This is a genomic window from Streptomyces sp. SS7, from assembly GCF_037993025.1.
GTDB lineage: Bacteria > Actinomycetota > Actinomycetes > Streptomycetales > Streptomycetaceae > Streptomyces.
Map to the genome: position 1 here is coordinate 3,354,051 of NZ_CP141223.1, position 230,686 is coordinate 3,584,736.

Consider the following 230,686-nt stretch of genomic DNA (forward strand, 5'->3'; position numbering starts at 1 on the left):
GCCAAGCCGCGCCGGACCACGCGCAAGACCGCCACCGCCCCGGTGACGGCCGAGATCCCGGCGCAGGCCACGGCCGAGGAAGCGGAGGCGAAGCCGCGCCGCACCCGGAAGACCGCGGCCACCGCCCCGGACGAGGCCGCCGAGGCGAAGCCGAGGGTGCGTCGCACCCGTAAGGCGACGGCCGCCGCGGAGCCCGCGGACGGCTGACCGGCCCCGGCCGCAGGCCGGCTGCACGGACTTAAGGCCCGGCTCCTCCCCACGGAGGAGCCGGGCCGTCGGCATTCCCGCCCCTGCCTGCGGGTAGCCTCAGCACGTGACCAGGCCGACCCCCTCCTTGACCTCGTTCCCTCCGCCTCCCGGTGCCCGCGCGTACGCGCTGCGGACCACGCGCGGTGACTTCGCCGTCGTCGACTCTCCGCCGGCACCCGGTGCCGGGGAGCGGGGCGTGGCGCTGCTGATGCCCGGCTTCACCGGAAGCAAGGAGGACTTCCACGACTTGCACGGGCCCCTGGCGGCACGCGGCTACCGGACGGTCACGGTGGACGGACGCGGACAGAACGAGTCAGACGGGCCGGCGGACGACGAAGCACCCTACGCCCGCGAGGAGTTGGCCCGGGACGTCCTCGCACAGGCGGCGGCGCTCGGCACCCCCGTGCATCTGGTCGGGCACTCACTGGGCGGCCAGGTCGCCCGTGCGGCGGTCCTGCTGGACCACTCCCCCTTCCTGTCCTTCACCCTGATGTCCTCGGGCCCGGCCGAGATCTCGGAGTCGCAGAAGCTGCGGGTGAAACTGCTGCACGACGCGCTCGCCGTGATGACGATGCCCGAGGTGTGGGAGGCCATCGTGGCGATGGGCCCGCCGGAGGAAGTCGGCGGGCCGGTCCGCGGGTTCGGGAGTCCGGAGCAGTTGCGGCTGCGCTGGCTGAATCACAAGCCCGCCCAGCTCCTCGCCACGGGCCGTCAGCTGTGCGCGGAGCCCGACCGCGTCGCCGAACTCGCCGCCGTACCACTGCCGTTCCACGTCCTGTCGGGTGCGCGGGACGACACCTGGCCGGTGCCGCTGCTGGACGAGATGGCCCTGCGGCTGCAGGCCCACCGGACCGTCGTCCCGGACGCCGAGCACTCCCCCAACCTGGACCGGCCGCTGCCCACGGCCCAGGGCCTCGCCGACTTCTGGGACCGGCACCCGCACCGCGGCTAGAGCGCCGCACGACCCGCCCTAGTACTGCGTCTGCACGTGCTCCCAGAACCCGTCGCGCAGGGCGCGTCGCAGGTCGGACTGGCCGCGCAGGGAGTACTGCAGGATGCCCTCGGCCTCCACGAGGAGGTCCTGGTCGACGGAGCCGGGCAGGTAGGGGTGGCCGGGCAGCAGCTCGACCAGGGCCTCCCGGCCGCGGGCCGCGAGCCACTTCGCCGCGATCTGGGCGCCGACGAAGCGGACGTCCTCGCGGGTGGGCCGGCTCGCGCCGTTCGCCTCGTAGGCGGGGGCGGTGCGCCGGACGACGTACGGCTTGAAGAAGTCGAGGTCGAGGGTGCGCTGGCTGTCGACCTCCCAGAGCAGCGGCTCGGCCTGGTTGCGGCCCTCCGGTGCCTCGATGCCCCACAGGTGGACGCGGGCGCCGTACCCCTGGGCGGCCTCCACCGCGGAGACCAGGTCCTCGTCGCCGCCGAGCAGGGCCGCGTCGCTGATGGCGCGGTGCCGGGCCAGTGACTCCAGGTCGGTGCGGATCAGCGAGTCGACGCCCTTCTGCTGGTTGTTGGCGTTGAGGTTGCCCAACCGGACTTTGACGTCGGGGAGTTCGGCGATGGACTGCTGCTCGGCGGTGTGGATACGGCGCCGGGCGCCGTCGTACCAGTAGACGCGCAGCAGTCTGCTGTCCGCGAAGATCGAGCGGGCGCGGTCGATGAGCGCCTCGATCAGCCCCTCCGCGTCGAGGTCGAAGGCCCTGCGGTCCTCCGTCCCGGCGATCAGCCGGCCCGCGGCGGCGTAGAGGTACCCCGCGTCGACGAAGATCGCATGGGTCGAGGGTGTCTTGGCCACCTCGGCGAGCATGCGGGTCAGCAGCTCGTTCGTGCGGTCGATGCGGGCGGCGAGGGCCGGGAGGTCGTCGTTCATCGGCCCCATTGTCCCGGCGGTCACGCTGTGAACACAACCGATCCCGTTCAGTCTCCGTACACACTCTTACCAACGGGTAATTAGTCGTTCGAAAAATTTCTTTAGCGTAGGGAATGTTTGTAACACGCAGCCCGTTGACTCCTCATGTAACGAGTAATCCTCCAGGAGGATGACCAGACGAAGGGAGAAGCCTGTGCGCTTCGAAATCATGCGACTCGACGACGTCGACGGCACGCCCGTGGACAGCACCGTCGTGGACGCCGCCTCCGTCAACCGGATCGTGCAGGACGCCGCCGCCATCGGGCAGCGGCTGTGGATCCGACCGGCCGACTCCGCGGCCTCGTAGTCCGCGGGACCTCACACACTTCAGAGCCCCGTACGGCGCCGATCGCCGTACGGGGCTCTGTGCGTGGACGCCGGTCAGCTCGCGCGCACGACCTGGGTGACGCCGTTGATGATCTGCTGCACGGCGATCGCGGAGAGCATCATGCCCGCGAGTCGGGTCACCAGGACCACGCCGCCGTCCTTGATGACGCGGATGATCAGCAGCGAGTAGCGCATGACCAGCCACAGCACGACATGGATGGCGAGGATCGCGCCCCACACCGACACCTGCATGGCGACACCGTCGGCCTTCTGCACGGCCAGGATCACCGACACGATGGCGCCCGGCCCGGCCAGCAGCGGCATGCCCAGCGGCACCAGCGCCACATTGACGTCCTTGGTCTGCTTCGGCTCGTCGGTCTTGCCGGTGAGCAGATCGAGCGCGATCAGCAGGAGCAGCAGGCCGCCCGCGATCATCAGGGCGGGCACGGAGACGTGCAGGTAGTCGAGGATCTGGTGTCCGAGCAGCCCGAAGACGGTGATGACACCGCCCGCGACACAGACGGCCTGGAACGCCATCCGCTTCTGCACCCTGCCGGGACGTCCGGCGGTCAGCGCGAGGAAGATCGGGGTGATCCCGGGGGGATCCATGATGACAAAAAGGGTCAGGAACAGAGAGCCGAAGACGGCGACGTCGAACATCAGTGCAGAAGCCTTGCGGGAAAGAGGGGTGGCGGGCGGGCGGAGGTGACCCTCAGGCCCCGCCGGTCCCCGGCACGGGGAACGCCCCCGTGGCGCGCCGGGTGATCTCCCCGTACACCTCGGGGTCGGTGGTGTACTCGCCGAGCACGCAGGTCTTGCGGCTGCCGTGGTAGTCGGAGGAACCCGTGACGAGGAGCCCGAGGTCCTTCGCGAGCCCGCTCAGCCGGGCACGGGTGTCCGCGTCGTGGTCCATGTGGTAGACCTCGATGCCGTCGAGGCCGGCGGCGGCCAGTTCGGCGATCGCGGACTCGGGGACCGTACGCCCGCGCTTGCTCGCGCCGGGGTGCGCGAAGACGGTGACCCCGCCCGCGCCCTTGACCAGCCGGATCGCCTCGAAGGGGTCCGTCTCGTGCTTCTCGACATGGGCCCGGCCGCCGTCCGCGAGCCACTCCTCGGTGAAGGCGTCGCTCACGCTCGGTACGACCCCGAGCTCGACCAGCGCGGTCGCGACGTGCGGCCGCCCCACGGAACCGTCACCGGCGATCCGGGCGACCTGCTCCCAGGTGACGGGCACGCCCAGCTCGCGGAGCTTGGCGATCATGCCGCGCGCCCGCGGCACCCGGTCGTCGCGCACCAGCTCGCGCTCGGCGAGCAGGGCGGGCTCCTCGGGGTCGAAGAGGTAGGCCAGCATGTGCAGGGAGACCCCGTCGATCCGGCACGACAGCTCGGCACCGGTGACCAGGGTGAGCCCCTCGGGCAGCGCGCCGATCGCCTCCGCGTACCCGCGGGTGGTGTCGTGATCGGTCAGGGCGACGACGTCCAGTCCTGCGGCGGCGGCGTTCCGCACCAGCTCGGCGGGCGTGTCCGTGCCGTCGGACGCCGTGGAGTGGCAGTGCAGATCGATACGCACGGAAACTCCCAGCGGGGACGGCAGACGGACGGGACGCCTCAGCATAGCCCAGATTCGAACACCGAATGTCACACCCGAAAGCCGGGTTCGCCCCCTACATCAAGGGGTCAGCCACACCCACCCCAGGGCCGCGGGGAACTACGCGACAAGCCCCCACGCCCCCCGCCCCCGCACCCGCACCCGACCCCTCACGGCTTGAGCAAGCGCGGCGACAACGCGCCGCAGGGCACCAGCTCCACCTCCGCGCCCGCGTCCCGCAGGTCCGTCAGCACCAACTCGTCGTACATCAGCAGCCCGGCCTGCTCGGGCCACATCACCGCCCACAGCCACAGCCCGCGGGCCTCCCCCGCGAACACGGCCCGGTCGTCCGGCACCCCGGAGACATGCCACAACGGCGTGGGCCGGCCGACGGCCAGCACCTTCGCCTGCGCGGGTTTCTCGACGCTCATGTACGGCCCCGGGTCGGGCCCGTCGATCCCGGCGTACCGTGCGCCGAGCCCCACCCCGAGCTCCTCCGCGACGAGGATCATTTCGGCCACCCCGCCCAGCGGGCCGGGTCCGGAGCAGGCGACCGCGGTCGCGCGACCGCCGCTGCGGTCGTCACCGGCGTACGTCACCCCCGTGAACAGCCAGCCGACCGGCAGCGGCCACGGCATCCACACGGGCACCTGGGTGCGGTGCACCACGACACTGAGGGCCTCGACGCTGGGCGGGATCACGGGCTGGAGTGGATGCACCGTCCCGTGCACATCGCACTGCCAGGAGTCGGAGAAGAGTCCGGGAGCCCTGACCCGGCCACCACACTTCGGGCAACTGGGTTCGCCCCTCATAGGGCCCCACGGTCCTACCCGAGCAGGCCCACGTCAAGGACGATCACCCGTCCGGCCGGAACGGGTTCATCGGACCCAGATGCATGTAGCTTGCATTAATTAGCAGAGCTAACTTATCGTGTGCATATGCCAACTACTTCCGGTCTCCTGCGTCAGCCCAGGGCCGTGTGGGCCACGGCCGGCGCCTCCGTCGTCGCCTTCATGGGCATCGGACTGGTCGACCCGATCCTGCCCTCGATCGCGCGGGGTCTCGACGCCACACCCAGCCAGGTCTCGCTGCTCTTCACCTCGTACTTCCTGATCACCGCGTTCGCGATGCTGGTGACGGGCTTCGTCTCCAGCCGGATCGGCGGCCGCAGGACCTTGCTGCTCGGGCTCGCGTTCGTCGTGGTCTTCGCGGGCCTCGCGGGCACCTCGGACTCGGTCGCCGAACTCGTCGGCTTCCGCGCCGGCTGGGGCCTCGGCAACGCCCTCTTCGTGTCGACGGCCCTCGCCGTCATCGTCGGCGCGGCGGCCGGCGGCAGCGCCGCGGCCATCCTGCTGTACGAGTCCGCCCTCGGCCTCGGCATGGCCTGCGGCCCCCTGCTCGGCGCGGTGCTCGGCGACGCGAGCTGGCGCTACCCCTTCTTCGGCACCGCGTTCCTGATGGCGGTGGGCTTCCTGTGCGTCACGGCGTTCCTGGAGGAGCAGCCGAGGCCCGCCCGGCGGACCTCGCTGCTCGACCCGGTGAAGGCGCTCGGCCACGTCGGTCTCGCCTCCGCGGCGGCCTCGGCGTTCTTCTACAACTACACGTTCTTCACCGTGCTGGCCTTCACCCCGTTCGTGCTGGGCATGACTCCCTACAAGTCGGGGGCGGTGTTCTTCGCCTGGGGTGTGCTGCTCGCGGTCTTCTCGGTGGTCGTGGCACCCCGGCTGCAGGAGCGGTTCGGCTCGCTGAAGGTGGTCGGCGGCTCGCTCGTGCTGCTCGCGGCGGATGTGCTGGTGCTCGGGTACGGCTCGCACACCACGGCGATCGTCTGCACGGTGATGTCCGGCGCGTTCATCGGGGTGAACAACACCGTGTACACCGAGCTGGCGCTCGGCGTGTCGGACGCGCCGCGGCCGGTGGCGAGCGCGGGCTACAACTTCGTGCGGTGGTTCGCCGCGGCGGCCGCGCCCTACTTCGCGCCCAAGCTCGAGGAGTGGACCGACATCCATGTCCCGTTCGTGGTCGCGGCGGTCACCGCGGTCCTCGGCGCTGTCGTGGTCGTCGTACGGCGGAAGGCCCTCACGCACGAGGCCGAGAAGCCGGCGGTGCGACACGCCACCGAGGACTCGGTCGGCGTGTTCGCGAACTGACGGGCCGTGCGGATGACACGGAGACCGCCCTTTGCCAACCGAAGCCTTTCGGCCACCGGTTGGTGACCTTCCTCACGAAGCGTCAGTCGAGCGGGACGGACCTGCGGGCGGGATCCCGCAGGTCCGTCCCGTGCGTCAGCCAGCGCTCCTGGAGGGCCTGGGCGCCGTGCACCCGCTTCCAGGCCGCCTCGTTCGGAGTCATGGGGAGCAGCGGGAGGAAGCGGACCGGGTCGAGCGGCTCGTCCAGCTCCAGATCCGCCACGAGGCCGCCCGGCTCGGCGACCAGGACCGAGGTGAACGGAGCGCCCGGCCACAGCGGTTCGCCCACGTCCAGGGAGGAGCCGGGCGCCACGACCACCCCCTCGACCTGCGGAGAAGCCGCGAGCACGGCCAGCGGCCTGAGCACCTTGTCGGTCTCGGCGAGGCCGCCCCGCACGGAGAGGACCAGTTCGGCGCGGGGGCCCTTGACGGGGTCGGCGAGGACCGCGGTGGGGTCCGTCATCGGCTGCGCTGACATGCCGAGCGTGGCGTAGCGGACGATGTCGCCCTCGTGGAAACGGAGCACCTCGACCCGGTCCGTACCGAGGAAGGTGACCGCCGCGCGGGCGTCCGGCTCGCCCAGCGCCGTACGCAACCGGGCCTCGACGAGAGGAAGAACATCAGCCATGTCGCGAGCATAGAACTCGTCAGTACCGGGCAAAGCAGCGCCTTGACACTTCAGGTGACTGATACTCTGAGCCGGTGGTTCGGGGCAGCACGCCGAAGCGTCGCGATCTTGCCCCGACGCCGATGGGACTCCCTTACGAGGGACCGGCTGGAGGAGGTGGGGCTGTCATGGATCGAAGTCACCCGTGCAGTACCACTCGCTCTTCCGGCCGCTGATGCAGCTTCCCCCTGGTTCCGGCTGACCGCCGTCCTTTCCTGTTCGCGTCTTTCACGCGGAAGAGCACTTCGTTTCGTTTTGCCTGATCTGTCTGATCTGAATCAGCAGCGAACTCGCCACCGCGACGGTGCGGTGCTCCCCGCTTTGTGGACGTGCCAAACATCCGAACCAGGACGTCCCCATTCCGGGTAGTTCCACCCGTCGTCACGGCCTTTCGTTGCCCGACGCGAAGGAGCCCTGCCATGTCGATGATCCGCGACCTGCGTGCCGTGGTCCGTCCCGCCCGCCCCTCCCTGCTCAAGGTCGGCGTCCGCAAGGGCGGCGTCCGGGCGGACACCGGTGCCTACGACACCACCCGCGACCCCGCGATGCCGTCGGCCGTCGTCGACTGCGCCGTCTACCGCGACGGCTCCCGCGTGGAGTTCGGGCACGCGCTGACCCCGCAGGAGGCCATGCGCCAGGTGCGGCGCGACGGAGGCTTCGTGTGGATCGGGCTGCACGAGCCGACCGAGGCCGAGTTCTCCGGTATCGCGGGCGAGTTCGGGCTGCACCCGCTGGCCGTGGAGGACGCGGTGCAGGCCCACCAGCGCCCCAAGCTGGAGCGCTACGACGACTCCCTGTTCACCGTCTTCAAGACCATCCACTACGTCGAGCACGACCGGCTCACCGCCAACAGCGAGGTCGTGGAGACCGGTGAGGTCATGTGCTTCACCGGCAAGGACTTCTTCATCACCGTCCGGCACGGCGGCCAGGGTTCACTGCGCGCGCTGCGCCACCGCCTCCAGGACGACCCCGAGCTGCTCGCCAAGGGCCCCTCGGCGGTGCTGCACGCCATCGCCGACCACGTCGTCGACGGGTACATCGCGGTCGCCGACGCCGTGCAGGACGACATCGACGAGGTCGAGACCGAGGTGTTCTCGCCGGGCCGCAAGGGCACCCCGCGCGGCACGGACGCGGGCCGGATCTACCAGCTCAAGCGGGAGGTGCTGGAGTTCAAGCGGGCCGTCTCCCCGCTGCTGCGCCCGATGCAGCTGCTCAGCGAGCGGCCGATGCGGCTGGTCGACCCCGACATCCAGAAGTACTTCCGGGACGTCGCCGACCACCTCGCCCGCGTCCAGGAGCAGGTCATCGGCTTCGACGAGCTGCTGAACTCGATCCTCCAGGCCAACCTCGCGCAGGCTTCCGTCGCCCAGAACGAGGACATGCGCAAGATCACGTCCTGGGCGGCCATCATCGCCGTACCGACGATGGTCTGCGGGGTGTACGGCATGAACTTCGACTACATGCCCGAACTGCACTGGAAGTTCGGCTACCCCGTCGTCATGACGGTCATGGTCGGGATGTGCGTCGGCATCCACCGCACCCTGAAGCGCAACGGCTGGCTGTGACCGGGCCGGACCGGGCCGGACCGGTCCTGACTAGGCTGGGCGCCATGACTAGCGAGCTGCTCGACCAGGCCCTCGTCGAGGAGGCCACCAAGAAGTCCGGCCTCATCTGGGTCCGCGGCGCGGGCGAACCGGCCGCGCGTGCGCTGTGGCACGCGTGGCACGAGGGCGCTGCCTGCGTGGTCGGCGACGGGCCCGGCGAGCAGCCGCTTCCGGGACTCGCGGAGGGCGGCTCCGCCGAGGTCACCGTCCGCAGCAAGGACAAGGGCGGCCGGCTGGTCACCTGGACCGCCGCGGTCGTCGGGCTCGCGCCCGGGTCCGAGCGGTGGGAGGCGGCCGTCGCCGAGCTCAAGGGCAAGCGGCTCAACGCTCCCGACGGCGAGGCGATGACCGAGCGCTGGGCGCGGGAGTGCCGGGTGCTGCGCCTGGAGCCGACGGGGGGTGTGCTGCCCCTGCCCGACGGCGATCTCGCGGCCCGGCCGGTGCCGTCGCCGGCCACGACGCGGGAGGCGATCCCCGCCGGGCTGCACCGGTTGCTGGTCCGGCGGAGAAAGGCGTAGCCCCCCTGAACGGCGGGCGGCACGCGGCGCCCCCCTACGACGTCGGGAGCTGTTTGCCGTAGTCGACCGTCTCGTCCTTCTGCGGTTCCTGCAGCGGGAAGTCCTTGCCCCAGGAGGAGAAGGTCAGGGTGCCCGCGCCGCCCGCCCGGACCAGGCGCAGCGGGTACGGCTCGCCCTCCAGGGAGACGTCCAGGGTGCCGCCGTCGCCGCCGTCCCCGGTGATGCGGATGGTGCGGGTGCCGGACTGCTCGTGGTGGCCGTCCGTCCTCACCGAACCGTGCAGGGTCAGCAGACCGTCGAGAAGGAGGTCCTTGTCCGTGAAGACGCTGAACTTCTTGTACGAGGGGTCCCCCGACGGCACCTTCACGTACTTGCCGTCGAGCTTGTCCGCCGCGGCCGTGTCCTTGGCGTCGTCGTCGGACGTGCCGTCCTCATGGGTCCAGAACGCCGAGTCGGCCTTCAGGAAGAGCTGCTCGCCGACCCGCAGCAGATGGAACGCGGCCCCCTCCGAGGTCACCGACCCCGTGCCGCCGTCCTCCTTCAGCCGCATGTCGAGCCGGTACGTACGGCCGCTGGTGACCACGGTCCCCGACAGCCGCACCGCGTCCACCGCCCCGGCGGCCTTCTTCGTCTTCGCCTGGATCTGCGCGGCGGGCAGCTTGCCCACCCCGTTCGTGCCCGCGTCCGGATCCTCGGCGCACCCCGCTCCCAGGCCCACGACCAGTGCGCACAGCGCGCTCACCAGCGCGGCCCGACGGGTACGGCTCTGGGGGTTCGCAGTCACGGAGAGGCGCGCCTTTCTGCGGGGGTGTGCTCAGCGGCGTACGGCAGCGTACCCGGGCCCGGGACCGTCCTCGGAACGGGTCCGTACGGACCGCTCACCAGGGCGTATCCGATCGGGACGGGCTAGCCTGAAGCCCGCAGGAGCGGGCAATTGGGAAGGCGATTCGGAAAAGGAAACCAGCCGCACCGCGGTACGCAAAAGGAAGCAGGGAACCACAGCCATGGCAGCCGGTGCCCCCCGGATCTTCGTCTCGCACCTCGCCGGTGTCCCGGTCTTCGACCCCAACGGTGACCAGGTGGGCCGGGTACGCGATCTGGTCGTCATGCTGCGGGTCGGACGCCGTCCCCCGCGGCTGCTCGGCCTGGTCGTCGAACTGTCCACCCGGCGCCGCATCTTCCTGCCCATGACCCGGGTGACCGGCATCGAGTCCGGCCAGGTCATCACCACCGGCGTGCTCAACGTCCGCCGCTTCGAGCAGCGGCCCACCGAGCGGCTCGTCTTCGGGGAACTGCTCGACCGGCGCGTCACGCTCGTCGAGACCAACGAGGAGGTCACCGTCCTCGACGTGTCCGTGCAGCAGCTGCCGGCCCGCCGGGACTGGGAGATCACCCGGGTCTTCGTCCGCAAGGGCAGGAAGGGCAGCGCCTTCCGGCGGGCCAAGGGCGAGACGCTCACCGTCGGGTGGCTGTCGGTGACCGGGTTCTCCCTGGAGGAACACGGACAGGGCGCCGAGAGCCTGCTCGCCACCTTCGAGCAGCTGCGCCCAGCCGACCTCGCGAACGTCCTGCACCACCTGTCCGCGAAACGGCGCGCCGAGGTCGCCGCCGCCCTCGACGACGACCGTCTCGCCGACGTGCTGGAGGAGCTGCCGGAGGACGACCAGATCGAGATCCTCGGCAAGCTGAAGGAGGAGCGCGCGGCGGACGTCCTGGAGGCCATGGACCCCGACGACGCGGCCGACCTGCTGGCCGAGCTGCCCGAGGCGGACAAGGAGCGGCTGCTGAGCCTCATGCAGCCCGACGACGCGGCCGACATGCGGCGGCTGATGTCCTACGAGGAGCACACGGCCGGCGGTCTGATGACCACCGAGCCGATCGTCCTGCGCCCCGACGCCACCGTCGCCGACGCCCTCGCGCGCGTCCGCAACGCCGACCTGTCCCCGGCCCTGGCGGCCCAGGTCTACGTCTGCCGCCCGCCCGACGAGACGCCCACCGGCAAGTACCTCGGCACGGTGCACTTCCAGCGGTTGCTGCGGGAGCCGCCGTACACCCTGGTCAGCGCGGTCCTCGACGACGACCTGCAGGCGCTCGACCCGGACGCCCAGCTGCCGGTCGTCGCGGGGTTCTTCGCCACGTACGACATGGTCGCGGCGCCCGTGGTGGACGAGGCGGGGGCGCTGCTCGGCGCCGTCACCGTGGACGACGTGCTGGACCACATGCTGCCCGACGACTGGCGGGAGACGGAGTTCCACCTCAACGACGAGGCGGACGAGGAGACGGGCGAGGAGACCGGCGACCGGGCGGGCGGCGCGTCGGGCGGCGCGTCGGGCAAGGGGGTGGTCCCCCATGGCTCCTGAGCGCGACGGCGCGCGCGAGAACATGCGCGAGCGCACCGTCTCCGGCGCGACCGCGACCACCCGTCCGCGCGTCCGGCTCGACCAGCCGCGGCCGCCCCGGCGCCGGCTGGTGCCCGAGTGGGACCCGGAGGCCTTCGGCCGGCTCTCCGAGCGCATCGCGCGCTTCCTGGGCACCGGGCGGTTCATCGTCTGGATGACGGTCGTCATCATCGTGTGGGTGCTGTGGAACGTCTTCGCCCCGCACGACCTGCGCTTCGACAACTACCCCTTCATCTTCCTCACCCTGATGCTGTCCCTGCAGGCCTCCTACGCCGCCCCGCTGATCCTGCTCGCGCAGAACCGGCAGGACGACCGCGACCGCGTCAACCTCGAACAGGACCGCAAGCAGAACGAGCGGTCGATCGCCGACACCGAGTACCTCACCCGGGAGGTCGCCGCGCTGCGGATGGGCCTCGGCGAGGTCGCCACCCGCGACTGGATCCGCAACGAGCTGCAGGACGTGCTCAAGGAGCTGGACGACCGGCGCGACGGCCACGGGGGGCACGAGGGCAAGGTGGTATTCCCGGCAGATCGGTCGCCGGGACGTGACGCAGACGACCGCTGAGGGGCTGGCCGCGGGCCCCCGTGGGCGCCGTACCATCGTCCTTATGGCTAGCGAAGACGCGGTGCGCGAGGCACTGGCGACGGTGAACGACCCCGAGATCAACCGGCCCATCACCGAGCTGGGGATGGTCAAGTCGGTGGAGATCGGCGCGGACGGGGCGGTCGCGGTCACGGTGTACCTGACGGTATCCGGCTGCCCGATGCGCGAGACCATCACCCAGCGGGTGACCGAGGCGGTCTCCGGGGTCGAGGGTGTCACCCGTGTCGACGTCACGCTCGACGTCATGAGCGACGAGCAGCGCAAGGAGCTGGCGAACGCCCTGCGCGGCGGTCAGACCGAGCGCGAGGTCCCCTTCGCCAAGCCCGGCAACCTCACCCGCGTCTACGCGGTGGCGTCCGGCAAGGGCGGTGTCGGCAAGTCCTCGGTGACGGTGAACCTGGCGGCGGCGATGGCGGCCGACGGTCTCAAGGTGGGCGTGGTCGACGCGGACATCTACGGCCACAGCGTGCCCCGCATGCTCGGCGCGGACGGCAGTCCGACCCAGGTCGAGAACATGATCATGCCGCCGTCGGCGAACGGCGTGAAGGTCATCTCCATCGGCATGTTCACGCCGGGCAACGCCCCCGTGGTGTGGCGCGGCCCGATGCTCCACCGCGCGCTCCAGCAGTTCCTCGCGGACGTCTACTGGGGCGATCTGGACGTCCTCCTCCTGGACCTGCCGCCCGGCACCGGCGACATCGCGATCTCGGTGGCGCAGCTCGTCCCGAACGCGGAGATCCTGGTCGTCACCACCCCGCAGCAGGCGGCGGCCGAGGTCGCCGAGCGTGCGGGTGCGATCGCCGTGCAGACGCACCAGAAGATCGTCGGCGTGGTCGAGAACATGTCCGGCCTGCCCTGCCCGCACTGCGGCGAGATGGTCGACGTCTTCGGCACGGGCGGCGGTCAGCGCGTCGCGGACGGCCTGACCCGCACGACGGGCGCCACGGTCCCCGTCCTCGGCTCCATCCCGATCGACGTCCGCCTGCGCGAGGGCGGCGACGAGGGCAAGCCCGTGGTCCTGACGGACCCGTCCTCTCCGGCGGGTGCGGCGCTGCGGGCGATCGCGGGGAAGCTGGGGGGACGGCAGCGGGGCCTTTCGGGGCTGTCGCTGGGGATCACGCCCAAGAACAAGTTCTAGGCCCGACCGACACGACCGCCCCGAAGGTCAGCCGGCTCGTCGGCCGACTCAGAGGCGCGGGGAACTGCGCGACCGGCCTCGAACGGCCCGCAGTTCCCCACAGGCCTGGAAGCGTCCTGAAGATCTTGAAATCGCGCCCGACTTGCACCGGTTCATAGTGATTGACATTTACTGGCAATCCGGGGCGAGTCAGGCGGCCGGAGCAAGATCTTCATCAGACTCCTAGACCGCGTACTCGGCGACGTCCTTGACCACCGAGAAGCCGAGCCCGTACGCGCTCATGCCCCTCCCGTATGCCCCGAGGTGCACCCCCTGCCCGGTGGACCCGGCCAGCACCCACCCGAACTCCGACTCGCGGTAGTGGAACGGCGTGGGCACCCCGTCCACCGGCAGGGAGAGGCTCGACCACTCCGGTCCGGCGAGGTCGTCCGCCAGCGCCCACGCCGTCTCCGTCTGCTGGTCCAGCCAGTCGTCCCGCAGACTGTGGTCCATCTGCCCGGGCCAGGTGAAGGACAGCAGCCCCACCCCCGCCAGCCAGGCCGCCGACGACACCGAGGTGGCCTCCAGGAGCCCCGTCCCATCGGCGCTCCTGCGGGGCGGATTGGCGGCGACGGTCACGACGACCGCGAATCTCCCCCGGTCCTCCCCGGCCGTCTCGTGCCGCACGGAGGGTTCGTCACCGTGTCCGATGGAACCGTGTTCGACGGCCCCGTCGGCCGCCGTCCCCACCTGCATCAGCCAGCGCGGCCCCGTGAAGGCCTCGTCGAGGCCGTACCACGGGAAGGGTGCCTCCAGGTAGCCGTCGACGGTGCGCCGAGCGGAGGGGACCTGCTGTCCACCCTCCGCGGCCGGCACCTGTTCGACTGCCCGACTCGTCGTCTCCATGCCCGGACGCCTCCTCGCTCTCGACGGAACGGTCCGGCCCGCCCCCCTTTCGGGCGTACTCGTCCGCTCCGCACAACAACCAGGCAGCATAGCCACCCGGTCGCGCACCGCGGCGAAGGCGGCCGTCAGGCGGCGAAGATCACGTGGCGTCGAAGTCGAAGGGCGGGCGGTCGTCCTTGCCCGGCTCCTCGGGCTTCTTCGTCATGTCGATGCGCCCGCCGCCGGACGAGGAAGACGAAGACGATGACGAAGAAGAGGACGAGGAGGACGAGTCCGTGTCGCGGCTGTGGACGGCCTCGGTGACCTCGGCCATCTCCTTCTTGATGTCGAAGCCGTTGCGGATCTCCTTCAGCCCCAGCTCGTCGTTGTCGAGCTGCTTGCGGATGAAGGTCTTGGGGTTGAGATCCTCGAACTCGAAGTCCTTGAACTCCGGCCCCAGTTCGGCACGGATGTCGTGCTTGGCGCTCTCCGAGAACTCACGGATCTTCCGGACGGTGCGCATCACGTCCTGGATGACCTTCGGGAGCTTGTCCGGACCGAAGACGAGCACGGCCAGGACGACGATCGTCACCAGCTCGAGCGGTCCTATGTCATTGAACACCTGAAGCTCCTTGGGATGTCCGCGGTCCTCGGCCCTCGGCGGTCAGGTCAGGTCTTCCGTGGTCCGGGCCGGGTCCACGGTACCTGTCGCACCTGTCCGACCGGTACTGTCCCGCGCTGCGAGACCGGGCGCGCACCGTCGGTTTTCCGCGTTGTTTGCCTTGTCGGACGGGGTCTCGGGGTCCGGTCTGTGAGGTTTCTGTCAATCCCCGTGCACAGCCTGCCACTCAGTCACCCTCAGCCGATCCCAGGACCAGGGAGAGCGTACGTTCCCTGCCGTCGCGTTCGACGGTCAGCTCCAGGCGGTCGCCGGGGCGGTGGGCACGGGTCTTGACGATCAGCTCGGTGCCGGAATGCACCCGGGTGCCGTCGACCTCGGTGATCACGTCGCCGGCCTTGATGCCGGCCAGCGCTCCGGGGCCGCCCGGGGTGACCGGGGCACCGGCGTCGCCGCCCTTGACGCTCACCCGGGCGCCGTCGCCGGCGTAGTCCAGGTCGAGGGTGACACCGATGACCGGGTGGGTCGCGTGACCGGTGTTGATCAGCTCCTCGGCGACGCGTCTGCCCTGGTTGACGGGGATGGCGAAGCCGAGGCCGATCGAGCCGGCCTCGCCGCTTCCGGAGTCGGAGCCGTCGGCGGCGGAGCGGATGGCGGAGTTGATGCCGATGACCCGGCCCCGGGAGTCGAGCAGCGGGCCACCGGAGTTGCCGGGGTTGATGGGGGCGTCGGTCTGCAAGGCGTCGACGTACGACACGTCGCTCGCGTCGCCGCTGTCGCCGCCGGCCGTGATGGGGCGCTCCTTGGCGCTGATGATGCCGGAGGTGACGGTTCCCTCCAGATCGAAGGGGGCGCCGATGGCGACGACCGGGTCGCCGACCTGGACGCAGTCGGAATTGCCGAGCGGGAGCGGCCGCAGGCCGCTGACCCCCTTGACCTTGACCACGGCGAGGTCGTAGCCGCTGTCCCGGCCGACGACGTCCGCCTTGGCGGTCTGGCCGCCGTTGAAGACGACGGTTATGTCGCCGTCGCCGCCGGCGGGCTCGACGACGTGGTTGTTGGTGAGGATGTGGCCGCTGGTGTCGAGCACGAAGCCGGTGCCCGTGCCGGACTCCTCGCTGCCGCTGACGTGCAGGGTGACGACGCTGGGCAGGGCACGGGCCGCGATGCCCGCGATTGTGTCCGCGGCGCGCCCGGTGGGCTCCGGGGACGCCTGCGGCAGGCTCACGCTTCGGAATCCGCCGTTGCGCTCCAGCTGGGCCCCCACGATCCCGCCGAGCACCCCGGAGGCCAACGCCAGCGCCAGCGCACCCCCGACGATCCGCTGCCGCACCTGCCGCCGCCGCTCCCCCTCGCTGAGCACGGCACCCCCGCTCTCCTGCAAGACCCCGACGGGCACGGGGGCCCAGGGGTCGTAGCGGTGCCAGGGGTTGCCGGAGGGCGCGGTGACCGCGGGAAGGGCCACCGGATCGGACGCGCCGACGACACCGGGGGCGGCTCCTTCTGGCACGGAGAACGACGGCGCGCCAGCCGCTGACGCGGTCACGGCCACCCCGGCCGCAGACTCCACCGAGCCCGGGACGGGCACCGCCTGACCGTGCACCTGGGACTGCGGCTGGGCCGGGGTTGGAGCCGGGGTTGGGATTCCGGCGTGAGTCGGGGCAGGGGCGTCGACAGGGGGCCGGGCTGGAGCCTGCTCCTCGGCCTGGGTCGGGGCCGGTGGCGGGGTTTGAGCCTCGTCCTGGGTCCGGGCCTGGGCCTCGCCTTGAGCCTGCGTCTGGGGCAGGGCTTCACCCTGGGCCGAAGCCGGGGCCTCACCCGCGGCCCGGGCCGCGGCTTCCGCACGGGCCTGGGCCTCTGCACGGGCCTCAGCATCAGCCCGGACCTCAGCCTCCGCACGGGCCTCCGCCTCCGCCTCCGCCCGAGCCTGGGCCTCCGCCCGTGCCAGCGTGGTCGCCGGGTGTTGGACCGGTGGGGCCGGGGACCAAGGGCCCGGGTGGCCGTAGGGCGGGGTGCTGTAGGCGTCGGGGTCGTGCAGCGGTATGGGCGGCGCCGCGTCGGCCCCGGTCTTCAGGGGCAGGTCCAGTTCGTAGTCACCGGTGCCCGCACCCGTCTCCTCGGCCTGGCCGGCCGAGGCCCCCTCACGGGGCGTCCCCTCGTCCATGCTCTCCCCACAGTCGGACCCGGTCGCGGCCGGGTGATCCCCGTTTCCTGGATTCAACCAGGTTCACGTCGGACCGGCGCCGGGACCGGTTCAGCGGAGGTCGTGCGAGCGCGGGGAGGCGACGGGAGCGGACGTGGTGTCGGGGTCGGGCGCGGCGAGCAGGACCGGGCCGGTGATCTCGGGGGCGGTGGCCCAGGAGCTCACGGCGATCGGCGGGGTCGTGCCGAGCGGACGTATCAGCGGGGACATGGCGGCCGCCCCGGCCATCACCGGCGTGGTGAGCCGGTGCAGCACCGTCTCCTCCGCACGCCCGGAGGCCGGAGAGGGCACGCCGGGCAGCAGCGGCGCGGAGACCTCGGTCGGCGCCGCGGGGGTGCCGATCAGCTGGCCACTCTGGGCGAGCAGCGGTCCGACGGCCCGGCGCCGCTGGTTCTCGCCCGTCGCGGAGCCGGCCGCGCCCGAGCCCGGGGTACGGGCCGGTGTCACATTGCTCCCGCCGCTTCCGCCGCGTGCGTCCGCCGCGGTGTCGACCGGCGCGCCGGTGTTCATCCCGCCGAGGGCGATCGCGGCCAGCGACACCGCGCCGGCGGCGACGAAGGCGAACCGCAGCCCGCGGGAGCGCTCGCCGTCCCGGCCGACGGGGTGGATACGGAAGCCCCGGTCGGCCGGCGCCAGCGCGGCGCCGTGGTCGCCCGTGGGCAGATAGCCGAAGGAGAACGGCTCCTCCCGGCTCACCCCGAAGACGCCGTCACCGAAGCCTCCCCTGCCCAGCGGCGTACCGCCGCCGTCCGGGTCACCTCCTGCGGGGAGCCCCTGGAGGCGGGCCAGGAAGCTCTCTGAGGGGGCGGGCGGGGCCACTTCCGCGAAGACGTTCTTCAGCCGGCGCTGGGCGTCGACCTCGGCCTTGCACTTCGCGCAGGTCGCCACGTGCGCGAGGACGCGCTCACGGGTGTCATGACCGAGTTCGCCGTCCACGAGGGCGGAGAGCCGGTCTCCCAGATGCTGTTCTGCGAGGAGCCCCTCTGCGGGGGTACGTCGGGTTCCGGTCACGCGGTCGCGCCCCCTCCTCCCAGAGCGGGCACCCGGGACACGAAGGAGCGGCGCTCGGCGCGCGCCTTCGGGGAGCGGTGGGCCAGGGCCTTGCGCAGCTGCGAGCGGCCGCGGTGGATCCGCGAGCGGACCGTGCCCAGCTTGACGCCGAGCGTCGCGGCGATCTCCTCGTACGACAGTCCTTCGATGTCGCACAGGACGACCGCGGCGCGGAACTCGGGGGCGAGGGTGTCGAGGGCCTGCTGGACGTCCGCGTCGAAGTGGGCGTCGTTGAAGACCTGCTGCGGGGTGGGCTCCTTGCTGGCCAGCCGCTCCGCCGCGTCGTCGCCGAGGGCGTCGAAGCGGATGCGCTGCTTGCGGCGGACCATGTCCAGGAACAGGTTGGTGGTGATGCGGTGCAGCCAGCCCTCGAAGGTGCCGGGGGTGTAGGTCGACAGGGAGCGGAAGACGCGGACGAAGACCTCCTGGGTGAGGTCCTCGGCGTCGTGCTGGTTGCCGGTCAGACGGTAGGCGAGCCGGTAGACCCGGCCGCTGTGCATGCTGACGATCTCCTCCCAGGTGGGCGGAGTCCACGCCTGCCCGTCCGCGTCGGTGGAGAAGGTCGCGGTCTGGGCGTAGTCGCCGGCGTGACGGTGGTCAGCGGTGTCGTTCACGGATTTCGGCCTGCCTGCCGATCCGAGAAAGCGCCGCAGCACTCCTCCCCGATCCACAGGCGCGGCCGCACCTCCCCTGTCGGCTCTGGTGGTGTCCAGTGGAGCCCCTACCATAGCCACCTCGCCCGTTAGCTCCGGATAAGCGGTTTTACGAGAATTTGATCTGTGCTGACACGGCTCATGCGGCTGCGTCAGCACTTGCTCGACGTCCCGTCCCTCGTCGTGATCCAACTGTGTCCCCCGCTCGTCGTTCCCACCCCTTCAAACGCGCGGTCCCATCTGCGGGTTCCCGGCCCCAACGGATACAGTCACGCCGAGGCAACCAGCGGGGACAGGAGAGGGTCATTACCGGCAACCGGCAGGCAAGCTGGGCGTTCGCCGACGCCTACGCCGCCGAGGACGACGCGCTGCGCTGGGCCCGTGACCGGGCCCGCGAGGCAGGGCTGCGCTCGGTGTCGCCCAGCACCGGCGCCGCGCTGCGGCTGCTCGCCGCCACCGTGGACGCGAAGGCGGTCGCGGAGATCGGTACCGGCACCGGCGTCTCCGGGATCCACCTGCTGTACGGCATGCGCCCCGACGGCGTCCTGACCACGGTCGATCCCGAGCCGGAGCACCAGCAGTTCGCCCGGCAGGCCTTCCGCGCCTGCGGCTTCGCCAGCAACCGGGCCCGGTTCATCCCCGGCCGCGCCCTCGACGTGCTGCCCCGGCTCGCGGACGCCGGCTACGACCTGGTCTTCTGCGACGGCGACCGGCTGGAGTTCCTCGACTATCTCGCTGAATCGTTGCGTCTGCTGCGCCCGGGCGGGCTCGTGGTCTTCGAGGGGGTCTTCGCCAACGGCCGCACCGTCGACTCGGGCCCGCAGCCCACGGAGGTCATAAGGATCCGGGAGCTGCTGCGGGCGGTGCGCGAGAGCCAGGAGGTGGTGCCGTCCCTGCTGCCCGTGGGGGACGGCCTGCTGTGCGCGGTCAAGCGCTGAGCAGGGATGCGGTCAAACGCCGAGCACGGGTGCCGTCAGACGCTGACCACTGGGCCGTACGGGCGAGGCGTCCCGGAACGACAGCGGCCCCGGCACCCAAGGGGATGCCGGGGCGACTGAAAGGGTATGGTCGCTTGCGCGTCAGCCGACGACCTTCTTGAGGGCGTCGCCGAGCGCGTCGGCCTCGTCAGGGGTCAGCTCGACGACGAGCCGACCGCCGCCTTCGAGCGGAACGCGCATGACGATGCCCCGCCCCTCCTTGGTCACCTCGAGCGGGCCATCGCCCGTCCGCGGCTTCATGGCCGCCATGCTCGTTCCCCTTCCTGAAACCAGCTCACGTCAAAAGCCGACGGCCCTGGCAGGGCACGCGCGATCCAGGCTGGGACACGCGACACCGGCATCGAACACATTGCTTCCCGGCCATTATCCCGCATCTCAGGACCCGATGACCAACATCAGTAGGCATCGCTTGAGCAACGCGCGCGAGCAAAACCACCCAATTCGGCGATGTGGCTGCGATACTGCGCCACCGCACGGACACCCGCGGTCCGCGCACCGCGTCGATTTCTTTGACGCAGGTCACACGTCACGTCCGGTCCTCGGACGCCATGCTGTTCCCTGGTGACCGAGCGGACACCCGAACGGACACCCAAGCCGACCCACGAGCCGACACACACAAGGGGATACGCCATGGCCGACACCGTGCTCTACGAGGTGAGCGACGGGCTCGCGACGATCACGCTGAACCGCCCCGAGGCGATGAACGCGCTGAACGTGGCGGCCAAGGTCGCCCTGCGGGAGGCGGCGCGCGCGGCGGCGGACGACACCGGGGTGCGCGCGGTGCTGCTGACCGCCGCCGGGGACCGGGCCTTCTGCGTGGGCCAGGACCTCAAGGAGCACATCGGGCTGCTGGCCGAGGGGTCGGAGCGCGTCATGAGCACGGTCAAGGAGCACTACAACCCGATCGTGCGGGCGCTGACGGAGGCGGCGAAGCCGGTCGTCGCGGCGGTCAACGGCGTCGCGGCGGGCGCCGGGTTCGGGTTCGCGCTGGCCGCGGACTACCGCGTCGTCGCCGACACGGCGTCCTTCAACACCTCGTTCGCGGGGGTCGCGCTGACCGCCGACTCCGGTGTCTCCTGGACGCTGCCCCGGGTGGTTGGGCCGGGGCGGGCCACCGATCTGCTGTTGTTCCCGCGGAACATCCCGGCGCAGGAGGCGTACGAGCTGGGGATCGCGAACCGGGTGGTGCCGGCCGCGGAGCTGCGGGCGGAGGCCGAGAAGCTGGCGCGGAAGCTGGCCTCGGGGCCGACCGTCGCCTACGCGGCGCTCAAGGAGGCCGTCGCGTTCGGGTTCTCGCACTCGCTCTCGGAGACGTTGGAGAAGGAGGACGAGCTGCAGACGCGGGCGGGGGCCTCCGAGGACCACACGATCGCCGTCTCGGCGTTCGTGAAGAAGGAGACGCCCCGCTACTCGGGGCGCTGAGCACGTAAGGCGGCTGCGGGGCGCTGTGACCGGTCGCACGGTTCCCCGCGCCCCTCAAGGCGCGCTTCGGCTCACGCACGTTCCCAAGTGGTCGTTGACCAGGCCGCACGCCTGCATCAACGCGTAGGCCGTCGTCGGTCCCACGAAGCGCAGGCCCTTCTTCTTGAGGGCCTTCGACAGGGCCGTCGACTCGTCGGTGACCGCCGGGACGTCCGCGAGGGTCTCCGGGGCCCTGCCCGTCGTCGGGGCGTGGGACCAGATCAGCTCGTCCAGGTCGCCCGGGGCCCAGTCCAGGAGTACGCGCGCGTTGGCCAGGGTCGCGTCGATCTTGGCGCGGTTGCGGATGATGCCGGCGTCGGCGAGGAGGCGTTCGCGGTCCTCGTCGGTGAAGGCGGCGACCGAGGCGATCTTGAAGTCGGCGAAGGCGGCGCGGAAGCCCTCGCGGCGGCGCAGGATCGTGATCCAGGACAGACCGGACTGGAAGGCCTCCAGACTGAGGCGTTCGAAGAGGGCGTCGTCGCCGTGGACCGGCCTGCCCCACTCCTCGTCGTGGTACGTGATGTAGTCGGGCGTGGAGAGGGCCCAGGGGCAGCGCAGGGCGCCGTCGGGACCGGCGAGGGCGGTGCCGTCGCTCACTGCTCGTCCTGCGGTGCGGGCTTCTCGAAGGAGACGTGGGGCCGCGCCGGGGGCTGGGCGCCCGCGAGGGCGGTCTCCAGGACGGCGATCCGGGCGTCGCGCTCGGCGAGCTCGGCGGCGACCCGGTTCAGGGCGTCGTCGACGTCCTCCATGCGGTAGCCGCGCAGGGCCAGCGGGAAGCGGAGCCGGTCGACGTCGGACCGGTCGAGCGGACGGTCCGGGGGCAGCGGGTCGTGCAGCCGCTCGGGGGCCGCCTCGGGCAGCGGACCGGTGCCCTCGCCGCCGCCCACCACGGCGAGTGTCACCGCGGCGACCACCACGGCGAGCGCGATGACCAGGAACAAGAACATAACCATCGGTGGGTCCCCAGGCTCGGTGTGCTCGGTCTCGGATGTGTGTGGGTCCGATCGTGCCATGCGAGCCCGGCGGTTAGGGTCACAGGCGGCGGATGCGCGGCAGGTACGAGGAGAGGTCACAGGCGATGCTCAGGCTGGGCAGGCGGGAATTCGGGGCCCACGAGCCGGTGATCATGGCGATCGTGAACCGGACTCCCGACTCCTTCTACGACCAGGGGGCCACCTTCCGGGACGAGCCGGCGCTCGCCCGCGTGGAGCAGGCCGTGGCCGAGGGGGCCGCCGTCGTGGACATCGGCGGGGTGAAGGCCGGCCCCGGCGAGGAGGTCACGGCCGAGGAGGAGGCGCGGCGCACGGTCGGGTTCGTGGCGGAGGTGCGGCGGCGCTTCCCCGACGTGATCATCAGCGTGGACACCTGGCGGGCCGAGGTCGGCGAGGCGGTCTGCGAGGCCGGCGCGGATCTGCTGAACGACGCCTGGGGCGGGGTGGATCCGGGGCTCGCGGAGGTCGCCGCGCGGTACGGGGCGGGCCTGGTGTGCACGCACGCGGGCGGCTCGGAGCCCCGGACCCGGCCGCACCGGGTGACGTACGACGACGTCATGGCGGACATCCTGTCGGTGACCCTGGGACTGGCCGAGCGGGCGGCCGGGCTGGGGGTGCCGCGGGAGTCGATCCTGATCGATCCGGGGCACGACTTCGGCAAGAACACCCGGCACAGTCTGGAGGCGACGCGGCGGCTGCCGGAGATGGTGGAGACGGGCTGGCCGGTGCTGGTCTCGCTGTCCAACAAGGACTTCGTCGGGGAGACGCTGGACCGGCCGGTGAAGGAGCGGGTGCTGGGGACCCTGGCGACGACCGCCGTCTCCGCGTGGCTCGGGGCGCAGGTGTACCGGGTGCACGAGGTGGCGGAGACCCGGCAGGTGCTGGACATGGTGGCGTCCATCGCGGGCCACCGCCCCCCGGCGGTGGCCCGACGCGGACTCGCCTGAACGCCTGAGCGGTCAGTCGCGGGCCGCTTCCTTCGACACCAGGGCGACCGCCTCGTCCACGTCGTCCGTGACGTGGAAGAGCAGCAGGTCCTTCTCGGCGGCCTTGCCCTGGGCGACCAGGGTGTTCTTCAGCCAGTCGACGAGTCCGCCCCAGTACGCCGTGCCGAAGAGGACGATCGGGAAGCGGGTGACCTTCTGGGTCTGGACGAGGGTGAGGGCCTCGAACAGCTCGTCCAGGGTGCCGAGTCCGCCGGGCAGGACCACGAAACCCTGCGCGTACTTCACGAACATCATCTTGCGGACGAAGAAGTAGCGGAAGTTGAGGCCGATGTCGACGTAGGGGTTGAGGCCCTGCTCGAAGGGGAGCTCGATGCCGAGCCCGACCGAGGTGCCGCCCGCCTCGCAGGCGCCCTTGTTGGCCGCCTCCATCGCCCCGGGGCCGCCGCCGGTGATCACCGCCCAGCCGGCGTCGACGAGAGCGTGGCCGAGGCGGACGCCCGCCTCGTACTCCGGGGAGTCGGCGGGCGTCCGGGCGGAGCCGAACACACTGATCGCGGGGGGCAGTTCGGCCAGGGTACCGAAGCCCTCGATGAACTCCGACTGGATGCGCAGGACACGCCAGGGGTCCGTGTGGACCCAGTCCGAGGGGCCTCCCGCATCGAGCAGACGCTGGTCGGTGGTGCTCGCCGTGACCTGACCCCGCCGTCGGAGGACCGGTCCCAGCCGCTGCTCGTCCGGCGGCTGCTTCTTCCCCTCGGGGTTTCCGGTAGCCATGTGCGCTCCCTCCGCTTGCAGGTCTTTCCGTGCCAGCGTAGATCCACCCGGGTTACGGAGGGGGGACGTCGGCGTGTCCGGCACAAAGCGGCCGGGGTGCCCGGGGGTCAGGCGCCGAGCCAGGACCGCAGCCGCTCCTCCCCCGCGAGGACCTTCGCCACCTCGACGCGTTCGTCGCGCTTGTGGGCCAGGTGCGGGTTGCCGGGGCCGTAGTTGACCGCGGGGACGCCGAGCGACGAGAAGCGGCTGACGTCGGTCCAGCCGTACTTGGGCATCGGGGTGCCGCCCACGGCCTCGATGAAGGCGGCCGCCGCGGGGTGGGAGAGGCCGGGCAGGGCGCCGGGGCTGTGGTCGTCGACGACGAACTCCGTGACACCGCAGTCGGCGAACACGTCCCTGACGTGCGCGATCGCCTCCTCCCCGGTGCGGTCGGGCGCGTAACGGAAGTTGACGGTGACCACGCACTCGTCGGGGATGACGTTGCCGGCGACCCCGCCCTGGATGCCGACCGCGTTCAGGCCCTCGCGGTACTCCAGGCCGTCGATGACCGGCCACCGCGGCCGGTACTCCGCGAGGCGGGCCAGGATCGGGGCGGCGGCGTGGATCGCGTTGGAGCCCATCCAGCCGCGCGCCGAGTGGGCGCGCTCGCCGGAGGTCTTCAGCAGCATCCGCAGGGTGCCCTGGCAGCCGCCCTCGAACCTGGCCGTCCGACGGCTCCAGCAGGACCGCGAAGTCGCCGGCGAGCCACTCCGGGTGGGCCTCGGCGACATGCTTGAGGCCGTTGAGGTCGGCGGCGACCTCCTCGTTGTCGTAGAAGACGAAGGTCAGGTCGCGGTTGGGGGCCGGGACGGTGGCCGCGATCCGCAGCTGGACGGCGACGCCCGCCTTCATGTCGCAGGTGCCGCAGCCCCACAGGACCCCGTCCTCGTCGAGGCGCGAGGGGACGTTGCCGGCGATCGGCACGGTGTCGATGTGGCCGGCGAGGATCACCCGCTCGGGACGGCCCAGGCGGGTCCGGGCGATCACGTTGTTGCCGAAGCGGTCCACCGTGAGGTGCGGCAGCGCGCGCAGGGCGGTCTCGATCGCGTCCGCGAGGGGCTTCTCGGTGCCGCTCTCGGAGGGGAAGTCGACGAGCTGCGCGGTGAGGGCGGCGGCGTCCAGCGTGAGATCAAGGGGGGTGTCGGCCATGGCGTCGACCCTAACGCGCCACATCCGCATACCGCTCTTCACCGGCTGCGCACCAGTCTCCTCCGTTTCCGTACTCTCCAGTACCTTGTACGCGTGCCAGAGCAGTCCCCTTCCCCCAAGCGTCGCGGCCGCCGCCTCCTGAGGATCGGCGCGTCCTGCGTGGTCCTGTCAGCCGTCGCGGGCTATGTCGTGGTCCAGTACGTCACCGGCGGGGCCGACGATCCCGGGTGCAGAGTCGTTTCCGGTACGGGGGACAAGGCGCGGTACGAGTTCACGCCCGAGCAGGCGGTGAACGCGGCGACGATCGCCGCCGTCGGCACCAACCGGGAGATGCCCGAGCGGGCCGTGGCCATCGCGCTGGCGACCGCGATCCAGGAGTCGGGGCTGCGCAACCTCGCCCACGGCGACCGGGACTCGCTCGGCCTGTTCCAGCAGCGGCCCTCACAGGGCTGGGGCACCGAGAAGCAGGTCACGGATCCGGCGTACGCGGCGAGCATCTTCTACGAGCACCTCGCCAAGGTGCCCGACTACACCGAACTCCCGCTCACCGTCGCCGCGCAGAAGGTGCAGCGCAGCGGCTACCCGGAGGCGTACGCCAAGCACGAGGCGGACGCCGTGATGCTGGCCGCCGCGCTCACCGGGACCTCGGCGGCCACGCTGACCTGCGACGGACGCCTGGACTCCGGTACGGCGACCGCGGCGAGCACGGTGGCCGCGACCGGCCCGGACGCGGTGCGCGCGGCGCTCTCCCGGGACTTCGGGCGGGACGCGCTGGAGGAAGCGAAGGCGGAGGAGGAGGGGGACGGCAAGGGGAACGGGGACGGCAAGGCGTCCGCCGCGGCCGACGCCGGCGTGCCCGCCGCCGAGACCGACGGGCGGACCGTGACCCTGCCCGTGTCCCGGGAGACGTCCGCCGGGCGCGCCGTCCGTGAGCGGGGCTGGCAGCTGGCGCACTGGGCCGTCGCCAACGCCTCGGCGCTGCACATCCGGCAGGTGTCGTACGCGGGCCGGGAGTGGACCGCCGGGAACACCGACAGCCAGTGGCGGCCGACGGGCTCGGGCAGCACGGAGGCGGCCGGGGCGACGGGGTCGGGCGGCGGCACGGGCAGCGTGCGGATCGTGACCGGTCAGTAGTACGGGTCTTCACCCGGCCGGGTGGGGTGCGGGGCCGCGGGCCGGCCCGGCACCCGGGGGCGCGCGGGCGGTCCCCCGGAAGGTGGCGGAACCCTTGCGGGCGCCGGGCTCCGGCCGTTTTGCGGACTGTCACATCGGGTGGTTATCGTCCGCCTTTGTCCACGGCCCGATAATGCGACGCATTGCCAACTCTTTGCATCGGGCGTCCGCAACCTTCGGCGGCTTCGAGCGGTAGTCACAGCGTTCTCTGTTCTCTCCCGTCGAAGGAGCACCATGTCCCTCCCCCTGACCCGCAGGATCGCCCGTGCCGCGCTGCTCGTCGCTGCGGGAGCGGCCGCCGGGGTCGGTGCGGCCGGCTCCGCGAGCGCTGCCCCCTCCGCCCTGCCCGCCACCCCGGACCTCGGCGGGCTGACCGCCCTGGACGGGGCGTCCGTCGGCAAGACGCTCGACGGGGCCACCCGCAGTGCGACCGGGGTCGCGGGTGAAGCCGGCGGCAAGGCCGTGGAGAAGGCCGTGCCCGGCGCGGGCAAGGCCGGCGGCAAGGCCGTGAAGAAGACGACGCCGGCGGTGCAGAAGGTGGCCGGTGAGGCCGCCGGGTCCGCCGGGGGCGTCCTCGGGGACACCGCCAAGTCCGCCACGAAGGGCGGCCTGCCGACGGACGCGCTCACCAAGGGCGGTCTGCCGGGCGGCGGCACGGCGAAGGGCCTGCCGCTCGGCTGACGCCGGGTCCGCGCCGGTGGGTGTGGCGGGGTCCGGGGGTCTCCCCCGGACCCCGTCCCGTTTCCCCGTGCTAGGGGGTGTTGCGAAAGTCCTGTGCGGTGCCCGTGGTGTCCGGTGCGTGCTCTCGGCGTGCCGGACGAAAGCCCTCGTACTGGACGTACTTGGGGTTTCGGCCGGTGCGGCGAGAGGGCGTGCCGGGCGCCGTGGGTGCTGTGCGGGACTTTCGCAACACCCCCTAGCCCGCCGCCAGGCGGGACACGGCGGTGGCGATCCGTTCGTCCGTCGCCGTCAGGGCCACGCGGACGAAGGTGGCGCCCGCCTCGCCGTAGAAGTCGCCGGGGGCCACCAGGATGCCCCGGTCGGCGAGGTGGGCGACCGTGTCCCAGCAGGACTCGTGGCGGGTGGCCCAGAGGTAGAGGCTGGCCTCGCTGTGCTCGATGCGGAAGCCGTGGGCCACCAGGGCCTCCCGCAGCAGGGTGCGGCGGGCCGCGTACCGGGCGCGCTGCTCGTGGACGTGCGTGTCGTCGCCGAGGGCCGCCACGACCGCCGCCTGGGTCGGCGCCGAGGTCATCATGCCGCCGTGCTTGCGGATCTCCAGCAGCGGGGCGAGCACCGCGGGGTCACCGGCCAGGAAGGCGGCGCGGTAGCCCGCGAGGTTCGAGCGCTTGGAGAGCGAGTGGACCGCGACGATGCCGTCGTACGAGCCGCCGTTCACGTCCGGGTGCAGCACCGAGACGGGGTCGGCCTCCCAGCCCAGTTCGAGGTAGCACTCGTCGGAGAAGACCAGGACGCCGTGCTCACGGGCCCAGGCGACGATCCGGGTCAGCTCCTGCCGGGTGAGGACCTTGCCGGTGGGGTTCGACGGGGAGTTCAGCCACAGCAGCTTCAGGCCCTCGGGGTCGAGCCGGGTCGGGTCGTCGTAGACCTCGTACTCCGCCCGGGCGAGCCGGGCACCGACCTCGTACGTCGGGTAGGCCAGGCGCGGGTACGCGACCCGGTCGCCGGGGCCGAGGCCGAGCTGGGTCGGCAGCCAGGCGACGAGTTCCTTGGAGCCGACGATCGGCAGGACGTGCCGGTGGGTGACCTCACGGGCGCCCAGCCGGCGCTCCACCCAGCCGGTGAGCGCGTCCCGCAGCGCCGGGGTGCCCCAGACGGTCGGGTAGCCCGGGGAGTCCGCCGCGTCGATCAGGGCCTTCTGGATCAGGTCGGGGACCGGGTCGACCGGCGTGCCGACGGAGAGGTCGACGATCCCGTCCGGGTGCGAGGCGGCCGTCTTCTTGTACGGCTCCAGTTTGTCCCAGGGGAACGTGGGCAGGCGGTCGGAGACTGCGGACACGGGTTCTGGCTCACTTTCTCGTGCGGACCCTGTCGTACCTGTCGTACCTGTCGTCCGAACGCTGTCGTACGGACGGCGAACGCCCCGGTCCCGTACGGCCGGCAGAGCTGATCAGGCCGTACGGGACCGAGGCGGCACGTAGGTGCGGGCCGCTGTCGCGGTTACTCGGCCTGCGGCGGCAGCGCGGCGATGAAGGGGTGGTCGCGCTCGATCAGACCCAGCTTGCTGGCGCCGCCGGGCGAGCCGAGCTCGTCGAAGAACTCGACGTTCGCCTTGTAGTAGTCCTTCCACTCCTCCGGAGTGTCGTCCTCGTAGAAGATCGCCTCGACCGGGCAGACCGGCTCACAGGCACCACAGTCGACGCATTCGTCCGGGTGGATGTACAAGGACCGGGAGCCCTCGTAGATGCAGTCGACCGGGCACTCCTCGATGCACGCCTTGTCCTTCACGTCGACACAAGGCTGCGCGATGACGTAGGTCACGCTGTCGTTCCTCCTCGATAGGGCGCTGGCGGGCCTCCTCGGGCCCTGCCGCCTGGCGCGCGGGAGCGCGGCGTCGTCGATGCCCGCCCCTAGTATCTCCGTTCTTGGGCATGATCCGAACAGGAGGGGTGAACCGACCAGTGGAAATCTCGGCCTACGGACGCCTCGAGGTCCGTATCACCGTTGCTGACGTGGGCAAACGCGTCTCGGTACGGCGGTTGAGCGGCCCAGGGGTCACGGAGGGGAAATTCACCGACACGGTGGGTGTTCTCACATCATGGGACGCGGGTGTGCTCGTGATCACACGGAAGAGCGGGGAGGTCGTCCGGGTTGACGAGTCCTCCTTGGTCGCCGGGAAGGTCGTCCCCGCCGCCCCGGCCCGCCGCCGCGGTCCCGCCGCCACCTACGAGGAACTCGCCCGCGCCGCCTCGCGGGCCTGGCGGCCCGTGGAGAGCGAGCGCCTCGGCGGGTGGGAGCTGAGGGCCGCCGCCGGGTTCACCCGCCGCGCCAATTCCGTGCTGCCGCTCGGCGACCCCGGTCTGCCGCTCGACGCGGCCCTGGACGCCGTACGACGCTGGTACGGCGCGCGCGGTCTGCCCGCCTACGTACAGACGGCGACGGGCGCCGAGGGGACCCAGGAGCTGCTCTGCGCCGAACTGGAGGAGCGCGGGTGGGTGCGCGAGGTGACCGCCCACCTGTGGACCGGGGCGCTGGCGCCGGTCGCCGACCGGGCGGACGCTGAGGGTGTGGTGCTGGGCAGGGAGGCCGACGAGGCGTGGCTGGCCCGGTATCAGCGCAAGGGGGTGAGCGAGGTGGCTCTGAGCGTGCTCGGACGGGGATCGCCCCGCTCGAGCGAAGCCGAGAGTGGGGGAGGGCCGTCGGTGTGGTTCGCGTCGGTACCCGGACCGGGCGGCGGTGCGCCCGCCGCGATCGGGCGGTGTGTCGTGGACGGGCGGTGGGCCGGGTTCGGCGCCGTCGAGGTCGATCCGGCACAGCGCCGCACGGGCCTCGCCACGCGCGTGATGGCCGCGCTGGCCCGGCGGGCGCTGGACGAGGGCGCCTCGGCCGCCTGGCTCCAGGTGGAGGAGGAGAACGCGGCGGCGCGGGCGCTGTACGCGGGGATGGGGTTCTCGGCGCACCACGCCTACCACCACTACCGGGAGCCGTCGTGAGCGCGTACGACCCCGCCGAGGTGCGGCGGCTGTTCGCCGAGGAGGCGCGGGCCGAGCGGCCCGACCTGGCGGCGCTGTGTCTGCTGATCGGGGCGGCGGCCGACCCGGAGCTGGGCGAGGCCGGGGTGGACGCCGCGCAGATGGAACTCGACCGGCTGGCCGGGGAGGTGCCCTTCCGGCCGGGCGGGGTGCGGGCGTGGGCGCTGGCGCTGGAGGAGCTGCTGGGCGGGCGGTACGGGTTCCGGGGCTCCGGCGCGGACTATCAGCGTCTGGAGTCCTCGCTGCTGCACCAGGTGCTGCTGCGGCGGCGCGGGCTGCCGATCCTGCTGTCGGTGGTGTGGGTGGAGGTCGCGCGGCGGGCCGGGGCGCCGGTGTACGGGGTCGCGCTGCCGGGGCACTTCGTGGTGGGGTTCGGGCCGCCGGAGGATCTCGAACGGCAGGTGCTGGTCGATCCGTTCGACGGGGGCCGGGTGCTGTCGGGCGGCGACGCGGAGCTGCTGGTGGCCGGGGCGGGTGCGACACGGCTGGAGCCGTCGATGCTGGTGCCGGCGGAACCGTTGTCGGTGGTGATGCGGATCCTGAACAACATCCGGTCGTGGGCGGCGGCCCGGCCGGAGCGGTCGGACGTGGGCCTGTGGGCGGTGGAGCTGTCGCTGCTGGTGCCCTCCCATCCGGCTCGGTTGCGGTACGAGAAGGGGGCGTTGCTGGTGCAGCGGGGGGATTTCCTGGGCGGGGCCGCGGAGTTGGAGGAGTACGCGTCGCTGGTGGAGGTCGTGGACGAGCCCGCGGCGGCGAAGGTGCGGCGCGAGGCGCACGCGGCGCGCTCCATGTTGAACTGACGGTCGTGGGGCGGGTGCGGGTGCGTTGTGGCTTGTCGCGCCCACGCGGCGGAGCCGCACGCCGCTACGGCCCCGAGCCCCTGGAGACCTCTGCTCGCCCCTCGTCTCAGAGCCAGCCCTTCTCCCTCGCTATCCGTACCGCCTCCGCCCTGTTCCTCGCGGCCAGTTTCTGGATCGCCGTCGAGAGGTAGTTGCGGACCGTCCCCTGCGAGAGGTGGAGTTCCGCCGCCAGTTCGGCGTTGGTGGAGCCGTCGGCCGCCGCGCGCAGGATCTCGCGTTCGCGGTCCGTCAGGGGGTTGGCGCCCTCCGCGAGGGCCGCTGCCGCAAGGGTGGGGTCGATGACCCGCTCCCCCGCCAGTACCTTGCGGACCGCCTGGGCGAGTTGGGCGGCCGGGGCGTCCTTCACCAGGAAGGCGTCGGCGCCCGCCTCCATGGCGCTGCGGAGGTAGCCGGGGCGGCCGAAGGTCGTGAGGACGACCAGTTTCAGGTGCGGGAACTCCTGGTGGAGCTGGGCCGCCGCCTCGATGCCGGTGCAGCCGGGCATCTCGATGTCGAGGAGGGCCACGTCGACGTCGTGGGCGCGGGCGGCGGCGAGGACCTCGTCGCCGCGAGCCGCCTGGGCGACCACCTCGATGTCGTCCTCCAGGCCGAGGAGGGCCGCCAGTGCCTCGCGGACCATCGACTGGTCCTCCGCCAGCAGGACCTTGATCGTGCCGTCACTCATGGGCGGGATACTACGTCCGCGGCGGTGCCCGCCGGGACGCGGGCGGTCACCCGGAAGCCGTGTTTGACGCGGCCCGCCTCCAGCGTGCCGCCGGCCTTCTCCAGGCGCTCGGTGAGCCCGGTGAGGCCGTTGCCGGGGCCCTTGCCGGAGCCGCCCGAGCCGTTGTCCTCGACGCAGAGTTCGAGGCGGGGGCCGTCGAGGGTCTGGCGCCGGTGGACCTCCACCGAGCAGCGGGTGGCGCCGCTGTGCCGTACGACGTTGGTGACGGCCTCGCGCAGGGCCCAGGCGAGGGCGGACTCGCTCTCCTCGGGGACGCCGTCGAGGTCGGGTTCGGCCGGGGTCACGGCGGTGATGCCCGCCGCCGTCAACGCGACCTGGACACCGGCGAGTTCGGGGGCCAGCCGGGGGCGCCGGTAGCCGGTGACGGCCTCCCGGACGTCGACCAGGGCCTGGCGGCTGACCTGTTCGATGTCGGCGACCTGCCGGGCGGCCTTCTCGGGGTGGTCGGGGAGCATCCGGCCGGCCAGCTCGCTCTTGAGGGTGATCAGGGAGAGGGAGTGGCCGAGGAGGTCGTGCAGGTCGCGGGCCAGCCGCAACCGCTCCTCGTTGGCGGCGAGCTGGGCGACGGTGGCGCGGGCCTTGCGCAACTCGACGGTGGTCCGCACCAGTTGGCTGACGCCGGTCATCGCGAAGCCGATGAGCAGGACCAGGACGAGGAGGTTGGCGGCCTCCTCGACGTCCGTGCGCAGGCCGACCAGCATCAGGACCGCCCCGGTGCCGGGAATCGCCCAGAACGCCATCCGCAGCGGCAGGGCGATGCCGCCGGCGACGGAGACGTAGCAGAACAGGCCCAGCCAGGCGGAGCCGAGCGTGAGGGACAGCACCACGGCGAGCACCGCCATCGCGGCGATGAGGCCGTGGACCACCTTCGACGGGTAGGGCGTCGCCCCCATGTCACGGAAGAGGAGCGAGAGGTAGACGGCGACGAACACCGCCAGGCCCGTCCAGCCGGCGGCCGTGCCGGCGGTGGTGTGCCGGCCGGAGACCAGGTCGTGGACCGGTGAGCTCAGGAACACCAGCCAGACGCCGATCCACAGCGCCTTGCGCCGCCACAGCTCACGTCGGGTACGGGCCGCCTGGCCCAGCAGGATCGACGGCCCCTGGCGGGCTTCCTCCGACAGCGGGTCGTCCGTCATGGCACTCACGCCTTCAGCGTGTCCTTCCGGTACAGCCAGGCCGCGCCGCCCGTGAACAGGGCGAAGAAGACGGCCAGGATGGCGATGTCCTTGGCGTGCGGGGCCCGGCTCTGTTCGATCGCCTGCCCCAGGGCAGCGTACGCGCGGGTGGGCACCCACCTGGCTATGTCCTGCAGCCACTGCGGGAAGGTCGTCGTCGGCATCCACAGACCGCCGAGGATCGACAGCCCGAAGTAGGTGATCATCGTGATGGGCCGGACCGCGTCCCCGCTCGCGAGGTAGCCGATCGCGACGCCCAGGGCGGCGAAGACGAGGCTGCCGGCCCAGATCGCGCCCGTGAGCGCCGGCCACTGCCAGGCCTCCAGCCGTACGCCCTTCACGGCGGCGGCGACGGCGAAGACCACGACGATCGACGGGAGGCTGACGACGGCCGCGCTCGCGGTCTTCGCCAGGACGTATCCGCGGCCCGGCAGCGTGGTCAGCCGCAGCTGGCGCACCCAGCCGCTCTCGCGCTCCTTGGCGATGCGCTCGCTGTTGCCCATCAGGACGGCCGTGAGGGCGCCGAAGGAGGCCATCGAGACCATCATGTACGTCGGGAGGGTCAGGCCGGTGCCGTCGACCTCGGCGGTGGCGTCGGCGCTGCCCGCGATCAGCAGGAACAGCACCGACGGGTAGACCACCGAGAAGAACAGGAACTTGCGGTTGCGCAGGGCGCGCGCGAGCTCCAGCTTGATCAGGCTGTTCACTTGGTCCTCGCCTCCTCGGCGGCGGTGATGGCGACGAAGGCCTGCTCCAGACCGAGCCCGGCGACTTCGAGGTTGCGGGGGTGGAGGCCGAGGCCGTACAGCGCGTGGACGGTGGCGTCGGCGTCGGAGGACTGGATGCGGACCGTCTGGCCGGAGACGTCGAACGTGGTGAGGAACGGCAGGGCGCGCAGGGCGGCCTCGTCGATGTCGCCCTCCAGGTCGAAGGAGACCCGGCGGGCTCCCGCCTTGGCCTTGATCTCGGCGGCGGTGCCGTCGGCCAGCAGCCGGCCCCGGTGCAGGACGAGGACCCGGTCGGCGATGGCGTCGGCCTCTTCCAGGTAGTGCGTGGCGAACAGGACGGTCCGCCCCTGGTCGGCCTGCTCGCGCATGGTGGCCCAGAAGCCCTGACGGGTGGTGACGTCCATGCCGGTGGTGGGCTCGTCCAGGACGATCAGATCGCTGTCGCCGGCCGTGGCGAGGGCGAAGCGGACGCGCTGGGCCTGGCCGCCGGAGAGCTTGTCGACCTTGCGGGAGGCGATCTGGCCGATGCCCGCGCGGGCGAGCACGTCGGAGACCTTGTAGGGCCTGGGGTGCAGGGCGCAGGCGAGGCTGACGAGTTCACCGACGGTGACCTCGTCCATCAGGCCGCCGCTCTGCAGCATGGCCCCGACCCGTCCGGCGACGATCGCCTCGCGCGGGCTGGTGCCGAAGACGCTGACCCGGCCGCCGTCGGCCTGCTTGAGGCCGAGGAGCAGGTCGAGGGTGGTGGACTTGCCGGCCCCGTTGGGCCCGAGGAGCGCCACGGTCTCCCCCGGGTGCAGCTCCAGGGTCAGCCCGTCCACGGCGCGCACCTCGCCGTAGGTCTTGCTCACGCGGTCGAAGCCGACCACGGGTGCTGTCCTCGCCCCGGGGGCTGCTGTCTTCGTCGTCATACCCCGATCGTCGCCCGGCGGCCCCGGTCGGGGGCAGTGTCGGGCGTCCTCGGTGCCGCATGACAGATGTCATGAGCCGGGGCGTGCGCGGGCGCGTGGGGGTGCCCCCTCCGAGCCGTGGAGGCCCGTCCCTGCCCAGGGACGGGCCTCCTCCGCCTTCACGGACAGACGGTCAGTTCGGGCTGGTGTCGATGACTCCGACGCGCTCCGCCGCCGTCTTGCCCCGCAGGGCCTTGCGCAGAGCGGAGACGACATCCTGCGGCAGGACGTCCCGCTTGCCGCTCGCGCCGTCGATCTTCACCCCGTCGAACGTGCCGCCGTACGCCTTCTCGAGCGCCTGCAGGTTGTACGTCTCCACCAGCTTCCCGTCGATGGCCTTGACCCCGAGGATCTTCGGCAGCGACAGCGGACCGAACCGGATGCTGTGGAGCGAGTCGGTCTGCACGGTGACGAGGCCGGACATCGCCGGTTCGGCGAACTCCTTCATCATGCGGTCGACCTCGGCGTCGCTGACCGTCGGCTGCTTGGTCGTGGTCGGGACGGTCACCGGGGCGGTGGAGCCGGTCTCCACCTGGCTGCGGTACGCGGCGACGACGGCTTCCTCCGCCTTCGCCGCGTCGATGCCCTTGCCCGCCTCGCCGTAGACGGCGACGGCCTTGCCCGACTCGAACTTGATCGTGCCGTCGGTGGACGACCCCGCGCCGCCCGCCGCGCTCTGCAGCGCCGCCTGGAGCTTCTCCTCGTCGACGGGCATCTCGGGCTCGATCACCCGGTGCTGCCCGAACAGCGAGCCGATCACGGAGACCGGGTTGTAGTCGCTCTTCGCCGCGTCGTCGAGGGTGGCCTGGATGTCGAACTGGAGGCCCGCCTGGTCCGGCTTGAGGGAGACGGTGTCGCCGCCGACGGACAGCTTCAGCGGCTGCGCGGCCCGCTTGTCGAAGGCGTCGTCGAGCTTCTTGACGGCCTCGTCGCGGGTGCTGCCGCCGATGTCGACGCCGAGCACGGTGGTGCCCTTGGGCACGTCGGAGTGGTTCATCAGCAGTCCGGCGCCGTAGACGCCGACGCCGCCGAGGACCAGGACACCGACGAGCAGGACCAGCTTGCTGCGGCCCTTCTTCTTGGCCTTCTTGGAGCCGGACGCGTTCTGCGCGGCCCCGGCGGCTGCGGGCTTGGGCGCGTTCTTCGCCCCGGGCCCGCCGCTCTGCGTACCGCCGGGAGTGCCCTGGTCGGTGGAGGGCACGACCGGGATGCCGCTGGTGACGGTGTGCCCGGAGACGTTGTCGGCGGGACGGCCGTAGCCGCCCGCGCCCGGCCCGGGGGCCTGGATCTGCGGGGTGAGGACCGCGGTGTCGTCGCTCAGACCGCCGCCGGGGAGCCGGGCCGTGCCGGGGCCGGGTCCGGCGCCGGGAGCGGCGGTACGAGGACTGCCGGGACCGCCGTAGCCGTTGGGGGCACCGGGGATGCCGGGGGCGCCGACGGCCGGGCCGGCCGCGCCCTGGGTCACCGGGGGCACCATCGGGCCGTCGCCGGTGACCGGGCCGCCGGTCGGGCCGGTGGGACCCTGCGGGCCGCCGCGGCCGTGCGGGCCGGAGGGGCCGTCGGGGCCGTTGAAGTCGTGCCGGCTGCCGGGACCGGGGGCGCCGCCCTGACCGTTCGTCCCGGGGAAGCCCGGCTGGTCGCCCCGGCCGTTGCCGGAGAAGTACGGCAGCTCGTCGCGGCGCGCCTCGGTACCGCCGCCGCTCTGACCGGCCGGTGCCTGGCTCTGTCCCTGACCCGCGCCCTGTCCCTGACCCGCGCCCTGTCCCTGTCCCGGGCGCGCGGTGCCGAGCGGACCCGCGGACAACGCCTCGGTGACGTCGAAGGAACCGGTGCCGCCACCGTGCCCGGGAGCCACCGGACCGCCGGTGGCACCGGGGAGCCCGGCGCCGTTGGTGCCGCCCGGCCGGGAGCCGATCGGCGCGCTCATGGAGCCGACCACGCCACCGGGCCGCCCGCCGGCCGGCCGCCCGGCACCGGGGCGCGCGCCACCGGCCGGAGCACCCGGCGTGGCGGCACCCGGCACACCCGAACCGCCGGAAGCGCCCGTACCTGCGGTGGAACCGCCCGGAATGCCCGCTCCGTTGGTCGCGCCGCCGCCCTGACCGCCCTTGGCGGGCGCGGACTTGCGCGGGGCGAACCAGTCGCTCGCCTTCTCCTCCGCGCCGGCCGGGGGTTCGGCGGGCGCCGCGAAGCTGCCCGTGTCACCCCCGGAGAAACCGGAAGGTCCGACAGAAGCGGCGGAGCCGGCGGAACCGGAGGAGTTGCCGGAATCGGCACCGGCCGCAGGCCCCGACGGCGCGCCGGTGTCGGCGTTGGCGTTGGCGTCGTCGGCCTCGGACTCGGCGACGGGCTTGCGCACGACGACCGGCGGAATGGGCCGGGAACCGGGGATGTTGATCCGGATCCGGGTCGTCAGCGTGGTCTCGGTCTTGCGTTCCTCCGGCCGGGCGGCCGAACGGCCCGCTTCCGCACCGGCGTCGGACACCACGGGGATGCCGTACGGCGGCGTACCCGAGGGGTACGCGGCCCCGCCGCGCCCGTTGGGCCCGGAGGACGGACTGTCAGTTTCACGACTCAAGGCAGGTTCTCCAGGTTGGCTCCGCCGCTCGCCACGACCTCACGGGCACCTCGGCGGCGCGCACCACCATACTGGCCGCTTCTGGCGCGTATCCCACGACCGCCGTTGAAACCCCCACGGGACTCGCACGGCCGCGCCCTGCGAAGTGGTACGTCACTTGCCAAGTCGGACGTCGGGCCGGTCCGGTTGCCGCCCCAGCCCAAGGGTGGCGCAGATCACAGCCAGCGCCATACCGCCGAGCAGGAAGAGGTACGAGCCGCCTCCCGCGCCGAACAGGAAGTCCCCTTCGGGACGGCCCGCGGTGCACACGATGACGGCGATCATCCAGCCGGCGGCCGGCGCGACCGCCCCGGCACGGCTGTTCGCGGCCCGGGCGCCGCCGACGAAGAGCCCGGCCGCACCGGCGAGCGCGAGGACCAGTCCGCCGGGGAACCAGCCGGACTGCACGAGCGCACCGGCCAGGCCGGTCACCGCGCCGAGGACGAAGAGCCCGAGGTAGGCGGCGATCCGTCCGGCGGGGGGCCGCCGGAGGGGCTGGGCGAGCATCGAACCGGGACCGGACATCAGGCGTCCGCCTCCGTCCCGACCTCGACTCCGGCGAACAGGTCCGTCTCCCTGTTCGCCACCCGCTCCCCGGCCTCGCCGCGCACCAACTCGTAGTACTCGGTGGTGAAGAGGGGCTGGGCCAGCTCGTTGGAGAGGGCGAAGCAGCGCTCACCCGGGGCGACCTCGATCTGGGTGGCGTGCGCGCGCATCGCCGCGGCTTTCGCACTCGCATACGCCGCGCCGTCGACGGCGGTGGTGATCCGCTCGTCGTCGACGACACCGGGGACGTCGGCGACGGCGGCGCTCCTGTCGAAGGGCAGCGTCGGCAGCTCCTCCCGGAGCCGCCCGAAAGCGGCCTCGGCGACGGAGCGCGGCACGCGGTTGTAATAGACCTTGGGGACGGCCCAGCCGCTCTCGGCGGCGAAGTCGACGGCCCGCAGGGCGACGCGGTGCGCCTGGACGTGGTCGGGGTGGCCGTAGCCGCCGTTGTCGTCATAGGTGACGACGACATGGGGGCGCACCTCGAGGATCACCTCGGCGAGCGCGGCGGCGGCCTCGTCGACGTTCGCCTGCCAGAAACAGGCCGGGTCGTCGTTGTCGGCGATCCCCATCATCCCCGAGTCGCCGTACCGCCCCACGCCTCCGAGCAGCCGGAAGTCCCCGACACCGAGCGCGGCCATCGCGTCGGTCAGCTCGCGCAGCCGGTACTCACCGAGGGCGGCACCGCTCAGATGCCGCAGCTCAGGCGGGATGACCTCGCCGCGCTCACCGAGCGTGCAGGTCACGAGCGTCACCCCGGCGCCCTCGGCCGCGTACCGGGCCATGGTCGCGCCGTTGTTGATCGACTCGTCGTCCGGATGCGCGTGCACCAGAAGCAGACGCCGAGCGGGCAGTTCCGTCATGGGGCCAGCCTACGAGGCGACCGCCGCCTGGCGGTCATCCGCCTGGACTCAGGCACCGTTTTCCGGCTCGGTGACGATGTCCTCGGCGGCCTCCATGGTGACTGCGCGGGTGAGCCAGGTGCGCAGAAGGTCCGGGTCGTCGCAGGCGGTGATGCGCTCGCGGATCTCGTCGGTGACACCGAGGCCCCGCGCTTCCAGGACGAGCAGCACGTCCTCGGCACGCCCCTGCGCGCGGCCCTCGTCACGGATCTCTTCGGAGATGAATCCCCTCGACGCCCGCCTCCTTTGCGTGAGTGATGACGGACAGCGCGGCCAGCGCCGGGTCGGCCCGAGCCTCATCCGGGTCGGTGATCACCGGCAGCAGAGGCGGGATCTTCCAGGTCGGGGCATTCCTGAAGGATGCGGTGCATCGCCTCGTGGGACGACTTCACCATGCGGTTCCTCAGCTGGTGCGGGTCTTCAGAGAGCCGTCGCCTGCGCCGGCAGTCGCGTCAATGACGGCCCGGCTCGGGCAAGCGGAAGCCTCGGTCACAGCCGTCGCGGTTGCGCAACGCGTACTGGACGGACGGCGGAGCGACAGGGACGCGGAACGGGGGCGGGGGTGGCGGTAGTGCCGTGGGGCGGTGGGGGCCAGGAGCACGGCCGGGCGCCGAAGGGCTTGCGGCGGGAGGGCTGCGGTGAGGGCCGCTCGTACGGCCGTGGCGCTGACGTCCCGCTCCAGCCAGGCGGCGGCGCCGGAGGCTACCGAGGTCCGCGAGGAGGTCGGTGGCCGTCTGAAGCCGCGCAGCCCAGGCGCGTGAAGGGCTGCGGACACTGGGCAGAGGCTTGTGGGTAGCGCGTTTCGTCAGCCTGGGCACATGCTCGGCGACCGCCCTGTCGATACGACGGTGATGGCCCGGATGGCCGCAGCACACCGCACGGGTGACGATGCAGCCGTCCGGGCTAGACCAATCTCGCCACGGGAGCACGAGTTGCCGGGCTCCGGTGAGGGACGAGGACCCCGCCCTCCAGCGCGGGTGTCCGCCAGGGACCGCCAGTCACCGGCCCTTATGAACCGTAGTCAGGATCTTCCCAGACGCGAGTGGGCCGACCCTCTTCATCCCACTCATATTCCGCGAGGGGGGTCTTGCCGTCTTCGCTGTGAATCATCTGCTTGGCCAGAACGCCGTTGGGGTGCCAGCGCTTGAATTCCCCGGACACGAAGCCCATACGCATGAGGCCCTCGGCGCGAAGCGTCCCATCCTTGTACCACTCGCGGTAGGGGCCGTCCTTGAAACCATCCGTATATGCCACCAGACTCACAAGGTGCCCGGCGAGATGTTCCACAGCCTCTCCGGTATAGGGCTCTCCAGAGTAGAGCAACCGGTGATCGAATCCGATGTCGACCTCGTCGTCGTCAATGTCAATACGTCGCATATCCATTACCACGGCAATTTGTTCTCGGCACTGGGCGGGAAGGCGGTGAAACGTCCGAAAGAGCTGGGCACCTCATGCAACATCGTGGCGCAGTTGGCGCAGAACGGCGCTGCTTTCGGGGGCACTGGGACCTCCAGATCAAAATCCTTCTTGAAAGGGAACCAGACAGAGGCGCGGAGTTCCTTCAGGGCACTGGCGTCATCCGGCAAGCCCAACTTGTGGCGCTCCCACAGTAGCTGGTTCGCGGCCTTGACCTCTGCATGCTCCAGGATTTGTGCAGGATGTGGAGGGTCGGACTTGAGTACATGGTAACGCTCGGCGAGCAACGGATGGAGATCCTCCATCCTGATCAGTGCATCCCCGGGCCCGTTGATGCCTTCATACACAAATCCAGTGCGAGTATCGATCACCGAGCCAACACAAGCACCCGTCTGTCCCTTGGAGAAAGTTCCTTCATTCTTCGCATGGATGTACAGGTCCACCCGGTCCCTGGAAAGCTTCTGGATAAATTCCTCGACTGGCCGACCGTCGACGCGCGTGATGAGACCATCCGTGATTTCCACGCGCGACGGGTCCAGTTGCCCCAGGAACTTGTCCCCAGCCCCAGCACCGGGCAGCGTCCCCTGATGTACCAATGCTTCGGTCGGATCGTATCCGTCCGGATACCCCGGTCCGTCCGCCGCGTCCGTATGCGCGGTGACGGGATCGTGGTGAGGAGTTCCGCCGCCATCGTGACCTACTGGGGCATCACTGTCAGGAGTTCCAGGCTCATGATCGACGTCATGGCCACCCTGGTGTTCAGATGCTCCGTGACCGGAGTCCAGTGGTCCGTGGCCAGGGCCGTGAGAACCCGTCGCACCTTCGGAGTGTCCGTTTGGCGCCTCATGGCTGCCGGACGACATACGGCTTTCGGCCAGGCCGTGCCTAGCGGGGTTGAGCAAGAACCTTCACCCCTGCCTGCTTCGCGGATCACCTCACATGGAGTCGCGACGCTCACCTAACGTCAACCGTGACGACGTGATCACGGATGGTGACTACTCGTGTTTCATTCAGCGCTGTCCGGGCCGATCGGCGTGGTGTGGACAGGTAGGGCGTCGTTGCCAGGACGTACGACGGGAGTGTGCGGCATGACTCGGGTGGAAGCGGTGCGACTCAAGAACGAGGCGGACGAGCCGGGTTGGGAGGTTGATCCGGACGACGAGTGGGGCCTCGCGATCGTCGCCACGATCGGACGGCAGCTAAAGCTGCGGCGGGAGTCCGTGGGTATGCGGGCGGGCAGGTTCGGTGAAGCCGTCGGGTACGGCGAGGACATGATCTACAAGCTGGAGAGCGGGAAACGGATCCCTCGTCCGGAGTTCCTGGACAGGGCGGACGAGGTGCTGGGCGCTGGTGGGTTGCTCTCGGCGATGAAGGAGGACGTGGAGAAGGTCCGGTATCCGAAGAAGGTTCGAGATCTGGCGGAGATGGAGGCGAAGGCCGTCGAGCTGCTCTCGTACGGCAACCACAACCTGCACGGACTCCTACAGACGAAGGAGTACGCATGGGCGTTGATGGGGACTCGGCGGCCCGTGCCCCCGGAGGCAGATCTGGAGCAGGCAGTAGCGGCACGCATGGCCCGAAAGGCGATCTTCGATCGTTCACCCGCTCCCGAACTCAGCTTCGTCCTGGAAGAGACGACTCTGAGACGTCCGGTCGGAGGCAAGATGGTGTGGCGCACGCAGCTCGAACACCTCCTGGATGTGGGGCAACTGCGAAACGTCGAGATTCAGGTGATGCCGACGGACCGCTGGGACCACCCTGGGACGGGAGGGCGTATCCAGGTGCTGAAGTTCGAGGACGGCACGGCGGTCGGGCGCATGGACGACGAGTTCAACGGCCGCCCCGTTCACGACCCGAGGCAGCTCAGGATCCTTGAGCTGCGCTATGGCATCATCCGGGCCGAGGCTCTGACCGCACGGGAGTCATTGGCCTTCGTCGAGACACTGGTGGGAGAAACCTGATGCAGGACCTGGTGTGGTTCAAGAGCAGCTACAGCGACAGCAGCAACCCGAGCGACTGCGTCGAGATCGCCACCACCCCGGACACCATCCACGTCCGCGACTCCAAGCACACCGCCGGCCCCCGCCTCCAGCTCTCGCCAGAGGCCTGGGCCGACTTCGTGCCGTACGCGTCCGAGGACTGACCCGCCCACCGCATGGACACAGTGGGCGCCGCCGTAGGTGCGTAGCCGCATGGGGTTCGGATCTTCGTCGAGGCGCCCGTCCGGTCCAGACCGCACGCGGCAAGATCGGTCGGCGCGGACGCGATGACGGCGACCGCCTCCCGGTCCGCGGCTTTCATACCGCCGACCACCCACTTGGCATCCGGGTCGTACGGGTGACTGCGGCCTCCTCGGATGCCATGTCGAGAATGCGGGTGACCGTGGCCGGGGCCTGCTGGAAGGCATCCTCTGAAGCGCTGGGGTCAGCGAGGGTCCGCTCGGCCTCGCGCATCCTGCGAGCCTGCTCAGGGTGGCGCTCGACGGCCACGAGCGTCGCCCACTTCTCCAAGAACAGTCGCATCGGGGTGACGGAGGAGAGCTGGATGGCCTGATCGAAGGCTTCGCCCAGGTCACGATCGAACTCGGCCCGGCCTGTTCGACCAAGACCTCGGCCTCGGGAACGCCGACCTCGCCGCCCAGGAGCGGGCGAGGGCCGTGAACTCGTTCAGCGCGGCCTGGAGGTCGCGGACGATCTCCTCGGCGATCACCGTCGGCGGGAGGCCGCTACGGCGAGCCATGGAGGGCGAAGAGGGGCTGATAGCCGTAGAGACGCCCGAAGTTGGGCGAGGCATGAACGCCTCGCCGGCTTCCGCAGGCGATCGTCAGCGTCGTGTCCCTTCACGCGCCCCCGCTTACGGACCCTGATGCGGGGAAGGCGCGCTTCATGGCAGCGAACGACGAGCTCCGGTCAATCGCTCACCGGAGCCCCCGCGACGGCACGCGTCAGAACTTGATGCTGCCGATCATGCTCGCCACGCTCGTCGTCAGATCGTTGATCGTCCCCGCCATCGTCGAGGAGGCGAGGTAGAAGCCGAGCAGCATGCAGACGACCGCATGACCGCCCTTCAGTCCTGACTTCTTGATCAACAAGAAGACGATGATCGCCAGCAGCACCACCGCCGAAATCGAGAGTGCCACGGCGGCTCACCTCCAAGAACCCGGGAACGTGGGGGCAGAACAGAACGAGGGAACTTGTAAATCCATACAACTGCCAGCAGGTTCATACCCACAGTGCGCTAGTGATCATAACTACGAGTACGTGCGCATCTCGCGGCGCACAGCCGCACAAGGGGGCGCATGGCCAATATGGTCGTGGGATGACGACCGAGTCCGACTCCTTCCCCCGCCGGCACGCGCGCACCCAGCGTTTCACCCTCGGCGCGCCGCGTTCGTTCACGGTGGCCCCCGACGGCTCCCGGGTCGTGTTCCTGCGCTCCGGCTCCGGTACCGATCGCGCGGGGGCCCTGTGGGTACTCGATCCCGCGGACGGCGCGGAGCGGCCGGCCGCCGATCCCCGGGGGCTGCTCGGGGGCGCCGCGGAGGACCTCTCCGCCGAGGAACGGGCACGCCGGGAGCGCAGCCGTGAGGGCGGTGCCGGGATCGTCGGCTACGCCACCGACGAGGCCGTGGAACTGGCCGCATTCTCGTTGTCCGGGCGGCTTTTCACGGCCGAGCTGAGGGCCGGGACGGCGCGCGAGATCCGGGTGCCGGGGCCGGTGGTCGATCCCCGTCCGTCCCCCGACGGGCGGCTCGTCGCGTATGTCGCGGGGGGTACGCTGCGGGTGGTGAGCGCCGAGGGCGAGGACGACCGGGCGGTCGCGGAGCCCGAATCCGGCACGGTTTCCTATGGATTGGCCGAGTTCGTCGCGGCGGAGGAAATGGCGCGTTCCCGGGGCTTCTGGTGGGCTCCGGAGTCGGACCGGCTGCTGGTGGCGCGGGTGGACGACACGCCGGTGGAGCGATGGTGGATCTCGGACCCCGCACAGCCGAAACGTGACCCACAACACGTGCCGTATCCAGCTGCTGGGACGGCCAACGCGGAGGTCCGGCTGTTCGTGTTCGGCCTGGACGGGGTGCGGACCGAGGTCGTCTGGGACCGGGCGAGGTACCCCTATCTGGCACGAGTGCACTGGTCAGGGGCGGGTGCGCCGCTGCTTCTCGTCCAGGCGCGCGATCAGCGCAGCCAGCTGTACCTGGCGGTGGACACGGAGTCCGGGGCCACGCGGATGGTGCACGCCGACGAAGATCCGATTTGGCTGGATCTTTTCCCTGGGGTGCCGTGCTGGAGCCCTTCGGGGCGGTTGGTCCGGATCGCCGACGAGGGCGGTGCCCGGGTCCTCGCGGTCGGCGAACGTCCGCTGACCGGAGCCCAGTTGCACGTACGGGCGGTGCTGGACGTCACGGACGACGAGGTGCTGATCTCGGCGTCGGCCGGCGCGGAGGCGGAGGGCCCGGAGACCGGCGAGGTGCACGTCTACCGGGTCAGCGAACTCGGGGTGGAGCGCATCTCGCAGGAGCCCGGCGTGCACTCCGCCGTGCGCGCCGGGGGCGTGACCGTGCTGGTGTCCGCGGCGCTCGACCGGCCCGGGAGCGTGGCGCGGATCCTGCGGGACGGCGACCGAAGGGAGATGGGGGTCCCCCCGGCCGGAGGCTGGGGGAGGACGGCGACCGTCCGGTCGTATGCCGAAGATCCCGGTCTGTCCCCGCGCGTGATCCTCACCGAAGGGGGCGCACGAAGGATCCCGTGCGCCGTGCTTATGCCTACGGACTACCCCGGTGACACCTCGCAACCCTCCGCACCCCTGCTGCCCGTCCTCCTCGACCCCTACGGCGGCCCCCACGGCCCCCGGGTCCTCGCCGCCCACAACGCGCATCTGACCTCGCAGTGGTTCGCCGACCAGGGCTTCGCGGTGGTCGTCGCCGACGGCCGGGGCACCCCGGGCCGCTCCCCCGCCTGGGAGAAGGCGGTGCACCACGACTTCACCGTCAGCCTCGACGACCAGATCGAGGCGCTCCAGGACCTGGCCCGGTCCCACCCCCTGGACCTGACCCGGGTGGCGATCCGCGGCTGGTCCTACGGCGGCTGGCTGGCCGCTCTCGCGGTGCTGCGCCGCCCGGACGTCTTCCACGCGGGCATCGCCGGCGCCCCGGTCACCGACTGGCGGCTGTACGACACCCACTACACCGAGCGCTACCTCGGCGACCCGGCCGCGAACGCCGAGGCGTACGCGCGGAGTTCGCTCGTCACCGACGACGGGCTGTCCGCGCCCGCCGAGCCGCACCGGCCGCTGATGATCGTGCACGGCCTCGCCGACGACAACGTGGTCGTCGCGCACTCCCTGCGGCTGTCCTCGGCACTGCTCGCGGCGGGGCGGCCGCACGAGGTGCTGCCGCTGTCCGGCGTCACGCACATGACCCCGCAGGAGCAGGTCGCGGAGAACCTGCTGCTGCTCCAGGTGGACTTCCTGAAGCGCTCGCTGGGGCTCGCGTCCCACCCGAAGGAGACGCCCTAGGCAAGGCAACGGGCCGGGATGACATGGCGCATCCCGGCCCGTTTACGGCACCCGCACGGCCGTACGCTGTTCAGACTGACGCGTCCGTATATCGGAATCGGGTCAGCCAAGTTGCCTGCGTGTTAACGCAGTTACGGTACAAATGTGCGGTTATGCGCCGTGGTTGCCATGATCGACCCCGGCGAAGTGGCAGGCGGAGGCGTGCGCGGCCGGCCCGCCGAGTCCCCTCAGGGACTCCGGGACGGCGAGCACCGGCACCTCCTGGGCGCACCGCTCGCGCGCCTTCCAGCAGCGGGTGCGGAAGCGGCAGCCGGACGGCACGTCCGTCGGGGACGGCACGTCTCCGGTGAGGATGATCCGCTCCCGCCGGCTGCGCGCCCCGGGGTCCGGCACCGGGACCGCGGAGAGCAGCGCCTGGGTGTACGGGTGCGTCGGACGGCCGTAGATCTGCTCGTCGGAGCCGATCTCCACGATCCGGCCGAGGTACATCACCCCGACCCGGTCCGAGATGTGCCGGACGACCGACAGATCGTGGGCGATGAAGAGGTACGACAACGCGAACTCGCTCTGCAGCCGGCCGAGGAGGTTGACGACCTGGGCCTGCACCGAGACGTCCAGCGCGGACACCGGTTCGTCGGCGACGATCACCTCGGGGCGCAGGGCGAGGCCGCGGGCGATGCCGATGCGCTGGCGCTGGCCGCCGGAGAACTGGTGCGGATAGCGGTTGATGTGCTCCGGGTTGAGGCCGACCACGTCGAGCAGTTCCCGCACCCGGCGGCGCCGGTCGCCCTTGGGGGCGGCCTCGGGGTGGATCTCGTAGGGCTCCCCGACAATGTCGCCGACCGTCATCCTCGGGTTGAGGGAGGTGTACGGGTCCTGGAACACCATCTGGATGTTGCGGCGGACCGCCTTCAGGGCGCGCCCGGAGAGCCGGGTGATGTCCTCGCCCTTGTAGTGGATCCGGCCGCGCGTCGGGCGCTCCAGGCTGACCAGCAGCTTGGCGACCGTGGACTTGCCGCAGCCGGACTCGCCGACGATCCCGAGGGTCTCCCCCCTGCCGAGCGCGAAGTCGACACCGTCGACGGCCTTCACCGAACCGACCCGCTTCTTGAACAGGACGCCGCGGGTGAGCGGGTAGTGCTTGTACAGCCCGCTCACGCGGAGGATCGGCTCAGCCATGCAGGCACTCCCCCCAGAAGTGGCAGGCGCTGCCGCGGTCCTCGTCCACCGGGTGCAGCGGCGGGAGGTCGCTCCGGCAGGCGTCCCGGGCCGCCGGGCAGCGGGGGTGGAAGGCGCAGCCGGGCGGGATGTCCATGAGGCTGGGCGGCAGGCCCTTGATGGCGTGGAGCGCGTGGCCCTTGCGGTCGAGGCGGGGGATGGAGTCGAGAAGTCCCCGGGTGTACGGGTGGGCCGGGGCCCTGTAGAGGTCGTGGACGGGGGCCGACTCGACGATCCGGCCCGCGTACATCACGGCGATGCGGTCGGCGACGTCGGCCACCACGCCGAGGTCGTGGGTGATGAGGACGAGGCCCATGCGGTACTCGCGCCGCAGTTCGGCGAGCAGGTCCATGACCTGGGCCTGGACGGTGACGTCGAGGGCGGTGGTGGGCTCGTCGGCGATGATCAGGGCCGGTTCGAGGGCGAGCGCCATGGCGATCATGATGCGTTGGCGCATCCCGCCGGAGAACTGGTGCGGGTAGTCGCCGACCCGCTGCCGCGCGGCCGGGATGCGGACGCGGTCCATCAGCTCCACGGCCCTGGCCCGCGCGTCCTTCCTGGACATGCCGCGGTGGACGACGAACATCTCGCCGAGGTGGTCGCCGACGGGGAGGACCGGGTTCAGGGAGGACAGCGCGTCCTGGAAGATCATCGCCATCTCGGCGCCGCGGATCCTGCGGCGCTCGTCCTCCTTCATCGTGAGCAGGTCCCGGCCCTTGAACAGCACCCGGCCGCCGGTGATCCGGCCGGGCGGCACGTCGAGGATTCCCATCACCGCCTGCGCGGTCACCGACTTCCCCGACCCGGACTCCCCGAGCACCGCGAGCGTCTCACCGGCCCGTACGGTCCAGCTGACCCCGTTGACGGCGCGCGCGACCCCGTCCCGGGTCCGGAACTCCACCCGCAGATCCCGTACGTCGAGCAGCACCTCCCCCCGGGCGTACGGCTCCACGAACTGCGCTTCCCCTGCTTCCCCTGCGTCCAGCGGCATCGCCGGGTCACCTCCACCTAGGGGGTGTCGTTTGGATCAGGTCGGCTGAGCCGGCGTAGCCTCTGGGCCGACCCGAGCGGGGTGTGGTGCGTGCGGCTGCAAGGCGGAGGAGGGCGGCGACGCGGAGCGTCGGCAACCGACGACAACGCCGCAGACGTGCGTGCCACACCCCGCGACGCGCGGCATGATCCAAACGACACCCCCTAGGGCCGGGGCGACGCCCACCCGCGTCGCGAAGGGGGCGGTCGGACCGCACCGGGCGGCAGCCCGCACCCCGGGCCCCGCAGGGCGCCGTCGGCCCGGACCGGGCCCGCGGGCGGCCCGCCGCAGGGGTGCCGGGCCCGGTGTCGGGTCCTTGTCGTCGCATCGCTCCGTCACCTCAGTTTCGGGTCGAGGGCGTCGCGGATCGCGTCGCCGAGCATGATGAACGCCAGGACCGTCAGGGCGAGGGCGCCGGAGGGCCACAGGAGGGCGTGGGGGGCGTTGCGGACGTAGGGGGAGGCGGCGGAGATGTCGATGCCCCAGGAGACCGTGGGGGGCTTCAGACCGACGCCGAGGTAGGACAGGGTCGCCTCCAGGGCGATGTACGTGCCCAGGGCGATGGTCGCGACGACGATCACGGGGGCCACCGCGTTCGGGGCGATGTGGCGCAGGAGGATGCGGGAGGAGGAGGCGCCGAGCGCGCGGGCCGCCTGGACGTAGTCGTGCTGTTTCGCCGTGATCACCGAGCCGCGGGCGATCCGGGAGATCTGGGGCCAGCCGAGCAGCACCATGAAGCCGATGACCGGCCAGACGGTGTCGCCGGTGACCACGGAGAGCAGCACCAGCCCGCCGAGGACCACGGGGATCGCGAAGAACACGTCCGTGACCCGGGAGAGGACCGCGTCCCCGGCGCCGCCGAAGAAGCCGGCGAGGCCGCCGAGGACGCTGCCGAGGACGGCCACCCCGAGGGTGGCGAGGACGCCGACCGTGACGGACGTACGGGCGCCGTAGACCGTGCGGGTGTAGACGTCGCAGCCCTGGCCGTCGTAACCGAAGGGGTGGCCCGGGACCGAACCCTCCTGCGCGTGGGCGAGGTCGCACTTCAGGGGGCTCTCCCAGGTGATGGCCGAGGGCCACAGGGAGATGAACAGCAGGAACAGGATGATCAGGGAGGACGCCAGGAAGACCGGGTTGCGGCGCAGGTCGCGCCAGGCGTCGGACCACAGGGAGCGGGGTCTGCCCGTGGTCCCGGCGGCCGGTGCCGGCTCCAGGGGCAGCGGCTGCCCCACCGTCAGCCCCGGCGCCACGATCTCGCCCTCCGGCTCCAGTTCAGGCATAGCGGATCCTCGGGTCGAGTACGGCGTACAGGAGGTCGACGAGCAGATTGGTGACCAGGAAGACCAGCACGAGCACGGTGACGAAGCCGACGACCGTCTGGGTGTTCTGGCGGAGGATCCCCTGGTAGAGCTGGTAGCCGACGCCGTGGATGTTGAAGATCCGCTCGGTGACGATGGCGCCGCCCATCAGGAAGCCGATGTCCGCGCCGATGAAGGTGACCACCGGGATGAGGGAGTTGCGCAGCAGGTGCCGGGTGACGACCCGCCGGCGCGGCAGCCCCTTGGCGACGGCGGTGCGGACGTAGTCGGAGCGCCGGTTCTCGGCGATCGAGGTCCGGGTCAGCCGGGTGACGTACGCCAGCGAGACCGAGGCCAGCACCAGGCCGGGTACGAGGAGTTCACCGAAGGCGGCGTCCGGGGAGACGGACGGCCTGATCCAGCCCCACTCGACGCCGAGCAGCAGCTGGAGCAGCAGACCGGTGACGAAGGTGGGCACGGAGATCACCACGAGAGTGGCCAGCAGGACCCCGGTGTCGACGGGGCGGCCCCGGCGCATCCCGGTGACGACCCCGAGGGTGATCCCGATGACGATCTCGAAGAGGATCGCGACCAGCGTGAGGCGCGCGGTGACGGGGAAGGCCGTCGCCATCAGCTCGGTGACCGGCTGGCCGTTGAACGCCGTGCCGAAGTCCCCGGTGAAGACGTTCCCCATGTAGGTCAGGTACTGCTGCCAGACCGGCCGGTCGAGGCCGAACTCCTGCTTGAGCTGCGCGGTCGTCGCCGCGTCGCACTGCCGTTCGCCGCACAGGCCCGCGACGGGGTCGCCCATCACGTTCACCATGAGGAAGATCAGCAGGGTCGCGCCGAGGAAGACGGGCACCATCTGCAGCAGGCGCCGTACGACGTACCGCCCCATGGCGGGTCAGCCCACCTTGATGTCGGTGTAGACGGGGACGGAGAACGGGTTGAGCCGGACGTCGGAGAGGCGTTCCCCGTAGCCGCCCGTGCCGTTCTGGTACCAGAGCGGGATGGCGGCCATGTCGTCCCGGACGACCCCCTCGGCCTGCTGGAACAGCGCCACGGCCTTGGCCGGGTCGGTCTCGGCGTTGGCCCGGTCGACGAGCCGGTCGAACTCCTTGTTGGACCACTTGCCGTCGTTGGAGGGGGCGTTGGTGTAGTAGAGCGGCTGGAGGAAGTTCTGGATGAGCGGGTAGTCCATCTGCCAGCCGGCCCGGAAGGGGCCGCTCAGCTTCTGCCGGGTGGTCTTGTCGCGGTAGTCCGCGAAGGTGCCGACGGGGCTGCCGGCGCAGGCCCGGTCGTCGCCGAGGACGGTGTTGATGGAGTTGCAGACGGCGTCCACCCACTGCTTGTGGGAGCCGGCGTCCGCGTTGTACGTGATCCGCACCTGCCCGCCGGGCAGTCCCCCGCCCTCCTGGATCAGCTCCTTGGCCCGGGCCGGGTCGTAGGTGCACCACTCGCCGCACAGCCCCTTGCTGTCGCCGCCCTTGATCCCGAGGACCGGCGAGGTCCAGTCCGTGGCGGGGACCCGCGTCCGCTGGTAGATCGTCGCGGTGATCCGGTCCCGGTCGATGGCCATGGACAGCCCCTTGCGGACCTTGTCCATGCCGGGCCTGCCCCACGCCTTGTCGTAGTAGGGGAAGGCGATCGTCTGGATGATCCCGGCGGGCTGGTTGAGGTAGCGGCCGCCGAGGTCGCCCGGGGCGTTCTTGAGCTGGGCGGCGGGCACGTCGTCGGTGAGGTCGAGGTTGCCGGCCAGCAGGTCGGTGTAAGCGGTGTTGGGGTCGGTGTAGACCTTCAGGGTGACCCCGCCGTTGCGCGCCTTGTCCGGGCCGGGGTAGTCGGCGCGGCGGACGAGGTTCATCTGGGCGCCCCGGGTGTACGAGGCGATCGTGTAGGGCCCGTTGCCGACGGGCTTCCTCAGCCAGGCCTCGTGGTCGTCGAAGAACGCCCGGGGCAGGGGTGAGAAGACGGCGTAGCCGAGGGTGTCGGGGAAGGACGAGAACTTCTGGCTGAGCCGCACGGTGAACGTGCGGTCGTCGACGACCTTCAGCCCGGACAGGGTGTCGGCGCTCTGGGTCCCGGTCTCCGGGTGGATCCGGTCGTAGCCCTCGATGTACTTGAAGAACTCGGCCGCCTTCTGCGCGTTCCTCAGGCTCGCCCCGTAGTTCCAGGCGTCGACGAACGAGCGGGCGGTCACCTTCTCGCCGTCGCTGAACGTCCAGCCGTCCTTCAGGGTGACCGTGAAGTTCTGCGAGTCCGGTGTCTCGATGCTCTGCGCCAGCATGTTCTGCGCCTGGGCGGTCACGGGGTCGTACCGCTTCAGGCCGCGGAAGATCATGTCGAGGACCTTGCCGCCCTGCACCTCGTTGGTGTTGGCGGGCTCCAGCGGGTTCTGCGGGTCGCCCCAGGACGAGGTGAGGACCTCGCTCGTGTCCCCGCCGCCGCTCCCGCCGCCGCAGGCCGCCGTAGCCAGCAGGGCCGCCGCCGCGCACACGGCCCACCTGGCTTGTGTGGCTCCTCGCATGGAGTGCCTCCTCTTGACTGGCGCCGGACCCAGGAGTGCCTTGATCCTTTACCAGCCAATATCGGCACATGGCGGCCTCCGTGCATGTTCACCCCACCCGTACGGGTGCGAAGGGGCGTCAGAAGGAGGAACCCGAACGACTCGGCTGAGCCGTACGGGGGACCGGCGCGGGGTGCCCGGCGTCGGCGTGCCCGGCCTGGACGCGCCCGGTCTGGAGGTGCCCGGCCCGGAGGTGCCCGGCCTGGAGGTGGCTAGCGCGGCACCTCCTTGAAGACCACGTGGACGCCGCCGTGCGGTGACATGGAGATCAGCAGGTTCGACGACAGGGCCGCCGCCAGCCGCTCCAGCAGCGGCAGGGTCGGCACCCCACGACCGCACTCCATGCGCGAGAGCGCGCCCTGTGTCATGCCCGCCTCGTTCGCGAGGCGTTCCTGGGTGAACCCCAGCTCCAGCCGCCGGGCCCGCACCGCCGCCCCGAAGGGCCGCCCGACGCCACCGGCTCTGCGTTCCGCTGCCACCAACAATTCGCCACTCCCCGTTTGTGTCTGACCAACGATCAGGACTCGGGGCGCGCCGCATGCGGTTCCTCGCTTGGGGAAGTCTTGAGGACGCCTTTCATACCGCAAAGCGCATGACGCCGTGCGATGAGACGCTGCTCACTTCATACAGACGATGCGATAGCGACCTTCGGTACGGAGACAGCCAATTCGGCCCGCTCCGACCTGCGGCGACTCCCCGTGTGCACCCTTTGCCCGGTGGCGGCCGGAACTGTCAATGCCATGCGGTGCATGGGCGTGTCCCGCCTCCCCGCAATCTGTTTGCAGCCTTGTCCGGGCACAGCCAGTCTGACGGCGCGCTCCCGGTGAGCGCAGCGTTCCTGAAGGGGGAATCGTTCGTGCTGAGAATCTCAAGTGCCCTGGTGAGCACGGCCGTCGTGGCCGGCGGCATCGTGACCGGCGTGGCCGCCCCGGCCTCCGCCGCGTGTGCCCCGAGCCCCGGGACGGGCTACCACATCGCCAACAAATCCACCGTGAGCAAGCCGACCAACCTGCACAGCGAGTGGATGTACGACAACCTGGGCGGCACCCTCACCTACAACCACACCAGGACGGCCACGGTGAGCGCCAGCGGCACCGCCGGTGTGGAGGCCGAGGCGGGGGCCATCTTCGCCAAGGCGAGCACGTCGTTCAGCGTGACCGTCGGCAAGTCCTGGTCGAAGTCGAACAGCTGGAGCTACGCGATCCCCGCGAAGAACAAGGCGGGCAAGACCAAGGTCCGCATGACGATGTTCCACGAGTCGAAGAAGTTCAAGGCCACGAAGTACTCGTACTACTACGACGGCCACTGCAAGTACCACGAGAGCACCAAGTGGTCGAAGTGGTTCGTCGCCCCGGTGAAGCAGGACGCCAACGTCTGGGGCCTGGAGTGGAAGTAGGGAACTGAGGGCGGTTCAGGGGCCGTTCGCCACCAGCTCGGCCTCGAATCCGTCCGTGTTCTCCAGGTAGGCCGCGTAGTGGTCCGGGCCTCCCGCGTGCGGGTAGCGGTCGGCGAAGAGCGGGGTCCAGCCGTGGGCGGGGCCCTCCTGGGCCAGCGCGTCGACCTGCGCCCGGGTTCCGGCGTGGAACGCCAGGTGGTTGAGGCCCGGGCGCAGCCGGTCGTGGCCGGTGGCCGGGCGCAGCGCGGGTGACTCCTCCACGACCAGGTAGAGGGCCCCTTGGCGCCAGCTGCGGCCGCGGTCCCACTCCTGGTAGGGCGCGTAGCCGAGCCGGCCCAGCAGCCAGCCCCACTCGTGGACCGCTCTGGCCAGGTCGGGGACCCACAGTTCGACGTGGTGAAGCATCGGCGTCCTTTCGGGACAGCACGAAAGCCCGGCACCTCCGCGTGAGGTGCCGGGCTTCGCGGGTTCGTCACGCCGCGTGCACGACGTCCTTCTCCTCGGCGAAGTGGCAGGCCGACTCATGGGCCGCCGGGGTGTCCTCGCCCCGGAAGCGCTCCGGTACGGCGAGCACCGGGACCTCGGTCGCGCACTTGTCCTGCGCCTTCCAGCACCGGGTGCGGAAGCGGCAGCCGGACGGCGGGTTCGCGGGCGAGGGGACGTCACCGGTGAGGATGATCCGCTCGCGGCCCTCACGGGCCTCCGGGTCCGGGACCGGGACCGCCGACAGCAGCGCCTGGGTGTAGGGGTGCGTCGGGTGGTCGTAGATCTGCTCGTCGGAGCCGATCTCGGCGATCTTGCCGAGGTACATCACACCGACGCGGTCCGAGATGTGCCGGACGATCGACAGGTCGTGCGCGATGAAGATGTAGGAGAGGTTGAACTCGTCCTGCAGTCGCTCCATCAGGTTGATGACCTGGGCCTGGACGGACACGTCCAGCGCGGAGACCGGCTCGTCGCAGATGATGATCTCGGGGTTGAGGGCCAGGCCGCGGGCGATGCCGATGCGCTGACGCTGACCGCCCGAGAACTGGTGCGGGTAGCGGTTGATGTACTCCGGGTTCAGACCCACGACGTCCAGGAGCTCCTGGACCTTCCGGCGCCGGTCACCCTTCGGGGCCACCTCGGGGTGGATGTCGAAGGGCTCGCCGATGATGTCGCCGACCGTCATCCTCGGGTTGAGCGAGGTGTACGGGTCCTGGAACACCATCTGGATGTTGCGGCGGACCGCCTTCAGGGCGCGCCCGGACAGCTTGGTGATGTCCTGGCCCTTGTAGAAGATCTCGCCGGCGGTGGCCCGCTCCAGGTTCATCAGCAGCTTGGCGACGGTGGACTTGCCGCAGCCGGACTCGCCCACGATGCCCAGGGTCTCGCCCTGGTACAGGTCGAAGGAGACCCCGTCGACGGCCTTGACCGCGCCGATCTGCTTCTTGAACAGGATGCCCTGGGTGAGCGGGAAGTGCTTCACCAGGTTGCGCACCTGGAGGATGGGCTCACCTCGGTCCACGGGCGCCTCGATCGCGGCGACCGCCTCCGACTCGGAGCGGACGTCGGCGGTCTCCACCTCGGAGACGTTCGGCGTGCTCTCCTGCCCGTCGTTCTTGCTGAGCTCAGCCATGGATCGTCTCCTTCCAGAAGTGGCACGCCGAACCCCGGCCGACCAGTTCGCCGCCGTCCTGCTCGGTCACCGGCACCAGGGCCGGGATCTCCGTGCGGCAGATGTCCTGCGCCTTGGGGCAGCGCGGGTTGAAGGCGCAGCCGGTGGGGATCCGCAGCAGGTTGGGCGGCAGACCCTTGATCGCGTAGAGCTCCTGGCCCTTCTGGTCCAGGCGCGGGATCGAGTCCAGCAGACCGCGGGTGTAGGGGTGCGCGGGGCGCTTGTACAGCTCGTGCACGGGGGCGCGCTCGACGATCCGGCCCGCGTACATCACCGCGATCTTGTCCGCGACGTCGGCGACCACGCCGAGGTCGTGGGTGATCAGGATCAGACCCATGTTGTACTCGCGCTGGAGCTCCGCGAGCAGGTCCATGACCTGGGCCTGGACCGTCACGTCGAGGGCCGTGGTGGGCTCGTCGGCGATGATCAGGTCCGGCTCCAGGGCCAGCGCCATGGCGATCATGATGCGCTGGCGCATACCGCCGGAGAACTGGTGCGGGTAGTCGTCCACCCGGGCCGCGGCGGCGGGGATCTTGACCTTGTCCATCAGCTCGATCGACTTGGTCCTGGCCTCCTTCTTGGAGAGGCCCTGGTGCACCCGGAACATCTCGCCGAGCTGGTAGCCGACGGAGAGCACGGGGTTGAGCGAGCTGAGCGCGTCCTGGAAGATCATGGCGATCCGCCGGCCGCGGATGCGCCGGCGCTCCTCGGCGGACATCTTCAGCATGTCCTGGCCGCGGAAGAGGATCTCGCCCTGCGGGATCCGGGCCGGCGGCATGTCGAGGATGCCCATGATCGCCTGCGCGGTCACGGACTTGCCGGAACCGGACTCGCCGAGGACGGCGAGGGTCTCGCCGGCCTTCACGCTGTAGTTGACGCCGTTGACGGCCTGGACCACACCCTCGCGGGTGACGAACTCGACGTGCAGGTCACGCACTTCGAGCAGTGGTCCGTCGTCGCCCTCGCGGGGCGCCGGCACCGGTGCGGTTTCTTCGATGATGGTCACGTACGCCTCCCTCAGCGCGTCTTCGGGTCAAGGGCGTTGCGTACCGCTTCACCGAGCATGATGAACGCCAGCACCGTGATGGTGAGCATGATCGAGGGGTACAGCATGATCCACTGTGCCACTCGGATCTGGTTGCCGCCGTCGGAGATGTCGTTGCCCCAGGAGACGCCGTTCAGGCCGAGACCCAGGAAGGACAGCGTGGCCTCGGAGCCGATGTAGACACCGAGCGAGATGGTCGCGACGACGATCACCGGGGCCAGGGTGTTCGGCAGGATGTGCCGGAACAGGATGCGCGGGGTGCTCGCGCCGAGCGCCTTGGCCGCCTGGACGTAGTCGGACTGCTTGGTGGTGATCACCGCACCGCGCATCACACGGGCCAGCTGGGTCCAGCCGAAGAAGCCGAGGGCGCCGATGACGACCCAGGCCGTGCGCTCCGGGAAGGAGTTGAGGACGACCATGGTGCCCAGCAGGAACGGGATGCCGAAGAACACGTCCACGAGCCGGGACAGGATCGAGTCGACGATCCCGCCGAAGTAGCCGGCGATCATGCCGACCAGGCCGCCCACGATGGTCACCACGATCGTGGTGCCGAAGCCGACGGCGATGGAGGCCCGGGCGCCGTAGATGAGCCGGGCGTAGACGCTGCGGCCCTGCTGGTCGTAGCCCAGCCACTCGGGCGAGAAGAGCTTCCCGAGCTGCGGCTTCTGCAGGAAGTGCTTGGACAGGTCGCCGTAGGTGGGGTTGGCGCTGGTGAACCAGCCGGGGAAGAAGGTGATCGTGAGCAGCAGCAGGATCAGCACCGCGGAGACGAGGAAGATCTTGTTGCGGCGCAGGTCCTGCCAGGCGTCGCCCCACAGGCTGCGGACCTTCTCGGCCTTGGCCGGCTGGGGGGCGGCGGCATCGGCGGCGACGGCGTCCGGCGCGGTGACGGTCTCGGATTTGGTCATGTCAGGCATAGCGAATCCTCGGGTCAAGGACCGCGTAGAGCAGGTCGACAAGGAGGCTGGCGACGAGATAGACGAGGACGAGGATGGTCACCAGACCGACGAGGGTGGTGCCTTCCCGGCGGACGATCGACTGGTAGATCGTGCCGCCGATGCCCTGGATGTTGAAGATGCCCTCGGTGACGACGGCGCCGCCGAGCAGGGCGCCGATGTCCGTGCCGAGGTAGGTGACCACGGGGATCATCGAGTTGCGCATCAGGTGGACACCGACGACGCGGCGCCGGGGCAGGCCCTTGGCGATGGCCGTACGGACGTAGTCGGCGCGCATGTTCTCGGCGATCGACGTACGGGTCAGCCGGGACACATAGGCGAGTGACGCCGTGGCCAGCACAATCGCCGGCATCAACAACTGACCGTAGTTCGACGGGTCGTTGACGTTCGGTTCGAGCCAGTTGAGTTCGTCGGCGAAGATCCACTTGAGGATGAAGCCGAGGACGAACACCGGCACCGAGATCAGCAGCAGCGTGACCAGCAGGACCGCGGTGTCCGCGGCGCGTCCGGCGCGCAGGCCCGCGTACACGCCGAGGGCGATGCCGATGACGAGCTCCAGGACGAACGCGAATCCGCCCAGGCGCAGGGTGACCGGGAACGCGTCGCCGAGCACGTCGGTGACGGGCCGGCCGCTGGCGATCTGGGTACCGAAGTCACCGTGCAGGACGATGCCCTTCATGTACTCCCAGTACTGCACGAGGATCGGCTGGTCGAGGCCGTACTCGTGCTTGAGGGCGGCGATCACCTGTGGGCTGCCGCCCTTGTCGCCGAAGAGCCCTCGCACGGGGTCGCCGGGCAGGGCGTAGACCATGAGAAAGATCAGCAGGGTGGTCCCGATGAACACCGGGATCATCTGGAGCAGTCGTCGTGCGACATAGCGCCCCATCGTGCCTCCATAAAAAGTCACAGCGGCAGCAGGCGGGCCCTTTCCCCGCGCACCGTTCACGATGCGTGTGGAAAGGGCCCCCCGGCCGCTTCCGCTGCTGCCCGGGGCGCGGCGGGCGCGCCCCGGGGCAACGGGCTGTCTGCGGTTACTTCTTGACCTGGACGCCGGTCAGGATCGGGTCTCCGTCCTGGGCGAACTTGACGCCCGAGACCTTCTCCGAGTAGCCCGCGTTGACCTTGTAGTACCAGAGCGGAATGCTCGGCATGTAGTTCGGGAGCTGCTTCTCGATCGCCTGGTACTCCTTCACCGACTCGTCCAGCGTGGTGGCGCTGTCGGCCTTGGCGATCTCGTCGTCGATCGTCTTGTTGGAGAAGCCGCTCTGGTTTCCGTCCGACTTCGAGCCGAAGAGGTCGCGGATGAAGTTGGCGTTCATCGGGAAGTCCAGCACCCAGCCCGAGCGGTACAGGGACTTGACCTCCTTGGCGTCACGCGCCTTGAGGTCGGCCTGGAAGTCGGCCTTCGGGTCCGTGTTGCACTTCACACCGGTGGCGTTGGTGATGGAGTTGCAGACGGCCTCCACCCACTCCTTGTGACCGCCGTCGGTGTTGTACTGGATGGTGATCGCGTTGCCGGGAACGCCGCCACCCTCCTTGATGAGCTGCTTGGCCTTGGTCGGGTTGTACGTCGTGACGTCACCCGCGGCGTTCGGCTGGAAGCCGAGGACGCCCTTCGCGACCCAGCCGGTGGCGGGCTCACGGGTGCCCTGGAGCACCGTCTTGGTGATGGTGGGGCGGTCGATCGCCATCGACAGGCCCTGGAGGACCTTGGGGTTGATGTCCTTCCACTGCTTGGTGTAGAAGGCCGGGGCGATGGTCTGGATCGCGGAGTAGGCCTGGTCGACCGCGCGGTCGCCGAGGTCCTGCTTGTAGACCGGCAGGTCCTTCGGGGCGACCTGGGTGATGACGTCCAGGTTGCCGGACTTCAGGTCCTCGTAGGCGGTCTCGAGGGTGGAGTAGTTCTTGAAGACCACACCACCGTTCTTCGCGGCGTTGGAGCCCTTGTAGTCGGCGAACTTCTTGACCGTGATGGCCTTCTTGTGGTCCCAGCTGACGAACTGGTACGGACCGTTGCCGACCGGCTTCTCACCGGCGGCCTTCGGGTCCTTGTAGAAGGACTCGGGCAGCGGCGAGAAGACCTCGTAACCGAGCTTGTAGACGAAGTACGGGATCGCCTTGGTGAGCGTGATGGTGAAGGTGTTTTCGTCGACGACCTTCAGACCGGAGAGCTCGGTGGCCTTGGGCTTGCCCGAGGCGGGCGCGACCTGGTCGTAGCCCGCGATGTCGGAGAACCAGAAGCTGTTGGTCTGCTTGTTCTCCGGGTTGGCGGCCCAGTTCCAGGCCTTGACGTAGGACTCGGCGGTGACGGGGGTGCCGTCGTGGAACTTCCAGCCGGCCTTCAGCTTGACCGTGTAGGTCTTGCTGTCCTTGGTGTCGACCGACTCGGCGTTCATGTTGACGATCTTGCCGTCGCTGTCGTAGTCCACCAGACCGGTGAACAGCGACTTGATCACGATGCTGCCGTAGGACTCCATCGTGTTGGCCGGCTGCAGCGGGTTCTGCGGCTCACCCGACTCGACCGTGAACGTGCCGTTCGGGTCGACGGCGGCCTTGCTGTCGCCCTTGTCGCTGTCGCCACCACCACAGGCGGTCGCTCCCAGTGCCACAACCGCGGCTATCGCGACCCACTTGGCACTCCTCGCACCGCGCATGGGTTTCCTCCTCAAGAATCCATTGGTTCACTGCACAGGGCAGCACACGACACAACACCGTTGCCGGCGCCTGAAAATGGTCTGTGCCCCCAGCGCTCGCGAGCCTGCGCCGCCTGTCGGCGCCTGACCCGTCCTCCGAGCTCTACGCGCCTAACTATCTGCCATCAGCGAAGACCGAACCACACCGACAAGGTCTCGGTTCGATCACACCTCGCGGCTACATCTTCCAAAATCCGGACAAAGGGATAGAGGGAAGATCCCTGCGAAACGGACTTGTTACACATCTATCGGCGACGGGTGTCCGCATTCCGGACGCACGGGAGGCAAAAACCAGTTGCGGCTACCGTGGCCGCTGTGCGGGGTGCGACTTGGCATGTCCACCAATATCAATGGACCACGCCCACACGGTCGTTCACCGACACCGCACGTGCAGTGCGCACACTGCACACACATCCGAGGCTAGTACCGAACAGCCCCTTGAGGGCGGTTCCGTACGCGATCAAAGGGTTATCCCTATGTCCCCTCGGAGTAAAAACTGTGTTCAACAAGTGAGCCAGGCCCCGCGCCGCGGGGACCTGGCTCGCTCGTTACGGGGTGGGTCAGCCGTGCTTGGCGCGGCTCGCGGTACGGGCGCGCTCACGGGCGTCCAGGACCACCTTGCGGATGCGGACGGCCTCCGGGGTCACCTCGACGCACTCGTCGTCACGGCAGAACTCCAGCGACTGCTCCAGGGAGAGCTTGCGCGGCGGCACGATGGCCTCGAACGAGTCGGCCGAGGACGACCGCATGTTCGTGAGCTTCTTCTCCTTGGTGATGTTGACGTCCATGTCGTCGGAGCGGGAGTTCTCGCCGACGATCATGCCCTCGTACACCTCGGTGCCGGGGTCCGTGAACAGCACGCCGCGCTCCTGGAGGTTCGTCATCGCGAAGGCCGTGACGGAACCGGCGCGGTCGGCGACGAGCGAGCCGTTGTTACGGGTCTGGAGGGCGCCGAACCAGGGCTCGTGGCCCTCGTGGATGGAGTGCCCGATACCCGTGCCGCGGGTCTGCGTCAGAAACTCGGTACGGAAGCCGATGAGACCGCGGGACGGCACCACGAACTCCATGCGGACCCAGCCCGAGCCGTGGTTGGACATGTTGTCCATCCGGCCCTTGCGGACGCCCATGAGCTGCGTGACCGCGCCCATGTGCTCCTCGGGCACGTCGATCGTCATGCGCTCGACCGGCTCGTACGTCTTGCCGTCGACCTCCTTCGTGACGACCTGCGGCTTGCCGATGGTCAGCTCGAAGCCCTCACGGCGCATCTGCTCGACCAGGATGGCGAGCGCCAGCTCACCACGGCCCTGGACCTCCCAGGCGTCCGGACGCTCGGTGTCGAGCACCCGGAGGGAGACGTTGCCGATCAGCTCGCGGTCGAGGCGGTCCTTGACCTGGCGGGCGGTGACCTTGCGGTCCTTGACGGCGGCCTTGTTGTCGGCGCCCTTGCCGGTGCCGCCCCGGCCGACCAGCGGCGAGGTGTTCGTACCGATGACCATCGAGATCGCCGGCTCGTCGACCGTGATCAGCGGCAGCGGGATCGGGTTCTCGGTGTCGGCGAGGGTCTCACCGATCATGATGTCCGAGATACCGGCGACGGCGCAGATGTCGCCCGGGCCGGCCATCTCGGCGGGCTTGCGGGTGAGCGCCTCGGTCATCAGCAGCTCGGTGATCCGCACGTTCGACATCGTGCCGTCACGCTTGATCCAGGTGACCGTCTGGCCCTTGCGCAGCTCGCCCTGCTCGACGCGGAGCAGCGCGATACGGCCGAGGAAGTTGTCGGCGTCCAGGTTGGTGACGTGCGCCTGGAGCGGGGCCGCCTCGTCGTACTCCGGGGCCGGGACGTGGGAGAGGATCGTGGAGAAGAACGGCTCCAGGCTGTCGCTGTCGGCCGGGACGGTGCCGTCCTCCGGCTTGGTGAGCGAGGCCACGCCGTCCCGCGCGCACGCGTAGACGATCGGGAACTCGATCTGGTCCTCGTCGGCGTCCAGGTCGAGGAAGAGGTCGTAGGTCTCGTTGACGACCTCGTCGATGCGCGAGTCCGGGCGGTCCGTCTTGTTGATGCACAGGATGACGGGCAGGCGCTGCTGGAGCGCCTTGCGGAGCACGAAACGGGTCTGCGGCAGCGGGCCCTCGGAGGCGTCGACGAGCAGCACCACCGCGTCCACCATCGACAGACCTCGCTCGACCTCGCCACCGAAGTCGGCGTGGCCCGGGGTGTCGATGATGTTGATGGTGATGACGTCGCCGCCATCCTTCGGGTGGTACTTCACGGCCGTGTTCTTGGCCAGGATCGTGATGCCCTTCTCACGCTCCAGGTCGTTCGAGTCCATCATTCGGTCGTCGAGCGACTCGGCCGCGTGCGCCGCGAAGGCACCGGCCTGCTTCAGCATGGCGTCGACGAGGGTCGTCTTGCCGTGGTCGACGTGGGCGACGATGGCGACGTTGCGGATGTCGTGGCGCGTGGCCATAAAGCGGCGTTCTCCCGGAGTGTGAGGAAGGCCCGTCGTGTACGTCTGTGCGACGCGGGCCCTGCCGGGCTTGACATGCCACGGCCTCACCCCATGGTACGGGGCCCGGAGGGTGTCGGCCTCCGCAGGGCACCCCGACCCCGTCAGGCGCTCTGCGCCGAGGGAGCCAGTTCCACCCTCAGCTCCAGTCCCAGAGCCCGGGCCAGGCGGTCCAGGACGGCGATCGTGGGCACAGTGCCACCGGCCTCGAACCGCGCCACGGCCGACTGGGTCATCCCGGCCCTGTGCCCGAGTTCCAGCTGCGACAATCCGAGATCCTGCCGCTTGGTGCGCACGGTCTCGCCCAAGGCGAATCGCAGTTGCGCGGCGGCGTACTCGTCCTCGATCTCGGGAGTCGTGCCCCGGGCCTGCCGAGCGTCGGCGAGGCTGGTTCGCGTGGTCTCCGTCACTGCTCCTCCTCGTCCGCGGTGTGCCCTTCCGCCTGGCACCGTTTCATGGCCTGACGCGCCCGCTCCACTTCGGCGAAGTCACGCATTCTCGGCTGGCGTGCGTACGGCTCACCGAGGTGGACTCCCCGCTGCTCCAAGAGGCTCCGGTTCGACGGTCCCCACGTCATAGCACCAACGCTATGACCGCAGGTGAGCCGCGGAGCGCCGAACAGCTCTGAGTCACCCGATCGTGCGAGTGACCGCCGTCCCCCGGGCAGCGGGGAACGGCGGCCGACGTGTTCTCCGGACCGAGTCCTCAGTCGCTCGCCGACGGGCTCGGCGGCCCCTGGGCGCCCTTCTTCAGGAAGCCCATGTCCTCGTAGACCGGTGTCTGGAAGCCGAAGGCTCCCGCGTTGACGACGTTCTTGCGGGCGGCGGTCAGCTGGGGGCGCTGGTAGAGGGGGATGGAGGCGGCCGCCGCCCAGATGCGGGAGTCGGCCTTGCGGATCAGTGAGCGCTCCTCGTCCGCGTCCAGGGCGGTGCTCGCCCGGTCGAAGAGCTGGTCGACCTGGTCGGTGCCGACGCGGGTGTAGTTCTGCTCGACGCTCAGCGAGCCGTCGGCCGCCGGTACCGGCTTGGCGTAGATCGGGCGGGCGTCGGTGGCCGGGAACGCGGTCGCCGGCCAGGAGTAGAGCGCGAGGTCGTAGGCGCCGGAGGCGATGTGGTCCTTGAAGTAGCTCTCGTCCGAGACCTTGACGGTCTCCGTGCGGATGCCGACCTTGCCCAGCATCTTGGTGATCCGCGCGGCGACCGTGCGCAGCGGCTCCGAGCCCGGCCCGGACGGCACCACGAACCGCAGCGACAGCGCCTTGCCGTCCTTGGCCAGCGCCCCGGCGGCGGCACCGGCCGGGGCCCGGGTGCCCTGGGGGGCGTAGGCACCGGGGGCGGCGCCCTGCCGCTGCTGCCGGTACTGGGTGCCCTCCTGCGCGAGCTGCCGGTCGTCCGTGCCGTGGCCCTTGTCGTCCTGACCGACGATGTACGCCCCCTCGGAGCCGCCCTGCGACTTCTCGTCGTCGGACCCCTCGTCCTCGGCGCCCTCCTCCTCGCCGGACGCCTCCTCCTCGCTCTTCGTACCGCCCTTCCCGCCCTTCTCCCCCTTCTTCTCCGTCTTCTCCGTCTTCTCCTTGTCCCCCTTCTCGCCCTTGGCCCCCGCCGCCTTCTCGCCCTTCTTCTCCGCCTTGACCGGTCCCCCGGCCACCCATCCGGCGTCCGTGAGCAGCGCCTGCGCCTCCGCGGTGTCCTGGCCGCCGAGCGCCCCGCTGTTGTCGGCGTACGCCTCCTGCCCGGAGAGGGCGAGATGGCTGCCGACCGGCACCGCGGGCAGCCCCAGCGGCTTCAGCACCAGCTCGGCCAGGACCTTGCGGTCCAGTGCCCGGGCCACGGCTCGCCGCACCCGTTCGTCCGCGAGCGGCCCGTCCGCGCCGTTGAGCGCGAGCTGGGTGTAGGCCGGCTCCAGGGAGCGCCGTACCTCGACGTCCTTCAGCGCCTTCTGCTGGCGCTCCCACGTCGCGATCGCCGTGCGCAGCTTCGCGCGGGCCCGTGTCTCGTGCTCGGCCGTCTCCTCGTCGGAGCCGTGCGCGAGCGCCCAGGAGCGCAGGCTCTTCGCGGCGGTGCGGCCCGCGCCGGGTCCGGCGAGGGGTCCGGCCGCCGATCCCTTCGCCGCGCCCTCGATGCGCCGCGCGTCGGCGGCGTCGATGTCGGCCAGCTCGATCGTCCCGGCGGCCAGGGCAGCGGCCCGCTCGGTGCGGGGCACGGCCTTGAGCTGGATCTCGGAGAGCTTGGCCGGCTCCCCCCACCAGCGCGGGTTGCGGGTGAGCCGGACCTGGGCCTTCTTGCGGTCGACCTTCTTCACCAGGAACGGGCCCGCCGTCACCTTCAGCGTGCGCCGGGCCCCGTCGTTGAACGAGGTGGGCGTGCCCATGACGTCCTTCGGGTACAGCGGCGAGAACAGCGACTGCCAGTCGGAGTAGGGGCGGGCGAAGGTGACCCGGACCTCCAGGTCGTTGTCGCCGCGCTCGATCTTCTCGATGCGTTCGTAGCCGGCGTTGCGCGCGGTCCAGTACGCGCTGTCCTTGCCGGACAGGGCGCGCCACTGGGCGGCGAAGTCGGCGGCGCCGATCTCCCGGCCGTCGCTCCACACCGCCTGCTGGTTCAGCTTGTACAGCACGACCTGCTTGGGCTCGGTGTCGACGACCTTCGCGGACTCCAGGTAGTCGGGGTTGCGCCGGACCCGGCCGGCCGCGTCGATCCGGTACATCGACGGCAGGACGGCCTGGGCCACCCGGGTCGTCGTGGCGTCGGCGTCCGACTGGAAGGTGTTGAAGGTCTCCGGGACCGCGTCCACCGCCCAGTGCAGCGTGCCCCCGTCGGCGACCAGGGCCCGGGCGGCCGGGGCGACGTCCTGGCGGGCCAGTGGCCGGCCGGCCTCGTCGCTGTCGCCGCAGCCGGCCAGCAGCGGCACCGCGAGCACGCCCGCCGCGAGGAAGGCGACCGAGCGCATGACCGCGCGCAGTCCGACGCCGTCGTAGGGCTTCGACATCTCTGGTACCTCCGGGGAGCCGCTTCCGGTGCGTTCTGATCACATTTGGCGGTATTTTGGAGTTGATCAGATCTACGGTCTGGTCTACGGCTCACTGAAGAGGAAAGGGTTCGCCTGCCGGGGGCGACACGGCGGCGGGGGCTCGCAGCCCCACCCGTGCGGAGCAATGCACGCCTTCCGCACCCGCCAATCGCTGCACACGCCTTCACATCGACCGGTGTGACGCGCAACACTCGCAGGCGCACAGGAACGATGAACGTTGCCGTCCAGGGCACAGCCGCCCACGGAAGCGAGGTCACGTCATGTCCGTGCACGACGACCTGACTACGGTCCAGCGCTGCCTCGACGACCTCTCCCGGTCCGTCGGCCGCCTGGAGCAGCAGCTCGGCAGCGGCGGCCTGGAGATGCGCCGCGTCCGCGCCGACGCCGACCACCTCCGGGAGAGCGTCGCGCTGCTGCGGGAGACCGCCGCGGGACCGACGGCGCCGCCGGTCCCGCAGAAGCAGCAACTCCTCACCATCCCGGACACCCCCTACGACGACTCCCTGTGGATCGACACGGACGACGAGGGACTCGGCGCCCGGGACCGGCACGCCCCCTGAGAACCCCTCCGACCCGACACCGACCGGAGTCCTGCGTTGGCCACTGGTACGGAACCTCCCGCCACGGAACCCCATCCCCCGGGCGGCGTACGCGGCGCCGGACGCGCCGCGATCGCCGCCCCTCATCTGCGGACCGACCGCTGGTGGCTGGCGCCCGCCGCCACCGCCGCCGGTCTGCTGGCGTTCATCGCCTACTCGACCTGGCGCGCCTTCGCGAACGCCGACTACTACGCGGCGCCGTACGTCTCGCCGTTCTACTCCCCCTGTCTGGCGGAGAACTGCCGGCCCATGCACGCCGGGCCCAACGCGGAGATCTTCGGCGGCTGGTGGGGCATCTCGCCCGCGATCATCATCCTGATCTTCCCGCTGGGCTTCCGCCTGACCTGCTACTACTACCGCAAGGCCTACTACCGGGGCTTCTGGGCCTCGCCCCCGGCCTGCGCGGTGGCCGAGCCGCACACCACGTACACCGGTGAGACCCGCTTCCCGCTGATCCTGCAGAACATCCACCGGTACTTCTTCTACGCCGCGATCGTCGTCGCCGGGATCCTGACCTACGACACCGTGCTCTCCTTCCGGGACGAGCACTACCGCTGGGGCCACATGGGCCTCGGGACCCTGGTCTTCCTGGTCAACATCACGCTGATCTGGGCGTACACGATCTCCTGCCACTCCTGCCGGCACATCGTGGGCGGCAAGCTCAAGCACTTCTCCCGGCATCCCGTGCGCTACCGGGCGTGGCAGTTCGTCGGCAGGCTCAACGCCCGGCACATGCAGCTCGCCTGGGCGTCGCTGGTGAGCGTGGCGGTCGCCGACTTCTACGTGTACCTGGTCGCGTCCGGTGTCTTCGACGATCCGAGGTTCTTCTAGTTGACTTCCTCCCCCGCCTAGAGGCGGGGGATTCCAGCGGTCGCCCGCTGGGGCTCCTGCTTCACCGACGACCGCCCCGTCCGGGAGGACTCCCGTTGAGGTCTTACACCGTCTCCACAGGCAGACGCCGCCAGCCCGGCGGCCAGGATGGTGCGTGCCGCGTTCACGTCGCGGTCGTGCACCGCGCCGCAGTCGTCGCACGTCCACTCGCGGACGTTCAGCGGCAGCTTCGCCGCGACCGCGCCGCAGGCCCCGCACAGCTTGCTGGACGGGAACCAGCGGTCGATCACGACGAGTTCGCGCCCGTACCAGGCGCACTTGTACTCCAGCATCGACCGGAGTTCCGTCCAGGAGGCGTCACTGATGGCGCGTGCGAGCCTGCCGTTCTTCAGCAGGTTGCGGACGGTGAGGTCCTCGATCACGACCGTTTGGTTCTCACGGACGAGTCGGGTCGACAGCTTGTGCAGGAGGTCGCGGCGCCGGTCGGCGATCCGCGCGTGGACCCTGGCGACGTGGCGCCGGGCCTTCTCCCGGTTCGCCGAGCCCTTCGCCTTGCGCGACAGCTCACGCTGCGCGCGGGCCAGGCGGGCGCGGTCACGGCGCTCGTGCCGGGGGTTGGCGATCTTCTCCCCGGTGGACAGGGTCACCAGCGAGGTGATCCCGGCGTCGATGCCGACCGCCGCATCCGTGGCGGGGGCCGGGGCAATCCTGTCCTCGCACAGCAGGGACACGAACCAGCGTCCCGCGGCGTCGCGGGACACGGTCGCCGTGGTCGGTACCGAGCCGGGCGGGAGCGGACGCGACCAGCGGATGTCCAGGGGCTGCGCCATCTTCGCCAGAGTCAGCCGCCCCTCGCGCCATGTGAAGGCGCTGCGGGTGTACTCGGCCGAAGCGCGGGACTTCTTCCGGGACTTGTAGCGCGGGTACCGCGCACGCTTGGCGAAGAAGTTCCCGAACGCCGTCTGAAGATGGCGCAGCGCCTGCTGGAGCGGGACGGAGGACACCTCGGTCAGGAAGGCCAGTTCCCCGGTCTTCTTCCACTGCGTGAGCGCCGCGGAGGACTGCACGTAGGAGACGCGGCGCTGCTCGCTGTACCAGGCCCGCGTGCGCTCCTCCAGCGCCTTGTTGTAGACGAGGCGGACGCAGCCGAACGTGCGCGACAGCTCGGCCGCCTGCTCGTCCGTGGGGTGGAAGCGGTACCTGAAAGCCCGCTTGACCTGCTGTGTCACACCTCACACCGTATCAGATTCAGTGTGAGCGACGGGAGGTCGACCGGTGACTGGTGGAAGCCGGTCCGCCCTGGCGGCGAACCGGCTCGCCCTGCCCTGCTCCGCAGGAGCTTCGTTTCTCCCCCGCAAGCGGGAGGTACCCCCACCCCGGCCTCAAGGCCGGGGCATCCACGAAGGAGAGACCCGATGAGTGGGGCGTTCTGATGTCCGTGGTCGAGCGGCAGGAGTGGGACGTCGTGGTCGTGGGCGCGGGCGGCGCGGGACTGCGCGCCGCCGTCGAGGCCCGGGAGCGCGGCGCCCGTACGGCCGTGATCTGCAAGTCCCTGTTCGGCAAGGCGCACACCGTGATGGCCGAGGGCGGTATCGCGGCGGCGATGGCCAACGCCAACGAGCACGACAGCTGGCAGGTCCACTTCCGCGACACCATGCGCGGCGGCAAGTTCCTCAACCAGTGGCGGATGGCCGAGCTGCACGCCCAGGAGGCCCCGGACCGGGTGTGGGAGCTGGAGACCTGGGGCGCCCTCTTCGACCGGACGAAGGACGGGCGGATCTCCCAGCGCAACTTCGGCGGCCATGAGTACCCGCGCCTCGCGCACGTGGGCGACCGCACCGGCCTGGAGCTGATCCGCACCCTCCAGCAGAAGATCGTCGCGCTCCAGCAGGAGGACTTCCGCGAGACCGGCGACTACGAGTCCCGGCTGAAGGTCTTCCAGGAGTGCACGGTGACCCGGGTCCTCAAGGACGGCCCGCGGGTCAGCGGGGTCTTCGCCTACGAACGGGAGACAGGCCGTTTCTTCGTCCTTCAGGCGCCGGCCGTGGTGATCGCCACCGGCGGCATCGGCAAGTCCTTCAAGGTGACGTCGAACTCGTGGGAGTACACCGGCGACGGCCACGCGCTGGCGCTGCTCGCGGGCGCGCCCCTGCTGAACATGGAGTTCGTGCAGTTCCACCCGACGGGCATGGTCTGGCCGCCGTCGGTGAAGGGCATCCTGGTCACCGAGTCGGTGCGCGGCGACGGCGGGGTGCTGCGCAACTCCGAGGGCAAGCGGTTCATGTTCGACTACGTCCCGGACGTCTTCAAGGAGAAGTACGCCGAGTCCGAGGAGGAGGGCGACCGCTGGTACGAGGACCCGGACCACAACCGGCGCCCGCCGGAACTCCTCCCGCGCGACGAGGTGGCCCGTGCCATCAACGCCGAGGTGAAGGCGGGCCGGGGCTCCCCGCACGGCGGTGTCTTCCTCGACGTCTCCACCCGGATGCCCGCCGAGACGATCAAACGGCGGCTGCCGTCGATGTACCACCAGTTCAAGGAGCTGGCCGACGTCGACATCACGGCGGAGGCCATGGAGGTCGGGCCGACCTGCCACTACGTCATGGGCGGCATCGCCGTCGACTCCGACACCGCCGCCGCACGCGGCGTACCGGGGCTGTTCGCGGCCGGTGAGGTGGCCGGCGGGATGCACGGCTCCAACCGGCTCGGCGGGAACTCCCTGTCCGACCTGCTGGTGTTCGGCCGCCGGGCCGGACTGCACGCGGCCGCGCACGCGGCGGGGACGGACGTACGGCCTCCGGTGCACGACGCGGACCTCGCGGCGGCCGAGGAGGAAGCCCTGCGGCCGTTCTCGGGCGACCCCGCCGAGAATCCGTACACCCTGCACCACGAGCTCCAGCAGGCCATGAACGACCTGGTGGGCATCATCCGCCGGCAGGGCGAGATGGAGCAGGCCCTGGAACGGCTCGCGGAGCTGCGGGTACGGGCCGCGCGCGCCGGGGTCGAGGGTCACCGCCAGTTCAACCCGGGCTGGCACCTCGCCCTGGACCTCCGGAACATGCTGCTGGTCAGCGAGTGCGTGGCCCGCGCGGCCCTGGAGCGCACCGAGTCGCGGGGCGGCCACACCCGCGAGGACCACCCGGCGATGGAACGGACCTGGCGCAACGTCAACCTGCTGTGCCGGCTCACCGACGACGCGAGCGGCGTCGGCCTCACCCGGGAGACCACCGATCCCATCCGCCCGGACCTGCTCGCCCTGTTCGAGAAGGAGGAGCTGGTCAAGTACCTCGCCGAAGAGGAGCTGTACGAGTGAGCAGCTACGAGGCCCGCTTCAAGGTGTGGCGGGGTGATGTGGGCGGCGGGGGTCTGGAGGACTTCGCGGTCGAGGTCAACGACGGCGAGGTGGTGCTGGACATCATCCACCGCCTCCAGGCCACCCAGGCCCCCGATCTGGCCGTCCGCTGGAACTGCAAGGCGGGCAAGTGCGGTTCGTGCTCCGCGGAGATCAACGGACGGCCCCGGCTGATGTGCATGACCCGGATGTCGGTGTTCGACCGGGACGAGACGATCACCGTGACCCCGCTGCGCGCCTTCCCGGTGATCCGCGACCTGGTGACCGACGTCGGCTTCAACTACCAGAAGGCGCGCGAGGTCCCGGCGTTCGTGCCGCCCGAGGGGGTCGGTCCCGGCGAGTACCGGATGTTCCAGGAGGACGTGGACCGGTCGCAGGAGTTCCGCAAGTGCATCGAGTGCTTCCTGTGCCAGGACACCTGTCATGTGGTGCGCGACCACGAGGAGAACAAGACCGCGTTCGCCGGCCCGCGCTTCCTGATGCGGGTGGCCGAGCTGGACATGCACCCGCTGGACGCGGCGGAGGAGAGCGGCCTGGACCGCAAGAAGACGGCACAGGACGAACACGGCCTCGGCTACTGCAACATCACCAAGTGCTGCACGGAGGTCTGCCCGGAGGGCATCAGGATCACCGACAACGCGCTGATCCCGCTGAAGGAACGGGCGGTCGACCGCAAGTACGACCCGCTGGTGTGGCTGGGATCGAAGATCCGGCGGCGCTGATCAGGAAGGCGTCGTCCGCGCGGACGGCGGGGGCAGGGGGCGGGCGCGCCGGGCGTACGACTGGAGCGCCAGGCCCGCCAGGTTGAGGCCCATGCCGATCAGCGGAAGGTCGCGGTGGAGGTGGTGCGTGCTGTTCAGCGGGCCGAGGAACAGGAAGGCCGTCAGACCGAACGCGCTGAGCAGCACGCCGGCCCCCCACAGCCTCGTCCGCTCCTCCACCCCGGTGAACCGCGGGGTCCGGCCGGTGGCGAGCGCCACCACGCCCAGCACCGCCATGCCCGCCACGCAGACCATGCCGATGCCCATCAGTGCCGTGAACATGCCGGTCATGATCCCAGGATCGGCGGCTCGCGCAAGAGATCCGGCTCAGTGGCCCGGGCCCGTGCGTACGCCGCCCGGTCCGTCTCCGTCTCCGGCTCCGTCTCCGTCTCCGGGTCCGTAGCCGTGCGCCCAGTGGCCTCGGTGCGCCTCCCCGTTCCCCCCTTCCGCGGTCCCCCGCCCCACCGGTCCCGCCTCGGGTGTATCCCGCTCGCGTGGCCGCATTCGCGGCCATACGCTCCGAAATGTGACGTCATCCATGCACCGAGGCAGGCGGCGGGCCAGATCGCACATACCCGTGCGGGTGGCGCACGCCGTGCTGGGCGGTGCGGCCGGGGTCGTGTGGCTGGTGCTGCCGGGGATGACGCCGGGAGACGACGCGCCCGTCGCGATCAAGGAGCCGCGGCAGGTGGTGAGCGCCGCGGCCGTGACCCGCGAGTCACCCCGGGACCGGGCAGGGAACGCGCCACCGGACTCCATGCAGTCACACATGCAGTCACACATGCAGTCACATACGGCCGAGGACGACGGGACGTCCACCACCGACCTCGTGCTTCCGCTGGTGGCGGCCGGCGCGGTGGGCGCGGTCGCGGTGTACGGCTCCATACGCCGGGTCCGGCGGACGCGCGGGCGGACGACCCCCGGCGGGGTGAGCGGGCCCCCGCCCGTGAGCACGACGCCGCAGTCCCTCGCGGAGCCGGACGCGCAGGCGTGTGCGGCACTGGTCCGCGCCGACGACCGGCTCCGCGCGGCCCGCGCCGAACTCGGTTTCGCGCGCGGACTCCTCGGCGCGGCGGCCGTCGCCCCGTTCGCGCGGGCGCTGGGCGAGGCCGAGGGCGAACTGGCCGCCGCCTTCCGGATGCGCCAGCGCTACGACGAGGGCGTACCGGCGGAGGAGGCACCCCGGCGGCACGCCCTCGCCGGGATGATCGGCCGCTGCGAGGAGGCCGGGCGTCGACTGGACGCCGTGGCGGGGGACTTCGCGCGCCTGCGCGATCCGGAGCGGGCCCTCCCCTACGCGGAGGCGCGCTTCCGCGACCTGACCGGACACACCGCCGCCGCCCAGACCCGCCTGGCCGCCCTCGCGGAGCGGTACGCCCCCACCGCGACCTCCGCCGTCACCGGCGCCGTCGAACAGGCCAAGGACCGGCTGCTGTTCGCGACGCTGCGGCTCAACCTGGCCCGCCAGGAGCTCTTCTCTGGCCGAGCGGAGGACGCGTCCCGCCAACTGCACTCCGCCGAGGCGGCGGTGGCCCAGGCGGCCGTCTTCGTCGAGGGCGTCGACCGCACGGCCGCCGAGCTGCGGGACGCCGAGGAGACCGTACCGGCGGCGCTCACCGGTGCGGAGGCCGAGCTGTCGACGGTACGGCGGCACACCGTCCGCGCGGACGAGCCGCACCCCCGCCTCCTCAACGCCGACGCCGTCCTCGCCTCCGTACGCCAGGAGGTGACGTCGGACCGGCCGTACGACCCGCTGAGCGCCCTGCGCCGGATCGTACGGGCGACCGTGCCGCTCGCCTCGGGGCGGGCCGGGGTGCTTCCGGCCGCCGCGCTCTCCGTGGCCCGCGCCTCGGCCGCCGCCGCGGACGACTTCGTCGCCACGCACCGGGGTGCGGTGGGCGCCACCGCCCGCACCCGGCTCGCGGAGGCGCGCCGTCTGCTGGCCGAGGGCGCTCCGGAGGACATCGAGCGCGCGGACGAACTGGCCCTGGAGGCACGCGACCTGGCGGAGCGTGATGTACGTCTGCACGGCAATCCGGCGTCCCCGGCACCGGCCGGACAGCCGGAGACGGACGGCTCCGCCGGGGCGGTGCTCGGCGGGATCCTCCCGGGGGAGGCGCCGGCCGAGGAGGGCGGGGAGCACTCGGCGTGGGGTTTCGGCCGGCCCTAGAGCAAGGACGTGAAAATCGGCGGTAGTTGTGGCGAAACGGTGACGACCCCGAGGCCATGTCAGCCCCCTTTTGTATGATGATCTGACTCTTGTCGCGCGTTCATCGCGAGGACGAGTCGGACACACGGGGGTGTGAGAGGCGTGATCAAGCCGGAGGAAATACCGCAGTTCACCGGCAATCTGTTCCAACTGGAGCTGGATCATGCCGCGTTGAAGAAGGACGCGGGGAACGTCCGGACCACGGGCAGTGACGTGGACGCGCAGTTCCAGGGCCTGTCGGCGTTCTACAGGGCGCCCGAGGCGGAGCAGCTGTTCGCGACGACGAAGCCGGTGAAGACGAGGGCGGACGATTTCGCGACGGACCTGGAGACGGTGTCGTCGGCGCTGTCCTCCTACGCGACGGAGATCCGCCCGCTGGTGTCGAAGCTGCGGGAGCTGAAGACGAAGGCTTCGACGTTCGTCGCGTCGGTGAAGGACGACGACGAGTGGGAGTACGACGAGGACAAGGTCGACGAGCACAATCAGCTGCGGGACGACATCACGGCGACGGTGGCGGCGTTCTGGGCGGCGGAGCGGACCTGCCACAACAAGATCACCGGGATCTGGGGCGGGACCCAGATGGTCGCCGGGGACGGCTCGGAGCGCAAGGACCAGTACGGCTTCAACGCCGAGGACCTGAAGAACGCGAAGCTTCCCTGGGGTGACCCGGTGGAGGAGAGGCACCACTGGTACGAGGTCGGCCACTGGGTGAAGTCGTTCGTGTGGGACGGCCTGATCGTGGACGGCATCTGGGGCACCATCAAGGGCCTGGGCACGCTGGTGGGCTTCGGCGGCTGGGAGGCGATGGGCCAGGCGTGGAAGGGCCTCGCGCAGCTGGCGACGGGTCTCGCGCTGGCCTCCATCCCGGGTGTGGGCACGGCGTTCTGGCTGATCCCCGACGACAAACTCCCCTCCTGGATCCGTGACTCGCGCACCGCGATGAAGGAGACGGGCAAGGCGCTGGTGGCGTGGGACGAGTGGGGCAAGAACCCCGGCCGGGCGGCCGGTGCGGTCACCTTCAACGTCCTGACGACGGTCTTCACCGGCGGCGCGGGCGGCGCGGCAGCCGGCGCGGGCAAGGCGGGCGCGGTCGCCAAGGTCCTGTCGGTCGCGGGCAAGGCGGGCCGGGTGATCGACCCGATGACGTACATCGCCAAGGGCGCGGGCGCGGGCCTGTCGAAGATCGGCGACATCGCCAAGGGGCTGAAGGGCATGGGGAACATCGAGATCCCCAAGCTCCCCGAGAACGCGATCACCCTCCCCGAGGGGACGGTCAGGCTCCCCGACGGCACGATCCACCTGCCCGAGGGCGCGGCCGTCCCGGAAGGCGTCACCAAGCTCCCGGACGGCACCTTCAAACTGCCCGAGAACACCCCGGCGATCCCCGAGGGCTCGGTCAGACTGCCCACCGACGCGGGCACCCCGGCCCGCTACTACGACCCCCACGGCAACCTCCTCGACGAGAACGGCACCGTCCTCAAGGAAGCCGCGGACGGCCCCGGCGACATCGTCGACCAGCCCGACACCCCCGCCTCGGGCTCCGACGTCCCCCGAGTCGACACCCCCACCAGGGAACCCGCCCTGGTCGGCGCCGGCACCCACACCGCCGACTCCGCCGCCCAGCACATCAACCTCGCCAACAGCCTCGACACCGACCTCGGCGACCTCGGCCGCACCACCGACAACACGCCGGCGGTCCACACAGACGACCACCTCCCCGGCAGCACCGCGGACCACCTCCCGGGCGGAGGCGTCGGCGACAACATGCCACGGAACAGCATCGACACCCCCGCCCCGGCGAACGCCGGCGACAACGCGACCCCGGCCACCTCGACCGGCGACCACGCACCCGGCGGCCACACCACGGAGACCGGCCCAGGGTCGGCGGGACACGACGTCCCGGGCCACGGCGGCCACGACCTCCCGGGCACGCCCGGCCACGACCTCCCGGGCCATACCCCGGACACCCCGCACGGCGGCGGCCCGGGTGACCTGGGCGACGACGCGACTGCGGCGGTCCACCACACCGCGCCGGAGCGTCCTGACTTCATGCGGGACGGCGACAATCCATACGGCCCGAAGGATTCGCTGACTCCCGAACAGATCAAGGAAATTCAGGTCTACCGGGCCAATCACGAGCCGGGTTACTACGAAAAGTACTACTACGACGACGGGCGTCGACTCAGGACGAACATCCCGGACGAGAGTGGTTACGCCCCGGTTCAGATGCACGTCGATCCCGTCACCGGGGTGAAGACTGCTGCTTCTGACGCACCGCCCCCCCTTCCCGAAAAGTACATCGACAGTGCCGAAGTGAGTCGTGGCCGGCACCAGGTGCTGAACGACGAGACGCTCCGGCATCTGGATGAGGCCGCGGCGCACCGGAGGAGCTCGATCGACTACTCGAGGAGCGCCGAGCGCCACAGGGACATCATCGACGGTTGGGACGACTCGCACGGGGCGCTGGACGAAGCCGGCAACGAGTACAAGTCCGCGATGAACGAACGGACCAAGGCTGCCGAGGCCTTCGGCGAGGCGGTGGCGGAGCACCAGGTGATCCCCGAGCTCTACCCCAACTCGGTCCGGGAGACTCTCCATGGTCCGGCGAACGGGAACGACCAGTTCGATCAGCTGTGGCGCCGCGAGGACGGAAGATTCGTCGTCGTCGAGGCCAAATCGACGGTCGATACCAAGCTGGGTAAGAGGGACGTGCCCTACCTTGACGGCAAGAGGGCCGCCATGCAGGGCACCAGGGAATACTTCATGGACATTATCCAGAAGATGGAGAGCAGGGGCCGGAAATATCCGAGTGAGGCACGGCTTGCCGCGGATTTGAAGATCGCTCTGGCCGAAGGCAAGGTGGACTACATTCTCGTCAAGGGCAAGGTCGACGGCGGTCTGTACGCTGGCTACGAGAAGCAGCAGTTCAACATCGGGTGACGGGAGAGTTCAGTGACAGCGAGGGTGATCCGGCACGGCAGCCCCGGCCCTGACGACGAGGCGTACGCGCAGACCTTGGGCGAGGGACTGGAACGCACAATCGCCGTCCTGGAAAGCTCGCCACGTATGTTCGACGGGGCGATGGGAGGCGCGGCAACATACCTCCACGCCCGTCTGGCGGTCGATCCCGATGCCTCCCATCTCCGCACCTGGGAAGCCACCGTCACCGCGATGCAGGTGTATTCCTCGGCATTCGCCGCCGCAGCACGGACGGAGGGTACCGTCGAGTGCCGTATCGCGGACGTGATGCGAACAATCCCGGCAACCGGTCCGCAGTACTACACGAATGCGGGAAACTGGCTCAACGCGTTCTGGCTGGCGGTCGTCTGCCGTGAACAGGCCCGCATGACCCAACTGTGCGAGATTTCGGTCGAATTTCTGCGCTCCTCAGGAGTGGACTACGACGAGTACGTTTATCACTGGATCGACGCTCTCCAGACGTACTGGTCGGAGCGTCCGGGACTGGGTGAGAAACTGCTCGCAGCGATCCGGACTTCCGAACCGGACGTCGTGCACATCGCCGACCGAGAACTGCTGGACAAGATTCTTTATCAGCCGATCAATCTCTTCCAGTTTTTCCTCCGCAAGGACCACGAAGGTTTCCGGCAGGCCCTCGTCGAGGCCTTGGAGCTCCACAAGTCGTTCTGGACGGCGTCGGAAGAACGTGAAGAGACGGTCGACGGCTACCTGGCACTGGGCCCGCTCGCCGTCGCCTGCCTCGCCTACGACGCCGGATTCCCCATCGATGTCGATTCCGACTACCTCCCCGGCGAGTTGCTCAAGCGTGCTTGGCTGGGTGAGTTCCCGACCTGACGCACGCGGTCAGAACAGACTCAGCAACGCCTCCGCCGGATCGGTCAGGCCCGTTTCGCCGTCCGGGAGGGGGAGTTCGAACCAGACCGTTTTGCCTCGGGGGGTGCGGCGGGAGCCCCAGGCCGCGCTGAGGAGGCCGACCAGTTGGAGGCCTCGGCCGCCCTCGTCCGTGTCGCGGGCGCGGCGGCGGCGCGGCTGGACCAGGCCCGCGTCCCAGACCTCGCAGACCAGGGTGCGGTCGAGCAGGAGCCGGAGCCGGATCTCGCCCTCGCCGTAGCGCAGGGCGTTGGTGACGAGTTCGCTGACCAGCAACTCCGTCGTGTCGACGAGGGGTTCGAGGTCCCAGGAGAGGAGCCGGGTGCGGGCGTACTCCCGTGCCCGGCCCACACTGCGCGGCTCACGCGGCAGGGTCCAGTCGCCGACGGAGTCGGCGGGCAGCCCCTGTACACGTGCCATCAGCAACGCGATGTCGTCCTCGCCGTGATGGGTGTCGAGGGTGTTGAGGACGTGGTCGCAGACGTCCTCCAGGGGCCGGGTGGGGTCCGTGAGGGCGCCGACGAAGGCCTGGAGGCCCTCGTCCAGGGGGTGGTCGCGGGACTCGACGAGGCCGTCCGTGTAGAGGGCTAGCAGCGCGCCCTCGGGGAGGTCGACCTCCACCTCCTCGAAGGGCTCGCCGCCGACACCGAGGGGCATGCCCGGCGGCACGTCGAGCATCAGCGCCGGTTCGCCGGGTTCGACGAGGACCGGCGGGAGGTGACCCGCGTTGGCGAAGGTGCAGCGGCGGGTGACGGAGTCGTAGACGGCGTACACGCAGGTCGCGAGGTACACCTCGGAGAGGTCGGCCTCGCGGGGGCGGCGGGCGGCCCGGGTGGCCTGCTGGACGCCACCGGGGGTGCCGAGTCCGCGCGCGATCTCGTCCAGCGCGGAGAGGACCTCGGCGGGTTCGAGGTCGAGCAGGGCCAGGGTGCGGACCGCGGTGCGCAGTTCGCCCATCGCGACCGCCGCGCGCAGGCCGCGGCCCATGACGTCGCCGACGACCAGGGCGGTGCGGTGGCCGGGGAGTTCGATGACGTCGAACCAGTCGCCGCCGACCTCGCTGGGCCGGCCCGTGGAGACGTTGCCCGGGAGGTAGCGGCAGGCGATGTCGAGGCCGGAGGCGACCGGGTCGCCGGGGGGCAGCAGGGACCGTTGCAGTATCAACGCCCGCTCGTGCTCACGCCGGTAGAGGCGGGCGTTGTCGATACAGACGGCGGCCCGTGCCGCCAGTTCCCAGGCCAGGTCGCGGTCCCGGTCCCCGAACGGCTCGCTGCCCTTCGTACGGGAGAACTGCGCGAGGCCCACCACGGTGTCGTGGGCGACCATCGGGATGGCCAGCGTGGACTGGACGAGACCGCCCTCCTCGCCGGGGATGCTCTGCGGACGGGCCGTGCGCAGGGCGTCCGCGCACGGGGAGTTGAAGGGGAAGTGGTGGACCGCGCCGACCGCGACGGGCGCACCGGTGGCCGAGTACGGGGCGTCGGAGACGGCGGAGGAGAAGGCGACCCGGCGCAGTTCGGCGCTGCCGTCGGCGAGGCCGGGCGGGGTCTCGTCGCCGGCCAGGAGGCCCTGGTAGAGGTCGACGGTGGCGAGGTCGCAGAACCCGGGCACGACGACATCGAGGAGTTCGCGCGCGGTGGTCTCCAGGTCGAGGGAGTTCCCTATGCGGGCGCCCGCCTCGTTCAGCAGGGCGAGATTGCGCCGTGCGGCGGCGGCCTCGCGGGCGGCGGCGCGGCGGGCGGTGATGTCGATTCCGAGCCAGGCGATGCCGATGGGGCGGCCGGTGCCGCTGTGCACGCGGTAGAGGTTGATGGACCAGTGCCGGCGTTCCTCGGAGCCCGGGACGAAGCCGGTGACGTGCATGTCCGTGATGGAGTCGCCGGTCTCCAGGACCCGGCGCAGGGTGGCGCTGACCCGCTCGGCCTCGGGCCGGGGCAGGTAGTCGTGGACGCCCTTGCCGCGGTGGTCGTCGGGGCTGCCGCCGAAGACGGAGGCGAACCGCTGGTTGGCGCGGCGGACCCGCAGGTCGGCGTCGATCAGCAGGAAGCCGAAGGGGGATTGGCCGAAAATGGCCTGCGAGGCGGCGAGGTCGGTCTCGATGCTCCGCAGGGTGCGGACGTCGACGACGATGCACACGGCGGCCTTGTCGCCGTCGAGGCCGCGGGTCGGCATGACGTACACCTCGGCGAGCCCGCGCTCGCCGCGTCCGCCGCCGGGCACGGGGTCCGGCATCCGGAAGGGGACCACTCCGGTCCACTCCCGGCCGTCGAGGATCTCGGCCATCTTGCGTTCGCCGCGCTCGCGCAGGTCCGGGTCGATGAACGCCTCGATGGGGTCCATGCCGACGGCCCGGTCGGCGGAGATGCCGAAGATCTGTTCGGCGCGCAGGCTCCACTGGTCGACGAGCCCGTCGGGGCCGATGGAGAAGGACGCGACCTTGATGTAGTCGTAGATGGAGCCGGGCGGGCTGCTCTGCCACACGGCCTCCCCCGATGCCGTCCCGGCGTCCCTGAGTCCGTCGTGGGCGCGTTCCGCAGCCGGGGAGGCGTCCGAAGCGAACGCCCCTGCGGCCCTGGCCCTCACGCCGCCCGACGGGTCCTCGGACCCCGTGGCCTTCGCTGGTATCTCGCTCACGCGAACCGTCCCCTCCAGCTCACCGCGCCCGGCACCGGTCACCGGCGGCGGCTGCCCGCAGTATCCAGCACTACGGCGCCGCACGACACGGTGTTCACGATCACAGCACGGTCCAGGCTTTTTTTGGACCGTTCCGCGACAACACACCCAGTCTTCTAACCAGCGGGCACGCGGTCGAACCACACCTTTCCGGGACGGTCGACGACGGGCGCCGGACGCGTGACACCGGACGAGCGGCACCGGACGAGCGGCACGCGACGAGTGACGGCCCGGCCCCGCCGTGCATCCGGTCAATCCGGCACCGCGAGTTCGAACCAGACCGTCTTCCCGTTCTCGCCCGGCCGGGTTCCCCAGCGCCGGGAGGAGGAGGCCACCAGCTGCAGTCCGCGGCCGCTCTCGTCCTCGGGCCGGGCGGCGCGTTCGCGGGGCGGGTCGGGCAGCGGGTCGGAGACCTCGACCAGCAGGACGTCGTCGAGGCCGGCCGGGCGGATCAGGCGGACGCCGATGGGACCGGTGGCGTGCCGCAGGGCGTTGGTCACCAGTTCGCTGACCAGCAGGGCGGTGATGTCGCCGAGACTGTCGAGGCCCCATCCGTGCAGCCGGCCCCGGACGACGCGGCGGGCGGTGGCCACCGCGCCGGGGTCCGCCGGGAACGTCCACTCTGCGCAGCCGTCTTCGGTGTCGACCACACCGATCACTTCCCGGACCAGCGAGGGAACCCATGTCCGGTTTCATGGGGTTAATAGGGGCATACCCGATATACGTGGGCCACTATCGCCCGTCCGTCCAGGGAAGGCCGTCGTCAGCGGGGCCGGGTGGCGTGCCCGAGCCGGGTGAGGGTCTCCCGTACGGCGGGGACGTCCTGGTCCAGCCAGGGCACGTCCCAGATCTCGTCGGGGGTGAGCCAGCGCACCTCGTCGTGGTCCTGGAGAGGTGCGGGGGCGGCGGAGCCGGGGCGCAGCCGGGCCGTCCACACCTGGAGCACGTAGGGCGCCCTGAGCGGCCATTCACCGGGAACGCGCTCCACGGCCTCGGTGTCGACGCCCAGTTCCTCGCGCAGTTCGCGTACGAGGGCGGCCTCGGGCCGCTCGCCGGGCTCGACCTTGCCGCCGGGCAGCTCCCAGCGGCCGGCCAGCTCGGGGGGTGCGCTGCGGCGCGCGGCGAGCAGCCGGCCCGCGTCGAGGAGGGCGGCTCCGACCACCACGGTCCGTTCGGTCATGCGCCGGAGCCTACGGGACGCCGGTCCTGGTCAGTTCCGGCTGCCGTCCCCGCTCGAGGCCTGGCTCTGGCCGATGCGCTCGACCCAGTAGAGCTGCTTGTGGCCGCGGTCGTCGAGGCTGTCCGCGATCTTCTGGGCCTCCGCCCGGGTGGCGTACCGGCCCACGCGGTAGCGATTGCCGTTGTCGTCCTGCCGTATGACGAGCCAGGGCAGAGAGATGGTGCCCTCGTTCATCGCGCCCCTCCGCTTCCCCGGCACGGCCCGCCCCGCGCCCCGCCCTCTAAGGAAACCGCAATCCGCATATGCCCGAGCGTACGCCTTACCTTTACACAGCGAACACGGCTTTGCACAAAGAGGTACGCAACCAGCCAAGACGCAGGGGGCGCACGAGACCGAACGCGCCGTGCGGGCGCGCTGACGCGTCCGGTCGGCGGCAGGTCGGGGATATATGGGGCGACCTGCGAGAACGACCGGAAACGACCGGATACCGACGGCGTGCGGGCGCGCCGTGTGCGGGCGTTTTCCGGGGGCAACTGCCGGAAGGGTGTGCGCCGCCCGCCGCGATGCACTACCGCAAGGCGCAAGGACGACCGGGGGGAGGCGGCGCTATCTGACGGGCAGGTGGTACGCGACGCGGTAGCGGTCGGCGGGGATGACCACGTCGGCCGTCTCCACCGGGCGGCCCGAGGCGTAGTACGTGCGCTGGACGACCAGGACGACATGGCCGGGGACACCGCCGAGCGCGAGGAGTTCCTCGGCGAGGCCGGGGCGGGCGCCCACCTCCTCCGTCACGTTGTCCACGATGACGTCGATGGCGCGCATCCGCTCGACCACGCCCATGCCGCCGAGCGGACCCTCCTCGGGCAGCATGACGGGCGTCCGGCCGGTGACGGCGAGGGGTTCCCAGGAGGTGGAGAGCATCATCGTCTCGCCGGCCTCCCGGAAGACGTACTTCGTGCACATCACGCGGTCGCCGGCCTTGATGCCCAGCCGCTCGGCGACCGCCCCGCTCGCCTCGGACTGCCGGCTGCTGGACTCCCAGGTCCCGCGGGCGTGCGCCTCGGCCTGCTCCTGGCGGAAGGGTGTGGCCCCGCTCGGGGGCCGGTAGCCGGAGCGGGCGATACGACGGGGCACCGGCCGCTCGCGGACGTACGTGCCGGATCCGGAGCGGCCCTCGACCAGGCCTTCGGCCATCAGGACCTTGCGGGCCTCCAGGGCGACGGTGTCCGAGACGCCGTACTCCTCGCGGATTCTCGCCTGGGACGGCAGCCTGGTGTGCGGTGGCAGCGAGCCGTCCACGATCTTCTTGCGGAGATCGCCCGCGACACGCAGGTACGCCGGCTGCTCACCGAATGTCACTGGCCGCTCCCATCAGGTTGTACAGACAGCTACAGCGTGGCAACCGTGGGTTCGACCATGCAAGCAAAGGCCAGAGAATCACTCGATGTGATGACATGTGCCCCGGGAACGCTTTACGCAGGCACTTTCTGCCCGCTATCGGCGCGATCACACGTCTTCGCTGCCGCTCCCGCCGGAACCGGAGCCGGAGCCCGAGCCGGAACCGGAGTCACCCCCGTCGCCCTCGTCCTCGTCGTACGAGGGCGGGGTGGTGGCCAGGTCCAGGGCCTTGCGGGCGGCGACGGTGGTGTCGCCGTCGACGTACGCGTAGCCGCTCTCGTAGTGCAGGTAGAACGTGTCGGCGTCCCCCGCCGTGGCCGCCTTCGCCCAGTCCGCGCGCGCGTCCCGCATCTCCTCGACCAGGGCGTCCACCGACCTGCCCGCGTCACCGGACCAGGTGTGGGCGTCCAGCGCGCCCGCCTGTGCGGCGAGCACGTCCCGCACGTCCGCCGCCCAGTCCTTGTTCGCGTCGAGGTCCTCCTCGGCGTAGTCGTCCGGCTCCTCGTAGAGGACGTCGTCGATCGCGGCCATCGCCTTCAGGAAGGCCAGCTGGTCGGCGTCCAGGGTCGTCTCGTCGGCGCGCAGCGAGCCGGTCAGGGTGCCGGTCTCGTCGGTGTGCGCGAAGACGCAGGTGATCTCGCGGTCGCCCCACTCCCAGCTGTCCGCGGTCGGCGTGAGGTAGTAGACGTCGACCTCGTCGCCCAGCGCCCAGGGATCCATGGCGTAGGCGTCCTGGAGGGGCCGGCAGTCGTCCTCGGCCCGGTCCGTGACGTAGCCGTCGCCCGGGTAGTCGTCGCCGGACAGCGGGATCGTGCCGAACACCTCACCCTCGTGCGGCTCGGTGCAGGGCACCTCGTCGACGTCGTAGACGTCCCGGTCGAAGCTGCCCGGCACGTCGAAGCAGTCGCCCGCGGCGAGCGAGTACCCGCTGCCCCTCGCGCCCTCCTTGACGCCCTCCCAGAACTCGGAGGCGACGTTCGTGGACAGCGACAGCGCCCACAGCGCGAGGCCGAGGGAGGACACGACCGCGCCCGCGATCGCCATCCCCCTGCCCCGCTCGCCGCGCTTCTTGATCTGCACCAGCGCGATGATCCCGAGGATCAGCCCGACGGCCGGCAGGAAGCAGAGCAGCCCCAGCACGAGCGCGGCGATGGCGACCCCGTTGACCGGCGCGGGCCGGGCGAAGGGCGCGTACCCCTGCCCCCAGACCTGGTACGGCCCGGGCACGGCACCGTAAGGGGCCTGCGGCGCTTGGGGGTACGACCCCTGCGGATACGGGCCGTGCGGCTGCGGAGGCCGGTACGGGTCCTGGGGCTGCGGGGACCCTGGGGGCGGGGGTATGGACACGAGTACCGTGCTCCTGGTTCGGGCGGATCGAGGCGGGGTGCGGGCAGTCTGGCAGCGGGGTCCGACAGTGGTGCGGAACTCGGATGCGGAGCACGCGACTGGGCGGCATCGTAAGCGTGTGACTCACGGGGGCGGAATGGCGATCGCGAACGCGACGATTCGGGCGGTGAACGCGCTTGCCGCGCGCTGGGCCGGGGAGATCCGCGCGGACGGGAACTCGGTCTTCTCGGCGGCGGGCGTCTGGCCCCTGCTGGCCTTCCTCGCGGATGGCGCCGGAGGAGCCGCGCGGGCGGAACTGGCCGACGCCCTCGGAGTGCCGGCGGATCAGGCCGCGGGGGCGGCGCGCGAGTTGCTCGCCGGGATGGGCGCGGCACGGGGGCTGGACACGGCCCTGGGCCTGTGGACGAAGCGGACCCTGGAACTGCGGGAGCCGTGGGCGGCGGGGCTGCCCGCCGAGGCGCACGGGGTGCTCACCGCGGACCCGGGCGCCGACCGGGCGGCGCTCGACGCCTGGGCGGCGCGGCGGACCGGCGGCCTGGTGGAGGCGATGCCGGTCGACGTGACGGACCGCACCGAGCTGGTGCTGGCGAGCGCGCTGGCGTTGCGGACCCGCTGGCTGCGGCCCTTCCAGGCGGGCGGTCCGCTGGACACCCCGCACTGGCCCGAGGGGGACGTGGCCGCCCTGACGCGGGAGAGCGGCGTGCTGGACCGGATCGGGGTGGCGGACACACCCGACGGCCACGTCACCGAACTGAAGGTCCTCGGCGACAACGCCCTCGACGTCCATCTGCTGCTCGGCGAGCAGCAGATGACGCCGGGCCAGGTGCTGGGCGCCGGTGTGGGGCTGCTCGCCCGCCGGCACCCCGTCCTGCCCGGGTCGCGGCTCCCGTACGGCGCGGCGGGACCCGGCGTGCGCGTGGAGCGGGAGCGTTCCCTGACGCCCGATCCACCGACGCTGAAGGTGACGGCACCGGCGTTCCGCGTCACCGCCGACCACGATCTGCTCGAACGGCACGAGCTGTTCGGACTCACCACCGCCCGCGACCAACGGCACGGTCACTTCCCCGGCATCAGCGGCACCCTGCCGCTGGCCATCGGGTCGGCCGGGCAGTCGGCGGTGGCGCGGTTCGGCGCGACGGGGTTCGAGGCGGGCGTGGTGACGGCGTTCGGCGTGGTCGGCGCCGCCGGTGTGCCGCGCCTGCCGTGGCTGGTCACGACCGTACGGGCCCGCTTCGACCGTCCGTTCGGCTTCCTCGCCGTACACCGCCACTCACGGCTGGTGCTGGCGGCCGGATGGGTCGCGGACCCCGAACGGCTCCCCGAGTACCCCGACGACCTTGAAGACCGCGAGGACTTTGAAGACCGCGCGTACTCCGAGGACTTCTGATGCGTGCGATCCCCCTGGTCAACGGCCTCACCGCGCGCTGGGCGGCGGCCGCTCCCGCACGCGGTGGCTCGGTGTTCTCCGCGGCCGGGCTCTGGCCGCTGCTCGCGTTCCTGGCGGACGGGGCCACGGGCCGCGTACGGGAGGAACTGGCTGACACCCTCGGGGTACCGGCGGATCAGGCGGCCGCGGCCGCACGGGAGTTGCTGGGCCTGCTGGAGCGGGTCGAGGGGGTGGAGTCCGCGCTCGGGCTGTGGACGGCTCGGACGGTGGAGCTGGAGGAGCCCTGGACGGCCGGGCTGCCCGCCGGGGCGCACGGGGTGCTCACCGGGGACCCCGGCGCCGACCGGGCGGCGCTGGACGCCTGGGCGGCGCGGCGGACCGGCGGGCGGATCGGGCGGATGCCGGTACGGCTGGACCGGAACAGCTCGCTGGTGCTGGCGACGGCGTCGGCGCTGCGGACGGACTGGGAGGAGCCGTTCAGCGGGGACATCGGCGTCTGGGCGGGCGGCCTGCCGTCCGGTGCGGACGTGGCGGGGCTTCGGCGGACGACCACCGATCTCGATGCCGTCGGGGTGGCGCGGGCGCACGGCGGAGCCGTCACCGAGGTGCGGGTGCGGGGCACGAACGGGCTGGACGTCCATCTGCTGCTCGGCGAGGAGCGGATGACGCCGGGGCAGGTGCTGGCGGCGGGGGTGGAGATCCTCGGGGGCCGGCTCACGGCCGTTCCCGGCGGACGGCTGCCGCTCGGGGACGCGGGACCCGGGCTGTGCGTGGCGCGGCAGCGGGTGCGGGAGCCCGCGCCGCCCTCCGTCGTCCTCGCCGCCGTGGAGTTCGCGCTGACCTGCGAGCACGACGTGGCGGCCCACCCCGACCCGTTCGGCCTGGCCACCGCCGTCGACGGCCGGCCCGGTCACTTCCCCGGCATCAGCAGGGCCCCGCTCGCACTGCGCTCCGTCCACCAGACGGCCACGGCCGTCTTCAGCGCCGAGGGCTTCCGGGCTACGGCGGTGACGGCGGCGGAGGCGATCTGGCTGAGCGCGGAGGAACTGCCGTACGAGACGACGGTCGTCCGCGCCTCCTTCCACCGCCCCTTCGGCTTCCTCGCCGTCCACCGGGCGAGCGGGCTGGTCCTGACGGCGGGGTGGGTGACCTGGCCGAAGGCCTGGCGGGAGGAGGACTACGGGTGGCCGGAGCAGGGTGACGAGACACCGGTGGTCTTCTGAGCCTCACCTGGTCCGCGAGCCTGCGCTGCTCCCGTCGTAAGGCGGTGGGGCGGGTCGTACGGCTGCCGTGGGGCCGGCGGGCGGCGGGCCGGACGAAGGGCCGGGCGAACGGCCGGGCGAACGGCCGGGCGAACGGCCTCGTGGTCCGGCCGAGGAGCGCACCTGCGGCGGACCGCGCCTCCCCGGCTCCCGGGTCGGCGGCCCGGCGCCGTCTGCGAAGCTGGGACGATGACCATGCAGATCACGGCGGAGTGGGAACAGCGGTGTGCCGCCCTGTGGGCCGCCTTCGACGACTGCGGCGCGGCGGAATTCCGCGCGAGGATCAAGGCGCTGACCGACGAACTGCCGGAGGGCCACCCCGTCGCGGCGTTCGAGCTCGCCTCCGCCCACGACGCGACCGACCTGGGCGAGCGCGCCGTCTCCCTGTACCGGGAGGCTCTGGACGCCGGTCTGGACGGCGCGCGCCGACGGGAGGCGGTCATCCAGCTGGCGAGTACGCTGCGCGCCCTCGGCCGGCCGGAGAGCAGCGCCGAACTGTTGGTCGCGGAGCGCGGGCGGACCTCGGACCACCTCGACGACGCGGTCACCGCGTTCCTCGCCCTGACGTTCGTCGACCTCGGCCGCGAACGGGAGGCCGCGGCACTCGCACTCGGCGCGCTCGCCGGCCATCTGCCGTCCTACAGCCGATCACTGGCCCGATACGCGGCCGAGCTGACCGACCCGGTTCCCGAGCAGTGAGCCGGCCGGACATACACGGGCTCCCGGACTCCCCGGCCTGATCGCCTGGTGGAGGTTCCGCGATTTGTCGTGCATAGCCAGCATGTTCATGGCCATCTTGGACTCGAGTCCGCGCACCGGGACCGCAAGATCAAGCTCCGCAGTACGCGGAGGCCGGCATCGTCCGGGACACCCCCGAAGCGCCCTGTGCCTTTCGAGATCAGCTGAATCTCGAGATGCTCACCCCGCCGAAAAGCCGACGGCCGCTTGCGGACCCTGCGGACTGACTGCGGACCGGCCGGGCATGCGGAGGCCGAGAAATCCATGGCGCACCAGCCGGAGCTGCAGTGAGACTGCGCAGGTGAGCGACCGCTACCTGTCCCTGCTGATCGAGGCCCAACGCAACTGCCCGGCCTTCGGCGCCTGCGACGAGCACGGCCGCCGGTACGTCCGCCCGCCGACCGACGACGAGCCGCTCGCCCCCGCCTGGCTACCCATCGACCTGACACGCGACTCCTTCGAGGACCGGACGGCCGACAACCGCGCCCCGTGGCCCGACGACCGCTCGGCGCTCTGCTGGTGGCTCCCCAGCTTCTGGCGCCGGGACCGCCCATGACCGACCACATCGAGAGACTCATCCAGCAGCTCGACGACTCGACCGGGCCGTCGTACGACGCCCGCGCGGAACTGATCGGCATCGGCTCCGACGCCATCCCCGCCCTCATCAACGGTCTGCCCGCCCTCGGCGGCTTCGGGCAGCTGACCGCCATCGAGGTCTTCGAAGAGGTGGCGGACCCACGCTGCGGCCCCGCTCTGATCGCCCTCCTGGGCAGCGACAATCCCACCGTCCGGGAATGGGCGGCGGTGGCCCTGGCGAGCCTGAAGATCGACGGCGCGGTCGAACCCGTGCGCCGCGCCTACCGCGCCTGCCTGGAACGGGCGACGCCACCGGACTGGAGCGAGCCGGGAGGCATCCGCTGGGCCCTGACCGAACTCGGCGCCCGCACCCCTGTCGTCCCGCCGCTCACCGCACGCCTGCGCGCCACAGCCGTGGATGATTCTCCCGGCTGGCCCTCGGCCCGCTTCGCCGAGGTCATCAACGACCTGGCCGACCACGCCCAGGTGATCCTCTGCTCCCAGTTCTGGCGGGTGGACGCCGGCCGCACGTATGGCGTCTCCGGCACCGGGCTGGACTGGGAACTCGACTGGACCACGCCGTGGGAGCAGCTGGTCGAAGAATCCCGCACCTGGTCCTTGCTGGAAGCCTCAGAATCCCCCACCGGCGACGACATCTTCGTCGCCCTCGCCTGGATCGACCGTACCGACCTATTCCTGGAGCGATAGCCGATGCCGCACCGCGAGTCCCGAGAGACGTTGACTCGCGCTTGATGGCTCACGACAGGGGACTGTCAGTGGCGTCCTGCATGCTGGAGGGCGAGCCGAGGCCAAGGGGGATACACCAGATGGGTGGAGTCGACACGGCACGGGGCATGGGGTTCCAGACGGCGTGCGCCATCCTCCAGCTGATCCGCACCCCGGACCAGTATCCGGAGGCGGAGACCTTCCGGGTGGAGGGCGCCGACGAGGCCATCGACTTCGAGGTGAGGGACGCGCGGGGACGACCGCTGCTGCTCGCCCAGGCGAAGACCCGGGTGGAACCACGCACCTGGTCGGGCCCGGAGCTGGTGCGGCTCGCCCGCCGCTGGGGCGAGGCCGACCCCAACAGTACGGCGGTGCTGCGGTTCCTCTCCGACGGACCGGTGCAGGCGTCGGGGCAGGCCGTGCGAGACGCGGCGGAACGCGCCCGCGCCCTTGCCGATCCCGAGCAGTGGCTGGCCGGGTGTGAAGGCTTGGGAACCTCGATCGCACTCACCACTGAGGACCATGCGCTGATGCGCAGGCTAGAGATCCACACCCGTACCGGCCCGTGGGAACAGATCCTCAATGAAGCCAGACTCGAACTGCTGCGGCTCTCTCCCACCGCCGTGGCGTCAGCCGAGATCGACGCCATCGTCGACGCGTTGTTCGTGAAGATGTTCCAGTGGTCCGGGGAGCGGCGGATCGACCGGCGTACGGTCCGGCTGGACGAGCTCCCGGGGCTCCTGCGCAGCCACCGCACCACGTCCGGGCACGGGGCGGACGTTTCCCCGGGGCCCCGCCGCGCCCTGTTCCGGGGCGTCCCCTCAGCCACCGGTCTCCGCGGGCGGACCGAGGAATTGGACACGCTGAGAAAGCTGTTCGACGAGGAACCCGGCACCGGGACCGCCCAGGTTGTGGTGGCCGGGCTCGGCGGCATCGGCAAGTCGAGCGTCGCCCGCCTGTACGCCCACCGGAACCGGGAGGCGTACGAATTCGCCTGGTGGATCCCGTCTGACACACGGGAGGACGTGCTTGCCGCGTACCGGCAGTTGGTGACCGAGGAACAGCAGGAGGCCGAGCCGGCCACCGAGGCGGAGATCATCGAGCGTGTCGGCCGTCGTCTCGGGCGCCTGGGCACCAAGCTCCTGCTGGTCTACGACAACGTCGCGAACCGCGAACAGCTCCAAAGACTCCTGCCCGTCGAGGGCGCCCACGTGCTGGTCACCACCCGTGACTCGGCCTGGGCCACGGCGGAAGGTGGGCTGGTCGTGGGCCAGATGGCCACGGAGGAGGCCACCCGCTGGGCAGCGGAACGGCTACCCCGCGTGCCCGAGCCCGAAGTGTCCGCGCTGGTCGACGCGGTGGAACGCATACCGCTCGGGATCGCCCAGGCCACCGGTTACATCGCCGCAACCGAATGCCCGGTGGACGTCTATCTGGCGGAGCTCTCGGAGTGCCGGGCCCGCCTGCTCGACAACCCCGGTTTCGTCCCCTTCGACTACCTCGCGGGAGTAACGCTGACGGCGGCAGTGACCCTCAGCGTGGGACGGGTGCTATCCCTCGCACTGCGCTCGCCCGAAGGGTCCGAACAGCAGCTCGCCGCCGAACTGCTGGCCCGCTGCGCCCTGCTCGCCCCGGACTTCATCCCGCTGCACCTCGCGGCACTGGACATGCCGACCGGTTCCGCCGTGTACGGCGCCGTGACGGAGCTGCGCAGATTCTCCCTGATCGCTCCCCAGGACGGCATGCTGGCGATGGGGTCGGCACCGACAGCTTCCACCCGACCGGCCTCTTCGACCGCGACCCGCAGCACGAACTGCCGGTCGTCGAGCATCTGGAGGCCGCGCCCTACACCGACGCCCTGGTCACCCTCGCCGCCACGCGCACCTTCCCGGTGAAGCAGCCGCCCTCGGGGACGCTGATGAGCGCCGTGCATCACGGCGTCCCCAACCGGCATTGGACCGCCCCGGAGCCGGTCACCAATAGTGCTGGGCATGGGCGCAGACGCCGTGACGGAGGTTCGCCGATGACCATCTCCCCACCACCCGGAACCGCCGAGCCGGCCCGTGCCGCCTCGCCGTTGACGATCAGCGAGCAAGGCGCGTTCTGGGTCGGCGTCGGGCGCAAGCCGACCGAGGCCGGGACCGCCGCCGAGGCCGCGATGTACGTCCAGTACCAGATCCCGGCCGATCTCCGGCATCCGCTGCCCGTGGTGATGGTCCACGGGGGCGGCGGCCAGGGCACGGACTACCTGTCGACGCCTGACGGCCGCCCCGGCTGGGCCACCCGGTTCGTCCAGGCCGGTTTCGCCGTATACGTGGTCGACCGTCCGGGGCACGGGCGCTCCCCGTACCACCCCGATGTCCTCGGGCCCATCGAGGGCGCTGCGCCGACGTACGAGTTCATCCGTTGGCTGTTCTGCGACGGGGCGGCACGACCTGGCAGCCAGTGGCCCGGCAGCGGCGAGGTCGGCGACGACTCCGCGCTGGACCAGTTGATGGCGAGCCAGGGCCCGACCCTGCCCACCTTCGCCGAGAACGAGGAGCAGATGCGGCGCTGCGGGGCCGAGTTGCTGGACCGTATCGGACCGGCCGTGCTGATCACCCACTCCATGGGGGCGCCGTTCGGCTGGCTGGTCGCCGATGCCCGGCCCGGGCTGGTGAAGGCCATTGTCACCATCGAGCCGATCGGGCCGCCGTTCATCGAACTGCCCGGCCTCGGAAAGCTGGAGTGGGGACTCACCGCGGCCCCGATCACTTACGAGCCGCCGGCGCGGACCCCGGAGGAACTGCGTCTCCGGCTGCGCGAGGCCGGGGCCGACGGGCTGCAGGACTGCCTCGTCCAGGACGAACAGGCCGGCCCCGTGCGGTCCCTGCCAGGGCTCCAGGGCTTCCCGATCGCCGTGGTCGCGGCCGACACCTCGCCGTTCGCGCCGTTCCAGCACGGTGTCGCCGACTACCTCGCCCAGGCCGGTGCCGACGCCGAGTTGCTGCGCCTGGCGGACCTGGGGCTCACGGGCAACGGTCACCTGCCCATGGGCGAGAAGAACGCCGACGACGTGGCCGAGGCACTGATGACCTGGCTGAACAAGCGACTGGCGGATGCGGAGGAAACGTCCCGGTGACAACCGTGGCAACCGTGCCGACTGTCGAGACCGAGGTGCTCATCGTGGGCAGCGGGCCCGCGGGAGCGAGCGCCGCCCTGGCGCTGAGCACCTATGGCGTGCCGAATGTCATGGTCACCCGCTACTCACGCCTCGCGGACACGCCCCGGGCGCACAGCACCAACCAGCGCACCATGGAAGTGCTGCGTGACCTGGGTGTCGAAGAGGATGTGATCGCCCAGGCCACCCCGCAGCATCTGATGGGCAACACCGCCTTCTGCACCGCCCTCGCGGGCGAGGAGCTCGGCCGGCTGAGGTCCTGGGGCAAACGAACCGCTCGTGCAGGCCGCGCACGAGCTGGCCGGCCCCACCCGCCTGTGCGACATGCCGCAGCACCTCATGGAACCGGTGCTCGTGGACGCGGCCATAGCACGCGGAAGCCAACTGCGCTTCGACACCGAGTATGTGTCCGTCGTCCGCAAGCTGATCGGGGACGAGAGATCCCGGTGACCATCAAGTCGTCCTCCGCGTGGACGGTCAACGAGGTGTACGCCGAGACGTACTCCAGCGGCCGGGTGTTCTGCGCGGGCGACGCCTGCCACCGGCACCCACCGTCCAACGGGCGACCTCACCGCGAAGACCGTGAAGACCGCGGAGACCGAGACGACGACGGCGGTGCTGGAAAGCTTCGCCCACCCCTCGGCGCCCACGACACGGCCCGTGCCGTCACCGCGTCTCTCGGGACGCCTGCGCCGGGCTGCACGCGGGAGCGGTGACGCACGTCCCGGTGGAGGTCGCCGACCTGGCCGTCGAAGCGGCTCGCGAAGCCCGGGCCGACGGCTGCGTGGCGGTCGGCGGCGGTTCCTGGCCAAGGCCGTCGCGCTCAGGACCGGCCTGCCGATCGTCGCCGTCCCGACGACGTACGCCGGATCGGAGATGACACCCGTCTGGGGCCTGACCGAGGGCGCGGTCAAAACGCACCGGGCGCGACCCGAAGGTGTTGCCGCGCAGCGTCGTGTGGCTGTGCGGTGCCTGTCTCGGCGCGACCACCATGGGGCTGCACCACAAGCTCTGCCATGTGCTCGGCGGCGCCTTCGACCTGCCGCACGCCGAGACGCACGGCGTTCAACGCGCCGGCGGTTCCCGAGGCACTGGCGGCGCTGCGCCGGGCCCTCGATGTCCCCGATCCGGTACGGGAGTTGCACGAGCTGGGCGAGCGGCTGGGCATCCCGCGATCGCTCGCCGACCTGGGCCTGACCGCCGCGGACATGGACCGTGCGGTCGATGTCGCTCTCGGGGCGCCGTACGCGAATCCCCGCCCGGCCTCCGCCGACGAGCTGCGCTACGTCCTGCACGCGGCCTGGGCGGGCGAGCCGCCGTACGGCGGCTGCCCCCTCCTACCGGGAGATCTCGGCGTACGGAACGCCGCTCGCACGTCGGGCCACCCGGCGTGCGAGCTCGGCGAAGGCCGGGGCGGCGGGCGAGTGACCGGCCTCCGGAAAGGCGACTGCGGCCACCAGGCCGAGGGGCTCCTTCGGAGCGACGTTCTCCACTCCCGGGTGCGGGAACATCCGGGTGGCCGACAGCGGCATCAGTCCCACCATGTGCTGGTAGGCGATCTTCAAGGACACGTCCAGGGCCGAGCGGGCGTGGGAGCCGACCGTCGGGGCGTCGTCGTCCCCGTTTCGTCCGCCCACCCAGAAGTCGAGGCCCGGCTCGGGGGTGACCCAGGGCTGATCGAAGACCTCGGTCACGTCCACCGCGGCGGCCGAGGCCAGCGGATGCCCCTTCCACAGCCCGACGGTAAGGGGCTCGGTGAAGATCGGTACGCGTGTCAGACCCGGCATGTCGACGTTCAGGGGCAACAGCGCCACGTCGTACTCGCCGGCCAGCAGCGGGGCGAGACCCTGGTGGAAGTCCGCTTCGTGTACCCGGATCGTGACACTGGGATACCGCTCGCAGAACGCCTCGATGACCGGATGAGTGAGTTCGGCCAGAGCCACGCCGTAGCACGCGACCCGCACCTCGTCCCGTCGCCTGGCCCGGATGGCGCCCGCGGTGGCGGAGAGCCGCTCGGCGTCGGCCAGCACCTCGCCCGCCCGTTCGAGCAGTTCCGCGCCGTCGGCGGTGAGCGCCACATGCCGTTTGTCGCGGTCGAACAGCTGGACGCCCAGCTCACGCTCGAGGGCGGCGATCGAGCGCGTCAGCGCGGGCTGGGTGAGGTGCAGACGCTCGGCGGCGACCCGGTAATTCAAGGTCTCGGCGAGCGCCGAGAAATGGCGCAGGCTCCGGAGTTCCATCAGCCCTCCAGAAAGGCGAGGTCCACGGCGTCGTGGTCCGCGCCAGGTTACAGCGCGCTTCCCCGCACGTCACCAGGCAGAAATGTGCGGCATTCCCGTCACCCCCTCCGACCTGCTGTGATGCACGGCACTCATCAAGCCCACAGCTACCGGCATTGGACGGTCCTTCGCCGCGCCGCCAACACTCCCTTCAGGCCGACCCAGAACAACAGCGGATGGGGTGCGAATTGTCCGAGACAACCGAGGCAGCCGAGAAAATCATCGAGATTCCGCAGCCGGAGCCGGACCTGACACCGGAGGAACTGGTGCGCCGGGCCGCCGGCATGAGGGCCTGGCTACGTGATCATCAGGACGAGACCGAACAGCGGACCGGTATCTCCGAGGACACGCACAAGGCGTTCCTGGAGGCGGGGTTCTACCGGTCCCTCCAGCCACGCCGCTTCGGCGGCTACGAGTTCGACCTGCGGACCTACTCCCGGATGGTCACCGAGGTGGCCCGCGGCTGCCCCTCCAGCGGCTGGAACCTGTGTCTGGCCGCCTCCCACAGCCTGGTGGTGGCCGGCCGCTTCCCCGAGAGCACCCAGCGCGAGGTGTTCGGGCCCGACGGCGACTTCCGGGCCCCGCTGCCGATGGCCCCGAGCGCCACCGCGACGAGGACCCCCGACGGGTACCGGGTCAACGGCCGCTGGGACTACTCCTCCGGAGTCAACATCTCCACGCACTTCCTGGGAGGCGTGCTCATCATCGACGAGGAGGGCGGCACTCCCACGCCCGGCCTGGTGCTCGTGCCCTCCGGCTGGCGGATGCTCGACAACTGGGGCGAGATCCTGGGCTTCCGCGGCAGCGGCTCCAACAGCGTCGTGGCCGAGGACGTCCTCGTACCGTACGAGTACGTGTCCAGGACCCACGCCGCGGCGAACGACGCCACCGACGGGCCGGGTGTGGAACTGCACGGCAACCCCATGTACGCGGGCCGGCTGATGACGTTCTTCAACATCCAGCTGTGTTCGATCGTGGCGGGCACCGCCTGGGCCGCGGTCGACGAGTACCAGCGGATCATCACCACCAAGAACAGCCCGCTGCCGCCCTTCAAGCCGCGCAGCCACGATCCGGAACACCAGCGCAACCTCGGCCTGGCCACGGCCCTGGCGGACAGCGCGCAGCGGATCATCCTGTCGGTCGCCGACGACTACACCGCCTACGCGGCCCGGGGCCTGGCAGGGGGCGAGCCCTTCTCCGAACTGGACGACCAGGCCCTCTCCGTCACGGCCCGGCAGTCCGGCCAACTCGCCTGCCAGGCCGTCGGGATGCTGGCCTCGGCCAGTGGCTCCAGCGCGCTGGCGAACGGCCAGCGCATGCAGCGGTACCTGCGCGACGTCGCCACGTACAAGACGCACGTCAACGCCCAGCACAGCTGGTTTGCCACGGGATACGCCCGCTCTCTGCTCGGCGTGGAGAACCCGGCGTGAACCGGTCGACGTCCGCCTCGACGACGCCCGGCGGCGGCCCGGCGGACGACCCCGGCCGGTTCCGGCACGTGCTCGGCCACTACCCGACGGGTGTCACGGTGGTCACCGCGAAGGAACCCGACGGCACCCCGGTCGGCATGGTCATCGGCTCGTTCACCTCGGTGTCCCTCGATCCCCCGCTCGTCGCGTTCTTCCCCGGCCGCTCCTCCACGACCTGGCCGAGGATCATGGCCGGCGGCTCCTTCTGCGTGAACGTGCTGGCCGCCGGCCAGGAGAGCCTGTGCCGGGATGTCAGCGCCAAGGCACCCGACGTCTTCGACCGCCACCCGTGGCGCGGCGCGCCCTCGGGCAGTCCCGTCCTGGCGGGCGTCGCCGCCTGGATCGACTGCGACATCGCCGACGTGTGGACCCTCGGCGACCACTACTTCGTCCTCGGCCGCGTACGGGAACTCGGGGTGGAGAAGACCGGCGCCGCACCGCTGGTCTTCTCCCAGGGGCGGCTCGCCCCGCTGCCGCCCCGCCGGGACCACGACGACTCGGCCGACTACACATGGCCCGACTGGCTCTGAGGGATCTGAGGGATCCGAGAGAGGAAAGACGCACCATGCGCGATCAAGGGCTTGGCTCGTGGCCCGCGCGGCGCGCCCGCATGGCACCGGAGGCCACCGCCGTCGTGCACGACGGTGGATCCCTGTCCTACGCAGAGCTGGCCGCGCGCGTGACGCGGCTCGCTCACGCCCTGCGTGCCCTGGGGGTCGGCCACGGCGACCGGGTGGCCTACCTGGGCGCGAACCACCCGGCCCTGGCGGAGACCCTGTTCGCCGCGAACGCGCTGGGTGCCGTCTTCGTACCGCTCAACACCCGCCTCGCGGCACCCGAGTTGGCTTTCATCCTGAGGGACGCGGGGGCGGCGATACTGCTGTACGCCGCCGAACTCACCGCTGTCGTAGACGCGTTGCGGGACGACGTGGAGGTGAAGCACTACGTCGAGGTGGGGAGCGCGTACGAGGAGCTGCTGGCGAACACACCCGACGCCCCCCTGGACGAGACGGTTGGCCGCGACGAGGTGTGCATGATCCAGTACACCTCCGGCACCAGCGGCCGTCCCAAGGGCGTCATGCTGTCCCACGCCAACATCGCCTGGAACTGCTTCAACATGCTGCTGGACGGGGACATCGCCTCCGACGACGTCGCTCTGGTGGTGGCACCGATGTTCCACACCGCCGCCCTCAACACCGTCTTCCTGCCGGGCTTCCTCAAGGGAGGGACGTCGGTGCTGATGCACGGTTTCGACCCGGACCGGGTGCTCGACGTCATCGCCGAGCACCGGGTGACGAGGATGTTCGGCGTGCCCGCGATGTACCAGGCCATGGCCCGGTCGTCGCGGTGGGCGACGGCCGACCTGTCGTCGATCCGGATCCTGATGTGCGCGGCGGCCCCCGTACCCAAGGCCCTCATCCACACGTACCAGGACCGTGGCCTGACCTTCCTCCAGGCGTACGGCCTGACCGAGACCGCCCCCGCCGCACTGGGCCTGCGCGCACGGGACAGCATCCGCAAGGCCGGCTCGGCCGGCACGCCCTGCTTCTTCACCGACGTACGCGTGGTGCGGCCCGACCTCACCGATGTCGCACCGGGCGAGGTCGGCGAGGTGATCATCGAGGGCCCCAACGTGATGAAGGGCTACTGGCAGTGGCCCGAAGCGACCGAGGACGCCTTCGTCGAAGGAAGTTGGTTCCGCTCCGGAGACGCGGCCACCGTCGACGAGGAGGGGTACGTCACGATCGTCGACCGAATCAAGGACATGTACATCTCCGGCGGAGAGAACGTCTATCCGGCCGAGGTCGAGCAACTCCTCCACCAGCATCCCGCGGTCGCCGAATGCGCGGTGATCGGCGTACCCGACGAACGATGGGGCGAGGTCGGCAGAGCGCTGGTCGTGCCCCGCGCGGGCTCCGACGTGTCGCCCGACGACATCATGGACTCCCTGTCCGGCCGACTCGCCAAGTACAAGCTCCCCAAGTCGGTCGTCCTCGTCGACAGCCTGCCCCGCAACGCCACCGGCAAGGTCCTCAAGGCCCGCCTGCGCGGCCAGTACGGCTCCCTGTCAGACCACGGCGCCGAGGCATGACGCCAGGCCAGGGAACGACTACGGCACCTGGAACCCCTGGGCGACAGCCCGGCTGCCGTCGGTCCCGGGAGGGCTGTCGATCCGTGAGGCGGCTGCGGTGCTGAGCGAGGGGGTCGGGTCGGCCGTCTCTGCGAGCGGCATGAACCCCGACGCGCAGGCCCACTTTTGCGAGACGTTCCTCGCCCCCATTCGAGACGGCATAACCAGTGTCGGCAGGGCCGCAGTCGAAGCCGGGCGCGGCTGGGACAAGGCAGCAGGCCCTCTTCTGGTAGTGCTCACGCCAGCAGCCTGAGATGCGACAACACTCAATCACCCAGCAGTTGATGTAACGCCTCCGCTGAGACGGCACAGCGAAATCCGGTGTCGTCGTCAAGCATCTCCGACGAGGCGTCGTTGAAGGCGGCAGGGGTCACCCGCGAGAAGGGGCTCGTCCATGCCCCTGCTTTGAGTTCATATCGGCTCGGTTCTGAGAGCGTCGAAGTCCACTCCCACGCATTGCCGCACATGTCATAGACCCCGTAGGAGCTGACTCCGCTGTGATATCTCGTCACGGGGGTAGTTGAGCCAATGCCGCTCTCACGTGTGTTGCATTTCGCTGGGGTCTGTTGGCTACCCCAGGGGTAGGTCTCTCCCCTGGGGCCTCGTGCCGCCTTCTCCCACTGCTGCGAGCTCGGCAGTTCCTTGCCGGCCCATGACGCGTATGCGGCAGCGTCATGCCATGTGACGAACACGACCGGGTGATCGAGGATGCTTTCGGGGCACCTGCCCTTCGGCCAGTGCTGTGGAGTCGCGTGCCCTGTCGCGGCGACGAAGCGCTCATAGTCCGAGTTCGTCACCGGGTAGAGGTCGATGTAGAAGGATGGGAGCCAGACAGGGGTGTTCCCGGCTCCCGACAAGTACACGCCCGCGTCAACAAGCGCCATCTGCTGCGTTCCCGTTCGGGGGCTTGCGCTCCTGACGCTGGGGCGCCGCCTGTTGGGCGAGGCCCTGGTTCTCTTCGGGCATCACGTCGGGGACGCTGTGGGTCGGGCGCCTCTTGCTGGACGTGGCCTCGTCATCGGCTACGTCGATCGTCGCCAGCGTTCCCGTGTAGACCGTAGCCGCCGCAGCCATGCCCCAGCCGAGCAACACACGGTAGTACGGAGAGGGCCGGTCCCCGAAAGGGCCGACCCCCTCTGACCTGGGCATTTGCGAGATCACAGACGCCGTGCTATGTAGCCCGTCACACGTTGAAGCGGAACTCCACGACGTCGCCGTCCTGCATGACGTAGTCCTTGCCCTCCATGCGGGCCTTGCCCTTGGCGCGGGCCTCGGTGACCGAGCCGGTCTCCACCAGGTCGGCGAAGGAGATGACCTCGGCCTTGATGAAGCCCTTCTGGAAGTCGGTGTGGATGACACCGGCCGCCTCAGGGGCCGTCGCGCCCTTCTTGATGGTCCAGGCGCGGGACTCCTTCGGACCGGCCGTGAGGTAGGTCTGCAGACCGAGGGTGTCGAAGCCGACGCGGGCGAGGGTCGCGAGGCCGGGCTCCTCGGCGCCGACCGACTCCAGCAGCTCCATGGCGTCCGCCTCGTCAAGCTCGGCGAGGTCCGCCTCCAGCTTGGCGTTGAGGAAGATCGCCTCGGCCGGGGCGACCAGGGCGCGCTGCTCGTCCTTGAAGCCGTCGTCGGTCAGCTCGTCCTCGTCGACGTTGAAGACGTAGAGGAACGGCTTGGTGGTGAGCAGGTGCAGGTCGTGCAGGAGCTCGGCGCGCTCGCCGCCCTGGACGATGCCCTGGGAGAACAGCGTGTCGCCCCTCTCCAGGATCTCCTTGGCCTCCTCGACGGCCTTGACCTTGGGGGCCACGTCCTTCTTGATGCGCGACTCCTTCTGGAGGCGCGGCAGGACCTTCTCGATCGTCTGGAGGTCCGCCAGGATCAGCTCGGTGTTGATCGTCTCGATGTCGTCCTTGGGCGAGACCTTGCCGTCGACGTGCACGACGTTCTCGTCCTTGAAGGCACGGATGACCTGGCAGATCGCGTCGGACTCACGGATGTTCGCGAGGAACTTGTTGCCGAGGCCCTCGCCTTCGGAGGCGCCGCGCACGATGCCGGCGATGTCGACGAAGTCGACCGTCGCCGGGAGGGTCCGCTGGGAGGAGAAGATCTCGGCCAGCTTGGTGAGGCGGGCGTCGGGGACGCCGACCACGCCGACGTTCGGCTCGATCGTGGCGAACGGGTAGTTGGCCGCCAGCACGTCGTTCTTGGTCAGGGCGTTGAACAGGGTCGACTTGCCGACATTCGGCAGACCGACGATTCCGATCGTGAGCGACACGTTGCGACTTCCCGTAGTCAGAGGGCCAGGGGGCCGGTTCCCGTGGAGAGGGCCGGGGCGGGCGGGCCAGAGGCCGACCGATCCACCAGTTTACGGCGTGCCGAGCACGGGGCCTGCGGCCCAGTCGAACGCGTGGCCAGCGTCCGCCCCTCGGCGTGTCCGACACCCGATTCGGCACATAAACCGACCTAAGTTGGTGCAGTGGAGCAATACAGGACGCGCCCCCCGCAGAGCCCGACGCGCCGCGAGCCGCCTTCGCCACCGCCGCCGGCTCTGCCGCCCCAGACGGCCCGGGAAACCCCGCCGGGGGTGAGGACCGCGACGGAGGCACGCCTTGAGCTGCGCCCACGCGGAGAGAACGGCGCGGAATCGGCCACCGGTGGTGCGGGGAGGGGGCCGGGGGGTTCGGTTGCGGATCACGCGGGGAGTCCGGCAACGGGGTCGGGGACAGGGGCAGGGAGCAGGGCGGGGGCAGGAGGTTCGGTAGCGGATTTCGCGTGCGGAAGGGGGCGCGGGTCGGCCCCGGCCGACTCCGAAGCCGGCCGCCCCTCGGTGCCGCCTCGCCCGGCGGAGCCGCCCCGGCCCATGAAGCTGCCCGCCAGGCCTAGGCCACGGCGCCCGTCGGGGGCCACCGGTCCGGCCCCGGTCGTGGCTCAGCGGGCCGAGGGCAGCCGGGGGCCCGCACCGGCCTCGGACCCCTTCACCGGTCGACGACCGTCTCCGGTCTCCGGTCCGTCCGGCGTTCTTGGTCCGTCCGGCGTTCTTGGCCCGTCGGCCGCCCCTCGTCCGTCCGGAGGGGGTCAACCATCCGGAGGTTCTGGGCCATCCGAAAGTCCCGAGGCGCCCCCAGGTCCCGGGGCGAGCGCAGGTCCCAGGGTGAGCGCAGGTCCCAGGGCGAGCACAGGTCCCAGGGCGAGCGCAGGTCCCAGGGTGAGCGGTAGCCGCGACTCGACCGGAAGTCGTGGGTCGTCCGAAGGTCCCAGGCTGTCCGCAGGTCCCGGGCCGATCGAAAGCCCCGGATCCACTCCAGGCCGCGCGCCGGCCGAAAACCCCGTGCCCACCCCAGGTGCCACACCGACCGCCAGTGCCCCGTCGGCCCGAGGCCCACAGCCGCAGCCGCAGCCGCAGCCGCAGCCGGGGCTACGGCCATCCGTAGGCCCCCGTCTCCCGACAGGCCTACGCCTGTCCGACGGGACTGCACCATCCGTAGATCCCCGCACCCCGACAGGCCCGCGCCCGCCCGCCGGCCCTGCGTCCTCCGAGGGTGCCCGCCGGTCCCCGGTTCCCCGCGCTGCCTACGGTCGGCGGCCCTCCGCCGGTGACCGCACCTCGCCGGGCGGCGGGCCCCGTCCCACCGGTCGCCCCTTCCCAGGTGCCGCGCGTTTTCGTGGCGACCGGCCCTCCCGGGCTGACGGATCCTCACCCGGCAGGCGCGCCTCCCCGGACCGACGCCCCTCCCCCAGCCGCGGCCCCTACCCCAGCGGCAGCCCTTTGCCCAACAAGCGCTCCTTGCCCAATGAGCGCTCATCGCCCAACGAGGGCCGCTCACCCAACAAGCGCTCCTCACCCAACAAGCGCCCTTCACCCAATCTGCGCCCCTCACCCACGCGCCGCCCCTCCCCCACTGACCGCGCTACCCCCAAGGGTCGCCCTTCCCCCATCGGCCGCCCCTCCCCCACCAGCCGTCCCACTCCCAACGAACGCCGCCCCTCCCCCACCAGCCGTCCCACTCCCAACGAACGCCGCCCCTCCCCGACCAGCCGGCCAACCCGCAACGAGGCGAACCCCCGGTTCACCGGGCTGGGGAGTGGGCTGTTCGGTGGGCTGGTGATGCTCGCGCTGGGGGGTGTGGACGCGTTGCTGTTCGGCGGCTCGCTGACCGTGTACGGCGTGTTGTTCCTGCCGGTGTGTCTGCTGGTCGCGCTGTGGGTACGGCCGGGGGATCTGCTGTCGGCGCCCGTCGTCGTGCCCATCGCCTTCGCCGTGGGGCTGCTGCCCGTCGCCGGGGGCGCGGACAGACTGGGGGCTCGGCTGATGGGGCTGGTCACGGCGCTGGCCACGCAGGCCGGCTGGCTCTACGCCGGAACGTTCCTCACGGCCGCGACCGTCCTGGTACGGGGCGTGCGCCGGGCCACGGCTCGCCGCCGGACCGCCCACACAGCGCGAGGCCCACGCCCCTCACGCCGGGCTTCTTGATCCGAACCCGGACCCGACCGGAACGGGACCAGGACCGGACCCGGACCCGGACCCGGACCCGGACAGGAACGCGAGGTTCAGCCCGCCCGGCCGCCCCCCGCCGTCGCCCTCATCGCCGCGCCCACGATCCCCGCGTTGTTCTGCAGCTGCGCCGGGACGATCTCCGCCTTGATGCCCTCGATGTAGTGCAGGAACTTCTCCGGCTTGCGGCTGACTCCGCCGCCGATGATGAAGAGCTCCGGGGAGAACAGCATCTCGACGTGGGCGAGGTACTTGGTGACCCGGCGGGCCCAGTGTTCCCAGGTCAGCTCGTGGTCGTCCTTCGCCTTGCTGGAGGCCCGCTTCTCCGCGTCGTGGCCGTTCAGTTCGAGGTGGCCGAGTTCGGTGTTGGCGACGAGGAGGCCGTCCGTGAAGACGGCGCTGCCGATGCCCGTGCCGAAGGTCAGCAGGATGACCGTGCCCTCGCGGCCGCGGCCGGCGCCGAAGGCCATCTCGGCGACACCCGCCGCGTCCGCGTCGTTGACGACGGTCACCGGCAGGCCGCCCAGCCGTTCGCTGAACAACGCGCGCGCGTCGGTGTCGATCCAGGCCTTGTCGACGTTGGCAGCCGTACGGATGTGGGAGCCGCCGGTGACCACACCGGGGAAGGTGAGGCCGACCGGTCCGGTCCAGCCGAAGTGCTCGACGACTTCCTTGACACCGTCGGCCACCGCATCGGGCGTCGCCGGTTGCGGGGTGAGCACTTTGAGGCGCTCCTGAGCGAGGTCGCCCCTGTCCAGGTCCACAGGGGCGCCCTTGATCCCTGATCCGCCGATGTCCACGCCGAAGATCTGCATGGCCCTACGTTACGACGGACGACTGACGTCACTCGCCCGAGACGGCCCCCGGGGCGGCCGGGGAGTCCGCGGCGCCGCTGCCGCCACGCGCCGCCACCAGCGCCGCCGCCTCCTCGCGGAGGTCGCGCCGCAGCTCCTTGGGGAGCGAGAAGGTGATGTGCTCGTCGGCCGCCTTGACCAGCTCGACGTCGGCGTAGTCACGCTCGGCGAGGAAGGCGAGGACCTCCTCAACGAGGACCTCGGGGACGGAGGCGCCGGAGGTGACACCGACCGTGCTCACGCCCTCCAGCCACGCCTCGTCGATCTCGCTCGCGAAGTCCACCAGGTACGAGGCGCGCGCACCGGCCAGCTTGGCGACCTCGACGAGCCGCTTGGAGTTGGAGGAGTTGCGCGAGCCGACGACGATGACCAGTTCGGCCTCGGCGCCCATCTGCTTCACGGCGAGCTGACGGTTCTGCGTGGCGTAGCAGATGTCGTCGCTCGGCGGGGAGATGAGCTGCGGGAACTTCTCCTTGAGGGCGTCGACCGTCTCCATCGTCTCGTCGACCGAGAGGGTGGTCTGGGACAGCCAGACGACCTTGGAGGGGTCGCGGACCTCCACCTTGGCGACATCGCCCGGGCCGTCGACGAGCTGGATGTGGTCGGGGGCCTCGCCGGAGGTGCCGATGACCTCCTCGTGCCCCTCGTGGCCGATCAGCAGGATGTCGTAGTCGTCCTCGGCGAAGCGGACGGCTTCCTTGTGCACCTTGGTGACCAGCGGGCAGGTCGCGTCGATCGTGGCGAGCCTCCCCCGCGCCGCCTCCTCGTGGACGACGGGGGCGACCCCGTGCGCCGAGAACATCACGATGTTGCCCGGCGGGACCTCCTCGGTCCGCTCGACGAAGATCGCGCCCTTCTTCTCCAGGGTCTGCACGACGTACTTGTTGTGGACGATCTCGTGCCGGACGTAGACCGGGGCGCCGTACTGCTCCAGGGCCTTCTCGACGGCGATCACGGCGCGGTCCACACCCGCGCAGTAGCCCCGGGGAGCGGCGAGCAGGACACGGCGGCGGGCTGGCGAAGCAGTCATGTGTCCCATCGTAAGGCCGCCCGCCGTACCGTCTCGTAAGGCCGCCCGCCGCAGCGCCCGGCGCCCGCCGCGAGCGCTCGGCGGTGTTGTCGGTGCGTGCCGATACTCTCGGTCGCATGGCTGTGAACACGTCCGCGGACGCCCCGCTGCCCGTCGGCGAGGTGTCCCGGCTCATCGGGGGGTGGATCGAGCGGCTCGGCGCCGTGTGGGTCGAGGGGCAGATCACCCAGTTGTCGCGGCGTCCGGGGGCGGGCGTCGTGTTCCTGACGCTGCGGGACCCCTCGCACGACATCTCGGTGGGTGTGACCTGCTACCGGCAGGTCTTCGACGCCGTCGCGGACGTCGTCGGGGAGGGCGCCCGGGTCGTCGTCCACGCGAAGCCCGAGTGGTACGCGCCGCGGGGGCAGTTGTCGCTGCGGGCCGTGGAGATCAAACCGGTGGGGGTCGGGGAGCTGCTGGCCCGGCTGGAGCAGCTGAAGAAGTCGCTGGCGGCGGAGGGGCTGTTCGCGGCCGACCGGAAGAAGCCGCTGCCCTTTCTGCCGCAGCTGATCGGGCTGGTGTGCGGGCGGGCGTCGGCCGCGGAGCGGGATGTGCTGGAGAACGCCCGGCACCGCTGGCCCGCGGTCCGCTTCGAGGTGCGCAATGTCGCCGTGCAGGGGGTGCACGCGGTGGCGCAGGTCGTCCAGGCCGTGAAGGAGCTGGACGAGATCCCCGAGGTGGACGTGATCGTCGTGGCGCGGGGCGGCGGGAGTGTGGAGGATCTGCTGCCGTTCTCGGACGAGCAGCTGGTGCGGGCGGTCGCGGCTTGTCGTACGCCCGTGGTCTCGGCCATCGGGCACGAGCCGGACTCTCCGCTGCTCGACCATGTCGCCGATCTGCGGGCCTCCACGCCCACGGACGCCGCCAAGAAGGTCGTACCGGACGTCGGCGAGGAGCTGGAGCGGGTGCGGATGCTGCGCGGGCGGGCGCGGCGGTGTGCGCAGGCGTTCGTGGAGCGGGAGGAGCGGGGCCTGGCGCACGCGCTGGGGCGGCCGGTGATGCAGGATCCGCACCGGATGGTCGAGGAGCGCGCCGACCAGGTCACCTCGCTCGTCGAGCGGTCCCGGCGCACGCTCGGGCATCTGCTGGACCGCGCCGACTCGGAGCTGACGCACACGCACGCCCGCGTGGTGGCCCTCTCACCGGCCGCGACGCTGAAGCGGGGGTACGCGGTGCTGCAGCGGGCCGACGGGCACGCGGTCCGGGATCCGGGCGAGGTGGGCGTGGCGGAGGTGCTGCGCGCGCGGGTCGCCGAGGGCGAGTTCGCGGTTCGAGTCGAGGAGAGGGAAGGACCCGCATGACGAGCAAGGCCGAGGAGGCCCTCGGGTACGAGCAGGCCCGGGACGAGCTGATCGACGTCGTACGACGTCTGGAGGCGGGGGGTACGACGCTGGAGGAGTCGCTGGCCCTGTGGGAGCGCGGGGAGGAGCTGGCCAAGGTGTGCCGGCGCTGGCTGGAGGGGGCGCGGGCGCGGCTGGACGCGGCGCTGGCCGAGGAGGGGGAGCCGGACGGCGAGTGAGCGCGTCGTCGGGGTGCCGTTGGGTTCCGTTGTGAGCCGGGTCACCCACCTCCGCTTTTTGTTGAAACTTGAACCTCTCTTCGCGTACGGTCGTCCCGTCAGCCGATCCGGACCACGGTCCGGAACGGAGTCAGTGCGCCCCACACCAGAAAGTCCACGCATGTCTCTCGTTCTTGACCCCGCCGCCCAGGACCTGCTGTTCCGCGAGGCCCACACCGCGAACACCTTCACCGACGAGCCGGTGACCGACGAGCAGATCCAGGCGATCTACGACCTGGTCAAGTTCGGCCCGACCGCCTTCAACCAGACTCCCCTGCGCATCACCCTGGTCCGCTCGGCCGAGGCCCGCGAGCGGCTGGTCCAGCACATGGCCGACGGCAACAAGGCCAAGACGTCCACCGCCCCGCTGGTCGCGATCCTCTCCGCGGACAACGAGTTCCACGAGGAGCTGCCGACCCTGTTCCCGGCCTTCCCGCAGGCCAAGGACCTCTTCTTCGCCGAGCGCGCGGCCCGCGAGGGCGCCGCCGGGATGAACGCCGCCCTCCAGGCCGCGTACTTCATCGTCGGCATCCGCGCCGCCGGTCTGGCCGCCGGCCCGATGACCGGCCTGGACTTCGAGGGCGTCCGCAAGGAGTTCCTCGACGACGACCACACCCCTCTGATGGTGATCAACATCGGCAAGCCCGGCCCGGACGCCTCCTACCCGCGTTCCCCGCGCCTCGCCTACGACGACGTCGTCACCACCGTCTGAGCGACCCCGCACGGACGAAGAGCCCGCACATGCGAAGAGGCCCCCGGCCGGCCGGGGGCCTCTTCGCATGTCTTCGTACGTCAGGGGGTGCTCACGCCGTCTTCAGCGCCTTCGCCATCTCCGTCAGACGGTCGAAGGACGCGGTCCCCGCGACCACCGTCGTGGAGCCGTCGGTGCCCTGGAGGACGAGGGCGTCGTAACGCCCGCCGGTGTAGCGGGTCCAGGTGCGGCCGGCGATGTCCTCGGTGACCTTGGTCGCCTTGGCGCCCTGGCTCGCCCGCTCGATGAAGTCCGCGCGCTTCTGAGTCGACTGCTCGATCGCGACGTACTCCCCGTCGGGAGTGTGGAAGCCGAGATGCCAGGAGTCGGAGTCGGCCCCCCGGAAGCGCACGGAGGTCGCCTTCCAGCTCTCGGGCAGGCCCTCGGGCGCGGCCACCGGGTACGACGCCGCGCGGCGGGCCGTGAGCAGCTCGACGCGGTAGTCGACCCGCTTGACGTCGGGAGCCGTCTCGTCGTGCGGGACGAAGAGGTAGATCACATACGCCGCGATGACGATGAGGCCCAGGGAGAGAATCATGTCCCGGGCCGTCTTCTGCTTGCCGTTCGAACCTGCCACGCCCCCTATCGTCGCAGGTGCCCAGCCCGCTCATCCGTGGGGTCCCCTGCTCATTTTGTCGGACTGACGATAGAGTCGAGTACCGAACCCTCATCCGGCCGTCGTCGTATCAGAAAGGTGCGCTCCGATGACCGAGCACCATCATCTGCCGTCCGAGCTCGATGTCCCCTCCGAAGCCCCCGACCGCAACCTCGCCCTGGAACTGGTCCGCGTGACCGAGGCCGCCGCGATGGCCGCGGGCCGCTGGGTGGGCCGCGGCGACAAGAACGGCGCCGACGGTGCCGCGGTGCGCGCGATGCGGACCCTCGTCTCGACCGTCTCGATGAACGGCGTCGTCGTCATCGGGGAGGGCGAGAAGGACGAGGCGCCGATGCTGTTCAACGGCGAGCGCGTCGGCGACGGCACCGGGCCGGAGGTGGACATCGCCGTCGACCCGATCGACGGGACCACGCTGACGGCCAAGGGCATGCCGAACGCGATCGCGGTGCTCGCGGCGACCGAGCGGGGCGCGATGTTCGACCCGTCCGCCGTGTTCTACATGGACAAGCTGGTCACCGGCCCCGAGGCGGCCGAGTTCGTCGACATCAACGCGCCCGTCGAGGTCAACATCCGGCGGGTCGCCAAGGCCAAGCGGGCCACCCCGGAGGACGTCACCGTCGTCATCCTGGACCGGCCGCGGCACGAGGGCATGATCAAGGAGATCCGGGACACCGGCGCGCGCATCAAGCTGATCTCCGACGGCGATGTGGCCGGCTCGATCCTGGCGCTGCGCGAGGGCACCGGCGTCGACCTGCTGCTCGGCATCGGCGGAACGCCGGAGGGCATCATCTCGGCCTGCGCGGTGAAGTGCCTGGGCGGCACCATCCAGGGCAAGCTCTGGCCCAAGGACGACGAGGAGCGGCAGCGGGCGGTCGACGCGGGGCACGACCTCGACCGGGTGCTGACGACCGAGGACCTGGTCAAGGGCGAGAACGTGTTCTTCGTCGCCACCGGCATCACGGACGGGGAGCTGCTGCGCGGGGTGCGCTACCGCTCGGAGACGGCGACGACCGACTCGATCGTGATGCGCTCGCGGTCGGGAACGGTCCGGCGGATCGACTCCGAGCACCGGCTCAGCAAGCTGCGGGCGTACAGCGCCATCGACTTCGATCGGGCCAAGTAGCGGCTGGTGGCCGGGGGGCGCGTGGTGGGCCTGGTGCACGTGGTGCACGGGTGCCTCGCGGGTGCGGGTGCCCGTGGCCCGTCGCGCAGCTCCCCACGGCCGTGAAGCCGTGAAGCCGTGAAAGCGGCAAAGCTCGTGAAAGCAGCGAGCACGTCAGTGGGCGCCCCCGGTGCGGAGGGGGCGCCCACGTCGGCGTGAGCGAGACGCTAGCCCGCCTGGGCTATGCGGCCCGCTGTTCTGGCCGCCTTCTTCAGTTCCATGTCGCGGCGGCGGCGCCTGGCCAGCACGACCCGGCGTTCGGCGGCGGTCAGGCCGCCCCAGACGCCGTAGGGCTCGGGCTGGAGCAGGGCGTGCTCCCGGCACTCCACCATGACGGGACAGCGGGCGCACACCCGCTTGGCGGCCTCTTCGCGGGAGAGGCGGGCGGCGGTGGGTTCCTTGGAGGGAGCGAAGAACAAACCGGCCTCGTCACGCCGGCACACCGCCTCGGTGTGCCAGGGAGCGTCTTGGTCGCGCGCTGGCACCCGCTGGGCCGGAACGGCGGCGACCTGCAGGGACGAATGCGGCGGTTGCAGCACGGGTCTACTCCTGACGACGGCTTCGCGAGCGAGAGACGATGCAGCAAGGCCTACCCGCTGTACGCGCGCCTATGCACTGCGTCCCGAACCGCTGTTCACGACCGTCAATGGCCCAGGTGTTTGCGCAAACCCCTGTCGACCTTGCGCTGCACACGATCGAGGATGTCCGCGACGCGTCTGCCGCGCCTCGGCCGGCCCTCGATGTTGCCGAGCACCGCCCAGCCGTCGACGTAGACCACGGGGGCGTCGGGTTCGGGCGAGTCGAGGGCGTCCACCTCGAAGTTGCCGAGGACTCCGCCGCCGGTGCCGCGCAGCGACACGTTCTCCGGGACGTACACCTCGACGTTGCCGAAGACGGACCAGGCCTTGATCATGACCTGCTGGTACTCGAAGAGCGCCTCGCTGAGGTCGATCTCGACGCTGCCGAAGATCGCGTACGCGTGGATACGGCGGCCCGCGCGCCAGCGGCCCCGGCGGCTGGCGCTGCTGAACACCGCGACCACGTTGTCGTCGGGATCGGCGGGGATCGCGCCGCGGTCGGGGTGGCTCGGGGCGCCGCCGGGTGTCGTCCGGCGGGCGTGGGCGGCGGGCAGGTCCTGGATGAAGACCTCCAGTTCACCGACCGTCTTGGCGGCCAGCACGCCCTCCACGCGCTCGGCGTGCTCGTCGGCGGTCAGCCGGCCCTCGGCCAGGGCCTCGCGCAGGATGTCGGCGACGCGGTCGCGGTCGGCGTCCGAGGCGCGCAGCGGGGCGGACGGTGTGGGGGCGGCAGCGGTCTGCTTCTGAAGGTCCACGGGGACCAGCGTACCCAAACACGATAGATCGCGATAGCCCCCGCTCGGCGGGATCGAACTGAGCCTTACCTCACAAGCTCCGTGCTCCCAGCAGGTTCTAGGCTGGTGAGGCCCGCCAGTGTCGGCGGGCCGCCGTCTGCAGAGTGAGGAATGGGCTGCGATGCCTGAGTTCGCGTACACCGATCTGCTCCCCATGGGAGAGGACACCACCCCGTACCGGCTGGTGACCTCCGAGGGTGTCTCCACCTTCGAGGCCGACGGGCGGACGTTCCTCAAGGTGGAGCCGGAGGCGCTGCGCAAGCTCGCCGCGGAGGCGATCCACGACATCCAGCACTATCTGCGGCCGGCCCACCTCGCGCAGCTCAGGCGGATCATCGACGACCCCGACGCGTCGGGCAACGACAAGTTCGTCGCGCTGGACCTGCTGAAGAACGCCAACATCGCGGCGGCGGGCGTCCTGCCGATGTGCCAGGACACGGGCACGGCGATCGTCATGGGCAAGCGCGGCCAGAACGTGCTGACCTCGGGCGGCGACGAGGAGGCCCTCAGCCGGGGCATCTACGACGCCTACACCAAGCTCAACCTGCGGTACTCGCAGATGGCCCCGCTCACCATGTGGGACGAGAAGAACACCGGCTCCAACCTGCCGGCGCAGATCGAGCTCTACGCCACCGACGGCGGCGCGTACAAGTTCCTGTTCATGGCCAAGGGCGGCGGCAGCGCCAACAAGAGCTTCCTCTACCAGGAGACGAAGGCCGTCCTCAACGAGGCCTCCATGATGAAGTTCCTGGAGGAGAAGATCCGCTCGCTGGGTACGGCCGCCTGCCCGCCGTACCACCTGGCGATCGTCGTCGGCGGCACGTCCGCGGAGTACGCGCTGAAGACCGCGAAGTACGCCTCCGCGCACTACCTCGACGAGATCCCGGCGGAGGGCTCGGAGCTCGGTCACGGATTCCGGGACAAGGAGCTGGAGGAGAAGGTCTTCGAGCTGACGCAGAAGATCGGCATCGGCGCGCAGTTCGGCGGCAAGTACTTCTGCCACGACGTGCGCGTGGTGCGGCTGCCCCGGCACGGCGCGTCCTGCCCGGTCGCGATCGCGGTGTCCTGCTCCGCCGACCGCCAGGCGGTCGCGAAGATCACCGCCGAGGGCGTCTTCCTGGAGCAGCTGGAGACCGACCCGGCGCGGTTCCTGCCGGAGACGACGGACGAGCACCTCGACTCCGCCGACGAGGACGTGGTCCGCATCGACCTCAACCAGCCGATGGACGACATCCTCGCCGAGCTGACGAAGTACCCGGTGAAGACCCGGCTCTCCCTGACCGGCCCGCTGGTCGTGGCGCGGGACATCGCGCACGCCAAAATCAAGGAGCGGCTGGACGCAGGCGAGGAGATGCCGCAGTACCTCAAGGACCACCCGGTGTACTACGCGGGCCCGGCCAAGACCCCCGCGGGGTACGCGTCCGGCTCCTTCGGCCCGACCACCGCCGGGCGGATGGACTCCTACGTCGAGCAGTTCCAGGCGGCGGGCGGCTCCAAGGTGATGCTGGCCAAGGGCAACCGCTCCCAGCAGGTCACCGACGCGTGCGGCCGCCACGGCGGCTTCTACCTCGGCTCCATCGGCGGGCCGGCCGCCCGTCTCGCCCAGGACTGCATCAAGAAGGTCGAGGTCGTCGAGTACGAGGAGCTCGGCATGGAGGCCGTCTGGAAGATCGAGGTCGAGGACTTCCCGGCGTTCGTCGTCGTCGACGACAAGGGCAACGACTTCTTCAAGGACCCGGCCCCGGCACCGACGTTCACGTCGATCCCGGTCCGGGGGCCCGGCCTGGCGTAGCGCCTCGGGCGGGGCGGCGAGCGGCTCCACCCCGCCGCCCCTCCCCACCCCCTCAGCGGGGGCCGCGCCCCGTCGCCCCCAGCGGGGCTGCGCCCCAGCGCCCCGCCAAGGCATGGACGGCCTCGTCCTCGAATGCCGGGCCCTCCCCCGCCGCCCCTGCCCGCCCCGTCCCAGGGGCTCCGCCGCCCACCCACCCCGGACGGGCTCGGGGGTGGGTGGGGGTTCGGGAGGGGAATGGCACGACCGCCAAAGTCCCCCAGAGGGGATGTGCGCCGCGCGCAGACCCGCCCCGGGCCGGGCGGGGCCGTCAGGGCTCACGGCGCGTACCCCCGGACGGGCTCAGGGGTGGGTGCGGGTCCGGGATGGAACTGGCACCTCCTCGAGGTCCCCAGGGGGCACCCCCGGACGGGCTGAGTGGTGCGGCCCCGCGTTGGAGGCCGCACCGCGGCGCCTGCCTCGCCTCCTCCGAAGCCACACCCGCGCCTGCCTCGCCTCCTCAAAGGCCGTACCGGCGCCTGCCTCGCCTCCTCCGAAGCCGGACCCGCGCCTGCCTCGCCTCCTCCGAAGCCACACCCGCGCCTGCCTCGCCTCCTCAAAGGCCGTACCGGCGCCTGCCTCGCCTCCTCCGAAGCCGGACCCGCGCCTGCCCTACCTCCTCGAAGGCCGCACCCGCGCCTGCCTCGCCTCCTCGGGAACAGTCGGCCCGTCGGCGATGCTGTGCCCTGTGGAGGTGATCGTCGATGGGCGACGAGCAGGACAAGGGCGGGTACCGCATCGAGCACGACTCCATGGGGGAGGTGCGGGTGCCCGCGGACGCCAAGTGGCGGGCGCAGACGCAGCGGGCCGTGGAGAACTTCCCCGTGTCCGGGCAGCGGATCGAGCGGGCGCACATCGAGGCGCTGGCGCGGATCAAGGGTGCCGCCGCGAAGGTGAACGCCGAGCTCGGGGTGCTCGACAAGGACGTGGCCGGGGCGATCCAGGAGGCGGCCGCCGAGGTCGCCGAGGGGACCTGGGACGCGCACTTCCCGGTGGACGTGTTCCAGACGGGGTCCGGCACGTCGTCGAACATGAACACCAACGAGGTCATCGCCACGCTGGCGAGCGAGCGGCTCGGCCGGGACGTCCACCCCAACGACCACGTCAACGCGTCGCAGTCGTCCAACGACGTCTTCCCGTCCTCGATCCACATCGCCGCCACCGCCGCCGTCACCCGGGACCTGATCCCGGCCCTGGAGCACCTCGCCGCGGCGCTCGGCCGCAAGGCCGAGGAGTTCGCGGACGTGGTGAAGTCCGGGCGGACCCATCTCATGGACGCCACTCCCGTGACGCTCGGACAGGAGTTCGGCGGATACGCCGCCCAGGTGCGCCACGGCGTGGAACGGCTGCGCGCCTCCCTCCCCCGGCTCGCCGAACTGCCCCTCGGCGGGACCGCCGTCGGGACCGGGATCAACACCCCGCCCGGTTTCTCCGCCGCCGTCATCGAGGAGGTGGCCCGGGCCACCGGGCTGCCGCTGACCGAGGCCCGGGACCACTTCGAGGCCCAGGGCGCCCGGGACGGGATCGTGGAGACCAGCGGGCAGCTGCGGACCGTCGCGGTCTCCCTGACGAAGATCGCCAACGATCTGCGCTGGATGGCCTCCGGGCCGCGGACGGGTCTGGCGGAGATCTCGCTGCCCGACCTCCAGCCCGGGTCCTCGATCATGCCCGGCAAGGTGAACCCGGTCGTCCCGGAGGCCGTGCTGATGGTCGCCGCGCAGGTCATGGGCAACGACGCCACCGTCGCCGCCGCCGGAGCGGCCGGCAACTTCGAGCTCAACGTGATGCTCCCGGTCATCGCCAAGAACGTGCTGGAGTCGATCCGGCTGCTGGCGAACGTCTCGCGACTGCTCGCCGACCGGACCGTGGACGGGATCGTGGCGCACCGGGAGCGGGCCCGCGAGTACGCCGAGTCCTCCCCCTCCGTCGTCACCCCGCTCAACAAGTACATCGGCTACGAGGAGGCCGCCAAGGTGGCCAAGAAGGCCCTGGCGCAGCGCCGGACGATCCGTGACGTCGTCCTCGACAGCGGGTATGTGGAGCGCGGCATGCTGACGGTCGAACAACTCGACGAAGCCCTGGATGTCCTGCGGATGACGCGCCCGTAACCTTTCGCCGCGGCGCGCAGAACCGTGACGCGCGCCGCAGCGTCGTATGCCCATGGCACCTAATATCTGTGCATGGCAGACGGTGGAGCGGTGAGACGCGTGGGAACAGGCGGTACGGCGGCGTTCTGGGCGCCCGGGCACCAGATCCTGTGGCGCTACCGGGAGAACGGCGGCCCGGGCTTCCACATCGCCCGCCCGGTCACCGTGGTCCGTGACGACGAGGAACTCCTCGCGGTCTGGCTGGCGCCCGGCACCCAGGTCGTCAAGCCCGTGCTCGCCGACGGCACCCCGCTGCACCAGGAGCCGCTGCCGACGCGCTACACCAAGCCCCGTACCGTCCAGCTCGACCGCTGGTTCGGCACCGGTGTGCTGAAGCTGGCCCGGCCCGGCGAGCCCTGGTCCGTGTGGCTGTTCTGGGAGCCGGGCTGGCAGTTCAAGAACTGGTACGTCAATCTGGAGGAGCCGCTGTCCCGTTGGGACGGCGGAGTGGACTCCGAGGATCACTTTCTGGACATCTGCGTGTACCCCGACCGCAGTTGGGGCTGGCGCGACGAGGACGAGTTCGCGCAGGCCCAGCAGGACGGACTGATGGACGCCGCCGTCGCCGAGCGGGCGCGGGAGGCGGGACGAGCGGCGGAGGCGGTGATCGGCGCCTGGGAGGCTCCCTTCAACAAGGGCTGGCAGCACTGGCGCCCGGATCCGTCCTGGGCCGTACCGTTGCTTCCGGAGGACTGGGACCGGGTCCCGGCGCACATGTCCACATGAGACCCTTGCTGCGCCCCCGGGCAGGAAACGTAGGATCGTCCTCCGCAAGACCATCGAACAGCAACTCCCGGGGCCGACACCGGGTCTGACCGAACGTCACCGAGGGGCGGCAGGACGTGAGCGAGGGGTACGAGGGCAACATCGGCGGGGCCGTGAGGACGGACGGCGCCCGCTGCCGGAGCCGCGCCCGGTCCTCCGGTGACACAGGAACAGCCTCTGACCACGCGGGAATTCCGTTCCGGGGACAGGTATTCCGGGTATCGGGTTTTCTGCGGGACCAACTGTGTGCGCGCCGCGCAGCCCCGGACGGACGGATTCGACACGCGTGACGGAGCAGCCCACCAGCTACGAACGCCCCCAGGGCGTCGACCCCACGGAAGCCCGCGGGGCGCTCCTGCATACCCAGGCCCCGGACGCCTCGGACGCCTTACCTCCCGCCGCCTCCCAGGGCCGCGCGGAGGACGGCCCTGGCACCACCGCGTCACGTGCCACCAGCGGGAAGGGCAGCAAGGGAAACAAGAGTGCCCAGGGAACGGATCCGGCCGCTTCACAGGCCGAGCACTCACAGCCGGCGACCGGTGCCGAACCCGACAGCCACCGGCCGCGTCCGGCGCCCGAGTCGATCCCGGCCCAGCCGGGCGGTGACCTGCGCGCCGTGCCGGGCGAACGCCGTACGGGGCAAGGGGTGACGCCCGGGCGTCCCACGCCGATGCGCCGGGACGGCGACCGGCTGCGCTTCGTCGGCGCCGCCACCCGGCGCATCGCCCGCGGTCTGGACCTCGACGAGATCGTGATGGGGCTGTGCCGGGCCACCGTGCCGACCTTCTCCGACGCGATCCTCGTCTATCTGCGCGACCCGCTGCCGGTCGGCGACGAGCGGCCGGTGGCCGACCGCGTCATGCTGCGACTGCGGCGCACCGACCGCATCCCGGAGGAGCGCGACACCGAGACCGGCTTCGCCGCGCTCGCCCTGCCGCCGCCGGAACCCTCCGAGCTGAGCGCCGAGTTGTCCTCCGCGATCGCCGAACTGTGCGAGGTACGGCCCGGCGGGGCGCTCGCGGAGGTGCTGCGCGGGGTGCGCCCGGTGTTCGCCGACAGCCCGGCCGCCCGTGCCGCGCTGCCGGAACTCCTCGGCGAGGACAGCACCTTGGTCGTCCCGGGCGGCCAGCGGGCCATCCTGGCCCCGCTGCGGGGCCGCCGCCGGGTGATCGGCGCGGCGGTTTTCCTGCGCCGCCCGGAGCGCTTCCCGTTCGAGAACGACGACCTGCTGGTCGCCGCCCAGCTCGCCACGCACAGCGCGCTCGGCATCGACAAAGCGGTGCTGTACGACCGCGAGGCGTACATCGCCGACGAGCTCCAGCGCACGATGCTGCCGGAGCATCTGCCCCGGCCCACCGGCGTGCGGCTCGCCTCGCGCTATCTGCCGGCGGCCGAGACCGCGCGGGTGGGCGGCGACTGGTACGACGCGATCCCGCTGCCCGGCAGCCGGGTGGCGCTGGTCGTGGGCGATGTCATGGGGCACTCGATGACCTCGGCCGCGATCATGGGACAGCTGCGCACGACCGCCCAGACCCTCGCGGGGCTGGATCTGCCCCCGCAGGAGGTCCTGCACCACCTCGACGAACAGGCGCAGCGGCTCGGCTCCGACCGCATGGCGACCTGTCTGTACGCCGTCTACGACCCGGTCTCGCACCGCATCACCATCGCCAACGCCGGCCATCCGCCGCCGGTCCTGCTGCACCTGGGCGGCCGTGCCGAGGTGCTCCGGGTGCCGCCCGGGGCGCCAATCGGCGTGGGCGGGGTCGACTTCGAGGCGGTGGAGCTGGACGCACCGGCCGGGGCGACGCTGCTGCTGTACACCGACGGCCTGGTGGAGTCCCGGCTGCGGGACGTGGCGACCGGGATAGAGCAGTTGCGGGAGAAGCTGGCCGCGACCGCGCAGCTCACGGGGCCCGATCACCCGCCGCCGCTGGAGGCGCTGTGCGACGAGGTGCTCGACATGCTCGGGCCGGGCGACCGGGACGACGACATCGCGCTGCTCGCCGCCCGCTTCGACGGGATCGCGCCGAGCGATGTGGCGTACTGGTTCCTGGAGCCGGAGGACGCAGCACCGGGCCGTGCCCGGCGGCTGGCCCGGCGGGCGCTGTCCCGGTGGGGCATGGAGGATCTGACCGACTCCGTGGAGCTGTTGGTGAGCGAGGTGGTCACCAATGCGGTGCGGTACGCCTCCCGGCCGGTGACTCTGCGGCTGCTGCGGACCGATGTGCTGCGGTGCGAGGTCGGCGACGACGTGCCCCAGTTGCCTCGGCTGCGGCAGGCCCGGGCCACCGATGAGGGGGGTCGCGGGCTGTATCTGGTCAATCGGCTGGCTCGGCGCTGGGGGGCCACGCGGCTCAGCACCGGCAAGGTGGTGTGGTTCGAGCTGAACCGGTCGTAGGTGGGTACGAGAGAGGGCGCCCGGCGTGTGCCGGGCGCCCTCTCTCCGTGTGCCTACTGGCCGCTGCCGCTCAAGGGGTCCGTCGGGTCCGTCGGGTCCACTGTCGGTTCGTCCGAGGCCGGTGGCGTGGTGGCGCCGCCGGTCGGATCATTGGGCGTCGGCGTGTTCGTGGGGGTGTTGGTCGGCGTCGGTGCGCCGGTCGTGGGCTTGCTCGTCGGGGTGTTCGTCGCCGTGGGGGTGTCGGACGGGCTCGGGCTCGACGAGGGGGAGCTGGTGGGGGACGGGGAGGCCGTCTGGACCGCCGCGCCCTGCTTGGTCTCCAGGTCGAACTTGGTGACCTTGGTGGAGACGCCGAAGGTGTACGCCGCCCAGATCTGCGCCGGGAAGCCACCACCGTTGATCCGGCCCTCGACCGTGGTCAGGCCCGTGGTCGCACCGGTCAGGCTGACCTGGGGATGCGGGGCCTTCGCCGACTCACCGAACAGGCCGACCGAGGTGACCAGGTCGGGGGTGTAGCCGGTGAACCAGGCCGACTTGTTGTTGTCGGAGGTGCCCGTCTTGCCGGCCACCTTCTGGCCCTTGCGCAGCGGGTTGTCCCGTACGGACTTCTTGGCCGTACCGTCGTCGACCACACCGGTGAGGACCGAGGTGACCGAGTCGGCGGCCTCCCGGTCGACGACCTGCTCACCGATGGGGTCGGTGTGCTTGAAGGACGGGTAGGCGCTGTTCTTCGCCTCGGCGATGATCGCCGGCGTGACCTTCTTGCCGTGGTTGTCGAGCGTGGCGTAGACGCCGGCCATCTGGAGCGGGCTCGCGCCCATGGTGCCGAGGGTCTGGGCCGGCACGGCCTTCAGGTCCTTGGTGTCCATGCCGAGGTCGCTCGCGACCTTCAGCACCTTGTCCATGCCGACGTCGACACCCATCTGCGCGAAGACGGAGTTGATGGACTTGTTCAGCGCCGTCTGCACGGTGACGTCGCCGTAGTCCTGGTCGTCCTCGTTCTCCGGGGCGAAGCCGATGTCGCTGCCGACGACCGGGCGCTTGCTGGTGCCGTCGTAGAGCGTGTTGGCGGTGATCTCGTCGCCGTCCTGCGTCTTGGCGTTCTCGTCGAAGGCCGCGGCGAGGATCACCGGCTTGAAGGTGGAGGCGGGCTGGTAGTCGGTGCGGGTGGCGTTGTTGATGTAGTGCTCGGTGTAGCCCTTGCCGCCGTACATCGCGACAACCGCGCCGGTCTTGGGGTCCACCGAGACCGCGCCGGCCTGGACGTCACCGTCGACCTTGCGCTTCTTCGCGTCCAGCTTGCTGGTCAGCTGCTCCTTGACCGCCGTCTCCAGCGACTTCTGCTTCTTCTTGTCGATGTTGAGCTTGATGTTCCAGCCGCCGCGGGTGACCAGGTCCTCGGCCGACTTGAGGTCGTCGGCCACGCCCGTGGCGACCAGCTGACGCATCAGCTCCGCGTTGGCGGCCTTGACCAGGTAGCCGGTCTGGCCCTCCTGGCCGGGTGCGGCCTTCGGGGGCTCGGGCTCCGGGAACGTCATCTCGTCGCGCTTGGACTTGTCGAGCCAGCCCTGTCCCACCATGTTGTCGAGGACGTAGTTCCAGCGGGCCTTGACCAGCCGCTTGCCGGTGTCGGTGGCGACGGCCCAGTCGTACTGGCTGGGCGCCTGGAGCAGCGCGGCGAGGTAGGCGCCCTGCTGGACGTTCAGGTCCTTGGCGTCCTTGCGGTAGTAGCACTGGGCGGCGGCCTGGATGCCGTAACAACCACGGCCGTAGTAGCTGGTGTTGATGTAGCCGGCCAGGATGTAGTCCTTCGACTCGTCCCGGTCCAGCTTGAGCGAGATGACCAGTTCCTTCAGCTTGCGCGTGACGGTCTGTTCCTGGCTCAGGTAGTAGTTCTTGACGTACTGCTGGGTGATCGTCGAACCGCCCTGGGCGCCCTTGCCCATGAGGGTGTTGAGGATGCCTCGGGTGGTGCCCTTCAGGTCGACGCCGGCGTCCGTGTAGAAGGTCTTGTTCTCGGCGGCGACGAAGGTGCGCTGGACCGGCTTGGGTATCTCGGCGAGGTCGACGTTCTCACGGTTGACCGTGCCGTCCCGGGTCATGATCGAGCCGTCTTTGTACTCGTAGACGTTGCTCTGCAGCTTGGCGTCGGGGTTGCCCGCGGGAATCGGCGTGCTCACGTACAGCCAGACGACGGCCCCGATGGCCGCCGCCGTCACGACGAGGAACGCGCTGAGGATCTTCTTCCAGGTGAAGATCCTGCGTATGAGGCTCTTGTCCTTCTTGCCGCCCTTGCCGCCCGCCTTGACGCCCCGGCCGCCCTTCTTCCCGGCGGCGGCCCTGCGCGCGGCCGCGCGGCCGCCGGGTGCGGGACTGCCGGCCGCGTCGGGGGTCTCGGTCGTCTCGGGGGCTTCGGGGGCCTCCACGGCCGATCGCGACGCGCCGCGCGACGGCGGGGCGTCCCTGCGCGGGGAGCGGTTCTTGGGCGCCGCGCGACGGCCACCGCTCTGCCGCGCTCGTCTCTCGTCCGCTCGTCCCATGAGTCCGCTCGCTCCGCTTCGTACTCGGCAGTCACACCTGTGACTGGAGGCAGGTCAGCTCAGAAAGCTAACACCGTCGACTGTGTCGAAGAGGCCTCGGTCCGGCGTTCGGAGGGGGTGAGAATCAGCACCCCCGCCGGGAAACCGGCACACCACGTCACCTCGTTCGACGACTGGAACGCTCCGGGGGTTGCCAATCGCTCATAAAGTGATATCACTTAGCTAGATCAACGCTAGACCGATGCTCACGCGTGGCCGGTGCGAACCTGCGCACGCTTGTACGAAACGGGGGGAATCACCCATGACCACAGCTCCTCTCTCCACGGAGAGTTCCTCGGCCCTCGCGCCCGCACTGCCCGCCCCGCGTGTCAAGGAGTTCCCGGCCCACAGCGTGGGCGGCGGGTTCGCGCTGCTCGGCGGGCTGGTCGGGCTGCTGGCAGGCGGCGGCATGATCGCCGCCGCGACCACGGTGACCGCGACCGGCGGCAAGGCCGCGCTGATCGTCGGCGGCATCCTCATAGGCCTCGCCGCGTTCCTGTCGATGTGCGGGCTGAACACGGTGGCGCCGGGCGAGGCCCGCGTGGTGCAGCTCTTCGGCCGCTACCGGGGCACCATCCGGGAGGACGGACTGCGCTGGGTGAACCCCTTCACCTCGCGCGAGAAGATCTCCACCCGGGTGCGCAACCACGAGACGGCCGTCCTGAAGGTCAACGACGCCTACGGCAACCCGATCGAGCTCGCCGCGGTCGTGGTGTGGCGGGTGCAGGACACCGCGCAGGCCGTCTTCGAGGTGGACGACTTCCTGGAGTTCGTCTCCACCCAGACCGAGGCGGCGGTGCGGCACATCGCCATCGAGTACCCCTACGACTCCCACGACGAGGACGGGCTCTCGCTGCGCGGCAACGCCGAGGAGATCACCGAGAAGCTCGCGGCCGAGCTGCACGCGCGCGTGGAGGCGGCCGGTGTGCGGATCATCGAGTCCCGGTTCACGCATCTCGCGTACGCTCCCGAGATCGCCTCGGCGATGCTCCAGCGGCAGCAGGCGGGCGCGGTGGTCGCGGCGCGGCGGGAGATCGTGGACGGGGCCGTCGGGATGGTCGAGGCGGCGCTCACCCGGATCGCCGAGCAGGACATCGTGGAACTGGACGAGGAGCGCAAGGCGGCGATGGTGTCCAACCTGATGGTGGTGCTGTGCGGGGACCGGGCGCCGCAGCCCGTGCTCAACACGGGGACCCTGTACCAGTGACGGTTCCCTCCGGGGGTTCGACCCCACAGGGCCGGCCGCAGCGCAAGCAGGTACTGCTGCGGCTGGACCCCACGGTGTACGACGCGCTGGCGCGGTGGGCCGGGGACGAGCTGCGGTCCGCCAACGCGCAGATCGAGTTCCTGTTGCGGCGCGCTCTCGCGGAGGCCGGAAGGCTGCCGCGCGACACGGGGCCGATTCCTCGCCGGGGCCGGCCCCCCGGGGGCTCCGCCCCCAGACCCCCGTCGGCCTGAGGGGTGCCGGGCCGACCGACCGGCTGTAGCGGAACGGTGACAATCAGCCCCCACCTGCGCTCTCGCACCCCCTGCCACCACCTGCACACTCCGCGTATACACCCCGGGTATACACCGCGTGTACAGTCCTTCCCATGTCCATCGGTCACACCCTCCTGGGACTCCTGGAGTCCGGGCCCCGTCACGGTTACGACCTGAAGCGGGCCTTCGACGAGAAGTTCGGTCACGACCGGCCGCTGCACTACGGCCAGGTCTACTCGACGATGTCGCGCCTGCTGAAGAACGGTCTCGTCGAGGTCGACGGCATCGAGGCCGGCGGCGGCCCCGAGCGCAAGCGGTACGCCATCACCGAAGCCGGCGTCACCGACGTCGAACGCTGGCTCGCCACGCCCGAGAAGCCCGAGCCGTACCTTCAGTCGACCCTGTACACCAAGGTCGTCCTCGCCCTGCTCACCGCGCGCGACGCGGCCGACATCCTCGACACCCAGCGGGCCGAGCACCTGCGCAGCATGCGCATCCTGACCGACCGCAAACGCAGGGGCGATCTGGCCGACCAGCTGATCTGCGACCACGCCCTGTTCCACCTCGAGGCCGACCTGCGCTGGCTGGAACTCGCCGCCGCGCGCCTCGACAAACTGAAGGCCACGGTGACCGCGTGAACGCTCCCGGGGGATCCCTGCTCGTCGCCGAGGACCTGAAGAAGGCGTACGGGCCGACCATGGCGCTGGACGGCGCCGAGTTCTCCATCCACCCCGGCGAGGTCGTCGCGGTGATGGGCCCGTCCGGGTCCGGCAACCCGACCCCGGATTTGTGCACCTCAATGGTAGGGCCTACCTACTGCCCAGCGTAGCTAGTCAGTACCTCTGGGCAAACCCGCAGGTCGTAGCAGGAGCGCGAGGCGCTGCCGCTGCCCATCGGACAGCGGAGGCCACGAATCGACCATCGCGCGGATGGCCTCGCCCTGGTCCTGCGGAGCCTGCCCCGGACGTCTGTGGCCGGGAGGATCCTGCGGGGCATCGTCCGGCACCTGCGCAGGGCTGCCGCCCCGTGCCGTGCCCCTATGTGCGTCACTCGTCGTGAGGGTGGCGTTCGTGCCCTGTCGGTACATGGGCACACCTCCAACCGGCTGATATCAGCGCCTTACAGTGAATCCCGCTCGACCGTGACAGTTTGGCCGGCGGGATACTCGATGAGGGATTCAATTTCGCCTGTGCGGCAGTTACTCAGACAGCAACGCACGGAGCGGCCCTTATTCGCCTTGCTCACAGCCGCTACGCGCGCCACCGGGTGACCTCCACTCGTACAGACCAGGTCACCACTTGCGATTCCTGTTGCTGTCATCGTGATAGTCATTGCTGTAATCCAAACTTATTCATTGAGGTGCACAATCCAGCGCCCCCGCACACGTTGCACAGGGGCGTGAATCGTCTTGTTGGTCGTCAGATCATTTTCTGACTGCCTGCCGCTCTTGCATTGACGTACTCGACTCGACGCTTCCCAGCGTTGATGCCGGCGCTCATGCTTCGACCCATGTCTATTCGCTTCAACGGGCGCATTGGGCATGTGAAGTTGTCAAAGAAAACCCCCGGCACCTGCGGGCACAGAGGTGCCCTGAAACGGCCGTCTGCGTTGGCTGCCGCGAGGTGCGGGGGGAGTCTCCGGATCGGGTGATCCGTCCGGGGTGCGAACCACGTTCCGCCCGATGCAAAGGGACTGTCAAGGGAAGAACTGAAGATTTTTTAACCTTGCGTTTACCTGGGCTCAACTCCCCTACGCACGCGCGATATTGGCTCGATTTGCGGCCCTGTGTTTATGGGTGTAGAACCCTGGGGAGTGTCGCTTTCTTGGACAGGATCCAAGTCGCGAAAGCGCCTAAGCAAACGGCAACGCGCCCCCCGCCGGACAGTGCCGACAGGGGGCGCGTCTGTGTGCCTGTGTGCCCCTAGCGCCTAGTGTGCCTACTCGGCGTAGCGGTCGAGCTTGCCTGACTTGGCTGCCTCGATGAGCGCCGCGACCTCACCGGCGGAGTAGACCAGGGCAGGCCCGTTGGGCGCTTTACTGGTCCGGACTGCCGTTCGTCCGTCGCCCAGGGCGGCAAACTCAAAGCAATTGCCCTCGCCGGTAGACATGTTCTGCCACTCGACGTCAAGCGCGGACGCGTCCGCGATTACGTAATTCACTGCTACCCCTTGCGGTAGTGTTCTCGGTATTTCTCTATTAGCTCAATCGACTCAGGCCCGTTGGGAGCCTCTGCATTGAGCCGCCTAAATGCCCTGCCGTACTCCTGTACGTCCTCGACGTCCTCTAGGAATCGCGTACGTGTCAACCCATCGAGAAATACCACGTTCGGTTCCCAGTGGACAGGGAATTGCAGGACCACGAATGGTTGGAGTAGTACCGCATGCAGTGCATGCGACTCCGGCAGGATTTGAATGTTTACCGTGGGGTAGTCGCTCATGGTTAGCAAGTGATCTAGCTGCGCTGCCATGACGTCCGGTCCGCCTAGCGCGTGCCGGAATACGCTTTCGCTGATGATGCCCCAGAACACAAGAGGGTCGGGGCGGTCGAATACGCCTGTCCTTTTCTCTCGGATCTCTAGGCGCGCGTTCCGTTGCGACTCTGACAGGTGCGGCATGTGTTGGGCGAGAACGGCGGCAGCGTAGTCATGCGTTTGCAGGAGCCCAGGAACTAGGACAGGTTCCGCGTTGTAAAGCTCTGACGCGTCCTCTTCCATGCCCACATAGTCCGCGTACTGGGCGTGAACGATGGAACGGAGCTTGATTTCCCATCCGTCGCGTGCGGATGTCTTGCGGCGGACGTCGAGCAAGTACGCGCGCCATGCCTTGTTTTCGATGCCGTACGTATCGAGGAGCGTGACTAGGTCAGACTCGGAGATACCGGACCAACCCGTTTCAATACGGGACAGTTTGGCTTTGGACCAGCCCAACTCACGCGAGACAGTCTCTAGGCTGTCCCGCCCTCGCGCCTCGCCTCGCATGTCCCGGAGTACGTGGCCTAGCCGGACTTGACGCGCCGTCGGCTCTTTGCGCGCTCCCACGTTTGCCCTCCTCTCACCCTGTCTGGCCTGCGCAATCATGCCTAGCACTACGCCGGCATCCCTTACTGCGCAACTGAGTTGACTGACACTCACAAGGATGAACATTCCGTGGAACGTTGCACCGTGCCCTCAGGTGGTGCAACATTACACAGGCGCACCGCTCCGTAACCGGACTGTGCCGCTCCGCATTGCCGTGCCCCCTGGGGGTTGATCCGCCATGCCCAACGCTGTAGCGCGTCACCAGTATCCCACCGTGCCGGCGTCCGCTGCCCTCGCTCGCGAGGACTGCCGGACGTTCCTTGGACAGTGGGCCGATTCTGCCGCTTGTAAATCTGTGAGCGAGGATTTGACGCTCATTACAAGTGAGTTGGTAACCAACGCAGTTGAACATGCGCGCGGACCTGTTGGCTACGTGATCCAACGCTATGGAGACACGTTCCGCGTAGAGGTGCGCGACCGGGGCAGCGAAGAAATCCCATCGGTGCAGTCGGTAGGCGATTCCGCAGAGGGCGGCAGGGGCCTACTCCTGGTAGAGGCCATGTCGCACAAGTGGGGGGTACGGACGGAGGTACTAGGTGTAACAGTCTGGGCGGAGGTAGAGGCACAGGTGAGCGAACGATGAGTCATGTACTGCGCTATCAGGGGCAGGAGTTACCGTTTCCCTCGCGCACCCAAGCAATAAGAGCGCTTGCCGGAGCGGTAAAGAGGATGCCGCTAACGGAAACGGAACGGCGCGCCTTCAAACGCTGGTATACGTACCGGGCTTATCGCTCTGCGAGTGTCGCGCTCTATGAGGGGCGTCAATATGAGTTGAGCGTTTCAGTTCAGGGAGTCCGGCAGACGTTCACAATCATCCCGCCTCCGGCCCTCAGGGGAACGGCGGAGGCGGTTAAGAGCCTGTCGCGTGTCCATGTGCCTGCGCGCGACAGGTTAGAGACTCCGGGCGTGCCCCCCGTCAAACCCCCGTGAGTCTCCGCATGCGCCCAGGTGCGTGAACACCTGGGCGCATGCGTCCCAACATCGCCCCAATCGGCATGCAGCGCCGTACGGGGCACGTCCGCAGCGCAAGGGAGCTACGAACAATGACCAATGTTATCGGCACGGCAGGGGCGGCAGTCTGCGCGTTGCTTGCCCTCTGGCTGATTCTCAACAGAGGCAGCCAACCCACGGGCAAGAGTCGAGCCCAGTCCGGCGAGGTCGCCCAGGACCAGGAGCGCGCCCAGGACCAGGGTCCCGCATGGCTCGACCCCCAGGCGGGGCGAGGTCGACGATGGGCGAGGCGCGCGAGGGTCGAGCCCTTGCCCCCGCCTGCGGCAGAGGAACACCTCTGGGGCGCCCGTGGGACGTGGCAGCCTCCGCAGCCCTGGGACCGACCGCACATGACGACCATTGACGGACGTCAAGGCATGGTCCGGCAGTTCGTCACAGACCCCTACACAGGCGAGGAGCGCCGGACATGAGCGAGGTACCTGTCATGACACCTGCCCAGGCGGAGGCGGAGGCGGCGAAAGTGCACGCCTGGGGCGAATGGTTGAGTCACGTCATGACGTGCGAGGACGAATGTTCCAGCGCAGGCATTGACTGTATCGAGGCGACCAAAAGGCGCAGGGTCTACCGTGCCACGCTTACTCGCCTCGCCGAGACACGTATAACGCCCGAAGGCTAGCCATTCCGGAGTGCCGCACGAAATCGGCTCGACCGAAAGTAGGGCGGAGCGCGCCCCCAGCGCTGGGCTAGGAAGACTCTGGGGAACATGAGCCCTCGCCCCTCTGCCTGTCCACTCCGGCAGAGGGGCGAGTCATTTACGGGAGACATAATGCAGTCATACCGCTGCCCCGATTTCGCGCGTGTCGCGAGGCTCTTTGATGGGCGCATCAAAAAAAACCAGGAGCGTGCCGGAAGCTACGAACGTGATTCGGCTGGGAAGGCAGCAATAACCGAAATAGAGGGCGGCAAGAGGGCAAGGGCACGCGCCCTAGTGTCGCACCTCAGGCGCTGCCCCCTCTGCCGGTAGAGGAGAGACGATGGCAGGCAAGCAAGAGTTAGAGTCCGACCCCCCAACGTGCTATTTCCATTTCGTCTGGGGTGAAAGAGTTCTCCTGCGCGACGATGGGCAATGCCCCCGTTGCGTGCACGCTCCCAGCGATGCTCAACAGGTACGCAATCAAGAGGGTCCGGACTACTGGGAAGAGGACGACGATTAGCCGAACGGGGATCCTGCCGGACTACTGTCGAGCCTGCGACGGATCGAAACGGATCCTGACTGTCCGGCGAGGCAGGTTGGTTGTCCTCCGCTGCCGTGACTGTAGGGGGACAGGCACGCGCCCCTGAAACGAGAAAAGCGCCCCCTCGCCGCGATGGCGAGGGGGCGCTTTCGTCTGCCCTACTGAGTGAGGCTGGGCGAATCCTTGTCCGGTCCGAACGGCTGGGCAAACATGCCGTAGACCCCGCGCAGTCCGGCACCTATGGCGGCGCCTAGGGCTGCCTGAGTGAGGCTGTAGCCGGACGCTGCCCAGGCTGCGAGGGCGCCGCCCAGGGCGGCAGCGAAAGCCTGTTCCGCGAGGCGCACTAGATAAGTCCTCATGTCGTCACCTCCTCTGCTGTCAACTCGACCCGTACGGCGCTGAGGCGCCGCTGTAGTTCCGCGAGGACGCCGGACACGTCGAGTTGCGACAGTCCGGCCGTGAGCGCGTCGAGCTGCCCCCGGAGCGCAGGCAGCGCCTCCGCCTGGGCGGCGCCCTGGGCGCGCAGGGCCTCGCCCTGGGCGGCAACCATGAGGCGCACGGCGGTTAGCTCTGCGGCGAGGGCGGCAACGTCCTTACGGAGCGCACGCGCCTGCGCCTGCGTGTCCGCGAGGATGCTTACGGGCTGCCACGTGGGATTTGTCTTGACGTCCGGCGCGTCCTTAGGCGCCGGAGCCTTATCGGTTTTCCAGACAGCGTCATAAGTCTGTGCCGCGGTTAGTGCCATGTCGGTTTCACCTGGGGGTGACGCCGGCGCGTCCCCTGCCGCCCAGTCTTTGAGGGCTGCGCGAGTCGGGAACGCGGCTACGTCCCTGTCCATGCCTCCACTGATTGAGTATTGATGGAATAGCCATGGGTGAGTGATTCGAGGGGCACCCATGGGCGCGCTGGGGTCTGCTATCCACAGACCATGGCCGGCGTAGCTCGACCGGTCCCGGTTAAGCCAGTAATCGCGGTTGCAGTAGAGGACGACTCGACGCCCAGGAGCGAGGCGCGCGACCTCGCGTATAAACGCGTCCTTTTCCTCGCTACTGGGGGCGCTACCGTCCGGCGCACTCTCCCAGTCGCACGCGAGGATTTCCCCTGGCCTGGCCTCCGCCTTGCTCACGAAATAGGCTGCCTGCGCCTGTGCGCCACCCTTACGCAAGAAGTGATAGAACCCGACCACTACGCCGGCACTCCTCGCCCTCGACACCTGGGCAGCCATCTTGGGATTGGTGTACCACGTGCCCTCTGTCGCCTTGACAAAGACAAAGTCAACGCCTGTCAGGTCATAGGTCGAGCTTTGATGAGAGGCAACGTCGATACCCTTAATGAGTCCCGACATGACACCCCCTAGCGCAAGATGGCTGTAGCTACAGCCGTAGCCATCGAGGCGAGGCTTAGAAAGCCTGCCGTAGGGAGTGCGTAACGCCAACGCTCTAGGGCCGCTAGCCGGTCGGCATGGGTGGCAGTGCCGTGCGCCTCTAGGACGCGCAGGCGCTTTTCCTGGTCCTCTTGTAGCCGTAGGGCTAGGTCGAGTTTCGTTTCAATGCGCACTAGGAGTAGCTGCGCCTCCGTTGTTTCGGACATGGCGGAGCCTCGCTAGCTCACGACGAATGTTAGGTGTAGTCGGATGTTGGCGCCTGTATTGATGTCATCTGACGCCGTTCTCAGGGTGCAGATTCCGTCTGTTCCGCAGACGAAATCTCCGCCCTCTGTGCCGCTGCCCCAGAAACCCTGAGTCGTTCCCGATGTTGGGCGCCAACCGCTAGGCAGCGTACAAATCTGAGTGTCAGCAATGTTGCCGGTTGTGTCGACGATATCCGCGCCGGACCTCTGGGCATAAACCCGTATCTCGATGACGTTGCCGACTCGATAGCCCGTAAAGTCATTGAGCGTGAATCCCGTAGCCATCGAGATTCCGGACGTCGTGATAGTTGGCGCAGTGTCCGCTAGGCGTGCCGCGCTGATGAGCATTCCAGCTTTCCACGTGGTCATACCGATGCGGTCACGGTGACCCCCAATCCAGCGGAACGTACGCAGGAGACCAGAGGCGTACGGGCGCGCCTATTACTTGATTCTTGGACACCCCATTGACAGAGCGGGTTACCGACCATCGCTGATGTATGACGTTTTCGAAATCGTCATAGGACACGACAGGGTTTGTGTTCGTGTTCGAGGGACCCGATATCGAGCGGCAACCTATCTGCCCAGCATCGGTAAAGGTGCCGTCCGTTACCTCGACGTCCCAGGCGGCAGGCTCACTGTCTGTGGCTAGCCAGACCTTAGCCTTAAGCGCGTCCTCGACCCCGTAAAACCGCATGCGGTACAGGGTGTTAGCCGCATGCACTAGCCCTGTCTTTGTGGCAGTGCCTAGGGCCGTTTCCGTAGCGGACAGCCGTTCTCTGATGGTCAGAGTCATGGTCTGCGTTGTGTTACAGGCAACGCGCAGGATGTACGTGTTATCTCCGTCGACGTACCGGGCGACTAGCCCAGCCGCGAGGAAATCGCCTGTTGCGAGGGCGCTAGTTTTGAACGAACAGTAAATGTCGAAATCGTCGAACACGACAGGACCCAAACGGGTCCGCCTCGACGTGTCGACAGAGGCCACGGTGTGAGTCCCGAAACCTCCGGACACAGCGAAATCCGCACTCGTGCCGCCTGAGTTCGCCCAGGCGCCGCCTACGTCTGCCGTGCCCCAGCCGTTACTAACCGTCCGGCCGAAAGCGTCCGCCTCCGTTCCTGTGCATGACGTGACCGATACGCGTTCGCCGGCTACGTTCACGTCAAAGGGAAAGTCCGATGGGTGTTCCGTACTCTCGACCCACAGAGGGCCGGACGTCGTAGTTACGTACATGGTCGTAAACGCGGAGGACGCGTTAGCGACTAGTTCGGATCCCTCAGTGTCCGCGCGTGCGGCCTCGACCTGGGCGACGTGGGACCAGGGTCCGCCTGGGGAACAGTTGTAGGTGATATCCCAGCCGGTTTGCTCGATGACCTCTGTATAGCCCTGTATGAGGCAGTCAATCGAGTCCGGCGGCAGCCATGCCGGCGGGTTGGAGACTGTCAGCCTGTCGCCCACATCTGCCGCTGTAGCGCTATCGATGAGGGACGGACCTGCGGCTAGGTCAACGTGAATCGTCGGATAGCGCGCCTCATCCCAGGTGCCCAGGTAGAGCAACCATTCCGCAGCCTGCGCCGGTTGGGTGTCGTCATAGAAGTTGAATTCTTGGGAGTCCTGATAGCGCCCAACTCCATTGGGCGGCACCTGAGTTGACAGCGTGCCGGAGGTGAGTTCAGAAACGGCAGAGGCACCGTTCCTACGCGTAGCCGTTATCTCGTTCTTCACTAGGTTGTCATCGTCGACCGGTTTGAATGGTGGCGAGACATGACCCGCGGTCGCGTAATTGAGGGCGAGGCGGACGCGCTGATTAAAGAGCGTCCCCCTGTCGCGGTAGATCAGTCCGGCAGCGCTCCTCTGTTCGTAGAGGATGCCTCCGTCTGCCTCCGCGCAGTCTTTGAGGATATCGAGGATTGCCGCCGGTTTCTGCGGCCCTAGTTGCGCCTGCCTGCCTGTGTCACCACAGACAGCCATGGTTATTGACTCCTCTTCCGCGAGGCGCAGGAGCCTAACCCCTGCCCGTTCGCCCTCATACCCTATGTCAGCGCCGAAATAGGCGTTTTGCGTCCAAGGGGAGAACACGGAAACGTGACCGATGGCCATGCTTCCCAATTCGGAGGAGTAGCCGGAATCAGGGCTGCCCACTCCGGTCACTCTTCCGACCGTGCCCGAATAGGTGCTAGTGATCGTATAGACGTTGACTGTGTTCTCGAATTTGGTTCGGTAGGTGATCGTCCCTCCGGAGGCAATAAGGCGATGCTCCAGATAGTTCCACCTGCCGTCATTAAGGTCTGTGCCGGACGCATTCGTAGCGTTCACGAGTAGCGTGCCGTCATCGTCGTAACCCTGAACGCGGGTACCCGTGCCAGATATTTGGAGATACCACGTGGCCACGGTGCCCGTTGACTTAATGACCATCAGCGTTCGATACGTTGAAGGTGACGCATCGAGGTTATACATGAACCCGACTTGCCAACTTGTCTGCGTCGAGCTAGGCGCCGGAGGGATCCCGTTAATCACTGCCCCGCTACTGATGGTGGGCAGCGCGGAGGAGCCATCGAGGGTGTCTACGGCAGCGAACGTGAGACCAGAGGTCGTCATGTCCGGCACTCCGGCAAGGGGCGAATACGCGACCGTAGCGTTTGCCCCATCCTCCATAGGCCAATACCCCAGGATGTTAAACGTCGTTGGCAGTCTGCGCGTGAGCGTCGACTTAATGGGACTCTGCCCCTGGGCGAGGCGCCGCAGGATGCCGGAGGCAGTCACCTGCGTATAGACGTCCGCGCCGGACACGTCCCACTCCGCCGGCCACTCCGAGACCTCGCCAACGAACCGAACCTTTCGATTCGTGAGCGAGGCGTTCCCAGCCACGGACCACGTGAGTCCGGCACTGTCGACGAACGACGTTGCCCCGGACGTCTGGGCGGAGAAATCAGGGTTGGCAACGATGGTCCCGGCAATGCCGTTGCGCACCTGGGCAGCGTGGCAGGAGCCTGCCGCAATGCCGTAACTGTAGGTCGTTGCGTCGCCAACTCGCAGGACTGCTGTCGAGTTGGCGATAGACGTTGTGCCGCCGGTATCGGTTACGGGGTCGCCCAATTGCACCCATGTGCCGCTCATCGTGTCTGCGGTATAGAAGGTGACCGTATTCCCGCCGGACCCGTTGTTAACGTCGAGCGTGGCACGGACAGCCATTCTCGTATCAGGTCCGGCGGGAAGCGGAATGGTCGAGCTAGCCGAATTGGTCATGCCCGAACCGGACGTTGACCACTCGAAATAGAGTGCCCAGTCCTGAACGGACAGCATCCATGAGGCAGACACGTCACTGTATTTGCCGATTAGCTCGACCTTGTTGAACCCGGAGGGGTCCCCCTGGGGCGAAAGCCAATCAGACAGTGTCGCGTCTATCCTCACGTCGATATCGCCGGTTACATCGAGGGCGGCAGTGTCCGGAGTAGAGGCGTAGTCGCCCTCTGCGCCCGGTAGGTCGAGCGCTACGGATCCCGCCTGTACCGATACGCGCAGGGGCGTGTTACGGCCGATCTTTCCGTAATACGCCCCTACCGGGTTCCGCGGCGAGTATTTGCCTGTTCTGTTGTTGAGCGTTAGCTGACAGCGTGAGGGGTCGACGTCCTCGCCAAACGACGTGCGTCCGCGAGTAATCGTGATCGGGTCCCGTTCATAGACGTCTGACGTTATGTCGGTCCATGCGCTGTCTATGTATAGCTCGACCTTTGTACTAAGGGGGGTGTTAGGGAATGTCACGCTGTCCCCCTGCCTAGCGCTTTCTGTACGTTGCCGCCATTGAGGCGCTGGATTTCGCCTCGCAGGTGATCGATAAGGACAGAGGCAAGCTGCCGGCCATCGACTATGAGGTTTGCCTGTAGGGGTCGAGCGCTCTGCGGCGAGGAGCTGCCGCCCAGGAGCGGGGCGGAGGTCGAGCCCTGCCCTGTCATGACTGCGCCCTCGCGCACTGGGCGGACCATGTCCCCTGCCCAGCGCCGTAGGTCGGATTGGAGCTGCGGAGTCTTGCGCTTGACGCCCTGCCAGACTCCGGGCGGCACGAACGCGCCTACCTCATCCGCCATGAGAGACGATGGTGATTTGATGCCAAGACTTTTCTTGATTGCCGTTTTCATGTGCTGGGCAATCTTCATCATCTGTTTCTCTATGGCTTTCTCTTGGGATTTGAGGCCCTTGACCAATCCCTGTGCAGCCTTAATGCCGGAGTCGTACATAGCGGCGCCTGTTGCGTTGCCGGCGCTTCCGGCAGCCTTGACTAGTGCCGCCTGTTGGTTGTTGATTGCCTTAACCTGCGAGGCGCTAGCGGTAGACAGGGCCTGCGCGGTCGCCATACCGCCTTCAACGCCTGCCGCCGCTATCTGCCCGATGAGGTCGCTACGCACCCCCTTTTTCTTAAGGGTGCTCATCAGGGCGGCAAACTTTTGCGCCTGTTGTGTCTTGGCTTGCAGTCCGGCGAGGATGTTGGACGCACCCATGCCGCGCTCTAGGTCATCGCCAATCATCGAGTTGATATCAGCGCCCTGGAGGATTCCCGCCTTGACGTCTGCGGCAATCTTCGCCTTAGCCGTGACTAGGTCATTGAGCTTTGTCTGTGCCGCCTTAAGGCGCTTGTTAATCGCTTCCCGCTGCCCTGCGAGTTTGACGAGTTTCTTAGTGTCGCTACCGATGACGTCTAGCGCCTTGCTCCTCGCCTTGCCTGGGCGCATGTTGTCGCGGACGATATCCGCGAGTTTCTTGGATGCTGCCTGTACCTGTTTGGCACTGCCCATGAGTCCGACGACCAGGCCCTTAGCGATCCAACGGCCCTGGGCTGCCGTGACTTTCGAGGGCGAGAAAATCGACAGGGCGTTATCGATGGCGCCCTTAATGGTGCTCTTGGCAAACGACTTGACCTGATTCCAGAGCCATCCGCCCATGCCCTTTATGCCGTTCCACAGACCCTGTACGACCGACCGGCCCTTTGAGTACAGGAGTGATCCGAGCGAACCGATACCGGCGGAGATTCGCCCAGGCAGACCCTTGACCCAAGACACAAGCGAGGTCGCTACCTGAATACTGCCGCTCTTTATCCGACCCCAGTGTTTGATGATCAAACCCGGAAGCGTCCAGTTAAGGAAGAAAGAAACGATCTTCCCTGGGATCCCCTTGACCCAAGAAACGGTTGCATTCCAGACGCGCACGGTTCCGGACTTGATAGCGTCCCAATGCTTGATGATCAGTCCGGCTATCGTCCAGTTAAGGAAGATATTCCAGACCTTAGCCGCGATGGACTTGATGTGACCCCAAAGCCAATTCCAGATTTTGAGGGTCCACTTTTTCACGGTGTCCCAATTGGCGATGATGAGTACGACCAGGGCGACCACTGCCGCGATGATCCAACCAATCGGACCCATGGCAATCAGCCATTGTGCCGCCATGGTTGCCGCCCATATAACGGCCCTCGCAGCCATCAGCGCGAATTGCGCGACCGCGGTTACGGCTGCCCGGACAACGGCAGCAACCCATGCCGCTATGGACGTCAGAGCGCTGCCTAGCCACGCTGCCCCGGTAGTTGCGGCGGAGGCGACGGCAGCGGCAGCCGTGCGCGCCATGGCCATAAGGCCAACACCCATGAGCCGTAGGTAGCCGGCCACGGACATATAGAGGGCGCTCTGTCGTACTGTCTCGGCTGCCGTGGCGATAGCCGTATAGGTCGCATAGACGCGCTGGGCTGCGGTCACAGTCACGATGACTGCCGCCACGGCGCCCAGGGCGATAGCGAGGCCCTTGACGACTCCTGTGTGTTGCATCGCGAATGACGCGATAGAGCTACCGGCAACCGCGAGTTGGGTTGTAACGGCGCGCTTGAATTTCTCCATCTCTTTCGCTGGGCTACTGCCCAGCGTCTTTGCCGCCTTATCGGCTGCCCCGCTCACCTTGCCCAGGGCGTCAACGGCGTGCGAGGGGTCGATTTTTAGTAGCGCCTTTTGCATGTCCTCCGATTGCGTGCCAAAGATGTTGGCCGCTACGGAGGCTTTCTTACTCGTGTCCGGATACTTGCGCAGAGCGTCTAGCGTCTTCTGTAGGGCTGCCGTTGCGCGAGGACCGCCGGCGGCAACGTCCGCCGCCATTTGCTTAGCGTTTAGCCCAAGAGCCTTGAAGCCTGCGGGGGCAGTCGACGTTATGTCACGCGCCCTCAGGTTGAACTCTTTCAGTGAGTCGGCAACTAGGTCTGCATCCCTCGCGCCGCCTTTGAGGCCCTGCGACAGGATGCCCATTGCCGTCTGTCCGTCGAGCCCTAGCGACTTGAATTGCACGCCGTATTCATTAAACGTGTCCAACAAGTCGTCAGCTTTGTTTACGCCCTTTTGGAAACCGACAGTAATGATGTCTAGAGCTTCGTTCGCATTCTTGGCTAGGCCAGTCTTAAGCATCTGCCCAACCGCGGCAGTGGTCCCGCCTAGATCCTGGTCGAATGCTTCCGAGAGTGCCATTACCTTTGTGGTGACACCCTCTAGTCCCCCTTTGACGCCGGACACGTCGCCTATGTTTTGGTAGACACCCCGGATAGCTTCGTTTACGTCCGCCGTAGATTCGCCCCAGGCGCCTGCGTAGACATGCGCGGACACTTTGGCAAGGTTCGCAGCCTCCGCGTTCCCTATGCCTAGCTGCGTTTGCAGCTTGGCATTAGCCGCGCTCATGTCCATTGCCTGTGCGACACCTACGCCCAGAGCGCCGGCCACACCTGCGCCTATTGCCGCTGAGGCGGTCGATAGGCGCTCTTGCATGGCGTTTAGCTCTGGGCTCGCCTCATCGCGCGCTATCAGCCGGAAGATTAGCGAGGTGTCCGATGCCATCGGGTCACCTCCTCTTTATTTGGGCCTCCGCCTCATCGAGTTGCCTGCCGTATTCGTCGAGCCAATCCAAGAGCGCGTCTGTTTCCTCGACGGTAAGTAGCGCCCACTCCCAGGGGCGGACGTGCAAGAGGTGTGCCGCGTTGCCGAGTTGACCTATCCGGCGATGGGCAGCGCTGCTTTTCCCTCTTCTTCGCTTTCGTCGACCGCGGTTTCTATCTCGCGGTCGAGATTGGCCAGCGTGTTTTCACGCTCTGCGCCCTCGACGTTTTCGGCGACCGCTTCCCGCATCTTGGCAAGTTCCTGCCGGGAGTATTCGAGCTTCAATTCATCCCAGGCGAAATCGACGTCATCCCACTTGATAGAGGGATGCTGCCGCTTAAGGAACATATAGAGGAGCGCGCGGCGGCAGAGCGAGTTACCGGCGAGGACTGCGGTTGTGAAATCCGAAAAGTCCTTACCTGTCTTGCGCTCCAACATTTCGCGCTCTGCGGACATGAGCCGGCGAGGGTTGTACTTGAAGCGCGTAGGCTCCTCGGATCCCTCAGGCTGATACACAAGGTACATAGGCTTAATCTCCGACCCTTGACGCGATGCGTTGGGCCATTTCGTTTACGACGTCCGCAACGGCTCGACGCGCCTCCGGCGCCGTGCCTCGCATGGCAACGTCAAACCAACCGATCTTGCCGAATTGGACGCGCCATTGGTCGTTGCCCCATGACTGCGTGCGCCATCCCTTACGGGAGTTCGTACGCTTAGGAGCGTTGGCAAAGTCTCGAATGCGAGGAGTCCGCCTAGCGCGGACCGATGCGCCTGCCCCTTTCATCGTCATATTGACTCGCGGCTGAATACTCCGGGCGATGGCTGGGCGCAGTAGAGGACGCGTCGCGGAGCCTCCGGAAGGGATGGACAGGGCCGCATTCTTAGCCTGATCAGCGTGCGGTTTGAGGGTGTCGCGGAGAGACTTAGCTAGCTCTCTCCGCAGCTCCTTACCGTCTGCCTCCGCGCGCATGGCGCGTATGAGGTCGCGCAAACTCTCCTGCGTGACCTCTACGCCTACGGGACTGTCCGCCATGGCTTACGCCGTAGCGCGCGTTACGGCGCCGCTGGTCGGGAAACTGACGGACTGCGTAGCCTCATCGCCTACGCCTCCGGAAATGGGCTTAAGCTCCTTCACCAGGACGGACCCTGTCCACTTAGGGTTTGACGTTCCGACAACCGCGCTAGTCGGTCGCACCTCGAATGCAACGACCGTTCCGAACAGAGGCCAAAGGATGCTGTCCAATGCGGCAGCGGCGAAATCCTGTTTGAACTCGATAGCCAGTCCGCCGGACTTGAGTCCGCCTATGACCTGCTTCCAGCCGGAGGACGCGTATGTAGTCACGTCCTTTTCGTCGACCTCTACGGACAGTTCCGCCTTACTGGTGTAGGCGCTGAGGTCGGTTCCGCCGAGTGAGAGGTATTCGGACGTGAGCACCATAAAGGCCATGGTGATTACACCCCTTACTTAATGCCGAACGCGGCAGCAAAGAGGAAACTTGGGGAGGATCCGGCGATGGTCCACTTAACCCGCCACCATGTGTCAGTGATCGCGCTGCCGCTAGTGCGGGATATCTGCGCGCTAATGGCGTTCGCCGTAGAGAAAGTGATCTGTGTGGTGGGAGTTGTAAAGCCTGAGTTGTCGTCAGACTCCACTAGGACGTCAAGGGTTGGCGTAGTGCCGGCGACGGACAGACAGTGAAGCGAGGCATAGAGGCGCTGCCCGGAGGCCACGGCGCCCAGGTTCACCCCGGTACCCGTGCCGCTTGACGTCCTCGCGGTACCGGGCGGATGGGCGACGTTGCCCCGGACCAATGGCCAGTCAGAGCTAGCCTTAGCTTTGTAGGGCGCGAGGTCGCCAACCGACCCACCAAAGTTGTAGTCCGCGCGCAGTGCCCGCAGTAGATAGGCGAGGTCGCCCACAGAGGCGCCTACAGGGGCAACGGTCCACGCGCCCAGTCCGCCTATCTGAGACCAGGACGCGTCATCTACTAGCGCGTCCGTTCCCGCTTCCCAGAAACCCTCTGCGGTTACCTCTGCGGAGCCCAGTCCGGCCGTTACTTCTTTCCAGCCGGAGGAGCCATAGGTAGTCCGGTCCTTTTCCTCATACTCGCCGGACAGCTCGACTTTGTTTGAGGCGCCCGTTAGGTCTGCCCCTACGGCAAACAGGCGCACATTCGTAAGGACTGTGAAAGACATTACGGGTTCCCATCGCCTATGACGTCGATAGAGATTTCCGCGCCTAGATACTGGGCGCCCATGTGCTCATAGAGGCGCATCCCTTGACACCGTGTGACGCGCAAGTCATGGGCGTATCCGCCCAGGGCAGGAGTACCGGGGGCGCCTCGCGCTGCCTCGATGGCTGCCTTAAGCGAGGTCGCCCCGGATCCGGCTAGCAACCGGTCTAGTAGATCCTGGCCGGCGAGGTCATCGGCACGGCTCACCAGGGCGCGCCCGGTAAACGTGATCGCGTCGAGCCCTCGCGACATGGTCTTGTCGTACTCAATGGAGTAATCAGCGATAAAGAATGACGGGACGCTGACACCATCGGGCATGTATCCCGTACATGTGAGCGCTCCGCTAGGGAGCACTACCGCAGAGGCAGCTAGGGCGAGTTGCGCCCGTATGTTTGTGATATCCACGCGCCCCCCTAGAACCCTGGCAACACGTAGGGTTCGAGCAAGTTCCAAACGTCGGGATCCCTGCGCGACAGGCGGACAACGCCCCATTCCGCACTGCCCATGACTCCCTCTGGGGAGTCTTTGCGCTTGAAGAGTCGCGAGGCTTGAATCAGGGTCGCTGTCTCGATGTCATCGGGCGTAGCCGGCCACCCCCAACGCGCGGTTACGCGCACGCGCGTGCGGCTGCTGTATGACCACGTCCACAAAGACGATGGGCGCAGGAGTCCCGTAATCGGCACGCCGTTAGTCATGGCGTTGTCGGGATAGGTCTCGTAATCGGTCACGGCAGCCCAGGAGCTACCGGAACCAATCTCCACAACCAAACCGGAGGCGCTGCCTATGGGGTCGGTCAAAAGCAACTGCCCGGACGCGTCTGTATAGACGCGCCGCAGGGGGTTGTACGTCCGTTGGGACGTAAGAGCATCGAGATAGAAACGCTGCCCGCATGCCCTGTCAATACCGCGCGAGGCGGAGGCTAGCGCTTGATTCAGTAGGTCATCACGTGTGCTGTCCGTAATGCCTAGGTACGTTTTCAGTAGGGCGAGTGTCGCGTATTCATTCGCCATGGCTTATTGCCTTGCGCGGTTTCCCGCCTGCCTCCGCGCGCACAGGGCCTGAGTCGACCTCCGGCGGGGCAACGGTCCCGCCCTCGACCTCGACCCCGTACAGGGCTAGTTGTTCGTCCACCTGCCTTACACGGTCGACCAATCCGCGCGCGAGGTATCCGGCGCGCTCACGCTTAAGCGCTGCAATCATGTTCTCTGCGTTAGCCATGACTCCTCCTAGAAAACGGTCACGTCTGCGGTATTCGTGACGTTCGTATTGGCGGAGTACGTCAGTCGCAGATATCGCCATGGCTGGTCCGGCCGTAGAATCTTGAGTGCCGTTCCTGCCGCAGTAATGGCAAAGGTGGTGACCGCTCCGGTATCCGGGGTCGCTACTTCCGCGTAGGAGACAGCGAACCAATTCGATCCGTCCGCGCTGCCCTCAATCGCGTATGTGCATGTTGGTGTAGCGCCTACGGCCGTAGTGATGGCGAGGAGCGCCGGCCGTTCCGTAGCGGCGCCGCGGTCGGCAATGTTCGTCGATACGCCGTTACCGGTCTGTGCGGCGGATAGGCGCACCGTATTGGGTAGCCTGTCGCCCCCATAGGCTTGAAGCGTGGACATGGTGAACACCTCCTGTCCGTCGAGCCCTGATAAGCGCGCAGCCCGGACGGGAATCCGGGCTGCGCAAGGGAGCGTCAGAACGTCGGGGCAATCAGGCCCGTGCCGCCAATCTTGCTGGTCCCATTTGTGTAACGCGCGAACGTGTACGCGAAATAGGAATAGGCGACCAGGAGCACGCCCAGGGAAGCGGCGGAGGGCTGTTCAGCGCGGATGAAAAGCGGCGCTGCCGGATCCTCCCAGAGGTGACACTCAGAGGACGGCACTACGTAAATCTCATCCTCTGTGCCTGCGCCCAGGGCCGTTGAAATGTTGTTGTCCACGATGACCTCAAGTCCACACGGGAGAACTCCGCGAGGGCCGGAGGCATAGGAACTGTTCGGGTTTGCCGTGCCCGCAGACTGCGCGGGGAAACCCGCCCAGTTAATCATGGGCCACGTAGAGGACATCTGGCTTGAAAGCCAGTACCAACGGCGCGAGTGCATTACTGCGTGCGTCGGTCGACCCATCGCGAGTAGGGCAGCCTCGACGTTAGCCGCACCGTTCAGGATCTTGGGGTAAAGCTCTGCCCCCGTAGGCGACGCGTCGGTATAGGCAACCGCCTGGGCAACGTTCGTAAGCCCATTGGTCGCCTGATTGATAAGCGTCGAGTCGAGCACAGTAGCCACACGGTTAAAAAGGTCCTGCATGGTTACGTCCTCGATACCGCTGCCCCGGTCGATAGCCTGCCGAGAAACGGTTTGCTGCCCTGCCGCGGTCTGAACGTTAACCGTCAGAAGGGTGTCATCCATATTGGTCTCGGAAACTGCCACGTTTTCCGCAGACTGGACAGTCGCACTTGCAGCCGTTGTAATCCGGCTGATGTTGACGGACATACCCGCTTCCGGCAGCGGGTGACGGTTGCAGACGTCTGCGAACGGCCGGAGTGCGGCAGTCGCCGGCGCGTACATGTCCGTCAGATACTGCGGGACGGTAAGGCCGGAGAATGCGCCCGTGCCTACGGCACGCTGCATGTACTCCGCGCGCTCTACGCGCTCTTCCTGCATGTGCCGAGAAAGGCGGGATGCTGCCTCGACGTCCTGGAACATGAACTGTCGAGAAATGTCCATCAGGAATCCCTTACCGTAAGGGTCGAGATCCTTCCGGTAAGTGCGCTCTTCCGTGCCGACACGCGCGACCTGGTCATAGGCAGGCTTACGTACTTCCATCGCCTTTACCTTGGACTGTTCGGCAGCGCGCTCCATTTCTTCGGCCTTGATCTTTTCGGCCGTGGCGCGCTTGTTCTCGATGCCTGTGATATCGGCCTTTGCCTTATCGCGGGCAACGAACAGTTCCGCTACGCGTTCGTCCTCTTCGGGAGTGAGGTTAGAGCGTCCGTCCTGCTGCGCCTTATCGAGGATGAGCTTTACCTCTGCGTCAGCCTTCTTACGGCGCTTGTGCGCTGCCTCTAGCTCGACCTCGATTGAAGCGATGAGGTCGTCAATGGTTCCGGGCATTGCCGAAACCCCCTTAACCCTTCCGGGCAAGTGACTTACGGGGAATTACTGCGAAGCGTCTACGGGGCATCTGCCGTGCCGCTGGAAACTCCGCCACACCGGGTCATCTGCCGGAAGTGCGGGTTATTGCATCGAGGCGTTAGAGCCTCGCTATTCAGTCGTCCTCGACGCTATCGACCATGAGGCGCGTACGGAGCATCTGAATAGAGCGCCCCTCTGCCTTGACCGGCGAGGGAAGTACGGGGGGCACAGGCGCGAGGTCTGCACGCGCAGACAGGCGCTCTAGCGCCTCGCGTGCCACTAGTGGGGAAAGGTTCGGGATCGAGGACAGGAACTCTCCGGCACGTGCTGAAACGGTCGTATGCGGGTTCGCGCCGTAAGTGACCGGTCCGACGTCTCCGCGCGCGAGGTCGAAAGCGCTAATGCGGTACTCCGTATAGTCGGGAGACCACTGCCCAGAGGTGATCCGGAACATAAAGCTCTGTTCTCTTACGTCCTGGTCCTCGATAGCCTGTATCAGCAATTGCACATCGCTGCGTTTCGGGTTGAGCCACGCGCGTTGTCCTAGGCCCTGTTCATCCGCCCAGAGGACGAGTCGCCCGTTACGGGTAGAGGCCATGGGTGTTCCGCCATGGTTGAAGCGGAAAACTACCTCCGGGTCCTCGCTTAGCGTCTTGTCTGCGGCACCCTTGGAGACGATCTCCGTATAGGGTCCGAACATGTCCCACATTTCGTAGCCTTGCTCGAATGCGGACGCGTACCCCTCGACCTCGAACCATTCCATATCGTCGCGCGTGACTTTCTTTGCGCGCAGTTGGGACGTGAACCGTACGGCTGGGGACTCTGGCCTATCGCGAGGGACTGCCATTGCGGCGCTGCCGGCGGCAGCGCTACGGGCGTTTGCTGCCTGTGCCCGCAGGGTGCCCATGTCTGTCATGTCATCGCTCCTGAGGGTGCCGTTCCCCCCGTTGAAGGGGCCGGATTTTTGGTGCCGAACAGGCGGTCAAACTCTGCCAATTGGTCATCAGTGAATGGCTGCCTGTCCTCTAGCGCCCTAGCTTCCGATGGGGCGAGGACGCGCGAATTGATCTGCGTTGCGACCATGGCAGCCCTGGTCTGGGGATCCATACGCAGCAATGCGTCAGTATTCAGCTTGACGAAACGCGGTTGCGGAGTGAGCGAGGTAAGCGCGGCCTCGCGACGCACTACAGCGGGACCGAGATTCATAATCAGGAATTGCAAGTTGCGTTGGCTGATGTTGGCATAAGTGACAGAGCTGCCGGAGGCGGCAGCGTCTATGAGGTCGCCTGGGGTGTCAAAGAATCGGGCAACGTCGCCGATACTGAATCGCTTAGCCTCTATCCAGTCTGCGCCGGCCGCCTCCGCCTGAATGACGTTGTATTCCCAGTCGGATCCGGTAACGAACAGGTCGTGATTCGCCATGGACGCTTTAAACCGGCGCTTAGTCTCGTCGGCAAAGTCGGGGGTGATTGTGCGCCCTGTGTTTTTCAGGTGCGCTGCCGGTACGGTCCCGTTCCCAAACCAGTCCAGTGCGAAATCCTGAATACTCAGATACTCGCCAATGGACCATGCCGCATAGGCGACAGGCGAGAGACCTACGGGCAGGCCGGGCAATGTGTACTGCTTTTCATGCCACACCTGCGCAGGGTCGTACTCCTTACCTGCGATGAGGTACTTAAGCACACCCTTACGCACGCGCACTGTCACGTCACACAAGGGGACTAGTTCGATCCTCGCCGGTAGCCCGTAACCGTCAACGGCAGTGATGAGGCCGAAACAGTTACCGGCCCGGTCAAGGTCGATTTGCGAGGAGTAGAGCCACTCGATTACGCCAACGCGAGGACCCCCAGGAGTGACCAGGACAGGCGGTTTGGGCACCTCTACCTGAATCCCTCCGACACGCCTGTAAACGTCTACAGGCATTGTGCTTACAAGGTTGGCGCGCAACCGCAGGCAGGCCCATACGGCGCTATGCCGCAGGGCGGTTTCATTGGTTATCGAGGCGATTCCCGCCCGTTGCTCCGGCCGTGGCGGTATCACCTGATCTGCCGTCTGTCCCGGATAGGCGCGCTTGTGCCCAGAAAACAGGCTCATGTTTCACCGCCTCTAGACGCGAAATAGGAGCCAGCAATTACAACCGCCCCGGAGGCCACGGCGGAGCCAAGAGCGAGCAACGGGTAAAGCAATGCGCCCACCCCCAACGCGACCAGCAAGAGGCCGAGAACATCGAGCATCGTTGTAACGCGTTCGCGCATGGGGACCCCTAGAAAATCGAGGCTGTTAGGTCGTACTCCTGGACCAGGGGCAAGCGCGTCATAAGCGCCCAGCGCGCGAACGTGACCGCGCATAGCGGAGCGATATCGACTGGGGAATTAGTCCTGTCGAGCGTCCACGCGTCGCCCTGTCGACGCGTGCGCGCCCCGTTGACTGCGGCTGTCAACTCGCGCTGATCAATGTGCCGTGCCCTGCCCTGTATCAGAGCGTCAGCAAGCTGCCCGCACGCCTCCGTCACGTCGTGCACGCGCAAAATCGTTAGGTCGCCCCGTGCCGGACGTTCGGGATTCTTCGGCACCTCGATGCCTGCCGACACAAAATCGTCTATCAGGGATGCCGCGGGGGCGCCGGAGGACGCTACGGCAACGGTCACCGGATCCCACAACTCGCGGAGGCGAGTCACGGCCGGTATGACCCAATCGGTTCCGGGGCGCCTGTCGACCAATTCGAGGTGCAAGAGTCCGTCCGGGCGGAGCGCTGCAACGCCTATGGACGCGTGCTTACGGTCCTGGGCTACGTCGACCGCGAACGCAACGTCAGACCCTGGGCGCGAGGCGCCCTCTGCGATCCTCGCCCAGGCGTCGCGCGGAATGTTCGGGTCACTGGGCGGCGCCGCCTTACGTGTCCTGTTCAGATAGGCACGGTCAAAGGCGCTGGGGTCGCCGGCCATCTTGTCAAGCTCTGACCTGATGGTGTCCTCAGTGACCGTATAGCCCAGGGCAGGCAGACAGAATCGCCACGTTTCCGGATCATCGCGCGGCATGTCCTCCGGTGCGTACCACTCGAAATAGGCGACGCTGGGAAACTCCCCTGTCGCCCACATCTGCTCTATGAACGCGCGCCCCTGCGCCCTCTTCTTATTGAGCCAAACGCTACGGTCCGTGCCGCCTGCGCTAGCCCACCAGAGTTGAGCCATGGGCTTTGTCAGCATGGCAGGGCTAAAGGCTTGCTCTAGCCTGTCGTCCTCATGAGCGAACGCCTCATCAATTACGCCTAGGTCGAGTGCGGGACCGTGCCCCGCCTTTTCCGTGTTGGCGGTAATGCCTAGTTTGGAACGCGTCTTGCCCCAAATGATGGCCTCATGCCCATTGGTCTTGCGCACCCTGTAGCGGCCGGCGAGGCGGGACGCGTCCATAGTCAGAAGGAATTCATCCTCCCAACGGGTCCGCGCCATGCCGCGGGTTTGAGCGGCATAGACCACGTTCTGACGCTGCCATGCCGCAATGCGATGGACCATGAGAGCAAGGATTTGCTGTGTCTTCCCCTGTTGCCGGGAGACGCTTAGCCCTACCTCGCGATGCACGAACGTGCCGGTATTGGGGTCAATCTCTAGCGCTACGTCGAGCACGTACTTTTGCCACGGCATAGGCGAGTAGCCGAGTGCTTCCATGACGCGCCATGCGGCAGGGCCTAGCGACTTGAATTCCGGTCGCCTGGGCGTGCCCCACAACGGAGGGCACGTTAGCCCGTACCGCTCTTTCAGGTCGACCCCAAAGCTATTCGGGGGTCGCCAGGTCTCCGAGTTCATCGTCATCGTTCGCAGTCCGCCCCTCGACTAGCTGAGAGATGGTCTGCCGCAATTCGCGCGTGAGTTGAACCAGGGTCCGCCCATCGTCATCGGATCCGTGCGCGTCGACCTCGCCGGCCAACCGAATAGCAACCTGCGCTAGCGAGGGCTCGACTCCTGCGAGGTCGCCCAACTCGCGGATATCAGATCGAACGGCTTTCTCAACCGGTCCCATGGCTCACCTCCTGCCCGGCAATCAGGCTCCGGGGAGAAAATTCCGAGTTTGGGCCGGGGCTGGGAAAGGGCTGCCCTCTAAAAATCCGGGACGATTCGGAGGCCGGACAGCCGAGACAACCCGTTTGACCTGCGGTTTTGCCTCGCGTCGAGCGAGGGTGCACCCCTCTGACCTGCGGGTTTGCGGCAGGGGTGCGGGGCAGGTGTCACCTGGGGGACGTCGAGCGGTTCGGGCAAATCGAGGGGTGATTTCGAGGGTTGCAAGCCTCTGACCTGCTGTTTTGCGCAACGCCTCGCGTTTATGCAGGTCAGAGCGTTGTGCGCCTCGCCCTGGTCCTGGTCCTCGACGTCATCGAGCGTGCAAGCCTCTGACCTGCGGTTATCCGGCGAGTTGCGCATATGCGCAGGTCAGAGCGTTGCGAGTGTGCGGCGAGGGTGCGCGTTTGCCTCGCCCTGGGGTATGTGCTGCGCGAGGAGCCAAACCGGCGCCCTCGCCCTGGTCCTGGTCCTCGCCCTGGTCCTGGTCCTCGACGTGCGGCAGCTCGACGCGCCCAGCATGGGGCAGCTCCTCGCCGGAGGGGACAGGCGAGGAGCTGCGTTGGGGGGTGTGGTCCTGGTCCTCGCCTGCGGCAGGCATCCCCCTGAGTTGCGAGGGGCGATGATCGTTCGCGAGGACCAGGAGCTAGCGGGGGCGCTAGGGTCGCCCGTGTGAGTGACGCTCGATGGCGGGACGGTAAGGGGTACCTCGACAGTGACGCGCTAGAGGCGTACGCGAGGGCGCATGGCGCCCTGCCGCCGGAGGTCGAGCTAGAGGAGCTGCGAGGGGTGGACAGGGTCCGCGCCCTGGGCGCGCTCCTGAGGGCGCGTCACGTTGTCGAGTAGGGCCTATGCGGCGAGGGGTTCATTCACGCCGTAGCGGTCGAGTACATCGCTCATCACGACGTCTGTCATTTCGCTTACCGTCGCGACTTGTAGGGCCGGCGGTCGACGCTCGACAGTCCGTAGCGCGCCCTGTTGGGGCGGCAGGAATTCGCCGTTCATTTCGTCGAGCGCTTCCGCGCTCATCATGTCCGCGCGGACCACGAACAGGTAATGCGGCCCTCGCACGCGTACCGCGAACGTGCGGAGTGGCAGGTGTTCAGGGTCGACGCGCTCATATGTCGTTATGAACTCTGGGGGGTCTGCCGCGCGCTCCGGCACCATCTCATAGACGTCACTGTGTGCGAGGTGCCGGAAGTATTCGTCTAGGTCGCGGACTAGTTCAGGCGCCATGTGTCCGTTGCGGAAGAACACGTTCACATGCAGTGCTCCGCTAGCGGTTACCTCCCATGAGTTACTGATCAAGTGGTCATCGGGCAACGATGGGGCGAGGAGCCAACTTGAGTTGAAGTGGGGCATGCGCCCCATGGTGAACGCTTCAACCATCGTTTGCCACATGTTGACCCGATTTGGTGCCTATTGAGGCCAATGAGGCTTGTGTGACTCCTGGGGCCTACAGCCTGCCCCGGTACCAATCGACGGACGTCCGCAACCGGTCGCACTCAGACGGCAACCTGTCGCCCTTTTCGTTGTTGCACTTGCGTCCGCACGTGCCGCAACCCTTTACCCCATGGATGGGGGCGAGGTTATCGAGGCTGTATGGGTCGCCACCCTTGCTAACCGGCATGACGTGATCCGTAGAGTCCGCGCCGGCGTGCCCGCACCATATGCAGGTGTCGGACTGGGCGAGGACTGCCGCCCGTGCCTGCCGGTAGCGGTATTCCGTAAGTTCCGGGCGTCCTGTCATGGGGCTGCCTCCGGGCACACGAAAGGGACCCCGGTAACGTGGTGGGTTTCCGGGGTCCCTGGGCGCCCTGTTTTGGGCACGCTGAACGCGCCTCAATCTTCGGTCACGGCTCCTCTGTCGTCAAGGGGTGTCCTGGGGCGAGGTATGCGGCGGATTACGGCCGGAGGCTCCGGCATAGGGGGGCACGGTTCCGCGAGGCAGACAGGGCCGCAGAGGTGCTGATAGCGGGGCAATTCGTTGATATCCCAGAGGGTGTGTCCGCCTCGCCGGTAGTTAGTGACTCTGCCCTCATGGCGCCATCGGTAGAGGGTCCCCCTGGGGCGCCCAGTCCAAAGCTCTGCCCCCGATGTGTCAACTAGGCGAGGGTCACGCGTCCCGTTCATCCATGCTCCTCAGATAGTCCTCTATTTGGTCCCAGGTGTATTCAGTGCCGCAGGGCGGAGCCTCGCCTATCCGGCCGATACAAACCGCCCTGCCGTTGTGGAGTTTCAGGGTCCCTGCGCATTGCCCGCAGAATGCGCCCCGGACGATTGAGCTAGGCGGGACGTCGTAGCCGAGTATTTGCCTCGCCCTGCGCACGTGTGCCGCTATGGTGCGCCGGATTTCCTCGATGAGGTCGAGCGCGTCAAGGTTTCCGGGCATCGAGCTTTCAACGCGTGTCGCGGAGCGCCCCCCGGTATCCGGCGATGAGGCAGGCTCGAATACCGCTGCCGTCAGTTGAGCGATGAGCGGAGCATGACGCACGGATTTAACGCGTTGCTCTGTCGACCTAGGGCAATCGCACTCCGCCCAAGAGGGGCGGACGCGCCGGCAGTCCTCTGTATGCGTCCGTACGGTTACGGCGTACTCGATACGTTCGTCAAACCCGCTTACTAGTTGCTCTGTGAGTCGAGCGATGTAATCAAGGTCGCTTGTCATTGCTTCCAATCTCCGGGCACGCGTCATGCACTGCCCATAGGTACGTGCCGCATTCGATGCCCCAATACGCCTCGCCCGGTTTGATGAGCGTTCGGCAGGTGTTGCACCTAGCCGGCCTAGAACGGTGCGGGATCACAGGTTTCGCAGGAGCCGCGCTCTGTGCCCCCCTGCGGGGCGCGGAGGCATAGGGGGATCCCAGGTGCCCAGTAGGTCTCACAGGGGGTTGGGCGGGGTCCTGGGGCAGCTCCTCGACGCTGCGAGCGTCCATGGGGTGTGCCCCGCAGGAGTGAGCGCCCAGGAGTGAGGCGCCGGAGCGGATATCGCCCAGTGAGGCGGGGCGTAGCTCCTGGGCGCGTCCGGCTAGCTCGACCATGCGATAGGGCCTGCCTCCGGCCACCAGGAGCGCACGCAGCTCCTCCGGCGACAGGGGCGAGGTGTCGACTCCTGCCCAGGCTCCTGCGGACAGTCCGGTAAGGACCAGGGCGCCACATCTGACACACCTGCCCAGCCTGGGGCGAGTAGAGATCATGTGTTGATTCATTGATCTTTGCCTAGCTCACTGTCCGCGATTTCTGACCGGCACCTGTCCTACCTGTCCGCCCCTAAAGGGGGGCGGACAGTGGACAGGTTGGGAACAGGCAGGACGGACAGTTTTATAAACCTGTCCGGACAGGTCTGACCTGGGCAAACACTGAAACTGTCCGCCTGGGCGCGGACAGGTGTTTTTCGACCTGTCCGCCTGGGCGCGGACAGGTTCTCTGTCACGCTTAGTGATTGCTGAGACTTTCAATCAATCTCCTCGCCCTCATCTAGGGCTATTTGATCGCTCCTGGGCTCATCCTCGTTATCGCGCGGTTTAAGCGCCTCGCGTCTTTTCCTGTGTGCGAGGGCAGCGGCGAGGGCAGACGTCCCGATGGTCAAGCCTCTATCGGCTAGCCATGTGCGCATGCGGTCGCGACCGATGGCAATGGGAGCGTTGTGTTTGTCGAGCAACGCGACCGCGGCACTGATGGCAGGGTCTAGCCCAGGCTGGGCGAACGTGTGCGCTGCCTCCGGGACCAGGACAACAGAGGTTTCCTGGGCGCCGCTCCGGCGAGTCATTCCGTTGACTGCGACGATGCGGGGCAGTAGCCGTATCTCCGCGTTGTCGTCATCGTCCTTTGTCTTATCGATCTTTATGCATATGACGCGCTCCGCGCCTCGCCCCTCTTTCTTGACCAGTAGTTCTGTTTGGACTGCGCCCAGGACTGCGGAGGCTCCGCGCCCATGTTCGCCAACGTGTCCCGTGTGGTGGACCAGGAGCGCGCAGGAGTCCGCCTCACGTGCGAGGCGTTCGATGCGAGCGAACACGACAGACATTCGCTCATTCGATGACTCCTCGACGCCTACCGTTGCGCGTGCCTGAGTGTCGACGATGACCAGGGCGGGGCGGAGGCGCTTACATGCCTCTTCCAACACAAGCCATTCGATGCCGGCTATCTGTACCGGTCGGGGGAGGAAACGAACGCCTGTCATCTTGCGTCCGTGTTCCTGTTCCCATGCTCTGACGCGCTTCCGGATACCGCCTGCGCCCTCCGCGACTAGGTAAATAACCTCGCCCTGTATGACGTCCCGCCCTGCCCATGGCATGCCGCTGCCGACATGTCCGGCGAGGTCGAGCGCGACAAAGGATTTCATCGCTCCGGGTTTTCCGTTGACCCTCGCCACGGTGCCCCGGTACAGGAGTCCGTCAACGACAGGGCGCAGCTCCTCGATACCGTCGAGCGCGTCAGACGTCAGAGTCTCGCCGAGTAGCGCGTCAACCATTTCCGCGACGCGCCCCCGTTGCTCCTCCTCCTCGATGGTTTCCGCGCGCTGCCTCGCCCGGTTATAGCTTGCTATCTCCTTTGCTTTGTCTATCTCGGCAGCCTCGCGCTTGTGCGCCTCTACTAGCCCTTGCGTCCTGTCGTCAAGGTCGCGTGTCGGCAGCTTTGACGAGAGAACGGCTACTAGCCGTTGCACGTCATCGTTAAAGCTCTCTAGAGGAGCTGCCTGGGGGTTGAGGAGCCACGCGAGGGCGAGGCGAACGTTAATCTCCGATTGGGGCAGCTCTGGCATGCCCGATGGTTCTAGCGTCACTCTCGCCCCTGCCCCTGTCACTAGACGATAGGCGCAGGGGTGATTTCAATTCCGGTAAAACGCCACGTTCCCGATGGTCGCCATTGCATGAGCTTGTGAGTCTTAGTCCATTCATAGGTGCGCGTCCTGTCGCGCGCATTCATGAGGTAGCGCGTAGCCCAGTCACGCGCGGACTCCTCGCTATCGGCTACCGCCTCAATCTTCCCGTTATCGGTTATGCACCACCCATACTCTGTACCCACGTTGCGGCATCCTCCTTAGGCTTACGCCTTTCACTCCATCGCCGGTACTGATTGCGTGTCTGCGGCACGTCCTTATTCGTCAGTCGCCCTGCCGCCCAGAGGACGCTAACGGCGTGCGCCTCTGTCCATGACATACAGGCATCGAGCAATTCGGGCAGGCGCTTGTCATAGGGTCGGTACGCCATGCGCTCACTACGCATAAGGACCCTCAGCGCCTCGACGTGCTTACGTGGGATCCGGTACGGCAGACGCTTAGCCGTTGCTTTGTCCGGGCGGATGAGTCCGCGCTTAAGCGCCTGCGCCACGGCAGCGGCGTGATTCTTGACGCCGTATTTCCTGTGCACGCTCTGTAGGTGTCCGGCGATGTTGGCAACGGAGAATTGCATGTGTTCCGCTGTCTCCTCGACGGTTAGCCCATCCGCGAGGCACTGCAATATGGCGAGTTGCTGCGGAGTGGGACGGTAGTTCAGATAGGGCCGGAACGGCTTACGGCAGCGCTCACGCGTACAGGGGCGGCAGGCGCGCTTTACGCGCCCGTTGGCCTCGCGTGACAGGTAGACGTTTTCCGGATCATCGAAACTGTGCAGACCCTTGCCGCACCATTGCTGAGGGCCGCGCCCCCTGGTCATGCTGTCTCCTCTCTAGCCGGCGGAGGCGAGGGACGCCGGAGGGACCCGCTACAGGGCACCTCCGTATATCCCTGCCCTTTGTGTGTGGTGTGCTGCGCGAGGCGACCGACCGGCAATAGCTCGACCTCGCGCTTACAGTGCTCGCAGTAGGCCCATTCCGCCTCGCGGAGGTCACCTCTGGGACGTAGCGTCATGGCGCCCTGTCCCTTTCCTTGTCTATCGGCCCTCCGGGACACGTAGCGCCGTAGGTGCGTTCCATACCTGGGGCGATGGCGAACAGACGCGAGACCATGAAATGAGGCTCGACACGTCCGCCGCGGACACGCGCTATGTGTTTGATGCGCGAGAAACCGGCGACCTGGCCGCAGCCTGGGCAGTAATACCGCTTAGGCATTTCTCGACTCTGCCCAGGCGAGGAGCTGCCTGTAGCACTCCGCCATTTCGTCCGCGCGCTGCCTGTCCGCGTAACGCTTGCTTGCCGCCCTCGATACACCCTCGCCCGGTATCCGGTAGTCGAGTCGAGCGGCAGCTAGCTCTAGGTCCGCGAGGCGCTTACGCAGCTCTGCCATGACGACAGGGTGAATGCTCACAACTCCCCCTTGCGTCCGCAGTTCGCGCAGTGCCCCCAGAGTTCCCCTGTCCGGTTGGCACGGCTGAACACCTCGCCCCAGTCGTACGCGTGCCGGCGGAGGAGTCGGCAGCGCAGGAAGCGCCTTACTCGCTCCCTAGCTTCCTGTAGTCCTCCGTTATCCGCTCGACCTTGCCCGCGGCCTCGCGTAGCGCGCTTGCCCTGTTCATGAACCATATTTCTCGCACCTCCGCCTGTCGCTTGACGTCACGCCAACGCTCCGCCTCGCTATCGAATTGGGTTGCCATGGCGCGGATGCGCTCGACTGCCTGATGTGGGTACGTGTGGAACTCCTGCGCCTCATCCATCGGGACTCTTTCGCCTGGGGGTGCGCCGTTGCCGGTATGGGTTGCTCCTGGGGTCGGGATCCGGTATCTCGCCCCGCAGGTAAGCGCCGTAAGAACGTGCGCCCTCAATCGCGCGCAGTATTTCCGTAGTTGCATCGAATGCCTCGCGAACGCTCAACACGCAAAGCTCATTACCAATGGTGATCACGACGTGTTCGCCATCATGGGCAACCTTCACTTGCACCCCCCGCAGCATCGAGGCGAGGCGGTCACGAATTGCCGGACCACGGTCGAGCAATCGGGGCAGAGCTGCGCCTTATGGTCCGCCTCCGCGTACCGGTCACGGCCCATGAGTAGGCGGGACCAGCCATCAGGCAGGGCAGGAAATGTGATGGGCATGGGGTCGCGCGTTGGCTCCGCGATATCGCGCGTTGCTCCGCACCTGTCGCACTTGACTTGATAGGCCATTACTCCTCCTGGTCCTGGGCGAGGTCGCCGGCGGGAAAGGGGTTGTGTTCGTGGTCGACGATGAACGCGACAGAAAGCGTGTCCGCTATCGACTGGGCGAGGGCGCCCCGTAGCCGGCGCCTGATGAACGCCTGCGCGCTTAGGTCCGCCCAGAGTTCGGGCGGCACGTACTCACGTGCCTCTATCTGCTGTCCGTTCCATCGCGTGAGGGCGCGCACCTCTACGTGTCTTGGGTAGGTCATGGGCAGTCCTATGTAACGGTCGTAGTTCCGGGCGTAATTGAGTGAGGGTGTAACGTTGCACCCATCGGGAAACTGCGCTAGCTTGGGTGTCCCAGGCAGGGCAACACGGAAGAGGAGCAAGGCAGATGAGCGAGCGAATCAACACGCAGAACACTTACGCGGAGGTCTCGGAGGGCACGGCTCGACTCGAAAAGGTCAAGGTCGCAGACATCGAGGGTCTGACGTTTTGGTACGGCGGTAAGGGCAGCCGGAAGACTCGCCCGAACTACTCGCAGCGTTGCCGCCTCGCCAATAAGGCTCACAACGTCATCGCCATCGTTCAGGACGTCACCGGACAGGAGTTGACGACCGTTCGCGCGTCCTCGCTCATCTGGGCTGCCGAAATGGCGGAGGCTCCGGAGGTCGACGCTCCGCAGGCGGAGGAGTCCGGCGAGGTCGCCCAGGACCAGGAGCGCGAGGAGCTGCCGGAGGTCGCCCCTGCGGTCGAGTCTGGCGAGGACCAGGACCAGGGCGAGGACGTCAAGGCGGACGGCAAGATTTGGTGTGGCACGGACGGCAACCCCCTGTTCTTCCATGCGTTTCCGGAGCGGAACGCGGCATGTAACCGGCGCTACTGGCCTCGCCGCGCGGATGGTTTCGTGACCCTCGCGGAGGTCGAGACTTGGGAGGATGCGCGTGTCTGTGAGCGCTGCCTGAACAAGGTTGGGCAGACCCCGGAGCGCGCGGATATCTCGGAGGCGCCGGAGGTCGCGGAAGAGGTAGAGGTGACCGCGCAGGACGTTGCGGACGCCGCGCTTTCCTCCGGTGAGTGCGTCTGGACTGACGCGCAGGTGTCGGACGCCCAGGGGTCGAGCGAGGCGCGCGAGGCTGCCGCCCAGCGCCTTGACGCCCTGCGCAGGGGCGAGGCTGCGGAGGTCGCCACGGAGGCAGAGTTTGAAGGTGTTCACCGGAACATCAGTTTCATGATCACCATGGCACCCAACGAAAAGGCGCGCGACTCTTGGAAGCGCGTTTCTCTCGCCTCTTACTGGGCGCACGAAATCAAGGCGCACGCGCAGGCCAACCGCGCGAACGGTTGGGACGTCATCGCGGATGAGTGGAGCGATGGGGAACTCAACGTGATGATGCTGGAATGCGCCCCGCAGTCCGCAGAAGAGGCCATTGCCTACGCGCGGACCACGGTCGTTGACCCGTACCGGAAGCGCGAGGCGGACGCCTTGATTTCCGCCTGGGGATTCTGACAGTCAAGCATTTATGGCGCCCCTGTGACTGTGGTGGATTCATAGGGGCGCCCCTACTCGAAAGGACTAGGGGCATGGAACAGATAACGGTCACTCCGGCGATGGTTCGCGCCATCGAGGGCGCAACGCGATTCGCGCACGGTTGGGAGATTGGCGGACATGCGCGCATGCTCCGCGCCATGGCGGCACGCAAACTCATTCGCATGCACGCTGCCGGAGGCACGCTCACCGGTCGCGGCCTCGCGGTTAAGGGGCACCTCGACCAGGACGGCAAGCGCCGGACGTTCACCGCGCAGGAGCTTGACGGAGTGGTGATCGAGTGGCAGCCCGGAACCATGGCGGACGTCCTGAGGGGTCACCTCATCCGCAGGAGCGAGGACCAGGAGCCTGTACGCGTGTCGGAAAAGCGGCGGCACCTGGGCGGCAAGGAAACATGGCTGGTCTGCGAGGACCAGCACACAGGGGCGGAGGTGCCCGGACTCATCGCGCCCCCATCCGCCCCCATCGAAATCGGGACGGCACGGGCCGTACCCCTCACGGCAGGAGCTACGCAGTGACCAGTGATCCGACACCTGAGGAGATCATGCGGACGCTGTCCGCGCGGGACGTCATATGGTCCATCGCGCAGACGTATTTGAACGGGGATGCGACCGCAGAGGGGTTGGCGGACCGACTGAACAGGGCCGGAGTGCCGCCCATCGGGATCCGCGACGGACGGTATGTGTTCATGGACGCTCCGGAGCGTCCCCAGGAGTGATAGCGGCAGCTCGACCGCAGGCGCCCCCTTGCTACGTTGGCAGGGGGGCGCCTGTCGTGTTGGGAAGGGTCGAGCGATGACCAGGGCCGGTGACCTCGCGGAGTACCGCGTAGCGCTCACAGAGGCGGACTGGGCAGCTCTGCTGTCCGTGGTCCTCGCCCGTGCCGACAACTCGACCGGAGCGGAGGCGGTCAAGTGGCACAGGATCTACCGTGCCGTCCGCAGGGCGCGTATCCGCCGGAGCGGCGAGGACCAGGACGCGTGAGGAGCGCTCCGCCCTCGCCGCTATCCTGGGCGCCTCACAACCTGGGGGGCACGTGTTCTATTTGGTCATGGTGCAACGGCGTGCGGAGTGGGGCGGTTACCTCCCAGCCGAGATAGGACCAGGGTCGACCGACCGGAGCAAGGCGGACGGCAAGGCAGGGGAGTTGGAAGAACTCTTTGCCAACGTGCCCCCAGACAAGCGCCCTTACGTGTTCGTGCGCCCTGTTGAGGAGCTGCCCTAGCCGGTAGCTCCTACTTGCCGCCCTGTAGCCGGTAGGCGCTCCGTATGGTCGCCTCCGCCTGCCTGTACCCCCCATCACCCCTAACGGCTACGTACGCCGTGCCCAGGGCCTCTAGCGCCTCTTCCTGGGGTATGCCGTTCTCACAGGCGGCACGGGCAGCCCAGAGGAGTGCACTGTTCCTGTTGCCCTCTTGGGCGCCCTCGACCGTGCCGACCAATCCGGCGAGGCTGCCGCCCTTACCGGGCTGCCGAAAGAGCGAGGGCGCCGGTTTGGCTACCTGCCTGTCCGCCCGGACCATTTCGACCAGCCATGCCGGAGCCTGCCGTATGGGCGCGTCTAGCTCGACGACGTAACCGCCCTTAGATGTCTCACTCCCTGCGGCGAGGACGTATCCGCCCCAGTCACCTGCGTTGCCGCGGATATCGACAACGCCCTTAGCGATGGACGCTTGCGAGGCGATGACCCCAGCCGGCCAACGGTAATAGAAGTGGCAGCCGAGTGACCCTGTCGTGACTCGATAGGTGTCCTCCGCCTCCGCCCAGGTGCCGCCGGCGGACTCACAGGCGTACCGGTAGACGTCCACCCCATCAACAACAGGCCCAAACGTGTCATGTAGTCGCGCGTACTGAGTACCTGCCATTTGGAACGGGCGCTTAGGAAAGTCGCAATCGACAACGAGTAGACCTGATGGCTTACAAGCCAATCCGATATTCGCGCGAGGCCATCGCGTCCAATAGTCAATGATCCTGCCTACGTTATCCGTTGCCGCCTCGCCCCATCGCAGCGTGAACGGCTGATTAGGGGCGAGGCGATGAGGGGTTTTGCCGTTGGGCTCGACTGGGAACACGTGAAAGCCTCGCGCCCTCGCCTGTAGGGCGTAGGCAATAAGGCTCACGATTGCCCCCTAGTTGACGTTCGCGCCTGCGCGACGCTCGATGTAGCGCCGGATTGTGTTTAGCTCCTTTTCGCTCACCTCTTGCCCAATGGCACTGTAGAGGGGGCGCAGAGTCTCAGTGAGCCTGTCGAAAGCCTCGACCGCCGTTATCGTGCGTTCGTGAACCATGTTGCTCAGTGCCGTTGTGTTGTGCGTAGAGGCGCACTCGACAACCGCCCTCGCCACACGGTCGTAAAACTCTGCGTGGCAACGCTCGCAATCCATCGCATCGAGCGCCTGCGTAATAAGTGCGTTCAGACCTGCCCTGTCCATCCTGTCTCCTATTGCCATGACGCAAGAGGGGCGCTGCCGCCGGACAGCGCCCCTGTGCGTCGAGTGGGTTACTTGCTCTGGACTGCGGCGAGGGCAGCGTTAAATTCCGCCTCCGCCGTTGACAGCTCCTCGCCGGCCGCCTTGACGCTCGACTCGTGTCCGTCGAGCTTTGCGAGGCGTTCGGTAAGGCGTTCCATCTGCCCAGTGATCCGGGCGCGTTCCGCCTCGACGTCGAGCGCGGACAGGCGCTCTAGGGCAGCCTTAGCCTTTTCGAACCGTGCGGCGGCAGCCGGAAGGGTCAGAGGTGCGCGCCCTCGCTTGCGAGGGACGCTCACGACGTCGTCAGAGTCGCCCTGCGCCTCCGGCATTTCCTCTACGCTGCCGTCCCAATTCGGGTCGTCCTCGAACGGTTCCGCGGTTACCTCGACCATGTCTGAGGACTCCTCGATTGCCGCTGCCTTACGTCGTACTGCCATTGCGTGACTCCATTACCTAGTGAACTGAAAAGGTGCGCGGGTCCCTGCGCTCCGCGCCTCCGGACGTTTCACACCTCGCCACGTTGGGGCGTGGCCTCCGGCCCGTATTGCTTGTTAGCCCTGCGGAGCGTCCGGATAGGTCGCAGCTATCAGCCGCATCTGTTCCGCGCTCATCCCTGCCGTTGGCACGCCCTTACCGGCGAGGAATGCCGCGAGGGGCGAGGGCACCTCTGGGGCAGCCGGAGGAGTGCCGTACAGGGGCGGTTGCGCAGGCGGAGGAGCGCCGTACGCAGGCGCCTGCGGGGCGTACTGGGGCGGAACCTGGGCGGCAGGCGGAGGAGCTGCCGGAGGGGCAGCGGCCGGCGCCTGGGCGGCAGGCTGGGCGAATGGTGCCGTGCGAGGGTTGGCGGACACGTAGGCGGTCGCTACGGCAGCGTCCTGGGGCGTGAAATCCGCGAGATAGTACGCCCCATCCTTTTGCCCCTGGGATGGCATTTTCGCGAGGCGCCCCAGGACCATCGAGCCAACCATTTTGCGCAACTGCGGGACCAGGCCCTTACCTCCGATGCGCGCCCCTTGCAGATTTACCGGCTGCCCTGTCTGAGGGTCCGGCAGATCGATGATTATGACGTCTGCGGTTACGACGTCCGTTGTCTCTTGGCTGCCGTCTGCCCGGTTGAACGTCTGCGGCGAGACAGCATCGGGATAGACCAGAAAAAGGTGCCCCATCCATTCGGGGTGATCACGTGGGGCAAACTTGTCTGCCTTGCCCGGTTGGTTGAACTGCGGAGGTGTAGTCAACTCTGTATCTCTTTCATTAGGTACCGATAGGCGGTATACGCCTGTAGCGGCACAACTGAATTACCGATGGCGCGCAGTTGCTCTGTCCTGTCGAGTCCGCGCACGCCGGTTACCCAACGCGGAGGCAGGCCCATAAGCCATTCGGCAAAACTCGCGGCAAGGCGCCTGCCGCCTCTAGGGCCTATTTCCGTCGGCAGCGGCGCCGCCTGTTTGGTGACGCGCTCCCAACGCTCGATTGCTGGGGCGTAGGCGCCCCAGTCCTGCGCGTTGTAGTGACGCGCGATTGTCGTTATGAGGTCATCGCCTCCGGACTCCTCGCGCGACAGACGCGCATAATCCGCGCCCCGTATGCAGTCCGCTGCCGTAGGAGTCGGCAGGAGTCTCGACACCTCGCCCAGGGGGCGCGCGTTCCTGCCATGCTGATTCGAGGCGCCGCTTTTCCAGTCGCGTTCCGTAGGAGTCGGCAACAGGTTGACCACTGCCCCGGATAGGGCATAGTCGCCCCTCGCCCCATGCTGGTTAGGGCTACCGTGGTAACCGTCGCTAGCTAGGGGTGTCGGCAGGAGTAGCGATTCCGAACCATCGGTAGCGCGCATGAGCTGCCCCAATGTCGGACGCGCGTACGCTAGTCCACCTGAGGTCATACCCGCTGCCGGCCAAATCGGCTGCAACGACGTCGAGCCCTCGCGTCCGGATTGCCGCCACGTTTTCCAGGAATGCGTAATCCGGTCGTATCTCGCGAATGGCTGAGGCAACGTACCTCCATACGGCGGAGCGCTTGCCCCTTATTCCTGTCCGGGGTCCTGCGTTGCTTATGTCCTTACAGGGGAAACCCGCGACGATGATTGATATTTCGGGATGCTCGGAGGCGACTGCCGCCCAATCGACGGTTGAAATGTCGCCCAGGTTGCGAGCGTTGGGATATCTACGCCTCATGACCAGGGCAGGCCAGTAGTAACTTTCCGCATACAGGGTGACGCGCTGCCCTGTCAGTTTCTCTACGGCGTAGTCAAGGGCGCCCACTCCGGAGCACAGGCTTAGGATCATGGCAGTTCCCGTTCAACTGCCCCACAGGTGCGGCACGTCCAACTCAGAGGACCCCGGTTGGCAGGAGTCGACGTTTCCGCCCAGGAGTGGCGCCACGGCGCTACCTCATGCAGGAGCGCCCGGAGCGTGATGATTAGCCACGTAATCACTTTCCCCCCGCTAGAGGGGGCAGCTTGCCCGCAGGGGCGTGATAGCCCGGAGCGTGCCGCTTACCGCAGCACTTCCGCAGCTTCCATGCCTTGCCGCTCTTCCGTTCGTCGTTGCGTTCGCCTCTGTGTTTCTTCTTTTGCTGCTGGGCTTTCGCCATTACACCTCCCAGTCATCCGGCGACTCGCCGGCTATCCAGAAACCAACGCTCCGCCTCGCACGCGACAGGGCGTCAGATATGCGGAATCGGAAGCACTGCCAACGGGACGCCTGGGCAGGTGCGTACGCCTCCGCTCCGGGCGGCAGAGGGCGCGCAGCCTCGACAGGCACGCGCCGTAGGTTGAGCGTCCCGAAATCGTGCCGGTAAGAGCACAACTCGCAACCGGTACACAAGCCCAGGCGCCAACCGCACTCCTGCCTATCGCTTGCCATTGCATCCCCTTTCGCCCTCGCTATCGCCTGGGGCATGGAAGGGACAGAAGCGGCAGTCATCCGCGATGGGGAATTCCCGCGCAACTTCCATGGGTCGACCTGCCGACCATTGCCCATCGGGGTGCATTGGTTCGCTAAGTCGCTTCACCTCTGCCGCTATCCGCTCGACGCGCTTAAGCGCGCCCATCGCTACCGTGGGGTCATACGGTTCTGACCACACGTAGAGGTCATCGAGCGTCCCAGCCTCGCGAGGCCAACCGATGATTGCGACGTGATCCACCTTTTCGCCTTTGAGCCTCGCGCCGTAGGCGTAGGTATGAACCTGAACGCGATAGGTAGGGCTAGGCCCTTTCGTCGTGAGTTTGTCGAGACTCCAACGGCCCATCAGTTTGTGATCAGCGAAAAGGCACAGGGTGCGGTCGAGCAAATCGCCCGTACCTTTGGGGACATAGGCGCTGGGGAATTTCAGCGGTACCTCTACCGCGTAACGTCCCGTATTGGATCCCGCCCACACAAACATACGGGCAAGACCATCATGCACACACGTGCCGACGAAACTTGCCCAGCCATCGCCCCCAGGGTTTGTAGGGGGTATCCGCAGTAGGGACATTGCAATACGGCGCTCACATGGCGTGCCGATTTCGCTAGGACCCATCTGCGCCTGTTGGTTGCGGTCGAGTCGACTCGAATACGCATAGAACGTTTCTTTGATACGGGCGGCAATCTCTCTTCCTAGGTCCGTCATGGGCTGCGCCTCCGCGAGGACGCGCGCCAATCGGTCGGGTTGCTCGAACGGCGGGGCAGGCTGCCGGAACTCAATCTGTCCCGTCGACACAGGCGCGCTGCCGGTTGTCTGGGCAGCCTCCGTAACACTTTCCATCGGAGGCAAAGGGACAGTAGATATCCGGCGAGGCGCTGCCGTAGGTAGTGACGTCCTCGCCTCCGGGGCAGCCGCAGGAGTCGGGGGCGCATCGGTCGTCATGCTGTCCGGGGTGCGGGCAGCCGGAAGGGATTTCGTTTCCTCTGTAGGTTCGTCGCATGGCTCTTTCGACTCCTCGCGCGTATGCGTCGACTCCTGGGATTGGGGTGTCTGGCACTCCTCGACCTCTTCCGCCTCGCCGGCAGGCTCGAAAGGCTTACCGGACATGGGGCATTGCTCGGATCCGTTGGGAACGATCCTGTGATGGGCGTACGCGCCCTCTGGGGTGAGTCGGGGGGTCCTGCCGCAGGCGGGGCACTCCGCGTAGTCACGGCCCAACACAGGCGCGTCAGAGGAGTCCGCCGGCCCTGCGGCGAGGACATGCGCCGGAATGAATATCCCGCTCATGTCGCACTCTGCGCCGTTCTCTTTGGTGTGCTTCCGAAAGCGCCTCGCGGCAGTAGGGGCAATGTCCTTAAGGCAAACAGGGCAGCGGTACTTATCTGCCATACATTGCCGCCAAATGCTCTACCTCGATGGTCATATAGACCCGCTCACCCCTGCGGACAACAGGTGTCAGGTAGCGGCGGCGCTCCCAGTTGCGGACACGCCGGAGGCGCACCCCGAAATACTGCGCGACCTCTAGAGGGGTCATGAGTTCCCCAGGCGTATCCGGCTGGGCCTGGTCCTGGTCCTGCCTCCGCTGCCGCGGTCGCGTTTGCTTGCGTTGTTTCATTCTTCCGCCCATCTAGCTATGTGACGTTGCATGAGGTATCGCGCCTGTGCGCCGGTAATGCCAATGGGACCCATGCGATAACGGCCCATGTGCGCAGAGTCGACGTACCATTTCCAGCGCTCCGGCGAGGCTGCGCCTGCGCGCTTGTGGACCAGGAGCGGCAGCGCGAGGGGACTACGGCGCTCGACGGTTTCCGCGAGGTCGAACCACCACTTCCGGAACAACGCGGTATGCATGCCTAGTTCAGGCTTGCGGCGGCAGTTCGGGCAATAGGCGCCCTCTGCCCCATCCTTGACGCTGATAATTACCGGGGGAACTGCGGCAGGTATCGGCTCGACGTCCCCAGGGTCAAACCTGCCGCCCAGGGCGTTTCGCCTCGCCTCCACAAACCCGCAGCTTCCCCGCAACCAATTGACAACGGCTGTTTCAGCTTTGGTCCCCCTTTCCTTGTTGCGGTTGCCCATGGTTCATTCCTTTCTCTCGACGTCCTACGGGTGACAGGGGGCGCGCTTCCCCACAACAAACACACCAGTCATTAGCCATGACGCGCGAGGGTGCGCGTACGGCGGAATTCCATAGGTGCCCCTCGACGCGCCGGCAGGCGGTCACCGGACTGCGCCCCTGTGCTGGCAGTCGCAGCCTCGACATGCGGCATGTCCGCGAGGAGCTGCCGCCCTACCGGCGCACCATGGCGCCCAACGCGCCTCGCTCCTGGGCGCTTTCCTGTGATGGCTTAGGAGCGTGCTGCCCGGACGCGCGAAAGCGACTGTCCGGCCACACGTGGCGCATTGGGTCGGGGGCAGCTTGCCGTCAGATTCCTGGGCGCAGGGTTTACAGATCATCGGTACTCCTCGCGTCGAGTGGCGAGGCGCCGCAGGGCGCCGGAGGATGGGAAGGGAAAGACAAGGGATAGAGGTGCGCCCGATGGACACGACACACCCGCTAGAGACCTACGACGGAAAAGGCGCCCATGAGGCTGCCGAGAAAGCCACGCGTGAGGGTCCGCTGTATGACCTCGCCCAGAAATGGGGAAAGCGCCTTGAAGCGCGCGTTGTGAGTGACCGACTCGTAAGGCGCGTAGGGCAGTTCCGTCACGCTGCCACGTGGGGCGTGTTCCTTGCCCCGGAGGACGCCCAGGAGCGCCCAGGCGAGGGAAGCGCCCAGGGGTCGCCTGCGGGGCGCCCAGAGGGGCGCATGCGGTCGAGCTAGGGCGCTACGCTGCCCCCGCAGGGTCCGTGACCGGAGGGGCAGCCATGGCGGCAGAGGGCATAGAGACAGGCGAGGGACAGGCGGAGGCGACTAAACGAATGATCAGGCATAGCGGGGCGTGTCCCTGCGAATGCAATACGGGGGGATTCTGCGGGGGGTGCGGTCACGCCGGTTGCGGAGGGCGGAACCCTCGCGCGTCGAGCTAGGCCCTGTCCCGGCAACGCTCGATATCGTCCCTGTCGAACCGAACGTTTCGCGCTCCGTCAAAGGTGTTCCATATGACAGTGATCACGCGACGCTCTGAGAGGTTGACGCACAACACGATTCGCTCTGTATGGATGAGGTGACACCCCGGATAGTGGAGCGACGGCAGGGGGCGAGTGTCCGCCTCGATTGCCTCGCGCAGCTCCTTAGGGTCAAGTGCCATGTCTACGGCTCGACTTAGCGCATGATGCGAGAATGACCAATCGTCCACGTTGCGCCTTGCCGCCATGGATCCTCCGTTTCCGGGCATGCAAAAGGCCCTTGCCTCCACCACGGGCAAGGGCCTTTCAGGTTTACTGAATTGGTCTGATTCGGATTGTCTTGGGGTCAATCTCTTCCGGGGGCGCTCCGGCTATCTTGCGCCCAGGCGGACGCGTAGGCGCCTGATAGACAGTGACCTCTATCAGGAGCCTGACTATCTCGCGCTTACGCCCCAGCGAAAGGCCATCCCAAACCGCCTGCGCGTTGGAGTGGTTGACGGCAAACGGGGTGAGCGGCGAGGAGATAACCGACTCTGAGAGTGTGCGCGTGACCTCGCGCAGGCGCGCGTCAATCTGCGCCGTTCCTGCCTCTAGCTGCGCGAGGTCGATTGAGCCTCCGGCAAAGGCGAGGGCGAGGCCGGTTTTCCGTTGCTGCAACTGCGCCTGTTCGTCGCGCAGTTCCTCTAGGTCGACGCCGTTGTCTGCCGGAGCCACTAGATCGATGACGTCCGGCCGTGACAGGCGCTCGACCACAACGGCGGATATGTACTCATCAAGGAGCGTTGCAACCTGCCTGCCTTTGTTGCAGGAGTCGCACAGGTACAGGGGCGCCTTATCCGCCTGCCTCTTGAGACGCTGCCTCATGAGGCCATCGGGGCACTGACCACACCTGTAAATCTTTGTGCCCAACCATTTCGGAGTGTTGCCGGGGGACGTCCGGCGCGAGGGGTCCTCAAACAATGTGATCAGCGCCTGTCGCTTGTCTTCCGGAATGATGGGCTTAAACGCGTTGTGCGCAACGACGTTGCCCCGCCAAACGGCGTGACCCGATACGCGAGGGCTAGTCAGGATGCCCACGATGGTTTCCCGTGCCCACTGATACGTAAGCACGTTCCGCCCCTTGACGATTACTTGCCGTCCCAGAATCTCTGAGGGTGTCGGCACCTTACGCGCGGCGAGGTCGCGGAGTACCTGATTCATGGGTACTCCGGCCAACAAGTCATCTGCCCAAAGGCGGATTTCCTTTGCCTCTCCTTCCCTGTGCTCTTTCATGTTCAGCACAGGGACGTCTACGTAGATTCGATCTTCGATATCCGCCTTAGCGTTGATGCACTTAGAGCGGATCTTTCCTGTGTCCTTACCCCAGCCGTACGGGCGGACTCCTCCGCCCCATTCCCCGTTCAGGGCACGGCGCTTGTGTGCGAGAGAGACACGCTCCCCCTTGTGTGCCGACTCCTCTTCCGCCTTGACGATGTCACGCTTAAAGTCGCCCACTCCGGCAGCGCGGCGGAAGTTGTAGACGCCTCCGCGCTGAACGCTGTAGAGGCTCACGTTATGGGCTAGGCACAGATCGATGAACTCTTGCGCCTCGACCGTATCGCGCGTGAGGCGGTCGGCATGCCAGACAATCACGATGGCGATTAGTCCGGCGCGGATGTCTTCTAGTAGTTGCTGGTATCCGGGGCGCTCACGCTTCCGCGCGAACGCGCTAATGCCGACGTCCTCATAATCGCGGGCAATCGGCAGGTTGATTTCCTCGCCGAAATCGTGGTTTTCCTGGTGCTGGCTCCTTACGCCTTTGCCTAGTTTCAGCTCATCGAGACTGACGCGCCCATAGCTCACGTTGAGTCGGTCGAGCGTTACTGCCTGTACCGATGTGGGTTGGTCTGTCCGAATGAGTACCGTCTGAGACATTATGCCTGTGTACCTCCTGCTACGCCCCTGGGCAAGGGGGAGGATGAATCGAGGTGCACAAACCCGGAGTGGGGAAGTCGACGCTGCTGCACTGCCTCGCCGGCATCGTCACGCCCGACTCCGGCTCGATCCGGTACGACGGCCAGGAGCTCGCGACGATGAACGACGCCCGGCGCAGTCTGCTGCGGCGCACGGAGTTCGGGTTCGTGTTCCAGTTCGGCCAGCTGGTGCCGGAACTGACCTGTGTGGAGAACGTGGCCCTGCCGCTGCGGCTGAACGGCACCTCCCGCAAGCAGGCCGAGCGCACCGCCCTCGGGTGGATGGAACGGCTGGAGGTCGACGACCTGGCCCGGAAGCGGCCCGGTGAGGTGTCCGGCGGGCAGGGACAGCGGGTCGCGGTCGCGCGCTCGCTCGTCACGAGCCCGCGGCTGATCTTCGCCGACGAGCCGACCGGCGCCCTGGACTCCCTCAACGGCGAGCGGGTGATGGAGCTGCTCACCGAGGCGGCCCGGTCGGCCAACGCGGCCGTGGTGCTGGTGACGCACGAGGCACGGGTGGCCGCCTACTCCGACCGCGAGATCGTCGTACGGGACGGGAAGTCGCGGGACATGGAGCGGGTCGTATGAACGCGAGGCAGTGGGGCCGCGATCTGGGTCTGGGGGTGCGGTTCGCCTTCACCGGGGGCCGGGAGGGCTGGATCCGCGCCGTGCTGACCGCGGTCGGCGTGGGGCTCGGGGTGGCGGTGCTGCTGCTGACGACCGCGATCCCCAACGCGCTCGCGGCGCGGCACGCGCGCGAGGAGGCCCGGCTGGACTACTCGTTCTCCGCGGAGGTGCCGCGCAAGGCCGACGACACCCTGCTGCTCGTCGAGACCGACACCACGTTCCGCGACAAGGACGTCCGAGGCCGGGTGGTGGAGCCGGAGGGGCCCGACGCCCCGCGGCCGCCCGGGGTGGACGCCTACCCGGCCAGGGGCGAGATGGTGGTCTCGCCGGCGCTGAAGAGGCTGCTCGCCTCCGGTGGTTCGGCGCTGCTGCGGGAGCGGCTGCCGTACCGGATCGTGGGGACGATCGGCGAGAGCGGGCTGATCGGCTCGCAGGAACTCGCCTACTACGCGGGCGGCTCCGGGCTGGCCGCGTATCTCGACGGCAACGGGGCGACCCGGCTGACGTCGTTCGGGAATCCGAAGCCGACGCACGAGGACACGGACCCGGTGCTGGTGCTGCTGATCCTCGTCATGATCGTGGTGCTGCTGATGCCGGTCGCCGTGTTCATCGCCGCGGCCGTGCGGTTCGGCGGCGAGCGGCGCGACCGCAGGCTCGCGGCCCTCCGGCTGATCGGTTCCGACGGCTGGATGACCCGGCGCGTCGCGGCCGGCGAGGCGATGGCCGGCGCCCTGCTCGGCCTGGCCGCCGGCACCGGCTTCTTCCTGGTCGGCCGCCAGGTGGCGGGCTCGGTCGAGGTGCTGGGCATGAGCGCCTGGCCCAGCTATCTCGACCCCTCGCCCCTGCTGGCGGCGCTGGTCGCGCTGGCGGTCCCCGCCGCCGCCGTCCTGGTCACGCTGTTCGCCCTGCGCGGGGTGGTCATCGAACCGCTCGGCGTGGTCCGCACCGCCAGGCCCACCCGGCGCCGCCTGTGGTGGCGGCTGCTGCTGCCCGTGGGCGGTCTCGCGATGCTCTACCCGATGATCGGCCAGGGCCGCGACAGCGGGGCCTTCAACCAGTACCTGGTGATCGGCGGGGTGCTGCTGCTCCTGGTCGGGGTCACGGCTCTGCTGCCGTGGCTCGTGGAGACGGTCGTCGCCCGGCTCGGCTCCGGTGGAGTGGCCTGGCAACTGGCCGTACGACGGCTTCAGTTGAGCAGCGGTACGGCGGCGCGGATGGTGAACGGCATCGCGGTGGCGGTGGCCGGGGCCATCGCCCTGCAGATGCTGTTCGCCGGGGTCGACGCCGACTACACCGAGTCCACCGGACAGGATCTGCGCCGGGCGCAGTTGCAGGTGAGCGTGCCGGAGGGCGTCCCGCTGGCGGACACCGCCCGAAAGTTCGCCGACACCAAGGGCGTCACGAAGGTCACCGCGCTGTGGGAGGGCTACTTCGGCAACTCCTCCTGGAACAGCGAGAACGGCCCGGAGATCAGCTCGGAGCTGACCGTGGGCGACTGTGACGCGCTGCGCGAGGTGGCGAAGCTGCCCTCCTGCAAGGACGGCGACATGTTCCTCCTGAACGGAGCCGAGTACGACACCGACTCCGCGAAGCTGAACAAGCCCGGCACGAAGCTCTACATCGAGGGATGGGGCAGGAACAGCCCCGAGAGCGTCTGGACCGTCCCCGCGGGAATCCGGGAGGTTCCCTCGATCGAGGACCCCCGCAACCTGCGGCGCGGTGGCTTCGCGCTGACGACGGGCGCGCTGCCGAAGGCGCTGGAGAAGACGGTCAGCGGTGCGGTGTACCTCTCGGTCGACGAGTCCGTGCCCGACGCGAGCGAGTACGTCCGCAACACCACCTTCCACGTGGACCCGCTGGCTTCGATCATGACCTGGTCGGCCACCAAGCAGGACCGGAAGTACACCTCCATCCGCAACGGTCTGATGATCGGCTCGGCCTGTGTCCTGCTGCTCATCGGGGCGAGCCTGCTGGTGTCGCAGCTGGAGCAGCTGCGCGACCGCCGCAAGCTGCTGTCGTCCCTGGTCGCGTTCGGCACCCGGCGGCGCACCCTGGGGCTGTCGGTGCTGTGGCAGACGGCGATCCCGATCGCGCTGGGCCTGCTGCTGGCCCTGGGGGTGGGACTCACGCTGGGCGCGGTCCTGCTGCGGATGACGGACAACACGATCAGCGTGGACTGGCCGAGCGTGCTGGCGATGACCGGCTGCGGAGCGGCGGTCGTGGTGCTGGTGACGCTGCTGAGCCTGCCGCCGCTGATCCGGCTGATGCGGCCGGACGGCCTGCGCACGGAGTGAGCGGGAGGGCCCCTCGGACGCACCGTCGAGGGGCCCTTCGGGCGTTCAGAGCTGGTACTCCCGCACCACCCTGCGCACCTGCGCGAACAGCATGCCCACGTTGACGGACTTGCGGCAGACGACCACCGCGACGACGTCCTGCTGCTCGGTCATCCGCACGAACAGGTGGGTGAGGTTGTCGCTGTTGACGAGGATCTCCTGGAAGAAGTGGTTGTCGCTCTGGATGCCGCGCCGCTCCTTGAAGACGTCCTCGATCATGACGACCGTGCGGCCCTGGAACAGGTCGAGCGTGGCGCCCGCCAGCAGGTCGAGGACCTCGGGCGGATGGTTGTCGACCGTCTCGTACGAGAGCAGCATGCCGGTGGACATGTCGACGACGCCGGACGCGACGCAGTCGGGGGCATCGGTACGGAGTGACTTGACCAGGCCCATCACCTGATCGGAGAAACCGGGGGTCATACGCTTCGTCGCCATCCCTTCAGACTCCTTCGGCGGTTTTCTCGGTGAGGATCAGATCGATGCGGCGCAGCGTCGGCTGGGTGGCCCGGTGCAGGCGCTCCACATCCATCCCCTCGTCCCCGAGTACGACCATCAGCGCGGTGTCGCCGACGGCGTAGAACGCGGCGCAGCCATGGCTGCCGTAGGTCACCGTGCGGTGCAGGGCACCGCGGGCGGTCGCCTCGGAGGTACGGCGGGCGAGGCCGAGGCCGGCCGCGGCGAGGGCGGCGAGGCCCTCCGGGTCGATCGAGTCGGCCGTGTCGGCGGCGATGAGCAGCCCGTCGGCCGCGGCGAGGGCGGTGTCGGTGATTCCGGTCACCTGCTCGCGCAGACCGCGCATCTCCTGTGCGAGGGCTTTATGGTCCATGAGGGCAACTCCCCTGATTCTGATCGCATATGACCGTCGGTTTTCCGTCGGGGTTTCGGCGTCGGGTTTCGGCGTCGGTTCTGGCGTGGGGGTTCGGCGTGGGGTCTGTCGGGTTGTCGGTTTGTCGAAAGGCGGGCCGCTATTTCGCCGTCGGATTGCGGAGCCGGAAGAATTCCTTCCAGCCGGTTCCTCCGCCGGGGTGGTCCTCGGGGTCGTCGGGTTCCGGGGCGAGGGCCTCGTTGATGCCGCTGGCGCCCGGGCGTCGGCGGGGCAGGACGGCCGGCTCGGGGGGCGCCTCGTACGGCGGGTCGGGGGCGGGTTCCCGGGGCCGTACACCCTGGCCGCCGGGCGGCAGCCGCACCGGGATCGGCCGGGGTGTCTCCCCGCACTCCAGCAGCCCCTCCGCCAGCATCCGGGCCACCGCCACGGTGACGGTGTAGACCCCGCGCCCGGTGCGGAAGGCGAGGTCGCGGGCGGTGCGGCGGCCGTCGGCGTGGGCGAGCAGCTCACGCTGGAGGGGGCCGAGGCGGTCGGCGTCGCAGGAGAGGGCACCGGGCACCGGACGCTCCCGCTCGGGACGTACCGGATACGGCATCGCGAGCAGCGCCGAGAGCTTGCGGGCCGCCTCCTGGAGCAGCCGGGTGGGGGCCTCGCCGATGGCGACCGGGGCGGGCGGCGGCCCGGTCGCCGGACCGCGTTCGCAGCCGTCGACGCTGCCCGCGACGACCGCGAACGCGGCGTCCTGGAGGGCCATCGCGCAGACCACCCGGAGCTGGGCGGCGCCCGCGTAGCCGTGGGCGATCAGCCCGGCGGCGGGCCAGCGGGCGCCCCCGGACTCACGCACCAGCGCGGCCCACTCCTCACCGGCGATCCGCCCGGAGCGCAGCAGCAGCGCCTCCGCGCCGGGCGCGCCGGGCGACTCGATCGCGGCGATCAGTCCGCCGTGCAGATGGAAGATGCCGCCGGGTGAACCCGCCACCCACAGCTCGCCCGTGAAACCGTCGCGCACGCACGCGGCCAGGTCGCGTGCCAGCAGCTCGTAGCCCGACATCACTCCCCTTGGCCTGTCGCACATACGCCTGACGCGTACCGCTGAGGGGGGAATGTCTATCAGCCCGGGCGCCCGCCCCCGTGGGGGATTTGCTACCTGCCCCGACCTGACGGAAGTTGTCTTGTCGGATGATCTAAATATTCTTGTTCGGCGTTCATTTGACCGGACTCGGAGGAAAGTGGGAGACATGTCGCTGGACGCGTTGAAGTCCGCGCTGCCGGACTACGCCGAGGACCTGCGGCGCAATGTGGACTCGGTCGTCGACGGTACGGACCTGTCGGAGCAGCAGCTCTGGGGCACGCTCCTCGCGACCGCGATCGCGGTCCGCTCACCGGTCGTGCTGCGCGCGCTGGGGCCGCTCGCCCGGGCGAACCTCTCGCCGCAGGCGTACACCGCCGCGAGGTCGGCGGCCGCCGAGATGGCGATGACGAACGTCTTCCACCGCACCCGCCATCTGCTGTCCGACCCCGGGTACGGCCGGCTGCGCGCCGGGCTGCGGACGAACGTGCTCGGCGATCCCGGGGTTCCCCGGGTGGACCACGAGCTGTGGAAGTCCGCCGTGTCCGCGATCAACGCGTGCGGGCTCTGTCTCGACGCGCACGAGCGGGCGCTGCGCGCGGCGGGGGTCGGACGTGAGGTGGTCCAGGAGGCGTTCAGGATCGCGGCGGTCGTCCACGCGGTGGGGGTGACGCTGGAGGCGGAGGCCGTCCTGGGCGAGTAGCCGGGCCCTGGGTCAGGGCGCCTTGTCCTCGGGCCCCGTCGGCCGGGTCGGGTTCGCCACGGGTGGGGCGACGGGCGCCACGTCCGCCGCCGTCGCCCCGCGGGGCCTCGGCGAGGTCCGCAGGGCCGGCTCCTGGGCGTACGCCTTCAGATAGCCCACCACGGTGTTCGTCACCGCCACCAGGGGTACGGCGACCACCGCGCCGCCGATCCCGGCGACCAGACCGCCGGAGGCCACCGCCAGGACCACCGCGAGCGGGTGGACGCGGACCGCGCGGCCGAGGATGAACGGCTGCAGGATGTGGCCCTCGATCTGCTGTACCGCGAGCACCACGACCAGGGTCATCACGGCGGTGAACACGCCCTGGGTCACCAGCGCCACGACCACCGCCAGCGCGCCGGAGGCCACCGCGCCGACCAGCGGGATGAACGAGAACAGGAAGATGAACACGGCCAGCGGCACGGCCATCGGCACATCGAGGAAGTAGATGCCGAGGCCGATGAAGATGGCGTCGATGAGGGCCACCACGACCGTGCCCCGGACGTACGCCGTCAGCGTCGCCCAGGCCCGCGGGCCCGCGCCCGCCACGCCCGGCCGGGCGGCGGCCGGGACCAGCTTGAGGGTCCACTCCCAGATCCGCTTGCCGTCGTAGAGCAGGAAGAGCGTCGAGAAGAACGCCAGCAGGATGCCGGTGAGCGCCTCGACGACGACCGTGACGCCCTCCAGGCCCGCCGAGGTGATGGAGTCGGTGTTGGCGCCGATCGCCTCGCGCAGGTTCTTGGCGATGCCGTTGATCTGCTTGTCGGTGACGTGGAAGGGGCTGTTGAGCAGCCAGCGGCGCAGATCCTCGATGCCGTCCTGGACCTGGTCGGAGAGGTTGTCGATGTTCTCCATGACCTGCCAGGTCACGAACCAGCCCATCAGGCCGATGACGACGAACCCGAGGATCGCGGTGAGGGCGGTCGCGGGTCCCCCGGGCACCCCCATGCGCTTGAGCCGGGCCACGGTGGGTTCGAGCAGGGCGGTGAGCAGCAGCGCGACCACGAAGGCCAGGACGACCAGTTGGACCGCGCTGATGACCTTGATCAGGACCCAGACGGTCCCGGCGAGCACCAGCAGCCGCCAGCCCGCCTCGGCGGCGACCCGGACGCCCCACGGGACGGCCTCGGCGGGATCGGGGCGCACAAGGGGCGGGGAGGGCTCCTGCGGGGCCGCCACGACGGTCTCGGGCGCCGGGGGCTCCGGCACCGGCACCGGCTCCTCGGGCATGCTCTCGCGCTCCACCTCGGCACGCCGCTCGTCGAGCCGCTCACCCATCTCGCTCAGACCGGCGCCGAGCCGGCCGAGCCACCCTGGCACTCGCGACATGATCCGCCCTCTTCCCCCGTCTCTCCCCACCACTCCCCCTGGAGTCGTCGGCTTGTCGACCGTACAGGGCGATGGCCCCTCCCCCATGGACGGGGAGGGGCTGCGCGGGGTTGAGCGGGGTGGAGCGGCGGCTCAGTACGAGCCGTTGGCCTGCCAGAAGTCCCAGGCGTCGCACGGGCTGCCGTACCGCTCGTTCATGTAGTTCAGGCCCCACTTGATCTGGGTCGCCGGGTTGGTGCGCCAGTCGGCGCCCGCGGACGACATCTTCGACGCCGGGTAGGCCTGGACGAGACCGTAGGCGCCGGACGAGGGGTTGACGGCCTGGTAGTTCCAGGTGGACTCGTGGTTCACGATGTTGCTGAAGCACTGGAACTGGCCGGCCGGCACGATCTGCCGTGCGATGGCCTGGACCTCGGCGACGGTGTACGACGCCTGCTGCGGGAAGCTCGCGGTGCTGCCGGAGGACGCGGTGGACTTGGTCTCCGCCTCGGCGCGCTGCTCGGCCTTTTCGGCTTCCTCGGCTGCCTTCTCGGCCTTGGCCTTGGCGACGGCGGCCTTCTGCTTGGCCACGGCGTCCTTGGCCGCCTGCTGACGGGCGGACTCCTCCGCCTGCTTCTTGGCGGTGGTGTCCGCGGCGACGGCCTGTGTGGTGGCCTGCTGGTGCAGCGAGGCCGTCTGCACCTCGGCCTGTTGGCCTATCGGTAAATCGGCGAGCAGCGTCGTGCCGTTCGCCGTGGCCTGCGCGTCGTCACTGGGTGCGGTGTTGGCCTGGGCCACGCCCATGACCGCACCGACAGTGGTGACCGCGGTGGCCGAGGCCACCGCGAATCCCCGGGCCGAGTTCCGGCTCACACGAATTCCTTCGTTCGAGGTGAAGTCGAGCTGCAAGGAGGTGCGGCCGGAGCCGCCCGGGACTCAGTACCAGTGGTTGGCCTGCCAGAACGACCACGCCTCGCAGGGGCTGCCGTACCGGCTGTCCATGTAGTTCAGGCCCCACTTGATCTGCGTGGCCGGGTTGGTCTGCCAGTCGGCGCCCGCGGAGGCGTACTTGCCGGCGGGCAGCGCCTGGAAGAGGCCGTAGGCGCCGGAGGAGGCGTTGACGGCGTGGTAGTTCCAGCTGGACTCGTGGTCCACGATGTTGCTGAAGCACTGGAACTGGCCGCTCGGCACCATCTGCGCGGCCATGGCCTGGATCTGCGCGACCGTGTAGGAGCTCTGGATCGGGAAGTCGGACGCGCTGCGGCTGGCCTTGGCCTTCGCCTCCGCGCGCTCCTTGGCCGCCTTCTCGGCGGCCTCCTTCTTCGCGACGGCGGTCTCGGCGGCAGCCTTGCGGGCCGCTGCCTCCGCTTCCTTCTTCGCGCCCTCGTCGGCGGCGATGGCCTGGTAGTTGGCCTGCTGCGCCACGGTGGCGGTCTGCACCTGGGCCTGCTGGCCGGCAGGGATGTCAGCGAGGAGCGTCGCGTCGCTCGCGGTCGCCTCAGCGTCGTTGTTCGGTGCTGCGATGCTGCCCGAGGCAACGCCGACAACGCTTCCGACAGCGGTGACCGCCGTGGCCGAGGCCACTGCGAATCCCCGGACCGAGATCCGGCTCACACGGTTTCCTTCCAGCAGCGCCCGCTTCGGTGACCCTGGCGGACGCGATCGTGCCCCTGACGCTGGCCTCCCCTCGATGGGTCACGGGAGACACGGGCCCGGTGGGCAACTCCCGTGCGGGGAGCGCCGTGTGGTGCTCGGGCGGCATACGGCGACGCTATGGAGTTGGAGGTGGTGCGCGTGTGTTCCCGTACCCCTGGGGGTACACGTGTGCCGTATGCGGGGCCTGACAGGATCGAGACTCTGCCGTAACCGGATGCCGCAAGGCAATTCCGAGTTACGTGTGAAAGCTCACACCCTCGCGATGCCCGGATATTTCGCCGAACCCCCACACACGCCGGTGCCGCCCGGCTAGGCTCACAGCCTTTGCCCGACGGCACCAACGGACGCTCACAGCTTATGAACTTGTGCGGTCAGGGTCAGATGTGGCCGTCCTCCAGCATTTCGGTCACAAGCGCCGCGATCTGGGACCTCTCGGACCGGTTCAGCGTCACGTGCGCGAAGAGCGGGTGACCCTTCAGCTTCTCCACGACGGCGACGACACCGTCGTAGCGCCCGACCCTCAGATTGTCCCGCTGGGCCACGTCATGGGTGAGGACCACCCGCGAATTGGCACCGATCCTGGACAGAACGGTCAGCAGCACGTTCCGTTCGAGGGACTGGGCCTCGTCGACGATGACGAAGGCGTCGTGCAGGGAGCGGCCCCGGATGTGCGTCAGGGGCAGGACCTCCAGCATCCCGCGCGCGGTGACCTCCTCGATGACCTCGCGGGACGTGACGGCCGACAGGGTGTCGAACACCGCCTGGGCCCAGGGGCTCATCTTCTCGGCCTCGGAACCCGGCAGATAGCCGAGCTCCTGCCCGCCCACCGCGTACAGCGGACGGAAGACCATCACCTTCTGGTGCTGGCGGCGCTCCAGGACCGCCTCCAGGCCCGCGCACAGCGCCAGCGCCGACTTGCCCGTGCCGGCCCGGCCGCCCATCGACACGATCCCGACGTCCGGGTCGAGCAGCAGGTCGAGCGCGATGCGCTGCTCGGCACTGCGGCCCTTGATGCCGAACGCCTCCCGGTCGCCCCGCACCAGCCGGATGTTGCCCTCCGGGGTGACCCGGCCCAGTGCCTTGCCGCGCTCCGACTGGATGGTCAGACCGGTGTGCACGGGCAGGTCGGCGACCTCCGGGACGTACACGTGTCCTTCCTCGAAGAGGATGTCCACCTGTTCGCCGGACAGGCCCAGTTCGGACATTCCGGTCCAGCCGGAGGAGTCCGTGATGGCGAGTTCGGCGCGGTACTCCTCCGCCAGGAGACCGACCGACGACGCCTTGATCCTGAGCGGCAGGTCCTTCGACACGACGGTGACGTCGAACCCCTCGGCCTGCAGATTGCGGGCGACCGCGAGGATGCGTGAGTCGTTGTCCCCCAGCCGGTAGCCGCTGGGCAGCACGCTGGGGTCCGAGTGGTTGAGCTCGACACGGATGGTGCCGCCCAGTTCCCCGATCGGGATGGGGGCGTCGAGGCGACCGTACTTCACCCGGTAGTCGTCGAGCAGGCGCAGCGCCTGCCGGGCGAAGTAGCCGAGTTCGGGATGGTGCCGCTTGGCCTCCAGTTCCGTGACCACGACGATGGGGAGCACGACCTCGTGTTCCTCGAAGCGGGTCATGGCGTTCGGGTCGGCCAGCAGGACGCTGGTGTCGAGAACATAGGTGCGCCGGTCAGGCATACGGCGCTTTGTGCTGGTCACCACGGAAGGACGTACCCCCTCGGATGAGGTCGGGGAGCGACGGAGTGGAGCTGGACCGGTCGACGGCCCCGATGCACGGGCCGGGTACCGGCCCCCCGCTGCTTCTTCCGTGCCGTGACCGCACGGTCGGGCTGGTGCAAAGGGCCTCCCGGGCGGACGGCCCCGTGCCGCCCGCTGAGGATCCGACACCCGTGGTTCGGGCGTCGACCTGCTTGGCTTATGCCCTCGAAGATGCGCCGCCATGCCACGGCATATGACGGCGCACCGGTGAACTCCTTGTTACTTCCGTCCCTCGGTCAGCCGCCGTAACGGCGATGACGTGCCGCGTAGTCGCGCAGGGCACGCAGGAAGTCGACCTTGCGGAAGGCCGGCCAGAAGACCTCGCAGAAGTAGTACTCCGAATGGGCCGTCTGCCACAGCATGAAACCCGACAGCCGCTGTTCGCCGCTGGTGCGGATGACGAGGTCGGGGTCGGGCTGGGCGCCGGTGTAGAGGTGGCGGCCGATCAGGTCGACGCTGACGGACTCGGCGAGGTCCTCCATGGAGACGCCCCGGTCGGCCGCGTCGGTGATCATCGAGCGCACGGCGTCGGCGATCTCCTGGCGTCCGCCGTAGCCGATGGCGACGTTGACCAGTATGCCGTCGACGTGGGCGGTGGCCTGCTCGGCCTCCTTCAGCGCGGTCTGCACATGGGAGGGGAGGATGTCCGGCGTGCCGACGTGGTGGACGCGCCAGCGGCCGTCGGCGGCGAGGGTGCGGACCACGTCCTCGATGATGCCGAGGAGGGGGACGAGTTCCTCCTGGGGGCGGTCGAGGTTGTCCGTCGACAGCAGCCAGAGGGTGACGACCTCGACGTCCGTCTCGGTGCACCAGCCGAGGAACTCCTCGATCTTCTCGGCGCCGGCGCGGTGGCCGTGCTCGGTGGTGGACCCCGAGGCCTTCGCCCAGCGACGGTTGCCGTCCATGATGACGCCGATGTGCTTGGGCACCTGAGCGTGGTCCAGGTGGCCTTCCACCCGGCGTGCGTACAGCCTGACCAGAAGGCCGCGCAGCTTGTCGCGCAGGTTCACGTGATGTCAGCCCCTCCGTGCGAGTGCGGTCCCCGCGGGGGAACAGGGTACCGGTGCGGGGCGGTGCGGTGGGTTGTCGGGTGCGGGCGCGGGGGGTTGGGGCGCGGCGCCGCTCTCTGGTGCAAAAAACGGGCCGGTCCGTGGGGGGGAGACGGACCGGCCCGAGGGGGGGTTTCCACCATAACCCTTCGTAAGTGATGCTGCGTGCATCAGCGCGACACAATTACTCTCCGCAGTCATTCGGCGACGCCCCGATGACCTGACAGGGCATGATTCATACGGCTCTCATGGCCGAATCACGGCGGAATCCCAGGGGAATGGCGGCGTTTACCGAGGGATGTCGCGGTTTTGGCGGAACTTGGGCGCCACTCGGGCAGTTGTCCGCCCGTCCCCCCGACGGGCTACCCCGGCGACTCGCGCCCGCTTGACGCGGACGGCGCCGCACAGCCCCCTCCACCGCGCGGTGCCGCCCGCGCAGCTTTGCTCACGCGAATTACCTGCGCTTGAACTTACGTGAGGCCCGCAGCGAATGGGAACCGCTCGCGATAACGATGTGGAAACCTCGTGGAGGTTGTGCGGCGGTCTGTTCCGGAGTGAACCGGAATGCCCCTTTCTATTTGTCCGGCGCCGCCGAGCGGGCCGACCCGACCGGTGTCCGGCGGCCCCATTGCGGACAGTTCCCGTCCTCTTTGCCCTCCGGCGTCGGCGCCATGACCCCGAGGATCAGTTGGCAAGAGGCGTCCGCACGACGGCTGGAACGGCAGTTCCTGGCCAATCCGCTCACAGCCGGCACCAGAGGCCCCGCGGAGATCGTCGCGGCCATGTTCGGCGCGCACGCACAGGTTCCCTCGGCGGCGGAGCTGTCGGTCGGCATCCGTGCCGAGGGGACGACACGGACCGGCGTACGGGCCGCGCTGGGCGGGGACAGGTCACTGGTGCGGACGCACGGCCCGCGCGGGACGGTCTGCGCGCAGCCACTCGTTCTCCCGCCGGGTCCACACGTACCGGGCGTGCGCGCAGTGCAGCAGCATCTGCCGCTCCTGCTCACCCGTCGGGTACATCCGAAACCGTGCCATGCCGAGAACGTAGACCACACGTTCCCCGCCCGCGCACCTCATCGATCACCATCACCCATCCGAGTGACCACACCTCTGCCCGGCCGTCAGCGGAGCGGGCATTCACCCCGGCCTTGAAGGACCGGGCACCCTGCCCGAAAGCCAGGTGGAACCGCCCGGCCGCCTGACGGCCCGCCAGACCCAGGAGCTGGGCGAACGGGCCGACCGGTCGGGGAGGTGCTGGAGGCCGCGGCGGAGCTGGTGATCGGCGAGGTGACCACGGGGGCGCACGCCTGAGGGGCCCGGCCCCCGCGGGCGCACGGTCAGGCGGACGGTCGGACGGGCGGTCTGCGGGCCTCTACGAGGTGGCGGGTGCTGTGGGCGACGAAGGGGCCCTGCCCGGTGATCCGTTCGTGCAGGGCGCGCAGACGGGGCTCGTAGGCCTCCACGGTGAAGTCCGGCACCATCCAGATCACCTTGCGCAGGAAGTGGACGACGGCGGCGATGTCGTGGAACTCGATCCGCAGGCGTTCCGCGCGCAGGTCGACGATCTCCAGGCCCGCCGCCTCGGCCTCGGCGCGCTCACGGTCGGGGTGACGGTCCTGGCTCGCCCCCTCGGGCTGCGGGCCGAGGAAGTACTCGACCAGCTCGTAGACGCTGCGTGGCCCGACGTGCTGGGCGAAATAGGTCCCGCCGGGCCGCAGCACCCGGGCGATCTCGCTCCACCGGGGCCGTACCGGATGCCTGCTGCTCACCAGGTCGAACGCGGCGTCGGCGAACGGCAGCGGGCTCGTCTCCGGGACGGCGACGACGGCGACGCCGCGCGGCCGCAGCAGGGCGGTGGCCCTGGCGGCGTTCGCCGGCCAGCCCTCGGTCGCGACGGTGAGGACGGGGGCGGGGGCGGCGTCCGCGGCGGCCCGCGCGAGGGCGAAGTCCAGGACCTCCCCGCCGCCGGTCTGGAGGTCGAGCACGGCACCGGCACCGGCGAGCCGTCCGGCGAGGGACACCGCGTACCCCCAGGAGGGCCGTTCCTCGGTCGCCCGCCCCTCGAACCAGGAGAAGTCCCACCCCTCGGTGGGAACGGCGGCGCCCTCCGCGAGAAGCTCCCGGAAGGCGGTGCCCGTCCGCCCGCCCGTCGTGCCCTGGTGTCGGTCGTCGTCGCTCATGGGGCGATCCTGGCAGGTGACCCGCCGTTCGCGCCCGCCGGTTATCCCCTCTCAGCCCCGCTCGACGTCGTAGCACAGCAGGACGACGCCGTTGCCGAAGGTGCGGGATTCGGCGAGGTGCAGTCCGGTGACCGTGCCGGTGTCCGGGAAGAGGGGTTTGCCGCGGCCGATCAGGACGGGGTGGACGTAGAGCCGGATCTGGTCGACGAGCCCGAGGCGGAGGAACTCGGCGGCGAGATCGGCACCGCCGAGCCCCAGGTCGCCGGGGCCCAGTTCCGCGTGGCGCCCCTCCTTGAGGGCCCGTACCTCCTCCGGGACGACCTCGCGCACGACGGTGGTGTTCCAGTCGGCGTGCTCCAGCGTGCGGGAGTAGACGTACTTGGGGATCTCCCGCCACAGGGCGGCGAATTCGGCCATCACCGCGGGGGCCTCGGGGTCGGCGTCGGCGGTGGGCCAGAAATCGGCCATGAGGTCGTGGGTGACCCGGCCGCTGAGCAGAGCGGCCATCCGGGCGACGAAGTCGTTGGCGTCCTGGTGGACCTCGTCGTCGACGCGATGCCACGAGATGTCCCGGTCCGGTCCCTCCATGTATCCGTCCAGGGACACCGACATCATCAGGACGATCTTCCGCATACGACGGCCACCTCTTCGTGTCCCGGCTCGCTACCGTGCCGAGGGTAGCGAGGCGAGCGAGGGGATGAGGTCCATGGCGCGCTGGCACGACGGGTATGCCGAACTGCTCGTGGAGGCGGACGGGGGACCCCCGCTGCGCATCCCCTTGGAGATCGCCGCCTCCTACCGTGCCCGCACCCGGGGCCTCCTGGGCCGGGACTCCGTCGACGGCGCCCTGCTCCTGACCCCCGCCGGCAGCATCCACACCTTCGGTATGCGCATCCCCCTCGACGTCGCCTACCTCGACCGCCGTCTGAGGGTCATCGCCGTGCGCACCATGCCCCCCGCCCGCCTGGGCCTGCCCCGCCTCCGCTCCCGCCACGTCCTGGAGGCGGCGGCGGGGGCGATGGAGGGCTGGGGGCTCCGACCGGGCGTACGCGTCGAGGTGACGGACGTCAGCCCGCGGTCCTCGGGAAGGTGATCTCCACGCGGCGGTTCTTCTTGCGGCCCTCTTCCGTGGAGTTGTCGGAGATGGGGTACTGCTCGCCGTAGCCGCGGACCTCGAAGGTGAGGGCGGGGTCGTTGAGGTCGGCGGCGAGTTCCGTCTGGACGGCGTCGGCGCGTTGCTTGGAGAGGACGTCGCCGTGGGCGGAGGAGCCGAGGTTGTCGGTGAAGCCGAAGACGCGGACCAGTTTGGTGTTCTGCTTCTTGATCTCGTCGGCGATCACCGCGATCCGGGCCTTCGCCTCCGTGCCGAGCTGCGCGCTGTCCTTGCCGAACAGGACCTCGGCCTGGAGGGCGAACGTGACGTCCGCGTTGGTGTCCTCGCGCCGTTCGTCGCCGGACTCGTCCTCCACGACCTGCTTGATGTCGAGGACCTTGGGCGCGGCGAGCGTACCGCCCTCGGGGAGCTTGAGGTCGGGGTCGTTGGGGTCCACCTCGACCGGTGCGGAGGCGGTGGCTTCGGTACCCGGGGGGACGCTGGGGGTGGTGTCGTCGGCCAGGGAGGCGGGTGCCGTGCCGAGGACGAGGAGGGTGGCGGCGGCCACCGCCAGAGGCAGACGTGGGGTCATGACCGGCCTCACCCGGAGATCTTGACGACCGCGCTGGGGAACAGCGGGAGCTGGAAGGTGACCTCCGTGCTGCTCGCGGGCGGGGCGGGGAACTGCAGGAACACGTCGATCGTTTCCCCCGCCTTCAGCGTCGAGAACCCGGTGGTGGTGAGGGGGCGGCCCTCTGTGTCGCGGAGGACGTAGTAGCGCTTCTTGCTCTTGGAGTCGACGAGGGTGGCTCCGCCGAGGGAGCGGCCGTTGTTCATGATCTCGGTTTCGTTGCCGCTCAGCTCCAGCGGAATGACGGCCACTTCCGATCCGTCGTTCTTCATCTGTCCGTTCACCGTCACGAAACCGCCGGAATCCCGAACGGCGGACGTGATCTGCAGAAGGAGTCCGCTCGGGCCCTTCATCTCGGCCAAAGGCTCCTCGGACTGCCCCTCCTGCGGTTCCGGCTGCGATCCACCGGCCTTGGAGGAGGACGACGAGCTCTGGGGCTTCTTGTCGTCCCCACCGCCACCACCGCACGCGGCAGTGCCGACGGCCAACCCGGCCACGACGGTCAGCGCGACCACCGCCTTGCGGGCTTGCGCCGTGAATCGCATGTTCATCAGTCCGCTTCCTTCCTCAGCCTGTGGCCAAGTGCACGTCGAACAGGTCTTCGGGTCCAGGCAGATCGGTCAGGTTCTCCGGGTCCAGCACCCAGTCCCCGTCGTCACACTCGAGCGTCGGAAGTACGTCGACCTCAGCACCGTCGGTCGGCGGGTCGAACGTGCACAGCGGCTCGATCACCGCGACGGCGTTGGCGTGCGCCTGACGGTCCGCCGTGCCGGGCACCACCGAGTCCCCGACTGTCCTGTTGGTCTGAGCCCTGACCCGGTAGCTCAGGAGCCCGTCCGGGGAACACTGGACCGTCGCATCGTTCATCTCGGCCAACTGGTCTGCTCTCCAGCAGGTGTTGGTCCCGCCGTTGCCGTCGAAGATGCCCTGCCATTTCGCGGGGTCGAGCACGTCGAGCACCCACTCGTCGGCGAGCTCGTTCCTGGTCTCCTGGGCGGCCGCCAGGGCCGCCGCGTCGGCGGCCGTCTGGGCGCCGTTCCTGTTCACCGCCGCCTGGCCCACCGCGAAGTACGCGAACGCGAGAAAGAGCAGGCCCGCCACCACCGTGAGATAGATGGGGAAAGCCTGCCCCGCATCGCCGCGCCTGCGAAGCAGTGTCAGGGGGCCACCTTGGCGATCTGAGCCGTCAGTTTGTTCACGATGGTCGCCCCCAGATTCGTGTTCGCGATCAGCACCACGATCGCCACCACCACCGCGATGATCCCCAGATACTCGACCGCGGTCTGCCCCCTGTCGTCGGCGGTGCGGCGCCGTACCGCCTCCGTCACCCGGACCATGGCCGCGATGACGGTCTTCAGCAGCAGGTCGCTCATGGTGTTCCTCTCGGTTTGAGGCACTGGCAGGAGGAACGTAGGGCGCCCGGGGTGTCCCCGGCGAGGGTCCCAGGGCCCAATTTCCCAGCCACTTGGCCGCCGCCTCGGCGCGGCTGCTGCTGTGCAGCTTGGCGAAGATGCGGTTGATGTGATTCTTGACCGTCTTCTCGCTGATGAAGCATGCGGCGGCGATCTGCTGGTTGTTCATGCCCGAGGCGATGAGGTCCATGATCTCCGCCTCCCTCGCGCTGAGCTGGAACCCGGCCCGGTGACCCGACTCGTCAGAGGGTCCCACAGATGGTTGCAGTCGCGAAAGCGGTTTGGGTGAAGTCGCTAATGGCAAGGCACTTGCAGGCAGTTTTGCGTGTGCATTCGCACTCTCGTGCGCAGTCCTCGCAGTCCTCGCAGTCCTCGCAGTCCTCACCGCCTCCCTCAGTTCCTCCACCGTGAAGCGCCCGTGCACCAGGTAGCCGCTCGCCCCGCCGCGCAGCGCCGCCCGGACGGTGTGCGGGTCGTGGCTGTACGTCAGCATCAGGACCGTGGTGATCCGGGCCAGGTGGGGCAGGGCCGTGAGGCCGTCGACGCCGGGCATGCGGACGTCGAGGAGGACCACGTCGGGGCGGTGGCGCAGGGCGGCCTCGCAGGCCTCGCGGCCGTCCGCCGCCTCCGCCACGACCGTGACGTCCGCGCAGCTCGACAGCAGCGCGGTGAGGCCCGCGCGGACCACGGGGTTGTCGTCGGCCACCACTACGCGTACGGCGGGCCGGTCCGGCATGGTGCCTCCTCTCGGAAGGTCAGGGCGGCCAGGGGGAGTTCCAGCCGAACCTCGGTGCCGGAGCGGGCGCGGTCGTCGCTGGCGATGCGCAGGCGGGCGCCCACGCAGGCGGCCCGTTCCGCCATGCCGAGGAGGCCGAAACGGCCGGTGGCGCGGAGGTGTTCGAGGGTGGTGCCGGGGGGCAGGCCGCGGCCGTCGTCGTGGACGGTGAGGGTGAGGAGGTCGTCCTCGACGCCCGCGCGGACCTCGACCGCCGTGGGGGCGGCGTGGCGGTGGGCGTTCTCCATGGCCTCGGCGGTGATGGTGAGCAGCTGGCGCGCCACCGCCGGGGGCACGGGGAGGGTCGTACGGTCGCCGGTGGGACGGTAGGTGACCCGCAGTCCGGTGCGTTCGGCGAAGTCGTCCGCGTGGGCCGCCAGTTCGGGCAGGACGTCCACCCCGCCGCCTCCGTCGGCCCCTGGCGGTGCCTGGCGCAGGTCGGCGAGCAGGTCGCGGGACTCGGCGGCGGCGCGGCGGGCCGAGGTCGCGACCAGCTCGGCCTGCCGCCGTACGTGCGCGGGGTCCGCCGCGGTGGCCAGGGCGTCCGCCGCGAGGGCGACGCCGTGCAGGGTCTTGGCCACGGAGTCGTGCATCTCGCGGGCGAGACGGGCGCGTTCGGCGGTCACCGCCTCGGCGGCGGCGAGGCGGGCGCGGACGGCGGCGAGGGCGTGGGTGGCCTCGCCGAAGCGCAGGAGCAGCCCGCGCAGGGTGGAGCCGACCGCTCCGGTGATGACGCAGAAGCCGGGGAGCAGGAGGTGTTCGGCCAGGCCCGCTCCGGCGCCCGCACCCCCGCCCGTGCCCGCGCCCCGGCCGACGGTCGCCTGGACCAGCAGCAGGATCAGCGACTGGAGCGAGGCGAAGCACGCGGCGCCGCGCCAGCCGTAGACGATGCCGGCGAGGAGGGGGGTGCAGACGCTGACGTACGCGAGGGTGGTGTCGGGGCCGGCGGAGATCAGCAGCAGCGTCCCGACGAGGGTGTCGGAGGCCAGCAGGGCGGGGTGGCGCAGGAGCAGGGGGCCGAAGCGTTCCCAGTCGCGGAAGAGGACGTAGGAGCCCATGAAGGTGACGACCACGGCCGCGCCGACGAGGCGGACGCCCAGGCCCGGGGAGGCGTGCAGCAGGGCGGACGGGGCGGCCACGGCGATCATCGCCAGGCGGAAGCCGAAGACCTGACGGCACATGGCCTGGACGGCGTTCGCCTGGAGGCGGACGCCGTCCAGGCCCGCCCTGCCCACGGTGTCCTTCATGACCGGCCGCCTACTCCCCCGTGATCGAGCTGAAGTCGGTGCCGGAGCCCAGCAGCATGCCCGCGCCGAGCAGGAGCATCGTCGCCGGGACCATGAACGTGGTGATCATCAGCGTGGCCTTGGGGACGGCGCGGGCGGCCTTGCGGCGGGCGTTCTGGGCGTCCGTGCGGCGCATGTCCTTGGCGATGGCGACGAGCGTGTCGACGATCGGCGCGCCCAGCTCCTCGCCCTGCTGGAGGGCGGTGACGAACATGGCGACCTGTTCGGAGTCGTTGCGGCGGCGGAGCTCCTCGAAGGCCTCGCGGCGGCTCACGCCGAGGTCCATCTGGCGGAGTGTGATGCGGATCTCGTCCGCCCAGGGACCCTCGTACTTGGAGGCGACCCGGTCGAGGGCCTGGCGGAAGCCGAGGCCGGCGCTGACGACGACGGCGAGGACGTCCAGGAAGTCGGGCAGGGTGCGTTCGATGGCGTCCTTGCGGACCCGGATCGCCGACCAGATGCCGACCTCGGACCAGAAGGCGGCGAAGGCCAGCATGAGCAGGGCGACGAAGAAGCTGCCCTGGAGGAGGGCGGCCAGCGCGCCGACGCCGCCGATCGCGCCGTAGACCGCGCGACGGGCGGCGTACCGGTCGATCGTCAGGCCCCCGGGGTTGCCCGCGAGGTCGATGCGGCGGCGGTAGCGGGCGACCTGCCTGGGACCCATCAGACGCAGGACGGCCGGCGCGTACCGCATGCCCATGCGGTCGACGAGGGAGCCGACGGCGCTGGTGCGGGTGGCGCCGACCTCCAGGGCGAGGACGAGGTCGCTGGGGAGTTTCACCTCGGCCCGGTACATCCGGAACCCGGCGAAGATCCCCCAGACGGCGAGGCCCATGGCGAGGGCCAGCAGGAGTTCCACGGTGTACGTCCCCTCCTCAGACGTCGATGCGGGACATACGGCGGATGAGGACGAAGCCGACGGCGTAGAGGCCGAAGGCGACGATCACACAGGCCTGGCCGACGGCGGAGGACGTCATCCGGTCGAGGGTGCCGTCGTTGACGCCGTCCATGAGGAACAGGGCGCCGACGCCGAGCACCGGGACGGCGTACGAGGTCATGTTGACCTGGGAGAGCTGGGTGCGGACCTCGCGCCGGGTCTCCTTGCGTTCCTCCAGGGTCTCGGTGAGGTTGCGCAGGGCGCCGACGACCTGGCCGCCGGCCCGGTTGGAGAGGATCAGGGTGGTGACGAGGACGACGAGTTCACGGGAGGGGAGGCGTTCGGCGAGTTCTCCGAGGGCGTCGTCGATGGAGTGGCCGATGGCCAACTGGTCGGCGACCTTGGCGAGTTCCTCGCCGGCCGGCGCCTCCAGCTCCTCCGCGGCCATGCCGATCGCGGTGCGCAGGGCGAGACCGGCGTGGGTGGCGTTGGCCAGGATGCGGGCCAGTTCGGGGAGTTGGTTGATGAACTTCTCGATGCGTTTCTGGCGCTGCCAGTTGAGGAACTGCAGGGCCGCCCAGAGGCCGAGGAGTCCGGCGAGCGGGCCGAAGAAGGGGGCCAGGACGGCCTGGCCGACCAGCCAGAGGCCGGCCACGGTGGCGAGCATGGAGACGAAGAACTCGCCGGGGGTGACGTCCAGGCCGGTGGCCGCGAGTCTCCGTTCCAGTGCGCGGCCCGTCCTCGTCCGGCGCAGTCGGCGGTCCAGCTCGCGGAAGCGGCGCCGGCGTCCGTCCGGGGGGGCCTGGCCGGTGGCGGACAGGCGCTCCACGAGGGCGGCGCGCTGGGCGTGGCCCTTGGCGTAGACGTGCACGCCCACGACGGCCAGGGCACAGGTCAGGAGCGTCACACCGGTGGTGAGGGTGATGAGGGTGTCGAGGGTCATCGCTGCTACCGGGCTTCCCTGGTCGTGAGTTCGAGTGCGTCGCGGGCGACCCCGAACGCCTGGGGGATCGGCTGGCTCGCCATGTAGAGGCGGTCGGCGGTGCGGCGCGGGAGGGGGAAGTACGCGAAGGCGCCGTGGACGCGGCCGTCGGCGGTCATGGGGCGGGCGTCGAAGCGGGCGGCGGTGGCCAGCCGGAAGGGCTCCGAGCCGTGGCTGTCGAGGAGGGCGATCTCGGTGATCCGGCGGGCGCCGTCGGCGAACCGGGTGAGCTGCACGATGACGTCCACCGCGCTGTTGATCTGGTCGTGGAGGGCGACGAAGGGGATCTCCACGTCGGACATGGAGGCGAGGGTCTGCAGCCGCATCAGCGCGTCCTCGGCGCTGTTGGCGTGGACGGTGGCGAGCGAGCCGTCGTGGCCGGTGGACATCGCCTGGAGCATGTCGAGGGACTCGCCGCCGCGGACCTCACCGACGACGATCCGGTCGGGGCGCATCCGCAGCGAGTTGCGCACCAGGTCGCGGATGGTGATCCGGCCGTTGCCCTCGACGTTCGGCGGCCGGGACTCCAGTCGGATGACGTGGGACTGCTGGAGCTGGAGTTCGGCCGAGTCCTCGATGGTGATGATCCGCTCGCCCTCCGGGATCAGCCCGGACAGCGCGTTGAGCAGGGTGGTCTTCCCGGTGCCGGTGGCGCCGGAGACGATCACGTTGAACTTGGCCTGCACCAGCCCGGCGAGCAGATAGAGCATCGGTTCGTCGAGGGAGCCGAAGCCGATCAGCTCGTGGAGGGTGAAGGAGCGCGGGAAGCGGCGGATGGTGAGGATCGGGCCGGTCAGGGAGAGCGGCGGGATGATCACGTTGACGCGTTCCCCGGACGGGAGGCGGGCGTCGACCATCGGGTTCGTCTCGTCGACGCGGCGGTTGACGGTGGAGACGATGCGTTCGATGGTCTGCATGAGCTGGTCGTTCGAGGCGAACCGCAGCGGGAGCTGTTCCACCCGCCCGGCCCGCTCGACGAAGATCGCGTCGGGGCCGTTCACCATGATCTCGGTGACGGAGGCGTCCTCGAGGAGCGGCTCCAGGATGCCGAGGCCGAGCGCCTCGTCGACCACCCGCCGGATCAGCTGCGCGCGCTCGCCCGTCGACAGCACCGGGCCCTCGCGGCTGATGATGTGGCCGAGGACGCGTTCCAGCCGGGCCCGGCGCTCGGCCGCCGCGAGCGAGCTCATCTCGGCGAGGTCGATCTCCTCCAGGAGTTTGGCCCGGTACGAGGAGACCAGGTGGCCGTCCTCGCCGCGCCCGCCGCTCTCCTCGGGGGAGCTGATGCGTGCCCGCAGGCTCATGGCGGTGTCGCCTTCCTTCAGTCAGTGGTCGACCGGCATCGTGGCCGTCTTGCGGGCGGTGCCGAAGTTGTCGATGCCGGGGATGACGGAGGGGATGGTGACCGTCGCCGTGACCCGCACCTCGTCACCCAGGTAGGCGGGCGGGCAGCTCACCGAGAGCCAGCTGCTGACCGCCCGGGCGCAGTCCCCCTGGGGGTCCCGGTCGAGGGAGGCGCTGCGTGCCCCGGTACGCGCCGCCGTGCCCGCCTGCTGGGCGGCGTAGGCGAAGAGTCCGAGCTGGACGGCGCCCAGCGCGACGATCAGCAGCAGGGGCAGGAAGCCGAGGTACTCCAGCGCGACCTGCCCCCGGTCGCCGCGTCTGCGCGGTGGGTACGGCATCTCAGTCGCCGTCCTCTTCCTCGACGGCGCCCGCGTGTCCGTGCACCGTGACCGGGAAGTCGATCGTGCCCGGGAACAGCACGGGGACGGGCAGGGAGACGTCGGCGGTCACATAGCCGCCGCCGGTGCCGCAGTCCACGTCGGCGTTCCCCCTCCACGCGTCCCCCAGCTTGTCCAGGCCCGCCTCCTGGCAGGCCCCCTCCCGCTGCCCGGGGTGCGCCGCCGTGCCCGCCCGCACCGCCTCGTCGGCAGCGTTCCCCGCGAGCGTGAACGTGTACCCCACCAGCACGCACTGCCACACCACCACCAGGGTGACGATGATCAGCGGGGTCATGCCGAGGAACTCGATGGTGACCTGGCCGCGGTCGCCGGCGCACGGACGTCGCCTCGTCACGGCGCTCACTCCTTCCGCCGCCGGAAGCCGCCGGTCCCCCGGTCCGCGCCGCGGGCACGCCCGCCGCGGCGCACGAGGGCCGTCTCCGGTGCCTTGACGAGGCCCAGTTCGGCGGCGAGCGCCCACAGGGCCTGGCGGACGGTGCTCTTGCCGTCGAGGGCGTGGACACGTCCGGCGTCGACGGCCGCCTGCAGTTCCCGGAAGTTGGCGGGGACCGCGGTGGCGGCGACGGCCGTGCCGGTGATCTTCTGGATGAGCGGGGGCTGGATCTCCGTACCGCGGGTGTGCCGGTTGACGACGACGGTCGTCTCCTCGGCCTTGCGGACCTGGAGGCGGTCCCACATGCGGACGGTGCGTTTGGCGCCGCGGACGGCGACCACGTCGGGGGTGGTGACGAGGAGCGCCCGGTCGGCCATCTCGACGGCGGCGGCTCCGGCGCCGCTGAGCTGGGCGCCGCAGTCGACGACCACCACCTCGTAGCGGGAGCGCAGGGCGCCGACGATCTGGCGGACGGCCCGGTCGGTGACCTCCTCGCCGCGTTCGCCCTCGGCGGGGGCGAGGAGGAGGGCCAGCCCGCTGTCGTGGCGGAAGACGGCCTCGGCGAGGACACGGGGCGAGAGGTCGGTGATGGCGGCGAGGTCGACGACCGAGCGGCGGAACTGGACGTCCAGGTAGGAGGCGACGTCGCCGGTCTGGAGGTCGAGGTCGACGAGCGCGGTGGGCCGGCCGGAGGCCTGGGCGGCGAGGGCGAGTTGCACGGCGGTGAGGGTGGCGCCCACGCCCCCCTTGGCGCCGCTGACGGTCACGACGGTGCCGCCGACGCCGGTGAACTCCTCGGCCCCGTGGCCGAGATGGCGCCGGACGCCGACGGACCACTGGGCGACGGACTGGACGCGGTGGGCCAGTTCCTCGTAGCCGAGGGGGAGCGTGACGACGCCCCGGGCGCCGGAGTCCATGGCGGCCTGGAAGAGGCCGGGGCCGGCGTCGGTGGTGACGAGGACGACGCCGACCGCCGGGAAGCGCAGGGCGACCTCGCGGACCAGCTCCAGCGCCGGGACGGGTCCGATGCGTTCGTGGACGATCACGACCTCGGGGAGTTCGTCGACGGACTCGGCGGCGAGGCGGGCGAGGGTGTCGACGAGCTGTGTGGAGTCGGCGACCGGGGGGACCGGTTCGGCGTCCGGGAGCTGGCTGAGCAGGGTGGTGAGGGAGCGGACCGCGTCCGCGTCGCCGACGGCCGGGAGGATCCTCGTGGGCATGGGCGGCGGCCTCTCACTTGTCCGTGACGAGTTCGTACGTACGGTCCTGGTCGGGGATCGTGGTGGCGCCGCCGGGGGCCACGAGGGCGAGGCGGACGCGCTTGGCGAAGGACTCGGCGTACGTGATGCGCTGGGCGTCCAGGGTCGACAGGGCGAAGGTGATGGGGACGGCGTCGGTGGCGGAGCCGGCGCGGTTGTCGCGGTCGGGTTCGAGGGCGGTGATCTCGCCGACGTCGAGGACGCGCGCGTTGGTGACGATGATCTTCGACTGGTCGGGGTCGGAGTCGCGGGCGCCCTCGAAGGTGGCGTACACGTTGACCGAGGAACCGGGGCTGATCTTGCCCGCGACGCCGGTGGCCGCGTCGACCATGATGGCGACCTCCTGCTGCCCCGGCTGCAGGGCGGGCTGGTCGACGATCATGTCGCTCTGCAGGAGCGAGCCCTTCTTCAGGGTCGTCACGGCGATCTTGCGGCGGATCGCCGTGAGATCGGTGACGGCGTTCTGCGACAGCCAGCGCTTCGGCATCTCGATCTTCTTGAACTGGCTCTCCTCCAGAGCCGTGTACGGCGCGATGTCGGACCGCAGCTCGTAGGCGGTGACCTCGGGGCCGACCTTGGAGTTCACGTCGTCGATGACGGAGAGGACGCCGGCGAAGGCACCGAGGGCGCACACCACCGACAGGAGCAGGAGAATCACGCCGCGGCGCTGACGGGAGTTCATGGAACCGTGCAACCTCGTTGGGGGTCGGGTCGAGCGGGAACGGTGGTCGGTGCCGGCGCTTCTCGGCCGGGGTGCGCCTTTCAGCCGGTGGTGAGGGCGCGGACGGGGCGGGCGGTGAGCTCGGCGGCGGGCGGCGGGCCGGCGGAGCAGAACACACAGCGGTCGCCGATGACGTCGATCCCGCACCAGTGACAGACGCCCTGCCGGACCGAGGCGACGAGCTGGTAGAGGACCGACAGGTCGGGCAGGTAGGCGCAGAACTCGATCAGCTTGGGGGTGCCCCACCAGGCGGCGGACTCGGCGGGCGCCTCGGTCTCCCGCAGACCCTGGGCCTTCCAGGCGGGGGCGAGGGTCCCGGTGACCCAGTCGGACTGGAGCTGACCGCGGCCGACGAGCATCCAGGTCCCGAACTCGGGCCCGGGGAGGGTGACGTCGGGTGCGGCCTTGACCAGCTGCGGCTGTGGATGGGCGAGTACGGCGAACTGGCTGCCCGGGACCCAGGACCGGGCGTGCGCCTTCAGCCCGACGACCGGGACCCGGTCGAGCCGGGCGACGGAGCCGAGGAGCGCGCCCGCGTGGATGTAGTGGGTGAGCAGCCGGCCCGCCGAGGCGAGCACCCCCGGCCCGAGGTCGCAGGAGGCGAGCTGGCGCAGCTGGCGGGCGAGGACGGCGACGCCGAGGGGCGGCAGGTCGGGCCGGTACAGCGCGATGCGGTCGCTCTCCAGGAGCGAGCGGATGGTGTGCAGCCGCTGCTCCACCGCGGGCGGGACGGCCCGTGAGTACACGACGACGAGGTGCCCGTGCTGCTCGACGAGGAGTTGTACGGCGTCCAGGGCCTGTTCCAGCGGCTGCCGGTCCAGGTCGGCGAGCACGACGGCGGGCAGGGTCCGCTCGTCCTGCGGCGGCAGCGCCAGGTCGGCGCCGGTCACGGCAACGGCAGTTGGCACGCGCAGCTCCCCGATTCCCGCGGCCGGCCCGCCGGGAGTTACTCCGGCGCACCGGGGTGACTTCATTGCGTGACTACGTCAGCACTGTAACCACGCGCTTGTGGCCGGAGAACCGCTTTCCGTAGCCGGTAAGGAACTGTTCTTCGCGCAAGACACGCCAAACCGGGGCAGGTTGCGCACACGGACCCTGCACAACCGGATCTCTTGACAAGCCAATTGGTCTGGACCAACGTGTTGTCATGTCCCCACATAAACGAGTGACGAGACTGTGGTCGGGGGCGGTCACCGCCGCCCTCGCCCTGTCCCTGGCGGGCGCGGCTCAGGCGCCCGCCGCGGACCTGAACAACGCGAAGAACGCCGGCTTCGAGTCCGGCCTGGCCCACTGGTCCTGTTCGGCGGGCAGCGGTACGACGGTGCCCTCGCCGGTGCACGGCGGCGCGGCCGCCCTGAAGGCGACCCCGGCCGGCCAGGACAACGCCAGGTGCAGCCAGACGGTGGCCGTGAAGCCCGGCTCCACCTACACGCTCAGCGCCTGGGTGCAGGGCGGCTACACCTACCTGGGCGTCACCGGCACGGGCACGACGGACGTCTCCACCTGGACCCCCGACTCCTCCACCTGGAAGGAACTCCGGACCACCTTCACCACGGGAGCCTCCACCACCTCGGTGACGGTCTACACCCACGGCTGGTACGGCCAGCAGCCCTACTACGCCGACAACCTCTCGGTCCACGGCCCCGACGGCGGCGGAGGCGGCGACCCGGCCCCCACGGTCCCCGCCGCGCCCACCGGTCTGGCCGTGTCCGGCACGACCTCCTCCTCCGTCTCCCTCTCCTGGTCCGGCGTCCCGAACGCGGCGGGCTACAACGTCTACCGGGCGGGCACGAAGGTCACCTCCGTGACCGGCGTCTCGGCGACCGTGACCGGCCTCGCGGCCTCGACGTCGTACGGCTTCCAGGTGACGGCGACGAACGCGGCCGGCGAGTCGCCGAGGTCGGCGGCGGTGACGGGCACGACGAAGGCCGCGTCCGGCGGTTCACTGCCGAGGCACGCGGTGACCGGCTACTGGCAGAACTTCGACAACGGCGCGACGGTCCAGCGCATCTCCGACGTGCCCGCCGCCTACGACATCATCGCCGTGGCCTTCGCCGACGCGACGACGACCCCGGGCGCGGTGACCTTCACCCTCGACTCCGCCGGTCTCGGCGGCTACACGGTCGACCAGTTCAAGGCCGACATCAGGGCCAGACAGGCGGCCGGCAAGAAGGTGATCGTCTCGGTCGGCGGGCAGAACGGCACGGTGTCGGTGAACGACGCGACGTCCGCGGCGAACTTCGCGAACTCGGTCCACGCCCTGATGCAGACGTACGGCTTCGACGGCGTGGACATCGACCTGGAGAACGGTCTGAACGCGACGTACATGAGCCAGGCGCTGAGGACACTGGCCTCGAAGGCCGGCTCCTCGCTCGTGCTGACGATGGCCCCGCAGACGATCGACATGCAGTCCACGTCCAACGCCTACTTCCAGACCGCGCTGAACGTGAAGGACATCCTCACGGTCGTCAACATGCAGTACTACAACAGCGGTTCGATGCTGGGCTGCGACGGCAAGGTGTACAGCCAGGGCTCGGTGGACTTCCTGACGGCCCTCGCCTGCATCCAGCTGGAGGGCGGCCTCTCCCCGTCCCAGGTCGGCCTGGGCCTGCCCGCCTCCCCCAGCGGCGCGGGCAGCGGCTATGTCTCCCCCACGGTGGTCGACAACGCGCTGGACTGCCTGACGCGGGGCACGAACTGCGGGTCCTTCAAGCCCTCGAAGACCTATCCGGACCTGCGCGGCGCCATGACCTGGTCCACCAACTGGGACGCGGCGGCGGGCAACGCCTGGTCCTCGACCGTGGGGGCGCATGTGCACGCGCTACCGTGAGCCGCGCAGCGCGCGGGAGCACCAGCCGATGACCGTCGCGTTGACCAGGGCTCCGCAGACGATGGCGAGCACGATCATCGAGACGTGGTCCGGGAGCACGAGCAGGACCAGGCTGGCGGGCGCCGTGGCCAGGAGGGGGATGACTCCGGCCATGGACTCGCCCGAGTCGTCCAGGGCGGTCACCGCCAGGGCCCAGATCAGCAGGGCGGCGCAGACGGCCAGGTAGGCGAGGGCGAGGACGTCGGTCAGGGCGTGCCGCAGCCGGCCGGTCACGGTGTCGGGCATGGAGGGCTCCCCTCGGTCGGCGTCAGAGGTGCAGGCCGGGTGGGTTCGGGCGGGCCAGGCCCAGGTCGTAGGCGAGGATCGTCGCCTGGACGCGGTCCCGCAGCCCGAGTTTGCGCAGGAGGGCGTTGACGTGGGACTTCACCGTGCCCACCGTGATGCCCAACTGGTCGGCGATCTCCGCGTTGTTGAGGCCTGCCGCCACCAGCGTGAGCACACCGCGCTGGCTGGCGGTGAGGCTGTCCAGTTCGGGGGCCGGGGTGCCGGGGGAGGTCCCGGCCCCGGCACCCGAGGCGTAGTGCCCGATCAGCCGCCGGGTCGCCGACGGCGCGAGCACGCTCTCGCCCGCCGCCACCACCCGGATGCCCTGGAGGAGTTCGGCGGGCTGGACGTCCTTGAGGAGGAAGCCCGAGGCTCCGGCGCGCAGGGCGTCGAAGACGTACGCGTCGAGGTCGAAGGTGGTCAGGACGAGCACCCGGGGCGCGTCCTGGCGGCCGGTGATGATGCGGGTGGCGGCGATGCCGTCGAGTTCGGGCATGCGTACGTCCATGACGACCACGTCGGGCCGGAGTTCCTCCGCCAGCCGCACCGCGCTCGCGCCGTCACCGGCCTCCCCGACAACCGTCAGGTCCTCCTCGGCGTCGATCACCGCGGCGAACCCCGCCCGGACGATGCCCTGGTCGTCGACGACCAGCACCTTCAGACTCATCGTTCCCTCTTCTCCTCGCCGTGCTCCGCCACCGGCGCGAACGGCAGCCGCAGACCGACCGGGCCGGGGCCCTCGGTGGTCAGAGTGCCGCCGAGTGCCGCGATCCGCGCCGTGAGCCTCTCCCGCAGGGCGGGGCGGGCGCCAAGCGGCACACCGGTGGCGGTCAGCGTCAACGTACCTGCGTCCGCGTCGAGTTCGAGCCGGGCGGGCGCCTCGCCGCCGACCGCGAGCAGTACCTCGGCGGCATGGTAGGCGGTCAGGTCCACCGCCGTGGGCAGCCGGTCCGGTACGCGGTCGGTGAGCCGAATCTCGATGTCGCGGCCGGTGGCCCGGCACTGCGCGGCGAGCAGGTCGAGGGCCTGGAGGGTGGGCTGGGGACGCAGTTCGGGGGCCGTCTCCTCCTCCCGGACCGCGTCGAGCAGGGCCCGCATCGCGGTCAGGGCCTCCCGGGCGCGGCCGGCGGTGGAGTCGAGCCGCCCCGCCTCCGCCTCGGCGACCATGTCGGCGGTGCGGGCCAGCACGGTGGTCTCCAGCCCGGCGGCGATCCGGCGCCGCTCGGCCCACGCGTCCCGGACGGCCGCGCCGGTCCAGGCGGCGAGCCGCTCCTCCCGCGCCCCCCGGTCGGCCCGGTCACGCCGCCCCCGCCGGGCCCCGGCCCACACGGCCGCCGCGGCCGTCACCAGGACCCCCGCCGTCGCCGCCCCCGCGACCAGCCACCCGGGCACCGCCACGCCCCGCCCCAGCACGGCACCGGTCGCGGCCCCCGCGTGCACGACCACCACCGCGAGGACGACCACGGCCAGGGGGCGATCCGTGAAGAAGGCGAGGGAGCCGAAGCCGGTTGCCGCGCTGCGGTGCCGGGCCCGTGCCGCGAGTGCGGTGCAGGTCGCGAGCATGCTCAGGGCCGGCGGCAGGAGGACCGGGCCGGCGTAGTCGCCCAGCGACATCGCCACCGGCCACAGCGGGGCCAGGGCGAGCAGGGCGGCGAGGGCGAGCCGGGGTGTCCGACGCAGCCACAGCAGGGCGACCGCCTGGGCCGCGACGAGCAGGGCGAACAGCGCGCCCGCGGTGACGTGCGCGCCGGACGACGCGGTGTCCGGGCGGATCACCAGCGCGGGGAGCAGCGGTTGCAGGGACAGCCCGAACGCGGCGACGACCTGGGCGAGGCGGTAGCCGCGCGGCACGCTCCGCTCCCCCGGCGCGGAGCCGCGGCCGGGCAGGGCCGCGCGCACCTCCCAGCCGCCGTCGGCCGTCGGGCCGGTGCTCAGGGTGCCGCCCGCCTCCCGGGCGCGGGAGCGCAGGAAGCCCTGGCCGCGCCCGCCGCCGAGGCCCGCGGCGTGCGCCGCCGCCCCGGCCGGCGGGGCCGCGCTGGTGACCACGACGTCGGTGCGGGTGTCGCCGTACCGGCACAGCACCGTCGTACGGGCACCGGGCGCGTGGCGTGCCACGTTGGTGAGTGCCTCGCGCACGATGCCGTACGCCGCGTCCGCGACGACCCCGTCCGGCAAGGGGTCGATCTCGCAGTCCACCGGCTGGTCGAGCCTGCGGAACCCCGCGACGAGCGCGTGCAGCCTCTCCTCGGGCGTGGGCAGTTCCGCACGCGAGGGCGTCGGCGCCCGGACCGCGCCGAGGGCCAGGGTGACCTCCCGGCCGGTCTCGGCCGCGAACCGCAGCGCCTCCTGCGCCAGTTCGGGGCGCCGCTCGCGCAGCCCGAGCGCCGCGCCCGCGGTGACCACCACGGCGGTCAGGTGGTGGGCGCTGACGTCGTGCAACTCCCGTTCCATCCGCTGCCGTTCGGCGGACGGGAGCCGGTGGCGCTCGGCCTCGGCGCGGCGCAGCGCCCGCTCGGCCGCCCGCCGGGCCCGCCGGACCCGCCGGACCACCAGGCCGCTGCCGCACGCGGCCCCGTACAGCAGGGCGGTGAGGGCGACGCCGAGGCCGTCGCCGTCCCTGAGCCCGTGCAGGGTGACGTCCTGCGTCACCTGCCAGAAGGGGAGCGTCACCCCGCACAGCACGGCGGTGAAGGGGTCGCGTTCGCTCGCCACGGTGAACAGGGCCAGCGCGACGCCCGCGGTCCCGAACACGGCCACCGCCCCCGCGGGCAGCGGCCCGGCCCCCAGCCCGCAGGCGACGGCGACCAGGACCAGGGTGGTCACGGGGCGGGCCCGGCGCAGGGCGAGCGCGGCGGTCAGCGGTCCGGCGACCAGGGCGGCCACGAGCAGATCGGACACGGAGGGCACGGTGCCACGCACGAGCGCCACCCCGGGCCACACCAGCACCTGGACGCAGGACAACAGGACCGGGATCAGCCGGTCGTCGGTTCGCTTCATGGTCCGCCCAGGCTAGGTCCGCGGACGAGGAACCCGACTCCCGCTCGGGTCGTATTCGCGTCTCTTACCTGGGTTGCAGAAGGTCACCGTGGTCTCCTGGCCCGGCGGTCGCCGGTCTGGTGTGGCGACCGGTTTCGCCGCATGCTGGTGCGTGCGCATATCGGTGTACGGCGGTGCTGGATGGGGGGCGCTGTGCGGAGGCCGGGCTGGGTGTGGGTGGCGGCGGGGCCGCCGGTGGGGATCGGGGTTGGCGCCCTGCTGATCTTTTCCTTGCGGTGGTACGAGCACTGGGCCTACGCACGCAGTGACGCCTGGGTGGTGTGCGGGGCCCTGTTCGGAGGCGGGCTGGTCGGGGTGGCGGCGTGGGCGGCGACCGACGCGGAAAACAGCGCGGTGGGGTGGGTGGTGGGCACGGTATGCGTGGTGCACCTCGTCACCGGGACCCTGCTCGCCGGCCATGACGCTCTGCACGACCGCGGCCGCGAGGTCACGGTCACCGTCCTGAGGGAGCATGTGCACCGTGACGTCAACGACATCGGTGTGGAGATGGCGATTTCGTACACCTACGACGTCGCCGCGCCGTCGGGGCTGCCGCACCGCCGCCTGGATGCGATGGGGACCCGGCTGTCGGTGGGACAGCGTGTACGGGCGACGGTCGATCCGCAGGGACGCGTCGATTCGCAGTTGGGCGGCCCCCCTGGGCCCGCCCCCGTCATGCCCCAGTTGCTGCGGATCTGCGAACTGTTGCTGATCGTCTTCAGCGCCGGCATCGGGGTGTTCTTCTCGGTCCTGTGGGCGTCCCAATGGCGCGAGCGCTGACGGCCGGGTGCGTGAGTGAGCCCTTTTCCGTCTCCATCCTGAGCCGGCTGTTCGACAGGTCCCGACGCCCGCCCCCTACCCCATCGGCCGGTAATGGCCCAGCACCCAGGCCAGTTGGGTGAACCAGGTCCGGAGCAGTTCTCGTGGTCTGGCGTTCACGACGCATTCGTACACCCGGCCGTCCAGATGGACCACCGCCACCATCAGCGCCTTGCCGTTGGGGCTCGCCTTGTAGTGGACGCTGCGGACCTCCGGCCAGGGGAAGTCGACCGTGATGTCGTACATCTCGAAGGCCACGCCGGAGACGTCGACGACGATCGAGTTGTGCTTGTCGACGGCGAGGAACTCGGGGCCGGACGGGACGGGTTGCGGCGGTCCCGGCGCGTACGGGGGCGGAGGCGGACCGAAGCCCGGCGGGACGGCCGGGGGTGGTGGCGGTGGCGGCGGCTGGTCTGTCACCCGGGCAACCTACCCGGCACCCCCTGTGCACCCGCTTTCGGTCCCCCCTGAAACATTTTCCCCGTCCCACCGCATCAATGAGGTGAGGACGGCGCGGCGAACGGCTCCGCGACCGGCACCGCGGCCGAGCAGAGCAGCTGACACAGGGGGACGTGCATGAGGAAGGTCCGTGCGGACGAGTACGCCGAGTTCGCGGCGGCGCGCACCGGGCATCTGTACCGGTCCGCGTGTCTGCTCACCGCCGGGGACACCCACCTCGCCGAGGACCTGGTGCAGGAGACCCTCGGCAGGCTGTACGTCCGCTGGGGCCGGGTGTCCCGGGCGGACAACCCGGCGGCGTACGCGCAGACCGTCCTGACCCGCACCTACCTCGCCCATCAGCGCAGACGCAGCAGCCGGGAGCGGGCCGTGGAGGCGTTCCCGGACCTGCCGGACGGCGGCGGCACCGACACGCCGCTGCGGCTCACCCTGCTCCAGGCCCTCGGCCGGCTGCCCGCGAAGGACCGGGCCGTGGTGGTGCTGCGGTACTGGGAGGACCGGTCGATCGAGGAGACCGCCGGTGCCCTCAACGCCAGCTCGGCGGCCGTACGGACCCGTTGCTCGCGGGCGCTGGGACGGCTGCGGGAACTGCTGGGCGGGGACATCGGCGAGTACGTACGCCCCTGACCACGCGCCCTCGTCCACCGGCCTTCCCCCCGCCGCCCCTGCCCCAGCACCTCACCCTCCCCCGACGTCAACTCCAGCCCGTGGAAACGGTGGTTCACCATGCCCGCAGACCAGCACACCGGCCGCTTCGAGGACCGGCTCTCCGCCGCACTGCACGAGGTCGGCGGCACCTTCGAAGCCCCCCGTTCCGAACTCACCGCCGCGGGTGCCCGGCGCGGCCGGCGGCTGCAGTTGCAGCGCCGGGCCGCACTCGCGGGCAGCGTGGCGAGCCTCGCGCTCGTCGGCGTGGCCGGCACGCTGCTCGTGCCCTGGCACGGCGACCCCGCCCCCCGGCCCTCCTCGGTCGCCGGCAGCGGCACCCCCGACCGGGCGCGCACCTACTCCGCCGACGACGTCGTGCGCACCCTCCAGAAGCTGCTCCCCCGGGGCACGTTCACCCGCACGGAGGCGCGCGGCACGGACGAGGGGCTGCCGCCGCTCGCGGTGGGGGTGTTCGACGACGGAAAGGGCGAGGGGGCCGTCTCCGTGGGACTGGAGCGGATCACCACGGGCGGGCGGAAGCTGAACCCCTCCGCCGAGGTGATGCCCTGCCCCGACAGCACACAGTCGGGCTACGACAGCTGCACGACCGAGGGCCTGCCGGACGGCTCCGCGATCACGGTCTACCAGGGGTACGAGTATCCCGACCGCCGGGTCGACACCAAGTCCTGGGGCGCCGATCTCGTCACCCCGGACGGCTCTCGCGTCAGTGTCATCGAGTGGAACTCCCCGGCGGAGAAGGACAAGCCGATCACCCGGACGGATCCGCCGCTCACCCCCGCGCAGCTGAAGGCCCTGGCCTCGGCCGCCGAGTGGCGCGCGATCATCGGCGCCCTGCCGGAGGTGACGTCGCCGAGCGAGGCGCCCGTCGGCCCCACCCGGCCCGGGGAGCTGTCCGGACTGACGATCCTGCGCAAGCTCAAGCTGCTGCTGCCGAAGAAGGTCGACGTCGTCTCCCACGGCAGCGACGAGACGGGGTACGGCTCCTTCGTCGTCGACGACGGCAAGGGCCGCAGCCTGGTGCAGGTCAATGTGCAGCCCGGTATGTCGGACGTCGCCGGCGAGCTCTTCGGCTCCGACGCCGAGACCCTCGCCGACGGCACCCTGGTCACGGTCCGCCGGGCGCCCGGTGAGAAGGGCGGGGCGGGGGTCGTGATGTGGACGGCGGACACCCTGCGCAAGAGCGGGCTGCGGGTCGTGATCAGCGCCTTCAACACCGGCGACCAGAACAGGGCCGCGACCCGCAAGGCGCCCGCCCTCACCCTGGGCGATCTGCGGAGGATCGCGCTCAGCCCGGAGTGGCTGAACGACACCGTCACACCCTGACAGCCGCTGTGCGGTGAGCGCCGCCGTACGTCACGTCAGTGCCCGAAGCAGCACGTCTCCGGCTCGAACCACGAGGTCCTCCGGGCGGCCTCCCGCACGACGGCTCAGGCGTACTGCAACCGTACGGCCGTACCCCCGTCACCGGCGTCGCGGACGTCGACGTACGCACACACCTGGCGGGCGTACCAGAGCCCCTGCCCGGGTGCCGGACCGGCGGCCCGGGGCGGGACGAAACCGATGAGCGGGTCGTCGATCCGTTCGGCGAGCAGGAGTTCGCAGACACAGCCGGGCGCCTCGCCCCACAGGACCGCGCCGGTGACCCGGCCGAGGGTGGCGGCCTCCGTGACGGCCGTGGTGAACGTCTCCGCGTCGGCGCCGGCCAGCCCGCGCCCGGCGGCCCAGGCGCGCACGGCCTCGGGGGCCGGTTCGGAGAGCCGCCGCGCGTCGGCCGGGGTCGGCGGCAGGGGTACGGCGTCCAGCTCGGCGGCGATGCGGACCGGGTCCTCGTACACGCCCGTACCGGGGTGGGCGCGACGGGCCGCCTCGATGAGGACCGCGCCCGCGGTACGGGTGTCGTAGACGCACATCGCGGTGGTCGCGGTCGAGGCGAACAGGAGGTTCGCGAGGGCCTCGTAGCGGATCCACTCGGCGCTCTCGCGCGGGGAGCGGCCGGCGCGGCCGTTCCACACCGGTTCCATGAGCAGGTGCATCCGGCCGTCGGGGCCGCCGTGTCCGGCGAGGTGGGTGGCGGCGCGGGCGACGGCGTTGGCGGCGGAGCCGGTGTACCAGTCGGTGTGCGGGAGGAAGCCGATGTGGCGGGCGTCGGCGCCGAGGGCGTCGCGCAGGAGGGCCAGCCGGTCGGGGGCGAGGATCGCCATCGGCGGCGGCTCGTCGGGGGCGGCGAGCCCCTCGGCGAGGAAGGGCAAGGCGTCGGCGAGGAAGTCCTCGTCGGTGGTGAAGACGGTCATGCGGTGGTCGAACGTGCCGGACACGGCCGGGGAGGGGGAGGAAGACGGAGAGGGCGAGGACGGAGCGGTCATGGGTCCCTCGTGGATCGGTGAAGGGGATCGGTGCGGTGGGTCGGTGCGGTTGCCGCACCCGAGCTTGCTGAGGATGCGTTCGACATGTCCTTCGGCGGTGCGGCGGGCGATCACCGGTCGGTCGGCGATCTGCCGGTCGGCGAGCCCCTCGGCGACGAGTGCGGCGACCTGGGCCTCGCGCCGGGGCGGGCGGGCCCGGTGTCGTCCCCCGTGTCGTCCATGACGCGGGCGGCGAGTTCGGGCAGGGCGAGCGCGGCGCCCCGGTCGTAGGACCGTCGGTAGGCGGCGGCTCCGATCACCGGGCGGCCCCGGTCCTCGGCGGTGCGGCGGGTGGCGTTGCGGCAGGCCGGGCCCCAGCGGTCACGGTCCACGTCGGTCCGCACGCGGTCGGCGGCGATCCGGGCCGGCAGATCGAGGGTGGGGCCGGTGCCGACGACGTCGTGGACCGCGAGCCCCAGCCGCGGCGCCTCCCGGGCGTGCGCCTCCGCCCGCTCGCCGTCGCCCTTCACCGGCAGCCGACAGTCCCGGCGCGGCGCTGATCCGCCCATGATCGGCCAGTCCTCTGGGGGTGCGTTCGTGCGGACCCCCAGGCTTCCCCGGGTGGTACATATATGCACCTCACCCTCACCCCCACGGGTGTACTTCAGCGAGGTCCGTTCGCGGCGACACGCCCACGCGTACACTGCGCCGCCGATCAGCTCGCCCCTTTCCGCATGATTCAGGCCAGCGGCGATATGCGCTGTCTTGACCTGACCATGCCAACATCGGACCATGTGCGACACCGCACCGCCGCACACAGCAAGCGCACAGCACGCCCCCCACGACCACTCCCCACAAGGAGAGTTCATGCGACTTCGCATCCGCGGCTCAGGCGCCGGCGCCCCCCGCGCCCGCGGCGGCAGACGCACCGCCGCCCTCGCCACCCTGCTCGCCCTGGCCCTCGCGGCCCCCCTCTCGGCGACGGCCGGCCACGCCTCCGCCGACAGCGCCCCGAAAGCCGCCCCCTCCGCCGACGACATCCGCCAGTACGAGATCCACGTCGACCACAACACGCCCGTCACGCGCACCGCGATCGCACAGGCCGGGGTGAGCGTCGACGAGGCCGACGAGGAGACCGTGGTCGTCTCCGGCCGCACCGACCAGATCGCCAAGCTCCGCTCCCAGGGGTACGAGATCACCCCCGTGGGCTCCGCACCCGACCGCCTCGCCGCGGACGAGGTGCGCCTGTTCGACTTCCCGACGGCGGACGCCAAGTACCACAACTACGCAGAGATGAGCGCGGAGATCGACCAGCGCGTCGCGGCCTACCCGAGCATCATGAGCAAGCGGGTCATCGGCAAGTCGTACGGCGGCCGGGACATCGTCGCCATCAAGGTCAGCGACAACGTCGGCACCGACGAGGCCGAACCGGAGGTGCTGTTCACCCACCACCAGCACGCCCGCGAGCACCTCACCGTCGAGATGGCCCTGTATCTGCTCCGCGAGCTGGGCGCCGGCTACGGCACCGACTCCCGGGTCACCAACATGGTCAACGGGCGCGAGATCTGGATCATCCCCGACCTCAACCCGGACGGCGGCGAGTACGACATCGCCACCGGCTCCTACCGCTCCTGGCGCAAGAACCGGCAGCCCAACTCCGGTTCCTCGGCGGTCGGTACGGACCTCAACCGGAACTGGAACTACAAGTTCGGCTGCTGCGGCGGCTCCTCCGGCTCCACGTCCTCCGAGACCTACCGGGGCGCCTCAGCCGAGTCCGCGCCGGAGGTGAAGGTCGTCGCCGACTTCGTCCGCAGCCGGGTCGTGGGCGGCAAGCAGCAGATCACCGCCGGGATCGACTTCCACACCTACAGCGAGCTGGTGCTGTGGCCGTTCGGGTACACGTACTCGGACACGGCGACCGGGATGACGGCCGACGACAACGCCGCCTACAAGGCGGTGGGCCAGAAGATGGCGGCCAGCAACGGCTACACCGCGGAGCAGTCGAGCGACCTGTACATCACCGACGGGACGATCGACGACTACCTCTGGGGCGTGCACAAGATCTTCTCGTACACGTTCGAGATGTATCCGACGTCCAGCTCCGGGGGTGGGTTCTACCCGCCCGACGAGGTCATCGAGCGGGAGACCTCCCGGAACCGGGACGCGGTGCTGCAATTGCTGGAGAACGCCGACTGTATGTACCGGTCGATCGGCAAAGCCAGCCAGTACTGCGGTTAGTCGTGGGTCGGTCGTCGGTCAGTCGTCGCCCTCTTCGAAGTACGCGTCGAGGACCGCGTCCAAGGCCGTCTCCCACTCCGTGAAGCGGGACCTGGCCGTCGCCTCGATCTCGATCGGGTACCAGCGGCGGTCAGGGGTGTGGACCGTGACGGTGAACCGTTTGCCGAAGCGCGGGGCCTCCGTCTCGATGGCGCCGATCTCGTCCCAGCGGAACTCGCACGCCTCCTCGTCGAGGCGGAGCCGGACGCCCTTGGCGTCGGCGGTGATCCGCGCCCGGCGGTCGGCGGCCTCGAAGACCGGGCCGTCGGAGGCCTCCTCCTCGGCGGGGGCCTCCTTCCCGGCGGCCGCGGCCGTCTCCGCGGCCGACTCGGCCGACTCGGCCTGTGAAGTCCCTTCGGGCTCCTCGGAGTCCGCGGCCTCCTCGGCCGGATGCGCGTCCTCGGGCTCCGCCTTGAGGGGCGACGAGAGGCCGGGGATGAACGCCGGGTCGAAACCGGCGCCCTCCAGGGGCTTGCTGCTCGAATCTATCCGCTGCTGCTCCACAGCGCGAAGTATGGTCGAAGATCCTGTGCCGGACACAGCCAGCCCCTACTTCGTTACCGGAGGCCTACAAGGGAGACGCGCACCCGAACACGCTCAACCCGGCCGCGTCAGCCGAGTACGGCGAGCGCGTCGATCTCGACGAGGAGCCCGGCGGGGAGACCGACGTAGACAGTGGTGCGGGCGGCGGGGGCCTCCGTGAGGTCCGCGAAGTAGGCGTCGTAGATCTCGTTCATCTCCGCGAAGTGCTCCACGTCCGTCAGATAGACGCGGATCATCACCACGTCCTCCCAGCGCGCCCCGCCCTCCCGCAGGATCGACTCGACGTTGGCGAGGGTCTGGAGGGTCTGCTCGCGCAGGGTGGGCCCGGCGGGCGTGGGGGGCCTGCCCTCCTCGGCGGGCAGGAAGCCGACCTGGCCGGCGACCTGGAGGATGTTGCCCTTGCGCACGCCGTGGGAGAACCTCGCGGGCGGGGTCGTGTGGGTCTTCGGGGTGAGCGCGGTCTTCTCGGTCATCAGGGGGCTTCCTTGATCGGGGTCCGGCCGGAGTACTCGCCGCTGATCGCGTCCGCCGTACGGCGCACCAACGGGCGGAGGGTGAGGAGTTCTTCGGCGGTGACGACGACGTTCGGCGCGGAGACCGACATCGCGGCGACCACCCGGCCGTCCGCGCCGCGGATCGGGGCGGCGACGCAGTTGATGGACTCCTCGTGGCCGCCGAGGTCACTGGCCCAACCCTGTTCCCGCACCGTTTCCAGCTCCCGCAGGAAGGCGGGGGCGCCGGCGGTGGAACGGGCCGTGTACATCGGGTAGTCGAGCTTCTCGGCGACGGCGCGCCGCTCGGCCTCGGGCAGGTCGGCGAGGAGCAGCTTGGCGACGGCGGCGACCGTGATGGCCACCGGTCTGCCGATCCGCGAGTACATCCGCACCGGATAGCGGCTCTCGACCTTGTCGATGTAGAGGACCTCGCCCTCCTCGTACACGGCGAGGTGCACGGTGTGCCCGCACTGCTCGTTGAGACGGACGAGGTGGGGGTGGGCGATCTCGCGGATGTCGAGGCTCTCCATCGCCTCCTGGGCGAGGGCGAAGAGGCGGGCGCCCAGACGGTAGCGCTGGTCGGACTGGCGGTAGACCAGGCCGTGTTCGTGGAGGGTGCGCAGCAGCCGCAGGGCCGTCGACTTGTGCACACCGAGGCGATCCGCGACCTGTCCGAGATCGGCGGGGCCCTCGGCGAGCAGCGGCAGGATGCTCAGCGCCCGGTCGACGGTCTGGCTCATGGAGTGCGTACCTCCTCGGGGGTGGCCCCGGTCCGCGTCCACCCGGGGCCGAGTCGAAGTGTCCCCCATGCCCGGTCGTCGAGGGCGGCAAGCCGGTCGGCGTGGTCATGGGAGGGGGGTGCGGCGAGGTCACCGGGGACGGTGAGGGCGGCGGCGGCCCAGAGGTGCCCGTGCCGCAGCCGGTCCGGGAGGGGGAGCCCGCGAAGGGTCGCGGAGAGGAACCCGGCGGCGAAGGCGTCGCCGGCGCCGGTGCTCGCCACCACGTCGACGACCGGGGCGGGGACGAAGACGCTGCGCGAGGGGACCTCCCCCAGGGGCGCGGGGCCCTGACCTGTGCGGCTCCGCCGCGTGGGCGCGACCGGCCCCCCACCGTCCGCGGCCGAGACGAATGCACCGGCCCCTCTCCCGCCCTGCTTCACCACCAGGACCCGCGGCTCGGGCAACGCCTCCCGAACAGCCGAAGGCCCTCCCGTGATCCCCCACGCCTCCTCCGCCTCGTCCTCCCCCACGAACACGAGATCGGCCCGCCGGGCCAGCTCCAGCAGCACCCTCGGCCCCTCGGCCGTCGGCCACAGACCCCTGCGGTGGTTGACGTCGAAGGAGACGAGGGGACGGCCCGGCCGGGGCTCGGTCAGCTCCCACAGCAGCTCGCGGCACTCCGGCGACAACGCCGCGGTGATCCCCGAAAGATGCAGCACCCGCCCCGCCCGCACCGCCGCCGGATCCACCGTGGCCGTGGACATCGCCGAGGCTGCCGAGCCCGCCCGGTAATAGGCCACCTCGTGGTCCGCGCCGGCCCTGTCCCCCGCCGTGCGGAAGTACACGCCCGTCGGACGGACGGGGTCACGGCCGACCGAGGCGACGTCGACGCCGTACCCCCCGATCGTCTCGACCAGGTGATCGCCGAACCCGTCCGTCCCGACCCGGCTGACCCACCTCACCGCGTGGCCGGCGGCAGCCAGCCCGCACACCACGTTGGACTCCGCGCCGCCGATCGCCCGGTCGAAGGAGGGCACGTCGGCGAGCCGGCCGGGGCCGGTGGGCAGGAACGTGACCATGGACTCGCCGAGCGCGACGACGTCCACGGTGTCGGGGGTGGTCACGATGGTGGTGGCTCCTCGTCATTGACCCGGCATCGGCGTGGATGTTAGACAGCGGTGAGCGACATATGCAACGCCTGTTGCAGAGAGTGCAACAGGCTCGATCAGGGAGGCCTCGTGCCCGGTACGGAAGCGCTCGCCCGACTCGCGGAGGAGGCGGTCGACCACCGCTTCAAGGGCCTCCCGCCGGACGCCGACGGCCTCACCGTCGCCGAGCTGACCGCCCAGCACCGCAACCTCTTCACCGACGGCTTCACGACCCCGGTGCTCGCCCTCTCCGCCGAGCGTCTGGAACACAATCTGCGCCTGATGGAGACGTACGCGACCCGGCACGGTCTCGCCTTCGCCCCGCACGGCAAGACGACCATGGCGCCCCAGCTCTTCCGCCGGCAGCTCGACTACGGCGCCTGGGGCATCACGCTCGCCGTCCCGCACCAGGTCCGGGTGGCACGGGCGTACGGCGTCGAGCGGGTGTTCCTCGCGAACGAGCTGGTGGACCCGGCGGCCCTGCGCTGGATCTCCGGACAGCTCGACGCCGACCCGGACTTCCGTCTCGTCTGTTACGTCGACTCCGTGCGCGGGGTCGAGCTGATGGACGCGGCGCTGGCCGGGGCCGCCCGGCCGCTGGACGTCGTCGTCGAGCTCGCCGCCGGGGAGGGCGCCCGCACCGGGGTCCGTACGGAGGCGGAGTGCACGGCCGTCGCGGAGGCGGTGGGCGCCGCCGCGACCCTCAGACTGGTGGGCGTCGCGGGATACGAGGCCGAGGTCCCGCGGGCCGACGAGGAGCGGGTGCGGGCCTGGCTGCGCCGGCTGGTGGCGCTCGCCGCCGACTTCGACAAGGCGGGGCGGTTCGCGGGGGTGCCGGAGATCGTCGTCAGCGCGGGCGGGAGCGCCTGGTTCGACACGGTCGCCGAGGTGTTCGCGGAGATCCCCGAGCTGTCCTCCCCCGTACTGAAGCTGCTGCGCTCCGGCGCGTACGTCTCGCACGACGACGGCCACTACCGCCGGCTCACCCCGTTCAACCGGGTGCCCGAGGAGGGTGCGCTGGAGCCCGCGTTCCGGCTGTGGACGCAGGTCGTCTCCCGGCCCTCCCCGGACCAGGCGTTCGTGAACGGCGGCAAGCGGGACGCCGCCCACGACCTGGACCTGCCGTTCGCCCAGGTGGTCCGGCGCGACGGCGCGGAACGCCCGGCCACCGGGGTGTCGGTCACCGCCCTGTCCGACCAGCACGCCTGGCTGCGCACCACCGAGGAGGCGGACGTGGAGGTCGGCGACTGGGTCGGGCTCGGGCTGTCCCATCCGTGCACCTCGTTCGACAAGTGGCCGCTCATCCCGGTCGCACGGGCGGACGGCACGGTCGTCGAATACATCCGTACGTTCTTCTGATCCATCCGTACGTTCCCCCGAGCGGAGGGCCGGGCATGGAAGACCTCGTCATCCGGGACGCGGACGTCGTCGACGGCAGCGGCGCGGACTCCTACCGCGCGGACGTGGTGGTCGACGACGGCAGGATCGTCGCGATCGTCCAGGAGGCCGCGGCGGCGGGCTGCCAACGGCCCAGGGCGGTACGGGAGCTGGACGCGGAGGGGCTGGTCCTCGCGCCCGGCTTCATCGACATGCACGCGCACAGCGACCTGGCCCTGCTGCGCGACCCCGACCACAGCGCCAAGGCCGCGCAGGGGGTGACGCTGGAGGTCCTCGGCCAGGACGGGCTGTCGTACGCCCCGGTCGACGACCGCACCCTGGGCGAGGTCCGCCGGGCCGTCGCCGGCTGGAACGGCACCGGCGACGACATCGACTTCGACTGGCGCTCGGTGGGCGAGTACCTGGACCGGCTCGACCGGGGCATCGCGGTGAACGCGGCCTACCTCGTCCCGCAGGGCACGGTCCGCGCCCTCGCCGTCGGCTGGGAGGACCGCCCCGCCACGCCCCGCGAGCTGGACCGGATGCGGCAGCTGGTGGCGGAGGGGCTGGAACAGGGCGCGGTGGGTCTGTCGTCGGGGCTGACGTACACCCCCGGGATGTACGCCGGGAACGCCGAACTCACCGAGCTGTGCCGGGTGGTGGCCCGGCACGGCGGCTACTACTGCCCCCACCACCGCAGTTACGGGGCGGGCGCGCTGGAGGCGTACGCCGAGATGGTGGCGCTGGCCGGGGAGGCGGGCTGCGCCCTGCACCTCGCCCACGCCACCATGAACTTCGGGGTGAACCGGGGGCGCGCGCCGGACCTCCTGGACCTCCTCGACCGGGCGCTCGACGCCGGCGCGGACATCACGCTCGACACCTATCCCTACACGCCCGGCTGCACGACGCTCGTGGCCCTGCTGCCGAGCTGGGCGAGCGAGGGCGGCCCCGGGGAGATCCTGCGCCGCCTCGCCGACGACGACACCGCCGAGCGGATCCGCCACGACCTGGAGGTGACCGGCGCGGACGGCTGCCACGGGGTGCCGGTGGACTGGGACACCGTCGAGATCTCCGGGGTGACCGACCCGGCGCTGGGCGGCTTCGTCGGCCGTACGGTCCTCGAATCGTCCGCCCTGCGCGGGGAGAGACCCTGGGAGACGGCCCGCCGGCTGCTCCTCGACGACGGCCTCGGCCCGACGATCCTCCAGCACGTGGGCCACGAGGAGAACGTCCGGACCGTCATGCGCCACCGCGTCCACACGGGCGGCTCGGACGGTGTCCTGCACGGCGCCAAGCCCCACCCGCGGGCCTACGGCACCTTCCCGCACTACCTCGGCCACTACGTGCGGGAGCTGGGCATCCTGTCGCTGGAGGAGTGCGTGGCCCATCTGACCGGCCGCGCGGCGGCCCGCCTGCGCCTGCCCGACCGGGGCCTGGTGCGCGAGGGGTACCGCGCCGACCTGGTCCTGTTCGACCCGGCGACGGTGGCGGCGGGCGCGACGTACGCCGCCCCGCGCACCCTGCCCAGGGGCATCCCGCACGTCCTGGTCGACGGCCGTTTCGTGATCGAGGACGGCCGCCGCACGGACGTACTGGCGGGCCGGGCCATCAGACGCACCCCGCTGTGACCCGCCCGCAGCCGACGTCAGGGCACTACGGCTTGGGAAGCACGCAGCCGGCGGCGCTCAGGTTGAGCTGGTTGCCCGTCGTGAAGCACGCGGGGATCTGGTAGATCTCCTGCGCGTAGTTGATGCCCTTGCGCACGGTAACGGTGCCGCTCTCGGTGACCTCGCAGGGGTTGTTCACCGTGCAGGTCGCGCCGTCCTCGTTGCCGGTGTTGTTGACGGCGACGACCTTGCCGGTGGACTGGTCGATCACCGGGGAGCCGGAGGTGCCGCCGATGGTCTGGCAGGCCGAGGTGTAGCGGAGGGAGTCCTTCCAGGTCCAGTCGCCCTCCTTGAGGCGGTAGACGAACCCGTCGACGTTGCAGCTGTAGAGCGTCTTCCAGTAGCCGGAGGCCACGGTGATGGCGGTACCCGCGGTGGGGTGGGTGTCCTGCACGGTCAGCGCGGAGATCCCGTACGAATTCCTGATCGTCGCGTAGGTGCTGGTGAGCTGGTAGATCGACACGTCCGTGTCGGTCATCGTCGCGTAGGCGAGCTTGCTGGCGCGCAGGGTCGCGACCCGGGTGCCGGAGGAGTTGAGCAGACCGAAGGTCCGGGTGGAGCTCTGGTTGGTGAGGACCTCGCCCGGGTCCAGGAAGCCGGACGTCAGGCAGTGGCCGTTGCTGAGCACCAGCGCCGGGTCGGTGTCCAGGGAGCCGGGGAAGCGGATGACCGATCCGGAGCAGTTGCTGAGCGCGACGGTCCCGGCGAGGGTGACGGCCTGAAGCGTGGGTGCGGCCGCCTTGGAGTCCGTCTTGGTGTCCGCCTTCGCGGCGGGTGCCGCGACGGCCGGTGCCGCTCCGATCCCGGCGATGGCCAGGGCGGTGAGCGCGGCGACGAGAGGCTTTCTCATGTGGGGGTCCCCTCTTACGACGAGGCGACCGGAGATCTTCCGGCCGCCTTGTTTTGTCATGTGCATTCTTAGTACGGATGCACGGAGGGGCAAGCGGCTGTTTTCGGCCGGGAGTTGGCGCGATCCCATGCCTTACAGAAACGGGACACGGTTCCGTATATTAAACGGGACAGCGTTCCGCTTCTGGAGGCACCGCATCATGCGCGCATCGACCCACCCCTCGCCCGCCCCCGTCGTCTCGGTCGGCCCCCTCACCCTGTCCGCCCCGGACCGGCCCGTGGATCTCCAGGTGCGCGTCTCGGCGCCCCTGACCGGGGACGATCTGCCGGTCGTCCTCCTGTCGCACGGCCAGGGCCACTCGCACCACCTCTCCTCCCTGAACGGCTACGCGCCGCTCGCCCACCACTGGGCGGCGCACGGCTTCGTGGTCGTCCAGCCCACGCATCTGAGCTCCCGGAGCCTGACCCTTGCCCCCGACACCCCCGGGGCGCCCCTGTTCTGGCGTTCGCGCGCCGAGGACATGAGCCTGATCCTCGACCGGTTCGACGAGATCGAGGCCGCCGTACCGCAGCTCGCGGGGCGCCCGGACCGGGACCGGGTCGCCGTGGCCGGGCACTCGATGGGCGGTCACACCGCGAGCCTGCTGCTGGGCGCGCGCCTCACCGATCCGGACGACGGGACGGAGGTGGACCTGAGCGAGCCGCGCATCAGGGCGGGCGTCCTGCTGGCCTCGGTCGGCCGGGGCGGCGACGCGCTCACCCCGTTCGTGACCGAGAACTGGCCCTTCTTCGCCACCACGGACTTCTCCAAGATGACCACGCCTGCGCTGGTCGTGGCCGGCGACCGCGACGACTCCGCGCATCTGACGGTCGCGGGCCCCGACTGGCACGCCGACCCCTATGTGCTCTCCCCCGGCCGCAAGTCCCTGCTCACCCTGTTCGGCGGGGAGCACGGGCTCGGTGGCGTCTCCGGATACGACGTCGCCGAGACCACGGACGAGAACCCCGAGCGGGTGTCGGCGGTCCAGCACCTCACCTGGGCCTACCTGCGCAGCGAGCTGTACCCGGGAGACCCGGCCTGGCGCACGGCCTGCGAACAACTGACGACCGCCCCGAACCCCATCGGCCGCGTGGAGTCGAAGTAACCCGGCCCCCGAAGAACCACGGCGCGACCGAGCGCGCCCGGAAGGGCGCGGGGAACTGCGCGACCAGCCACGACGGCGCCGCGGCCGCCCGACGCCCCGTCCACCGACGCCACGACCGACCGACAGCGCGCCGGACAACCCGCCCACCGACGCCACGACCGACCGACGACGCGCCGGACAACGCGCCCACCGGCCCCACCGGCGGAGCGACCGGCGGAGCGACCCCGCTCAGCGGGACTTGCCGCCCCCCTTCCCCCGCCCCCGCCCCTGGTTGCCCGCACCTCCCGGGGTGCTCCAGGACCGGGTGACGGTCGCGGAGGGGGTACCGGTCGCCGCCGGGGCGCTCGGCGCCGCGGCCGGGGCCGAGGAGGTGGCGGGGGACGGACCGGACGCCGTAGAGCCGGAGGACGGGGACACGCCCGCACCGGAGGAGGACGGCTCGCCGGCCGACGACGGCGTGCCGCTCGGGGCGTCCGACGGGCTCACCGGGCCGTCGGGCGCCGAGCGGGTGTCGCCGCGCTCGCCCCCGCCACCGCTCGGCGCGGCGCCGGAGGTGAAGGACATGCCGGCCACCAGCGCGGCCAGCGACACCGCGCCCACGGCCCCCGCCGCGACCGCCACCCGGCGCGAGCGGCCGCCGCCCGTGCGGCGCGCGGCGCGTCGGCGGTCCGCCCGACCGCCCGCCGCCGGCTCCCGCACGGGCCCGTCGGCCGCCGGGGCGGGCACCGGCGGAAGTCGCTGGGTCTCGTCGTACGCGTTCTGCCACCCGTGCGCGGTCGCCGGGTCGGCGTACCGCTCGTACGACGCCGGGGCGGCCCCGGCCTCCGGGTGGAACACGATCGGCCGCACCTGGGGTGCGCCGCTCTCGCCTGGCCTGGACATGGCCGCGCATTGTAGGGAGAAGTGCGGCCCGTCGGACAGTGACCGGCGATAACGGAGCAAATCACCCGTCTCGCGTGGTGGAAAACACGCCCCACGGGGCGTAACCGGGCCGTAAGCTCCCTGACATGCAGGTGATCCAGTCGACGAAGCTCGCCAACGTCTGTTACGAGATCCGGGGCCCGGTTCTCGAGGAGGCGATGCGCCTGGAGGCGGCGGGGCACCGCATCCTCAAGCTCAACACCGGCAACCCGGCCGCCTTCGGCTTCGAGGCCCCGCCGGAGATCCTGGAGGACGTCCTCCGCAACGTCTCCACGGCACACGGCTACGGCGACGCCAAGGGCCTGCTCGCCGCGCGCCGCGCGGTCGTCATGCACAACCAGACCCTCGGCATCGAGACGGACGTCGAGCACGTCTTCATCGGCAACGGCGTCTCCGAGCTGATCGTGATGGCGATGCAGGGCCTGCTGGACGACGGCGACGAGGTGCTCGTGCCGTCGCCGGACTACCCGCTGTGGACCGCCGCCGTGTCGCTGTCGGGCGGTACGGCCGTGCACTACCGCTGCGACGAGCAGTCGGACTGGATGCCCGACCTCGCCGACATCGAGCGCAAGGTCACCGACCGCACCAAGGCGATCGTCGTCATCAACCCCAACAACCCGACGGGCGCGGTGTACGACGAGGCGATGGTCCGGGGGCTGACCGACATCGCCCGGCGCCACAACCTGCTCGTCTGCTCCGACGAGATCTACGACAAGATCCTCTACGACGGCGCCACGCACACGCCGACCGCCTCGGTGGCCCCGGACCTGCTGACGCTCACCTTCAACGGGATGTCGAAGGCCTACCGGGTGGCCGGCTACCGGGTCGGCTGGATGTCGATCTCGGGCCCGCGCGCCCACGCCGACTCCTACATCGAGGGCCTGACGATCCTGGCGAACATGCGGCTGTGCGCCAACATGCCGGGCCAGCACGGCGTGGTGGCCGCGCTCAGCGGACGGCAGTCCATCAACGACCTGGTGCTGCCGGGCGGGCGGCTCAAGGAGCAGATGGACACGGCGTACGAGCTGCTGACCCAGATCCCGGGCGTGACCTGTGTCCGCCCGAAGGGCGCGCTGTACCTCTTCCCGCGCCTGGACCCGACCGTCTTCAAGATCAAGGACGACCGGCAGATGGTCCTGGACCTGCTGCGTCAGGAGAAGATCATGGTCGTCCAGGGCACCGGCTTCAACTGGCCGGAGCCGGACCACTTCCGGGTGGTGACCCTGCCGACGGCGACGGATCTGCGGGACGCGGTGGGCCGGATCTCGCGCTTCCTGGACGGCTACGGCCAGCCCTGATCCCGGCGGGCTCACGCTGTGTAGAGACCATGCCCCTGTTTTGTGAACAGCTCAACTTTAGACGAAATCCAAGCTAGGATGGCTTCCTGTCAGAGCACAGGAGGCCATCCTCATGTACGAGCCGAACCGCGCCCCTTCCTCTCCCAAGGGGTCCGTCCACAGCACGATGGCCGGCACCACGCCCGACTTCCCCCACCGCTCCCGCGAGGAGGAACTGGACATCCAGCTCGCCGGACACCTCTCGGCCCTGCTCGCCGTCACCGACGAGCTGCGCGGGCCGGCCCCGTCCGCCGACCTCGACGGCGCGGCCGCACGGCTCGCCCAGCAGGTCACCCGGCTGCGGGGCGGACGGACGCCGGCCCGCGCCGCGGCGTCCACCGCCCGCGAGCCCCGGCTCTCGGCACTGCACCAGCGGGCGCACTCCCTCGCGGGCCGCGCCCTGCTCGTCGCCGCGTCCCGCGCGGACACCACGGCGGCGATCCTCGCGGCGGAGCGCATGGAGGCCCATGCCGCCGCGCTGGCGGAGGAGCAGGAGCTGAGCACCGCCGGCTGACCCCCCGGGGTCCCCCCTACGGCCCCGGTCCGCGTGCACCCGCAGCGACGCGCGGACCGGGCGCCATATTTTTTTGCCGCCCGCATTCGGGTTTTCCACCTGCCCTCGTTCGGGTTTTCCGCCCGCCTGCATTCGGGTGGACCGCGCGCCCCCCGTACCCGCGCACACCTGTGCCACCGGCACCGCCTCGTAACGTCGATGCGGTGAAACGCAGGCAATTGTTGGTAGTGCTCTCCGGTGCGGCTGCAGTTGCCACCGGACTGCTGTCGTGGTCGGTCCTGGCGTGTGCGGCGGCCCTCCCGGATGCCGGGACGCCGTCGTCGAAGCGGACTCCTCCGAGCGCCGATGCCCTGCTGCGGGCGGGCATCGCGGCGCAGCAGAACAACGATCCACAAGGCGCTTCCCGGTTCTACGGCGTGGTCCTCGCCCTGGACCCGCGGAACAAGGCCGCCTGGTACAACCTGGGCGTCATCGCCCACCAGGACGGCCGGACCGCCGACGCCCGCAGGGCCTACGAAAAAGCCCTGAAAATCGATCCGGCATTTCCCTCGGCCCTCTACAACGAGGCACTCCTGCTGAAATCCAGCGACCCCGATCTCGCGATGGGACTTCTGGAAAGGGCCGTCGGCGCGGATCCCTCGGCGGCCACGGCCCATCTGCATCTCGGGGACATCTGGGTCCGCAAGAACCGGACGCAGGAGGCCACCGAGGAATTCCGCAGCGCGGTGGCGGCCGACCCCGCACTCCTCTCCCAGGTCCCGGAGCCGTTCCGGACGTCCCTGCGCCCCACACCCGCACCGAGCACGGCAGGGAGTCCCCGATGACGCCGAACGACCGCACGGTACGGACGCTGGCCGTGTACACCCTGCTGGCGACCGCCCTCGCGGCCCGGATCTTCCTGCTGCCCTACGAGTCGGGCGACTACGTCACCTTCCTCGACCCCTGGTACCGGCACCTGGAGAGCCACGGCGGGTTCGCCGCCCTCGCCGACCCCGGCTTCTCCGACTACAACGTGCCCTATCTCTATCTGCTCGCCGCACTGACCTATCTGCCCGTGCCGGCGCTGGCCGGCATCAAGGGGATCTCGGTCCTGGCCGATCTGGCGCTGGCGTACTACGCCTTCCGGATCGTCGCCCGGCTGCGCCCCGCCTCCCCCGGCGCGGCCCACGGCGCGGCGGCGGCGGTGCTCCTGCTGCCGACCGTCGTCACCAACAGCGGCTGGTGGGGTCAGTGCGACGGGCTCTACGCGGTCTTCCTCCTCGGCGGTATCCACCACCTGCTGGGCCGGCGGCCGTGGTGGGCGTGCGCCTTGTTCGGGATCGCGCTGGCGGTCAAGTTCCAGGCCGTGTTCCTCTTCCCGTTCCTGCTGGTCATGGTGGTGCTGGGACGGGTGCCGTGGCGGAGCCTGCTGGCGGTTGTGGGGGTGTACCTCGCCCTCGACGTCCCGGCGCTGCTGCTCGGCGCCGATCCCTGGCGGCTGCTGACGGTCTACGCACGGCAGACGGGGACGTACCAGCTGCTGTCCCTGCACGCGCCGTCCGTCTACGAGTTCGTCTCGGTGCCCGGGGACACCGGTCCGGTCCGCACGGCGGGTGTGCTGGTCGCCGGGGTGGTGGTGACGGCCCTGGTCGCCCTCACGGCCTGGACCCTGCGGCGCGGCCGGCCCGGCGCGGCGGGCCCCGTGCCCGCGCTCACGGACACCCGGATCGTGCTGCTCGCCGCCTGCTCCTCGGTCCTGGTGCCGTTCCTGCTGCCCTCGATGCACGAGCGGTACTTCTACCTCGCGGACGTCTTCACGGTGGTGGCCGCGTTCGCCCTGCCCCGTCAGCTCTGGTACGTACCGGTGCTGGTGCAGCTCGCCTCGTTCGGCAGCTATCTGGTGGTCGTCAACGCGACCCTGGCTCCGTACCTGTCCATGGCCGCGCACGCCGCCCTGATGCTGCTGGCGGTGGTGGCCGTCGTGCGCACGACCGTCCTGGAACTGCGCCGCCCGCCGGGCGCGCCCGCCCCGCTGCTCAGCCCGACCGCGGCCGGGCCGGCCCGGACGTGACCGCCGCGGCCGGGGCGGTGGCCGCGGCGGTGTCGTCGGCGACGTAGTAGGTCGGCCGCCGCTGCACGGCGGTGTAGATGCGGCCGATGTACTCGCCGACCACCCCCAGGCAGATGAGCTGGACCGAGCCGACGAAGAGCACCGCGATGATCAGGGACGTCCAGCCGCGGGTGGTGTCGCCCGCGGCGTACACGGCCAGGGTGTACGCGAGCATGCCGAGGCAGACGGCGAAGGCGAGCACACCGAGCCAGACGGCGAGCCGCAGCGGGGCGACGGAGAAGCCGATGACGCTGTCGACCGCGAGCAGGACCATCTTGCGCAGGGGGTACTTGGTGCGGCCGGCGACCCGGGGGTCCCGGCGGTAGGTGACCTCCCCGCTGGGGAAGCCGAACCAGGGCATCAGCAGCCGGTACACCTGCGGCTGGTCGGGCAGGGCCTTCAGGGCGTCGAGGGCCTCGCGCGACAGCAGCCGGAAGTCGCCCGCCTGGGCCGAGACATGACCGCCGACCACCCGGCGCACGAGCCAGTAGTAGGCGCCGGCGCTGCGGCGTTTGAAGCCGGTGTCGCTGGAGCGGTTGGCGCGCACGCCGTAGACGATGTCGAGGTGCCGGGAGCGGGCCAGGGCGAGCATCTCGGGGATCTTCTCCGGGGGGTCCTGGAGGTCGGCGTCGAGGCTCGCGGTGTAGCGGCCACGGGCGTGGTGCAACCCCGCGGTCAGCGCGGCCTGGTGTCCGCTGTTGCGGCGCAGCCGCACCACCCGCAGCTGGGGCCAGTCGGCGCGCAGTCGGGTGAGTTGACCGACCGTCCCGTCCGTGGAACCGTCGTCGACGGCGACCACCTCGTACGTCTCTCCCGTCCCGTCGAGCACCGGCCGCAGCCGCCCCCCCAGGGCCGGAAGCGCCTCTTCCTCGTTGAACATCGGAATGACGACCGACAGCTCGACCGATGACGCGACCGATGATGCGACCGATGACGCGACTGATGACATGCGGATCCCAGCCTCATGCTCACTTACGGTAGTATTTGCTTACTTACCGTACGATGCTGGAATGGCTCAGCGCGTAGAGACACACGCACCCCGTACCGCAGGGGTCGCCCGGCAGCTTCCCGTGTTCGCGGTGATCGGCGTGCTGTCCACGCTGGCCCATCTCGGGCTGTTCACGCTGCTGCGGCCGGTGCTCGACGCGCAGCTCGCCAATCTGGTCGCCCTTTTCACCACGGCCGTGGTGAACACCGCCGCCAACCGCCGGTTCACCTTCCGGGTCCGCGGCAGGGAGGGGGTCGCCCGGCATCAGCTCCAGGGGCTGGTGGCCTTCCTCGCCGGGCTCGCGCTCAGCAGCGGCGCCCTCGCCCTGGTGCACCGGACGGTGTCGGACGCGCCGCACGTGGAGATCGCCGCGCTGGTCGTGGCCAACGGGACCGCGACGATACTGCGCTTCACCCTGCTGCGCTGGTGGGTGTTCGCGAAGGCCTCCTGAAACGGGCGAGGGCCTGTCGCCGCCTCCCCGTCGGGGCGGACGGGGTGGTGACGACAGGCCCGGGGCTCCCCACGCCGTTGTGCGGAGCCTCGCCGGTCTGTGGTGCTGTCACCGCGGCCGGCCGTGACGACATGCTGGTCAGGGCTCGATCGGCTGCCGGCCGCGGCGTTCGTGGAGGGCGTCAGCCCAGGCGCTGCACCAAGGCGTGGTACTCGTCCCACAGCTCCTTCGGGGTGTGGTCGCCGAAGGTGTTGAGGTGCTCGGGGACCAGGGCGGCCTCCTCGCGCCAGACCTCCTTGTCGACCGTGAGGAGGAAGTCCAGGTCCGCGTCGGCCAGTTCGAGGCCGTTGGTGTCGAGGGAGCCCTTGGCCGGCAGGATGCCGATCGGGGTCTCGACGCCCTCGGCGGTGCCGTCCAGCCGCTCGACGATCCACTTCAGGACACGGCTGTTCTCGCCGAAGCCGGGCCAGACGAACTTGCCCTCGTCGTTCTTGCGGAACCAGTTGACGTAGTAGATCTTCGGGAGCTTCGCCTGGTCCTTGCCCTTGGCGACGTCGACCCAGTGGCCCATGTAGTCGCCCATGTTGTAGCCGCAGAACGGCAGCATGGCGAACGGGTCTCGGCGCAGCTCGCCGACCTTGCCCTCGGCGGCGGCGGTCTTCTCGGAGGCGACGTTCGCGCCGAGGAAGACGCCGTGGTTCCAGTCGAAGGACTCCGTCACCAGCGGGACCGCGCTCGCGCGCCGGCCGCCGAAGAGGATCGCCGAGATCGGCACGCCCCGGGGGTCCTCCCACTCGGGCGCGATGATCGGGCACTGCGAGGCCGGGACGGTGAAGCGGGCGTTGGGGTGGGCGGCCGGGACGTCCGCGGACGGGGTCCAGTCGTTGCCCTTCCAGTCGGTGAGGTGGGCCGGGGTCTCCTCCGTCATGCCCTCCCACCAGATGTCGTTGTCGTCGGTGAGGGCGACGTTGGTGAAGACGGAGTTGCCCCACAGCGTCTTCATCGCGTTGGCGTTGGTGTGCTCGCCGGTGCCGGGCGCGACACCGAAGAAACCGGCCTCGGGGTTGATGGCGTACAGACGGCCGTCCTCGCCGAAGCGCATCCAGGCGATGTCGTCGCCGATCGTCTCCACGGTCCAGCCGGAGATGGTGGGCTCCAGCATGGCGAGGTTGGTCTTGCCGCAGGCCGAGGGGAAGGCGGCCGCGACGTACTTGGACTCGCCCTGCGGCGGGGTGAGCTTGAGGATCAGCATGTGCTCGGCCAGCCAGCCCTCGTCACGGGCCATGACGGAGGCGATGCGCAGGGCGTAGCACTTCTTGCCCAGCAGGGCGTTCCCGCCGTAGCCGGAGCCGAAGGACCAGATCTCGCGGCTCTCGGGGAAGTGCGAGATGTACTTGGTGGAGTTGCACGGCCACGGAACGTCCGCCTGGCCCTCCGCCAGGGGTGCGCCGAGGGTGTGCACGGCCTTGACGAAGAAGCCGTCGGAGCCGAGCTCGTCGAGGACGGGCTGCCCCATGCGGGTCATGGTGCGCATGGAGACCGCGACGTAGGCGGAGTCGGTGATCTCGACGCCGATCGCGGAGAGGTCCGAGCCGAGGGGGCCCATGCAGAAGGGGACGACGTACATCGTCCGGCCGCGCATGGAGCCGCGGAAGATGCCCTGCGCGCCCGAGAAGATCTCGCGCATCTCGGCGGGCGCCTTCCAGTGGTTCGTCGGGCCGGCGTCCTCCTCCTTCTCCGAGCAGATGAACGTCCGGTCCTCGACCCGCGCGACATCGGTCGGGTCGGACGCGGCGTAGTAGGAGTTGGGGCGCTTGATCGGGTCGAGCCGCTTGAAGGTGCCCTTCTCGACGAGCTCCCCGCACAGGCGCTCGTACTCGGCCTCGGATCCGTCGCACCAGAACCACGCTGTCCGGCTGGGTCAGTTCGGCGATCTCGTTGACCCACGAGATCAGTTCCTGGTGGTTGGTCGGGATGACGGTGGGAGCCGCGATGTCGCGCGCCACGATCGCTCCTAGATGAGGGGTTTTTTGTTGGAGGCCCCGTGGGGGCTGCGGCCCGGATGCCCAGCGACTGGATCTTCAGCGCTCATCCGGTGCCGACCGCACTCATCTGATCATCCGCCGCTCGCGCCCATCTGTCCAGGTGGCGTCACAACTGAGCGGAGTGAGGATCGCCACGCATAACCGCGCCTTTTTGCGTCCACTTGACGTTCAACAGAAGATTCTTTGGAGTGAACTTTTCGCGGTTTTCGGTGCGGCACCGTGAGATGATGGCCACTCTTCGCCCCCGAACCTCCGAGACCGTCCCGTAACTTACGGCCCCGTAGGTACGATGCGGCTCATGACTGCGCCCGCCTCCGACGCGCCCACCGACACGCCGGCCGACGGCCGAGGTCCCCTCGGGCTCCCCCTGCCGCACGAGATCAAGCCCAAGCTCCGCGGCTGGCTGCATCTCGGCATGTTCCCGGCCGCACTGATCGCAGGCCTGGTCCTCACAGCCCTGGCGGACTCCACCCGGGGCCGCATCGCCTGCGGCATCTACGCGTTCACCGCCTGCCTGCTGTTCGGCGTGAGCGCGCTGTACCACCGGGGCAACTGGAACGCCCGCATGGACGGCATCCTGCGCCGCCTCGACCACGCGAACATCTTCCTGATCATCGCGGGCACCTACACCCCGCTCACCCTGCTGCTCCTGCCGGACACCAAGGGCCAGTGGCTGCTGTGGGGCATCTGGGGCGCGGCGCTCGCGGGCATCGCGTTCCGGGTCTTCTGGGTCGGCGCGCCGCGCTGGCTCTACACCCCCTGCTACATCGCGATGGGCTGGGCGGCCGTCTTCTTCCTGCCGGACTTCATGCGCACCGGCGGTATCGCGGTGCTGGTCCTGGTCGTCGTCGGCGGCGTGCTCTACAGCGCGGGCGGCGTGATCTACGGCATCAAGCGGCCCAACCCCTCACCTCGGTGGTTCGGCTTCCACGAGGTCTTCCACTCGTTCACGCTCGCCGCGTTCGTCGTCCACTATGTCGGCATCTCGCTGGTGGCGTACCAGCACGCGTAGCGTCGCTTTTCAGCCTTCTCAGGGCCACGGCTTCCGAGCCGTGGCCCTTTTGCATGCCCGCCGCCCACCGCAGGAGAAGTCGCGGAAGAATTGACAGTAACTAAATTTTGAGAGTTACTTTCATTTCATGGCTACTGTCACGAACGCTTCGAACGCTTCCGAGGCGGGGCGCGACCCCCGCCGCTGGTGGGCCCTCGCGGCCCTGGTCGCCAGCATGCTGACGCTCGGCTTCGACATGACGATCCTCAACGTGGCGCTCCCGACGATGGCGCGCGACCTCGGCGCCGGCACCGGCGAGCAGCAGTGGATGGCGGACGCGTACGTCGTCGTCTTCGCGGCGCTGATGCTCCCCGCCGGCCTCCTCGGCGACCGCTTCGGCCGCCGCCGGATGCTGATCACCGGACTCGGGATCTTCCTCGCCGGCTCGCTGATGGGCGCGCTCGCCGACGACGTGAACTGGGTCGTCGCGGCCCGCGCCGTCATGGGCGTCGGCGGCGCGCTCGTCACCCCGCTCGCCCTGTCCGTCCTGCCCTCGCTCTTCGGCGCCGACGAGCGCACCAAGGCCGTCGGCGTCATCTCCGCCGCCTCCGCGCTCGGGCTGCCGCTCGGCCCGATCATCGGCGGCTGGCTCCTCGACCACTTCTGGTGGGGCTCGGTCTTCCTGGTCAACGTGCCGATGGCCGCGATCGGCATCACCGCCTGCGTCCTGCTGCTCCCCGAGACCCGCGACCCCGCCTCCCCCCGGGTCGACACCCTGTCCACCGCGCTCACCGCCGCCGGCCTCGGCGCTCTCATCTACGCGATCATCGAGGCGCCCACCCGTGGCTGGGGCGACCCGCTGGTGCTCGGCATGTCCGGCGCGGCCGTGGCCCTGATCGCCGGCCTGGTGCTGCGCGAGCGGCGCGTCGAGCGGCCGATGCTCGACATGGCGCTGCTCGCCGACCGCGGCTTCCTGTTCAACACCCTCGCCGCGACCCTGGTCATGTTCGTCCTGTCCGGCCTGATGTTCGTCCTGCCCCCGTACCTCCAGGCCGTCCTCGGCAACGACGCCCTCGGCACCGGCGTACGGCTGCTGCCGCTGATGGGCGGCCTGCTGGTCGCCTCCCGGGCCGCCCAGCCCGTCGTCGCCCGGTTCGGCCCGCGTGCCGTCGTCAGCACCGGGCTGATGGTGCTGGCCTTCGCCGCGCTCCTCGGCACCCGTACGACGGTCGACTCGGGCTACGGCTTCACCGCGCTGTGGCTGTCGGTCACCGGCCTCGGCTTCGGTTTCGCCGTCGTGCCCGCGATGGACGGTGCCCTCGGCGCCCTGCCCGCCGACCGGGCCGGCAGCGGCTCCGGGCTGCTGATGACCCTGCGCCAGGTGGGCGCAGCGATCGGGATCGCCCTGCTCGGCTCCCTGCTCTCGGCCGCCTTCCGCGACCGCCTCGACGTCGCCGGACTGCCCGCCGGGGCCGCCGGCACCGCACGGGACTCCGTCGTCGCCGCGCACCTCGTCGCCGAGAAGGCGGGCTCCGCCCACCTCGCCGCCTCCGCGAACGACGCGTACGTGCACGGCATGACCCTGGCCCTGCTGGTGTGCGGGATCGCCGCCCTCGTCTCGGCCCTCCTGGCGGCGGCCTTCCTGCCGGGCACGAAGGCGGCGCCGCGCACCGACGGCGAACGGGCCGACGTGGCAGCGCACACGGCGGATGCCTGAGAATGAACCCCATGACGGCCGCCCGCACCTCCACCCCCGCCGACCGCCCGCCCCTGGGTCTGCGGGAGCGCAAGAAGATCAAGACGCGCGAGGCCATCCGCACCGCGACGTACACGCTGATCAAGGAGCAGGGGTACGACGCCACGACGATCGACCAGATCGCCGAGCGCGCCGAGGTGTCGCCGTCGACCGTCTTCCGCTACTTCCCCACCAAGGAGGACATCGTCCTCACGGACGAGTACGACCCGGTCCTCCTGGAGGAGCTGCGGGCCCGCCCGGCGGACGAGCCGTGGACGCGGTCCGTCCGGTACGTGATGCAGCAGGCCGTGCGCACCGGTATCGAGGAGGACCCCGAGGTGGCGCGCATCCGCACCCGGCTGCTCGTCGACGTCCCCGCGGTGCGCTCGCGCATGATGGAGAGCATGTCGGTCACCGGCCGGATGTTCGCCGGCGCCGTCGCCGAGCGCACCGGCCTCCCCGCCGACAGCCTGGAAGTGCGCGTGTACACGATGTCGCTCATCGGCGGTCTGATGGAGACCTCGATGTACTGGGCCGAGCAGGGTCACCAGGGCGATTTGGCGACGCTGCTGGACCGCGCCCTGGACATCCTGCAGAACGGCCTGCCCCTCGAAAACCCCTGAGCCGGGCCCGGTCCACCATGCCATCCTGACCGGGTGAACCCACCCGAGATCCACGTCGAAGTCGCCCCCGAGCTGGCCCTGTTCGTCCCGCACGCCCGCCGGACCGGCACCCATCCGCTCGCCGTCGACGGCGTCTCCACCCTCGGCCATGTCGTCGAGTCCCTCGGCGTCCCGCTGACAGAGGTCGGCACCCTCGTGGTCGACGGCCGCGAGGTGCCGGTCGCGCACATCCCGGCGGACGGCGAGCGGGTGACGGTCCGCCCGGTCGACCGCCCCCAGCAGGTGCCCGGCGCCCCCCTGCGGTTCCTCCTCGACGTCCACCTCGGCACCCTCGCCCGCCGGCTGCGCCTGCTCGGCGTGGACACGGCCTACGAGTCCACCGACATCGGCGACCCGGCCCTCGCCGCCCGTTCCGCCGCCGAGCAGCGGGTCATGCTCAGCCGCGACCGGGGCCTGCTGCGCCGGCGCGAGCTGTGGGCCGGCGCCTACGTCTACAGCACCCGCCCCGAGGACCAGCTCCACGACATCCTCGACCGGTTCCGCCCCGACCTCGCCCCCTGGACCCGCTGCACCGCCTGCAACGGCCTGCTGCGCACGGCCACCAAGGACGAGGTCGCCGACCAGCTCGCCCACGGCACCCACCGCTCCTACGACGTGTTCGCCCAGTGCGCCTCCTGCGGTCGCGCCTACTGGAAGGGCGCCCACCACCAGCAGCTGGAGGCGATCGTCGAGGACGCGCTGAGCATGCGCGCGCGGGAGAGCCGAGGCTGAGGACGGCGCTTCCCCGCGGGCCCGCACGGCAGCCGAGCCGACGCGTCAGTGCCTCGGCTCCCTCAGTCGCTCAGCGCCGCCCGCAGCCGTTCCGGGTCGGTCGTCGGGGCGTCGCAGGTGAAGTTGCGGCAGACGTACGCCGTCGGTTCGCCGTCCCGCAGCGTCCGGTCGGCGAGCAGCGGGAACTCCTCGCTGCCGACCGTCCCGTACGCCACCACCGCCCCCGGCGCCGCGCCGAGCAGCGCCGTACGGAGCAGCAACCGCGCGGCCGGGTCGTCGACCGCGGCCGCCACGACGGCCACCTCGCGCGGCCCGTCCAGCAGCGCCTCGGCCACGGCGAGCCCCCACCCGATGAACCGGGGCACCCGCGGTCCCAGCGCCTTCACGACCCCGAGGGCCTTCTCCGCGGCGGTGCGGTGCGGCACCGAACCGGTGTGCGCGGCATAGCCCAGCAGCGCGCCGGCGGCGGCGGTCCAGCCGGACGGCACGGCGTTGTCGGTCGGGTCCTGCGGCCTGCGGATCAGCCGCTCGGCGTCGGCGGCCGTGTCGTACAGCGCCCCGGACTCCGGGTCGGCGAACCGGACGAGGACATGGTCGAGCAGGAACCCGGCGAACTCCAGCCAGACGCCCTCCCCGGTGACCGAGGCCAGCGCGAGGAACCCCTCGGCGACATCGGCGTAGTCCTCCAGCACCCCGGCGTTCGCCCCGGCCTGCCCGTCCTTGCTGGTCCGGGAGAGCCGCGCCTGCTCGTCGAGGTGCAGCCGGACGAGGAGATCGGCGGCGCCCACGGCCGCGGCCACCAGGTCGGGACGGTCGAAGTAGGCGCCGGTCTCGGCCAGGGCGGCGATCGCGAGCCCGTTCCAGGCGGCGACGACCTTGTCGTCCCTGCCGGGCGCGGGACGCCCGGCCCGCTTCGCCAGCAGCCGTTCCCTGATGCCGGCGATCTTCTCCGCGTCGAACACGCTGTCCTGCTGGGGCAGCCGCAGCACGGAGGCGCCCTCCTCGAAGGTGCCCTCCTCCGTGACCCCGAAGTAGTGCATGGCGAGCCGCGCGTCCTCGGCGCCGAGCACCTCGGTCAGCTGCGCGGGCGTCCACACGTAGTACGCGCCCTCGACGTGCCGGCCGGTCCCGTCGTCGCTGTCGGCGTCCAGCGCCGACGCGAAACCGCCCTCCGCGGTCCGCAGCTCCCGCACCATGAAGTCGGCCGTCTCCACGGCGACCCGCCGGGCGAGCTCGGAACCGGTGGCCCGCCACAGATGCGCGTAGACGCGGCAGAGCAGCGCGTTGTCGTACAACATCTTCTCGAAGTGCGGCACGGTCCAGTCGCGGTCGACCGAGTACCGGGCGAACCCGCCGCCGAGCTGGTCGTAGATCCCGCCCCGCGCCATCCGCTCGCAGGTGTCCCGGGCCATCTGGAGCGCGCCCTCGGCACCGGCGCGGGCGTGGTGCCGCAGCAGGAACTCCACCACCATGGACGGCGGGAACTTCGGCGCCCCGCCGAACCCGCCGCGCTGCGGGTCGTACTCGCGGGTCAGCCCCAGCAGCGCCTGCGACACCTCCTGCTCCCCGGGCGGTGCGGCGTCCCCGAAGGAGATCTCCCGCTCCGACAGGTCCCGCACGATCTTCCCGGCGACCTCCGCGACCTCGTCCCGCCGCTCCGTCCACGCCTGCCGCACGCCCTCCAGCACCTGCCGGAACGACGGCATGCCGTGCCGGGGCGCCGGCGGGAAGTACGTACCGAAGTAGAAGGGCTCCGCGTCCGGCGTCAGGAACACCGTCATCGGCCACCCGCCCTGCCCGGTGGCGGCCTGCACCGCCTCCATGTAGACGGCGTCCACGTCCGGCCGTTCCTCCCGGTCGACCTTGACGCTCACGAACCCCGCGTTGAGCCGCTCCGCGGTCTCCGGGTCCTCGAAGGACTCGTGGGCCATGACGTGGCACCAGTGGCAGCTGCTGTATCCGACACTGAGCAGCACCGGGACCCCGCGCCGCCGCGCCTCCTCGAAGGCCTCCTCGGACCAGGGCCACCAGTCCACCGGATTGTCGGCGTGCTGGAGCAGATACGGGGACGTCTCATGGGCCAGTCGGTTCGGCATGGGGTCCATCCTGCCGCAGTACCCGGCGACGGGCAGCGGCGCGAGGGAGGTGTCCGATCGGAAACCCTCCGTAACCCTTCGCCCTCTCGCGCCACGGGGGTGCCCGCCGCACACTTGACCGGACGAACGCCGTGCCGCCGGAGGGGGACGGGACATGCGGGACAGTCACAAGGCAGAGGCAGAGCGGTTGTTGGCGCGGGCCGTGGAGGAAGAGGTACGGCGGTCGGGCGGACGGGCCGACCGGCAGGTGCTGATGACCCGGGCGCGCGGGGCGCTGGAGGCGATGGCACAGACCGCCGCCACGGAGTACGAGGCCTACGCCCGCGCCCTCGACGAACGCGACGCCGGACGGGTCAGCTTCGCCCAGCGGTACGCCAAGGAGGGCGGCGGGCGGACTCCCTTACTGGTCGCGGGGGTTGCCGCCCTGACGACCGCGGTCGCCGACCTCGCCCTCGGCACCGGTCCCGGCACGGCCCTCGGAGCCGGGGTCGCGGTCGGCGTGGTCGGCGCCGCGACGACCGTGGTGAAGGTGGCCGGCGCGCATCTGCCGGCCGCCCACCACCAGGCAGGGCGGGCCGGACAGCCCGGCGGCGCCGAACAGTTGCGGCTGCAGTGGCTGACGGCGCTGGAGGTACGAGGGATACGCCCCTTCCTGGACCAGCAGCGGGTGCTGGACGCGACGACCGGGCCGCGGCCGGTCCACCCCGCGAAGACGCCCGGCCCGCAGCTGAAGGGCGCGGACAAGAGCGCGGCGGCCCGCGGCCGGACCGTGCTGGAGCAGTCGTTCGGCCAGCTCCCGGAGCCGGTGGGCCCGTTCGCGGGACGGCGGGCGGAGCTGACGCAGATCCGGCAGTGGGTGCAGGCGGCCCGGGCGAGCACCGAGACCAGGCCCACGGTCGTCGTGCTGCACGGCCCGCCCGGGAGCGGCCGCAGCGCACTCGCGGTCCGCGCCGCACACGAGCTGCGCGACCAGTTCCGCGGCGCCTGTGTCGTCGATCTGCGCGGCGACAGCGCCCAGGGCACCCCGCTGGCCACCCGGGACGCCCTGCTGCACCTGCTGAACCGCCTCGGCGCGCCCCGCGAACAGCTCCTCTTCCGCGAGCGTTCGTCCCCGGACCAGCAGGTCAAACGTCTCGCCGACCTCTACTACCAGCACCTCACCGGCCTGCCGGTCGTCGTCCTCCTCGACGACGCCGGCGACCCCGAGCAGGTGCGCACCCTCGTCCCCGAACGCTCCGACAGCCTGGTCCTGGTCACCGCCCGCGACCCGCTGGACCTCCCCGCCGCGCTGTCCGCCTGGGTCCACCGGCTCCCCGTACGCCCCCTGGAGGCCGCGGGCGCGGAGGAACTGCTGAGCGCCGCCGCCCAGGACGCCTCCGCGCCGTACGACGCCGAATCCGCCGAACGGATCAGGGAGCTGTGCGGCGGGCTGCCGCTGGCGCTGCGGATCGCGGGCTCCTCGCTCGGCCCACGCTCACCGCGCGCACTGGCCACGGACCTCGGCGCGTACGGCCCGGTCGGCCCCGTCGAGCGCGCCCTGTGGCTGCGCTACACCGACCAGCCCGAAGGCGCCCGCCGTCTGCTGCGGCGGCTGGCGCTGGCAGGGCGGGCCTCGCTGGGTGCCGCCGCGGCCGCCGCCCTCCTGGCCACCGACCGCGCGGAGGCGGCCCGGCAGCTGACCGCCCTCGCGGACGCGGGCCTGGTCGACCGGGTGCGCGGCGACCGCTACCGGCTGCACGACCTGGTCCGCGCCTTCGCCCAGGCCCGGCTGCTCGACGAGGAGGAGCAGACCGAGCTCACCGCCGCCCAGGAACGGCTGATCGTCAGCTACGCCGAGCTCGCCGACTCCGTGCTGCGCCTGGTCGACGGCAACATGTCGACCCGCTCGGACCGGTTCACCCCGCACGGCTTCATCTCCCTCGACGAGGCCCTGCGCTGGCTGGACGACGAGTCGAGCTTCATCACCGCGACCCTGCGCCAGGCGGAGGGGGTGCACGAGACGGCCGTACTGAGCCTGCTGGGCGCGCTGTGCGACTACTGCCTGCTGCGCGGCGACCTCTACCGGCTCGGGGAGATCAGCGAGCTGGCCCAGTCGGTCGGCCAGGACCTGCTGGTGCGGTCCGTGCAGTGGCGTACGGGCATCGCGGCCCGCCAGCTCGGGGAGCTGGACAGGGCCCGCGCCACCCTGGCCTCGGTCGTCGACCTCTACCTCCAGGCCCACCATGACGCGGGCGCGGCCCGGGCCCTGTGCTCCCTGGGCATCACCCTGCACCACCAGGGCAACCTCACCGAGGCGGCGGCCCGGCTGCGGGAGGCGATGGACCTCCAGGCCGCGCCCGAGCTGGCCACCGACCGCGCCTGGACGATGCACGCCCTGGCCGCGGTGGAACGGGACCGGGCCCGGCTCGGCGAGGCGCTGGACCTGCTGACCCGCTCGCTGGTGCTGCACCGCGAGGGCGGTTCCGTGCACGGGGAGGCCTGGGCCCACTTCCAGCTCGGCCAGCTCAACCTGCGGCGCGGCGACGTCCGCGCCGCCGAGTCCGACCTGCGCCGCGCCCTCGATCTGTACGGCCGTACCCGCGACGAACGCGGTACGGCCTGGGCGCTGACCCAGCTGGCCCGGGCCCGCATGATCGCCGGCGAACCGTCGGCCGCGGTGGAGGGACTGCGCGCGGCGGCGGCCCGGCACCGCGCCAACGAGGACGCCCGCGGCGAGGCCTGGACCGTGTACTACCTCGGCCTCGCCCTGGAGGAGACCGGTGACCTGGACGCCTCGGTCCGCGAACTCGAACGCTCCCGCTCCCTCTTCTCCCGGATGCGCGACGTCTACGGCCTGGCCTGCGCCCGCCACCACTCGGCGCGCGTCACCCGCGACCAGCGGGCCGCCCAGACCGGCTCGCTGCGCAACTCCGGTTTCGCCCGGCAGCTCCTCGTCGACGCGCGCGCCGACTTCCAGCGCATCGGGGTCTCCCACGGCGAGGCGTGGACCTGCCTGGAACTGGCGATCATCGAGGCGGGCAACGCCCGCGCCCAGCAGGCCCTGGCCCTGTGCGACGAGGCGGCGGGCCTGTTCTCCTCCTACGGCGACCGCCGCGGCGAGGACTGGGCCCGCTTCCTGCGCTGCACCCTCCTGCCGTACGGCGCACCGGGCGGCGTGGAGGTCGGCACGGCCGTGGCCCAGGAGGAACTGGCCCAGCTCAGCCGCACGGCCCACCCCCTGCGGGACGCCAAACTGTCCGAGTCCCTCGCCACCTACGCCGTCCTCCTGGAGCGCGGCATCCGCCCGGAGACCGACTGGCAGGCCTGGCGCCTCGGCCTGGTCCCGGGCCGCCACGAACGGGAGGTCATGGGCGTGGCGGTGAACGAGCCGTAGACGCGCAGGCGGTGGGCACGGGCTCGGCGGCGGCACGGTTCGTCGCTTCACCTGGGCATACGCCGGGGGCGGCGGGCACAGCGAGCGGCACGGTCCGGCTTCCGGGCCGAGCATGCTGCCGGGAGCGGGACCGGGTGCTCAGCCCCGGGGGGCGGCCTCGGGGCCGGGCCGCCTGTCCGGGGGCGGCACAAGCACCGGCATGCACCCCGGACGCCCGGCTGAGGGCGCGAGCCGCCGGGGGCTTGCGCCAGCGTGGGCCGGCCGGGTGGTGCCGTGCCGGCTGACCCGCACACCAGGCCCCGTGCGGCAGAACCGACCGCACAGCCGGGCGCGGCAGAAGGACCGCTCAGCCAAGCCCGGCAGAGTCGGCCGTCCGGCCGGATGTGGCGGGGTCGCCCGCCCGGCAAGGCAAGCGTCGGCAGGGCCTACCGCCCGGGTGAGGCCTGAGTCCGGGCGGTACCGAGAACCCGGCCGGGTGCGCCAGGGCCGGTCGCGGCAGGAGCCCGCCGCCCCGCGCGGTCAGCCCTTGGCCGGGGAGGTCCTGCCCGTCGTCCCCGGGGCCGTGGTGTCCTCGGCGTCGGGGGTCTCCTTGAAGTCGACCTTGCCCATGTGCTTGTTCATCGACTTCATCAGGGCCCACACCGCCACCGCCATCGCCGCGAAGACGATGAAGCCGAGGACACCGGGGGTGACCTTGTTCTCGTCGACCTCCTTGGCGAGGGGGACGAGGTGCGTCATTGCCAGGCTCACGCTTGCGCTCATGTCAGGCATTGTCCCGGACGCCCGCGAAGAGGTCGTCCTCGGGGATGGACGTAGCGACGAGAGCCTTCGCGAGCTCGTACTCCTCGGTCGGCCAGACCTCCTTCTGGATGTCCATCGGCACCCGGAACCAGCCGCCGTCGGGGTCGATCTGCGTGGCGTGGGCGATCAGCGCCTTGTCGCGGATCTCGAAGAACTCGGCGCACGGGATGTGCGTGGTGAGCGTGCGCTCCTTCACCCCGAACTCCTGCCAGCGCTTGAGCCACTCCCCGTAGGGCGACTCCAGGCCCCGGTCGAGCATCGCGTGGTGCAGCGCCTCCGTACGGGGGCGGTTGAAGCCCTGGTTGTAGTACAGCTTCAGCGGCCGGTACGCGGGCCCGAACTCGTCCTCCGGGTACTTCGCGGTGTCGTCCGCGCCCTCGAACGCCACCATCGAGATCTTGTGGGTCATGATGTGGTCGGGGTGGGGGTAGCCGCCGTTCTCGTCGTAGGTGGTGATCACCTGGGGACGGAAGGAGCGGATCTGCCTCACCAGCTCGCCGGCCGCCTTGTCGACGTCCTCCAGGGCGAAGCAGCCCTCGGGCAGCGGGGGCAGCGGGTCGCCCTCGGGCAGGCCGGAGTCGACGAAGCCGAGCCACTCCTGCTTGATGCCGAGGATTTCGCGGGCCTCGTCCATCTCCTTCTTGCGGACCTCGTGGATGTGCTCCTCGATGTACTTGTCGCCCTGGAGCTTGGGGTTGAGGATGGAGCCGCGCTCCCCGCCGGTGCAGGTCACCACCAGCACGTCCACCCCCTCGGACACGTACTTCGCCATGGTGGCCGCGCCCTTGCTCGACTCGTCGTCGGGGTGCGCGTGCACGGCCATCAGTCGCAGCTGGTCAGTCAAGACTCAATCCTCGGTAAGTCGGCGCCCGTGTGAACCGGCGCGATCGCAGGCTTCTATAGTGACCGAATCGGGGGGCGAATAATTCCAGGGCCTTGGCCTGCCGAGAGGACGATCATGAGTACGGCGAGCACCCGCGTGCCCGAGGGCCGCTACGGCCGCGCCTCGTACGAACGGGCCGACCGCACCCTGAAGATCGTGGGCGCCCTGCTCGGCGGGGTCCTGCTGGTGGTCGTCGGATACTTCGCCTACCACTACGTCGGCCAGAACAAGATCAGCGCCGAGGTGATCACCTTCAAGGCGACCTCGGACGACGCCGTCGAGGTGCACCTGGAGGTCCGCAAGGACGCGGGGGCGAGCGGCTACTGCACGGTGCGCTCCCAGTCGGCCGACGGCGCCGAGGTGGGCCGCGCGGACTTCCGCTTCTCCGGGTCGGACACCCGGATCGACCGGGTGGTCACCCTCCGCACGACGGCCAAGGGCACCACCGCCGAACTGCTCGGCTGTCACGCCGACTGAGGACACCCTGTCCTCCGCATTACGTAAGCGCTGACCTGCGTTGACGTAATTCTAGTGGCTTATGTCCTCCCCCTTTGCCCGCGGAATTGTTAGGCTCGTGGTTTCGCCCATCCCCTGAGGAACATGCTTGAGGGTAGGGCGATGCTTTGTATTCCCAGTACCGACGAGGAGCACCCTGTGACCCAGACCAGCGAGTCCGTCACCTGGCTTACCCAGGAGGCGTACAACAAGCTCAAGGAAGAGCTTGAGCACCTTACTGGTCCTGCGCGCACGGAGATCGCCGCCAAGATCGCGGCCGCGCGCGAGGAGGGCGACCTGCGCGAGAACGGCGGGTACCACGCGGCCAAGGAGGAGCAGGGCAAGCAGGAGCTCCGTGTGCGCCAGCTGACCCAGCTCCTCGAGAACGCCAAGGTGGGCGAGGCCCCGGCCTCCGCGGACGGTGCCGTGGCGCCCGGCATGGTCGTGACGATCGCCTTCGACGGTGACGAGGACGACACCATGACGTTCCTGCTCGCCTCGCGCGAGTACGCGAGCGCCGACATCGAGACCTACTCGCCGCAGTCCCCGCTGGGCACCGGCGTGATCGGTCACAAGGTCGGCGAGGACGCGGAGTACGAGCTGCCGAACGGCAAGAAGGCCTCCGTGCGCATCCTCAAGGCCGAGCCCTACAGCGGCTGAGCCCCCTCTCCTGACGAGCCCCTGGCGCCCGAGCCGCCGGGGGCTTCGCCATGTCCTTCGGCGTCCCCTCGGTCAACCGGCCGCCCGGCGGTACTTCCGGACCGCGAGCGTGCGGAAGATCGCGACGATCAGGACCGAGTAGATGAGCGAGGCCCAGACGGGATGGGCCATCGGCCATGCGTCGGACGGGGAGACACCCGGGTCGCCGAAGAGCGTGCGGCAGGCCTGGACGGTGGCACTGAACGGGTTCCATTCGGCGATCGGCTGCAGCCAGGACGCCATCTGCGAGGAGTCCACGAACGCGTTGGATATGAAGGTCACCGGGAACAGCCAGATCAGCCCGCCGGAGGTGGCTGCTTCTGGGGTGCGCACGCTCAGACCGATCAAGGCGCCGATCCAGGTGAACGCGTAACCGAGGAGCAGCAGCAGCCCGAAGGCGCCCATGATCTTGCCGAAGTCGGTGGGCTCCGCGGAGCCAGGGCGCCAGCCCACCAAAAGGCCGACGCCCGCCAGGACGACCAGCGTCAGTGACGTCTGCACCAGGTCCGCGATGGTGCGGCCGGTGAGGACCGCGCCGCGGGCCATGGGGAGGGAGCGGAAGCGGTCGATGAGGCCCTTGTGCATGTCGTCGGCGATGCCCGCGCCGGCTCCCGCGGTGGCGAAGGTGACGGTCTGCGCGAAGATCCCCGCCATCAGGAAGTTCTTGTAGACGTCCGGGTCGGTCGAGCCGCCGATGCTCATCGAGCCGCCGAAGACGTACGTGAAGAGCACGACGAACATCACCGGCTGTATGAGCCCGAAAATAATCATTTCGGGAATCCGGCTCATGCGAATCAGATTCCTGCGGGCGATGACCAGGGAGTCGTTCATGGCGCTCACTTCACCGGCTCCTTCCATGAGGCGTGTCCCGGTGCACCCGCGTGAGCGGGTTGCGGAATCCGTGACCTTCGGATCAAGTTGCGTTTCGCAACGGCCGGTGGGGCGCCGCGGAAGGACCCGCCCGAAGTGGCGGCCGTCATACCGCGGCCTCGGCCTTCTCCTCGGCGATGTGTCCGGTGAGGGACAGGAAGACGTCGTCGAGGGTCGGGCGGCGCAGGCCCACGTCGTCCATCTCCACGCCTCGGGTGTCCAGCTCACGGATGACCTCGGCGAGGAGCTTGGCACCGCCGGTGACGGGCACGGTGAGGCAGCGGGTGTGCTCCTCGACCGTGGTCTCGCCCTTGCCGAAGGCCGTGAGCACCTCGCGGGCGACGGGGATCTGTTCGCGTTCGTGGACCACGACCTCGATGCGCTCGCCGCCGGTGCGGGCCTTGAGCTCGTCGGAGGTGCCGCGGGCGATGACCTTGCCGTGGTCGACGACCGCGATGTCGTGCGCGAGGTGGTCGGCCTCCTCCAGGTACTGGGTGGTGAGCAGCAGTGTCGTACCGCCGGACACCAGGCGCTTGATCACGTCCCACAGGAGCTGGCGGTTGCGGGGGTCGAGGCCGGTCGTCGGCTCGTCCATGAACATGACCGGCGGGGAGACCACCAGGGCCGCGGCGAGGTCGAGCCGGCGGCGCATGCCTCCGGAGTAGGTCTTGGCCGTACGGTCGGCGGCGTCGGTGAGGTCGAACTGCTCCAGCAGTTCCTCGGCGCGCGCCTTGGCCGCCTTCGCTCTCATCTGGTAGAGCCGGCCGACCATCTGGAGGTTCTCGCGGCCGGTGAGATATTCGTCGACCGCCGCGAACTGGCCGGACAGTCCGATCGAGCGGCGCACCTCGTTGGGGTGCTTGAGCACATCGAGGCCGGCGACCTCCAGCCGCCCGCGGTCGGGGCGCAGGAGAGTGGTCAGGCAGCGGACCGCGGTGGTCTTGCCCGCGCCGTTCGGCCCGAGGAGGCCGAGGACGGTGCCCTCCGCGACGTCCAGGTCGACGCCGTCCAGAGCCCTGACGTCACCGAAGGTCTTGACCAGGCCTTCGGCATAGATGGCGCCTGGCATAAGAGATCTCCACGTCTTCGGGGGATTCCTTCGAAAAGCCTAGGTTTGCACGGTTCGGGACGCCCGACGGGCGACCATGCATCCACCGTAACGCGATGTATCGCGACTCTCAATGCATTTCACTCGTGTGAGTGAGGAAGAGGGCTCTGACCTGCACGTTCACCGGGCTTCCGGCGCCCGTCACCGGTCAGGCGACGACCGTGTACCCCGCATCGCGCAGGGCCCGGCCGACCTCGGCGCAGTGCGCCGGCCCCTTCGTCTCCAGGTGCAGTTCGACCTCCGCCTCGCTCGGCCCGAGCCGTGGGTCGGTCCGCACATGGCTCACGTCGAGCACGTTGGCGTCGACCACGGACAACACCCCCAGCAGCGTCGCGAGCGCACCCGGCCGGTCCGTCAGCCGCACGCTCACCGTCAGGTAGCGGCCCTGCGCGGCCATGCCGTGCCGCAGCACCCGCTGCATCAGCACCGGGTCGACATTGCCGCCGGACAGCACCGCGACCACCGGCCCCTCGAAGGCGCCGGGCTCGCTCAGCAGCGCCGCGACCGGACTCGCCCCCGCCGGTTCGACCACCAGCTTGGCGCGCTCCAGGCACAGCAGCAGCGCGGCGGACAGCTCGCCCTCCGACACCGTGCGCACCTCGTCGACCAGCTCGCCGACGATCCCGAACGGCACGTCACCGGGCCGGCCGACCTTGATCCCGTCGGCCATCGTCGCCGGCGCCTCGATCGACACCGGCCGT

Annotated in this window: 203 protein-coding genes and 10 pseudogenes (2 of these 213 only partly in view); 81 read left to right on the forward strand and 132 right to left on the reverse strand. The window is 69.6% G+C overall.

Going from position 1 to position 230,686, the window contains the following annotated elements; translation table 11 throughout:
• A protein-coding gene (locus U5640_RS15240) for a DEAD/DEAH box helicase (protein ID WP_340376341.1) crosses the window boundary here: on the forward strand, positions 1–207 show its 3' portion. It extends 2,610 nt beyond the left edge of the window; the window shows 207 of its 2,817 coding nt (coding positions 2,611–2,817); the start codon falls outside the window, past its left edge; it ends in the stop codon at positions 205–207.
• A 106-nt stretch (positions 208–313) separates the two neighbouring features.
• Complete coding sequence (locus tag U5640_RS15245; protein ID WP_340376342.1) at positions 314–1,201, forward strand: alpha/beta hydrolase; 888 nt, start codon at positions 314–316, stop codon at positions 1,199–1,201.
• An 18-nt stretch (positions 1,202–1,219) separates the two neighbouring features.
• Here U5640_RS15245 and U5640_RS15250 read toward each other — a convergent pair whose 3' ends face one another.
• On the reverse strand, positions 1,220–2,116 hold the full coding sequence (locus U5640_RS15250; RefSeq protein WP_340376343.1) for an NYN domain-containing protein: 897 nt from the start codon (positions 2,114–2,116) through the stop codon (positions 1,220–1,222).
• A gap of 193 nt (positions 2,117–2,309) precedes the next feature.
• Between U5640_RS15250 and U5640_RS15255 the strand changes: the two genes are divergently transcribed.
• On the forward strand, positions 2,310–2,462 hold the full coding sequence (locus U5640_RS15255; RefSeq protein WP_099054039.1) for a hypothetical protein: 153 nt from the start codon (positions 2,310–2,312) through the stop codon (positions 2,460–2,462).
• A gap of 74 nt (positions 2,463–2,536) precedes the next feature.
• Here U5640_RS15255 and U5640_RS15260 read toward each other — a convergent pair whose 3' ends face one another.
• The 3 genes from U5640_RS15260 to U5640_RS15270 form a co-directional block, all read right to left on the reverse strand.
• Positions 2,537–3,142 (reverse strand): MarC family protein, encoded by a 606-nt coding sequence (locus tag U5640_RS15260; RefSeq protein WP_340376344.1) that lies wholly within the window; start codon positions 3,140–3,142, stop codon positions 2,537–2,539.
• 52 nt (positions 3,143–3,194) lie between these two features.
• Positions 3,195–4,052: a PHP domain-containing protein gene (locus U5640_RS15265; RefSeq protein WP_340376345.1), complete on the reverse strand. Its 858-nt coding sequence runs from the start codon at positions 4,050–4,052 to the stop codon at positions 3,195–3,197.
• A 188-nt stretch (positions 4,053–4,240) separates the two neighbouring features.
• Positions 4,241–4,882 carry a DUF6758 family protein gene (locus U5640_RS15270; RefSeq protein ID WP_067248240.1) on the reverse strand — a complete coding sequence of 214 codons (642 nt, stop codon included), beginning with the start codon at positions 4,880–4,882 and terminating at the stop codon, positions 4,241–4,243.
• A gap of 126 nt (positions 4,883–5,008) precedes the next feature.
• Between U5640_RS15270 and U5640_RS15275 the strand changes: the two genes are divergently transcribed.
• On the forward strand, positions 5,009–6,220 hold the full coding sequence (locus U5640_RS15275; RefSeq protein WP_340376346.1) for an MFS transporter: 1,212 nt from the start codon (positions 5,009–5,011) through the stop codon (positions 6,218–6,220).
• A gap of 82 nt (positions 6,221–6,302) precedes the next feature.
• Here U5640_RS15275 and U5640_RS15280 read toward each other — a convergent pair whose 3' ends face one another.
• Positions 6,303–6,887 (reverse strand): suppressor of fused domain protein, encoded by a 585-nt coding sequence (locus tag U5640_RS15280; RefSeq protein ID WP_340376347.1) that lies wholly within the window; start codon positions 6,885–6,887, stop codon positions 6,303–6,305.
• A gap of 458 nt (positions 6,888–7,345) precedes the next feature.
• Between U5640_RS15280 and U5640_RS15285 the strand changes: the two genes are divergently transcribed.
• Together U5640_RS15285 and U5640_RS15290 are read left to right on the forward strand one after the other, a co-directional pair.
• On the forward strand, positions 7,346–8,491 hold the full coding sequence (locus tag U5640_RS15285) for a magnesium and cobalt transport protein CorA (RefSeq protein ID WP_340376348.1): 1,146 nt from the start codon (positions 7,346–7,348) through the stop codon (positions 8,489–8,491).
• 44 nt (positions 8,492–8,535) lie between these two features.
• Entirely contained in the window at positions 8,536–9,048 is a 513-nt protein-coding gene (locus U5640_RS15290; protein ID WP_340376349.1) for a hypothetical protein, read from the forward strand.
• 34 nt (positions 9,049–9,082) lie between these two features.
• Here U5640_RS15290 and U5640_RS15295 read toward each other — a convergent pair whose 3' ends face one another.
• The gene (locus U5640_RS15295; RefSeq protein ID WP_340376350.1) at positions 9,083–9,832 is read right to left on the reverse strand and encodes a hypothetical protein; all 750 of its coding nucleotides are present in this window, start codon (positions 9,830–9,832) and stop codon (positions 9,083–9,085) included.
• Between the two features lie 220 nt (positions 9,833–10,052).
• On the opposite strand from U5640_RS15295, the gene U5640_RS15300 reads away from it, so the two are divergent.
• From U5640_RS15300 to U5640_RS15310, 3 genes are read left to right on the forward strand one after another with little or no spacing between them, the layout of a single operon-like run.
• Positions 10,053–11,408: a CBS domain-containing protein gene (locus U5640_RS15300; protein ID WP_340376351.1), complete on the forward strand. Its 1,356-nt coding sequence runs from the start codon at positions 10,053–10,055 to the stop codon at positions 11,406–11,408.
• On the forward strand, positions 11,398–12,012 hold the full coding sequence (locus U5640_RS15305; protein WP_340376352.1) for a DUF1003 domain-containing protein: 615 nt from the start codon (positions 11,398–11,400) through the stop codon (positions 12,010–12,012). The genes U5640_RS15300 and U5640_RS15305 overlap by 11 nt, the downstream gene beginning before the upstream one ends.
• A gap of 43 nt (positions 12,013–12,055) precedes the next feature.
• Positions 12,056–13,189 carry an Mrp/NBP35 family ATP-binding protein gene (locus U5640_RS15310; protein ID WP_340376353.1) on the forward strand — a complete coding sequence of 378 codons (1,134 nt, stop codon included), beginning with the start codon at positions 12,056–12,058 and terminating at the stop codon, positions 13,187–13,189.
• Between the two features lie 222 nt (positions 13,190–13,411).
• Here U5640_RS15310 and U5640_RS15315 read toward each other — a convergent pair whose 3' ends face one another.
• From U5640_RS15315 to sigE, 5 genes are all read right to left on the reverse strand, one after another.
• Complete coding sequence (locus U5640_RS15315) at positions 13,412–14,074, reverse strand: hypothetical protein (RefSeq protein WP_340376354.1); 663 nt, start codon at positions 14,072–14,074, stop codon at positions 13,412–13,414.
• Between the two features lie 139 nt (positions 14,075–14,213).
• Positions 14,214–14,675, reverse strand: a complete 462-nt coding sequence (locus tag U5640_RS15320; protein ID WP_340376355.1) for a sec-independent translocase — start codon at positions 14,673–14,675, stop codon at positions 14,214–14,216.
• Positions 14,676–14,901: 226 nt separating this feature from the next.
• Positions 14,902–16,836 carry a trypsin-like peptidase domain-containing protein gene (locus U5640_RS15325; protein WP_340376356.1) on the reverse strand — a complete coding sequence of 645 codons (1,935 nt, stop codon included), beginning with the start codon at positions 16,834–16,836 and terminating at the stop codon, positions 14,902–14,904.
• 90 nt (positions 16,837–16,926) lie between these two features.
• Complete coding sequence (locus U5640_RS15330; protein WP_340376357.1) at positions 16,927–17,886, reverse strand: zf-HC2 domain-containing protein; 960 nt, start codon at positions 17,884–17,886, stop codon at positions 16,927–16,929.
• Positions 17,883–18,581, reverse strand: a complete 699-nt coding sequence (sigE, locus tag U5640_RS15335) for an RNA polymerase sigma factor SigE (protein WP_340385120.1) — start codon at positions 18,579–18,581, stop codon at positions 17,883–17,885. Before sigE ends, U5640_RS15330 begins: the two co-directional genes overlap by 4 nt.
• A gap of 260 nt (positions 18,582–18,841) precedes the next feature.
• On the opposite strand from sigE, the gene U5640_RS15340 reads away from it, so the two are divergent.
• Positions 18,842–19,516, forward strand: coding sequence for an O-methyltransferase (locus U5640_RS15340; protein ID WP_340385122.1), 675 nt, complete (start codon positions 18,842–18,844; stop codon positions 19,514–19,516).
• A 141-nt stretch (positions 19,517–19,657) separates the two neighbouring features.
• On the opposite strand, the gene U5640_RS15345 is transcribed toward U5640_RS15340, so the two are convergent.
• A complete protein-coding gene (locus U5640_RS15345) occupies positions 19,658–19,825 on the reverse strand; it encodes a DUF3117 domain-containing protein (RefSeq protein WP_003966491.1) in 168 nt (55 codons plus the stop codon).
• A gap of 381 nt (positions 19,826–20,206) precedes the next feature.
• On the opposite strand from U5640_RS15345, the gene U5640_RS15350 reads away from it, so the two are divergent.
• Complete coding sequence (locus tag U5640_RS15350) at positions 20,207–20,998, forward strand: enoyl-CoA hydratase-related protein (protein ID WP_340376358.1); 792 nt, start codon at positions 20,207–20,209, stop codon at positions 20,996–20,998.
• 54 nt (positions 20,999–21,052) lie between these two features.
• Here U5640_RS15350 and U5640_RS15355 read toward each other — a convergent pair whose 3' ends face one another.
• The gene (locus U5640_RS15355) at positions 21,053–21,634 is read right to left on the reverse strand and encodes a DNA-3-methyladenine glycosylase I (RefSeq protein ID WP_340376359.1); all 582 of its coding nucleotides are present in this window, start codon (positions 21,632–21,634) and stop codon (positions 21,053–21,055) included.
• A complete protein-coding gene (locus tag U5640_RS15360; protein ID WP_340385124.1) occupies positions 21,631–21,984 on the reverse strand; it encodes a DivIVA domain-containing protein in 354 nt (117 codons plus the stop codon). Before U5640_RS15360 ends, U5640_RS15355 begins: the two co-directional genes overlap by 4 nt.
• A 131-nt stretch (positions 21,985–22,115) precedes the next feature.
• Here U5640_RS15360 and folP point away from each other — a divergent pair, with 131 nt between their 5' ends.
• Positions 22,116–22,976 carry a dihydropteroate synthase gene (gene folP, locus U5640_RS15365; RefSeq protein ID WP_340385126.1) on the forward strand — a complete coding sequence of 287 codons (861 nt, stop codon included), beginning with the start codon at positions 22,116–22,118 and terminating at the stop codon, positions 22,974–22,976.
• A 12-nt stretch (positions 22,977–22,988) separates the two neighbouring features.
• On the opposite strand, the gene U5640_RS15370 is transcribed toward folP, so the two are convergent.
• Positions 22,989–23,750: a TIGR00730 family Rossman fold protein gene (locus tag U5640_RS15370; RefSeq protein ID WP_340376360.1), complete on the reverse strand. Its 762-nt coding sequence runs from the start codon at positions 23,748–23,750 to the stop codon at positions 22,989–22,991.
• 107 nt (positions 23,751–23,857) lie between these two features.
• A pseudogene (dapE, locus tag U5640_RS15375) lies at positions 23,858–24,938 on the reverse strand (succinyl-diaminopimelate desuccinylase).
• Positions 24,939–25,031: 93 nt separating this feature from the next.
• Here dapE and U5640_RS15380 point away from each other — a divergent pair.
• Both U5640_RS15380 and U5640_RS15385 read left to right on the forward strand, forming a co-directional pair.
• Entirely contained in the window at positions 25,032–26,072 is a 1,041-nt protein-coding gene (locus U5640_RS15380; RefSeq protein ID WP_340376361.1) for a heavy metal transporter, read from the forward strand.
• Positions 26,073–26,345: 273 nt separating this feature from the next.
• Complete coding sequence (locus U5640_RS15385; RefSeq protein ID WP_340376362.1) at positions 26,346–26,792, forward strand: ATP-binding protein; 447 nt, start codon at positions 26,346–26,348, stop codon at positions 26,790–26,792.
• Between the two features lie 235 nt (positions 26,793–27,027).
• Here the strand turns inward: U5640_RS15385 and U5640_RS15390 are convergent, their stop codons facing one another.
• Complete coding sequence (locus tag U5640_RS15390; RefSeq protein ID WP_340376363.1) at positions 27,028–28,128, reverse strand: bifunctional succinyldiaminopimelate transaminase/glutamate-prephenate aminotransferase; 1,101 nt, start codon at positions 28,126–28,128, stop codon at positions 27,028–27,030.
• 161 nt (positions 28,129–28,289) lie between these two features.
• Complete coding sequence (gene fdxA / locus U5640_RS15395; RefSeq protein WP_030961637.1) at positions 28,290–28,610, reverse strand: ferredoxin; 321 nt, start codon at positions 28,608–28,610, stop codon at positions 28,290–28,292.
• Positions 28,611–28,750: 140 nt separating this feature from the next.
• Between fdxA and U5640_RS15400 the strand changes: the two genes are divergently transcribed.
• Together U5640_RS15400 and U5640_RS15405 are read left to right on the forward strand one after the other, a co-directional pair.
• Positions 28,751–29,782 carry a GNAT family N-acetyltransferase gene (locus U5640_RS15400; RefSeq protein ID WP_340385128.1) on the forward strand — a complete coding sequence of 344 codons (1,032 nt, stop codon included), beginning with the start codon at positions 28,751–28,753 and terminating at the stop codon, positions 29,780–29,782.
• Positions 29,779–30,621, forward strand: a complete 843-nt coding sequence (locus U5640_RS15405) for a transglutaminase-like domain-containing protein (RefSeq protein WP_340376364.1) — start codon at positions 29,779–29,781, stop codon at positions 30,619–30,621. The genes U5640_RS15400 and U5640_RS15405 overlap by 4 nt, the downstream gene beginning before the upstream one ends.
• A 106-nt stretch (positions 30,622–30,727) precedes the next feature.
• Here U5640_RS15405 and U5640_RS15410 read toward each other — a convergent pair whose 3' ends face one another.
• From U5640_RS15410 to U5640_RS15460, 11 genes are all read right to left on the reverse strand, one after another.
• Positions 30,728–31,345, reverse strand: a complete 618-nt coding sequence (locus U5640_RS15410; protein ID WP_340376365.1) for a response regulator transcription factor — start codon at positions 31,343–31,345, stop codon at positions 30,728–30,730.
• Positions 31,342–32,541 carry a histidine kinase gene (locus U5640_RS15415; protein WP_340385130.1) on the reverse strand — a complete coding sequence of 400 codons (1,200 nt, stop codon included), beginning with the start codon at positions 32,539–32,541 and terminating at the stop codon, positions 31,342–31,344. The genes U5640_RS15410 and U5640_RS15415 overlap by 4 nt, the downstream gene beginning before the upstream one ends.
• A 5-nt stretch (positions 32,542–32,546) precedes the next feature.
• On the reverse strand, positions 32,547–33,287 hold the full coding sequence (locus tag U5640_RS15420; RefSeq protein WP_340376366.1) for an ABC transporter permease: 741 nt from the start codon (positions 33,285–33,287) through the stop codon (positions 32,547–32,549).
• Positions 33,284–34,219, reverse strand: coding sequence for an ABC transporter ATP-binding protein (locus U5640_RS15425; protein WP_340376367.1), 936 nt, complete (start codon positions 34,217–34,219; stop codon positions 33,284–33,286). Before U5640_RS15425 ends, U5640_RS15420 begins: the two co-directional genes overlap by 4 nt.
• 172 nt (positions 34,220–34,391) lie before the next feature.
• A complete protein-coding gene (locus U5640_RS15430) occupies positions 34,392–36,836 on the reverse strand; it encodes a hypothetical protein (RefSeq protein ID WP_340376368.1) in 2,445 nt (814 codons plus the stop codon).
• Between the two features lie 153 nt (positions 36,837–36,989).
• Positions 36,990–37,400: a DUF6113 family protein gene (locus U5640_RS15435; RefSeq protein WP_340376369.1), complete on the reverse strand. Its 411-nt coding sequence runs from the start codon at positions 37,398–37,400 to the stop codon at positions 36,990–36,992.
• On the reverse strand, positions 37,400–38,284 hold the full coding sequence (gene mshB / locus U5640_RS15440; RefSeq protein WP_340376370.1) for an N-acetyl-1-D-myo-inositol-2-amino-2-deoxy-alpha-D-glucopyranoside deacetylase: 885 nt from the start codon (positions 38,282–38,284) through the stop codon (positions 37,400–37,402). The genes U5640_RS15435 and mshB overlap by 1 nt, the downstream gene beginning before the upstream one ends.
• Positions 38,285–38,332: 48 nt before the next feature.
• Entirely contained in the window at positions 38,333–38,494 is a 162-nt protein-coding gene (locus U5640_RS15445; protein ID WP_340376371.1) for a hypothetical protein, read from the reverse strand.
• Positions 38,495–39,331: 837 nt separating this feature from the next.
• Positions 39,332–39,700, reverse strand: coding sequence for a hypothetical protein (locus tag U5640_RS15450; RefSeq protein ID WP_340376372.1), 369 nt, complete (start codon positions 39,698–39,700; stop codon positions 39,332–39,334).
• Positions 39,701–39,705: 5 nt separating this feature from the next.
• Positions 39,706–40,263 carry a hypothetical protein gene (locus U5640_RS15455; protein WP_340376373.1) on the reverse strand — a complete coding sequence of 186 codons (558 nt, stop codon included), beginning with the start codon at positions 40,261–40,263 and terminating at the stop codon, positions 39,706–39,708.
• Between the two features lie 173 nt (positions 40,264–40,436).
• Positions 40,437–40,559 carry a hypothetical protein gene (locus U5640_RS15460; protein WP_340376374.1) on the reverse strand — a complete coding sequence of 41 codons (123 nt, stop codon included), beginning with the start codon at positions 40,557–40,559 and terminating at the stop codon, positions 40,437–40,439.
• Positions 40,560–40,827: 268 nt separating this feature from the next.
• On the opposite strand from U5640_RS15460, the gene U5640_RS15465 reads away from it, so the two are divergent.
• Together U5640_RS15465 and U5640_RS15470 are read left to right on the forward strand one after the other, a co-directional pair.
• Positions 40,828–41,700 (forward strand): helix-turn-helix transcriptional regulator, encoded by an 873-nt coding sequence (locus U5640_RS15465; RefSeq protein ID WP_340376375.1) that lies wholly within the window; start codon positions 40,828–40,830, stop codon positions 41,698–41,700.
• Positions 41,700–41,882, forward strand: a complete 183-nt coding sequence (locus U5640_RS15470; protein ID WP_340376376.1) for a DUF397 domain-containing protein — start codon at positions 41,700–41,702, stop codon at positions 41,880–41,882. The genes U5640_RS15465 and U5640_RS15470 overlap by 1 nt, the downstream gene beginning before the upstream one ends.
• A 154-nt stretch (positions 41,883–42,036) precedes the next feature.
• Here U5640_RS15470 and U5640_RS15475 read toward each other — a convergent pair whose 3' ends face one another.
• Together U5640_RS15475 and U5640_RS15480 are read right to left on the reverse strand one after the other, a co-directional pair.
• Entirely contained in the window at positions 42,037–42,309 is a 273-nt protein-coding gene (locus tag U5640_RS15475) for a hypothetical protein (protein WP_340385132.1), read from the reverse strand.
• A gap of 374 nt (positions 42,310–42,683) precedes the next feature.
• A complete protein-coding gene (locus tag U5640_RS15480; RefSeq protein WP_055635483.1) occupies positions 42,684–42,878 on the reverse strand; it encodes a hypothetical protein in 195 nt (64 codons plus the stop codon).
• 179 nt (positions 42,879–43,057) lie between these two features.
• Here U5640_RS15480 and U5640_RS15485 point away from each other — a divergent pair, with 179 nt between their 5' ends.
• Positions 43,058–45,253 carry a prolyl oligopeptidase family serine peptidase gene (locus U5640_RS15485; RefSeq protein WP_340376377.1) on the forward strand — a complete coding sequence of 732 codons (2,196 nt, stop codon included), beginning with the start codon at positions 43,058–43,060 and terminating at the stop codon, positions 45,251–45,253.
• Between the two features lie 150 nt (positions 45,254–45,403).
• Here the strand turns inward: U5640_RS15485 and U5640_RS15490 are convergent, their stop codons facing one another.
• From U5640_RS15490 to U5640_RS15515, 6 genes are all read right to left on the reverse strand, one after another.
• The gene (locus U5640_RS15490; protein ID WP_340376378.1) at positions 45,404–46,432 is read right to left on the reverse strand and encodes a dipeptide ABC transporter ATP-binding protein; all 1,029 of its coding nucleotides are present in this window, start codon (positions 46,430–46,432) and stop codon (positions 45,404–45,406) included.
• Positions 46,425–47,399 (reverse strand): ABC transporter ATP-binding protein, encoded by a 975-nt coding sequence (locus U5640_RS15495; RefSeq protein WP_340385134.1) that lies wholly within the window; start codon positions 47,397–47,399, stop codon positions 46,425–46,427. Before U5640_RS15495 ends, U5640_RS15490 begins: the two co-directional genes overlap by 8 nt.
• Before the next feature lie 437 nt (positions 47,400–47,836).
• Positions 47,837–48,781: an ABC transporter permease gene (locus U5640_RS15500; protein ID WP_340376379.1), complete on the reverse strand. Its 945-nt coding sequence runs from the start codon at positions 48,779–48,781 to the stop codon at positions 47,837–47,839.
• On the reverse strand, positions 48,774–49,697 hold the full coding sequence (locus tag U5640_RS15505) for an ABC transporter permease (protein ID WP_067248337.1): 924 nt from the start codon (positions 49,695–49,697) through the stop codon (positions 48,774–48,776). The genes U5640_RS15500 and U5640_RS15505 overlap by 8 nt, the downstream gene beginning before the upstream one ends.
• A 6-nt stretch (positions 49,698–49,703) precedes the next feature.
• Positions 49,704–51,326 carry an ABC transporter substrate-binding protein gene (locus tag U5640_RS15510; protein WP_340376380.1) on the reverse strand — a complete coding sequence of 541 codons (1,623 nt, stop codon included), beginning with the start codon at positions 51,324–51,326 and terminating at the stop codon, positions 49,704–49,706.
• Positions 51,327–51,577: 251 nt separating this feature from the next.
• On the reverse strand, positions 51,578–51,844 hold the full coding sequence (locus U5640_RS15515) for a helix-turn-helix transcriptional regulator (protein WP_340376381.1): 267 nt from the start codon (positions 51,842–51,844) through the stop codon (positions 51,578–51,580).
• Between the two features lie 401 nt (positions 51,845–52,245).
• Here U5640_RS15515 and U5640_RS15520 point away from each other — a divergent pair, with 401 nt between their 5' ends.
• Positions 52,246–52,761, forward strand: coding sequence for a hypothetical protein (locus U5640_RS15520; RefSeq protein WP_340376382.1), 516 nt, complete (start codon positions 52,246–52,248; stop codon positions 52,759–52,761).
• A gap of 15 nt (positions 52,762–52,776) precedes the next feature.
• Here U5640_RS15520 and U5640_RS15525 read toward each other — a convergent pair whose 3' ends face one another.
• The 9 genes from U5640_RS15525 to U5640_RS15565 all read right to left on the reverse strand — a co-directional run bounded on the left by U5640_RS15525 (position 52,777) and on the right by U5640_RS15565 (position 64,607).
• Entirely contained in the window at positions 52,777–53,166 is a 390-nt protein-coding gene (locus U5640_RS15525) for a VOC family protein (RefSeq protein ID WP_340376383.1), read from the reverse strand.
• Positions 53,167–53,233: 67 nt separating this feature from the next.
• Positions 53,234–54,379: a dipeptide ABC transporter ATP-binding protein gene (locus U5640_RS15530; protein WP_340376384.1), complete on the reverse strand. Its 1,146-nt coding sequence runs from the start codon at positions 54,377–54,379 to the stop codon at positions 53,234–53,236.
• Positions 54,372–55,424, reverse strand: a complete 1,053-nt coding sequence (locus U5640_RS15535) for an ABC transporter ATP-binding protein (RefSeq protein WP_340376385.1) — start codon at positions 55,422–55,424, stop codon at positions 54,372–54,374. The genes U5640_RS15530 and U5640_RS15535 overlap by 8 nt, the downstream gene beginning before the upstream one ends.
• Before the next feature lie 11 nt (positions 55,425–55,435).
• On the reverse strand, positions 55,436–56,380 hold the full coding sequence (locus U5640_RS15540) for an ABC transporter permease (RefSeq protein WP_340376386.1): 945 nt from the start codon (positions 56,378–56,380) through the stop codon (positions 55,436–55,438).
• Positions 56,373–57,305 (reverse strand): ABC transporter permease, encoded by a 933-nt coding sequence (locus U5640_RS15545; protein WP_340376387.1) that lies wholly within the window; start codon positions 57,303–57,305, stop codon positions 56,373–56,375. The genes U5640_RS15540 and U5640_RS15545 overlap by 8 nt, the downstream gene beginning before the upstream one ends.
• Positions 57,306–57,450: 145 nt before the next feature.
• Positions 57,451–59,073, reverse strand: a complete 1,623-nt coding sequence (locus U5640_RS15550) for an ABC transporter substrate-binding protein (RefSeq protein WP_340376388.1) — start codon at positions 59,071–59,073, stop codon at positions 57,451–57,453.
• Positions 59,074–59,672: 599 nt separating this feature from the next.
• Positions 59,673–61,580 carry a translational GTPase TypA gene (typA, locus tag U5640_RS15555; protein WP_340376389.1) on the reverse strand — a complete coding sequence of 636 codons (1,908 nt, stop codon included), beginning with the start codon at positions 61,578–61,580 and terminating at the stop codon, positions 59,673–59,675.
• Between the two features lie 143 nt (positions 61,581–61,723).
• Positions 61,724–62,029 carry a helix-turn-helix transcriptional regulator gene (locus U5640_RS15560; protein WP_340376390.1) on the reverse strand — a complete coding sequence of 102 codons (306 nt, stop codon included), beginning with the start codon at positions 62,027–62,029 and terminating at the stop codon, positions 61,724–61,726.
• Positions 62,030–62,324: 295 nt separating this feature from the next.
• Positions 62,325–64,607, reverse strand: a complete 2,283-nt coding sequence (locus U5640_RS15565; RefSeq protein WP_340376391.1) for an ABC transporter family substrate-binding protein — start codon at positions 64,605–64,607, stop codon at positions 62,325–62,327.
• A gap of 302 nt (positions 64,608–64,909) precedes the next feature.
• On the opposite strand from U5640_RS15565, the gene U5640_RS15570 reads away from it, so the two are divergent.
• Both U5640_RS15570 and U5640_RS15575 read left to right on the forward strand, forming a co-directional pair.
• Positions 64,910–65,209 carry a hypothetical protein gene (locus tag U5640_RS15570; RefSeq protein ID WP_340376392.1) on the forward strand — a complete coding sequence of 100 codons (300 nt, stop codon included), beginning with the start codon at positions 64,910–64,912 and terminating at the stop codon, positions 65,207–65,209.
• A 36-nt stretch (positions 65,210–65,245) separates the two neighbouring features.
• Positions 65,246–66,079 (forward strand): hypothetical protein, encoded by an 834-nt coding sequence (locus tag U5640_RS15575; protein ID WP_340376393.1) that lies wholly within the window; start codon positions 65,246–65,248, stop codon positions 66,077–66,079.
• 17 nt (positions 66,080–66,096) lie between these two features.
• Here U5640_RS15575 and U5640_RS15580 read toward each other — a convergent pair whose 3' ends face one another.
• A complete protein-coding gene (locus U5640_RS15580; protein WP_340376394.1) occupies positions 66,097–67,308 on the reverse strand; it encodes an RNA-guided endonuclease TnpB family protein in 1,212 nt (403 codons plus the stop codon).
• Between the two features lie 203 nt (positions 67,309–67,511).
• On the opposite strand from U5640_RS15580, the gene U5640_RS15585 reads away from it, so the two are divergent.
• Positions 67,512–69,392, forward strand: a complete 1,881-nt coding sequence (locus tag U5640_RS15585) for a fumarate reductase/succinate dehydrogenase flavoprotein subunit (protein ID WP_340376395.1) — start codon at positions 67,512–67,514, stop codon at positions 69,390–69,392.
• The gene (locus U5640_RS15590; protein ID WP_340376396.1) at positions 69,389–70,153 is read left to right on the forward strand and encodes a succinate dehydrogenase/fumarate reductase iron-sulfur subunit; all 765 of its coding nucleotides are present in this window, start codon (positions 69,389–69,391) and stop codon (positions 70,151–70,153) included. Before U5640_RS15585 ends, U5640_RS15590 begins: the two co-directional genes overlap by 4 nt.
• Here the strand turns inward: U5640_RS15590 and U5640_RS15595 are convergent, their stop codons facing one another.
• Positions 70,154–70,483 (reverse strand): hypothetical protein, encoded by a 330-nt coding sequence (locus tag U5640_RS15595; protein WP_340376397.1) that lies wholly within the window; start codon positions 70,481–70,483, stop codon positions 70,154–70,156.
• 292 nt (positions 70,484–70,775) lie between these two features.
• Between U5640_RS15595 and U5640_RS15600 the strand changes: the two genes are divergently transcribed.
• From U5640_RS15600 to U5640_RS15610, 3 genes are all read left to right on the forward strand, one after another.
• On the forward strand, positions 70,776–72,362 hold the full coding sequence (locus U5640_RS15600; RefSeq protein WP_340376398.1) for a hypothetical protein: 1,587 nt from the start codon (positions 70,776–70,778) through the stop codon (positions 72,360–72,362).
• Between the two features lie 141 nt (positions 72,363–72,503).
• Positions 72,504–75,341 carry a hypothetical protein gene (locus tag U5640_RS15605; protein ID WP_340376399.1) on the forward strand — a complete coding sequence of 946 codons (2,838 nt, stop codon included), beginning with the start codon at positions 72,504–72,506 and terminating at the stop codon, positions 75,339–75,341.
• Between the two features lie 12 nt (positions 75,342–75,353).
• On the forward strand, positions 75,354–76,214 hold the full coding sequence (locus U5640_RS15610; RefSeq protein WP_340376400.1) for an immunity 49 family protein: 861 nt from the start codon (positions 75,354–75,356) through the stop codon (positions 76,212–76,214).
• A gap of 9 nt (positions 76,215–76,223) precedes the next feature.
• Here the strand turns inward: U5640_RS15610 and U5640_RS15615 are convergent, their stop codons facing one another.
• From U5640_RS15615 to U5640_RS15640, 6 genes are all read right to left on the reverse strand, one after another.
• Positions 76,224–78,884, reverse strand: coding sequence for a SpoIIE family protein phosphatase (locus tag U5640_RS15615; RefSeq protein ID WP_340376401.1), 2,661 nt, complete (start codon positions 78,882–78,884; stop codon positions 76,224–76,226).
• A gap of 290 nt (positions 78,885–79,174) precedes the next feature.
• The gene (locus U5640_RS15620; protein ID WP_340376402.1) at positions 79,175–79,582 is read right to left on the reverse strand and encodes an ATP-binding protein; all 408 of its coding nucleotides are present in this window, start codon (positions 79,580–79,582) and stop codon (positions 79,175–79,177) included.
• 104 nt (positions 79,583–79,686) lie between these two features.
• Positions 79,687–80,103: a (deoxy)nucleoside triphosphate pyrophosphohydrolase gene (locus U5640_RS15625; RefSeq protein ID WP_340376403.1), complete on the reverse strand. Its 417-nt coding sequence runs from the start codon at positions 80,101–80,103 to the stop codon at positions 79,687–79,689.
• Positions 80,104–80,133: 30 nt separating this feature from the next.
• A complete protein-coding gene (locus tag U5640_RS15630) occupies positions 80,134–80,337 on the reverse strand; it encodes an SPOR domain-containing protein (RefSeq protein ID WP_340376404.1) in 204 nt (67 codons plus the stop codon).
• Positions 80,338–80,709: 372 nt separating this feature from the next.
• Positions 80,710–81,462, reverse strand: coding sequence for a GntR family transcriptional regulator (locus tag U5640_RS15635; protein ID WP_340376405.1), 753 nt, complete (start codon positions 81,460–81,462; stop codon positions 80,710–80,712).
• A 147-nt stretch (positions 81,463–81,609) separates the two neighbouring features.
• On the reverse strand, positions 81,610–82,728 hold the full coding sequence (locus U5640_RS15640; RefSeq protein WP_340376406.1) for a DUF4190 domain-containing protein: 1,119 nt from the start codon (positions 82,726–82,728) through the stop codon (positions 81,610–81,612).
• Positions 82,729–82,984: 256 nt separating this feature from the next.
• On the opposite strand from U5640_RS15640, the gene U5640_RS15645 reads away from it, so the two are divergent.
• The 9 genes and pseudogenes from U5640_RS15645 to U5640_RS15685 form a co-directional block, all read left to right on the forward strand.
• The gene (locus U5640_RS15645) at positions 82,985–84,235 is read left to right on the forward strand and encodes a serpin family protein (RefSeq protein ID WP_340376407.1); all 1,251 of its coding nucleotides are present in this window, start codon (positions 82,985–82,987) and stop codon (positions 84,233–84,235) included.
• On the forward strand, positions 84,235–85,458 hold the full coding sequence (locus U5640_RS15650; protein WP_340376408.1) for a serpin family protein: 1,224 nt from the start codon (positions 84,235–84,237) through the stop codon (positions 85,456–85,458). Before U5640_RS15645 ends, U5640_RS15650 begins: the two co-directional genes overlap by 1 nt.
• Before the next feature lie 228 nt (positions 85,459–85,686).
• Positions 85,687–86,196, forward strand: coding sequence for a tetratricopeptide repeat protein (locus tag U5640_RS15655; protein ID WP_340376409.1), 510 nt, complete (start codon positions 85,687–85,689; stop codon positions 86,194–86,196).
• 340 nt (positions 86,197–86,536) lie between these two features.
• Positions 86,537–86,791, forward strand: a complete 255-nt coding sequence (locus U5640_RS15660) for a hypothetical protein (RefSeq protein ID WP_340376410.1) — start codon at positions 86,537–86,539, stop codon at positions 86,789–86,791.
• Positions 86,788–87,519, forward strand: coding sequence for a HEAT repeat domain-containing protein (locus tag U5640_RS15665; RefSeq protein ID WP_340376411.1), 732 nt, complete (start codon positions 86,788–86,790; stop codon positions 87,517–87,519). Before U5640_RS15660 ends, U5640_RS15665 begins: the two co-directional genes overlap by 4 nt.
• A 119-nt stretch (positions 87,520–87,638) precedes the next feature.
• Positions 87,639–89,432: an ATP-binding protein gene (locus U5640_RS15670; RefSeq protein ID WP_340376412.1), complete on the forward strand. Its 1,794-nt coding sequence runs from the start codon at positions 87,639–87,641 to the stop codon at positions 89,430–89,432.
• Between the two features lie 128 nt (positions 89,433–89,560).
• Positions 89,561–90,658 (forward strand): alpha/beta hydrolase, encoded by a 1,098-nt coding sequence (locus U5640_RS15675; protein ID WP_340376413.1) that lies wholly within the window; start codon positions 89,561–89,563, stop codon positions 90,656–90,658.
• A 5-nt stretch (positions 90,659–90,663) separates the two neighbouring features.
• Positions 90,664–91,260 (forward strand): annotated as a pseudogene (locus U5640_RS15680) (FAD-dependent monooxygenase); the annotation flags it as partial.
• Between the two features lie 87 nt (positions 91,261–91,347).
• Positions 91,348–92,016: pseudogene (locus U5640_RS15685) on the forward strand (iron-containing alcohol dehydrogenase); the annotation flags it as partial.
• Positions 92,017–92,034: 18 nt separating this feature from the next.
• Here U5640_RS15685 and U5640_RS15690 read toward each other — a convergent pair.
• Complete coding sequence (locus tag U5640_RS15690) at positions 92,035–92,937, reverse strand: LysR family transcriptional regulator (RefSeq protein ID WP_340376414.1); 903 nt, start codon at positions 92,935–92,937, stop codon at positions 92,035–92,037.
• 227 nt (positions 92,938–93,164) lie between these two features.
• Here U5640_RS15690 and U5640_RS15695 point away from each other — a divergent pair, with 227 nt between their 5' ends.
• From U5640_RS15695 to U5640_RS15705, 3 genes are read left to right on the forward strand one after another with little or no spacing between them, the layout of a single operon-like run.
• Positions 93,165–94,406, forward strand: a complete 1,242-nt coding sequence (locus tag U5640_RS15695; RefSeq protein WP_340376415.1) for an acyl-CoA dehydrogenase family protein — start codon at positions 93,165–93,167, stop codon at positions 94,404–94,406.
• Positions 94,403–94,975, forward strand: a complete 573-nt coding sequence (locus U5640_RS15700; protein ID WP_340376416.1) for a flavin reductase family protein — start codon at positions 94,403–94,405, stop codon at positions 94,973–94,975. The genes U5640_RS15695 and U5640_RS15700 overlap by 4 nt, the downstream gene beginning before the upstream one ends.
• A gap of 35 nt (positions 94,976–95,010) precedes the next feature.
• Positions 95,011–96,537 carry a long-chain fatty acid--CoA ligase gene (locus U5640_RS15705; RefSeq protein ID WP_340376417.1) on the forward strand — a complete coding sequence of 509 codons (1,527 nt, stop codon included), beginning with the start codon at positions 95,011–95,013 and terminating at the stop codon, positions 96,535–96,537.
• Between the two features lie 305 nt (positions 96,538–96,842).
• Here the strand turns inward: U5640_RS15705 and U5640_RS15710 are convergent, their stop codons facing one another.
• Both U5640_RS15710 and ychF read right to left on the reverse strand, forming a co-directional pair.
• Positions 96,843–97,460: an SUMF1/EgtB/PvdO family nonheme iron enzyme gene (locus tag U5640_RS15710; RefSeq protein WP_340376418.1), complete on the reverse strand. Its 618-nt coding sequence runs from the start codon at positions 97,458–97,460 to the stop codon at positions 96,843–96,845.
• 299 nt (positions 97,461–97,759) lie between these two features.
• Positions 97,760–98,848, reverse strand: coding sequence for a redox-regulated ATPase YchF (gene ychF, locus U5640_RS15715; protein ID WP_340376419.1), 1,089 nt, complete (start codon positions 98,846–98,848; stop codon positions 97,760–97,762).
• Positions 98,849–100,648: 1,800 nt separating this feature from the next.
• Between ychF and U5640_RS15720 the strand changes: the two genes are divergently transcribed.
• A complete protein-coding gene (locus U5640_RS15720) occupies positions 100,649–101,044 on the forward strand; it encodes a DUF6542 domain-containing protein (protein ID WP_340385136.1) in 396 nt (131 codons plus the stop codon).
• Positions 101,045–101,121: 77 nt separating this feature from the next.
• Here U5640_RS15720 and U5640_RS15725 read toward each other — a convergent pair whose 3' ends face one another.
• Positions 101,122–101,880 (reverse strand): ROK family protein, encoded by a 759-nt coding sequence (locus U5640_RS15725; RefSeq protein ID WP_340376420.1) that lies wholly within the window; start codon positions 101,878–101,880, stop codon positions 101,122–101,124.
• Between the two features lie 28 nt (positions 101,881–101,908).
• Positions 101,909–102,949, reverse strand: coding sequence for a 4-hydroxy-3-methylbut-2-enyl diphosphate reductase (locus U5640_RS15730; protein ID WP_340376421.1), 1,041 nt, complete (start codon positions 102,947–102,949; stop codon positions 101,909–101,911).
• Between the two features lie 116 nt (positions 102,950–103,065).
• Between U5640_RS15730 and xseA the strand changes: the two genes are divergently transcribed.
• From xseA to U5640_RS15745, 3 genes are all read left to right on the forward strand, one after another.
• Positions 103,066–104,289, forward strand: coding sequence for an exodeoxyribonuclease VII large subunit (gene xseA / locus U5640_RS15735; protein WP_340376422.1), 1,224 nt, complete (start codon positions 103,066–103,068; stop codon positions 104,287–104,289).
• Complete coding sequence (locus U5640_RS15740) at positions 104,286–104,507, forward strand: exodeoxyribonuclease VII small subunit (RefSeq protein ID WP_340376423.1); 222 nt, start codon at positions 104,286–104,288, stop codon at positions 104,505–104,507. The genes xseA and U5640_RS15740 overlap by 4 nt, the downstream gene beginning before the upstream one ends.
• A 160-nt stretch (positions 104,508–104,667) precedes the next feature.
• On the forward strand, positions 104,668–105,258 hold the full coding sequence (locus U5640_RS15745) for a malonic semialdehyde reductase (RefSeq protein WP_340376424.1): 591 nt from the start codon (positions 104,668–104,670) through the stop codon (positions 105,256–105,258).
• Between the two features lie 91 nt (positions 105,259–105,349).
• Here U5640_RS15745 and U5640_RS15750 read toward each other — a convergent pair whose 3' ends face one another.
• Positions 105,350–105,874, reverse strand: a complete 525-nt coding sequence (locus U5640_RS15750) for a DUF4245 domain-containing protein (RefSeq protein WP_340376425.1) — start codon at positions 105,872–105,874, stop codon at positions 105,350–105,352.
• A gap of 127 nt (positions 105,875–106,001) precedes the next feature.
• On the opposite strand from U5640_RS15750, the gene glpX reads away from it, so the two are divergent.
• The gene (gene glpX, locus U5640_RS15755; protein ID WP_340376426.1) at positions 106,002–107,036 is read left to right on the forward strand and encodes a class II fructose-bisphosphatase; all 1,035 of its coding nucleotides are present in this window, start codon (positions 106,002–106,004) and stop codon (positions 107,034–107,036) included.
• A 206-nt stretch (positions 107,037–107,242) separates the two neighbouring features.
• Here glpX and U5640_RS15760 read toward each other — a convergent pair whose 3' ends face one another.
• Together U5640_RS15760 and U5640_RS15765 are read right to left on the reverse strand one after the other, a co-directional pair.
• Positions 107,243–107,614 (reverse strand): WhiB family transcriptional regulator, encoded by a 372-nt coding sequence (locus U5640_RS15760; protein WP_079078867.1) that lies wholly within the window; start codon positions 107,612–107,614, stop codon positions 107,243–107,245.
• A 104-nt stretch (positions 107,615–107,718) separates the two neighbouring features.
• Positions 107,719–108,408 (reverse strand): DUF1707 domain-containing protein, encoded by a 690-nt coding sequence (locus U5640_RS15765; protein WP_340376427.1) that lies wholly within the window; start codon positions 108,406–108,408, stop codon positions 107,719–107,721.
• Between the two features lie 160 nt (positions 108,409–108,568).
• Here U5640_RS15765 and U5640_RS15770 point away from each other — a divergent pair, with 160 nt between their 5' ends.
• The 4 genes from U5640_RS15770 to U5640_RS15785 all read left to right on the forward strand — a co-directional run bounded on the left by U5640_RS15770 (position 108,569) and on the right by U5640_RS15785 (position 115,585).
• Positions 108,569–110,239, forward strand: coding sequence for a fumarate hydratase (locus U5640_RS15770; protein ID WP_340376428.1), 1,671 nt, complete (start codon positions 108,569–108,571; stop codon positions 110,237–110,239).
• A 740-nt stretch (positions 110,240–110,979) separates the two neighbouring features.
• Positions 110,980–112,383, forward strand: a complete 1,404-nt coding sequence (locus U5640_RS15775) for a class II fumarate hydratase (protein ID WP_340376429.1) — start codon at positions 110,980–110,982, stop codon at positions 112,381–112,383.
• Positions 112,384–112,455: 72 nt separating this feature from the next.
• The gene (locus U5640_RS15780) at positions 112,456–113,148 is read left to right on the forward strand and encodes a DUF402 domain-containing protein (RefSeq protein WP_340376430.1); all 693 of its coding nucleotides are present in this window, start codon (positions 112,456–112,458) and stop codon (positions 113,146–113,148) included.
• A gap of 325 nt (positions 113,149–113,473) precedes the next feature.
• Positions 113,474–115,585, forward strand: a complete 2,112-nt coding sequence (locus tag U5640_RS15785) for a SpoIIE family protein phosphatase (protein WP_340376431.1) — start codon at positions 113,474–113,476, stop codon at positions 115,583–115,585.
• A gap of 53 nt (positions 115,586–115,638) precedes the next feature.
• Here U5640_RS15785 and U5640_RS15790 read toward each other — a convergent pair whose 3' ends face one another.
• Positions 115,639–118,125, reverse strand: coding sequence for a transglycosylase domain-containing protein (locus U5640_RS15790; protein WP_340376432.1), 2,487 nt, complete (start codon positions 118,123–118,125; stop codon positions 115,639–115,641).
• A gap of 301 nt (positions 118,126–118,426) precedes the next feature.
• Here U5640_RS15790 and U5640_RS15795 point away from each other — a divergent pair, with 301 nt between their 5' ends.
• From U5640_RS15795 to U5640_RS15810, 4 genes and pseudogenes are all read left to right on the forward strand, one after another.
• Complete coding sequence (locus U5640_RS15795; protein ID WP_340376433.1) at positions 118,427–119,371, forward strand: SPFH domain-containing protein; 945 nt, start codon at positions 118,427–118,429, stop codon at positions 119,369–119,371.
• Positions 119,368–119,622 carry a hypothetical protein gene (locus tag U5640_RS15800; RefSeq protein ID WP_340376434.1) on the forward strand — a complete coding sequence of 85 codons (255 nt, stop codon included), beginning with the start codon at positions 119,368–119,370 and terminating at the stop codon, positions 119,620–119,622. Before U5640_RS15795 ends, U5640_RS15800 begins: the two co-directional genes overlap by 4 nt.
• A 134-nt stretch (positions 119,623–119,756) precedes the next feature.
• Positions 119,757–120,281, forward strand: coding sequence for a PadR family transcriptional regulator (locus U5640_RS15805; protein WP_340376435.1), 525 nt, complete (start codon positions 119,757–119,759; stop codon positions 120,279–120,281).
• Positions 120,278–120,415: pseudogene (locus U5640_RS15810) on the forward strand (ABC transporter ATP-binding protein); the annotation flags it as partial. The gene U5640_RS15805 and the pseudogene U5640_RS15810, both read left to right, overlap by 4 nt.
• 1,165 nt (positions 120,416–121,580) lie before the next feature.
• On the opposite strand, the gene U5640_RS15815 reads toward U5640_RS15810, so the two are convergent.
• The 17 genes from U5640_RS15815 to U5640_RS15895 form a co-directional block, all read right to left on the reverse strand.
• Positions 121,581–121,802: a DUF397 domain-containing protein gene (locus U5640_RS15815; protein WP_340376436.1), complete on the reverse strand. Its 222-nt coding sequence runs from the start codon at positions 121,800–121,802 to the stop codon at positions 121,581–121,583.
• Between the two features lie 2 nt (positions 121,803–121,804).
• Positions 121,805–122,785 carry a helix-turn-helix transcriptional regulator gene (locus U5640_RS15820; protein ID WP_340376437.1) on the reverse strand — a complete coding sequence of 327 codons (981 nt, stop codon included), beginning with the start codon at positions 122,783–122,785 and terminating at the stop codon, positions 121,805–121,807.
• A 2,475-nt stretch (positions 122,786–125,260) separates the two neighbouring features.
• Positions 125,261–126,250: a GH25 family lysozyme gene (locus tag U5640_RS15825; RefSeq protein ID WP_340376438.1), complete on the reverse strand. Its 990-nt coding sequence runs from the start codon at positions 126,248–126,250 to the stop codon at positions 125,261–125,263.
• A 663-nt stretch (positions 126,251–126,913) separates the two neighbouring features.
• Entirely contained in the window at positions 126,914–130,291 is a 3,378-nt protein-coding gene (locus U5640_RS15830) for a hypothetical protein (RefSeq protein WP_340376439.1), read from the reverse strand.
• Positions 130,288–133,386 (reverse strand): phage tail tape measure protein, encoded by a 3,099-nt coding sequence (locus tag U5640_RS15835; protein ID WP_340376440.1) that lies wholly within the window; start codon positions 133,384–133,386, stop codon positions 130,288–130,290. Before U5640_RS15835 ends, U5640_RS15830 begins: the two co-directional genes overlap by 4 nt.
• A 153-nt stretch (positions 133,387–133,539) precedes the next feature.
• On the reverse strand, positions 133,540–133,881 hold the full coding sequence (locus tag U5640_RS15840) for a hypothetical protein (protein WP_340376441.1): 342 nt from the start codon (positions 133,879–133,881) through the stop codon (positions 133,540–133,542).
• Positions 133,882–134,461: 580 nt separating this feature from the next.
• A complete protein-coding gene (locus U5640_RS15845) occupies positions 134,462–134,863 on the reverse strand; it encodes a phage tail tube protein (RefSeq protein WP_340376442.1) in 402 nt (133 codons plus the stop codon).
• 1,209 nt (positions 134,864–136,072) lie between these two features.
• Positions 136,073–136,669: a head-tail connector protein gene (locus tag U5640_RS15850; protein ID WP_340376443.1), complete on the reverse strand. Its 597-nt coding sequence runs from the start codon at positions 136,667–136,669 to the stop codon at positions 136,073–136,075.
• A 216-nt stretch (positions 136,670–136,885) separates the two neighbouring features.
• A complete protein-coding gene (locus U5640_RS15855; protein WP_340376444.1) occupies positions 136,886–137,272 on the reverse strand; it encodes a hypothetical protein in 387 nt (128 codons plus the stop codon).
• Positions 137,273–137,346: 74 nt separating this feature from the next.
• Positions 137,347–138,765: a hypothetical protein gene (locus tag U5640_RS15860; protein ID WP_340376445.1), complete on the reverse strand. Its 1,419-nt coding sequence runs from the start codon at positions 138,763–138,765 to the stop codon at positions 137,347–137,349.
• Between the two features lie 154 nt (positions 138,766–138,919).
• On the reverse strand, positions 138,920–139,702 hold the full coding sequence (locus tag U5640_RS15865; RefSeq protein WP_340376446.1) for an HK97 family phage prohead protease: 783 nt from the start codon (positions 139,700–139,702) through the stop codon (positions 138,920–138,922).
• The gene (locus U5640_RS15870; protein ID WP_340376447.1) at positions 139,699–140,880 is read right to left on the reverse strand and encodes a phage portal protein; all 1,182 of its coding nucleotides are present in this window, start codon (positions 140,878–140,880) and stop codon (positions 139,699–139,701) included. The genes U5640_RS15865 and U5640_RS15870 overlap by 4 nt, the downstream gene beginning before the upstream one ends.
• A gap of 169 nt (positions 140,881–141,049) precedes the next feature.
• The gene (locus U5640_RS15875) at positions 141,050–142,450 is read right to left on the reverse strand and encodes a terminase family protein (protein WP_340376448.1); all 1,401 of its coding nucleotides are present in this window, start codon (positions 142,448–142,450) and stop codon (positions 141,050–141,052) included.
• Between the two features lie 1,236 nt (positions 142,451–143,686).
• Complete coding sequence (locus U5640_RS15880; protein WP_340376449.1) at positions 143,687–144,100, reverse strand: hypothetical protein; 414 nt, start codon at positions 144,098–144,100, stop codon at positions 143,687–143,689.
• A 2,191-nt stretch (positions 144,101–146,291) separates the two neighbouring features.
• Complete coding sequence (locus U5640_RS15885) at positions 146,292–147,602, reverse strand: AAA family ATPase (protein WP_340376450.1); 1,311 nt, start codon at positions 147,600–147,602, stop codon at positions 146,292–146,294.
• 235 nt (positions 147,603–147,837) lie between these two features.
• Complete coding sequence (locus tag U5640_RS15890) at positions 147,838–148,494, reverse strand: LuxR C-terminal-related transcriptional regulator (protein WP_340376451.1); 657 nt, start codon at positions 148,492–148,494, stop codon at positions 147,838–147,840.
• Positions 148,495–149,876: 1,382 nt separating this feature from the next.
• The gene (locus U5640_RS15895) at positions 149,877–150,119 is read right to left on the reverse strand and encodes a hypothetical protein (RefSeq protein WP_340376452.1); all 243 of its coding nucleotides are present in this window, start codon (positions 150,117–150,119) and stop codon (positions 149,877–149,879) included.
• A gap of 125 nt (positions 150,120–150,244) precedes the next feature.
• Between U5640_RS15895 and U5640_RS15900 the strand changes: the two genes are divergently transcribed.
• From U5640_RS15900 to U5640_RS15910, 3 genes are all read left to right on the forward strand, one after another.
• Positions 150,245–151,360, forward strand: a complete 1,116-nt coding sequence (locus U5640_RS15900) for a hypothetical protein (protein WP_340376453.1) — start codon at positions 150,245–150,247, stop codon at positions 151,358–151,360.
• Between the two features lie 74 nt (positions 151,361–151,434).
• Entirely contained in the window at positions 151,435–151,917 is a 483-nt protein-coding gene (locus U5640_RS15905; RefSeq protein WP_340376454.1) for a hypothetical protein, read from the forward strand.
• Positions 151,918–152,193: 276 nt separating this feature from the next.
• Positions 152,194–152,382, forward strand: coding sequence for a hypothetical protein (locus tag U5640_RS15910; protein ID WP_340376455.1), 189 nt, complete (start codon positions 152,194–152,196; stop codon positions 152,380–152,382).
• Positions 152,383–152,633: 251 nt separating this feature from the next.
• Here the strand turns inward: U5640_RS15910 and U5640_RS15915 are convergent, their stop codons facing one another.
• From U5640_RS15915 to U5640_RS15945, 7 genes are all read right to left on the reverse strand, one after another.
• Complete coding sequence (locus U5640_RS15915; protein WP_340376456.1) at positions 152,634–153,518, reverse strand: bifunctional DNA primase/polymerase; 885 nt, start codon at positions 153,516–153,518, stop codon at positions 152,634–152,636.
• 9 nt (positions 153,519–153,527) lie between these two features.
• Entirely contained in the window at positions 153,528–153,830 is a 303-nt protein-coding gene (locus U5640_RS15920) for a hypothetical protein (protein WP_340376457.1), read from the reverse strand.
• A 68-nt stretch (positions 153,831–153,898) separates the two neighbouring features.
• Positions 153,899–154,261 carry a hypothetical protein gene (locus tag U5640_RS15925; RefSeq protein ID WP_340376458.1) on the reverse strand — a complete coding sequence of 121 codons (363 nt, stop codon included), beginning with the start codon at positions 154,259–154,261 and terminating at the stop codon, positions 153,899–153,901.
• A gap of 1,389 nt (positions 154,262–155,650) precedes the next feature.
• A complete protein-coding gene (locus tag U5640_RS15930; RefSeq protein WP_340376459.1) occupies positions 155,651–156,154 on the reverse strand; it encodes a DNA cytosine methyltransferase in 504 nt (167 codons plus the stop codon).
• A 565-nt stretch (positions 156,155–156,719) separates the two neighbouring features.
• Positions 156,720–157,478 carry a hypothetical protein gene (locus U5640_RS15935; RefSeq protein ID WP_340376460.1) on the reverse strand — a complete coding sequence of 253 codons (759 nt, stop codon included), beginning with the start codon at positions 157,476–157,478 and terminating at the stop codon, positions 156,720–156,722.
• A 906-nt stretch (positions 157,479–158,384) separates the two neighbouring features.
• Positions 158,385–158,852 (reverse strand): hypothetical protein, encoded by a 468-nt coding sequence (locus U5640_RS15940; RefSeq protein WP_340376461.1) that lies wholly within the window; start codon positions 158,850–158,852, stop codon positions 158,385–158,387.
• 1,302 nt (positions 158,853–160,154) lie between these two features.
• Positions 160,155–161,756 (reverse strand): recombinase family protein, encoded by a 1,602-nt coding sequence (locus U5640_RS15945; RefSeq protein ID WP_340376462.1) that lies wholly within the window; start codon positions 161,754–161,756, stop codon positions 160,155–160,157.
• Positions 161,757–161,827: 71 nt separating this feature from the next.
• Here U5640_RS15945 and U5640_RS15950 point away from each other — a divergent pair.
• A pseudogene (locus U5640_RS15950) lies at positions 161,828–162,382 on the forward strand (ABC transporter ATP-binding protein); the annotation flags it as partial.
• Positions 162,379–164,715 (forward strand): FtsX-like permease family protein, encoded by a 2,337-nt coding sequence (locus tag U5640_RS15955; RefSeq protein ID WP_340376463.1) that lies wholly within the window; start codon positions 162,379–162,381, stop codon positions 164,713–164,715. The pseudogene U5640_RS15950 and the gene U5640_RS15955, both read left to right, overlap by 4 nt.
• A 45-nt stretch (positions 164,716–164,760) precedes the next feature.
• Here the strand turns inward: U5640_RS15955 and U5640_RS15960 are convergent, their stop codons facing one another.
• From U5640_RS15960 to U5640_RS15970, 3 genes are all read right to left on the reverse strand, one after another.
• Positions 164,761–165,189: a hypothetical protein gene (locus U5640_RS15960; protein ID WP_067248480.1), complete on the reverse strand. Its 429-nt coding sequence runs from the start codon at positions 165,187–165,189 to the stop codon at positions 164,761–164,763.
• 4 nt (positions 165,190–165,193) lie between these two features.
• Complete coding sequence (locus tag U5640_RS15965) at positions 165,194–165,580, reverse strand: roadblock/LC7 domain-containing protein (RefSeq protein ID WP_067248484.1); 387 nt, start codon at positions 165,578–165,580, stop codon at positions 165,194–165,196.
• Positions 165,581–165,719: 139 nt separating this feature from the next.
• Positions 165,720–166,631 carry a MarR family transcriptional regulator gene (locus tag U5640_RS15970; RefSeq protein ID WP_340376464.1) on the reverse strand — a complete coding sequence of 304 codons (912 nt, stop codon included), beginning with the start codon at positions 166,629–166,631 and terminating at the stop codon, positions 165,720–165,722.
• Positions 166,632–166,818: 187 nt separating this feature from the next.
• Here U5640_RS15970 and U5640_RS15975 point away from each other — a divergent pair, with 187 nt between their 5' ends.
• Positions 166,819–167,352 (forward strand): carboxymuconolactone decarboxylase family protein, encoded by a 534-nt coding sequence (locus tag U5640_RS15975; RefSeq protein WP_340376465.1) that lies wholly within the window; start codon positions 166,819–166,821, stop codon positions 167,350–167,352.
• A gap of 12 nt (positions 167,353–167,364) precedes the next feature.
• Here the strand turns inward: U5640_RS15975 and U5640_RS15980 are convergent, their stop codons facing one another.
• The 5 genes from U5640_RS15980 to U5640_RS16000 form a co-directional block, all read right to left on the reverse strand.
• The gene (locus tag U5640_RS15980; RefSeq protein WP_340376466.1) at positions 167,365–168,720 is read right to left on the reverse strand and encodes an AI-2E family transporter; all 1,356 of its coding nucleotides are present in this window, start codon (positions 168,718–168,720) and stop codon (positions 167,365–167,367) included.
• Positions 168,721–168,852: 132 nt separating this feature from the next.
• Positions 168,853–169,572, reverse strand: coding sequence for a transglycosylase SLT domain-containing protein (locus U5640_RS15985; RefSeq protein WP_340376467.1), 720 nt, complete (start codon positions 169,570–169,572; stop codon positions 168,853–168,855).
• A gap of 63 nt (positions 169,573–169,635) precedes the next feature.
• Positions 169,636–170,313: a lytic transglycosylase domain-containing protein gene (locus U5640_RS15990; protein ID WP_340376468.1), complete on the reverse strand. Its 678-nt coding sequence runs from the start codon at positions 170,311–170,313 to the stop codon at positions 169,636–169,638.
• A gap of 419 nt (positions 170,314–170,732) precedes the next feature.
• Positions 170,733–172,058 carry a PhoH family protein gene (locus tag U5640_RS15995; RefSeq protein ID WP_055635765.1) on the reverse strand — a complete coding sequence of 442 codons (1,326 nt, stop codon included), beginning with the start codon at positions 172,056–172,058 and terminating at the stop codon, positions 170,733–170,735.
• A gap of 293 nt (positions 172,059–172,351) precedes the next feature.
• Entirely contained in the window at positions 172,352–173,125 is a 774-nt protein-coding gene (locus U5640_RS16000) for an isoprenyl transferase (RefSeq protein ID WP_067248507.1), read from the reverse strand.
• Positions 173,126–173,835: 710 nt separating this feature from the next.
• Here U5640_RS16000 and U5640_RS16005 point away from each other — a divergent pair.
• A pseudogene (locus U5640_RS16005) lies at positions 173,836–174,090 on the forward strand (winged helix DNA-binding domain-containing protein); the annotation flags it as partial.
• Here U5640_RS16005 and U5640_RS16010 read toward each other — a convergent pair.
• A complete protein-coding gene (locus tag U5640_RS16010; protein ID WP_340385707.1) occupies positions 174,055–174,201 on the reverse strand; it encodes a helix-turn-helix domain-containing protein in 147 nt (48 codons plus the stop codon). The pseudogene U5640_RS16005 and the gene U5640_RS16010 sit on opposite strands and share 36 nt — an antisense overlap.
• A 145-nt stretch (positions 174,202–174,346) precedes the next feature.
• Between U5640_RS16010 and U5640_RS16015 the strand changes: the two are divergent.
• A pseudogene (locus U5640_RS16015) lies at positions 174,347–174,477 on the forward strand (winged helix DNA-binding domain-containing protein); the annotation flags it as partial.
• A gap of 26 nt (positions 174,478–174,503) precedes the next feature.
• On the opposite strand, the gene U5640_RS16020 reads toward U5640_RS16015, so the two are convergent.
• Complete coding sequence (locus U5640_RS16020) at positions 174,504–175,346, reverse strand: methyltransferase domain-containing protein (RefSeq protein ID WP_340376469.1); 843 nt, start codon at positions 175,344–175,346, stop codon at positions 174,504–174,506.
• A 51-nt stretch (positions 175,347–175,397) separates the two neighbouring features.
• On the reverse strand, positions 175,398–175,979 hold the full coding sequence (locus tag U5640_RS16025) for a dihydrofolate reductase family protein (RefSeq protein WP_340376470.1): 582 nt from the start codon (positions 175,977–175,979) through the stop codon (positions 175,398–175,400).
• Between the two features lie 73 nt (positions 175,980–176,052).
• Between U5640_RS16025 and U5640_RS16030 the strand changes: the two genes are divergently transcribed.
• Positions 176,053–176,439, forward strand: coding sequence for a DUF192 domain-containing protein (locus tag U5640_RS16030; RefSeq protein ID WP_340376471.1), 387 nt, complete (start codon positions 176,053–176,055; stop codon positions 176,437–176,439).
• On the opposite strand, the gene U5640_RS16035 is transcribed toward U5640_RS16030, so the two are convergent.
• The 14 genes and pseudogenes from U5640_RS16035 to U5640_RS16100 form a co-directional block, all read right to left on the reverse strand.
• Positions 176,414–177,031, reverse strand: a complete 618-nt coding sequence (locus U5640_RS16035; RefSeq protein ID WP_340376472.1) for an OmpA family protein — start codon at positions 177,029–177,031, stop codon at positions 176,414–176,416. The two genes, U5640_RS16030 and U5640_RS16035, sit on opposite strands and share 26 nt — an antisense overlap.
• 8 nt (positions 177,032–177,039) lie before the next feature.
• Positions 177,040–177,621 (reverse strand): hypothetical protein, encoded by a 582-nt coding sequence (locus U5640_RS16040; protein ID WP_340376473.1) that lies wholly within the window; start codon positions 177,619–177,621, stop codon positions 177,040–177,042.
• A gap of 16 nt (positions 177,622–177,637) precedes the next feature.
• Positions 177,638–178,231 carry a pilus assembly protein TadG-related protein gene (locus U5640_RS16045; RefSeq protein ID WP_340385138.1) on the reverse strand — a complete coding sequence of 198 codons (594 nt, stop codon included), beginning with the start codon at positions 178,229–178,231 and terminating at the stop codon, positions 177,638–177,640.
• Positions 178,228–178,443 (reverse strand): hypothetical protein, encoded by a 216-nt coding sequence (locus U5640_RS16050; RefSeq protein ID WP_340385140.1) that lies wholly within the window; start codon positions 178,441–178,443, stop codon positions 178,228–178,230. The genes U5640_RS16045 and U5640_RS16050 overlap by 4 nt, the downstream gene beginning before the upstream one ends.
• Positions 178,444–178,525: 82 nt before the next feature.
• Positions 178,526–179,218 (reverse strand): annotated as a pseudogene (locus tag U5640_RS16055) (response regulator transcription factor); the annotation flags it as partial.
• Positions 179,191–180,504: a histidine kinase gene (locus tag U5640_RS16060; RefSeq protein WP_340376474.1), complete on the reverse strand. Its 1,314-nt coding sequence runs from the start codon at positions 180,502–180,504 to the stop codon at positions 179,191–179,193. The gene U5640_RS16060 and the pseudogene U5640_RS16055, both read right to left, overlap by 28 nt.
• A gap of 10 nt (positions 180,505–180,514) precedes the next feature.
• Complete coding sequence (locus U5640_RS16065; protein WP_340376475.1) at positions 180,515–181,402, reverse strand: DUF5936 domain-containing protein; 888 nt, start codon at positions 181,400–181,402, stop codon at positions 180,515–180,517.
• A gap of 16 nt (positions 181,403–181,418) precedes the next feature.
• Entirely contained in the window at positions 181,419–182,363 is a 945-nt protein-coding gene (locus U5640_RS16070; protein WP_340376476.1) for a type II secretion system F family protein, read from the reverse strand.
• A 5-nt stretch (positions 182,364–182,368) separates the two neighbouring features.
• A complete protein-coding gene (locus tag U5640_RS16075; RefSeq protein WP_340376477.1) occupies positions 182,369–183,706 on the reverse strand; it encodes a CpaF family protein in 1,338 nt (445 codons plus the stop codon).
• 21 nt (positions 183,707–183,727) lie between these two features.
• Complete coding sequence (locus U5640_RS16080; RefSeq protein ID WP_340376478.1) at positions 183,728–184,084, reverse strand: TadE/TadG family type IV pilus assembly protein; 357 nt, start codon at positions 184,082–184,084, stop codon at positions 183,728–183,730.
• Between the two features lies 1 nt (position 184,085).
• Positions 184,086–184,418 carry a pilus assembly protein gene (locus tag U5640_RS16085; RefSeq protein WP_340385141.1) on the reverse strand — a complete coding sequence of 111 codons (333 nt, stop codon included), beginning with the start codon at positions 184,416–184,418 and terminating at the stop codon, positions 184,086–184,088.
• A 65-nt stretch (positions 184,419–184,483) separates the two neighbouring features.
• A complete protein-coding gene (locus U5640_RS16090) occupies positions 184,484–185,737 on the reverse strand; it encodes an AAA family ATPase (protein ID WP_340376479.1) in 1,254 nt (417 codons plus the stop codon).
• Positions 185,738–185,750: 13 nt separating this feature from the next.
• The gene (gene cpaB, locus U5640_RS16095; protein WP_340376480.1) at positions 185,751–186,458 is read right to left on the reverse strand and encodes a Flp pilus assembly protein CpaB; all 708 of its coding nucleotides are present in this window, start codon (positions 186,456–186,458) and stop codon (positions 185,751–185,753) included.
• An 80-nt stretch (positions 186,459–186,538) separates the two neighbouring features.
• Positions 186,539–187,405 (reverse strand): hypothetical protein, encoded by an 867-nt coding sequence (locus U5640_RS16100; protein WP_079078870.1) that lies wholly within the window; start codon positions 187,403–187,405, stop codon positions 186,539–186,541.
• Positions 187,406–187,644: 239 nt separating this feature from the next.
• Between U5640_RS16100 and U5640_RS16105 the strand changes: the two genes are divergently transcribed.
• A complete protein-coding gene (locus U5640_RS16105) occupies positions 187,645–189,327 on the forward strand; it encodes a glycoside hydrolase family 18 protein (protein WP_340376481.1) in 1,683 nt (560 codons plus the stop codon).
• Here the strand turns inward: U5640_RS16105 and U5640_RS16110 are convergent.
• From U5640_RS16110 to U5640_RS16120, 3 genes are read right to left on the reverse strand one after another with little or no spacing between them, the layout of a single operon-like run.
• Complete coding sequence (locus tag U5640_RS16110) at positions 189,319–189,612, reverse strand: hypothetical protein (protein ID WP_340376482.1); 294 nt, start codon at positions 189,610–189,612, stop codon at positions 189,319–189,321. The two genes, U5640_RS16105 and U5640_RS16110, sit on opposite strands and share 9 nt — an antisense overlap.
• A 22-nt stretch (positions 189,613–189,634) precedes the next feature.
• Positions 189,635–190,318, reverse strand: coding sequence for a response regulator transcription factor (locus tag U5640_RS16115; RefSeq protein ID WP_340376483.1), 684 nt, complete (start codon positions 190,316–190,318; stop codon positions 189,635–189,637).
• Positions 190,315–192,648, reverse strand: a complete 2,334-nt coding sequence (locus tag U5640_RS16120) for a histidine kinase (protein ID WP_340376484.1) — start codon at positions 192,646–192,648, stop codon at positions 190,315–190,317. The genes U5640_RS16115 and U5640_RS16120 overlap by 4 nt, the downstream gene beginning before the upstream one ends.
• Positions 192,649–192,882: 234 nt before the next feature.
• Between U5640_RS16120 and U5640_RS16125 the strand changes: the two genes are divergently transcribed.
• Positions 192,883–193,467 carry a hypothetical protein gene (locus tag U5640_RS16125; protein ID WP_340376485.1) on the forward strand — a complete coding sequence of 195 codons (585 nt, stop codon included), beginning with the start codon at positions 192,883–192,885 and terminating at the stop codon, positions 193,465–193,467.
• Positions 193,468–193,542: 75 nt separating this feature from the next.
• On the opposite strand, the gene U5640_RS16130 is transcribed toward U5640_RS16125, so the two are convergent.
• Positions 193,543–193,926, reverse strand: coding sequence for a hypothetical protein (locus tag U5640_RS16130; protein ID WP_340376486.1), 384 nt, complete (start codon positions 193,924–193,926; stop codon positions 193,543–193,545).
• A 156-nt stretch (positions 193,927–194,082) separates the two neighbouring features.
• On the opposite strand from U5640_RS16130, the gene U5640_RS16135 reads away from it, so the two are divergent.
• Positions 194,083–194,592 (forward strand): SigE family RNA polymerase sigma factor, encoded by a 510-nt coding sequence (locus tag U5640_RS16135; protein WP_340376487.1) that lies wholly within the window; start codon positions 194,083–194,085, stop codon positions 194,590–194,592.
• Positions 194,593–194,691: 99 nt separating this feature from the next.
• On the forward strand, positions 194,692–195,957 hold the full coding sequence (locus U5640_RS16140) for a hypothetical protein (RefSeq protein WP_340376488.1): 1,266 nt from the start codon (positions 194,692–194,694) through the stop codon (positions 195,955–195,957).
• Positions 195,958–196,061: 104 nt separating this feature from the next.
• On the opposite strand, the gene U5640_RS16145 is transcribed toward U5640_RS16140, so the two are convergent.
• The gene (locus U5640_RS16145) at positions 196,062–196,949 is read right to left on the reverse strand and encodes an MEDS domain-containing protein (RefSeq protein WP_340376489.1); all 888 of its coding nucleotides are present in this window, start codon (positions 196,947–196,949) and stop codon (positions 196,062–196,064) included.
• 147 nt (positions 196,950–197,096) lie between these two features.
• Positions 197,097–197,354: pseudogene (locus U5640_RS16150) on the reverse strand (LuxR family transcriptional regulator); the annotation flags it as partial.
• Positions 197,355–197,843: 489 nt separating this feature from the next.
• Between U5640_RS16150 and U5640_RS16155 the strand changes: the two are divergent.
• Complete coding sequence (locus U5640_RS16155; protein ID WP_340376490.1) at positions 197,844–199,214, forward strand: M14 family metallopeptidase; 1,371 nt, start codon at positions 197,844–197,846, stop codon at positions 199,212–199,214.
• 18 nt (positions 199,215–199,232) lie between these two features.
• Here the strand turns inward: U5640_RS16155 and U5640_RS16160 are convergent, their stop codons facing one another.
• The 4 genes from U5640_RS16160 to U5640_RS16175 form a co-directional block, all read right to left on the reverse strand.
• Positions 199,233–199,757, reverse strand: a complete 525-nt coding sequence (locus U5640_RS16160) for a hypothetical protein (RefSeq protein ID WP_340376491.1) — start codon at positions 199,755–199,757, stop codon at positions 199,233–199,235.
• Positions 199,758–199,864: 107 nt separating this feature from the next.
• The gene (locus U5640_RS16165) at positions 199,865–200,269 is read right to left on the reverse strand and encodes a RidA family protein (protein WP_340376492.1); all 405 of its coding nucleotides are present in this window, start codon (positions 200,267–200,269) and stop codon (positions 199,865–199,867) included.
• Positions 200,269–201,030, reverse strand: a complete 762-nt coding sequence (locus U5640_RS16170) for an IclR family transcriptional regulator (RefSeq protein WP_340376493.1) — start codon at positions 201,028–201,030, stop codon at positions 200,269–200,271. The genes U5640_RS16165 and U5640_RS16170 overlap by 1 nt, the downstream gene beginning before the upstream one ends.
• Positions 201,027–202,133 carry a sugar kinase gene (locus U5640_RS16175; RefSeq protein ID WP_340376494.1) on the reverse strand — a complete coding sequence of 369 codons (1,107 nt, stop codon included), beginning with the start codon at positions 202,131–202,133 and terminating at the stop codon, positions 201,027–201,029. The genes U5640_RS16170 and U5640_RS16175 overlap by 4 nt, the downstream gene beginning before the upstream one ends.
• A gap of 114 nt (positions 202,134–202,247) precedes the next feature.
• Between U5640_RS16175 and U5640_RS16180 the strand changes: the two genes are divergently transcribed.
• Positions 202,248–203,516, forward strand: a complete 1,269-nt coding sequence (locus U5640_RS16180) for an amino acid deaminase (protein WP_340376495.1) — start codon at positions 202,248–202,250, stop codon at positions 203,514–203,516.
• A 35-nt stretch (positions 203,517–203,551) separates the two neighbouring features.
• Entirely contained in the window at positions 203,552–205,162 is a 1,611-nt protein-coding gene (locus U5640_RS16185; protein WP_340376496.1) for a D-aminoacylase, read from the forward strand.
• 25 nt (positions 205,163–205,187) lie between these two features.
• On the opposite strand, the gene U5640_RS16190 is transcribed toward U5640_RS16185, so the two are convergent.
• Positions 205,188–206,051: a serine protease gene (locus U5640_RS16190; protein WP_340376497.1), complete on the reverse strand. Its 864-nt coding sequence runs from the start codon at positions 206,049–206,051 to the stop codon at positions 205,188–205,190.
• Positions 206,052–206,250: 199 nt separating this feature from the next.
• Here U5640_RS16190 and U5640_RS16195 point away from each other — a divergent pair, with 199 nt between their 5' ends.
• Positions 206,251–207,195 carry a chlorophyllase gene (locus U5640_RS16195; RefSeq protein WP_340376498.1) on the forward strand — a complete coding sequence of 315 codons (945 nt, stop codon included), beginning with the start codon at positions 206,251–206,253 and terminating at the stop codon, positions 207,193–207,195.
• A 228-nt stretch (positions 207,196–207,423) separates the two neighbouring features.
• Here the strand turns inward: U5640_RS16195 and U5640_RS16200 are convergent, their stop codons facing one another.
• Positions 207,424–208,077, reverse strand: coding sequence for a hypothetical protein (locus tag U5640_RS16200; protein WP_340376499.1), 654 nt, complete (start codon positions 208,075–208,077; stop codon positions 207,424–207,426).
• 125 nt (positions 208,078–208,202) lie between these two features.
• Between U5640_RS16200 and U5640_RS16205 the strand changes: the two genes are divergently transcribed.
• The 4 genes from U5640_RS16205 to U5640_RS16220 all read left to right on the forward strand — a co-directional run bounded on the left by U5640_RS16205 (position 208,203) and on the right by U5640_RS16220 (position 212,017).
• Complete coding sequence (locus tag U5640_RS16205; RefSeq protein WP_340376500.1) at positions 208,203–209,414, forward strand: pyridoxal phosphate-dependent aminotransferase; 1,212 nt, start codon at positions 208,203–208,205, stop codon at positions 209,412–209,414.
• Between the two features lie 112 nt (positions 209,415–209,526).
• Complete coding sequence (locus U5640_RS16210) at positions 209,527–209,967, forward strand: hypothetical protein (protein ID WP_340376501.1); 441 nt, start codon at positions 209,527–209,529, stop codon at positions 209,965–209,967.
• A 203-nt stretch (positions 209,968–210,170) separates the two neighbouring features.
• Positions 210,171–210,791, forward strand: coding sequence for a tetratricopeptide repeat protein (locus U5640_RS16215; RefSeq protein ID WP_340376502.1), 621 nt, complete (start codon positions 210,171–210,173; stop codon positions 210,789–210,791).
• Positions 210,788–212,017 carry a glycosyltransferase 87 family protein gene (locus U5640_RS16220; protein WP_340376503.1) on the forward strand — a complete coding sequence of 410 codons (1,230 nt, stop codon included), beginning with the start codon at positions 210,788–210,790 and terminating at the stop codon, positions 212,015–212,017. Before U5640_RS16215 ends, U5640_RS16220 begins: the two co-directional genes overlap by 4 nt.
• Here the strand turns inward: U5640_RS16220 and U5640_RS16225 are convergent.
• Entirely contained in the window at positions 211,983–213,005 is a 1,023-nt protein-coding gene (locus tag U5640_RS16225) for a glycosyltransferase family 2 protein (protein ID WP_340376504.1), read from the reverse strand. The genes U5640_RS16220 and U5640_RS16225 overlap by 35 nt on opposite strands.
• 61 nt (positions 213,006–213,066) lie before the next feature.
• Between U5640_RS16225 and U5640_RS16230 the strand changes: the two genes are divergently transcribed.
• Positions 213,067–213,495 (forward strand): GtrA family protein, encoded by a 429-nt coding sequence (locus tag U5640_RS16230; RefSeq protein ID WP_340376505.1) that lies wholly within the window; start codon positions 213,067–213,069, stop codon positions 213,493–213,495.
• A gap of 181 nt (positions 213,496–213,676) precedes the next feature.
• Here the strand turns inward: U5640_RS16230 and U5640_RS16235 are convergent.
• Positions 213,677–215,501: pseudogene (locus tag U5640_RS16235) on the reverse strand (phosphoenolpyruvate carboxykinase (GTP)).
• Positions 215,502–215,838: 337 nt separating this feature from the next.
• Here U5640_RS16235 and U5640_RS16240 point away from each other — a divergent pair.
• From U5640_RS16240 to U5640_RS16255, 4 genes are all read left to right on the forward strand, one after another.
• Positions 215,839–216,552, forward strand: coding sequence for a hemolysin III family protein (locus tag U5640_RS16240; protein ID WP_340376506.1), 714 nt, complete (start codon positions 215,839–215,841; stop codon positions 216,550–216,552).
• Positions 216,553–216,679: 127 nt separating this feature from the next.
• A complete protein-coding gene (locus tag U5640_RS16245) occupies positions 216,680–218,248 on the forward strand; it encodes a DHA2 family efflux MFS transporter permease subunit (protein WP_340376507.1) in 1,569 nt (522 codons plus the stop codon).
• A 2-nt stretch (positions 218,249–218,250) separates the two neighbouring features.
• Complete coding sequence (locus tag U5640_RS16250) at positions 218,251–218,889, forward strand: TetR family transcriptional regulator (RefSeq protein WP_340376508.1); 639 nt, start codon at positions 218,251–218,253, stop codon at positions 218,887–218,889.
• Positions 218,890–218,922: 33 nt separating this feature from the next.
• Positions 218,923–219,660: a Mut7-C RNAse domain-containing protein gene (locus U5640_RS16255; RefSeq protein WP_340376509.1), complete on the forward strand. Its 738-nt coding sequence runs from the start codon at positions 218,923–218,925 to the stop codon at positions 219,658–219,660.
• Positions 219,661–219,722: 62 nt separating this feature from the next.
• Here U5640_RS16255 and U5640_RS16260 read toward each other — a convergent pair whose 3' ends face one another.
• Positions 219,723–221,756, reverse strand: a complete 2,034-nt coding sequence (locus tag U5640_RS16260) for a thioredoxin domain-containing protein (RefSeq protein WP_340376510.1) — start codon at positions 221,754–221,756, stop codon at positions 219,723–219,725.
• A 154-nt stretch (positions 221,757–221,910) separates the two neighbouring features.
• Here U5640_RS16260 and U5640_RS16265 point away from each other — a divergent pair, with 154 nt between their 5' ends.
• Positions 221,911–225,129, forward strand: coding sequence for a tetratricopeptide repeat protein (locus U5640_RS16265; RefSeq protein ID WP_340376511.1), 3,219 nt, complete (start codon positions 221,911–221,913; stop codon positions 225,127–225,129).
• Positions 225,130–225,648: 519 nt separating this feature from the next.
• On the opposite strand, the gene U5640_RS16270 is transcribed toward U5640_RS16265, so the two are convergent.
• Together U5640_RS16270 and mca are read right to left on the reverse strand one after the other, a co-directional pair.
• Positions 225,649–225,900, reverse strand: coding sequence for a hypothetical protein (locus U5640_RS16270; protein WP_340376512.1), 252 nt, complete (start codon positions 225,898–225,900; stop codon positions 225,649–225,651).
• Positions 225,893–226,774, reverse strand: a complete 882-nt coding sequence (mca, locus tag U5640_RS16275) for a mycothiol conjugate amidase Mca (protein ID WP_340376513.1) — start codon at positions 226,772–226,774, stop codon at positions 225,893–225,895. Before mca ends, U5640_RS16270 begins: the two co-directional genes overlap by 8 nt.
• Before the next feature lie 114 nt (positions 226,775–226,888).
• On the opposite strand from mca, the gene U5640_RS16280 reads away from it, so the two are divergent.
• Positions 226,889–227,290, forward strand: coding sequence for a DUF4307 domain-containing protein (locus U5640_RS16280; RefSeq protein WP_340376514.1), 402 nt, complete (start codon positions 226,889–226,891; stop codon positions 227,288–227,290).
• A 177-nt stretch (positions 227,291–227,467) separates the two neighbouring features.
• The gene (gene greA / locus U5640_RS16285) at positions 227,468–227,968 is read left to right on the forward strand and encodes a transcription elongation factor GreA (protein ID WP_340376515.1); all 501 of its coding nucleotides are present in this window, start codon (positions 227,468–227,470) and stop codon (positions 227,966–227,968) included.
• Positions 227,969–228,040: 72 nt separating this feature from the next.
• Here the strand turns inward: greA and U5640_RS16290 are convergent, their stop codons facing one another.
• From U5640_RS16290 to ilvA, 3 genes are all read right to left on the reverse strand, one after another.
• Complete coding sequence (locus tag U5640_RS16290) at positions 228,041–228,865, reverse strand: ABC transporter permease (protein WP_340376516.1); 825 nt, start codon at positions 228,863–228,865, stop codon at positions 228,041–228,043.
• A gap of 118 nt (positions 228,866–228,983) precedes the next feature.
• Entirely contained in the window at positions 228,984–229,946 is a 963-nt protein-coding gene (locus U5640_RS16295; protein ID WP_340376517.1) for an ATP-binding cassette domain-containing protein, read from the reverse strand.
• Positions 229,947–230,133: 187 nt separating this feature from the next.
• On the reverse strand, positions 230,134–230,686 hold the 3' end of the coding sequence (ilvA, locus tag U5640_RS16300) for a threonine ammonia-lyase (protein WP_340376518.1). Its footprint extends 677 nt past the window's final position; 553 of the gene's 1,230 nt are visible here — the last part of the coding sequence; the start codon falls outside the window, past its right edge; it ends in the stop codon at positions 230,134–230,136.

Coding starts and splice junctions, on each gene's coding strand:
- U5640_RS15250 (WP_340376343.1), bottom strand. CDS start 2,116: ATGAACGACGACCTCCCGGCCCTCGCCGCCCGCATCGACCGCACGAAC.
- U5640_RS15260 (WP_340376344.1), bottom strand. CDS start 3,142: ATGTTCGACGTCGCCGTCTTCGGCTCTCTGTTCCTGACCCTTTTTGTC.
- U5640_RS15270 (WP_067248240.1), bottom strand. CDS start 4,882: ATGAGGGGCGAACCCAGTTGCCCGAAGTGTGGTGGCCGGGTCAGGGCT.
- U5640_RS15275 (WP_340376346.1), top strand. CDS start 5,009: ATGCCAACTACTTCCGGTCTCCTGCGTCAGCCCAGGGCCGTGTGGGCC.
- U5640_RS15280 (WP_340376347.1), bottom strand. CDS start 6,887: ATGGCTGATGTTCTTCCTCTCGTCGAGGCCCGGTTGCGTACGGCGCTG.
- U5640_RS15285 (WP_340376348.1), top strand. CDS start 7,346: ATGTCGATGATCCGCGACCTGCGTGCCGTGGTCCGTCCCGCCCGCCCC.
- U5640_RS15290 (WP_340376349.1), top strand. CDS start 8,536: ATGACTAGCGAGCTGCTCGACCAGGCCCTCGTCGAGGAGGCCACCAAG.
- U5640_RS15300 (WP_340376351.1), top strand. CDS start 10,053: ATGGCAGCCGGTGCCCCCCGGATCTTCGTCTCGCACCTCGCCGGTGTC.
- U5640_RS15305 (WP_340376352.1), top strand. CDS start 11,398: ATGGCTCCTGAGCGCGACGGCGCGCGCGAGAACATGCGCGAGCGCACC.
- U5640_RS15310 (WP_340376353.1), top strand. CDS start 12,056: ATGGCTAGCGAAGACGCGGTGCGCGAGGCACTGGCGACGGTGAACGAC.
- U5640_RS15315 (WP_340376354.1), bottom strand. CDS start 14,074: ATGGAGACGACGAGTCGGGCAGTCGAACAGGTGCCGGCCGCGGAGGGT.
- U5640_RS15325 (WP_340376356.1), bottom strand. CDS start 16,836: ATGGACGAGGGGACGCCCCGTGAGGGGGCCTCGGCCGGCCAGGCCGAG.
- U5640_RS15345 (WP_003966491.1), bottom strand. CDS start 19,825: ATGGCGGCCATGAAGCCGCGGACGGGCGATGGCCCGCTCGAGGTGACC.
- U5640_RS15350 (WP_340376358.1), top strand. CDS start 20,207: ATGGCCGACACCGTGCTCTACGAGGTGAGCGACGGGCTCGCGACGATC.
- U5640_RS15360 (WP_340385124.1), bottom strand. CDS start 21,984: ATGTTCTTGTTCCTGGTCATCGCGCTCGCCGTGGTGGTCGCCGCGGTG.
- folP (WP_340385126.1), top strand. CDS start 22,116: ATGCTCAGGCTGGGCAGGCGGGAATTCGGGGCCCACGAGCCGGTGATC.
- U5640_RS15370 (WP_340376360.1), bottom strand. CDS start 23,750: ATGGCTACCGGAAACCCCGAGGGGAAGAAGCAGCCGCCGGACGAGCAG.
- U5640_RS15385 (WP_340376362.1), top strand. CDS start 26,346: ATGTCCCTCCCCCTGACCCGCAGGATCGCCCGTGCCGCGCTGCTCGTC.
- U5640_RS15410 (WP_340376365.1), bottom strand. CDS start 31,345: ATGAGTGACGGCACGATCAAGGTCCTGCTGGCGGAGGACCAGTCGATG.
- U5640_RS15415 (WP_340385130.1), bottom strand. CDS start 32,541: ATGACGGACGACCCGCTGTCGGAGGAAGCCCGCCAGGGGCCGTCGATC.
- U5640_RS15425 (WP_340376367.1), bottom strand. CDS start 34,219: ATGACGACGAAGACAGCAGCCCCCGGGGCGAGGACAGCACCCGTGGTC.
- U5640_RS15435 (WP_340376369.1), bottom strand. CDS start 37,400: ATGTCCGGTCCCGGTTCGATGCTCGCCCAGCCCCTCCGGCGGCCCCCC.
- mshB (WP_340376370.1), bottom strand. CDS start 38,284: ATGACGGAACTGCCCGCTCGGCGTCTGCTTCTGGTGCACGCGCATCCG.
- U5640_RS15450 (WP_340376372.1), bottom strand. CDS start 39,700: ATGCGACGTATTGACATTGACGACGACGAGGTCGACATCGGATTCGAT.
- U5640_RS15465 (WP_340376375.1), top strand. CDS start 40,828: ATGACTCGGGTGGAAGCGGTGCGACTCAAGAACGAGGCGGACGAGCCG.
- U5640_RS15470 (WP_340376376.1), top strand. CDS start 41,700: ATGCAGGACCTGGTGTGGTTCAAGAGCAGCTACAGCGACAGCAGCAAC.
- U5640_RS15485 (WP_340376377.1), top strand. CDS start 43,058: ATGACGACCGAGTCCGACTCCTTCCCCCGCCGGCACGCGCGCACCCAG.
- U5640_RS15490 (WP_340376378.1), bottom strand. CDS start 46,432: ATGGCTGAGCCGATCCTCCGCGTGAGCGGGCTGTACAAGCACTACCCG.
- U5640_RS15500 (WP_340376379.1), bottom strand. CDS start 48,781: ATGCCTGAACTGGAGCCGGAGGGCGAGATCGTGGCGCCGGGGCTGACG.
- U5640_RS15505 (WP_067248337.1), bottom strand. CDS start 49,697: ATGGGGCGGTACGTCGTACGGCGCCTGCTGCAGATGGTGCCCGTCTTC.
- U5640_RS15510 (WP_340376380.1), bottom strand. CDS start 51,326: ATGCGAGGAGCCACACAAGCCAGGTGGGCCGTGTGCGCGGCGGCGGCC.
- U5640_RS15525 (WP_340376383.1), bottom strand. CDS start 53,166: ATGCTTCACCACGTCGAACTGTGGGTCCCCGACCTGGCCAGAGCGGTC.
- U5640_RS15530 (WP_340376384.1), bottom strand. CDS start 54,379: ATGGCTGAGCTCAGCAAGAACGACGGGCAGGAGAGCACGCCGAACGTC.
- U5640_RS15540 (WP_340376386.1), bottom strand. CDS start 56,380: ATGCCTGACATGACCAAATCCGAGACCGTCACCGCGCCGGACGCCGTC.
- U5640_RS15545 (WP_340376387.1), bottom strand. CDS start 57,305: ATGGGGCGCTATGTCGCACGACGACTGCTCCAGATGATCCCGGTGTTC.
- U5640_RS15550 (WP_340376388.1), bottom strand. CDS start 59,073: ATGCGCGGTGCGAGGAGTGCCAAGTGGGTCGCGATAGCCGCGGTTGTG.
- typA (WP_340376389.1), bottom strand. CDS start 61,580: ATGGCCACGCGCCACGACATCCGCAACGTCGCCATCGTCGCCCACGTC.
- U5640_RS15565 (WP_340376391.1), bottom strand. CDS start 64,607: ATGTCGAAGCCCTACGACGGCGTCGGACTGCGCGCGGTCATGCGCTCG.
- U5640_RS15570 (WP_340376392.1), top strand. CDS start 64,910: ATGTCCGTGCACGACGACCTGACTACGGTCCAGCGCTGCCTCGACGAC.
- U5640_RS15585 (WP_340376395.1), top strand. CDS start 67,512: ATGTCCGTGGTCGAGCGGCAGGAGTGGGACGTCGTGGTCGTGGGCGCG.
- U5640_RS15595 (WP_340376397.1), bottom strand. CDS start 70,483: ATGACCGGCATGTTCACGGCACTGATGGGCATCGGCATGGTCTGCGTG.
- U5640_RS15625 (WP_340376403.1), bottom strand. CDS start 80,103: ATGACCGAACGGACCGTGGTGGTCGGAGCCGCCCTCCTCGACGCGGGC.
- U5640_RS15630 (WP_340376404.1), bottom strand. CDS start 80,337: ATGAACGAGGGCACCATCTCTCTGCCCTGGCTCGTCATACGGCAGGAC.
- U5640_RS15645 (WP_340376407.1), top strand. CDS start 82,985: ATGGCGATCGCGAACGCGACGATTCGGGCGGTGAACGCGCTTGCCGCG.
- U5640_RS15650 (WP_340376408.1), top strand. CDS start 84,235: ATGCGTGCGATCCCCCTGGTCAACGGCCTCACCGCGCGCTGGGCGGCG.
- U5640_RS15655 (WP_340376409.1), top strand. CDS start 85,687: ATGACCATGCAGATCACGGCGGAGTGGGAACAGCGGTGTGCCGCCCTG.
- U5640_RS15665 (WP_340376411.1), top strand. CDS start 86,788: ATGACCGACCACATCGAGAGACTCATCCAGCAGCTCGACGACTCGACC.
- U5640_RS15670 (WP_340376412.1), top strand. CDS start 87,639: ATGGGTGGAGTCGACACGGCACGGGGCATGGGGTTCCAGACGGCGTGC.
- U5640_RS15675 (WP_340376413.1), top strand. CDS start 89,561: ATGACCATCTCCCCACCACCCGGAACCGCCGAGCCGGCCCGTGCCGCC.
- U5640_RS15690 (WP_340376414.1), bottom strand. CDS start 92,937: ATGGAACTCCGGAGCCTGCGCCATTTCTCGGCGCTCGCCGAGACCTTG.
- U5640_RS15705 (WP_340376417.1), top strand. CDS start 95,011: ATGCGCGATCAAGGGCTTGGCTCGTGGCCCGCGCGGCGCGCCCGCATG.
- U5640_RS15710 (WP_340376418.1), bottom strand. CDS start 97,460: ATGGCGCTTGTTGACGCGGGCGTGTACTTGTCGGGAGCCGGGAACACC.
- U5640_RS15725 (WP_340376420.1), bottom strand. CDS start 101,880: ATGCAGATCTTCGGCGTGGACATCGGCGGATCAGGGATCAAGGGCGCC.
- U5640_RS15730 (WP_340376421.1), bottom strand. CDS start 102,949: ATGACTGCTTCGCCAGCCCGCCGCCGTGTCCTGCTCGCCGCTCCCCGG.
- xseA (WP_340376422.1), top strand. CDS start 103,066: ATGGCTGTGAACACGTCCGCGGACGCCCCGCTGCCCGTCGGCGAGGTG.
- U5640_RS15740 (WP_340376423.1), top strand. CDS start 104,286: ATGACGAGCAAGGCCGAGGAGGCCCTCGGGTACGAGCAGGCCCGGGAC.
- U5640_RS15745 (WP_340376424.1), top strand. CDS start 104,668: ATGTCTCTCGTTCTTGACCCCGCCGCCCAGGACCTGCTGTTCCGCGAG.
- glpX (WP_340376426.1), top strand. CDS start 106,002: ATGACCGAGCACCATCATCTGCCGTCCGAGCTCGATGTCCCCTCCGAA.
- U5640_RS15770 (WP_340376428.1), top strand. CDS start 108,569: ATGCCTGAGTTCGCGTACACCGATCTGCTCCCCATGGGAGAGGACACC.
- U5640_RS15775 (WP_340376429.1), top strand. CDS start 110,980: ATGGGCGACGAGCAGGACAAGGGCGGGTACCGCATCGAGCACGACTCC.
- U5640_RS15780 (WP_340376430.1), top strand. CDS start 112,456: ATGGCAGACGGTGGAGCGGTGAGACGCGTGGGAACAGGCGGTACGGCG.
- U5640_RS15790 (WP_340376432.1), bottom strand. CDS start 118,125: ATGGGACGAGCGGACGAGAGACGAGCGCGGCAGAGCGGTGGCCGTCGC.
- U5640_RS15795 (WP_340376433.1), top strand. CDS start 118,427: ATGACCACAGCTCCTCTCTCCACGGAGAGTTCCTCGGCCCTCGCGCCC.
- U5640_RS15805 (WP_340376435.1), top strand. CDS start 119,757: ATGTCCATCGGTCACACCCTCCTGGGACTCCTGGAGTCCGGGCCCCGT.
- U5640_RS15820 (WP_340376437.1), bottom strand. CDS start 122,785: ATGTTCATCCTTGTGAGTGTCAGTCAACTCAGTTGCGCAGTAAGGGAT.
- U5640_RS15825 (WP_340376438.1), bottom strand. CDS start 126,250: ATGTCGGGACTCATTAAGGGTATCGACGTTGCCTCTCATCAAAGCTCG.
- U5640_RS15835 (WP_340376440.1), bottom strand. CDS start 133,386: ATGGCATCGGACACCTCGCTAATCTTCCGGCTGATAGCGCGCGATGAG.
- U5640_RS15840 (WP_340376441.1), bottom strand. CDS start 133,881: ATGTCCGCAGAGCGCGAAATGTTGGAGCGCAAGACAGGTAAGGACTTT.
- U5640_RS15845 (WP_340376442.1), bottom strand. CDS start 134,863: ATGGTGCTCACGTCCGAATACCTCTCACTCGGCGGAACCGACCTCAGC.
- U5640_RS15850 (WP_340376443.1), bottom strand. CDS start 136,669: ATGGCGAATGAATACGCGACACTCGCCCTACTGAAAACGTACCTAGGC.
- U5640_RS15855 (WP_340376444.1), bottom strand. CDS start 137,272: ATGTCCACGCTTCAAGCCTATGGGGGCGACAGGCTACCCAATACGGTG.
- U5640_RS15860 (WP_340376445.1), bottom strand. CDS start 138,765: ATGCCCGGAACCATTGACGACCTCATCGCTTCAATCGAGGTCGAGCTA.
- U5640_RS15865 (WP_340376446.1), bottom strand. CDS start 139,702: ATGACAGACATGGGCACCCTGCGGGCACAGGCAGCAAACGCCCGTAGC.
- U5640_RS15870 (WP_340376447.1), bottom strand. CDS start 140,880: ATGAGCCTGTTTTCTGGGCACAAGCGCGCCTATCCGGGACAGACGGCA.
- U5640_RS15875 (WP_340376448.1), bottom strand. CDS start 142,450: ATGGAAGCACTCGGCTACTCGCCTATGCCGTGGCAAAAGTACGTGCTC.
- U5640_RS15885 (WP_340376450.1), bottom strand. CDS start 147,602: ATGCCAGAGCTGCCCCAATCGGAGATTAACGTTCGCCTCGCCCTCGCG.
- U5640_RS15890 (WP_340376451.1), bottom strand. CDS start 148,494: ATGACCAGGGGGCGCGGCCCTCAGCAATGGTGCGGCAAGGGTCTGCAC.
- U5640_RS15895 (WP_340376452.1), bottom strand. CDS start 150,119: ATGACCTACCCAAGACACGTAGAGGTGCGCGCCCTCACGCGATGGAAC.
- U5640_RS15900 (WP_340376453.1), top strand. CDS start 150,245: ATGAGCGAGCGAATCAACACGCAGAACACTTACGCGGAGGTCTCGGAG.
- U5640_RS15905 (WP_340376454.1), top strand. CDS start 151,435: ATGGAACAGATAACGGTCACTCCGGCGATGGTTCGCGCCATCGAGGGC.
- U5640_RS15910 (WP_340376455.1), top strand. CDS start 152,194: ATGACCAGGGCCGGTGACCTCGCGGAGTACCGCGTAGCGCTCACAGAG.
- U5640_RS15920 (WP_340376457.1), bottom strand. CDS start 153,830: ATGGACAGGGCAGGTCTGAACGCACTTATTACGCAGGCGCTCGATGCG.
- U5640_RS15925 (WP_340376458.1), bottom strand. CDS start 154,261: ATGGTCGAGGTAACCGCGGAACCGTTCGAGGACGACCCGAATTGGGAC.
- U5640_RS15930 (WP_340376459.1), bottom strand. CDS start 156,154: ATGATCCTAAGCCTGTGCTCCGGAGTGGGCGCCCTTGACTACGCCGTA.
- U5640_RS15935 (WP_340376460.1), bottom strand. CDS start 157,478: ATGACGGACCTAGGAAGAGAGATTGCCGCCCGTATCAAAGAAACGTTC.
- U5640_RS15940 (WP_340376461.1), bottom strand. CDS start 158,852: ATGGGCAACCGCAACAAGGAAAGGGGGACCAAAGCTGAAACAGCCGTT.
- U5640_RS15945 (WP_340376462.1), bottom strand. CDS start 161,756: ATGTCTCAGACGGTACTCATTCGGACAGACCAACCCACATCGGTACAG.
- U5640_RS15955 (WP_340376463.1), top strand. CDS start 162,379: ATGAACGCGAGGCAGTGGGGCCGCGATCTGGGTCTGGGGGTGCGGTTC.
- U5640_RS15960 (WP_067248480.1), bottom strand. CDS start 165,189: ATGGCGACGAAGCGTATGACCCCCGGTTTCTCCGATCAGGTGATGGGC.
- U5640_RS15965 (WP_067248484.1), bottom strand. CDS start 165,580: ATGGACCATAAAGCCCTCGCACAGGAGATGCGCGGTCTGCGCGAGCAG.
- U5640_RS15970 (WP_340376464.1), bottom strand. CDS start 166,631: ATGTCGGGCTACGAGCTGCTGGCACGCGACCTGGCCGCGTGCGTGCGC.
- U5640_RS15975 (WP_340376465.1), top strand. CDS start 166,819: ATGTCGCTGGACGCGTTGAAGTCCGCGCTGCCGGACTACGCCGAGGAC.
- U5640_RS15980 (WP_340376466.1), bottom strand. CDS start 168,720: ATGTCGCGAGTGCCAGGGTGGCTCGGCCGGCTCGGCGCCGGTCTGAGC.
- U5640_RS16010 (WP_340385707.1), bottom strand. CDS start 174,201: ATGGCACGGTTTCGGATGTACCCGACGGGTGAGCAGGAGCGGCAGATG.
- U5640_RS16020 (WP_340376469.1), bottom strand. CDS start 175,346: ATGAGCGACGACGACCGACACCAGGGCACGACGGGCGGGCGGACGGGC.
- U5640_RS16025 (WP_340376470.1), bottom strand. CDS start 175,979: ATGCGGAAGATCGTCCTGATGATGTCGGTGTCCCTGGACGGATACATG.
- U5640_RS16030 (WP_340376471.1), top strand. CDS start 176,053: ATGGCGCGCTGGCACGACGGGTATGCCGAACTGCTCGTGGAGGCGGAC.
- U5640_RS16035 (WP_340376472.1), bottom strand. CDS start 177,031: ATGACCCCACGTCTGCCTCTGGCGGTGGCCGCCGCCACCCTCCTCGTC.
- U5640_RS16040 (WP_340376473.1), bottom strand. CDS start 177,621: ATGAACATGCGATTCACGGCGCAAGCCCGCAAGGCGGTGGTCGCGCTG.
- U5640_RS16050 (WP_340385140.1), bottom strand. CDS start 178,443: ATGAGCGACCTGCTGCTGAAGACCGTCATCGCGGCCATGGTCCGGGTG.
- U5640_RS16060 (WP_340376474.1), bottom strand. CDS start 180,504: ATGAAGGACACCGTGGGCAGGGCGGGCCTGGACGGCGTCCGCCTCCAG.
- U5640_RS16070 (WP_340376476.1), bottom strand. CDS start 182,363: ATGACCCTCGACACCCTCATCACCCTCACCACCGGTGTGACGCTCCTG.
- U5640_RS16075 (WP_340376477.1), bottom strand. CDS start 183,706: ATGAGCCTGCGGGCACGCATCAGCTCCCCCGAGGAGAGCGGCGGGCGC.
- U5640_RS16080 (WP_340376478.1), bottom strand. CDS start 184,084: ATGCCGTACCCACCGCGCAGACGCGGCGACCGGGGGCAGGTCGCGCTG.
- U5640_RS16085 (WP_340385141.1), bottom strand. CDS start 184,418: ATGACCCCGCTGATCATCGTCACCCTGGTGGTGGTGTGGCAGTGCGTG.
- U5640_RS16090 (WP_340376479.1), bottom strand. CDS start 185,737: ATGCCCACGAGGATCCTCCCGGCCGTCGGCGACGCGGACGCGGTCCGC.
- cpaB (WP_340376480.1), bottom strand. CDS start 186,458: ATGAACTCCCGTCAGCGCCGCGGCGTGATTCTCCTGCTCCTGTCGGTG.
- U5640_RS16105 (WP_340376481.1), top strand. CDS start 187,645: ATGTCCCCACATAAACGAGTGACGAGACTGTGGTCGGGGGCGGTCACC.
- U5640_RS16110 (WP_340376482.1), bottom strand. CDS start 189,612: ATGCCCGACACCGTGACCGGCCGGCTGCGGCACGCCCTGACCGACGTC.
- U5640_RS16115 (WP_340376483.1), bottom strand. CDS start 190,318: ATGAGTCTGAAGGTGCTGGTCGTCGACGACCAGGGCATCGTCCGGGCG.
- U5640_RS16120 (WP_340376484.1), bottom strand. CDS start 192,648: ATGAAGCGAACCGACGACCGGCTGATCCCGGTCCTGTTGTCCTGCGTC.
- U5640_RS16135 (WP_340376487.1), top strand. CDS start 194,083: ATGAGGAAGGTCCGTGCGGACGAGTACGCCGAGTTCGCGGCGGCGCGC.
- U5640_RS16140 (WP_340376488.1), top strand. CDS start 194,692: ATGCCCGCAGACCAGCACACCGGCCGCTTCGAGGACCGGCTCTCCGCC.
- U5640_RS16155 (WP_340376490.1), top strand. CDS start 197,844: ATGCGACTTCGCATCCGCGGCTCAGGCGCCGGCGCCCCCCGCGCCCGC.
- U5640_RS16165 (WP_340376492.1), bottom strand. CDS start 200,269: ATGACCGAGAAGACCGCGCTCACCCCGAAGACCCACACGACCCCGCCC.
- U5640_RS16170 (WP_340376493.1), bottom strand. CDS start 201,030: ATGAGCCAGACCGTCGACCGGGCGCTGAGCATCCTGCCGCTGCTCGCC.
- U5640_RS16185 (WP_340376496.1), top strand. CDS start 203,552: ATGGAAGACCTCGTCATCCGGGACGCGGACGTCGTCGACGGCAGCGGC.
- U5640_RS16190 (WP_340376497.1), bottom strand. CDS start 206,051: ATGAGAAAGCCTCTCGTCGCCGCGCTCACCGCCCTGGCCATCGCCGGG.
- U5640_RS16195 (WP_340376498.1), top strand. CDS start 206,251: ATGCGCGCATCGACCCACCCCTCGCCCGCCCCCGTCGTCTCGGTCGGC.
- U5640_RS16200 (WP_340376499.1), bottom strand. CDS start 208,077: ATGTCCAGGCCAGGCGAGAGCGGCGCACCCCAGGTGCGGCCGATCGTG.
- U5640_RS16205 (WP_340376500.1), top strand. CDS start 208,203: ATGCAGGTGATCCAGTCGACGAAGCTCGCCAACGTCTGTTACGAGATC.
- U5640_RS16210 (WP_340376501.1), top strand. CDS start 209,527: ATGTACGAGCCGAACCGCGCCCCTTCCTCTCCCAAGGGGTCCGTCCAC.
- U5640_RS16220 (WP_340376503.1), top strand. CDS start 210,788: ATGACGCCGAACGACCGCACGGTACGGACGCTGGCCGTGTACACCCTG.
- U5640_RS16225 (WP_340376504.1), bottom strand. CDS start 213,005: ATGTCATCAGTCGCGTCATCGGTCGCATCATCGGTCGCGTCATCGGTC.
- U5640_RS16230 (WP_340376505.1), top strand. CDS start 213,067: ATGGCTCAGCGCGTAGAGACACACGCACCCCGTACCGCAGGGGTCGCC.
- U5640_RS16240 (WP_340376506.1), top strand. CDS start 215,839: ATGACTGCGCCCGCCTCCGACGCGCCCACCGACACGCCGGCCGACGGC.
- U5640_RS16245 (WP_340376507.1), top strand. CDS start 216,680: ATGGCTACTGTCACGAACGCTTCGAACGCTTCCGAGGCGGGGCGCGAC.
- U5640_RS16250 (WP_340376508.1), top strand. CDS start 218,251: ATGAACCCCATGACGGCCGCCCGCACCTCCACCCCCGCCGACCGCCCG.
- U5640_RS16260 (WP_340376510.1), bottom strand. CDS start 221,756: ATGCCGAACCGACTGGCCCATGAGACGTCCCCGTATCTGCTCCAGCAC.
- U5640_RS16265 (WP_340376511.1), top strand. CDS start 221,911: ATGCGGGACAGTCACAAGGCAGAGGCAGAGCGGTTGTTGGCGCGGGCC.
- U5640_RS16270 (WP_340376512.1), bottom strand. CDS start 225,900: ATGCCTGACATGAGCGCAAGCGTGAGCCTGGCAATGACGCACCTCGTC.
- U5640_RS16280 (WP_340376514.1), top strand. CDS start 226,889: ATGAGTACGGCGAGCACCCGCGTGCCCGAGGGCCGCTACGGCCGCGCC.
- U5640_RS16290 (WP_340376516.1), bottom strand. CDS start 228,865: ATGGAAGGAGCCGGTGAAGTGAGCGCCATGAACGACTCCCTGGTCATC.
- U5640_RS16295 (WP_340376517.1), bottom strand. CDS start 229,946: ATGCCAGGCGCCATCTATGCCGAAGGCCTGGTCAAGACCTTCGGTGAC.